Below are 228435 nucleotides of genomic sequence, written 5' to 3'. Positions count from 1 at the left end.
TGGCACTGGACCTTTCTGGCCCAGCCCGCGCCGCTGCCCGAGATGATGATCGGCGCCGATCCGGAGGCGGTGATCCGGCATTTCCTGCGGGGCTGGACGGTGGCGAAGTCGCTGGAGGTCTTTCCGCCCGCGGCGCTGGCCGGGTATCTGGCGCAGGCGCGCGACCCGGCGCGCATCCATGCGATGTGTGCCGATTACCGGGCCGGGGCGACCACGGACCGCGCGGCGGACGAGGCCGACAGGGCGGCGGGCCGCCGGATCGGGGCGCCGCTGCGGTTCCTGTGGGGGCGCCACGGATTTCCCGCGCGCACCGGCGACCCGGCGGCACTGTGGCGGGCCTGGGCGAATGATGTGACGGACAGCGCCTGCGACAGCGGGCATTTCGTGATGGAGGAGGCGCCCGAGGCGGTGATCGCGGCGTTCCTGCCGTTCTTTGGCGGCAGCGCCGGATAGCCGTGCTTGATCCGGGGTGTCCCACGATGGGACATTTTCAGATGCAAATGATTTCAGACACTTGGGGTGTCCGAATTAACCATCTGTTCACGATTGCCGGCTGACGGGACGGTCAGGCCGCCAATGCGCTGGCCGCGACAAGCCGCACCGCCGCGGGATCGAGGCCCGCGCCGTTGGTGACCACGGCCAGCGGCACCCCGTCAAGCAGAAGCGTGGCATCGGGTGATCCCGGCGCCGCCATCACCGAGATCGCCGGGTCGGGGTGCAGCGTGGCGTCATAGACGACGACAAGATCATCCTGCGCGCCATCGTAGTCGGCGATGGTCGCCATGTCGCCCCCGGCAAGCCAGTCACCCAGCACGAACATGTCGGCGCCTTCGCCGCCATGGGCATGGTCACCGCTGCCGATCATCAGGCGGTCGTCGCCATCGCCCCCGTTCAGGAAGTCGGCATCGTCGCCGGCCGACAGGCGGTCATAGCCCCAGATCGTGTCATCGCCCGCGCCGCCATCCAGCGTGTCGGCCCCGCTGCCGCCGCGCAGCAGGTCATGGCCTTCGCCCCCCGCCACCCAGTCGTCACCCGCGCCACCATCCAGCATGTCGTTGCCGCCGCCGCCCAGAAGCGTGTCGTTGCCCGCTTCGCCCAGCAGCTTGTCCGCACCCTCATGCCCCGCCAGCCTGTCGGCACCGTCGCCGCCGAAGAGGATGTCGTCGCCGTCGTCGCCTGCCGCCACGTCCTGCCCGGCGCCGCCCCGGATCAGGTCGGCCCCGTCGCCGCCATAGAGCCAGTCATCCCCGTCGTCGCCATCCAGCACGTCATCGCCCGCGCGGCCGAGCAGGTGATCGGCGCCATCGCCACCCGAGGCGCTGTCATCGCCCGCCTCGCCCGCCAGAATGTCCGGGCCCGCGGTGCCGACCAGCGCCTGCCCCGGGGCGGGCGGCACGGGATCGTCAGAGGAATCGAACCCGGTCTCGCGGGGCACGGGGGCGGGTTCGGCCTGCTGCCCGGCCTCTTGCGGCGCGGGCGCTGCCATGGCGAAGTCGAGCACGGATGTGCCCGGCGGCGCGACGGTGTCACCGGCCGCGGTATCGCCCGCCGCCAGGGCATCGCCCGCCGTGGCGTCCTTGGCCGCATCATCGCCCGTCCCGTCATCGCCGTCATCGTCGCGCGGCAGCGCCATGTCGGCCACCACCCCGGCGACGATCGCCCCCAGCAATCCCAGCAGCGCCAGCATTCCCACCCCCAACGGCACGGCCCCGCCGGCCGTTAACCATTTTTCGGTTAACCATATGACCAGCAAGGGTAATTCCGGGGCATACTGCCACAGGTCGCGACGCCGCGCCAGTGCCCTGCGGTGGCGCCTGCCGGAAAGCCCCGCGCATTCGGTTCAACCTTTCGGCGCCGGGCAGCCGGGCGGCCGCCGCCGCCCGCATTCGTGCTTTCCTTTTTCGCGCCGATCCCCTATACGCGCGCATCCGTCGGCGAACCGGCGGGGCGCGACCCCCGGCGGGTCGTGGCAAGGGCCTTGCTGGACGACATCCCGGCTTGTGCCGTCACATCAATCCAAGGAGTCATCCGATGTCGATCACGGTCGAGGAAAAGTCGCGCCTCATCAAGGAATATGCGACGAAAGAGGGCGACACCGGTTCGCCCGAGGTTCAGGTGGCCATCCTGTCGTCGCGCATCGCGACACTGACGGAACACTTCAAGGGCCACAAGAAGGACAACCATTCGCGCCGGGGCCTGCTGATGATGGTGGCGCAGCGCCGCAAGCTCCTGGACTATCTCAAGGGCAAGGACGAGGGCCGCTACCAGTCGCTGATCGGGCGCCTGGGCCTGCGCCGCTGAGATGAACGAAGGCGCGCCCCCTGCGGGCGCGCCTTCGCCTTTCCGGCCCCGGGGTTCCGGGGAACGGTCTGCGCCCGGGGCCCCGTGACGCAGGCACAGCACGACGGGGCCACGGGCATGGGGCCCGTACGCAAACGAGAAGCCGGCGGGAGGGTCCCCCGGCATGATGGGATACGAGATGTTCAATATCACCAAGAAGTCGATCGAATGGGGCAAGGAGACGCTCACGCTGGAATCGGGCCGGGTGGCCCGGCAGGCGGACGGTTCGGTCATCGCCACGCTGGGCGAAACCAGCGTCATGGCCAACGTGACCTTCGCCAAGACGGCGAAGCCGGGCCAGGATTTCTTTCCGCTGACGGTCCACTACCAGGAGCGCTATTACGCCGCGGGCAAGATCCCCGGCGGGTTCTTCAAGCGCGAGGCGCGGCCGTCCGAAAAGGAAACGCTGACGTCGCGGCTGATCGACCGGCCGATCCGCCCGCTGTTCGTCGAGGGTTTCCGCAACGAGGTGCTGGTGATCGTCACCGTGCTGTCGCACGACCTGGTGAACGAGCCCGACATCGTGGCGATGATCGCGGCCTCGGCGGCGCTGACGATCTCGGGCGTGCCCTTCATGGGCCCGATCGGCGCGGCGCGCGTGGGCTTTGCCAACGGCGAGTATGTGCTGAACCCCGACGTGGACGACATGCAGAAGCTGCGGTCGAACCCCGAGCAGCGGCTGGACCTGGTGATCGCCGGGACCAAGGACGCGGTGATGATGGTGGAATCGGAAGCCTATGAGCTGTCCGAGGCCGAGATGCTGGGCGCGGTGAAGTTCGGCCATGCCGCGATGCAGCCGGTGATCGACCTGATCATCGACTTCGCCGAGGACTGCGCCAAGGAACCCTTCGACTTCGCACCGCCGGACTATTCGGCGCTCTATGCCCGCGTCAGGGCGGCGGGCGAGGCGCAGATGCGCGCGGCCTTTGCCATCCGTGACAAGCAGGAGCGGACGAATGCGATCGACGCGGCGGCCGATGCCATCCGGGCCGCGCTGCCGGAGGAAGACCTTAAGGACGAGAACCTGGGGTCGGCCATCAAGAAGCTGGAATCCTCGATCCTGCGCGGCGACATCATCAACGGCGGCGCGCGCATCGACGGGCGCGACAACCGCACGGTGCGCCCGATTTCCTGCGAGACCAGCGTGCTGCCGCGCACCCACGGGTCGGCGCTGTTCACCCGGGGCGAGACGCAGGGCCTGGTGGTGACGACGCTCGGCACCGGCGAGGACGAGCAGATCATCGACGCGCTGCATGGCAACAGCCGGTCGAACTTCCTGCTGCACTACAACTTCCCGCCCTATTCGGTGGGCGAGGTCGGCCGCTTCGGCCCGCCCGGCCGCCGCGAGATCGGCCACGGGAAACTGGCCTGGCGCGCGCTGCAGGCGGTGCTGCCCGCCGCGACGGATTTCCCCTATACCATCCGCGTGGTGTCGGAGATCACCGAAAGCAACGGGTCGTCCTCGATGGCCTCGGTCTGCGGCGGATCGCTGTCGATGATGGATGCGGGCGTGCCGCTGAAGGCGCCGGTGGCGGGTGTCGCCATGGGGCTGATCCTGGAAGATGACGGCAAGTGGGCCGTGCTGACCGACATCCTGGGCGACGAGGATCACCTCGGCGACATGGACTTCAAGGTGGCAGGCACCGAGAACGGCATCACCAGCCTGCAGATGGACATCAAGGTCGCCGGGATCACGCCCGAGATCATGGAACAGGCCCTGGCGCAGGCCAGGGACGGCCGGATGCACATCCTGGGCGAGATGGGCAAGGCCCTGACCTCGGCCAATGCGTTCAGCCAGTACGCGCCGAAGATCGAGACGCTGACCATCCCCACCGACAAGATCCGCGAAGTGATCGGGTCGGGCGGCAAGGTGATCCGCGAGATCGTGGAGGTGTCGGGCGCCAAGGTCGACATCAACGACGACGGCGTGATCAAGATCGCCTCGAACGACCAGGCGGCCATCAAGAAGGCCTATGACATGATCTGGTCGATCGTGGCCGAGCCGGAAGAAGGACAGATCTACACCGGCCGCGTGGTCAAGCTGGTGGATTTCGGCGCCTTCGTGAACTTCTTCGGCAAGCGCGACGGTCTGGTGCATGTGTCCCAGATCGCCAACAAGCGCCTGAACCACCCGAACGAGCTGCTGAAGGAAGGCCAGGAAGTGAAGGTCAAGCTGCTGGGCTTTGACGAGCGCGGCAAGGTGCGCCTGGGCATGAAGATGGTCGACCAGGAAACCGGCGCCGAGATCACCGAGAAGAAGAAGGAAGAGGCCGAACAGGCCTGATCCTTCGACCATCACGGAACGGGCGGCCCGGCAGGATTGCCGGGCCGCTTGCGTTTCGCGCGACTGGTCCGATGCCGATCCGGCACCGCAGATCCGGCCGCAGTGCTGGCCCCGGGCACCGGCCTGCGCTATGCTGCGTCGCAGCAAGACACGGGGCCGCCATGGACATCCTCATCCTCTTTGCCGCGCTGGCGCTGCTGATCGCGGGGGCCTGGGCGGGGGCCTCGGTGCTGATCCTGGCGCCGTTGCTGGCCGTCGCGGCGGCGGCGGTGTCGGGGGCGCCCTGGCTGGCGCAATGGACGCAGGTCTTCATGCCGGCGGCGGGCGGGTTCGTGGTGTCGTTCCTGCCGCTGTTCCTGCTGGGCGCCGTGTTCGGGCGGGTGATGGAGACCTCGGGCGCGGCGGCCAGCCTGGCCCGCGCCATCGCGGGCGCGCTGGGGCATCGCCGGGCGATCCTGGCGGTGGTGCTGGCCTGCGCCGCGCTGACCTACGGCGGCGTGTCGCTGTTCGTGGTGGCCTTTGCGGCCTGGCCGCTGGCGCGGGCGCTGTTCGCCGAGACCGGCACACCCGCCCGGCTGATTCCGGCGGCCATCGCGCTGGGCGCCTTTACCTTCACCATGACCGCCCTGCCCGGCACCCCGGCCATCCAGAACGCGATTCCGATGCCGCATTTCGGGACCGACGCCTTTGCCGCCCCCGGACTCGGGCTGATCGCGGCGGCGGTGATGCTGGGCTTCGGGATGGCCTGGCTGGGGTGGCGCAGCCGACGCCTGGACGGCGACCCCGTGCTGCCGCCCGAGACGGACGGAGCGGTTGCGCCCGCCGTGCCGGTCTGGCGCGCGGCGCTGCCCATCCTGTCGGTCGCGGTTCTGACGCTGGCGGTGGGCATGATCCTGCCCCGGATCGACACCGCCTATCTGGCCGAGCCGGCCTTCGGCGTCACCAGCCTGTCGCGGGTGGCGGGCCTGTGGTCGGTGCTGGTGGCGCTGACCGGGGCGATCCTGCTGGCGCTGCTGCTGGCCCCGCCGCCGCAGCCCATGGCAAGCCTGAACCGCGGGGCCGAGGCATCGCTTCTGCCGCTGTTCAACACCGCAAGCCTGGTGGGCTTTGGCGCGGTGGCCGCGGCGCTTCCCGGCTTTGCGGCGGTGCGCGGCGCGCTGGATGCGCTGGCCGGGGGTGACGTGGTGGTGCAGGCGGCACTGGCGACCGGGGCGCTGGCCGGGATCACCGGGTCGGCCTCGGGCGGGATGTCGATCGCGCTGGATGCCATCGGCGCCGACCTGATGGAACAGGCGAGGACGCAGGGCGTTGACCCGGCGCTGCTGCACCGGGTGGTGGCGGTGGCGACCGGCGGGCTTGACACCCTGCCGCACAATGGCGCGGTGATCACGCTGCTGGGCATCTGCGGCATGACGCATGGGCGCGCCTATGGCGACATCTTCGCGGTGGCGGTGGTCGGGCCACTTCTGGCCTGCGGGGTGATCGTGATGCTGGGTGCGGTGTTCGGCGCGTTCTGATGGGCCTTGAACGTAATAGTATAACATAATAGACCTCCGCCAAACCGGAGGTTCCCATGCCCGACACCCGCCCCCATGACACCCGCCTGCCCGTCACCGTGCTGTCCGGCTTTCTCGGCGCCGGAAAGACGACGCTGCTGAACCATGTGCTGAACAACCGTGACGGCCGCCGGGTGGCGGTGATCGTGAACGACATGTCCGAGGTGAACATCGACGCCGACCTGGTGCGCGGCGGTGCCGACCTGTCGCGGACCGAGGAGAAGCTGGTCGAGATGACCAACGGCTGCATCTGCTGCACCCTGCGCGACGACCTGCTGTCCGAGGTGCGCCGCCTGGCCGACGAGGGGCGGTTCGACTACCTGCTGATCGAATCGACCGGCATCGCCGAACCGCTGCCCGTGGCCGCGACCTTCGATTTCCGCGATGCCGCGGGCGACAGCCTGTCGGACGTGGCGCGGCTGGACACGATGGTCACGGTGGTCGATGCGATCAACCTGCTGCGTGATTTCTCCAGCCACGATTTCCTGGCGGACCGGGGCGAGACGGCCGGCGCGGGTGACGAGCGTACGCTGGTCAACCTGCTGACCGAGCAGATCGAATTCGCCGACGTGGTGATCCTGAACAAGGTGCGGGATGCGGGGGCAGACCGCGCCGAGGCGGCGCGGCGCATCATCCGCGCCCTGAACCCCGATGCCCGGCTGATCGAGACCGATCATTCGCGCGTTGACCCCGACGCGATCTTCGACACCGGGCTGTTCGACTTCGACCGCGCCCATGAACACCCCTACTGGGCCAAGGAACTGTATGGCTTTGCCCATCACGTGCCCGAGACCGAGGAATACGGCATCCGGTCTTTCGTCTACCGCGCGCGCCAGCCGTTCCACCCGGCGCGCATCCACCGGGTGCTGAACGGCGACCTGCCCGGGGTGATCCGCGCCAAGGGGCATTTCTGGATCGCCAGCCGCCCGAACTGGGTGGCCGAGTTCTCGCTGGCGGGGGCGGTGTCGTCGGTGGTGCCGCTGGGCGGCTGGTGGGCATCGGTCCCGCGCGACCGCTGGCCCACGCATCCCTCGGCCCTGGCAGAGGTCGCCGCGAAATGGCAGGAACCCTGGGGCGACCGGCGGCAGGAGATCGTGTTCATCGGGTCGGGGATGGACGAGGCGGCGATCCGGCAGGCCCTGGACGCCGCGCTGATCCCGGCGCCGGACTACACGCCGGGCGCCTGGGCCGGACTGCCCGATCCGTTCCCGGCCTGGCGCCGACAGGCCGCCTGACCGGCGGCACCGATGCCCCGCAACCTGACCAGCCCGCGCGCCCGCTGGCGCAGCGCCGATCCGATGGCGGCACATGACCGGCTGCCGCCCGCCCTGCGCCGCTGGGCGGCGCAGGCCGCGCTGCCGTGGAGCGCGGCCTCGCTTCTGCGGCTGTGGCGGCGGGCGATCGCCGAGACCGGCAGCGAGGCCGAGGCGCTGCGCCGCCTGTCCCGGGCCGAGACCGCGACGCTGGCGCGAGAGGCGCCCGCCGTCTGGGGCGCGCCCTACCCTTTCGGCGCCCTGACGAACCGCAGGTAGGGCAGCCGCACGTCCAGTTCGCCGAACCGCGCCCGCGCGTCCTCGGTCGAGACCGACAGCGCCACGATCACGTCCTGCCCCGGCACCCAGTTGGCGGGCGTGGCGAAGGGCACGCCATCGGTGGCCCGCACCGCGTCGAGCGCGCGCAGCACCTCGGCAAAGTTGCGCCCGACCGACATCGGATAGGTCATGGTCAGCCGCACCCGCTTGTCCGGGCCGACGATATAGACGGTGCGCACGGTCGCGGTATGCGCGGGCGCCCGCCCCTCGGTCGGGGTGTAGTAGTCGGCCGGCAGCATGTCATAGGCCTTGGCCACCGCCAGCGAGGTGTCGTCGATGATCGGGAAATCGGCGGGCGCGCCGCCGAAGGATTCGATGTCGCGCTTCCATTTCAGGTGATCGTCCACCGAATCGACCGACACGCCGATCACCTTGGTGTTCCGCGCCGCGAATTCGGGCAGCAGCTGCGCCACCGCCCCGAACTCGGTCGTGCAGACCGGGGTGAAATCCTTCGGATGGCTGAAGATGATCGCATAGCTGTCGCCCATCCAGTCATGGAACCGGAGGGTTCCCCCGGTCGACTCGGCGGTGAAATCGGGGGCGATGTCGTTGATGCGCAGGCCCATGGCGGTTCCTTTCGGCAGGATGATCCCGTCCCCATGTATCCCCTTGGCGGGCAGGTTGCATCCCCCTGCGGCAAACCGGACCGGTGCTTGCGGCGGGCGGCGCGCGGTGCCACCCTGTCCGCAAAGACCGGAAAGGACCGACCATGATCGAGAAACGCGAATTCTACATCGGGGGCCGCTGGGTCGCCCCCGCCGCAGCCCGCGACTGCCCGGTGATCGACCCCTCCACCGAAGAGGTCTGTGCCATCATCAGCCTTGGCGACCAGCCCGACACCGATGCCGCCGTCGCCGCCGCCAGGGCCGCGCTTCCCGGCTGGTCGGCCACGCCCCCCGCCGAACGGCGGGCCGCGGCCGAGCGCATCCTGGCGCAGTACGACCGCCGCAAGCACGATCTGGCGCAGGCGATGAGCACCGAGATGGGCGCACCCATCGACATGTCGCTTGCCGATCAGGCCGAATGCCTGCCCTGGCACCTGAAGAACTTCCTGACCGCCTTCGACCACATCGAATGGGTCCGCCCGCTGGGTCCGCATGCCCCCGACAGCCGCATCGCGCTGGAACCGATCGGCGTTGTCGGCCTGATCACGCCGTGGAACTGGCCGATGAACCAGGTCACGCTCAAGGTCATCCCGGCGCTGCTGGCAGGCTGCACCTGCATCCTGAAGCCGTCGGAGGAGGCGCCGCTGTCCTCGATCGTCTTTGCCGAGATGGTGCATGACGCGGGCCTGCCGCCCGGCGTGTTCAACCTCGTGAACGGCGACGGCACCGGCGTGGGCGCGCAGCTGTCGGCCCATCCCGATGTCGAGATGATCAGCTTCACCGGGTCCACGCGGGCGGGCCGCGCGATCAGCCGCGCGGCGGCCGAGACGCTGAAGCGCGTGACGCTGGAGCTGGGCGGCAAGGGCGCCAACCTGATCTTTGCCGATGCCGACGAAAAGGCGGTGAAGCGCGGGGCCACGCATTGTTTCTACAACTCCGGCCAGTCCTGCAACGCCCCCACGCGGATGCTGGTGGAACGCCCCGCCTATGACCGCGCCGTGGAAATCGCGGCCGAGGTGGCGCGCAACATGGGCGTGGGACCCGCCTCGCAGCACGGCCGCCACATCGGCCCGGTCGTGAACAAGCGCCAGTGGGACCAGATCCAGGGCTATATCCAGAAGGGCATCGACGAGGGCGCGCGGCTGGTGGCGGGCGGCCTTGGCCTGCCCGAGGGCATGAACAAGGGTTTCTACGTCCGCCCCACGGTCTTTGCCGACGTGAAGCCCGGCATGACCATCGAGCGCGAGGAAATCTTTGGCCCCGTCCTGTCGATCATCCCCTTCGACACCGAGGAACAGGCGATCCGCATCGCCAATGACACGCCCTATGGCCTGACGAACTATGTCCAGTCGGGCGACGGTGCGCGCCGCAACCGGCTGGCCCGGGCGCTGCGGGCGGGCATGGTCGAGATGAACGGACGGCCGCGCGGCGCGGGGGCGCCCTTCGGCGGGGTCAAGGCCAGCGGCCGCGCGCGAGAGGGCGGCGTCTGGGGCATCGAGGAATTCCTCGAGGTCAAGGCGATTTCGGGCTGGGACCCGGCCGCAGAGGCCGTGGCGGCGGAATGACCCGCGCCCGGCGGCGGCGATGTTTCGGCGCCGTCGCCGGGATGTGAGCATGCGGGGGGATGCGCGGCGGCGCGGCGGGGCGTATATGCAGCCCATGGACCGTCGCACCCTGATCCTTTCGTCGCTGGCCGTCGCGCTGATCCCCCGGGGGGCCGGTGCAGCGCCGATCCCGCTGGCCGAGATATCGCGCTATCTGAACGGCCTGACGACCGCCGAGGCCGATTTCACCCAGGTGAACGAGGATGGCACGATCTCGACCGGGCGGCTGATCATCCACCGCCCGGGGCGCGTCCGCTTCGAATACGCCAAGCCCGATGCGACGCTTGTCATGGCGGGCGGCGGCACCGTCGCGATCTTCGACGCCAAGTCGAACCAGCCACCCGAGCAGTATCCGCTGCGCCGCACGCCCCTGAACCTGATCCTTGCGGCGAATGTCGATCTGGGCAGGGCCCGGATGGTGGTGGCCCATACCGAGGTGCAGGGCACCACCCGCGTCCGCGCGCAGGACCCCGAACACCCCGAATACGGCTCCATCGAGATGGTCTTTACCCCCGGGCCGGTGGCGCTGCGGCAATGGATCATCCGGTCCGACGGCGGCGAGACCACGGTGATCCTGGGCGAGATGAAGACCGGCGCGCGCTATCCCTCGACGATGTTCAACATCGGGCTGGAAATCGACGCGCGGCGCGGCTGATCACAGGCGCCCGCAGGCGGCAAGCTGGCTCTGGTACATCTCGGCCCGGGTCTGCACCCGCCCGGCCACCGCAATCAGCCAGGGCTTGGCGTTGTAGCTGCCGCGCGCATAGCCGGTGCGCCCCTCGTGATAGGCAAGGTACTGGTTGCGCGCGTCCCGCTTGGAAATGCCCAGGTTGCGTTCCGTCAGCGTCATGTACCAGCCCATGAAATCGGTCGCGTCCTCGATCCGGTCGCGCCGCGCACCGCGGCGGCCCTCGGCGTCCTGGTATTCCTCCCAGGTTCCGTCCAGCGCCTGGCTGTAGCCATAGGCCGATGACTGGCGGCCCATCGGAATGATGCCCAGCGCATATTGATGCGGCGTCCGGGCATTGCCGATGAACTTCGATTCCGCATGGATGGTGGCCATCTGCACCGGAACCGGCACGCCCCACTTGCGCTCGGCCTGCTTCATGGCGCGGAAATAGGCCGGCCGTTCGGCCACGATCGAGCAGGCGTTCTCAAGGTCGCGCGGCGCCGAATATTCGCGGCCGCCGCAGGCCGCCAACACAAGGCAAAGCGCCAGGGCGCGGAAGGGTCTGCTCATCTGCCTCAAGCCTTTGTTCTTTTGCGGGCAATGTAGCCGAAAGACGCGCGCCGGGAAATGGTGGCGCAGCCGCCTCAGATCAGAAAAGCGAGAGTAAGCGGCAGCGTTGCCACCGACAGCAGCGTCGAGACGATCACCAGCCCCGCCACCGCATCCGCATCGGCGCCGTACTTGGCGGCCAGCATGTAGGATGTCACCGCCACCGGCGTGGACACCTGCAGGATCAGCACCGCGCTGGCCACCGGGTCCAGCGCGAACAGATGCGCGGCCGCCACCGCCGCCGCGATGCACAGCACCAGGCGCAGCCCCGACAGCCAGACGGCCCGCGCCAGGCCCGCGGGCGTCAGCCGCGCCACCGCCACGCCCAGCGTGATCAGCATCAGCGGAATCGCCATCTGGCCGATCAGGTCCAGCGACCGCGTGATCCAGTCGGGCGTCTGCCAGCCCATCGCCAGGAACAGCGCCCCGGCCAGCGTCGCGCCGACCACCGGTTCCTTCAGCACCTTCAGCGGCGATCCGCCCTCGGCCACCAGCCAGACGCCGAAGGTAAAGCTCCACACCGCCATCACCGCGAAGATCGCGATGGCCAGCCCCAGCCCCGTCTCGCCAAAGGCGAACAGCGCGATGGGCAGGCCCAGGTTGCCGGTATTGCCGAAGATCAGCGGCGCAAGGAAGGTGCGCCGGTCCAGGCGCAGCACCGCCACAAGCGCCCAGAACCCCAGCGTCAGCGCGCCATAGGCCGCCACCGCGGCCGCCGCCACGCGGGTCAGCGCCGCGGGGTCGATCTCGGTCTTCATCAGCGCGGTGAAGATCAGGCAGGGCACCGCCAGCGTCATCGACAGCCGGGTGACGAATTCCATCCGATACTCGAAACCCGCCCGGACCCACAGGAATCCGGTCAGCGCAAGCAGTCCGACGGGGGCCACGATGCCCGCGACTGTCAGGATGAGGTCCACAGATTGTTTCCCCGAATCTCCGCCGATCCGGGCCATCGCCGGTGGACAGCCCAAGGCTGCGGGATTACTTCTGGGACTCGGGGGACGCAACTGATGCTGAAGACGCGCGCCAAATATCATCTCGGGCAGGTCTTGCGGCATCGCAAGCACCCGTTCCGCGGCGTGGTGTTCGATGTGGATGCCATGTTCTCGAATACCGAGGACTGGTACGAGAACATTCCGGAAGACAGCCGTCCCGCCAGGGACCAGCCGTTCTATCACCTGCTGGCCGAGAACGACCAATCCTACTACGTCGCCTATGTGTCGGAACAGAACCTGATTCCGGACGAGACCGGCGAACCGGTGGACCACCCCGACCTGCCCGACCTGTTCGGCGAATTCAGCAACGGCCGCTATCCGCTGCAGTTCCAGCTGAACTGACCGGCGCGCGGCAGCGCGTGCCCCCCACCGTCGGGATGTCGCAGGATCGCGCGACCGGCACGGGGGGAAGGCCCCCCGTGGTCAATGCCCCCGCGTTCAATACCCCAGCGCGCAGCCGTCCTTGCGCGGGTCCGACGCGCCTTCCAGATAGCCCGAGGGATGGATCAGGATCGCCTGCGCCCCGCCCAGCGGAATGTCGGGCGCGGTCACCTGATGGCCCATGGCGGCCAGTTCGGCGGCCACCCCGGGGGCATAGCCCCGTTCCACCTGCATCCCCTCGGGGCCCGCAAAGCTGCGCGGGGCGTCCAGCGCCGTCTGCGGGTCCATGCCGAAGTCGATCAGGTTCGAGGCCACGCGCGCATGGCCGCAGGGCTGATAGGCCCCGCCCATCACACCAAACGGCATCGTCACCCGGCCTTCCGACCGCAGCATCGCCGGAATGATCGTGTGCATCGGCCGCTTGCCACCGGCCAGTTCGTTGGGATGACCGGCCGCCAGCGTGAAGCCCGCCCCGCGGTTCTGGAAGTTGATGCCGAACCGGTCCGAGGCGATGCAGGCCCCGAAGGACCAGTAGACCGAATAGATCAGCGACACGGCCATGCGGTCGCGGTCGACAACGGTGATGTAGATCGTGTCGCGGTGGATCGCCTCGGTCAGCGGCGCGGGATTCGCCATGGCGCGCGCCGGATCGATCAGCGCGGCCAGCCCGGCGGCGGTCTCGGGTGACAGCATGTGCGCCAGCCGGGTGGTGTGGTCGGCATCGGCGATGAACCGGTTGCGCGCGTCATAGGCCAGTTTTGCCGCCTCGGCCTCCAGATGCGCGCGCTGCGCGCCCAGCGGGTCCAGCGCGGCAATGTCGAAATGCGACAGGATGTTCAGCATCAGGATCGCGGTGGCGCCCTGCCCGTTCGGCGGGTGTTCCAGCAGGTCGGTGCCCTTGTAGCTTCCCTCGACCGCGCCGCCCCAGGTGCAGGCGGTGGCGGCGAAATCCTCCATCGTATGGGTGCCGCCCAGCGCGCGCAGCGAGGCCACCATGTCCTCGGCCACCTCGCCCTCGTAATAGCCCGCGCGCCCCTGCCGCGCGACGCGGCGCAGCACCTCGGCCTGGCCGGGGGCGCGGAACACCTCGCCCACGCGGGGCGCGCGGCCGTCCAGCAGCAGCGTGCGCCGCGCCGCGCCCTTCAGGTCGGGCTCGGCCTCGGCCCAGTCCGACGCCACGCGGGGCGCCACGGGCACGCCTTCCTCGGCATAGCGGATCGCCGGGGCCAGCACCTGATCCAGCGGCAGCCGGCCATGGTCGGCATTCAGGCGGCAGAACGCATCCACCGCGCCCGGCACCGTCACCGCCTCGACCCCGTGAACCGGCACCGCCGTCAGGCCCCGGTCGCGCAGCGCGGCGGCCGACAGGGCCGCGGGCGCCCGGCCCGATCCGTTCAGCGCCATCACCGTCTCGGAACCCGCAGGCTTCAGCAGGACGAAACAGTCACCGCCCAGCCCGGTCATCTGCGGTTCGCAGAACCCCAGCAGCACCGCCCCGGCGATTGCCGCATCGGCGGCATTTCCGCCTGCCTTGAGGATGTCGATGGCGGCCCCGGCGGCCAGCGGATGCGACGTGGCACAGACCCCGTTCGCGGCATAGACGGCCGAGCGGCCGGGAAGCTGGAAATCGCGCATGTGGTTCCTCCCGCAGGTCGGGGGAAGCTAGGGCGCCCCGCCGGGATTGCCAAGCGCAGAACATGGGCAGCAGAACCTCGGCGCCGCGGACTGGGTGGGGGCAATGATCCGCGACGCCGAGGGAAGCCTTATGCAGCTACAGGCCAACCTTGGCGGACAGGCAAGGCGGGACCGGGGAGGAAATGCGGCGACCGAATGGCGGATCGGCCAGAACGGAAACAATGCCGCGCGATGCGCCCGCACTGTTTCCGCCTCAGTCGGCGCCCAGGCGGAACGACAGATGATTGCGGCCATCCGCCCGGCGATAGTGCAGGTCGCGCGACAGGGTCCGAATCAGATGCCAGCCGAACCCTCCCTCGGGCGGGGATTCGGCGCAGGGATCGGGCAGGATGCCGGGGGGCGGACCGCCTGACGGCATCGGCCGCCCCTGGTCGACGATCAGGCATTCCAGCCCCTGCCGCGTCGGCGCCAGCGTGATCTGGATCTCGCCGTCGCTTGCCGCATAGGCATGTTCGACGATGTTGTTCAGCGCCTCGGCCAGCACCACCTCGGCGGTGCCCCGCGCGCCGTCGGGCAGCGTGCGCAGCAGGATCGTGTCGAACAGCGACCGCAGCGCGCCCCGCACCGCCAGCGCATCGCCCGGGATCACCAGCGTCAGCGCGGGCGGCAGGTCATCCTGCATCGCGCAGCGCCCGGGGCACGGTGGCGTGGATCGCAAAGATGCTGTCCATCCGGGTCAGGCGGAACACCTTTTCCACCGTGGGCGTCAGCCCGGCAAGCTCCAGCCGCCGGGCGGGGCCAAGCAGCTTCATCACCGCGACCACCGCACCCAGGCCCGAACTGTCAAGGAACGTCACCGACGACAGGTCCAGCACCACGCGCGGCGCGGGCCCCTGCACGACCTCGCGCATGCGTTCCTTGAACTGGATGGCGCCTGCGGCGTCGATCCTGTCCCCCAGGGCGGTGACGATCAGCGTTTCGCCGGCCGTTTCGGTGGCAAGCTGCATGGCGGGCCCTTTCCTGCGGCAGTTTCGCGGTGCAGGCTAGGGCGCAACGGTTGGCATCCGGTAAACGGCAGCGGAGGGAAGCAGATGCGCGACGTGGCGATCGTGGGGGCGGCCCGGACCGCGATGGGCGGATTCCAGGGGGCCCTTGCCGAGATGGCGGCCGCCGGTCTGGGCGGCGCGGCGATCCGCGCGGCGCTGGCCGGGGCGGGCATCGCGGCCGACCGCGTGGACGAGCTGCTGATGGGCTGCGTGCTGCCCGCGGGCCAGGGCCAGGCCCCCGCCCGGCAGGCCGGGTTTGCCGCCGGCCTGCCCGACACCGTGCCCGCCACCACCGTCAACAAGATGTGCGGTTCGGGCATGAAGACCGCGATGATGGCGGCGGACGCGCTGGCGCTGGGCAGTGCGGACATCGTGGTGGCCGGCGGCATGGAAAGCATGTCGAACGCGCCCTACCTGCTGCCCGCCATGCGCGGCGGGGCGCGGCTGGGGCATGGCCAGGCGCTTGACCACATGTTCCTCGACGGGCTGGAGGATGCCTATGTCCGTGACGACCGCGGCGGCCGCCGCCTGATGGGCACCTTCGCCGAGGATTGCGCCCAGGCCTTCCAGTTCACCCGCGGCGCGCAGGACGACTATGCGCTGGCCTCACTGACCCGCGCGCGGGCGGCCCAGGCATCGGGCGCCTTCACGGCCGAGATCGTGCCGGTCACCGTGACCGGCCGCAAGGGATCGGCCACCGTGGCCGAGGACGAACAGCCCGGTCTCGCCCGCCCCGAACGCATCCCCACCCTGAAACCCGCATTCCGCGCGGGCGGCACCGTCACCGCGGCCAATTCCTCCAGCATCTCCGACGGGGCGGCGGCGCTGGTGCTGGCGGCGGGCGATGCGGCGCGGGGCCTGCCGGTCCGCGCGCTGGTCCGCGGCCATGCCAGCCACGCGCAGCAACCGGCCGATTTCCCCACCGCCCCGGTCCCCGCCGCGCGCCGGCTGCTGGCCCGCCTCGGCTGGCGGCCCGAGGATGTGGACCTGTGGGAGGTGAACGAGGCCTTCGCCGTCGTCCCCATGGCCTTCATGGCCGAGATGGGCCTGCCGCACGACCGGGTGAACGTGAACGGCGGCGCCTGCGCGCTCGGCCATCCGATCGGCGCCTCGGGCAGCCGCATCATCGTCACGCTGCTGCACGCGATGGAAACGCGCGGCGCCCGGCGCGGCATCGCCGCAATCTGCATCGGCGGCGGCGAGGGCACCGCCATCGCCATCGAAAGGGTCTGACCGATGTATCAGGTGATCGGAAACCACCGCAGCCGCACCCTGCGCGTCCTGTGGATGCTCGAGGAACTGGGCGAACCCTACGAACATGTCGATGCCATGCCGCAATCGGCGGCCGTGCGCGGGGTGAACCCCGCCGGCAAGGTGCCGGTCCTGGTGGTCAACGGCGCGCCGATCACCGATTCCACGGCGATCCTCACCTACCTGGCCGACCGGCACCAGCGCTTCACCCACGCGGCCGGCACGCTCGACCGCGCGCGCCAGGACAGCCTGACCCATTTCCTGCTGGACGAACTCGATGGCGCCCTGTGGACGGCGGCCCGCCACAGCTTCATCCTGCCCGAGGAGCTGCGCCTCCCCGCGATCAAGGACAGCCTGAAATGGGAATTCGAACGCGCGCAGAAGACGCTCGTCGCGCGCATGGGCAGCGGGCCCTTCCTGATGGGCGACCTGATGACCGTGCCCGACATCATCCTCGCGCATTGCCTGTCCTGGGCGCGGGCCGCCCGGTTCCCGGTCAGCGAGCCGCGCCTCGTCGCCTATGCCGACACGCTCCTCTCGCGTGAGGCGCTCGGCCGCGCGATGCGCATGCGCTAGCCCGCCACCCGCATCCCCCTGCGCCATCGCGCCCCCGCACGGCGGGGGCTGGCGCCGTCACCGCAAACTCGGGCATCCTTCCGCCATGACAGACCGCATCACCCCCGCCGACCGCAGCCTGCTCACCGCCCTGTTCGAGGCCGCCGTCGCCGCGGCCGAACCGGAACGGGCGCTGCGGCCGCACCTGCCGCCCAGGCCCCGGGGGCGCACCGTTGTCGTGGGCGCGGGCAAGGGCGCGGCGCAGCTGGCCGCCGCCTTCGAACGGCTGTGGGACGGCCCGCTGTCGGGCGTGGTCGTCACCCGCTATGGCTATGCCTGCCCGACGCAGGCGATCCGCGTCATGGAATCCGCCCATCCGGTGCCCGACACGGCGGGCCTCGCCGCCTCGGCCGCGCTGTTCGACGCGCTGCGCGGGCTGACGCCCGACGATCTTGTCGTGGCCCTGGTCTGCGGCGGCGGGTCGGCGCTGCTGCCCAGCCCGCCCGGCCACCTGACGCTCGAGGACGAGGCGGCGCTGAACCGCGCGCTGCTGGCCTCGGGCGCCCCGATCGGCGTGATGAACGCGATCCGCAAGCAGGTCTCGGGCATCAAGGGCGGGCGGCTGGCCGCCGCCGCCCATCCCGCCCGCGTCGTCAGCCTGGTCGTCTCCGACGTGCCGGGCGATGATCCGGCGCAGGTCGCCTCGGGGCCCACTGTCCCCGACCGCGTGACCCGGGCCGAGGCACGGGCCCATGTCGGGGCCTGGCGCATCGCCCTGCCGCCCCGCGTGGCCGACTGGCTGGCGGGCGACGAGGGCCAGGCCCCCGACCCCGCCGATCCGGTCTTTGCCGGGCATGAGGTGCGGGTCATCGCCTCGGCCCGCCTCAGCCTCGAGGCGGCGGCGGCGCGATCCGCCGCCATGGGCGTGCCCGCCGTCATCCTGTCCGACGCGATCGAGGGCGAATCACGCGACGTCGGCCGGGTCCATGCCGCCATCGCGCGCGAGGTTGCGGCCCGCGGCCGCCCCTTTTCCCGGCCGGTGACGATCCTTTCGGGGGGGGAAACCACCGTCACGCTGCGCGGCAAGGGGCGCGGCGGGCGCAACACCGAATTCCTTCTGGCGCTGGCACTGGCCGCCGAGGGCGTTCCCTTCGCCGCCCTTGCCGCCGATACCGACGGCATCGACGGGTCCGAGGACAACGCCGGCGCCTTCGCCACCGGCTCCAGCATGGCCCGGCTGCGCGGGCACGGGCACGATCCGGCCGCGCTGCTGGCCGCGAATGACGCCTTCGGCGCCTTCGCCGCACTGGACGACCTGTTCACTCCCGGCCCGACCGGCACGAATGTCAACGACTTCCGGGCGATCCTGATCCGCTAGCGACACGGCTCATCCCGTCACCCGCACCGCCTCGGGCAGGTTCAGCTCCACCTCCATGCGGCGCACCCGCGCCATGCGGCGGTCGATCTCCACATCGTCGGCGGTCACGTCCGCGCCGGTGCGCAGCCGCGAGTTCCGCGCCGACATCGCCTCGACCAGTGCCGCCGCCTCGGTGATGTAGGTCTCCAGCGGATCGGGCGCATAGCCCACATCCTCGGCCCCCGGCACCACGCCCGCCAGCCGGGCATGCATGAAGGCCCGCAGCACCCGGTTCATCTGCGTCAGATACCCCCGGCCCATCAGCCGGAAGAACCGCAGCACATCGGCATCCACCCGCAGCGTCAGCTTTTCCTTCAGCGGTTCGGGCACGCCCTGCGCCACCGCCGCCCATTCGGCCGGGACAAACGCCGATCCCTTCAGGCCATGGCGCAGCGCGCCCTCCAGATCGCGCAGCGTCTCGGCCAGATAGTGATAATGCGCGGCGGGCTTGTGCCGGGCGGGGGCGGGGCTGGGTTTCGGCATGGCAGGCTCCGGTGTTTCGCGGCGGCCAGACTGCGCGGCAGGGGGTTCACGCCGCCCTAACGTGGCGCGCGGCCTGTCGGGACGGATGCCATACGTGGAACCGACGGCTGCGGGACAGATGCGGACCCCCCGCCACACCCCGCCAGGCTTCGCCCCGCCGCACTGCGGAATCGCTGCCAAACCCCTTGTGCGCCCGCACGAAACCGCTAACTTCGACGTCCCCGGCAGCGGGGTGCAGGGGGACTGGGCATGAAGATCAGCATCGAACGCGCGACGCTCCTGAAAGCCGTCGGCCAGGCGCAATCGGTTGTCGAACGGCGCAACACGATCCCGATTCTCGCCAACGTCCTGATCGAGGCGGAAGGTGCGCAGGTGTCGCTGCGGGCCACCGATCTGGACATCGAGGTGGTCGACCGTGCCCCAGCCATGGTGGAACGCCCCGGCGCCACCACCGTATCTGCGGTGATGCTGCATGAAATCGTGCGGAAGCTGCCGGACGGATCGCTGGTCACCATGGCCACCGACCCCGCGACCCAGCGGCTGACCGTGGCGGCGGGCCGGTCCACCTTCTCGCTGGCGACGCTGCCGCGCGAGGATTTTCCGCTGATGGCCTCCTCCGAATACACCTGCAACTTCGCCGCCCCGGCACCCGTGCTGCGGCGTCTCTTCGACAAGGCGAAGTTCGCGATTTCGACCGAGGAAACAAGGTATTACCTGAACGGCGTCTACATGCACACGGCGCAGGGCGACAGCGGTCGGGTCCTGCGCTGCGTGGCGACGGACGGCCACCGCCTCGCCCGGATCGAGCATCCGCTGCCCGCCGGGGCCGAGGACATGCCGGGCGTGATCGTGCCTCGCAAGACCGTGGGCGAACTGCGCAAGCTGCTCGACGATGACGAGGCGACCATCGCGGTCTCGGTCTCGGAAACCAAGGTGCGTTTCGCCACCCCCGCCGTCACGCTGACCTCCAAGGTCATCGACGGCACGTTCCCCGACTATACCCGCGTGATTCCCATGGGAAATTCCCGCAGGCTCGAGGTTGACGCCGCCGAGTTCGCCCGCGCCGTGGACCGCGTGGCGACCGTGTCGTCGGAACGGTCGCGCGCCGTCAAGCTCAGCCTCGACGAGGATCGGCTGATCCTGTCGGTCAACGCCCCCGACACCGCCGCCGCGGAAGAGGAACTGGCCGTCGCCTATGGTGACGAGAAGCTGGAGATCGGCTTCAACGCGAAGTACCTGCTGGAAATCGCCAGCCAGGTCGATCGCGAGAATGCCGTGTTCCTGTTCAACTCTGCGGGCGATCCCACCCTGATGCGCGAAGGCAACGACACCACCGCCGTCTATGTCGTGATGCCGATGCGCGTGTGACCGCCGCCCGGGTCCAGGCCCCGGGGTCACCCGGGAACCCCGGCACGAACGAAAGCACGGTCACTTGCGCGGGCTGGTCGTAACATCCTTGAATATCTCGCATTTCCGCAGCCACCGGCGGGCTGTTCTGGTGCTTGGCGGGGGCCCTGCCGCGTTCTTCGGCGCCAATGGCGCGGGCAAGACCAACGTGCTGGAGGCCGTCTCGATGCTGTCTCCGGGCCGTGGCCTGCGACGGGCGGAGACCGCCGATCTGGCGCGGCGGCCCGAGGGCGTGGGATGGAAGGTGGCAGCCCGGCTGTCGGGCCCGGACGGCAGCCATGAGGTCGAGACATGGGCCGAACCGGGCGCCCCGCGCGAGGTGCGCATCGACGGCAAGCCCGCGACCCAGACGGCCCTGGGCCGGATGCTGCGGATCCTGTGGCTGGTGCCCGCGATGGACCGCCTCTGGCAGGAGGGGGCCGAGGGGCGCAGGCGGTTCCTGGACCGCATCGCGCTCAGCTTCGCGCCCGATCATGGCGAGGCGGTGCTGGCCTACGAGCGCGCGATGCGCGAGCGTAACCGGATGTTAAGGGATCAGGTCGAGGATAGCCGCTGGTATGCTGCGGTCGAGGCGCAGATGGTCGGCGCGGCCGGGGCGATCAGCGCGAACCGCAACCTGGCGATGGCGCGGCTTGCGACGGCCCAGGACGGGGCGGAAACCGCCTTTCCCCGCGCCGACCTTTCCCTGTCCGCCGAGGACGGGATGCCCGATGGCGCCGACCTGGCCGCCGCCCTGGCCGCCGGACGACGCCGCGACATGGCGGCCGGTCGCACGCTGACCGGACCTCATCGCATTGATATTAATGCGATTTTTTCCGAGAAAGGCATGGCGGCAGCGCTGTGTTCGACCGGCGAGCAGAAGGCCCTTCTGATCAGCCTCATCCTCGCCAACGCGCGGGCACTGGCGACCGACCCGGGCATCGCGCCGGTGCTGTTGCTGGACGAGGTTGCCGCCCATCTCGACCCCGGACGCCGCGCCGCGCTGTATGACGAAATCGTCGCGCTTGGCTGTCAGGCCTTCCTGACGGGAACCGAGGCCAGCCTGTTTGACAGTCTGGGCGCGCGCGGGCAGATGTTCGCGGTCGCCGACGACGGCGGCGAAAGCCGGATTGTGCCCGCATGACACCGCAGCGCGTTTCCCTCGTCACCCTGGGCGTCGCCGATCTGGCGCAGGCCCGTGCCTTCTATGCCCGCCTCGGCTGGCGCGAGCATCCGCACAGCCAGCCCTCGGTTGCATTCTTCCAGTTGCAGGGGGCAGTGCTGGCCCTGTTCGGGCGCGACGACCTGGCCGCCGACCAGGGGCGGGCGGACGTGCCGCTCGGTGCCGGAGCCGTGACGCTGGCGCAGAATTTCCCGACGGTGGAAGAGGTTGACCGCGCCTTTGCCCAGACCGTCGCGGCCGGGGCGACGCCGCTCAAGCGGCCGGAACGGACCGTCTGGGGCGGATACGCGGGCTATTGGGCCGATCCGGACGGCCATGTCTGGGAACTGGCGATGAACCCGTTCTGGCCGCTGTCCGAAGACGGCAGCCTGACCCTGCCGGTGGAACCATGACCATCACCCTCTCTGCCCTCGCGCTGTACTGCGGCGCCCTGCTGATCCTGTTCCTGACGCCCGGACCGGTCTGGGTGGCGCTGATCGCGCGCACCCTTTCGGGCGGGTTCGGCGCGGCCTGGCCGCTGGCCGTGGGGGTGTCGCTGGGCGACATGCTGTGGCCGCTTGTCGCGATCTTCGGCCTGTCCTGGATCGCGGGCGCCTACGGGCAGTTCATCGAGGCGATGAAATGGGTGGCGGTGGCCATCTTCCTGGTCATGGGCTGGCTTCTGATCCGCCACGCGGGGGCGCCGATCTCGACCGACAGCCGCCTGACCCGCCCGGGCGCCTGGGCGGGTTTTGCCGCCGGGATTGCGGCGATCCTGGGCAACCCCAAGGCGATCCTGTTCTACATGGGCGTGCTGCCGGGCTTCTTCGACCTGTCGCGCATCACCGCGACGGACATTGCAGTGATCGTCGCGGTGTCCACGGCGATTCCGATGGCCGGGAACCTGGTCTTTGCCGGACTGATCGACCGGGCGCGCAGCCTGGTTTCCTCGCCGGCCGCGCTGCGGCGGATGAACCTGACGGCCGGGGCGCTGCTGATCGCGGTGGCAGGGGTCATCGCCCTGTCCTGACCCCCAAATCTTGTGTCCGGGCCGTGACATTGCCAGCCCCTGCGGCTATACACCGGGGGCAACCGAAGGGGTCTTTCACGCATGGCCGAAGCCGCCCGCAAAGCCGAGGAATACGGCGCCGATTCCATCAAGGTTCTCAGGGGGTTGGATGCCGTCCGGAAACGCCCGGGCATGTATATCGGCGATACCGACGACGGGTCGGGCCTGCACCACATGGTCTACGAGGTGGTGGACAACGGCATAGACGAGGCCCTGGCCGGCCATGCGACCGAGGTGACCGTCACGATCCACGCCGATTCCAGCGTTTCGGTGCGCGACAACGGGCGCGGCATCCCGATCGACATCCATGCCGAGGAAGGCGTCAGCGCGGCCGAGGTCATCATGACCCAGCTGCACGCGGGCGGAAAATTCAACAACACCGACGACAGCGGCAACGCCTACAAGGTGTCGGGCGGCCTGCACGGGGTGGGCGTGTCGGTCGTCAATGCGCTGTCGGACTGGCTGGAGCTGACGGTCTGGCGGAACGACACGGAATACCGCGCACGGTTCGAGAACGGCGATTGCGTCGAGCATGTGCATCCCGTCGGTCCCGCGCCGGGGATGCGGGGCACGCAGGTGCGGTTCCTTGCCTCGGCCCGCACCCACCGGCCTGACGGCACGTTCTCGAACCTCGACTACCAGTTCAAGACGCTGGAGACGCGCCTGCGCGAGCTTGCCTTCCTGAACTCGGGCGTGCGCATCGTCATCGGGGACGAACGCCCGGCCGAACCGTTGCGGACCGAGCTTTTCTATGAAGGCGGCGTGCGCGAGTTCGTGAAATACCTCGACCGCTCGAAGCAACCGGTGATGGCGCAGCCGATCTGGATGACGGGCGAGAAGAACGGCATCGGCGTCGAAGTCGCCATGTGGTGGAACGACAGCTATCACGAGACGGTGCTGCCCTTCACCAACAACATCCCGCAGCGCGACGGCGGCACCCACCTTGCCGGGTTCCGGGGCGCGCTGACGCGCACGATCAACGCCTATGCGCAGTCGTCCGGGATCGCGAGGAAAGAGAAGGTCGATTTCACCGGCGATGACGCGCGCGAAGGGTTGACCTGCGTGCTGTCCGTCAAGGTGCCCGATCCGAAATTCTCCAGCCAGACCAAGGACAAGCTCGTATCCTCCGAGGTGCGTCCCGCGGTCGAGAACCTGGTGAACGAGAAGCTGGCCGAGTGGTTCGAGGAGAATCCGGCACAGGCACGGATCATCGTCGGCAAGATCATCGAGGCGGCGCTCGCGCGCGAAGCGGCGCGCAAGGCCCGCGAACTGACCCGGCGCAAGACGGCGCTCGACGTGGCCTCGCTGCCCGGCAAGCTGGCCGACTGCCAGGAGCGCGACCCCGCCAAGTCAGAGCTGTTTCTGGTCGAGGGCGACAGCGCGGGCGGCTCGGCCAAGCAGGGGCGCAGCCGGTCAAACCAGGCGGTCCTTCCGCTGCGCGGCAAGATCCTAAACGTGGAACGGGCCCGGTTCGACCGCATGCTGTCAAGCCAGGAGATCGGCACGCTGATCACCGCGCTCGGCACGGGCATCGGGCGGGACGAGTTCGATCTGGGCAAGCTGCGCTACCACAAGGTCGTCATCATGACCGACGCGGATGTGGACGGCGCGCATATCCGCACGCTCTTGCTGACCTTCTTCTTCCGCCAGATGCCGCAACTGATCGAGCACGGGCATCTCTTCATCGCGCAGCCGCCGCTCTACAAGGTGGCGCGCGGCAAGTCCGAGGTCTACCTGAAGGATCAGGCCGCGCTTGACGATTACCTGATCGAACAGGGGATCGACGGCGCCATCCTGCGGCAGGGCAACGGCGAGGAACGCGCAGGCGCCGACCTTGCGCGCGTGGTGGCCGACGCACGCAGTTTCCGCCGCGTGCTGGATGCCTTTCCCACCCACTATCCGCGCGCCATCCTCGAACAGGCCGCGCTTGCGGGCGCATTCGATGCCGGACGCGCGGACGATGACCTTCAGGCGGTGGCCGACACCGTGGCACGCCGGCTGGACATGGTCGCCGCCGAATACGAACGCGGCTGGCGCGGGCGCATCACCCAGGACCACGGCATCCGCCTGACCCGGCTTCTGCGCGGGGTCGAGGAAATCCGCACGCTCGACGGTCCCGTGCTGCGCTCGGGCGAGGCGCGGCGGCTGGCGCAGGTGGCGGCGGCCACCCGCGATGTCTATGCGACCCCCGCCCGGCTGGTGCGCAAGGATCGCGAGACCCTGGTGCATGGTCCGACCGAACTGCTGGCCGCCATTCTGGCCGAGGGGGAAAAGGGCCTGTCGCTGCAACGCTACAAGGGTCTGGGCGAGATGAACGCCGAACAGCTGTGGGAGACCACGCTGGACCCCGAGGCGCGCACCCTCTTGCAGGTGAAGGTGGACGACCTGGCCGAGGCCGACGACATCTTCACCAAGTTGATGGGCGATGTGGTGGAGCCCCGTCGCGCCTTCATCCAGGACAATGCGCTGAGCGTCGAGAATCTCGACTTCTGAAACGGTCAGAGGGCGATCACCGGCCCCCCGGCCGCCGTGGCATCGCCCGCGTCATGGGTGACCATCAGGGCGGGGATGCCCTGTTCGCGCAGGTGATCGAAGACAAAGCTGCGGATCTCGGCACGCAGGCCCGCGTCCAGCCGCGAAAAGGGTTCGTCCAGCAGCAGCGCCCGGGGTTCGGCCAGCAGGGCGCGCATCAGCGCGGCCCGGGCCCGCTGGCCACCCGACAGCGTGGCGGGATCGCGGTCGTGGAACCCTGCAAGGCCGGCGCGGCTCAGCGCCCCATCGACCGCCGCGCGCCGCGCCGCGCGACCCCGCACATGCGGGGTCAGCCCGAAGCTGAGGTTGTCGCCGACCGACAGGTGTGGAAACAGAAGCGCATCCTGGAACAGCAAACCGATGCGGCGCGCCTCGGGTGCCAGTGCGGTGACATCGCGGCCATCGACGAGCACGTGCCCCTCGGCGCGGAACCCGGGGCCGAGATGCCCGCCCACCGCGTCGAGCAGCGTCGATTTGCCGATGCCCGACGGCCCCATCAGCGTGGCGACCTGCCCCGGCGGAATGTCCAGCGTGACCGGGGGAAACAGCGGGGCCGCCGCGCCCCGGTGCCGCACCGCCACGCCGTCGAGCCGAAGGGTCATGCCACGATCCCCCCGGTCATGCCGAGGCGGTTGCGATGCAGGAGTCGCGGCACCAGCCCCGCGGTGGCAAAGGCCAGCACCGGCAACACCGCCTGAAGCGTCGCAAGGACGCCCAGCACCCGCCGGTCGGCCCCCGAAGACAGGGTGACCGCCTCGGTCGTCAGGGTGGCGATGCGCCCGCCGCCCAGGAACAGCGTGGGCAGGTAGAGCGCGACCGACACCGAGAACCCGACCGCCGCCGCGATCAGGATCGGGCGCAAGAGAAGCGGCAGCTTGATCGCGACAAGCCGACGCATCGGCCCCGCCCCGAGCGCCGCGGCACTGCGCAGATGGCCGGGATCGAGCCGCCGCCAGGGATCGGACAGCGCGATCATGACATAGGGAAACACGAACAGCACATGCCCCCAGACGACGGCCCAGAATCCCGGGCTTATGCCAAGGCGCAACAGCTCGACATTCAGTCCGAACAGGAAGGCGACCTGCGGCAGCATCAGGGGCAGGTAGATCAGCGCCTCGCCCCAGCGGGCGCGGGGATGGCCGCCGCGGTCTTCTCCCTCCAGCCAGGCGATGGCGAGGATCAGCGCGGCAATGGTGGCGGTGCCTCCGATCGCAAGGGTCTGTCCGGCCGCCGACCACCAGTCGCCCGGCGTCATCCAGAAGCGCAGCGTCCAGCCCTGCGGCAGCATGGCGGGCCAGGGCCAGCGGAACGCCAGCGACCAGACGGCCAGGACGATCAGCGCGGCCACCGACAGCGCCGCAAGCACCGCGGCCATGGCGGCGAGCAGGGCAACCATGGGTTCGCCCGTGCGGCCCCGGCCGCCACGGCGCAGCCAAAGCCTGCCGGCCGCGGCCGCCGCCTGCTCGATCCCCCACAGGATCGCGATGCCGCCTGCCACCACAGCCGCCTGCAGGATCGCCCCGGCCGAGGCGGGCAACAGCAGCGCGGCATCGGGCGCGGCGAACCAGCGGGTAACCGCCACGGCCAGCGTCGGCGGGTTCAGCGGCCCGAGGATCAGCGCGACATCCACGACGGACAGCGAGAAGGCCAGAACCACCCGCACCGGCAGCCGGAGCAGCGGCCAGAGCTGCGGCAGGATCACGCTGACCCAGACGACGCCGGGGCCATAGCCAAGCGCGCGTGCCGCGGCGATATGGGTCCGCGCGGGGATCTGCGACAGGGCGGCCAGCAGCATCAGGATCAGGAAGGGCACCTCCTTGGCCATCAGGCCAAGGATCAGCGCCACCCCTGACGGATCGTTCACGGTGGCCACGTCCGGCGGAACCGACCAGCCGAGCAGCGGCGCAAGGCCCCGTGCGATCCAGCCCGACGGCGCCAGAAGAAAGGCAAGACCGATCGCAAGCGCCGCATGGGGCACCGCAAGAAATGGCGCCAGCCATTCCGCGCGCACCCGGCGGTGCAGCACCGCGACCGCCGCCGCGGCAAGGAGCACCGACAGCGCGGTCGCCGCGAATCCGGTCACCAGCGTCAGCCGCAGCGACGAGGCGAAACCCGGCTGGGCGATCAGGGCACGCCAGGGGTCGAGGCCCGCATCAACGGCGCCGATGGCGGGCAGCACGCCAAAGGCCGCGCGCCCCGTGGTCACGAGGCCCGCAAGGATCGGCACCACCAGGCACGCACCCACGGCCAGAAGGACACCGCCGCGCAGTGCCCTTCCGCCGGTCATTTGACGTAGCGCCGCGCCCATTCTTCGGCGATGCGGGTCATCCAGCCCGGATGCGGTTCGGGCAGGGTGCGGCCCAGATCCTCCAGCCGCGGCAGGGCGGGGGCGGCGGGAAGCGCCGCAAATGCGGCCTGCGCGGTTTCCGGCAGGCGCGCCGGATCGAGCACCGAGAACGATCCCAGCACCGTGATATCCTGCTGGCGTGCCTGCGTTTCGGGATCGAGCAGGAAGTTCGCCACCACCTCGGCGCCCTCGCGATGCGCGGCGTTGAAGGGGATGGCCACAAAGCTGATGTTGCCGATGCTGCCCGCCTCGGGCACGAACACCCGCGCGCTGTCGGGCAGCAGCCCCTGCTCGATCAGCGCGGCGGGCGCGGCCGGATCGAAGGCCATGGCGATATCCACCTCGCCGTCGTTCATCAACTGGAACTGGATGCTCTCGTTCTCGGGAAAGGTCGTGCCCTGCCGCCACAGGTTCGGGCGCAGGCGGTCGTACCAGTCCCACAGGGCAGCCGTCTGCGAGGCGAAGGTGGCGTCCGTGGGGGCCGACTGCAGCGCGGCCGGATCGGGCGAAAGCTCGACCAGGGCCTGCTTCAGGAAGGTCGCCCCCATGAAGTTCGACACCGCAGGGTGCGTCATGCGGCCCGGGTTGGCCGCCGCCCAGTCGGGAAATGCGGCCAGTTGCAGCGGTGGCTCGGGCACCCGGGCGCTGTCATGCACGAAGACGAACTTCGCCAGCCGCCACGGGCTTTCAAGGCCATCGGTCGGCACGGTGAAGTCGGTGGTGGCCGCCGATCCGGCCGACAGGTCGAGATACTGCGCATTGGGCAGGTCTGCCACGAAGGGGCCATGCAGCAGCCCCGCCTGCTTCATCGTCAGGAAATTCGGGCCGTTGATCCAGATCAGGTCGACCGTGCCGCCCGATGTCCGGCCCGCCGCCTTTTCCGCGATCACGCGGTTTACCGCCTCGGCCGTGTCGGTCAGCTTCACATGCTCGACGCGGACGCCATGGCGCCGCTCGGTCTCCTGCCCGACCCAGGCGATGAAGGCATTTGTGCGCGCGTCCCCGCCCCAGGCATTCCAGTAGACGGTCTGGCCCCTTGCGGCGTCCAGCGTCGCCTGCCAGTCGGCGGCGGCGGGTGTGGCAAGGGTTGCTAGGGCAAGGGCAAGCAGGGACGCGCGCATGGAACCTCCGGGTGCGGGACAACGGTTATACGCACGGGACGGTGGATGGTTTCAAGCGGGCGCGGCGTTTCCGCCCCGATCACCGGAACATCCGCCACCCGGCATGCCACCGGGTTGCCGTGGTGATCGCGCAGAGCGCGGCAAAACCCAGGGCCAGCACCGGAAAGGCTGCCGGCCAAAGGCACATCAGCACAAAGACCCCGATCGTCTCGGTCCCTTCGGTCAGGCCGCCCAGATAGTGGATGCCCTTTCGCGGGTAGTCGCCCGCCTTGATGCCCCGGCGTTCGGCGATGACCGCGAAGGCAAGAAAGGAGGATCCCGTGCCCACGAAGGCCGCAATCAGCACGGCGGCCGGCAGCGCATTGGCGGCGGGGTCGGCCAGGGCAAAGCCGACAGGCACAAGGGCGTAGAACAGGAAGTCGAGCGAGATGTCGAGGAACGCGCCCCGGTCGGTGGGCTGCGTGGCACGGGCAAGCGCGCCGTCGACGCCGTCTCCCAGACGGTTCAGCAGGATCAGGGCGAGTGCCGCCAGATACCATCCGGCGGCAAGCGCGGGCACGGCCAGCACACCAAGGCCAAAGGCCGCCAGCGTCACCTGATCCGCCTGCACGCCCCGCGCGGCCAGGGCACGTGCCGGGCCCGCCATGAACCGGCCCAGCAACGGCTGCAGCGCGGCGTCAATCATGCCCCGCCTGCGATCTCGGACTGGTGTTCGCCCAGTTTCGGCGCGGGCCGGTCGAGCGACAGCCCCGCAGCCGAGAACGTCATCGGGCTGCGCACGCCCGGAACCCCCCCGGGTGCGATGCGCATCGCGCGGGCGATCACCTGCGGGTCTGCAAAGACCTCGGCCAGGTCGTTGATCGGGCCGGCGGGCACGCCGTTCGCCTCGCAGGCGGCCAGAAGATCGGCCTTGGTGAACTGCCGCGTCGCGCGGGTCAGCGTTTCGGTCATGGCGGCGCGGTGGGCCACGCGCTGCGCATTGGTCGCGAAATCGGGGTCGGTGCCAAGCGCGCCAAGCCCCAGCAGATCGCACAGGCGGCGCCACTGGCCATCGTTTCCGGTGGCGATGATGATCCAGCCATCGGCGCAGTCGAACACCGCATAGGGCGCAAGGTTGGGATGCGCATTGCCCATCTTGGCCGGCGCCGTGCCGGTCGCCAGATAGTTCATCGCCTGGTTGGCCATGATGCCCGTCGCCACGTCCATCAGCGCCATGTCGATGTGCTGGCCCTGCGCGGTCCTGCCGCGCTGATGCAGTGCGGCAAGAATGGCCACGGCGGAATAGACGCCGGTAAAGATATCGGTGACGGCCACGCCCACCTTCTGCGGCTGCCCGTCGACCGGGCCTGTCACGCTCATCAACCCGGCCATGCCCTGGATGATGAAGTCGTATCCCGCCCGGGCCGCATAGGGGCCGGTCTGCCCGAAACCGGTGATCGAGCAGTAGATCAGGCCGGGGTTCACCTGCCGCAGGCTTTCCCAGTCGAGCCCGAACTTCGCCAGCCCGCCGACCTTGAAGTTCTCGATCACCACATCCGCCCCGGCCACCAGGCGGCGGACGAGCGCCTGCCCCTCGGCCGTGCCGAAATCCGCGGTCACCGACCGCTTGCCGCGATTCGTGGCATGGAAGTACGCCGCCGACCGGTCACCGTCGCGTTCGATGAAGGGCGGGCCCCAGCGGCGGGTGTCGTCGCCTTCAGGGGCCTCGACCTTGATCACATCGGCGCCCAGATCCGCCAGAATCTGCCCCGCCCACGGCCCGGCCAGGATGCGGGCAAGTTCGACGACACGGAGCCCGGCCAGCGGCGCCTGTGTCATGGCTACTTGGCCAGTTCCGCGTCGATGATCGCGCGCAGCTCGCCATAGCTCATGTTCGAATGCTTCTGGCCGTTGATGATCAGCGTGGGCGTCCCCTGCACGTCATCGGCACGCGCGTTCGTCTCGAATGCCGCGACCATGGCCTGTGCCATGTTGCCGTCGTTCAGGCAGGCATCCAGCGTCGCATCGTCCATGCCGGCCTTGCGCCCGATCCGGCGCAGGTTCTGCACCACGGTGGCCGGATCGCTCGACCCGGCCCAGTCGGACTGGCCGGTGAACAGCAGGTCGGAGATGCCGAAGTACCGGTCTGCCCCGCCGCAGCGCGCCACCATCGCGGCCCACAGGCCGTAGCGGTCGAAATACACCTCGCGCAGGGTGAAATGCACCTTTCCGGTGTCGATGTAGTCACGCTTGAGCGGCGTCAGCACATTGGCGTGGAAGGTGGCGCAATGCGGGCAGGTATAGCTGGCGTATTCCACCAGCTTCACCTTGGCGTCCGGGTTGCCCATGGCCATCTCGGGCACCTCGGGCAGGTCGGCGGTCGCGGTCTGCGCCTCGGCGGCCAGACCCGGCAGCATCGTCTGGCCGGGCGTGGCGCCGCGCTGCTGGCTGGCCCAGAGACCGGCGCCCGCGACCAGGGCAAGCGCGAGGGCGGCAAGGCCGAATTTGCGCATCATGGAGTGATCCTTCTACTTTCGGGGCCGGGATAGAACGTTCCGGGCCAGTGTTTCAAGCGCCGTGCGCAAACCGTCATCGCGCACACCATCGGCCGTGGCAGCGGCGCGCGTGGCGATGGCCGGGTCGGGCGACGGCGGCACCGGGGCTTTCGGGGCCGGGGCAAAGGCTGCCTGCCCCTCGGCAAAGCCCGCGCCGGATGTCTGTGTCAGGGTGATCCGCGCCACCGCGTTGTAGCCGTAGCAGGCGTTCACGCGGTCACGGATGCGGGCCTTCTGCATCTCGACCACGGGCGCCATGGCGCCCTGCACCAGAACGGTCAGCGTCGCCCCAAGACCCTCGCGCCCATAGCCCATCCGGACGGGCCGCGTGACGGCAGACAGGTCGTCGCCCACGATCTCGGCCCAATGTGTCAGCAGACGCGTCACGGCAAAGCCACGCGCCTCGCCCGCCGTCCGAAGGCGCGTGGCGATCAGGCCGGAGGCCGGCTCGAACCCGCGCTGTCGGCGCTCGGGCGAAGGGGGTGGGGCGGGCTTGCGCGTCATCTGGTCATCCCCGGTTTCGCGCGTATCTTAACCGCAGCGGGCCGCAGGGCCAGAGGCGACCAACGACACGGGGGCACAAGAGTGCGTGACGCAGGCGATGGCCCGGGACAGGCGCTGCTGGCATGGTATGACCGGCACGCGCGCCCGATGCCCTGGCGTGTCGGGCCGGCGGACCGTCTGGCGGGGCTGCGGCCCGATCCCTATCGCGTCTGGCTGTCCGAGGTGATGCTGCAGCAGACCACGGTGGCCGCCGTGCGCGACTATTTCCGCCGCTTCACCGACCGCTGGCCGACCGTGGCCGATCTGGCGGCCGCCGAGGATGTGGCGGTCATGGCGGAATGGGCGGGGCTTGGATACTACGCCCGGGCGCGCAACCTGCTGGCATGCGCCCGGACGGTCGCGCGCGACCACGGCGGGCGCTTTCCCGATACGGTCGCGGGCCTGCGCGGCCTGCCCGGCATCGGGCCCTACACGGCCGCCGCGATTGCCGCCATCGCCTTCGACCGCCCGGCAACGGTGGTGGATGGGAATGTCGAACGGGTGATCGCCCGGCTGCATGCGGTCGAGACGCCCCTGCCCCGCGCCAAGGCGGAACTGACGCGCCTTGCCGCCGCGCTGACGCCCGCGCTGCGACCAGGCGATCATGCGCAGGCGATGATGGACATCGGCGCCACGATCTGCACGCCGCGCAGGCCTGCCTGCGCGATCTGCCCGCTTTCGACCTGGTGCGCGGCGCGCGCGGCAGGCATCGCCGCCGACCTGCCGCGCAAGACACCGAAGCCCGCGAAACCCGTCCGGCATGGCACCGTCTGGGCCGCGCGCCGGGCCGACGGGGCCTGGCTGCTGGAACGCCGGCCACCACGGGGACTGCTGGGCGGGATGCTGGGGTTTCCCGGCAGCGCCTGGGACATCCGCGACGGCGAAGGCGGCACGGCACCGGCGCAGGCCGAATGGAAGGCCGCGCCGGTCGAGGTGCGCCATACATTTACCCATTTCGACCTGTACCTGACCGTGCATGTGGCCGTGGTGCCGCCCGACGCGCAGGCGCTGCGCGGTGAATTCATGCCGCACGGGGCCTTTGGGCCGGGCGATCTGCCCACTGTCATGCGCAAGGTGTTCGACGTGGCGTCAGCGGCCATCGTGCCGCGTTGAGTGCCCGGGCGGCCTGCGGCACACTGGGCGCCAGAGGATCCGCATCATGACCACCATTCCTGCCGAAACCGTCGCCCGCCTGTCGAGCGCGCTGCCCTTCTGGCTGTCGCTTGGCACCATTCCTCTGGCCCTGATCGGTGCCGGGGTCGGGGGTTGGACGATCCTTCTGCTGCCTCTCTACACCTGGGGCCTGTTCATGGTGCTGGATGCCTTTACCGGCCTGAACGAGGACAACGCCGATCTCGCGACGCCCGAGGAGGACCTGGACTGGTACCGGATGATCACGCTGGTCTGGTTTCCGATCCAGTTCATGCTCATCTTCGGCCTGATCTGGTTCGCGACGCGCGCCGGGCACCTGGGGCTGGCCGAGAGGATCGGGCTGTTCTTCGGTGTGGGTGTGATCTCGGGCACCGTGGGGATCAACTATTCCCATGAACTGATGCACCAGAAGTCGCGCCTGGAGCGGTGGCTGGGCGATCTGCTGCTGGCGACAGTCCTGTATTCGCATTTCCGCAGCGAGCATCTGCGCGTCCACCACCTGCATGTGGGCACCCCGCGCGACCCGGTGACGGCGCGCTACAACGAAGGTTTCCACCGGTTCTTCCCCCGTGTCCTGCGGGAATGCCCGGCCTCTGCCTGGAAGGCGGAAAAGGCCATGCTGGCGCGGCGGGGGTTGCCGGTCTGGCACCGGTCGAACCCGTTCTGGCGCTATGCGGCGTTGCAGCTGGGCATGCTGTGGCTGGCAGCCTGGCTGGGCGGTTGGCAGGGCCTGGGGCTGTTCCTGTTCCAGGCGCTTGTCGCGGTGTGGCAGCTGGAACTGGTGAACTACATCGAGCACTACGGCCTGACGCGGCGCCATCTGGGCGAGGGGAAATACGAACATGTGCTGCCCCGCCATTCGTGGAACGCGTCGCATCGCGCCTCGAACTGGCTGCTGATCAACCTGCAGCGCCATTCCGACCACCACTACAAGCCCGATCGCCGCTTTCCGCTGCTGCAGACCTACGGCCCCGACGAAGCGCCGCAGTTGCCCTTCGGCTATCCGCTGATGACCATGGCGGCGATGGTGCCGCCGCTGTGGCGGCGGGTCATGAACCCCAGGGTGCGCGAATGGCGCCGTCGCTACTATCCCGACGTGACCGACTGGATGCCCTACAACAAGGGCGCGAACCCTGTGCCGAAATAGCCCGGCCGGAACCCGTTTGCCTCGCAGGCCGCCCATAGTTGGGACAACCAGCCGGCTGTGGCCGGGATACGCAACTCGGGATGCACGATATGCGGACCCATCCGCCGCGCCTCGGCCGCAAGCGCGGCGGCGTCACCCTGCGACAGGCCCTTCACATGGACCACATCCGCGATCCGGCCGCAGCCGAGCGCGGGCGCACGCTGCACGAAACCCTGATAGGGCGCGATCAGAACGGCGCCGGGGCGGGCGCCCTGAACGATCTGTTCCTCCAGCCGCAGCAGCGCATCGGCATTCGACATCGGCTGGAAGAAATAGATCACGTCATAGTCGCCGTAGCGGTCATAGGTCAGCCCGTCGGCCTGGAACGCCTGCGCGCGCGGTGACGGCATGGCGGCGAATGCCCGGGTGGCGACCTCGACATATCCGGCGTCATATTCCAGGCCATCCGCCTGCAGGAACACCTCGGCCGCCATCGCCACCTTCATGCCGCTTCCGCAGCCCACGTCGAGAAACGCGTGGGGGGGCGCGCGCTTCTGCGCGTGCAACACCCGCAGGGCCAGGTGGACGCTGGACATGAACCACGCGGCATCCAGGGCGATGTCGGGATAGCAGCCATGCGCGGCCGAGCCCGCATCCTGGGTCGCCGGGTTGATGGCGCGATGGGCCAGCGTGAAGACCTCGGACACGATCGCGGCCTGATAGCCGCGGGGGTCCAGCGGATCATGCAGCGGGACCAGCGGCCATTCGCGCCCGGCCGCGCAGTCCTCGACCGCCGAGATGACAAGGGGCCACAGGCGCATGCGGGTGCGGAACCGCTTGATCCGGGCGGCATCGGGAAAGCCCGGTTCGCGCCGTGCCGCCCTGCCCATGGCATCTCGCATCACCAGGAACAGGGCGGATGCCTCGGCATGGGCGGCGCGGAAGTCGGTCAGGAGCGAAGCCAACCGCGCCCGCTGGGCAGTCGGACGCCGGAGTTCGGCGGCAAGGCTGGTGGCAATCGCGGCGCCGCGCGTCTCGGCGGCGTCTATCGCAGCAAGCAGTCGGCCTGGACGGTGCACGATATGTCGATAAAAATGAACAGCCCCGGAAGATTAGCACGCACATGGCCGATTCACACAAGAAAATCCCCGCCATGCAATGGCGCATGGCGGGGCAGTTGCACCGCGGGCGGACCACGGCGCAGGCATCGTGCCTTGGGGTGATGCGTCAGTTCGGGCGGTTGCCCTCGGCCTCCATCTCGGCGCGAATCTGCTGACGCAGGATATCAATGGGGATCAGCTGGCCGTCGCGGCGGAAATGCCAGTAGGTCCAGCCGTTGCAGGACGGCGCCTTTTCCACATGGGCGCCGACCTGATGGATGGAACCGGTGATGTCGGACCCGGCCAGTGTGCCATCGGCACGCACCCGGGCCGTCTGGCCGCGCGGACCTTCCAGCACCTCACCGGGGCGCAGCATGCCGCGTTCGACCACCTGGCCGAAGGGCACGCGGGGTTCGGCGCGCTTCGATCCCGTCACCTCGATGCCCGAGGCATCATAGGGCCGCACGCGGGACAGCCGGTCTTCGGCAAGGCGGCGATAGCTCTCCTCGCGCTCGATGCCGATGAAGCTGCGGCCAAGCGCCTTGGCCACCGCGCCCGTGGTGCCGGTGCCGAAGAACGGGTCGAGCACCACATCGCCCGGATTGGTGGTGGACACGAGAATCCGGTGCAGCAGCGCCTCGGGCTTCTGCGTCGGATGGGCCTTGTCGCCCGCCTCGTCCTTCAGCCGCTCGTGCCCGGTACAGAGCGGGATCACCCAGTCCGACCGCATCTGCACGCCGTCATTCAGGGCCTTCACCGCCTCGTAGTTGAAGGTGTACTTCGCCCCCTCGGCCCGGCTGGCCCAGATCAGCGTCTCATGGGCATTGGTCAGCCGCTTGCCCCGGAAGTTCGGCATCGGGTTCGACTTGCGCCAGATCACGTCGTTCAGCAGCCAGAAGCCCGCGTCCTGCATCGCGGTGCCGACGCGGAAGATGTTGTGATAGCTGCCGATCACCCAGATCGCGCCGTTGGGCTTCAGCAGCCGCCGCGCCGCCGCCAGCCAGTCGCGCGTGAACCGGTCATAGGCGGCGAAGCTGGCGAACTGGTCCCAGTGGTCATCGACGGCATCGACGCGGCTGTTGTCGGGGCGGTGAAGCTCGCCCTTCAGTTGCAGGTTGTAGGGGGGATCGGCAAAGATCAGGTCGATGCTGCCCGCAGGCAGACCCTGCATCATCTCGATGCAATCGCCCGCAAGGATCCGGTTCAGCGGCAGCGCGGCTGCCTCTGTCTTGATGGTGGTCGCCATTCTCTGCCTCTGTCCCCGGGCGGTGGTCCGCCGCTTGTTGAACCAGAGGATGAGTCAAACCCGATTCGCCGTCAAATTCTTTATTGAATCAGAGGCTTATACATTTTCCTTGATACAAGGTCTTGTGCACCGGCGCGAAAGATCGCCTATGCGCGGGGGTCGGCCCAAGATTTTGAAGCGCGGCCAGATGCTCGGCGGTGGGGTATCCGGCGTTCCGATCCCAGCCGTAGCCCGGATGCTGTTGCGACAAGGCCACCATGATGCGATCACGCAACACCTTTGCCACGATCGAGGCCGCCGCGACCGACAGGCAATGCGCATCGCCCTTGACCACGGCCTGCGCCGGGCAGGGCAGACCGGCCGGAACCAGGTTTCCGTCGATGATCGCGTGATCGGCGCGGGGCAGGCCCCGAACCGCGCGGACCATCGCCAGATGGCTGGCGCGCAGGATGTTCAGATCGTCGATCTCCTCCACCGAGGCCTGGCCGGTGGATACCTCGGCCAGCGTCAGCAGCTGTTGATACAGCCGGTCGCGCGCCCCGGCGGTCAGAACCTTGGAATCGGCAAGGCCCTGCGGGATGCGCGCAGGATCGAGCCGCACCGCCGCCGCCACGACCGGCCCGGCCAGCGGGCCGCGACCGGCCTCGTCCACCCCGACGACGAAACCGGCGCCGCCGGTCATCGCGGCGGTCTCGCGGGTGAAGTCGGGGACAGGGCGGGTGGCCATGGGCCTGCCTAGCGCGGATGGCAGGACAAGGCAAAGGGGCGGGGGCTGCCCGTCCCCCCGCCCCGTCGGATGCCGGCGCCCGACAGGCGTCTAGCGATCCGAACCGTTGTGCCGGTATTCCGGGCCGCGATGCGGCGGCAGGCCGCGCCCCGGGGTTGCGGCAAAGCCTGCGCTGGTCAGGCAGGCGGCCGGATAGACGGTGACGCTGCGGCCCTGCATCCGCACCTCCTGCCGACAGCCGCGCGGCAGGGGCGCATCAAAGCCCGACCGGCGCAGGCAGGATTCGGCATAGACCGTCTGCGGGCCGCGATGCCCGGGGAAGGTGATGGCGCAGGCGGCGGGCAGCGGCCGGACGCGGGGCGGCGTCCAGCCATGGCCATGGCCATGACCGTGGCCGGGCTTGCCCCAATGGCCGCCGTGGCCCCAGCCGTTGCCGACGGGGACCGGGGCCGGTTCGGGGCGGCGATTGTCCTTGGCGGCATTGGCGATGATCGCGATCGCGGCGATGGCGGCAAGCGCCTTGGCGTAGTCGCCCGCATCGGGCGCGGCACGGGCCGGGGCGGCAGCGGCCGTCATCATGCCGAGCGCGGTGGCGGCGGCGGCCAGTGTCGCGATGAAGCGGCGGCGGGCCTTTTGAGAGGCGATACGGGGGGTTGCGACATGCATGGCGTGGTCCTTTCCCTGTGGTGGCAGGCGGTTGCCTTCGATGCCATCACGGTGCGGCCTTGCGGCGCGGCCACGCAATATCGCCCCCGTGCTATCGCCTAGCGGCCCACCCCGGGTGCCGCGATATTGAATATCGGCGTGCCCCGGCGCAGATTGGCGGCTGCCCGCTCATTCAGGAGGCGCCCCCGTGCCCATCCGTCTTTCGCCCCTTGCCGCCGCGCTTGCCATCGTGCTTGCGTCGCCCGCAGGGGCCGCCTGCTATGCCGACTACAAGGCCAAGCAGGACAACCCCCTGCGCCTGCACTATGGCGTAATCGAGGTGCCCGACAGCGCCTGTTCGCCAGGGGCCGCACAGCAGGTCGCCGCGCAACGGCTGCGGTCTGCCGGGTGGACCCTGCTGAACGTCATGTCGGTCTTCGGACCCGAGGGGTTGAACGAAAGGAAAGCCAGTGCAGGAGAGCACTTCCTCCGCTACTGACATGCTGAAGGCGGGCAACAAGGTTGTTGCCTGGGGGATTGCGGGGATCGTGGCCGTCCTGCTGGGCGCCGCGGTGCTGCTGTTCATGAACCTGCCCGATGCCAATGCGTTCAATGCCAAGGTCGAGCGCATCTTTGTCGAGAACGACGACCTGCGCGCCGGGGCCGAGATCAAGCTGCTGGAAATACTGGCGCAATCGGGCACGGCGTTTTCCGAGGTGCTGGCCAGCTATCGCATGATCATCTTCGTGTTGCTGGTGTTCTCGACGGCGCTGCTGCTGGCGGCCCTGGTGTTTCTGGTCACCATCATCGCGCTGAACCGCCGGGTGTCCGCCATCCAGCGGGCAGGGATACAGGTGGCCAGCTTCCTGATCAGCCGCGAGGCGAGGGCCGTCTACATCAACGACATGGAGTTCCAGCTGACCGAGGCGGCGCTGGAAACGCTGTCGGTTCTGGCCGAGGCGCGGCTGGACGACGATGTGATGACCGGGGCGCAGATCGAGGCGGTGATCTCGGGCCGGAACGCGGCGGATTGCGACGAGGCGGCGGGGGCGACGCGGGTCAAGCGGTTGCGGGATGCCCTGGGGAACCAGCTGGTGACGGAACTTCTGGTCAAGACGATCGCCCGGCGCGGCTATGTGCTGGCGGTGCCGAAGGAGGTGGTCAAGATGCTGTAGCGCGGCCTAACCGACTGGGATGACGGGAGTTTCCGCGTATGGCATCCGTCCCGTATCCGTCGGTTCCGCGTATGGCATCCGTCCCGACACTGTCGGGACGCTCGCGGCGTCAACCGGCAGCGGATCAGAGAAAACCGATCCAGCGTCCGGCCGTCAGCGTCGCCACCCAGAGGACCGCCGAGGCCGCCGCCGTGATTCGGACGGCAACGGCCGGTGGATGCCCGGCAAGGGCCGCGCGAAAGGCCGGGCTGCGGTGCTGGACCACCACCAGAACCACCGCCGCCGCGATCAGGACGGCCTTGAGCCGGAAGGCCGCGTTGGCCAGATAGTCGGACGGGTTGACCAGGAACAGGCAGATGCCCGTGACCACCGCCAGCCCGAGGCCCGTCCCCGCGACGCGCGACAGGAACGGCACGATCACGGGAAGCGGCACGCTGCGGAACGCCCCGATCAGCCGCAGGTCCATTGGCAGGGCCGCGCCCAGCAGCAGGGCGAGCCCCAGGATATGGGCGGCGTTCAGGAAGGGATAGATCGTGGCGATGGTCATCGGCCCTGCCCGCGAGGCGCCGTCGGGTCAACGCTGGCGGCGGCCATCGGCGAAGGTTTCGCTGTACTCGATGCCGCCCGACCGGTCATGGCGCACCCATGTGCCGTGCTTCTGCCCGTCGCGGAAGTTGCCGATCTGCCAGAGGTCGCCGTTCTCGCGGTAGAATCGCCATTCCCCCTGCATCACTCCTGCGTCCCAGCGGCCCTGTGCCTTCACGATGCCGGAACGGAAGAAATAGGTCAGCGTATCGCCCTGCTGCTGCCAGACCCGCTGGCCGTTCGCGTAGAACTCCTTGCCCTGCATGGGCGCGCCCCCGCCGGTTGATTGTCTGCCCAGCATGGCCCGAACCGCGCCGCCGCGCGAGGGGGCATGCGCCACGGGGTCAGTTCGTGGCAGGCATCCGGTTGGGATAGAAGATGTAGTCCTGCCCGCGCACGGTGATCTTGACGGCCTTCATCAGCCGCTCGTTGGCATCGCGCGACCGGTTGCCGAAGATCGTGACCGCATCGCCGGGGCTGGCCGAGCCTTCGCGGAACCCGGCACGCTCGACCCCGCGCGGGTTGGTGAAGTCGATTTCCCAGACGGTGCCATCGGCGGCGCGGACGGTAAGGCCGGGATGCGGCGGCGCCAGGGTCACGGTTTCGATCACCGCTTCCATCGTCTCGGGTTCCGCAACGGCCCAGTTCCATCCGTGATGGGCAAGCGCGGCCGACGGCAGCGCAAGGGCCAGGGCGAGTGTGGCGCGGCGGGTGAGCGAACGGGGCATCGCAAGGCTCCTGTTTCTGACGGCTGAAGGATAGCCCGCATGGCGGCCCGCGTCAGGATCGATCACCGGATCGTCATGGAGGCGGATCGCGGACCGGCGGCTGTCATGCCGACGTTACCCGCAGGGACCAGAACCCTTGCACCCGGGGGGCCGGGACCGTATATCGCCCCCTTTCCGTTCTGGCCGCTTTCGGGGGGACGCCCGTGATACAGACGCCCTTCTACCTGATCGACCGCGCGAAACTGGCGCGCAACATGGATGTCATGGACAGGCTGCGCGCGGGATCGGGTGCCAGGTGCCTGCTCGCGCTGAAGTGCTTCGCCACATGGCCGGTGTTCGACCAGATGCGCGCGCATATGGACGGCACGACCAGTTCGTCGCTGTACGAGCTGCGGCTGGGACGCGAGCGTTTCGGGGGCGAGACCCACGCCTATTCGGTGGCATGGGCCGACCACGAGATCGGCGAGGCGGTTGGCCATGCCGACAAGATCATCTTCAACTCGGTCGGCCAGCTTGACCGGTTCGACAACCAGACCGCCGGGATCGCGCGGGGCTTGCGGCTGAACCCCAGGTTCTCGACCAGCGGTTTCGACCTGGCCGATCCGGCGCGGCCGTTCAGCCGCCTGGGCGAATGGGACCTTGGCAAGCTGATGGCGCTTGGCGACCGCATCTCGGGCGTGATGATCCACTACAACTGCGAGAACGCCGATTTCGACCTGTTCGACGCACAGCTGACGCGGATCGAGACCGAGTTCGGCCGGTTCCTGGAACGTCTGTCCTGGGTCAGCCTGGGCGGCGGCATCCATTTCACCGGCGAGGGCTATCCCGTCGACCGCCTGGCCGCGCGGCTGCGGGCCTTTGCCGAGCGGTTCGGCGTGCAGGTCTATCTGGAGCCGGGCGAGGCGGCGATCACCGGGGCGGCAAGCCTGGAGGTGACGGTCCTGGACGTGATGAACAACGGCAAGGACCTGGCCGTGGTCGATTCGTCGGTCGAGGCGCATATGCTGGACCTGCTGATCTACCGGCAGAGCGCCCGGATCGAGACCGAGGGCGAACATCCCTACATGGTCTGCGGAAAATCCTGCCTTGCCGGCGACATCTTTGGCGAGTTCCGGTTTCCGGCGCCGCTGAACGTGGGCGACCGCCTGTCGATCGCGGATGCCGCGGGATACACGATGGTCAAGAAGAACTGGTTCAACGGGGTGAAGATGCCGGGCATCGTGATCCGCGAGATGGACGGTTCGATGACTGTCGCGCGTGAGTTCGGCTATGCCGATTTCGTCGGGAACCTGGGCTGAGGCCGGGCTCCCACCCTTTCCCTGACCAATGGAGGTGCGGATGAAACGCAACGTCCTGATCGTGGGCGCCGGGGGTGTGGCGCAGGTGGTGGCGCACAAGTGCGCGCAGTGGAACCATGAGCTTGGCGACCTGCACATCGCCAGCCGGACGGTCGCCAAGGCCCGGGCGATCGTGGCGTCGGTGATGGAGAAGGGTGCGATGCGCGCGCCCGGCGTGTTCGAGGCGCATGCGCTGGATGCGATGGACAGCGCGGCGGTGGCCGCCATGATCCGCCAGACCGGCGCGGGAATCGTGATCAACGTGGGCAGCGCCTTTGTGAACATGACGGTGCTGGAGGCCTGCATCGAGACCGGCGCGGCCTATATGGACACCGCGATCCACGAGGATCCGGCGAAGATCTGCGAGACGCCGCCCTGGTACGGAAACTACGAATGGCAGCGGCGCGACCGCTGTGCGGCGGCGGGGGTGACGGCGATCCTGGGGGTTGGGTTCGACCCCGGCGTGGTCAATGCCTTTGCCCGGCTGGCCGAGGACGAGCATCTGGACACGATCGAGAGCATCGACATCGTGGACATCAACGCGGGGTCGCACGGCCGGTACTTTGCCACCAACTTCGACCCCGAGATCAACTTTCGCGAGTTCACCGGCACCGTCTACAGCTGGCAGGGCGGCATGTGGCAGGAGAACCGGATGTTCGAGGTCGGCCGGGAATGGGACCTGCCGGTGGTCGGCCGCCAGAAGGCCTATCTGACGGGGCATGACGAGGTGCATTCGCTGTCGGCACGCTATCCGGGGGCCGACGTGCGGTTCTGGATGGGGTTCGGGGATCACTACATCAACGTCTTTACCGTGCTGAAGAACCTGGGCCTGCTGTCGGAGCGTCCGGTGACGACCGCCGAGGGGCAGGAGGTGATTCCGCTGAAGGTGGTCAAGGCGGTGCTGCCCGATCCGGCCAGCCTGGCGCCCGACTATACCGGCAAGACCTGCATCGGCGATCTGGTCAGGGGCACCCGCGACGGCAAGCCGGCCGAGGTGTTCATCTACAATGTCGCCGACCACCGGGAGGCCTATGAGGAGGTCGGGTCGCAGGGCATCAGCTATACCGCCGGGGTGCCGCCGGTGACGGCGGCGGTGCTGATCGCGCGGGGCGACTGGGATGTCGGGCGGATGGCGAACGTGGAGGAGCTGGACCCACGGCCGTTCCTGACCCTTCTGGGCGAGATGGGCCTGCCCACGCGCATCCGCGATGCCGCCGGGGACCGCGCGTTCGCCTGACCCGGTGCGGCGGGCGTCCCACGATGGGACGCCCGCGCGCCCGCAGCAATATCAACGGGTTGCCTTCGCGGATTAACCGATTGTTCATTTTTTGCCTGCCCGGACGCCCCGGGGCGGGCAAGGCATTTGAAATCCGCCCCCGCCTGCCCCACATTCCGCCTATCGCATGGAGGGTGACATGGCCGAACTGGAACGGGCGATCCTGGCAGGTGGCTGCTTCTGGGGGATGCAGGATCTGATCCGCAAGCTTCCCGGGGTGGCGACGACGCGCGTCGGCTATACCGGCGGGGATGTGCCGAACGCGACCTACCGCAACCACGGCACGCATGCCGAGGGGATCGAGATCGTCTTTGATCCGGCGCGCATCAGCTATCGCGAGTTGCTGGAGTTCTTTTTCCAGATCCACGATCCCAGCACGCCGAACCGGCAGGGCAACGACATCGGGCCCAGCTACCGGTCGGGGATCTACTATCTGACCGAAGACCAGCACCGCATCGCGATGGAGACCATCGCCGATGTCGATGCGTCGGGCCTTTGGCCCGGGCGGGTGGTGACCGAGGTCAAGGCCGCGGGCGATTTCTGGGAGGCGGAACCCGAGCACCAGGACTATCTGGAGCGCATTCCGCACGGCTATACCTGCCACCGCATCCGGCCGGGCTGGCGCCTGCCGAAGCGCGGCGCGGCCTGATCGCAGGCACTGCGCCGGTCCCGCAGGGCGGGGCCGGCGCAAGCGGCATCAGACCGAGCGCAGGAGAACCTTGGACGAATCGACGGCCTGCGCGGCCCGCTCGAACGCGACGCGGCGGGTGGCGGCAGAGGGCGCCGACCGCAGGAGCGTGGTGGACAGGTTGTCGAGCACCGCGGTCGCGGCGGAGGTTGCCGCAGGCAGGCGAGCGGCGGCCACCGAACGGATCGGCCGCGCGGTGGTGCGGGTTCTGCCATCAACCTCGGTCCGGCGGCGGACGGGCGATTGCGCCGGGTTGGCGTTGGCATTGGCAATCTGCGCCAGTTGCGCCGCGGCACGCTGGAGTTCGGCCCGGATCACATCGTTGTCACCGCCCGAAGGCAGCCGGTTCGCCGCAGCCTGCAGTTCGCTGCTGAGGCAGTCGATCCGCCAGTGGATCGAATAGGTGCCGCAGTGGTCGGCGGCGGCCTCGATCATGTCCGCGACATCGGAGAGGGAGGCGCCGTCGGGGTCATCGGCCGGGTTTTCCGGCGATTCCTCTTCATACTCGTACTCGGGATACTCGGGCTCGCATTCGGAGCATTCGCCCTGATCCGCCTCGACGATCACGGACATGTGGGCGGGCGCATCGCCGAAATACCCCTCGCCCGCCGCGCAGTCGGGGCCGGTGCAGGACATCTCGGGGACGGGCGGAAGGAACGGATTCGCGGAGGGAGGGGCCGCCCAGGCCATTGCGGGCAAACCCAGCAACGCGGCAGCGGAAACCAGCGACAACGGCAGGCGGCGACGGAGATTGGATGGGTTGGGCATGTGAAACGTCCTGACTTAAATGTTCAGGCCTTCAATCCGAAGGCCAACCTTATGGCCTTTTGCGTGCCGGGACCGAAGCTGCCGTCAATGGCGCCGGAATAGAACCCGGCTTGCGACAGCCGTTCCTGGAGAGCACGACGTGTGGCCACGGAAAACATGTTCGGCTTTTCCGCCAGAAGGTCAAGCACGTCCTGTGCACCTGAGCGGAGCGCGTCATAGAGATAGCCTGCGGCCTGCTGCGGGCCCTTGCCGTCGATCAGCCCGTCGTCGATCAGCGCCGCGAAGTTGAACAGCGCCTGCGGATGGCGCAGATCGGCCGCGCGGCCGAACAGGCGCAGCGCCTCCGCAGGGTCCGGCGCCAGCCCGAGGCCGCCCTGATAGGTCAGGAAACCCAGATCGTTGATGGCGTCGGGAAAATCCTGCGCGGCGGCCGCACGATAGAGTTCAAGCGCGCGGGACGGGTCGGGATCGACCCCGATGCCCTGTTCATAGAGCTTGGCAAGCTCGAACTGCGCCTCGGGACTGCCCGCCTCGGCGGCCCGGGTCAGGAGCGCGATCGCCTCGCCGGGGTCGAAGCGGTCCGCCTCGGGGTTCAGCCGCATCATCGCGAGACCGAGCATCGAGCGGGTGTCGCCCTGATCGGCCAGGGCGCGCATCTGGCTTTCCTGGTCGAGGCGAATTCCGGCCCAGGCGACGCGCAGGTCGCCCTGGGGCACATCCCCGCCGCCCGCCAGATAGAACGGCACCCCCGACAGCGACCCATAGGTATGCGGTTCCTGCTGGTTGTAGGTGGCGGCCAGCACGGCGTCGCGCACCTGCCGGAACATCAGGCTGAGTTCCAGACCGGGTTCCTTCATCCGGTCGGCCAGGGCCATGGCGAAGGGGCTGTTGCCCGCCATCCCGTCAAGCGCCACCTGTCCGTCGCGCGCGGCAAAGGCCACGAGCGTTCCGCGGTCGGGCGAGGGCGGGGCCAGCCCGCCACGCTGCGCCGCGCCATCGGCCAGCGTGAAGTCGAGCGTGTCGCCGAAGGGATTGTTGCGGCAACTGTCGAGGATGACGATCCGCATGGTGCGGGCGCGGTCGACCACCTGCAGGAATTCGGTGAGCGAGACGGACTGGCGCTGGACGTCGGGGGTGGACTGCACGTTGGCATCGACCGGGATCAGGAAATTCTCGCCCCCGACCTCGACACCGTGGCCGGCGAAGTAGACCAATGCCAGATCGGCGGTTTCCGACCGGAAGGCAAAGCTGTCCATCGCCTGCCGCAAATCCTGATAGCCCGCATCCGCGATCAGCGTGACGTCAAAGCCGATGCCGGTCAGCGTGTCGGCGATCAGCCGGGCGTCGTTCACCGTGTTGTCGAGCGGGTCGATATGTTCGTAGGCCGCCATCCCGATCACCAGAGCGACACGCTCGGTCGCCGCTGCGGGCAGCGGCAGAAGCAGGAGAAGGATGAGGATCAGACGACGCATCGGGGGCCTTTCGCGCAGGTCAGATCTTGCCCTCGGCCCGCCACCTGGTGATCATTTCGCGGCTGACCTCGAAGTGCATGCTGTCCTCGCGGCTGAAGGCGGCGCCCCAGAACCAGCCTTCGGCCTGGAAGAAATCGGCCAGGATCGTCAGGCCGAGCTGTGTCCGGCCGTCGCCCAGCGTGTCGAGCACGCCGTCGATGTTCAGATCGACGGCCAGGCCGAAGGCATGGGTCGAGACCGAGCTTTGCGATCCCCGGATGCGCCGCACGCAAAGCGCGCCGGCGGTCGAGATGCGGTTGTAGAGGTCGATGTCGGTGGCCTTGATCTTTTCGAACACGTTGGTCAGGGAATCGACCGCCGGCTGCAGCATCGACACGCGGATCGGCCCGACATCGGTGGTGACCAGCATGGCCTTCAGCTTGGGGTTCGTCATCGGCTCGCAATCGTCGGACAGCACCTCGCGCGGGGGGCCGAAGGTTTCGAGCAGGAAGGAGGGCGAGGATACCGAGATGCCTTCGTTGATGGTGCGGCGCCCTGCGAGACTGACCACCTGGGCGTAGCTGTCGAGGATCTGGTTGTCGCCCAGCCGTTCGGGGATGAAGTTCGGGTCCGAGGGGTCCGTGGCGGGGGCCGCCTCGCGCGGCATGTTCTGCAGGCGCGACAGTTCCTGTTCGACAAGACCGATGCGCTGTTGCAGCGTCTCGATCACCTGGCGCAGGTTCTCGATCTCGATCCGGGCGCCGCTGTCGACGGCAGGCGCGGTGGACCCGTCGGTGCCGGTGGTCGTGAACAGGACGTAACCCGTGACCTTCCACACGATCGGCACGAACACGAGCGCCACCGCCACGATCACGGCGGGGACGATCCAGTTCGGGGGCGGTGCGGACTTCGTCGGGTTGCGGGCCATGGCGCGACTATATCGCCGCAGAAACGCCAAGGGAACCGAAAGCATCGTGATTCTGCGGGCGGATGGGCCGGTTCACGCCAAGTTGGGCAGGCTGCCGCCCATCACAGTAGCGTCGCACTGCACGTTGGTATAGGATTTGAGCATTACGCCCAGCCGAGAGGCCCAAACCATGCTGTCCTTGCGTTTTTCCATGATCGCCCTTGCCGTCGCCGCGGGTCTTGCCGCCCCTGCGGCCGCGCAGTCCGCCGATGCCACGAATGCCACGGCCGCCGAACTGCAGGCGCTGTTCCAGCGGCAGAAGTCGCGCGGGTTGAAGCTCGCGCCCGGAACCGGCGTTTCGGCGTCGGCCGGCGTCGGCGTGACGACCGGCGTCGCCACCTCGGTGGCGGCCGTCACCGCGCCCGCGCAGGGCGGCACGGTGGTTTCCGCCGCGTCGGATGCGGAGGTGCTGGTGCCGGTGGCCTATGCCGAGCTTGACGCGGAGGACCAGGTGAACATCCGCATCGCCTTTGACTTCGACAGCGCGGTGCTGCGCGAAAGCGAGGCGACGAAGCTGAGCCAGCTTTGCCTTGCGATGAAGGCGGTCGATGTGGCCATGTTCCGCATCGTCGGCCATACCGACGCGGCAGGGACGGATACCTACAACGACAAGCTGTCGCTGCTGCGCGCCGAGGAGGTGAAGCGTCATCTGGTGTCGGATTGCGGGATCGACGGCGAGCGGCTGCAGGCCGTGGGCGTCGGCAAGCGGTATCTGTCGAATCCGGACGATCCGCGTGGCGAGGAAAACCGCCGGGTCGAGTTCCAGGCGCTGAGCTGATCCGCAGACCCAGACGCCCGGACGCCGAGAATGCAGCCATCCATCGCCGCCGACATCTTCCGCCCGGGCGACGTTCTGAACAACACCTACCGCATCGAGACGGTGCTGGGCCGTGGTGGCACGTCCGAGGTGTATCGGGCGCGGTCCGAGATTTCGGGGCGGCTGGTCGCGATCAAGGTGCTGAAGGCAGAACTGGCGAAGGACGAGGCCTATCTGCGGCTGATGACGCGGGAAGAGGCGATCCGTGACATCCGCCATTCCGCCGTGGTGCGCTATTCGGAAAACCACCGCACCCCCGAGGGTCATGTCTATCTGGTGATGGACTATGTCGAGGGGCCGACGCTGGACCGGCTGATGGCGAAGGGGCCGGTGCCCGCCGATGACCTGATGGTCATCGCGGCGCGCGTCGCCGAGGGCCTTGTGGTGGCCCATGCCGCACGGGTGGTGCACCGCGACCTGTCGCCCGACAACATCATCCTGCGGGGTGGCGACCCGGCCGAGGCGGTGATCATCGATTTCGGCATCGCCAAGGACGACACGCCGGGCGCCGAGACGATTGTCGGGAACGAGTTCGCCGGAAAATATGCCTATGCCGCGCCCGAGCAGTTGCACGGGCGGACCGACCAGCGGTCCGACATCTACGCCCTGGGCGCCACGCTGCTGGCCGCGTTCCGGGGGCGGACACCCGACCTGGGGTCGAACCCGGTCGAGATGCTGAACATCAAGACCAAGGCGCCGGACGTGACCGGGGTGCCCGAGCCGCTGCGCGGGCTGATCGCGGCGCTGACCCAGCCCGACCCGGCCGCGCGACCGCAGACCATGGCGGATGTGCTGCGCCGCATCGACCCCACCTGGCAGCCGCCGCGCAACCTGTCGGCGCACGGACCGACCACGCCGCCCGTGAAGATGGCCACTGTGGTGCCGCCTGCGGAGCCGCCGCCGCGCAAGTCGCGTGCCGGCATGGTTCTGGTGCTGCTGCTGTTGGCTGTTGCGGGGGGTGGCGGTGCGGCCTGGTGGACCGGGACGCTCGACCGGTTCATGACCCCTGCCCTGCCGGTGGCCAGCCCCTATGTGCTGACGATGGACAAGGCGGCCGACGCGCCGCTGCGGATCAGCGGCCACGCGCCGGACGAGGCCACGCAGGCCGCCCTGACCGAGCGTGCCGCGGCGACGGGCGGGACCGCGGAGGTGTCACTGGCGCAGGGCGCGATTTCCGAGGGCTGGGGCGTTGGCGTGCTGGCGATTGCGGCGGCGGTCGAACCCCTGCCCGAGTGGCAGGTCGCGGTGACGGACAACAGCGCGCGGGTATCGGGGACGGCGCTGAACCGGGCGGCGCGGGATGCCGTGATCGCCGCGCTGGCCGCCACCCCGGGGCCCATCGTGATCGAACCCGACATCGGCGTGCGGCCGACCTTTCTGACCGACGATGTGGTGGCGCCGATCGTGGCCGCGCATCAGGACTGCGGGCCGCTGGCCCATGATCCGCCACCGCCGACCGGCTGGGGCGAAGGGGCCCGGATCGTGGTGACCGGACGGATGGCGACCGAGGCCGGGCGGCTGAAGCTGTTCGACGCGCTGACGGCGGCGATCGGCGAGCGGACCGCCCTGATCGACGTGGAGATCCTGAACCCGACGCTGTGCAGCATCGAGGCGGCGCTGCCGCGCGCGCCGTCGCGCGGGTTCAAGGTGATCTTCGGCTTCGGCGACCGGCCCGACCCCAACCCCGCCGCGCGCTATTATGTGGGCGAGAATCCGGTGATCGACGTGGTGATCCCGGCCGATGTGACGGATGGCAACCTGTGGGTCGCCATCGTGGATGTGACCGGCACGGTGTTTCACCTGCTGCCAAACCTGAACCGGCCCGAGAATGACGTGGCCAGCCTGCGGAACGGGCAGGCTGGCGAGGTGACGGTGCGGGTGGCCTATTCGCTGGACGAGGCGCAGGGCACGCCGCGCATGGCCTTTCTGGTGGATGACAGCATCATGGGCAAATCCAAGATCGTGGTGCTGCACGCGCCCCGGCAGGTGTTCGAGGTGCTGCGGCCGATGTCGGAATCGGTGGCGAGCTTTGCCTCGGCGCTTGCGGCGCAGGAGGACGGGCCGGTGTCGCTGTTCTCGGTGGATTCGCGCATCCTGACGACCGAGTCGGCGCGCAGCGCCCCTGCCGCGCCCTGACGCGCGGCGCGGGGGCGTTCGGGGCCTGAGCTTTCAGGGAACGTCGACCACGATCACCGACACGTTGTCGCCACCGCCCGAAGACAGGGCGTGGTTCATCAGGCGGTCCACGACCGTCTCGATGGGCGCATTGGTCAGCATGCGTTCAAGGGTGGCGAAGCCTGCGTATTTGGTCAGGCCGTCCGAGCAGATCAGGAAGCGGTCGCCCGGCTGCACCTCGCCGCGCACCTTGTCGAGATCAAGCGCGGCGTCGACGCCGACCGCGCGGGTGATCGCGTTCGACTGCGGGTGATGTTCGGCCTCGTCCCAGGTCATCTGCCCTGCCGCCACGAACTCTCCCACGACCGAATGGTCGGTGGTCAGCATCTGGATCGTGCCGTCGCGCAGCAGGTAGGCCCGGCTGTCACCGGCCCAGAGCGTTGCGAAATGCGTGTCGGTCAGGATCAGCGCCACGACGGTCGAGCCCACGGTGCCATGGAACCGGGTGGTCGCAGCCTCGTGGATCACGGTGTTGGCACGCATGATCGCGGTGCGGAGTTCCCGCATCAGCTCGCCCGGTTCCAGATCGGTCGGGATCATGGCGACGGTCTCGGTGATCGTCTGGCTGGCGAAATCGCCCGCCTCGTGCCCGCCCATGCCATCGGCCACCACCCAGATCCGCTGATCCGGCAGGGCGAGGATGGAATCCTCGTTCACCTTGCGGACGCGGCCGACATGGGTGCGGGCGGAATACCGCAGGCCCGGGCGCATCATCGGGATGGTCATCACGCGGCCTCCTCTGGCGCCTGCCAGACCTGCGCGCCCATGTCGAACAGGCCCAGCATCTGCCCCCCGGCAGGCAACCCCTCGCAGACCATGAGCCGCGTCGCGCCATCCAGATCGGCGGACCACACCGACGGGCGGCGGAACCGCGCACCGGCCAGCTGCGCGGCAACCGCCGCGCCGGCCTGACCCGGGCTGGCGCCCTGCATCGTCAGGCCACCCGGCGCGATCGCAAGGCGAACCGGCGCACCCGGGGGATCGAGGGCGATGGCGGCCAGACGGCCCGACAGCACCTCGCGCGTCATGCCGTCCTCAAGCGCGTCGAGTGCGAGATGCTCCAGCTCCAGGAATGTCGATTGCTGGCGGAAATGTTCCAGCATGGCGGGCTGTTCGTCGGCGAGACCCGCGACCAGCGTCAGCGGGAACTGCCGCCCGACGCGGTCGACGGACATCATCATGACGCCGATCCAGCCCGAGGCCCCGGCAATGCCCGGCGCCAGGGTGAAGCGCCAGATCGGTGCCGAGAAATAGCAATCCTGCCATGCCTCGCCCAGGGTCGACCGCGCGGCGACGATGCCGTCCTGCAACCAGCGGTCCCAGGGGTCGACAAACCCCTGCGGCAGGTCCAGCCGGAAGAAATCACCCAGTGCCGGAAATTTGCCGAAGGCTCCGAAGCGCGCGGTCATCAAAAGGACTTCGGACAGGAGAATTTGTAGAGCGCGGGCAGCGCGAAGGGATTCAGCGCCGAGTCCGACTGCATGAAGAAGATCGCCACACGGCCCCCCACCTTGAAAATCAAACGCTTGCGTTCATTCACGTCGGTATTGCGGATCTCGGCGCTGTCGAGCAGGCGGAACCAGCCCCAGGGCCCGTCGCGCCGCAGCGCGTTCTCGACGCCCTGAAGCGGCGGCTCGAAGGTCAGCCGTCCATAGCCGGCGGCACCGGGCCAGACGACGCCGGTTGGCGGGGGCTGCCCGTCGCCCTGCGTCAGCTTGGCCGCGGCGCCGTCGATCTCGAGCGTCACCGAGGTTGCATTCGGATCGACCGCGGAGGGCGTGACGCTGAACCGTGCGGCGGGAACCGGACCCTGCGGGAAAAAGGCCGCACGGATGTCGGCCGCGTGCATGAATGCCTCAAGCGCTGCCGGGGCCATGCCGAGATCGGCGCCATTCACCTGCTTGAAGGTCCAGGGACGGGTCCGGGTATCGACGAACTGCGCGAGGTTCTCGTTGAAGAACGTGTCCAGCAGGCCCCCGGGCGAGAACATCCGGGTGAAATCGGCGATCCCCACCTCCGAGGCAGAGCGACGGTTGAACGGGTAGCGACCTGCGAACGACTGTTCGCAGACAGGCAGAACCTGCGCCTGCCACTTGGCATTGACCGTTGCCCGGGTGCCTTCGGCGCTGACGCCCGAGGAACCGGCCGCGATCTGCGATGTCCAGCGCTGCATCGGCCCGGGCAGCCGCTGGGTCAACTGGATCAGTTCGATCAGCGCGGAATCCTGGTTGGGTGCCACCAGGCCACCTGCGCCCGAGGTGATCGCAAGGCGCGACATCTCGCGGTACACCTCTTCCAGGATCACGCGCAGCTGGTCGAGCTGCGATGGCTGGTTGTCGGTACGCGCGACAAGGGTGTGCAGCCAGGCAAAGCGTTCCTCGACAAACACTCCCGGCGGTTTGGGCTTGGGCCCGCCCGGGTTCGCCGCCTCGAGCGCGTTGATGAACACCGCCGCCTGGGCGCTGAGCATCGAGCGCAGTTCGATGCCTGCGGCGGCCGAGATGCCCTCGCCCACGGCGGCACCGGGCACGATGTTGCGATCCTCGGTCAGGCGGGTTTCCTGCGCCACGGCCATCAGCAGGTTGACCAGCGGCGAGGTGGGACCGGACAGGACGTTGGTGACCTCGACGGCCTGGCTCATCGAGGACATCGGGATGATGTCGACGTCCGACAGGATGCCTTCGTAGCGCGCGATGAAGTCGTTGTAGTAGAGATCGAGCACATCCCGCGCGACCGCGAGGATTGCCACCTCGGACTGCACGGCGACGTTCTTTTCGCCCAGGACCCAGGCCTCGCTCTGCAACCTGCGCGACACGCCAAGGGCCTCGCCCAGGAAGACGTTGTTGAAGCCGTCGTAGGTGTAGATGCCCTCGATCCCCTCGTTCAGGGGCTTGCCCGAGGATCGCACGAACACCCGATCCACAGCCGGGCCACCGACATCGGTGATCCGCCATTTCGGCAGTTCAAGCGCCTTCGGGCTGTTGATGATGCCGTTGTAGATGCGCTGCGCCATCGGCATCTGCGACAGGATATCCTGTGCCTGTTCGACCAGCGGGCCGTTCAGCGCGATCTTCTGCATCGGCTGCGACATCAGGGCGTCCAGATGCAGGCGCAGGCTGGTCTTCAGCTCTTCCGCGCCGATCCCGGTGAACGAGGCGTTCCAGTCGTTCACAAGATACTCGCGCACGAGTTCGGCGTTCAGCGGGCCCTGCTGGCCGAGCATCAGGTAGACCTTCAGCACCTCGTACAGGAATTCCGGATTGCTCATCGAGCCCTGCATCTGGTTTTCGAGACGCAGCAGCAGGCGCGGCAGCAGATGCTGGTTCAGCGCCGCGCGATAGCTCTGGCCCGCGCTCGCGCCGATGATGCGGCCCTGATAGAGGCCGTAGCCCAGCGTGCCCGCCGGGGGCACATCGCCCGCGAGCGGGTTCGACGGAAGGCCGCGCAGGATGTTCAGGGCGGGAACGGTGGTCGCGATGTCGCTGTCGCCCACGGGGCTTGGCGGAATGACCGAGGCGGCCGTGTCGTAGGCCTTCATCCGTTCGGTGGTTTCCGCGATCAGGGCCTGGTTGCCGAGGAAGCTGCGCAGCCAGATGCCGCCCGCCGCGACCGCCGCCACCAGGGTGGCGGCAATGGCCAGCCCGCGTGCGATCTTGTAGCGGCGTTCCACCTTGTCGTCGGACGACACGAGCCCGGCCTCGCGGAAGATCACGCCCTCGAACAGGCGGGTCAGGAAATAGCTGCGGCCGGTTCCCTTGCCCGAACCGATGGCCTGCCGGCCGATGCCGAAGGTGCGCGCCATGCCCATCATCAGGCGGTCGATCGGCGTGCCTTCCTGCGTGCCGCTGGCAAAATAGACGCCGCGCAGCATGTGACGTTCGCTGAACTTGTTGTCCTGGAACACCTCGTTCAGGAAATCGCGCGCCACCTGCCGGACCGACGCGACCTGGCCCGGGAAGCCCGCGACCAGGCTGCGCCGCTGATGGTCGGTCTCGGACTGAAGACGTTCCAGGCTTTGCGCGTTCAGTTGCGTCAGGAGCAGCGAGAATTCATCGTCGAAGGCCGCGACGGGCGAGACGTTGGCCCGCGCCTTCTCGAAGGGCAGCGTGAAGCCCCAGACCTGCTCGCGCGCCTCTTTCCCCAGATTGTCGTAGAATTCGGTGAAGCCCGCGATGAGGTCGGCCTTGGTGAAGATCACATAGACCGGAAAGCGCACGCCCAGCTTCTCGCGCAGTTCGTGCAGGCGGCGGCGGATGGCGCGGGCGTGACCTGCCTGGGTGACCTCGTCCTGCATCGACAGGTCGGACAGGGAAATCGCGATGATCGCGCCGTTGATCGGCTGCCGCTTGCGGTGCTTCTTGAGCAGCGTCAGGAAGTTGAGCCAGCCCTGGTTGTCGGCCTCGGCGTCGCTTTCCTGGGTGGTGTAGCGCCCGGCGGTGTCGATCATCACGGCGTTGTCGGTGAACCACCAGTCGCAGTTGCGGGTGCCGCCGACGCCGCCGATGCTGGCCTGCCCGAATTCCTCGACCAGAGGGAACTTCAGGCCCGAGTTCACGATGGCCGTGGTCTTGCCCGCCCCCGGCGGACCGATCATCACATACCAGGGAAGCTCGTACAGGCTTTTCGAGCCCATCTTTGACTTGCGCAGCTGCGCGAGGGCCGTGCGCAGCTTCTGGCGCATTTCCTCGGCTTCCGACTGGACGCCGTCATCCTCTTCGTCGTCGGTCTCGGTCGAGGCGACGATGTCCTCGTTCATCTTGCGGTCGCGACGGCGGCGCAGGAACCAGATGAGGATGGTCAGGAAGAGGGCGAAGCCCAGCAGGCCGCCGATCCAGATGATGCGGTCCATCGGGTCGGCGAACGGGTCCCATTCCCCCAGCACGATGAACGGGCCGAACATCCAGAGGCAGACCGCAAGCGTGAGCGTGACCAGCCAGATCAGCGCATAGGTCGAGCGGAGCGCGAGATAGAGGACCTTCCGGATCATCAGCTTTCAGCCTTCAACAGGACGATCTCGATCCGCCGGTTCTCGGCACGGCCCTCGGCCGTGTCGTTGTCGGCGATGGGCTCCTTCTCGGCCCGACCCTCGGCCGACAGGCGCTTGGGATCGTCAAGATGCTTTTCCATCTGCTTCAGCACCGACTCGGCACGGGCAAGGGACAGGTGCATGTTCGACGGGAACTTCGCGGTGCGGATCGGGCTGCTGTCGGAATGGCCGACGATCAGGATGCGCCCGGGCTGATCGTTCAGCGCCTTGGCCAGCCGTTCGATCTTGGCATCATAGCCCTTGGTCAACTTGTCCGACCCGGAGCCGAACATGCCCTGCCCCTTGACGCGCACGGTCAGCGACGTGGGGTCCTGGAATACCTTGACCAGACCCTCGGTGATCTCGGGCTCAAGGAAGCCCTCGACAAGTTCGAGCTGGGTCGGGCCCTCCTGTGGCGGGGGCGGCGGAGGTGGCGGGGGCGGGGGTGCCGGGCGGTCGAGAACCGGGGGCGTGGGCCGGTCGATCTCGATCATGCGCGCAATGACCGGGTCGGCGTTGTAGGCGAGCGTATAGCTGAGCCCCCCGAACATCAGCGAGAGGATCAGGGCGGTAACCCCCACGGCCAGATAGACCGGCCGCCAGGCGGACAGCGTCCGGTGCGGCTTGTCCAGCCCCTTCCAGTGCGGCGACAGATCCTGTTCGACCGGGCCGCGCTGCGCGCGGATGATGCGTGCGAGGCCCGAACGGATGGTCAGGTGCTTGTCGACGCCGCCCTGTTCGACCCGGAGCCGCCCCTCGAAGCCGAGGGTCAGGCACATGTAGATGAATTCGAGCAGTTCGATGTTGTTGGGCGGGTCCTTTTCCAGCCGCGCCAGGACGTCATACAGCCGGTCGCCACCCACCGTTTCGCGGTGGAACGTCCCCACCATGGATTGCAGCGCCCAGTTCGACTGTTCGCCCCAGGGCGTGTTCAGCACCACGTCGTCGATCGTGGCGCAGATCGCATAGCGCGCGACCTTGACCTGCTGCGGGTCGATGCCCGCCGCAATGGCGCGGCTGTCAAAGGCGCGCACCTCTGCCACGACCTTGCCGCGCAAGGCGTCGGGGTCCATGTGCTGCGCCCGGTTGCGAATACGGCTGACAAGCGCGAACAGCATCGCCGCCGCCGCATTCAGGCGATTCATGCCGGTCATCGCCAACTGGATAGGCGCCTCTGCGGCCTTGGCGGCGGGCGCGGCGGCGGCCTGCGGGGGGGCCTGCTGCGGCACGCCATAGCCCAGGGGCTGCGCCTGCGGCTGGGCGGGCTGCGGATAGTTCGGGACGCCGGGCTGCGCCGCCGGGGCAGGGGCGCCCCTGCGTCCGCCGGGATTGGGGCGGATGACTGTCCGCTCCGAATCGTCGGGCTCGGCGAAGGGGTCGTTACCGGCCATGGTCCTCAATCCTCTTTTCGGGCTCAGCCGACGCGAATGGCCCAAAGCTCCATCGAAAGGCCGGGATAGTCACCGGAAACATGCACGGCGATACCGCCCGACGTTGTCATCTTGCGCCAATAGGGACTGTCGCGGTCAAGCTCAAAATAGACCACGCCTGCGTGATACGGGATCTGGCGGGGGGCCACGGGCAGGGGCCGCAGCGTGATCCCCGGCAGCGCCGAGTTCACCAGCGGCCGGATTTCCTCGACCGGGCCTATCTTGGCCTGCCCCGCGAAGTGCCGCCGGACATTCTCGGCCGGGATGTCCGCCTTGACCGCCAGGACGAAGCCCGCCGTCGTGATCAGCTTGCGATCCGCGATGATGCCGACGCTGACGCCATACTTGCGCGCCTCCAGCGGGATGAGGACGGCTGTCTGCTCCAGCACCGCCGACAGGTACTGCCGCAATGTGCGGACGACGGGCGCGAAGGTCACGGACAGCGAATCGTGCTGATAGGGCGGGAAGTCGGGCGGCGCCTTCTCGGTTGCCATGAACGTGGCCAGTTCCCCGGCGATCGAGACGCACAGGCCGTAGGCCTGCACCGGATGCACGTTCTCGCAACCCAGAAGGTGACGGACCATCGGCAGGTTGCGGTTGACCACCATCAGGATCAGCGCGTCCTGGATCTCGGCCACGCCCTTGGACGTGCCGCTTTCCGAAAGCCGTCCGGCCAGCGCCTTCTGCCGGTGCGACAGCAGGCCCTCCAGTTCGCGCAGGAAACCGTGCAGCGGCGGGGCGGCACGCACATCGATGCAGGTGGGCACGAACCCCTTGTCGAGGATCACCTCGCCATCGGGACGTTTCTCGATGATCCGGGCGATCGGGATCACAAGGCGGTCGGCCAGGTCGTCAACCTGGAGCGCGAACTGCAGTCGCAGCTTGCCGACACCCAGGATGACGGGCTTCCGCCCCTCGCTTGTGACGTCGGTGACCTCGACCTCGGAATGGCGGAACCGTGCCGCCGACCGTTCCATGCCCGACGGGTCGATCTCGAGCGCACCGCGGCGCCGCGCAGGCACCGACAGATAGACGATGCAGTCCTTGACCGCATCGGGCACCTCCAGGGCCGGGGGATGCTCTTCGGCCTCGGGCACGCGAAAGACCGTGCCGTCGGGGGTCAGGCCGGAGGCGCCCTTGATCGCGAACTGGCCGAATTTCAGCACTTCCTCGTTGATGTCGATCTGGCCGACACCCCAGGCATAGGGCACGATCCGGCGCGCGAGGCCCGTGACCAGAGCCTCGACATACCTGTCGGACTGCTGGAAGTGGTGGGGTTGAAGGAACAGGCCTTCCGTCCAGAGAACCTTGCTATCCCAGGACACACGTCACCTCATCGTTGCGCGCGCCGGTCGGCGCACGATCGGTGCGAACCCTAGTATCCCCTTGGCCCCGTGTCATTTCAATCTTTCAAGCTGGTCCTGATAGGCCCGCGCGAAGGCCTTGGCAAAGAACTCGTGGAAATCGTTCTCGGCCTCGTTCGAGATGGTGCCATAGAGACGCTCGAACTCCTCCCACAGGCGGGCCTTCTTGCCGCCCAGAAAGCCGCCGATGCCGCCGCCGCTGACACGCTCGCCCAGGATCGCCGGATCGAGGCGCTTGAGCACGTCCTTGATGGCGGCCTCCATGCCGGTGACCATGGCCACCTCATGCGCCTTGATGTCCTTCAGCGCCTCGCGCACCGCGGTGGGCGCGTCCATGTAGCCCTTGGCCTTGGGCCGCACGATCATCTCGACCGCATGTTCGGGAGACAGGGCAAATTTCAGCGGGTTGTTGCCACCCGCGCTGATCTGGGTGCGCTCCATGCGGAACTCGCCCTTGATCTCGGCCCGGGTCATCAGGATCTCGCGCAGCCCCTCGATCAGGATGCGCATCACCAGCCCCATGCGTGCCATGGTGGCCGCGATCTCCTGGTCGGGGATCACGAGATCCTCGGCGCCCGCCCCCTCCAGGAAGGCGCGCAAGGCATCGCCCTGCCCGCTGGCATGACCCGCAGGCCGCGCAGGCGCGGCAACGGGCGCGGCTGCGGGCGGCGGGACCGGGGCGGGGGGCGCAGGCGCCACGGAAACTGGCGGCGGCGGGGCCGCCGAGACGGCCGGAGGCGGCGGGACGGATACGGGCGGCGGCGGCACGACCGAGGTCAGCCGCCCGGGCGGCACCGGCGCGTTGAACGGCGAGGCCGCGTCGGCCGCCGCCTCGGCCGCGGTCTTTGGCCGGGGCGGACGGGGCACGACCGAGGCGGTCGGAAGCGGCGCATGGGGCGGCGGTGGGGCGACCGATGGGGTTGGCGCCAGAAGATCGTCCATGGGGTCGGGCGGCGGCGGCGCCGGGCGCGGCGCAGGCGGCGGCGGAGCAGGCGCCAGACCGAAGGGATCGTCGGGGTTTCCTTCCCCGATCCCGCCGCCGCCACCGCCACCCCGTGCCTTGGGTGTGGGCGCCAGGAAATCCTCGTCCCAATCGTCCGGAATCACGTTCGCCTTGCGGGCCGAGGTCGAGAAGCCGTCATTCAGCGAGGGCGAGTGATACCTGGCCGAGGCGCCGTCCATGTCGTCCAGCGGCTCGGGAAGGTGACCGAGGATCGGATCCTCGGCATCGCGCAGATGCGGCAGGTCGAGTTCATCGATCGGATCCTCGCGCACCACCGTCGATGGTCCGCGCGGCGGTGCGGCGCCCATGAGATCGTCCAGGAAGTCGACACGCTTCGACGAATGGTCGTCCAGCAGGTCCATGAGATCGGGCGCGGCATCGGCGCGGCCGTGCGACACCGGCCCGTCGTCAACCGGAGGCGCGAGGTGGTGCATCGGATCGGCACGGCCCGAGGTAATCGCGACCACCAGCTCGTAGCCGCCCAGGGTCAGCACGTCGCCGTCGTTCAGCGGCGTCGGAACCCTGCCCAGCGGCACCTTGCCGTAGTTCAGGAAGGTGCCGTTGGTGGAGAAGTCGATGACGACGACATTGCCGTTCTGGTCCTCGATGGCGCAATGGCTCTTCGAGATCAGCCTGTCCGGGTCTGGCAGGACGATGTCGTTTTCCTGCCCGCGACCGATCGTCAGGCTTGGACCCCGCATCACGATGGGCGACCCGTCCCCCGGGACTGCCCCCGTGGATTGGAACCGAAGTGTCACGGGCATCTAGGCATCAGCCTCCGGTATACACAGTGAACTGCATCGGCAGGATTGCTCCGCCGCCGGAGCACAGATCCATGCCGATCCGCGCTGCGGGCAGTTTCTGTATCATAACGGTCGCAGACCCCTTGGCAATCGGGTGCGGCGGAGGGGCGACCGCCGTCACGCACATGTCGGTGAGACGCGCCGCGAACAGCTTGACCACCAGCACCGGGGGCGCACAGGGCGGAATCACAGGCGTGGGGGCGCCGAGCGTCAGCGGGCAGATGTGGGTATCGGTCAGGCGTGCCTGCGGAGGTCCGGCCATGTTCTATCCTTTCGCGTCGGCCTTGGCCGCGCCCGCCGCCTCGACCCGTCCGTTGCCGCCCCGCGCGATGTCGACGCCACGGTCGATCAGCATGTCCATGAAGGCATCGGCCTTGTCGGCATGGGCACGCAGCGCGATCAGGTTCATCGCGAAAACAGCGGCGGAAACGCCGTTCGGGGGGGCCGCGTAGTTCGCCGTATCCCCGTCCACGCCCAGCGTCCCGTCGGCATAGAGCGCCGCCATCGCGCAATACACCGTGTCATCGTCCATCTCGGCATTGTGAAAGGCGTGGCTCGCCGCCGCGCGGTGTTCGGGCGTGGGCTTGAAGACCCAGCGTTCTGCTGCGGCCAGCGGCGGCGGCACCTGCTTGGCATCCGCACCGACAAGATCGCGCGCGGCGAGGCAGGCCCACCAGGTCGCCTCGCGCGGGGGCAGCGCGACCGACAGCAGGCGCAGCATGTCAAGCCGCGCCTGCATCGTCTCGAGCGCGACCAGCACGGCCGTCACCTGCGCCGAGGCCGGCACGGCAGGCTTGTGCTGCAGCTTGGTGTTTGCATTGGCCAGAAGCTTGGCCGCCGGTTCGGGCGGGATCTTCTTGAGGTTTTCGAAACGCTTGCTCATGACGGCCTCAGTTGATCATCACGAGACCGCCCTGGATGATGACCATCCCGCTGCCCTTGTGCTGCGCGATCCCCTGCGCCTCGGTGGTGATCATCGGACCCTTTATCGTGACCCCCGAAGGGTCGATCTTGATCGAGGAGCCCATGACCTTCAGTTCGATGCTGGCCGAGGATTCGATGGTTATCGGCCCCGTCACCGTCGACTTGAACGTGCCGGTGACGCTTTCCTCCGAGTTGCCACTGACCGTGGCGGAGGAATTGCCGCCTGTCGAGCCTTCGTAGTTGCCGGTCACCTTCATCGTCTTGTTGCCGCCCACCTCCTGTGTGGCGTGCTGCCCCACCTTTTCGGTGCGGTCGGTCTTGATGTCGCGCTTCTCGTTGCCCTGCTCGACGGTCAGCGTCAGGTCGCCGGTCTTGATCGTTTCGGTCCGGTTGCGGTGGATCGTCGTCGTGATGTCGCCGTCATCCTGCTTCTCCAGGCCGATGGTGATCGTCGCGTTGTTCTTGATGATCTCGAAATAATCCTTCTCGGACTGCAGGCGGACGTATTCCTCGTCCTTCTTGTCCTCGAACACGAGTTCGTTGAAACCGCCGCCGCCCTTCGAGCTGTTGGTCTTGATGCCCTGCATCGTCATGTTTGCCGGAAGCTCATAGGGCGGCATGGTATCGGCGTTGTAGAGCATGCCGGTGCAGATCGGACGATCCGGGTCGCCGTCCTCGAACTGGATCACCACTTCCTGCCCGATCCGCGGAATATGGATCATGCCCCAGTTCTTGCCCGACCACGGCGTCACCACCCGCACCCAGCAGGTCGTGTTCTCGTCATTCTTGCCTTCGCGGTCCCAGGGGAACTGCACCTTTATGCGGCCGTACTTGTCGGTGTAGATTTCCTCGCCACCCGGCCCTGTCACCTTGGCGAGGAGGATGCCGGGAATCTTGGGCCATTCGGTCTTGAACGGGGCCCTGTACGGCACGTTCTTCGGGATCGTCTGGAACGTGCAGCGATAGCTGTCCTTGTTCTTTTCGTCGAACTCGATGGTGCCGGGCAGTTCCTTGACCTGCTGCGTCTCGTCCTCCATCTGCACCTCGATCTGCAGCATGTGGACGGCGCCGGTGATCAGGTAATCCTGGTTTTCCGCGTCGCGCTTGTGCTTGTCGAGCTTGAAGGTGGCGCCGGTAGCCAGCGTCCGGACGTTTCCGATGGCGTTCCTGACCTGGAACTTCACCGCCTCGGCCTGCATCCTGATCCGCGCGTATTCATCGCCGAGCGCCGTTTCCCGGTAGTGCCCGGAATAGCCGTAAAGCTCGTAGTTCTTGTGGCTGTGGCTGCCCTTGGGCGTAGACTTGACCGTGGTCATGTCGGCCTTGGGCTTCTCGAAGTTGTAGTCGCGCAGCGTGACCTTGCCGCTGGTCACGTTCTCGGACCCGCGCCATTCGAAGATGTGGTCGGTGGTGCGGCGGTATTCCTGCTCGCGGGTGGCGAACTCGATGGTCGGGAAATCCTGCACAGGCTGGTGCGCGCCGATATCGTCGACGATCATCAGGTGATCGACGCCATTCTTGACGGTGGAGAAGAAGTAGATGCCTTCCTCCTCCATCAGACGGGAAATGAAGTCGTAGTCCGTCTCGTTGTACTGGACGGTATAGATGCGCGGCTCGAGGCTGCGGTTGACGCTGACCGTATAGTCAGAGAACCCGCGGTCGCTGAAGATCTTCTTGATGATGTCCGTGGCGCTCTGGTTCTGGAAGATGCGGCATCCTGAACTGCGGGTCAGGAACCAGATCCACGGCCGCACCTCGAGCGAGTAGAACCCGAAGCCCTCGTGCAGGCCCATGTACTGCGCCTCGATGCAGGTCCCGACGAACTCGCGCCAGGCGTCGCCCCCCTCCTCGCCCTTCTGCACCATGACCTTGATCGTGCGCCCCACAACCTGGCCAAGATCAACCTTCTGGTCAGGCGACATGAAGTCGATGGTCGTCTCGGTGACCGTGCTCAATGCCTCGACGACGCGCGCCGACTTGATGAACATCTTCTTGGGGCCCAGGGGCCCGTCCATCTTGATCTTTCGGTTTTCGAGAATGACCTGAGAAATACCACCACCACTCATCGCCCGTTCCCTCGTTTGGGCGGCCTGCGCCGCCCGGGATCAAATATCCGAGGCTTGCACCTCGATCAGAAGATTCTCGCGCCGCACCCGCTCGATGATGTCCGGATTGATCCTCCAGAGCGACGAGACAACGAATTCGGTGCCAAAGAACCGTTTCAATTCAAAAGCATCCCTGAAGTACACACAGCGGACGGGAAAAGGCGCCTCGCCCGTGCCGAACAGCAGGTCGTTCAACAACTCCACACCTTCATAAAGCCAATAATTGCCATGAACCGCAAGCAGAGTCATCGGGATGCCGTCGTCGTCGTCCTCGCCGCCGTCCCGGCCTCCCCCGCTCTCGTCATCCAGCATCACAGTCCCTCCAGAAGCGCCGCAAGATCGGCGTCGATCGCCGCCGGGTCCGCCGGTGCCGGGCTGTCACCGAACCCTGCGAGCAGCGCGTCAAGTTCATCCTCGACCGACTGCGCGGCGGCTGCGGGCGGTGCGTGCCTGGCCGACAGATCCGGCGCACGGCCGGACGGCGGCGGCGCGGGCGGCGGATTGCCGGACCAGGGTCCCGCCAGTTCCTGCCCCGCCAGTGACTGGAACGCACCCAGCCGCACCACATCGCGACCCCGCACCGACACCACCGGCATGAAGCCCCGCTGAACGATGATCTCGGCCTTTTCCGTCGTCACGTTCCGCTCGGTACAGGGCAGCGCCACCTGATCGCCGTGCTGGTCCGTGACGATGTAATAGGGCATCTGCCCGATCGACATGGTCTTGCCCAGCGTCATCTTCGGGCCGCCGTCTGTCCATGCCTTGGCAAGCAGGATGCCGACCAGCACCGCCGGATTGCACCACAGCATCCCCGACAGCCCTTCGGCCAGGGTGAACTCTTCGAACTCGAAGGCATCTATCGGGTCGCTGCGTTCGCCATAGGGTCGCCGCAGCAGGAATCTCGGCGCGGCGAGGCCGATCCAGGCTGCGCCGGCATCGCCGCGCAATGCGTCCCAGGCCCGCGCCGTCAGCGGGTGCCGGTCGCGCTTGGCGACATCCACGAATCCGGGCGCCATCGCCGCCACAAAGGGCGCCTGCACATGTGCGGCGATGCGGCCCATGCGGCCCAGCAGTTCGGCGTGCGGCGGCGTTTCCTCGAACGTGTAGAGGCCGATGACGGCGGAATATCCGATGCCGCCCTCGACGGTCAGCGGTTCGTTCAGAATCTGGAATACGCCCGACTGCGACAGATCATGCGCCGATCCGATGTCCGCAGCAAATTCCTCGGCCGAGACGTCGAAGACGAACAGTTCCAGCTTCTCGTCCGTCTCGATCTGCCGCGCCAGCAGATCGAGCGAGCGCCAGGCAGCCTCGATCGCCTGAAACTCCGGATGGTGCAGGATCAGCCGCATCGCAGATCCCATGGCATCGTCAACGCTGGCCCGGAGCGCGCGCGCCTCGGGCGTCGTGCCGGGCAGGACATAGGGGCCGACAATGCGTGCGATCAGGTCGGCGGCAGGCGAAGCGGTCGCCGCGCGCGGCGTGGTGTCGCCGATCAGCATCTGGAAATCCGACAGCCGCCTGTCGGCAGGTACCGCGGCGGCACCGGACCGCGCCCGCGTGGGGGCAGCGGGCGCGGTGAACGTTGCCCCCCATCCCTGCATCTCGGCAACCGCCTTGGCAGCCGTCGATGCGTTGGAAAGCCGCTGGCGCAGCACCTTCAGCTCGTCGAACAGCGCGACCTTCTCGGCCAGTTCGTCGGGGTGCAGATCATCCAGTTCCTTGAGGTCGACGGCAATCGCCCGCCCTTCCGGCCCGATCGGCAACATCAACCGCGTCGCGAAGCGTTCGATCACCTCCTCGATCGTATCTACGTCGAGCCGCGTCGCGCGCCGCGCCGCGAGCGTGGCACCCACCTCGATCCGCCCACCGGCCGAGCGGCCCGAGAAATCGCCGAAAACGGCCATGCGGAACACCTTGCGGTTCAGCGCCTCGGGGTTCGGGGCCGGGGCGTTGAGCGTCCCATAGGCAGACCCTGCCCCACCCAACAGCGCATCAAGATCCGACATCGGCCCCTCCCTTCGCGTCGCAACCGCTGCCGTTCCCGCTGCGAGCATCGCGTCGATCCCGGCCAGCGGATCATCTGCGGCGGCGATCACCGCGTCCAGCCCCATTGCCGCATCATCCGGCGCATCCGCCGCCAGACCGGCCATCAAGGCATCGAGATCCGAAAGCGGGTCCACCGACACCTGCCCCGCCGCGGGCGCGGGGTCCGGGCCAAGCAGCGCCTGAAGATCGGCCAGGGGGTCACCCCCTGCCCCCTCCGACAGCAACGCATCCAGCGCGGCAAGTCCGTCCGCCGCCGCAGGTTCGGAGGGTGACGGATCGGACACGGGTTCGTCGGGCACTGTCCAGGACTGAAGATCGGCAAGCGGATCGGCAGCAGCCGCCGGGGCCGGCGCCGCGGCCGCAGGTCCGGCGAGCAATGCCTCAAGATCTGCCAACGGATCTGTCACGGGGTCACTGCCCGTCAGGCCGTCGAGACGCTCGGGGTTGGAACCCGCAGATCCCGGTTGTGCCGAAGTCGCGGCGCCATCGAGCAGGAAGTCCAGGTCGTCCAGCGGATCGCGCGTTTCGGCTTCGCCCGGGGGATTCCCGCCCTGCCCATCCGGCAAACGACCGGCGTCAGGCGCGTGACCTCCGCCCAACAGCGCATCAAGATCGGACAGCGCATCCAGGCCGCCACCGGATTCAGCCGACGCCGAAGCGAGCAATCCATCCAGGTCGGCCGCATCCCGGCCGTTCGGTGCAGCACCTGGGTCAATCGCGCCGAAGTCACCGGGGGCGGCGCCGGAAAGCAGGGCATCGATATCGACCGGCGGATCCTTGTCGGTCGGCGTGGCCACCACGTCCGGTTCGATTTTCCCCTGAGACCCCGGGGCTTCGTCGCGCGTCGGAACCGCGATTGCCCCGACATCTCCCAGAATTGCGTCGAGTGCCGAAAGCGGATCGGCCTCCGTCTCGACGGGCGGTGCCTCCGGCGGGGTGGCGGCACGCAGGGCGGCGAGGGCCGTGGCGGCGGGGTCCGGCGCGGAGGGCTCGGCGGCTACCGGCGCCGCGCTGCGCAGGGCAGCGAGCGCACGGTCGGCCTCTGCCTCGGCAGGCGGGGCCTCCGCCGGGGCGGCGGCACGCAGGGCGGCGAGGGCAGCGGCGGCGGGGTCCGGCGCGGAGGGTTCGGCGGCTACCGGGGCCGCGCTGCGCAGCGCCGATAGGGCACGGTCGGCCTCCGCCTCGACGGGCGGTGCCTCCGCCGGAGCGGCAGCACGCAGGGCGGCGAGGGCAGCGGTGGCGGGGTCCGGCGTGGAGGGTTCGGCGGGCGCCGGGGCCGCGCTGCGCAGCGCCGAGAGGGCGCGGTCGGCCTCCGCCTCGACGGGCGGCGCCTCCGGCGGGGTGGCGGCACGCAGGGCGGCGAGGGCCGTGGCGGCGGGGTCCGGCGCGGAGGGATCGGCGGCTACTGGCGCCGCGCTGCGCAGGGCGGCGAGGGCGCGGTCGGCCTCTGCCTCGGCAGGCGGGGCCTCCGCCGGGGCGGCGGCACGCAGGGCGGCGAGCGCAGCGGCGGCGGGGTCCGGCGCGGAGGGTTCGGCGGCTACCGGCGCCGCGCTGCGCAGCGCCGAGAGGGCACGGTCGGCCTCTGCCTCGGCAGGCGGGGCCTCCGCCGGGGCGGCGGCACGCAGGGCGGCGAGAGCCGTGGCGGCAGGGTCCGGCGCGGAGGGCTCGGCGGGCACCGGGGCCGCGCTGCGCAGGGCGGCGAGGGCGCGGTCGGCCTCCGCCTCGACGGGCGGCGTCTCCACCGGCGCGGCGGCCCGCAGAGCGGCGAGGGCAACGGCGGCAGGGTCCGGCGCGGAGGGTTCGGCGGCTACCGGCGCCGCGCTGCGCAGCGCCGAGAGGGCATGGTCGGCCTCCGTCGCGGTGGGTGGTGCCTCCGCCGGCGCAGCGCTGCGCAGCGCCGAGAGGGCACGGTCGGCCTCCGTCGCGGCGGGTGGTGCCTCCGCTGGGGTGGCGCTGCGGAGGGCGGCGAGGGCCGTGGCGGCGGGGTCCGGCGCGGAGGGCTCGGCGGCTACCGGGGCCGCGCTGCGCAGGGCGGCGAGGGCGCGGTCGGCCTCTGCCTCGGCAGGCGGGGCCTCCGCCGGGGTGGCGGCACGCAGGGCGGCGAGGGCAGCGGCAGCGGGGTCCGGCACGGACGGCTCAGCGGGCACCGGGGCCGCGCTGCGCAGGGCGGCGAGGGCGCGGTCGGCCTCCGCCTCGGCAGGCGGGGCCTCCGCCGGAGCGGCGGCACGCAGGGCGGCGAGGGCCGTGGCGGCGGGGTCCGGCGCGGAGGAATCGGCGGGAACCGGCGCCGCAATGCGCAGCGCCATCAACGTTTGCGCCGGGGATGGCGGATCATCTGCGACTGCGCCCGATGCGATGGCGGCAAGCCGTGCCGGATCGCGCAGCAGCGCTTCGAGCAGGGCCTCGGCCCCCGACTTGCCATCCATGTAGGTCGCGAGATCCGCAAGTTGCCGCCGGGCGTCGAACAGTTGGCGCAACGGTTCGACGCGTGCGGCGATGGCGCCCGGCGTAAAGTCGTCCATGCGTTCGAAGGTCAGGTCGACGGCGATGTTGCCATCACCCGTCAGGGTGTTGGGCACCGTGAAGGCGGCGCGGGGCCGCATCGCCTTCATCCGGGCATCGAAGGTGTCGACGTCGATCTCAAGGAACGAACGGTCTGCAACCGGCGGCAGCGGTGACTCGGGCCGACCCGACAGATCGGCCATGACGCCCATGACGAAGGGCAACTGCACCTTCTTTTCCGCACCGTAAAGCTCGACGTCGTATTCGATCTGAACACGCGGCGCGCGGTTGCGGGCGATGAACTTCTGGCCTCCTCCCGTCATGTCAGGCTGCCGCCGGGATATCTTTCCCGTCCCTTGCTCTGCACGCCGGTGGTTTCACCGCCCGCCCCTTCCCGTGTCACTTCAGCTTCTGTTCGATCTTCTTGAACTTCGCCGTCAGCGACTTGGCGAGCGCGACGGCGCTTTGCGCGGTCTTCTCCAGCCCAGACAGGCGTTCAAGCTCGGAGACCGCGGTCTTTGCCGTGTCGGGATCCAGAGCGCCCTTCTTGGCGTCCTCGACCACCACCTCGAACACCTCCCCAAGCTTTTCGGCCGCATCCACGAAATCGGTGAACGTCTCTTCGTTCTTGCCCTTCAGAACCTCGACGCCGAAGTTCTTCAGTTCTGCATCCGCGTCCTTGTCGTCCTTCAGCTTCTTGCCGGTCTTCAGCAGGAAATCGATCGCCTTCTGTGCCTCCTTCCCGGTCTTGCCGAACTCATCTGCAAGCCCCTCGAGCACCTTTCCGGCCTTCTGCTGGACCTTGGGGTCGACACCATCCTTGGTCAGAGCCTTCAGCGCGTCGATGGCCTTCTTGCGCGGACCATCGAAGGCGCCCTTGAACTCGACCGAGTTCAGCTTGTCGAAGGCGGCCTTCCCGGCCTTCAGCGCCCCCGCGTTGTCGGCCTTGCCCGATTCGATGTTCTCGAGCCATTTGTCGAGCCCGCTGTCGAGGTCCTTTTCCAGATCCTTGTAGCCGTCGAGGACCGCCTTGATGCCGTCCTTCTCCTTGCCCTTCTCGGCGGTCTTCTTGGCCTCACGCACGCAGCCCGCGAAGATCTTCAGCGCCATGCGGGCGGCGAAGGCGCCCTCTTCCTGCAGCTTCTTCACCGGCCACTTCTTGTCGTCAAGCTCCGCTTCGCCCTTCCACTTGATGGTCTTGACGGCCTTGTCGATCTCCTTGATCCCGGTCGCCCAGGCCTTGTTGCCCTTGTCGGTCTCGTCGAAGGGCTCGATCTCGATCTCGAACTTGATCTTCTTCTTCGTCCCTGCGGCAGCCATGGCTGTCTCCTTTCGTCAATCGAATGAATAGGTGAATTCGCTGTCCTTCACGTCTATGGCCACGCGCGTGACCTCCCCCCCGGTCATCATGCGGCGCAGAAATTCCGCCGAGATGTCGGGCAGCATCGTATTCGTCACTATAGCGTCGATCATCCGGCCGCCGGATTCAAGTTCCTGACAGCGCGAAACGATGGTTTCGACCACGGCATCGCTGTATTCGAAGGGCACGCCATGCGCGGCCTGCACCCGCTTCTTGATGCGGTTGAGCTGGAGCTTGGTGATCTCGGCGATCATGGTGGGGCTGAGCGGGTAGTAGGGGATCGTCACCAGACGGCCCAGCAAGGCGGGCGGGAAGATCTTCAGCAGGGGTTCGCGCAGCGCCTTGGCCAGACCCTCGGGGTCGGGCATCAGATCGGGATCGGCGCACATGTCCATGATCATCTCGGTGCCCGCGTTCGTCGTCAGCAGGATCAGGCAGTTGCGGAAGTCGATCATCCGCCCCTCGCCATCCTCCATCTGGCCCTTGTCGAACACCTGGAAGAAGATCTCGTGCACGTCGGGGTGGGCCTTTTCCACCTCGTCGAGCAGCACGACCGAATAGGGCTTGCGCCGCACCGCCTCGGTCAGCACGCCGCCCTCGCCATAGCCGACATAGCCGGGGGGGGCGCCCTTCAGCGAGCTGACGGTGTGCGCCTCCTGATATTCGGACATGTTGATGGTGATGACGTTCTGCTCGCCGCCATACAGCACCTCGGCCAGGGCCAGCGCCGTCTCGGTCTTGCCGACGCCCGAAGTGCCAGCCAGCATGAACACCCCGATGGGCTTGGACGGGTTGTCGAGGCCCGCGCGACTGGTCTGGATGCGTTTGGCGATCATCTTCATCGCGTGGTCCTGGCCGATCACCCGCTTCGCCAGATGCTCGTCAAGCCGCAGGACGGTCTCGATCTCGTCCTTCAGCATCCGGCCCACGGGAATGCCGGTCCAGTCACCCACCACTGTCGCCACCGCCTGCGCGTCGACGATGGGCAGGATCAGCGGGGTTTCCCCCTGCATCGCGATCAGTTCGGCATTCTTGGCCTTGAGGTCGGCCATCAGTTGCACGCGATCCACCGGTGGCGGTGCATCCGCACCCGGCTCGACGGGTTCGGGTGCAGCCTCGACCGGCTGGCCCCCTTCGCGCAGCTTCGCCCGAATGGCGAGGATCTCCTCGACCACGGCCTTCTCGGCCTCCCATCGTTCGGTCAGGCCCGCGAGGCGTCTCTCTTCATCGGCCTTGATCGCCTTGATCGCGGCGCGGCGCTCGGCGACGTCGTAGCCGGCGGTCTCGTCCCGGTCGATGATCTCGAGTTCGGTTTCGAGCGCGCTGATCCGCTTGCGGGCATCGTCGACCTCGGGGGGAACGGCGTGCTGGCTGATCGCGACGCGGGCGCAGGCGGTATCAAGGACGCTGACCGACTTGTCCGGCAGTTGCCGCGCCGGGATGTAGCGGGCCGAGAGGTTGACGGCGGCCTCGATCCCCTCGTCGAGAACCTGCACCTTGTGGTGCTTTTCCAGCATGCTGGCGATCCCGCGCATCATCATGATGGCTTTGGTCGGGCTGGGCTCATCCACCACGACGGTCTGGAAACGCCGGGTCAGCGCCGGATCCTTCTCGATGTGCTTCTTGTATTCTGCCCATGTGGTCGCACCGATGGTGCGCAGCGTGCCGCGTGCCAGCGCGGGTTTCAGCAGGTTCGCGGCATCGCCCGTGCCCGCCGCGCCGCCAGCGCCGATCAGCGTATGTGTCTCGTCGATGAACGTGATGATCGGGGTTGTCGACGCCTGGATTTCCTCGATCACCGACTTCAGGCGGTTCTCGAACTCACCCTTCATGCTGGCGCCCGCCTGCAGAAGGCCGACATCCAGTGTCAGGATGCGGGCATCCTTGAGACTGGGCGGGACGTCGCCACGGGCGATGCGCAGGGCGAACCCCTCGACCACCGCGGTCTTGCCCACCCCGGCCTCACCCACGAGGATCGGGTTGTTCTGGCGCCGCCGCATCAGCACGTCCACCACCTGGCGGATTTCTTCGTCGCGGCCCATGATCGGGTCGATTTTGCCGTCGCGGGCCTGCTGCGTGAGGTCGGTGCAGAACTGCTGCAGCGCCTCTTCCTTGCCCATCTGGGCGGGCGCGATGGCGCCGGAGTGCTCCCCGGGCGAGACGCCGCCACCGGTGCGGCTTCCGTCCTGCGGCGCCATGGCATCCTCGGGGCTGCCTTCTACCGCCTTGGCGAAATTGTCGGCAAGGTCATCGGCCTTGATCACCCGGAACTGTTCGGTGATCCCGTAGAGGATACCCTGAAGCTCCTTGGTCTTGAGCATTCCGAGAATGATGTGCCCGGTGCGGACCTGGTTCGAGTTGTACTTGAGCGAACCATAGACCCAGGCACGCTCGACCGCGTTTTCCAGATGCGCCGAAAGATCCTGGATGGTCGAGGCGCCCCGCGGCAACCCGTCGAGTGCGCGTGTCATGTCGGCCGCCATGCGTGCCGGGTCCATCTTGTAGTGCTTGGCGATGCGATGGATGTCGCTGTCCTGCAATTGCAGGATCTGGTGTATCCAGTGGATCACCTCGACATAGGGATTTCCGCGCAACTTGCAGAACACTGCGGCGCTCTCGATCGCCTGATAGCCAAGCCGGTTCAGCTTGCCGAACAGCGCCACGCGGCTGATTTCGCTCATGTCCCCTCACCTTCCCATGTCGTGCCGCATTGCGGCCCTTGTCGTTCGTTCCTAGACCGCCTCGGTCGCCCGTCGCCGGGCCAGACTTTTCGGCACAAGATACAGATCGTCGGCGTCCGTGTCTTTCGTTCTGGTACCGATCCAGCTGGTCTGCCCGAGTGCGGTATCGCCGCCGAGTTGCGCCTGCGGTACCTGATCCTTCGCCAGAACCAGATTCACATCCCAGTCCAGCGTGTCGCCCACGTAGTTCCGCACGATGGCTTCCAGCCGGTCGAGCGAGGACGATCCCTTCGCGACGAGCCGCCTGAACTCGACCAGGCCCATGGGGCCGATCCGCAGCCGGAACTTTGCGGCGTGGCTCCAGACCCGGTTGCCGATGCTTGTGCCCTGCCCCAACCCCACGCGCGCCCCGAGTTGCCAGCGATCGTCGGGCTCCAGTTGCAGCCATTGGCCGATAAACGGCACGAGCGTGACGGGCGCGCGCACAAAGACGGACAGGATCGACACCAGGCCCTCGGCATGCCGGGGGGCAGGGGCCAGATGCCCGGCAAAGTGTCGTTTGGCCAGTTCCGGCATCGCGTCGCGGTAACGCAGCGCATGCTCGTAATGCCCGCTGAGCGCGGCCACCTTGCGTTCGAACGGATCCGCGTCGACCCCGCGGGCCCGCCGGCCGCGCAGGGCCCGGTCAAAGGAAGGCGCTGGTTGCGCCGACGCCCAGGCGCGGTACAGCAGCCCGGCCATGCGATGCGTCAGCATGTTGGCAAAGGCGATGAAGGTTGTGTCGTGGTGGTTGCGCAACCTGTCGCGGGCGTATTCCGTCAGATGCAGCGGCAGGGGGCCCATCGGCCCGAACAGGCCGAAGAACCGGTTGACCATTCGCCCCGGCTGCCCCTCGGAAGGTGGCGTGATCGACACGATGGTCGAGGGCGGAAAGGCAAGCTCTGCCTCCTGCTCGATCCGGATCGGATCCTCCGCGGGACGCTTGCTTTCGCCCAGGCGCGGCATGTCGACGAACTGAGCCTCGATGATTCGAAGCGCCAGGAACAGGTGATGCGATTGGGGGTCCGCCAGCAGACGCGTGTAATGCGTCAGATGATCCGGCCCAGTCCCCTGTCCGGTTTCCATCGCGCGATTTCCCCGCGTTGCTGCGTGTGTAGAACGGTCTCGGTAAAGCTGTTGATGGTCACGTAGCGGCGGAAGAACCGCTCCAGCACCGACCCCAGCAGATAGGCCGATGTTCCCTCGAAGAAGCTGTCATCGAAGGTCAGCCGGATCTCCAACCCGCGCACCGCCGTGGACATCAGCCCGTCGGCCATGCGACGCACGATGGGTCGGCTGTCGATGCTCACCATCCCCTCGATCTGCTTCTCGATGTCCTTCTTTCCCGTCGGGGCGTAGATGCCCACAAGCTCGCGCAGCGCCTGCACCCCGCCGCCTTGCTCGGTGTCGGCAATCGACAGGTAGTTCAGCGACAGGTGCGAGATCAGTCGCCAGGCGCTGTCACCCTGCCCGAGCGACGGGCGCGGGGCGGTGGGCGAGACGGGGGTGGCAATCTGCGTGATCGGGCCGCCGTCGGGCAGATGAAAGACATTCGCGCCCCCCGTGGGCAGGAACATCGGCAAGTCCCGGTTGGTGCAAAGGGCCTGCACCGCGATCTGGGCAAGATCTCCCGGGAACGGCGCCTGCGCCGGATCGACCAGGGTGATGTACAGTTCCGATCCGAGATAGCTCGACCGTCCCTCGCCGCGTCGGCGCTCACGGTCGGACAACTGCCGCATGCGGCGGAACTGGGTGTAGTAGGCAGCCCATGAATCCCCGGCCGCAGTGAAATCGTCGGAAGAATAGAACGGGCGGAAGTACAGGTCATCCTCGCCCTTCTCGGATATCCCCAGCACCTCCTCGATGCTGTGCACCTCATAGTCATGGGGTGCCGTGCGGTCGGGGACGACGTGGTGATCGGTGTCCTTTCGCGTAACCAGCAGGCGGTCACAGCGCTTGGGAAACAGGTTGACGGCCGGCGTCGCGAACAGGTGGAATGCCTCCGGCGTGATCGCCGCGGCGATGTCGGGATTGCCGTCGCGCAGCAGGATGTAGATGTCCACCTCGTGCCCGGCCGCACGCTTGATTGCCGGCGACAGGCCGTTGATGTCCACAAAATGGAACCGCTGCGGCATCCCGAAGTATTCCTGCAGCAGGCGATAGCCGTCGTATGACCGCTTCGGACGCGGCAGCAGCGCCTCTTCGGGGTCATAGCCGCGTGAAGTCACACCACCCTTGAGGTCCAGCACCCAGTCCGCACGCCGGTCGGTGGATCGTCCGGCAAGGCCGGTGACCTGGGTGCAGAACATCTCGTGCATCTGCCAGTGACGACCGCCGATCCCTGTGAAGAACAGCGTCAGCCGGTCCAGCGACAGCGCCGCCAGCGGCGCCTCGGCCAGACATTTCAGGCGCAGCCGGATGCCGGCACGCGCCTCGACATCCCGTCCCAGCCCCACGGCGACAAGGCCGCCGCGCCCATCTATGTACTCCGCCTCGGAGATCGTGATCGGCCAGAGCGTGACGTCGTGCGCGGTGCGGAACTGGCAGGCGGTCTGGTCATCCTCGCCCAGAACCGACCGCAGCGCCGTGCCGCGCGGCAGCGTGTAGCCGTCCTTCATCTGCGCCGAGGCGTCGGGGGTGAAGGCCGCGATCATCATCGACGGCGTCGGCGCAAGATAGTGCGGATAGACGATTTCCAGCAGATGCTGCGTGAACGACGGGTATTGCAGTTCCAGTTCAAGCTGAACGCGCGCCGACAGGAACGCCACGCCCTCCAGCAGCCGTTCGACGTAAGGGTCAATGACCTCGGTCGCGGACATGCCAAGCCGCGCGGCGATCTTGGGGTAGGCACGCGAGAACTCTCCCCCCATGTCGCGCAGGTAGGCAAGTTCATTTTCGTAGTGCCGCAGTAGCCGGGTATCCATCAGACCCCCAGCGCCGTGCGCAGGGCGGCGGTGGAGCTTGGCGTCTCGAGCGTGATTTCGCCCGTGGTCACGTCCACCTGGCTGCGCAGATAAAGTTCGCGCGGCAGCGGCCGCGCCCACATCTCTCCGGCGATGTCGAAATTGATCAGCGTCCGGTTGTTTCCCTCGGTCTCGCGGATCACGACCTTCAGCGTGCCCGAGATGATCCTGGGTTCGAACCGCTCGATCGCGCGCAGCATCGAATCCTGAATCATCCGCGTGCGCTCATAGGTGGTGAACTCGCCCGCCACCTCGCGCACGCCATAGGTCAGAACCGAATTGGCGACGTTCGGATACTCGGCAGGGTCGAACATCGAAGAATTGTCGAAGGTGTTCAGCAGCCAGGCCAGATCACGCTGGATGATCTCGCGCAGGCGCGGCAGATCGATGACCCGGCTGTCGCGGGTTTCCTGAAGGTCACCCGGGGAATTGTCCGCCAGTCGGTCCAGAAGCGACGGCTGAAGCCGTTCCTTGAGCGTGTTCTCCGACATCTCATGTCGCCCCGTCGGCCTGCTGATCGACCACCAGGTTGCGCAGGTCCATCAGTGCGGTGTCGCCGGCGTCCGTGGCAAGAAGCCGTTGGCCGATGCCCGTGAACGCGCCACCGCCTGCCTCGGCCCAGTCGGTCGCACGGGCAAGCTTGTGCGCCGCCGTGCCGCGTTCGGCAGTTCCGGCGTATCGCGTCGGCAACAGCGCCACGATGTCGCCGCCGTTCTTCAGGATGATGTTCACCGGCGTCCAGACGCAATCGCGCAGGTCGCGAGGTTCGTCAGCCGTGATCTTTGCGACAGCGTTGAACGGCATCCAGAAATAGCGGCCGTTCACGACCGCCTCCAGCACCGGGCCCAGCCGCATGTCGGCGTCTGCCACCCATTCGAACCTTTCGCCGTTCAGTGTTCCGGTCACCGCAGGCGCCGCGTCGAAGGCACGGTCACGCAATGTGGCGGCTTCATCGGCACGACCGGCCGCAAGGGCCTTCATCGCCTCGACCAGCAACGCCACCCATTCCTGCGGTTCGCCGAATACCAGCGGATCCTTCTCGCCGGCAAACACCTTCTCGCGATAGACCTCGCAGATGATCGCCTCGCGGTAGGTCTGGGCCATCGGCGTGGCCATCTGGTCAAGCTCGGCCGAAACCTTCAACTGCGTGATCGCGCGCTTCCAGTCGCCCATCACGCAGAGCAACTGAAACAGGAAGATGCGCAGCTTCGGGTCAGCCGGGCGTGAACGGACATCCGCCTGAAGTGCGGAGAGGGCGGCGTCGATGTCGCCCGACTTAAGAAACTCTTCGGCGCGCATGACTGACCGTTCCCGTTGGCAGGGGTCGCCGCGCGGGGGCGGCAGAGGACAGGGTGCGGCGCCCCGGCGGGGCGCCGCACCGTCCGGCATCAGGCCACCGACAGAGTCGCCTGGTTCTTGACGCGGCTCCAGCGGGTAACCTTGTCGTTGTTCATCTTGCCCTTGGCGGTCTGCGGCTTGTAGGTCACCTCGATCGCACCATACTGGAAGATCACGGTTTCTTCGCAGATATCGTCACCGTCCGAGCCCGACCAGCTGATGTCCTGGACCATCACCAGACGGAACTCGAACTTCATGAACACGCCACCCGAGACGGTCGTCGATTCACCCGACCGGCGAAGTTCGATGATCAGGTCGTCAAAGTGCTTGCCGGTCACGAGCGCGTGGAACAGGCCGCAGGAGGCGCTGTCGGTCTTCTTCGTGATCGTGAATTCCTTGAACGTCGCCTTGCCGGCACCGCCGCCCGAGGTGATCGACCCGATGTTGATCGTGTTCTCGGCGCCAAGTTCGAACGAGATGATCTCGAACGCACCCTTGTCCTTGTAGGTGCTGTCCTGCGTCTCGCCGGGGATGCCGCCCTTGTCCACGGGTTCCTTGCTGTGGGTGGGCGAGTAGACAAATGCGTCAAACGACATGTGCAGTCTCCTTTGCTGGTTTGACCGGGGCGCGGCCCTTCCGTTCCCCGGTGCCTGCGCCCGCTATCGGGCCTCGGCTTTCAATAGACCCCTTCCGGGGCCATTCCTTGCTGCGACCGCCGCCGGAAACCGGCTGGCGACCACGTTTTCAATCGCGCCCGAGACCCCGGGCGCCCCCGGATCACCCTTTCTCGGTGGGCAATTTCGATACGAGCCGCAGCGAGATGGACAGACCCTCAAGCTGATAGTGCGGCCGCAGGAAGAACTTCGACGTGTAGTAGCCCGGGTTCCCCTCGACCTCTTCCACCACGACCTCTGCGGCGGCGAGCGGACGGCGCGCCTTTTCCTCGTCGGGCGAGGATCCGGCGGCGAAGTCCACATACTGGTTGATCCAGGTCTGCAGCCAGGACTGCATGTGCTCGCGCGAGGCATAGGTCCCGATCTTGTCGCGCACGATGCACTTCAGGTAGTGCGCGAAGCGGCAGGTGGCGAAAAGATAGGGCAGGCGCGCAGCGAGGTTCGCGTTCGCGGTCGCATCCGGATCGGTGTATTCGGCCGGCTTGTGCAGCGACTGCGCGCCGATGAAGGCCGCGAGGTCGGTGTTCTTGCGGTGGATCAGCGGCATCATGCCGTTCTTGGCCAGTTCGGCCTCGCGGCGGTCCGAGATCGCGATTTCCGTGGGGCATTTCTGATCCACGCCGCCGTCGTCGGTGGGGAACGTGTGCGACGGAAGACCTTCGACCGCGCCGCCCGATTCCACACCCCGGATGCGCGAGCACCAGCCATACAGCTTGAAGCTGCGGTTGATGTTCACCGCCATGCCATAGGCCGCGTTCACCCAGTTGTACTTGTCGGACACCGCACCCTCGGTGTCCTCTTCGAAATCGAACTCCTCGACGGGCATCGTCTTGGCGCCATAGGGCAGACGACCCAGGAACCGGGGCATCGCAAGGCCGATGTACTTCGAGTCGTCGCTTTCCCGCAGGCTGCGCCAGGCGGCATACTCGGGCGTCTGGAAGATCTTGGTCAGGTCACGCGGGTTGGCAAGCTCGGACCAGCTGTCCATCTGGAACAGCGTCGGCTCCGCGCCAGTGATCAGCGGCGCATGGGCGGCGGCCGCGATCTTGGCCAGCTCGCCCAGCAATTCCACGTCGGGCGGCGAATGGTCGAAGTAGTAGTCGGCGATCAGCGTGCCATAGGGTTCGCCACCGAACTGGCCGAACTCCTCCTCATAGACCTTCTTGAACAGCGGCGACTGATCCCATGCCGTTCCCTTGAACTTGCGAAGCGTCTTGGACATCTCTTTCTTCGAGATGTTCAGGACGCGGATCTTCAGCATCTCGTCGGTTTCGGTGTTGTTCACCAGGTAATGCAGGCCACGCCAGGCGCTTTCCAGCTGCTGGAAATCCGGGTGGTGCATGATCAGGTTGACCTGCTCGGTCAGCTTCTTGTCGATCTCGGCGATGATCGACTCGATCGACCGCAGCGCGTCATTGGAAATCAGCGCCGTGTTTTCAAGCGCCTGCTGGGCCAGGGTCTTCACCGCCTGTTCGATGGCCGACTTCGCCTGATCCGACTTCGGCCGGAACTCCTTCTGCAGGAGCGATGCGAACTCGGACGAACCGAAGGCGGTTTCGGTTGCGGCGGCGGCGCCTTGCGTTGCGGCTTCGGCCATGAGTTACCCCTTGTCTTCTTCGGCTTTGGGCGCGGGCGCGGCGGCAAGCGCCGACAGCAGAGCCGGGTCCTGGATGATCTGGTTCAGCAGGTTCTCGGCGCCCGACTTCCCATCCATGTAGGTCATCAGGTTCGACAACTGCGTACGGGCTTCGAACAGCTTCTTCAGCGGCTCGACCTTGCGGGCGATGGCGCCCGGGCTGAAATCGTCCATGCTCTCGAAGGTGATGTCCACCATCATGTTGCCTTCGCCCGTCAGCGTGTTCGGCACGGTAAACGCGGCGCGGGGCTTCATCGACTTCATCCGGTCGTCGAAGTTGTCGACGTCGATCTCAAGGAACTTGCGGTCCGCGACACCCGGCTGCGGCACCTCGGACTTGCCCGACAAGTCCGACATGACACCCATGACGAACGGCAGCTGCACCTTCTTCTCGGCGCCATACAGCTCGACATCGTACTCGATCTGCACCCTTGGCGCCCGGTTGCGGGCGATGAATTTCTGCGAACTGCCAGCCATCATATGCTCCCTGAAACTGGATCGGGGTTCTGTTCAGACCATGCCGCCATTGCAGCCCCTCGGTCAATCGTCCTCATCTTCGTCCTTCAGCCCCGCGATCATATAGACCATGTCCTTGCCATCCGGCGCCATGTCTTTGATGATGGACACGAAATCAGTCCCGACCAGCCGCTTTGCCCGCGCAAGGATCAGCGGCACCGGGCTCGACGGCTCGGCACGCTGGTAGTAGGCGATCAGCCGGTCGATCGTATTGCGAACGTCCTGCGGCCCGTTGATCGCGCCCGGCGCCGACACGGGCCCGGGCGCGCGCCCACCGGCGGGGGCCGATGCGCCGCCACCGGCAAACCCCTCACCATCACCCGCGCCGCCATCTTCGGCTGCATCCTCGTCCGCCTGCTCTGCCTCGCCCGCAACCCCATAGGACGAGAATTTTTCCTTTATCTGCCGCAGAATGCGGATCAGCGGATCAAGCTCCGGCCCACGTCCGGGCACCTTGTCATCGAACACCGCCGAAATCGCGCGCACATCGCCAAGGGCGGAGTCAACCGCCGCCATCAATCCGGCCAGCCACTCCTCGCTGGTATCCTGGAACGCGCCGTTGATTGCCGAGGCTTCGGGCGGATTGTCCATCCCCGATGGCGGGGCCATGTCGCCCTCGGCAATCATGATGTCCCGCAACGAGAAGCGGCCGAAGGCCCGGCTTTCGGTCAGCTGCGCCTGGCGGATGGCCCGCAGCACATTGTCAGGGTCCGCAAGCGCCACGACGGCGTTCACGCGCATCGTCGGATCGTCGTCATCATCCGCATCAAGCTGCGGATGGCATGTGTCCCAATATTCATCCAGCATCCAGCGGATGAATGCGGTGCAATCGGCGAACCCCTTCAGCCCCTCGAGCGCCAGAAGGGTTGGCGCAAGGAAGATCGCAGCCCGCAGGTCATGGCTGCGGCTCAGCACCTCCTTGGCATGGGCCATGACCTCCTTGTGGTCGGGGCCTGACGCAGGCGTGATCGAGTCGCCGAACTGCTGTTCGTCGGAAGACTGCGCCGCCAGTTCCAGCGAAATGAACGCCGGATCATACTCGAGGTTCTCGCCACTCGGCTCGTCGTCGCCGTGACTGGTCCGATAGGAGGAAAAGTCCATCAAAGTCTCGCAACAATCTCAACGACATCGCAAGGAAGCACGTCGCCTTTCGGGACGTTAGCAGAACGGTCGTACCAATCCAGCCCTTTTTGTCGCGCGGGGCGGCCGTTGCGTCAAGCTTCGTGAGTGATGCTGCGCGACGAAGCTTGACCGGTGGCCCGTCTTGGCGTCATCCTGACCGCGTTGATTGAAGCATTTTCCCGATGAAGGGGGCCCGCATGGCCGAAGATGGCGAGGGTGAAGACGAAGGCGGCGAACTTGCGCTGGATCGCACAGGCCTGAAGAAGTTCGTCAAGATCGCGCGCAACAAATCCCTGACGTTTGCCTTCTGCCCGGCGTCAGGCCAGGATGAGCCGCTGTTCACGGTCCACCGCCGCAAGAAGCCCGACATACTGGGCAAGATGGCGCGAAAAGAGGCAGAGCAGACAAAGTATGCCTGCGGAACGATGACGGTGGACGGGAAGACGCTGGTCCTGACCTGTGACAGGGTGGTGCCTGGCATGGACAAGAAGCTGGCCAAGATGCTGCGCAAGATGAAGGTGCCGCTCGAGGTCAAGATCATGGCCGCCGGCAGCGGAGGCGGCGAGGCCAGCGTGGCATGACGCTGACCCGGGAGGCGGTGGATGCGGGACGGTGAACAGGACACGTCTGAGTATGTCGTCCACGGCGACGAACTGAAAAAGGTGGTCCGGCTCGGCCGGCGGCGGCCGATGCCCTTTGCCTTCTGCCCGTCGCTGGCCGATGACATCAGCCTGTTCGCGACACACCGCAAGCGCAAGCCCGAGATGATCGCCCGCGCCACCCGCCGCGACAGCGGCCAGACCAAGGTGGCCTTCGGAACCTTCGTGATCACAGGCAAGACCATGGTGCTTACCTGCACCAAGGAACTGCCGGCAATCGCCAAGAAGCTGAAGAAACACATGCGCAGCGAGCGGTTGCCACTGAACATCCGCGTGCTCGACCAGCTGGGCCGCGAGATCGAGGCCGACATCGACGACGATGATGACGGTGAGGACATCTGGGGTCCGGACGACGATGACGATGACGACGCGCCTGCTCGACGGTCGCGCAAGCCGAAGGCGCGCGCGCGCGGTGACAGGTTCGGGGCGCGGGTGGCCGTGATCCGCCCGCCGATTCTGGCCGCAGGCGGCACCCGTGGAGACCGGCTGCGCGATCTGCTGTCGGCTGCGCTTCAGGCGCATGAGGATGGCCATCGCGACAAGGCCGAGTCGCTCGTCACCCGGCTGGAGGACGAGGTGCGCGCGCTGATGAACTCGTCGGACCGCCCGCAGGTCGCGATGCCCAATCCTGCCACCGCTGCCCGCGCGCGCGTTCGGTCGGATGACGAGGACGCCGACGACGATGACGATGACGAGGAGTACGACGACGCGGAGGAGCAGGACGACGACGAGGCGATGGAGGAAGGCGCGGCCCCTGAACCCGCCGCACCCCGCCGCCCGGCGGGCAGGACGCCCCGCGAGGATCCGGCGGGCGCCTTGCGGCTTGCACGCCGGCTGTCGGCGCTCCGCCACCGCGCTGCGGCGATCGAGGGCGAACCGGCACGGCGCATCCTGGCGGCACTGACGCTCGCGGCGCGCGCCCTGCGTTCCGGCGACGTGGACAGCGCAGAAGAGGCAGCGGCACGCATCGAACCGGCCCTTGCGCGCGTCGAGGCGCAGGCCGCGTCACAGGGGGTCTCTTCGTCCTGATCCGCCTGCCGGGTTTTCCGGCGCTGCGCCCGCATGATGCCTCTGGATCAGGCAGGCCGGGCCTGAACGTCAGCCTCGGCACTGGCGAGGGCGGGCGATGTGTGCAAGCTTCTGCGCGAACCGATCCGCCGAAGGACTGACCCCGCACATGTCGATCAAGGCCGCGCTCTACCACCTGACGCATTACCGCTATGACCGGCCTGTGGTCCTGGGGCCGCAGGTCATCCGGCTGCGTCCGGCGCCGCAGGGCAAGACCCGGGTGATCAGCCACAGCCTCAAGGTTGGCCCGCAGCCGCATTTCGTGAATCACCAGCAGGACCCCTACGGAAACTGGCTGGCGCGGTTCGTGTTTCCGGAACCGGTGCGCGAACTGAAGATCGAGGTCGATCTTGTTGCCGACATGTCGGTGTACAACCCCTTCGACTTCTTCGTGGAAGATGCCGCGAAGGACTGGCCGTTCGAATACCCCGCCGATCTGGCGGACGACCTGTCGATCTATCGCAAGCCCGATGCCGCAGGCCCGATGCTGCGCGATTTCATCGCCGCGATACCCCGAGGTGAAACCGGCACGGTCGATTTCCTGGTGGGTCTGAACCGCCACATCTCGCAGTCCATCGGCTACATCATCCGTATGGAACCGGGGGTCTACACGCCCGAGGAATGCCTGGGCCATGGCAAAGGGTCGTGTCGTGATTCCTCGTGGCTGCTCGTGCAGGTGCTGCGGCACCTGGGGTTCGCGGCGCGCTTCGTGTCCGGCTATCTGATTCAGCTGAAACCAGACCTGAAGGCGCTAGACGGCCCCAGCGGGACCGAGGTCGATTTCTGCGACCTGCATGCCTGGGTCGAGGTATATCTGCCCGGCGCAGGCTGGGTGGGCATGGACCCGACCAGCGGCCTGTTGACGGGCGAGTCGCACATTCCCCTGGCCGCCACGCCGCATTACCGGAATGCGGCCCCGATCAGCGGGATGGCCAGCTTTGCCGAGGTCGATTTCGGCTTTGACATGCGGGTGACGCGGGTGGCTGAACACCCGCGCATTACCAAACCCTTCAGCGACGACGCATGGGATGCGCTCAATGCACTGGGGCACAAGGTGGATGCGGCCCTTGCGGCGGGCGACGTGCGACTGACGATGGGGGGCGAACCGACCTTTGTCTCCATCGACGATTTCGAGTCCGCCGAATGGAACACGGCCGCCGTGGGGCCGACCAAGCGTCATCTTGCCGACCGCCTGATCCGCCGCCTGCGCAACCGGTTCGCGCCGGGGGGCTTTCTGCACTACGGGCAGGGCAAGTGGTATCCGGGCGAAACCCTGCCACGCTGGACGTTCAGCCTGTACTGGCGGGCGGATGGGCAACCCGTCTGGCAGAACCCCGACCTAATCGCGCAGGAAGGAGCCGATACCGGTGCAGCCGCCCTGGACGCGCAGGAATTGCTGCGCGAGATCGCGGCCGAACTGCAGGTCGAGGAAGACTGCATCCTGCCCGCATTCGAGGACCCGGCCACATGGCTGGTGCGCGAGGCGAACCTGCCCGCAAACGTCACACCTGCGAATTCCAGGCTCAAGGACCCCGAGGAACGCCATCGCCTTGCCACCGTGTTCAACCGGGGCCTGAGCGAACCAGCGGGGTTCATCCTGCCGATCCAGTCGTGGCAGGGCCGCAGCACGGGACGCCGCTGGCGGACCGAGAAATGGCGGCTGCGGCGGGGGCACATGTTTCTTGTTCCGGGCGACAGCCCCGTGGGGTATCGCCTGCCGCTGGAAAGCCTGCCCTGGGTGCCCGCCTCCAGCTATCCCTACATCAACCCGACCGACCCGACGGTGGACCGCGCGCCCCTGCCTGCACCGCCGCCCATCGACGCGCAACGCCGCACCCAGCCGATGGCCAGTTTCGTGGCCAGTGGCGAACAGGGCGCGCAGGTGCAACAGGGCAGCCCGGTGATGGAAGTTGACGGCTACATCCGCACCGCCCTTTCGGTGGAACCGCGCGACGGGCGGCTGTGCGTGTTCATGCCCCCGGTGGTCACGCTGGAGGATTACCTTGACCTGCTTCACGCCGCCGAGGCCGCGGCCACCCGTCTCGGCCTGAAGGTGCATATCGAGGGCTACGCCCCCCCCCATGACCCGCGCCTCAGCGTGATCCGCGTGGCCCCCGACCCCGGCGTGATCGAGGTGAACATCCACCCCGCGCATACGTGGGATGACTGCGTCGCCACCACCGAGGCGATCTATGAAGAGGCGCGGTTGTGCCGGTTGGGGGCCGACAAGTTCATGATCGACGGTCGCCACACCGGCACGGGCGGGGGCAACCATGTGGTGGTGGGCGGAGCCACACCGAATGACTCACCCTTCCTGCGCCGGCCCGACCTGCTGAAATCGCTGATCCTGCACTGGAACCGCCATCCCAGCCTGTCCTACCTGTTCGCAGGCCTGTTCATCGGCCCCACGTCCCAGGCCCCGCGGATCGACGAGGCCCGGCACGACGCGCTGTATGAGGCCGAGATTGCCTTGGCCCATATCGCCCCGCCCGGGCAGGGCCAGCACCTTTTCCCATGGACTGTAGACCGCTTGCTGCGCAACATCCTGACCGATGTCACCGGCAACACCCACCGCGCCGAGATCTGCATCGACAAGCTGTATTCCCCCGACGGGCCGACAGGACGGCTTGGTCTGGTCGAGTTCCGCGGGTTCGAGATGCCGCCCAATGCGCGGATGTCGCTGGCCCAGCAACTGCTGATCCGGGCGCTCGTCGCGCGGTTCTGGGCGGCGCCGATCGACGGCCCGCTGACCCGCTGGGGCACCGCGCTGCACGACCGGTTCATGCTGCAGCACCATGTCTGGGCCGATTTCCTTGATGTCCTCACGGATCTGCGCGCCCATGGGTTCGACCTGTCGCCCGAATGGTTCCAGGCGCTGGCCGAGTTCCGCTTTCCCTTCTGCGGCGAGGTTCAGGCCGAGGGCGTGCATCTGGATCTGCGGCAGGCACTGGAACCCTGGCATGTGCTGGGCGAGACCGGGGCCATCGGCGGCACCGTGCGCTATACCGACAGTTCGACCGAACGGCTTCAGGTCAAGCTGACGGCCGCCGATACCGGCCGCTACACCGTCACCTGCAACCGCCGCACCCTGCCGCTGCGCGATGCCGGGAACGGGGTGTCTGTTGCCGCGGTGCGCTACAAGGCGTGGCAGCCGGCCAGTGCCCTGCATCCGACCATCGCCCCGCATGCACCCCTGACCTTCGACATCTACGATACCTGGTCGGGCCGCGCGATCGCGGGCTGCGTCTATCACGTCGCCCACCCCGGCGGACGGAACTACGACACCTTTCCGGTCAATGGCAACGAGGCCGAGGCGCGAAGGCTTGCGCGCTTTGCGGCCCACGGGCATTCGCCGCAGAGCTACGTCCCGCTGCGCGAATCGCCGCATCCCGAGTTTCCGATGACGCTGGACTTGCGGCGGCCGGCGGCGCTCTGGTCGTGACCGAAAGCCGCAAATCGGCAGGAACGGCGGACAGCACCGCCGCGCTGGCCCGGCTGATGGACGGCTATGCGCCCCTGCCCGGCGTCGCAGATGAGGTCTTCGCGCCGGATGGCACCCTGCGCCCAGTCTGGCAACCGTTCCTGACCGCGCTTGCCTCGCTCCCCGACGCGCAGCGAAACGCGAGTTTCGCACGCGGCACCCAGTACCTTCGCGATGCAGGCGTGTTCTTCCGGCACTATGGACCCGAAGGCTCGACCGAGCGGGAATGGCCGCTTTCGCCGGTGCCGGTCATCATCTCGGAGCGCGAATGGGCGGGAATCGAGACCGGCCTGGTGCAGCGGGCCGATCTGCTCGAATCCGTCATGGCCGATCTCTATGGCCAGGCACGGCTGGTTGCCGAAGGGCACCTGCCCGCAACCGTCGTGGCGCGCAATGGCGAATGGCTGCGTCCGATGACCGGCATCGTGCCGAAGGGCGGCCATTTTCTGCATTTCATCGCCTTCGACATCGCCCGCAACCCGGATGGAACCTGGTTCGTTCTGGGTGACCGCGTCCAGGCGCCATCGGGTGCAGGCTTCGCCCTGGAGAACCGCGTGGCAACCAGCCGCATCTTTCCCGAGGTGTTCCAGAGATCGAACGTGCACCGTCTGGCAGGGTTCTTCCGGGCCTTTCGCGATGCGCTCGAAGGGCTGCGCCGTCACGACGGCGCGCGCCCCGGAATCCTCAGCCCCGGCCCGTTGAACGACACCTATTTCGAACATGCCTACATCGCGCGCTACCTTGGATTTGCCCTGCTGGAAGGCGAGGACCTGACGGTGCAGGACGGGCAGGTCATGGTGCGCACGATCGAGGGGCCGCGCCCCGTCGACGTGCTCTGGCGCCGGATGGATGCGGGCTTTGCCGATCCGCTGGAACTTGATCCGAAATCTCGCATCGGCACGCCGGGCCTTGTCGGCGCGATCCGGCGCGGCAATCTGGCCATGGTGAACGCGCTCGGCTCTGGCCTGCTGGAAACGCGCGCCTTCCTGGCTTTCCTTCCGCGCATCGCAAGGGCCCTGCGTGGCGAACCCCTGGACATGCCGAATGTCGCGACCTGGTGGTGCGGACAGGCAGCCGAGCGGAGGCATGTGGCCACCAACATCTCGCGGATGACCATCGCCCCCGCCCTGTCCAACCGTCTGCCGTTCGAGACGGACCATCCCGCGGTGCCCGGCGATGCCGACCTGCCGCTGGCCGAATGGCTTGCGCGCGATGGCGAGGCACTGGTCGGACAGGAACGTGTTCGCCTCTCCACCACACCTGTCTGGACCGAGGATGGCCTGCGCCCGCGACCGATGAGCCTGCGCGTGTTTCTTGCCCGCATCGGCGACGGCTGGATCGTGATGAAAGGCGGCTATGCCCGGATCGGCCGAAGCGACGACGCAAGCGCGATCGCGATACAGGCTGGCGGCACGGTCGCCGACGTCTGGGTTGTCGGATCGGCCGCCGTCCCCCGGGACAGCATGGTCGGCGCACCGGGCACGCGGCCGTTCCGGGCGGCGTTGCCGGCGCGGGCGGCCGACAACCTGTACTGGCTGGGCCGGTATGTGGAGCGGGCCGAGGTGGCGACGCGCCTGACCCGCGCCTGGCACCTGCGCAGCGCCGAAAGTGGCACCGAGGGGGCTGCGGTCACGCCGCTGCTGACCGCACTGACGGAACATCTGGCATCGCAGGGTATCGAACCCGAAGCGGGATTCGCCGAGGCGGTGGCCGACCGCATCGACCACGCCCGCGCCTGCGCCGGACGTCTGCGCGATCGCTTTTCGGCCGACGGCTGGCAGGCGCTGAACGACCTGTCGGCGCTTGCCGACAGCATGCAGGGGACGGCGCGGGGTGACGACGCGGCGCGGTCGCTTTCAGTTGTGCTGCGCCGGGTCGCGGGGCTGGCCGGTCTCGTGCATGAAAACATGTATCGTTCGATGGGCTGGCGGTTCCTGACCATGGGGCGCGCCCTGGAACGCGCCGATGCCATGGCATCGGCCATGGCCCGCTTCGCCGACCCGGAAGCGCCCGAGGGCGCGCTCGACCTGCTGGTGGAACTGGGCGACAGCGTCATGACGCACCGCCGGCGCTTTCCGGTCGGGGTGGGGCGCGACACGGTGGTGGACCTTCTGGCGCTCGACGACGACAATCCCCGCTCGATCCTCTGGCAACTTGCGGAACTGCGCGATCAGATCGGACGTCTGCCCGGGCTTGGCGGCGACGGCCCCATGGAGCCGCTTCCGCGTGAAATCCTGCTGCTGCACACCGGGCTGGCGGTGCAGTCGCCCGGCGGGATCGGCACCGCAGAACTTGCAACGCTGCGCAAGGGTCTGGCCCGATTGTCCGATCTGGTCGGGCAAAGGTACTTTTCCTGATGATCTATGATCTCACGGCGCGCATCCGCTACGACTATCATCCCCCGGCGGCGGCAGGGCGGAACCTGTTGCGGCTGATGCCAGCCGACCTGCCGGGACGGCAGCGGCTGGTGGCCGGGCAGATATCGGCGCGGCCCGCCGCCGCCGAGCGCGCCGACAGGGTGGATTTCTTCGGGACCCGGGTGACCGAAATGGTCCACCGCACCCCTGCCGCTTTCACGGAATTTGTCCTGCGTGCCCGGGTCGAACGTTTCGATGATCGCGCCGGGTTGAACCTGTCACCGCCACTGCACGAACTGGCGGTCGACATCGCGGCCGACCGCAGCCTGTCGGGCGACGCACCGCACCATTTCCTTGGCCCGTCACCGCGCGTGCCGAGCAGCGAACCCATTTCCGCATTCGCCGCCGAAACCGTCAGCCCGGATGCCACGGCACGCGACGCCGTCGCGGAATTCGGTCGTGCCATACATGAGGCGATGGCCTTCGATCCGGCGGCAACGACGGTGGACACCGCTCCGGAAGAGGCCTTCGCGCAACGGCGTGGCGTCTGCCAGGATTTTGCCCATGTGATGATCGCGGGACTGCGCAGCCTGGGTGTTCCGGCCGGCTATGTCTCGGGATTCCTGCGGACCGTGCCGCCGCCAGGGCAATCCAGGCTGGAAGGTGCTGACGCCATGCATGCCTGGGTGCGCGCCTGGTGCGGCGCCGAGACAGGCTGGATCGAGTACGATCCGACAAACGCCTGCGCGGCGGGCGACGGCCATGTGATCGTCGGCTATGGACGCGACTATGACGATGTGGCCCCGGTGCACGGCGTGCTGCGGCTGTCCGGCGGCCGGACGAGCATTCAGAAGGTCGACACGCGCCCGTTGCGGGGCTGACCCGGCGCCATGCACCGGTTGCATGACCCTGCGGCAATCGCTGCACCGCAGAAACCTTGCTTTTCGGACCCTGCCCCCGTAAGCCCGGGCGCGAGGGAGGCGGGGGTGTCCCCCGCCCGGAAACGGGAAAGGACCGGCACATGACCAATGTGGTGATCGTTTCGGCGGCGCGCACCGCCGTCGGCAGCTTCAACGGGGCCTTCGCGAACACGCCCGCCCACGATCTTGGCGCGGCGGTGATCGAGGCGGTGGTGGCCCGTGCGGGCGTGGACAAGGCAGACATCGAAGAGACGATCCTCGGTCAGGTGCTGACCGCCGGGCAGGGCCAGAACCCCGCTCGCCAGGCCCACATCAAGGCGGGCCTCGCCAAGGAAGCCAGCGCGTGGTCGCTGAACCAGGTCTGCGGTTCGGGCCTGCGGGCCGTGGCACTGGGCGCACAGCATGTGCAGCTGGGCGATGCGGCGATCATTGTGGCCGGCGGCCAGGAAAGCATGAGCCTGTCGCCTCACGTCGCGCATCTGCGGGCAGGCCAGAAGATGGGCGACCTCAACTTCATCGACTCGATGATCAAGGACGGGCTCTGGGACGCCTTCAACGGCTACCACATGGGCCAGACGGCCGAGAACGTCGCGAACCAGTGGCAGATCAGCCGCGACATGCAGGACGAATTTGCGCTGGCCAGCCAGAACAAGGCCGAGGCCGCGCAGAAGGCTGGCAAGTTCAAGGACGAGATCGCGCCCTTCACCGTCAAGACCCGCAAGGGCGATGTGGTGGTGGACCAGGACGAATACATCCGCCATGGCGCCACGATCGACGCCATGACCAAGCTGCGCCCGGCGTTCGTGCGGGACGGCTCGGTGACCGCCGGCAACGCTTCGGGGCTGAATGACGGCGCCGCAGCCGTGATGCTGATGTCCGAGGCAGAGGCCGCGAAGCGGGGCCTGAAACCGCTGGTGCGCATCGCGTCTTATGCAACCGCAGGGCTTGACCCCTCGATCATGGGCGTCGGCCCGATCCATGCCAGCCGCAAGGCACTGGCCAAGGCAGGCTGGAAGGTCGGCGATCTGGACCTGGTCGAGGCCAACGAAGCCTTCGCCGCCCAGGCCTGCGCGGTCAACAAGGACATGGGCTGGGACCCCGCGATCGTGAACGTGAACGGCGGCGCCATCGCCATCGGGCATCCCATCGGCGCCTCGGGTGCGCGCATCCTGAACACGCTGATCCACGAAATGATCCGCCGCGACGCAAAGAAGGGTCTGGCGACGCTGTGCATCGGCGGCGGAATGGGCGTGGCGCTCTGCGTAGAACGCTGATCGCGATTGCGGGCGCAATGATCTTGCGCCCGCGAACCCCGATATCTAACGATATTGCCTGAACCATTCTCGTGGAGGAGAACGCATGTCCAAAGTCGCCCTGGTCACCGGGGGCTCGCGCGGTATCGGCGCGGCCATTTCCATCGCCCTCAAGAACGCCGGCTATACCGTTGCCGCGAACTATGCAGGCAACGACGCGGCGGCTGCGGCCTTCACCGCGGAGACCGGTATCAAGACCTACAAGTGGTCGGTTGCCGACTATGACGCCTGCAAGGCGGGCATCGCGCAGGTCGAGGCGGATCTGGGTCCGGTCGCGGTTCTGGTGAACAATGCAGGCATCACCCGCGACGCCATGTTCCACAAGATGACCCCGCAGATGTGGAAAGAGGTGATCGACACCAACCTGTCGGGCCTCTTCAACATGACCCATCCGCTTTGGACGGGCATGCGTGACCGCAAGTTCGGACGGGTCGTCAACATCTCGTCGATCAACGGCCAGAAGGGCCAGGCAGGCCAGGCGAACTACTCGGCGGCCAAGTCGGGCGATCTGGGCTTCACCAAGGCCCTGGCGCAGGAAGGCGCGCGGGCCGGGATCACGGTGAACGCGATCTGCCCGGGCTACATCGGCACGGAAATGGTGCGCGCCATCGACGAGAAGGTGCTGAACGAACGCATCATCCCGCAGATACCCGTGGGTCGCCTGGGTGAACCCGAGGAAATCGCGCGGATCGTGGTGTTCCTGGCATCCGATGACGCAGGGTTCATCACCGGATCGACCATCAGCGCGAACGGCGGTCAGTTCTTCGTCTGACGCGATCGGCAGCGGGGGGCACGCCCCCCGACGCATGCGAAGGCTCAGTCTCGCAGCGCCGCCAGAACCGCCGCGGCGTCGGGCGACGCCCAGTCGGCATCGCCCGTCAGTCGCGCGACCTCCTGGCCTTCGGGGTTCAGGATCAGCGTGACGGGCAGGCCCAGGATGCCCAGCTGCCGGGCAAGCGCCGATTTCGGATCGCGCAGCGCGGGCAGGTGCGTGATCGCGGTTTCGGCCCAGAACCGTTCGATTGCCGGTGGCGGGTTCCGGCCGGTGGCAACCGTGACCACCGGCTGCCCGGTGGCCGCCAGCGCGTCAAGCGACGGCATCTCGTGACGGCACGGCGCGCACCACGTCGCCCAGAAGTTCACCACCACCCATTCCCCGCGCCATTCGGCAAGACTGCGGGGTGCATCGTCCAGCATCACCAGCGTGACCTCGGGCAGGTCGCGCGGGGTCTCGTGGATCACCAGCTTGCGCATGTCGCCCGCCCGCACCGCCTCGGCCGCCGCGCGATCGGCGACCGCCGGGGTAGCCCCTGCAAGTGCGATTGTGTAGAGAGCCGCCAGAAAAACCCGCATGTAACCTCCGAAGGCCGCAGCCATGACCGACAAGACCGACGCGAATGCCATGTGGGGCGGGCGTTTCGCCGCCGGACCGGACGCGATCATGCAGGCGATCAACGCCTCGATCGGGTTCGACCGGCGGCTCGCGCCGCAGGACATCGCGGGCAGCCGTGCGCATGCGGCGATGCTGGCCGCCTGCGGCATCCTGAGCGATAGCGATGCCGAGGCCATCGGGGAAGGGCTGCTCACCGTCTTGTCAGAGATCGAGGGCGGCACGTTCCCGTTCCGTGTGGAATACGAAGACATCCACATGAATGTGGAGGCCCGGCTGAAAGAGATCATCGGCGCACCGGCCGGCCGACTGCATACGGCGCGGTCGCGCAACGACCAGGTTGCGGTCGATTTCCGTCTGTGGGTGCGTGACCAGTGCGACGCAGCGGTGTCGGGGATCGAGGCGCTGATGCGTGCCTTCCTTGCGCAGGCCGAAGCCGGGGCAGACTGGCCGATGCCGGGCTTCACCCATCTGCAGACGGCGCAGCCGGTGACCTGGGGCCATCACATGATGGCATATGTGGAAATGCTGGCGCGCGACCGGGGCCGGTTCGCCGATGCACGCACGCGGATGAACGAGTGCCCGCTGGGTGCCGCCGCGCTGGCGGGCACAGGCTTTTCCATCGACCGGGGCATGACCGCCGCCGCGCTCGGCTTCGACCGGCCGACGGCCAACAGCCTCGACTCCGTCAGCGACCGCGATTTCGCGCTGGAATTCCTGTCGGCGGCAAGCATCTGCGCCATGCACCTGTCGCGCTTTGCCGAAGAGCTGGTGATCTGGTCGTCCGCGCAGTTCCGCTTCGTTCGGCTGTCAGACCGCTGGACGACCGGAAGCAGCATCATGCCGCAGAAGAAGAACCCCGACGCGGCCGAGTTGCTGCGTGCCAAGCTCGGGCGCATCCTTGGCGCGACGGTCGCACTGTTCACGGTGATGAAGGGACTGGCCCTGACCTATTCCAAGGACATGCAGGAAGACAAGGAACAGGTGTTCGACGCGGCCGACAACCTGATGCTGGGGCTGGCTGCGATGACGGGCATGGTGGCCGACATGCAGGCGAACCGCCCGGCGCTGTCCGCCGCCGCCGGGGCCGGATTCTCGACCGCCACCGACCTTGCCGACTGGCTGGTTCGCGAACTTGGCCTTCCATTCCGCGATGCCCATCACGTGACCGGAACGCTGGTGGCCCGGGCCGAGGCAAGGGGATGCGATCTGCCCGACCTCACCCTGGCCGAGATGCAGGCGGTTCACGCCGCGATCACGGAAGATGTCTTCGGCGTGCTGGGAGTGGAAAACTCGATCCGTTCGCGCACCTCCTACGGCGGAACGGCGCCGATCCGCGTGCGCGAGCAGATCGCGCGGTGGCAGGCAGCGCTCTCGCAGGGCAAGTAGGGCCACGAACCTGAAAGCAAGACCGAGGTAAAGATGCCGAAGATTCTGATAGCTGCCCTGCTCCTGGCTGCCTGTGGCGCCGACGGCCCGCCCGTCGCGCCCGCCAAGAAAGCCGACGGTGTCACCATTTCGGGCGACGCCCGTGTGGGCGTGGTCCTGGCGGAATGACAGCGCTGCGGTGGGTCTGGCTGGGTCTGGCCATCTGGGGTGCGGTGCATCCGATGGCCTGGTTCCTGACCCACATGCGCGAGACGGGCACGGGCCTGTCCGGTCTGATCGACGCATGGTATGTCAATGCGTCAACAACCGGCCTGACCTGGGATCTGACAATTGCCGCCATCGCCCTGACCGTCTGGGCGGTGGCCGAGGCACAGGCGCGGCGTGACCGGTTGCTGCTGCTGGTCATTCCCGCAACGTTCTGCATCGGGGTCAGTTGCGGCTTGCCCCTGATGCTGTTCCTGCGCAGCCGCCCGCGTCACCCGGCCCGCTGAATCACCGGCCACACCGTCGGGGGGCATAAGCGCGCGGGCATGGATGCGCGTGTGAAATTCAGTGTATGCCTGATACGACCCGTGGCAGAACTGCACGTACAAGGGCGCCGGGCAGAACCTGCCGCAAGGCGCCATGACACAAAGGGAGGATGACCATGACGATGAAACGCAGAACGGCGCTCGGCTTCGGGCTGGCGATCGCGCTCGGCACGCTGGCGGGCATGCCCGCCGCCGCGCAGGAGGTCACGCTGAAGATGGCCTATTTCCTGCCGGCGCAGGCGCCCGTGCCGACGCGGGTGCTGAACGTCTGGGCGCAGAACGTCGAATCGCAGTCGGGCGGGCGCATCAAGATCGAGCAGTATCCCGCGATGCAGCTTGGCGGGCGTCCTGCCGACCTCATTGACCAGGTGACCGATGGTGTCGCCGACATCGTATGGACCCTGCCGGGCTATACCCCCGGCCGGTTCCCGCAGTCAGAGGTGTTTGAACTGCCCTTCCTGATGACCGATGCCGAAAGCCACGCCCGGGCGATGTGGGAACTGGGCGAAAGCCGGTTCTTCGCCGGCGAGTTCAAGGATGTGAAGGTGATCGGGCTGTTCTGCCATGGCCCCGGCCTGATCCACTCGAAAACCCCCATCGTCACCACGGCCGACCTGCGGGGCGTCAAGCTGCGGGCGCCGACCCGGGTGACGAACAAGATGGTCGAGACGCTGGGCGCGACGGCGGTCGGCATGCCCGTGCCCGCCGTGGCAGAGTCACTCTCGAAGGGGGTCATCGACGCCACCATCATACCGTGGGAAGTGACAGGCGCCGTGAAATCCTCGGAGCTGGTGAAGAACCACACCGAATTTCCGGGCGCGCCGCTTTACACCTCGGTATTCCTGATGGCGATGAACAAGGATGTGTACGACCGGCTGCCCGACGACCTGAAGGCGGTGATCGACGCGAACTCCGGCGCGGAGTTTTCGGCCTTCGCCGCCCGCGAAAGCCAGGCGGCGGACGAACCGGCCCGGGCCGCGACACTGGCGATGGGCAACAACATCATCGAACTGACGCCTGACCAGATTGCCGAGTGGAAAGCCGCAGCACAGCCGACCGTGGAAGCCTGGGTCGCCGAGATCACGGCCACCGGCGTGGACGGCGCGGCGCTGCTGGCAGAGGCGCAGGCCGCCATCGCAAGGCACGCGAAGTAGGCAAGGGGGGGCGGGCGCTCGCCCTCCGTTTCGCCATGGCGCGAATCGTCGATCTGGTCGCCCGGGGCATGGCGGGCGCGGGGGGGCTTGTCCTTGTCGCGCTCGTCCTTGTCACTTGCCTGTCGGTGCTCGGGCGCGGGCTCGCGACGCTGGCCTGGTCGGACTGGCTGGGCGCCGCCGCGCCAGGTGCCGCCTCGGCGCTCGCGTCGCTGGGCCTCGGTCCGGTGAAGGGCGATTTCGAACTGGTGGAGTCGGGCATCGCCTTTGCCATCTTCGCCTTCCTGCCGTGGTGCCAGTTGCGGTCGGGCCATGCCACGGTGGACCTGTTCACCGCTCGCCTGCCCCCGCGCGCGGGCCTGTGGCTGACCGCCTTCTGGGAAGTGGTCTTTGCCGCCGTGCTGGTGTTCATCGCCTGGCGGCTTGAGGACGGGATGCAGGGCAAGATCCGCAATGGCGAAACCACCTTCCTGCTGCAGTTCCCGGTCTGGTGGGCCTACGCGGCCAGCCTTGCCGCGGCCAGCGTTGCCGCACTCGTCGGGCTTTATGTCGCCCTGGCGCGCGTGACCACGGCTGCCAGCGGCCGGGTGATCCTGCCACAGGACGATCCGGGGGGCGGGCGTTGAGCAACTTCGAGATCGGGGTCTGGTCGTTTCCCATCCTCCTGCTGATGATATTCGCCCGCGCGCCGATCGGGCTGGCCATGCTGGTCTGCGGACTGGCCGGGATGACCATTGTCACCGGCGGCCCGAACATGATCCTCGCCAAGATGAAGTCGGACAGCTTCGCCACCTTCTCCAGCTACTCGCTGTCGATCATCCCGATGTTCCTGCTGATGGGTCAGTTCGCAACATTGGGCGGGATGAGCCAGGCCCTGTTCAGGGCTGCGGAGTCCTGGCTCGGTCATCGCAAGGGTGGCGTCGCCATGGCCGCAGTGGGGGCCTGTGCCGGATTCGGGGCGATCTGCGGGTCGTCGCTCGCTACGGCTGCGACGATGGGCCAGGTCGCCCTGCCGGAACTGCGCCGCGCGGGCTATGCCGGTGGCATCTCGACCGCCGCGCTTGCCGCGGGCGGTACGCTCGGCATCCTCATCCCGCCTTCGGTGGTGCTGGTCATCTATGCCATTCTGACGGAACAGAACATCGCGAAGCTTTTCCTTGCGGCCTTCGTGCCGGGGGTGCTTGCCGCAGTGGGCTACATGCTGGTGATCGCCCTCTACGTGCGGCTGTATCCGGGAACCGCCGGGCATCGGGACCGCGTGGCATACCCCGAGCGGTTCCGCGCGTTGCTGGCAGTCTGGCCGGTGCTGCTGGTGTTCCTGCTGGTGGTCGGCGGTATCTATGGCGGCTGGTTCACCCCGACCGAGGGCGCTTCGGTCGGTGCGCTCGGCACCGGGCTGATCGCCCTGGCGAACGGCGGGCTGACATTCCGCACCCTGATACAGTCGGTTCTGGCCACGGCACAGTCCACCGCGATGATCTTCTTCATCGTGCTGGGTGCGGCCGTCTACAACGCGTTCCTCGCGTTGACCCAGGTACCGCAGACGCTGTCGGCAACCGTTCTGGCGCAGGGTTTCAGCCCCTGGGCGGTGCTGGTGATCATCCTTGTCTTCTACCTTGTCCTGGGTTGCGTCATGGACAGCCTCTCGATGATCCTGCTGACGATTCCGGTGTTCTTCCCGGTTATCGCCGGACTTGATTTCGGGATGTCGCCCGAGGCCACAGCGATCTGGTTCGGAATCCTGGTGCTGATCGTGGTCGAGGTCGGGCTGATCACGCCGCCGGTGGGGATGAACCTGTTCGTCATCAACACGATGGATCGCCAGACCCCGCTGCCGGAAACCTGGCATGCGGTGCTGTTCTTCGTGGGCTCAGACCTGCTGCGCGTCGTGCTGCTGGTTCTCTTCCCGGGAATCGTGTTGTTCCTCCTGTAGGCGAACAACCCCGAGTTGTGCTGCATTGCAGCGTCACGCCCGACGTTTCGCGCGGCAAACCTGCCTTTTCGTGCGGCATTCCGGCAGAATACCGCCTTTCACGGCGGCAGAGTCCGCAGGAAACTTGCCCGAATCCCTGAACGGCGCTATCGCAGGGGCAGACTCAGATGCAATTGCAGCGTAATACTCGAAGGGTTCGAAGCGATCCTGTGGATCGGGCAGATGGACCAGGATTTCTTGCAGGGGCGTGATTGACACCGATGGCGGCATTCCGGGCCCTCCTGTTCTCGTTGTTCGACCGCCTCTCGCGCTCGCAGAAGCGTGTTCTGCTGCTGGCAATCGATGTGATCTGTGCGCCGCTGGCCCTGCTGCTTGCGGTGTCCGTCGTCTACAGCGCCGTTCCGACCGTGCCCTTCGTCGAACGCATGGCGCTGCAATTTGCCGTGGTGACGCTGCTTGCGACGGTCACATCGCTGGCGCTCGGCCTTCACCGGGTGCAGCTCAAGGCCTACGAATCGCGGGCGATCCTGAACACGGCCTTTGCCTCCGTCCTGCTGACCCTCGGGTTCGGGCTGTCGCTGGCCCAGTTCGGGCCTTTCTTTCCCGGGACCGGCGTGGTCCTGTTCGGGCTGATGGCCTTCCTGCTGTCGGTCACCACGCGGGTGTTGCTGCTGCACCTGCTGCAATGGGTGCTGAGGCTGGGCCAGCCGCGCAAGCGGGTGCTGATCTACGGCGCAGGCAACACCGGGGTCCAGCTTGCCGCGGCGCTTCGCGCGCATCAGAGCATCATGCCCGTGGCCTTCGTCGACGACAACGCGGCGCTGCACGGAATGTCGGTCGCCGGCCTGCGGGTTCACGGATCGGACCGGATCACGCAGATAGCCCGCCGGTTCGACGTGGATCGCGTGATTCTGGCGATGCCTTCGGTTCCGGCACCGCGGCTGGCTCAGGTCGCGCGCCGGATGGGCGAGATCGGGTTGCAGGTGATGTCGGTGCCATCCTTCGCCCAGCTGATCGGCGAGGAGGCTCTGGTCGATTCGCTGACCCCTGTCGTGCCGGGCCGGTTCCTGAACCGCCGCCAGATCGACGGCGTGCTGGCGCCCGCGGCGGGGGCCTACGCCGGGCGCGTGGTCCTGGTCAGCGGCGCGGGCGGATCGGTCGGGTCGGAACTCTGCCGACAGTTGCTGGCCCTCCGGCCAAGGCGGCTGGTGCTGTTCGATGTCAGCGAGATCGCGCTCTACAGCATCGACCGTGAGTTGCGCGAACTGAACGAGGGCCTTGATATCGAGATCGTGCCGGTCCTCGGCTCGGCAACCGATGCCCGGATGGCGCGCATGGTGATGCGCGACAACGCGGTCGAGGTGGTGGTCCACGCCGCCGCCTACAAGCATGTGCCGCTGGTCGAGGCGAACCCGATTGCCGGGCTTGCCAACAACGTGCTTGGCACCCGCACGATGGGCGATGCCGCCAACGAGGCGGGTGTCAAGCGCTTCGTTCTCGTCTCGACGGACAAGGCGGTGCGGCCGACGAACATCATGGGCGCATCGAAACGGCTGGCAGAGCTGGTGATCCAGGATCTCGCCAAACGCTCGTCCGGCTGCGTGTTCTCGATCGTGCGCTTCGGAAACGTGCTGGGCTCGTCGGGATCGGTCGTGCCCCTGTTCAAGGAACAGATCGCCCGCGGCGGTCCCGTGACGCTGACCCACGACGACGTCACACGCTACTTCATGACGATTGCCGAGGCGGTCAAGCTCATCCTGCTGGCGGGATCGTTTGCCGATCCGGCCGAGGGAAGCGGGGGCGATGTCTATGTGCTGGACATGGGCAAACCCGTCCGTATCCGCGACCTTGCCGTGCAGATGATCGAGGCTGCGGGCTGTTCGGTCCGCGACCACGCGAACCCCAACGGCGATATCGAGATCACGGTGATCGGATTGCGGCCCGGCGAGAAACTGCACGAGGAGCTGCTGATCGGCGAGGGGCTTCTGACCACGCCGCATCCCAAGATCCTCCGCGCCGAGGAACGCAGCCTGACCGAACTCAAGATGGCCGCCGCCCTGCGCGCCCTGCGGTCTGCCGTGGCGGTCGGCGACGCCGACGCTGCGCGCTCCGTGGTCAGCGACTATGTCGAGGAATACCACGGCCCCACGGTCCCGCCGCAGGTTGCCGCTTTGCCATAGTGCTGCGCGCAGGCGACGCGGGGCAAGCTTCACCATTGCCGCGCGGAAAGCGCCTGAATAAGGTCACCGGGCACGGTTCGGGGGGTTTCGATGCCGGTTCTGCAGTTCATAGGATCACATCGCGCGCGTGCCCTCGCGGCCACCGTCTCGGCGGTGGCGCTCCTGTCGCTGGCGATCCCGTCGGTGGCGCAGGACGGTGGCGATGCTCCGCGCCCGCGAACCAGCCTGAACATGTATGGTGCCACCGGCCTCATCGACATGCCGTCCGGCGAAGCGCAGCCCGATGGCGAGATTTCGATTGCGACGTCGCATTTCGGGCCGATCAGCCGCACCACCCTGTCGTTCCAGATCACGCCGCGCCTGTCGGGCAGCTTCCGCTTCCTGGGGGTGCGCGACTGGAACCGCAACTTCTGCCCGCCCGACTGCGCGGGCGAGAACCAGTTCGATACCTACTACGACCGCAGCTTCGACCTGCGCTATCAGATACTCAAGGAAGGCCGCTACGTTCCGGCCGTTACCATTGGCCTGCAGGACTTCGCGGGCACCGGCGTGCTGGCTGGCGAATACATCGTGGCAACCAAGAACATCACGCCGCGTTTCAAGGCCACCGTCGGCCTCGGATGGGGCCGGCTTGGCAGCCACGGCTCGATCGGGTCTCCCTTTGGCGTTCGCCCGCCCATCGACATCGGCTTTGGCGGCAACTTCAACACCGACACCTGGTTCCGCGGGCCGGCCGCGCCCTTCGGCGGGATCGAATGGCAGGTCGATGACCGCTGGACGCTCAAGGCCGAATACTCCAGCGACGCCTACGCGGAAGAGGCCGGCAAGCGCGGCACCTTCGAACGCAAGAGCCCGCTGAACCTGGGTGTCGAGTATCGGGCGGCGCCTGGCGCCACGATCGGCGCCTACTACATGTACGGCAGCACCGTCGGCATCGCCGCCCAGTTCGCCATCGACCCCAAGACCCGCCCCGGCGGCGGCATCACCGAGGGCGCCCCCGCATCCGTGATACCCCGCCAGAGCGCCGGGGCGCTCGGCTGGAGCACCGCCTGGGTTGCCGATCCCGCCCAGCAGACCGCGCAGGTGGAACGTCTGAAGCGGCTGCTTGCCGATGACGGCATCCAGATCGAGGGGCTGCGGTCCGATGCCGGGCGCAGCGAACTGCGCATCCGGAACACGCGCTATGACGCCGGCGCGCAGGCCGTGGGCCGCGCGGCGCGCGCGATGTCCCGCGCGCTGCCGCCTTCGATCGACGTGTTCGACATCGTGCTGGTCAGCGAAGGCATGGCCACGTCAACCGTGACCCTGCGGCGCTCGGACATCGAGGCGCTGGAATTCGCGCCCGATGGCGCCGCCGCGCTGCGCGCCCGCGCCAGGATCGACGCGGCTGGCGCCCGCCCGGCAGGCATGGTGCGCGATCCCGATCTCTACCCCGCCTTCGCCTGGTCGCTGGCGCCGTATCAGCGGTTCCGCCTGTTCGATCAGCGCGATCCGCTGAAGCTCGACGTCGGCATCCGCGGCACCGTGCGGCTGGATCTGGCGCCCGGCCTGCGGCTTGAAGGATCGGTCACGCAGAAGCTGGCAGGCAATCTGGATGAGCGCCCCCCCCTGCCCGACCGCGGCCGCCTGCAACCCGTGCGGTCGGCCGTCTACTGGTATGATGCCGAGGGCACGACGGCACTCGAGAAACTGGCCCTGCACTGGAACACGAAGCTCGGGCGCGATGTCTACGGCCGGATTTCGGTTGGCTATCTGGAACGGATGTTCGGCGGCGTCTCGGCCGAGGTTCTGTGGAAACCGGCGGGCAGTCGCTTCGCCCTTGGCGCCGAGGTGAACTATGTGGCCCAGCGGTCGCCGGACGGCGGGCTCGGGTTCAACCTGCCCGCGCGGCTTTACGAAACCGACAATGCCAACCCTGGCGGCCCGGATTCCTATCGCGTGGCGACCGGCCACGTCAGCGCCTACTATGAACTTGCGCAGGGTTTCCACGTCCAGCTTGACGTCGGTCGCTACCTGGCGGGCGACACGGGCGCCACGCTGTCAATCCAGAGGGAATTCGCGAACGGCTGGAAGGTCGGCGCATTCGCCACCAAGACCAATGTCAGCGCCGCCGATTTCGGCAGCGGTTCGTTCGACAAGGGCATCCTGATCGAGGTTCCGCTCAACTGGGTGATCGGCCAGCCGTCGCGGCAGACCTCGAAGTCCGTGCTGCGGCCGTTCGGACGTGACGGCGGTGCACGGCTCGAAGTTGACGGTCGGCTTTACGAACAGGTTCGCGGGTATCACGCGCCGGGCCTTGACCGGCAGTGGGGGAGATTCTGGAAATGATCCGCGCTTCCCTTGCCGCCGGACTGCTCGCGCTGTCGGGCCTTGTCCTCGCCGGATGCGGTTCGCAGACGCAGATATCGCCTTCGGCCCGCATCGCGCAGACCGTCGCGACCTCGGTCGCGGGCACGCGTGGCGCAGCGCCAAGGGTCGACCTTTCGCCCTCTCGCCTGACCCGCGCGCAGATCGCCTCGATCACCGTGCCCGCCGATCTGGTCACCCTCGAAAAGGCCGGTGTCTCTGCCGTGGTGGTGCGGACGGGCCTGAATGGCGGCGTGGAAACCTGGTCCTCGCCCGATGACCGGACCATTTCGGTGCGCGACGGCGTGATCGTCGCCACACGCGGGCTTGGCGCCGATCTGATGGCGGCCCGCGTTCCCGGCGTTGCCCAACTGGCGGCCGGCGGATCGTGGGAACGGCTGCACACCACCCTGAACGGTGAGGATCAGGCCGTGATCACGCGCTATTCCTGCACTGCCTCCTCGGCAGGACCGGCGCGCATCGTGGTGGTCGAACGTGCCTACGAAACCCGGCTGGTGCGCGAGTCCTGTGAAGGCGGCGGCACCCGATTCGTGAACGAGTACTGGTTGCAGGGAGGCGCAAAACTGCGCCAGTCACGCCAATGGATCGGGCATACGGTCGGATATGTGGCAATCCGGCGCCTGTCCGACTGACCTGCCCGGCCTGGCGCTCAATGCGGCTTTCCTGAACCCGGGCGCTGTGCTATCCAGCCACCAATGTTTGTTCAAGGAGGCCCGACATGACCCGCTATACCGCTCTCGCCGCCGTGCTCGCGCTTGTCGCCTCGACGACCGCTTCGGTGGCCTGCGATCCCGCGACGACCAATGACTGCGGCGTGACCGTGTCCACCCAGCAGGGTGCTGGCGAACTCAGCACCGGCGTGGTGGTCGCTGGCGGCCTTGCCGTGGCAGCCATCATCGTGCTGACTGACGAAAAGGATGCAGGCAGCCACTGATCGGCACGCCTCTGCATCATCGGGACAGGCCCGCCCCTCCGGCGGGCCTTTTCGTATTGTGCGACACGCCTTGATGGATACGGCTGCAGATGACGCGCTAGGATGAAGCAGTTTCGCGCATTCCTGTCGGCCGCCGGGCGCCTCTACGCCCAAGTCACGCGGCGCGACATCAGCCAGGTTGCCGCGGGCGTCGCGTTCTTTGCCTTTCTTTCGGTGTTTCCGGGGCTGGCCGCGATCATCGCGCTATGGGGCTTCGTATCGGACCCCGCGGTGATCCGCAGCCAGCTCGAACTCGCCCGCGATTTCCTGCCACCCGAGGCATTCACCCTGATGGAAGGCCAGATCTCGGCCCTGCTGGCGGTGAACAACCGCGACCTTGGCTGGGCAACCGCCCTGTCCACGCTGATCGCGCTGTGGTCGGCGCGGGCCGGAGTGGCGGCACTGGTGCAGGGCGTGAACGCGGTGCACGGCCTGCCGCCGCGCGGCGGGCTTTGGGACATCGCGCGCGCGCTTCTGCTGACCGTGATGCTGGTCGGGCTGGTTCTGGCCGCCATGGTCCTGGCCATCGGCACGCCGCTGGCCATCGGGTTCCTGCCGCTCGGGCCCTGGCAGGGCGGCGTGCTGGAAACCGCCAACGTGGCGCTTGGTCTGACCCTGGTGGTCGCTGCAATCGCGATGGTCTACCGGCTTGCCCCCAATCATGGCGCCGCGCCGCCGCTGTTCACCCGGGGCCTGCTCGTCGCCGTCGTCCTCTGGGCCATCGCGTCGCGCGGGCTGGTCGTCTATCTGGCCAACTTCGGCAGCTACAATCAGGTCTACGGTTCGCTGGGCGCGGTCGCGGCGCTGCTCCTGTGGGTCTATCTGTCCGCCTACGCGATCCTGCTGGGGGCAGCGATAGATGCCGCGCGTCGGTCCCCTCAGTAGTCCTTTTCCAGGAACAGGCCGACACCCGCCTCGCCATCCGATCCGATCCGGCCCTTGACCGTCAGCCCCTCGCGCAGGTCGAGGTTCAGGTTGATCCGGCTCTGCCCGCCGTGATGCACCTCGACCTCGGTATAGACGCGCTCGCTGATGTATTTCCCGGCCCGCAGGCTGGTTTCCCCGTCGGCATCGGTGGTCAGGTCCAGGTCGTCCAGGCCAAAGCCCTTGCGCAACCGTCCCACGATGCCGTCCCCGCCACGCCCGGCAAGCGTCGCCACGGCCGAGGCCAGTTGCGCCGCCTGCAAGGCCGAGATGTTCTGCAACCCGCGCCCGAACAGCAGCCGCGCCAGCACTTCCTCCTGCGGCAGTTCGGGAACCGACTCGAAGGTGATCTCCGGCGCGTCTGCCGGACCCTCGATCCGGACAAAGCTGACGATGCCTTCGCTGGAATTCGACGCCAGCACCTCGATGGTCGGAATCAGCCCGCCCTGCAGATCCAGCCGCGCCGAGGACAGCGTCAGCCGCTTGCCGAGGATGTCCAGCCTGCCGCGGATGAGGTTGAGCGCGCCCGACGGCACCACGGCCGCCGTCGTGCCCTGCACCCGCACCTCGCCGCCCAGCTCGGCATCAAGGCCCCGCCCCCTGATGAACACGCGGTTCGGGGCCGAGATCGTCAGGTCAAGCCGCAATGCACCGGACCCCGAAACACCGCCACCCCCGCCGCCGTCACCCAGGTGCCCCGCGCGCGCGCGCGTCGCGCGCACCAGAGGCGGCTCGGCCACATGCCGCAGGTCGGGTATGTCCCCGGTCCCGCCAAGCCCGGTCGACGGCACCCGCAACTCGGTTTCGCGCAGGTTGATGCGGCCCGACAGCAGGCCGCCCGCCGTCACCGGCCCCTGCAGGCTCAGCGCACCGTCCAGCGTGGTCTCGAACAGTTCGGGGTCGCGCAGCCGCAGCGATTGCAGGCCGATCGCCAGATCCGCCGGATAGGGCGCCGAAAGCCCCACGCCACCCGCAACCGTGACCCGCCCCCCGGTGGTCAGCGCCGCAGCCGCGTCCAGCCGCATCCGGCCACCCGACAGCGTGGCGGTGGCCCCCACATCGGTCAGCGCAAAAGGCAGGTCGGGGTCACTGATCCGGCCACCGGTCCAGCGGACCGGCCCCGACAGCGACGCCAGCGCCGGCGGCCCGTTCAGCCCGAGGTCGAAAGACACCGATCCCGACACCGCCCGGCTGCCCAGAAAGGCATTGGCAAGCGCCGCCTGCGCCGAACCCGCCAGCCGCAGGTCCGCACGACCCAGATCCGGCGCCATGCGGCCGCGCGCCGTCGCCGCGATCTGCCCCGGCCCCTGCGCCCGCAGGTCAAGGTCATATCCCGCCGCATCCTCGCGCACCGTGCCGGCGACGGTCAGCGGGCCGGGAAACTCGGGCAGGATCAGGCCAAGGTTCGCCAGCCGCGCCGTCAGATCGATGCGGCGGTCGGCGCCCTCGGCCAGCCCCGTGGCCTCGACCGACAGTTGCGGGTTGGTCAGCCGGGCCTCCTCGACCCGCAGGCGCCGCCCGTCGACCCGCAGCGCCAGCCGCAGCGCCGAATCGCCCCGCAGCAGGCGGTCGGCCTCGGCCTGCCCCGCCGCAAGCCCGCGCCCCGTGCCCGTCAGGTTCAGTGTTCCCGCCTCGGGCGTTCCTGCCGCCCGCAGGTCGGCGCTCAGCGCACCGGCATAGCGCGCCCCAAGCACCCGCAGATCGGCGAGCGACAGTGCGGCCGACAGGTCGGACCCCGCCGGGTCGTAGTGCCCGGTCAGCCGCAGCGCGCCCTGCGCATTCGTCAGGTTCGCCGTCTCGATTCCGATCCGGTCGCCGCGCCGGTCCAGCCGGATGTCCAGCGAGGTCTGGCCGCGCAGCAGGCCGTCGGCCTCGGCCAGCCCGGTCCGCAGGTCACGCGAGCTTCCGCGCAGGGTCAGCGCCGCATCCTCTTCCGTGCCGGTCAGTCGGGCCTCTGCGGCCAGCCCACCGCGCCAGTCGCCCCCCAGAACCCCAAGGTCGGGAAAATCGAACTGCGCGGTCAGGTCACTGCCCGCCGTCGCGATGGTGCCCGTTGCCGTCAGCCGGGCCGGGCCTGCCGTCACCGTCAGGTCGCGCAGGACCGTGCCGGCCGTATCGCGTCGCACCGAAACCTGCACGCGCGACGGGCCGCGCAGCAGGTTGTCCGCCTCGGTCTGACCGATCCGCAGGTCAGTCCCCGCCACATCGGCAACAAGGTCGAAATCGCCGCCCAGCGGGCTGCCCGCGCCATGCACCGTCAGCCGCGCGCCACCCGCCAGCGGGCGCCCCGCCAATGCCGCAAACCGCGACAGGTCGCGCGCCTGCGCCTCGGCCGCACCCTCGATGCGGAACCCGGCCGTCAGGCCGGATACCATGCCCCGCGCGGTCAGCCCGTAATCCGCCGCGCTCAGCCGCAGCTCGCCGATACGCAGCGAATCGTCGCCGCGCTGCCGCGACAGGATCGCGCGCCCTTCCACCCGGTCACCCAGCGCCTGCGCCAGCGCCGGATCGGCCGGGGCCAGACCGGCCGCCGTGAACTGCACCGTCGCGCCGAACACCGGCGGGGCGGCCTGCCCCGCGCGCCGCGCGATCCGGCCCGACGCATTCAGCGCCAGTTCCGCGATGGCCATGTCGGCGCGGTCCACCCCCTGCACGGTCGCCCGCGCCGTCCAGCCCTCGCCGCGCGCGGCGTCATAGGTCACCGAAAGGTCGGCCTGGGCCACCCGGGTCCGCTGCTCGGCCGCCAGCGGCAGAAGGACCGGCTCGCCCGAAGGCAGGCCAAGCCGCCCGGCCAGCGCGAACCGCTCCGGCAAACCGTCGGCCGCCACGACCACGCTGCCGTCCAGTGTCAGCGCCCGCGCGGCGACCGTCAGCCGCGACAGGTCCAGCCGCCCAGACGCCTCGCGCGCGCCCTCGGCCACCAGCCTGACCTCGGGGCCGAAGAATTCGGCATAGTCGGGCAGGAACAGCGGCGCCAGATCGCCCCCCAGGTCGGCCGCGAACCGGCGTTGTCCGGGAACCTCCTCGCGCAGGGTGATGCGCCCCGACAGCCGATCCTCGCCCTCGGTGGTCAGCGACACGTTCGCCCCGAACGCCGACAGCGGCCCCGCGCCCTGCACCACAAGCCGCGCGTCCGGCGTTCCCGGCAGGCCCAGCAGGGTCGCTGCGATGCCCCCGGGGCCTTCCGCCGCCTCCAGGTTGATCACCAGCGCACCCGACGCATTCGAATAGCTCGCGTCCAGGTCGACCGTGCCCTCGGGCCCCGAATCCTGCCGCAGGATGCGCAGGCGCGCGCGCCCCTCGCCCCCCGACAGGTTCATCGCGGCTTCCAGCGTCCCCTCGACCCGCTGCCCCAGCACCGCCTCGCCCAGCACGATGCGGTCGGCCGCGATCCGGCCGATATCCACCGCGACCGGCAGGTCCGGCAGGGCAAAGGGCGTGGCCTCGGGCGACGGCACGGCCGCGCCGGGCGCAGGACGCGGCGGGCGGACCAGCTCGACCTCGCGCGCCGAAAGCTCGGAGATCTGGATGTTGCCGGACAGCACGGCCAGGCGGTTCCAGTCCAGCACGATGCCCGTCAGCGACAGCCAGATGCCGTCGTCATCCGCAATGGTCAGGCGGTCGATCTGCGCGCGGCTGGACAGGGCGCCGCGGAACCCTTCCACGATCACCTGCCGCCCCGCGCCGGACAGGTTGTCCTCCAGAAAGCGGGTCAGCGTCCCCCGGTCATCCTGCGCCAGTGCCGCCAGCGGGAACACAAGACACAGGATCAGGCTCAGTATGCGCATCATCAGAATGACTGTCCGATCCCGATATAGACCTGCACGCCCTTGCCCGTGTCGCCGCTGACCGGCGCCGCGACATCCAGCCGGATCGGGCCGATCCCGGTGTCATAGCGCAGGCCGATTCCGGCCCCCGCGTGTTCGCCGCCCAGGTCGTCGAAGAAATCGAAGGCCCCCACATGCCCCCAGTCGTAGAACCCCACGATACCGATGGTGTCGGTCACCCGCACCCGGGCCTCGACCGAGGCCGCAAGGAACGCCTGTCCCCCGATCTTGAAATCGCTGCGCAGGACGCTGACGCCAAGCGACTGGTAGGGATGCCCCCGCACCGTTCCGCCGCCGCCGGAATAGAACAGGAAATCGCGCGGGGTCTGCAGCAGGCTTGGCCCCGTCACCCATCCGGCCTGCAACCGACCGGCAAGGGTCACCCGGTCATTCTCACCCAGGCTGCGATAGGCGCGCGCATCGGCCGTCACGCGCAATCCGGACCCGGCACCGTCGAACCCGCGGAACGGGCGCAGTTCGAACTTGCCGTACAGGCCCCGCCGCGCGTCCAGCGGCTTGTCGCGTCCCTCCCAGGTGCCGGTCAGCGGCAGGGACAGGTTGCGATAGCGATAGCTGCCGGTGATGTCCTCGACGTCCGCCGCGTCATAGCGGATGCCGACCGTCCAGGTCAGGCGACGCGATGCATGGTTGGTCAGCAGCAGCCCCAGGCCCGCCGTGTCCGCCCGGAAATCCTCTTCGTCCAGATGCGCCAGGTCGAAGGTCAGGCTGGCCGTGGTGTCGGCCCGGATATCGGCGGGCCGGTCCAGCGAGACCGCCAGGATATAGTCCACCCCGCTGGTCTGCGCGCCGATCTGCGCAATCTCGCCCGCAATCCGGAAACGCTCGGCCCCGCCGAACAGGTTCCGGTGGGTCCAGGATCCCGACAGCGAAACGCCGTCCAGGCTGGAAAGCTCGGCGCCCAGGCTGTAGCGGCGCGGTTTTTCCTCGACCAGCGTCAGGGTGACGGGCTGAAGGTCGGGCGCCAGGATACGCTCATCCTCGGTCAGCGCGACCGAGCGGAACACCCCCGTCCGGCGCAGCCGCTCGGCCACCCGTTCCAGCGATTCCGGACTGAATTTCTGGCCTTCGCGATACCCGGCAATCGCCATGATGCGCGACAGGCGCATCCGTTCCTGACCGGTCACGGTCAGCGGGCCGAACCGCAGGGCCGGGCCGGGGGCCAGCCGGATGTCGGCCGAAAGGCTGCGGCGGCGATGGTCGGCCACGATATCCTGCGCGGCCACCGTGGCGCGTGCATGACCCTGCGACCGCCAGCCATCCACCCCGGCCTGTGCCGCCTGCCGGATCAATCCGCTTTCGGCGGGCCGGCCCGGCGCAAATCCTTCGGGCAGGGTCGTTTCCGGCGTCAGCGGTGCCACCCGCGCCCGATCAAAGACGAACCCGGGCCCGGGGTCCACCCGCACCGACACCACCGAAATGCGCGCGGGGGCGTCGAGCGGGGCAATGTCGGCGGCCTCCCGCCCGTCGATCCGCACATTGATCACGGCAGAGTAATGCCCCCGCGCATACAGCGCACCCAGCAGGCGCCCGTATTCGGCGCGCGCGGCGGCAAAGATGTCCTGCGCGTCCGTCGTGCCGTCGGCCTGGGCCGCGTTCAGGGCCGATGCGGCCCGCAGCGCACCGGTCAGTGCCCTGTCACCACCCGCCACCTCGAAATCGACCCGGTCAAGCGCCATCGCCCAGGACGACCAGAACGTCAGGACGGCCGCCACAGCCGCCCGACGCCCCCCGATCCTGCCGCGTTCCGCCATGCGCCCGCCCGTCCCTTGTCCTGCCCGCAGACTATGGCAGCCCCCCCCGGCAGGGGCAATCCGACCACCGCCGCAACGGCCGGTGATCGGCGGAAAAGCCGTGGACAAGTTCACGTTACTGCGCCGCCACCTCGCGCGGCACCGACAGCAGCCGCTCGGTGACTTCCGACAGCGCCAGCGCCGCCGCCCCGTGCGCCCACAGAAGGTCGCCCCAGGCATGGATCTCGATGGGCGGGCGCGGACGGCCGGTGTTGATCGCAAGGTTCTCCATCTCGGCCAGCGTGTCGGCGGCGTAAAGATAGTCGAACCGCATCCGCTCGCCCGACAGGATGATCAGCGCCGGATCGAACAGGTTGACGACATTCGACAATCCGACCGCCAAGTACCGCCCCGCCCGGCGAAAGATCGACCGCGCCGCACCATTGCCCGCCTTCGCATGATCGTAGAGGCTTTCCAGCAGCACCCCGATCGGCATCTCGCGCGTCAGGTTCAGCGCCGTCGTCGCCTCGCGCGCCAGGGCATAGTCGGCCACATAGGCCTCCAGACACCCCCGCTGCCCGCACCGGCACAGCGCGCCATCCAGCTGCACCTTGGTGTGGCCCAGTTCCATGCCCAGCCCGCGCGCCCCGCGGTACAGCCGGTGGTTCACCACCAGGCCCATGCCCAGCCCGTGCTCGATCGTCACCACCGCGAAATCCGACAGCCCGCGCCCCGATCCGAACCACAGTTCCGCCAGTGCCACCAGGTTCGCATCGTTGTCGATCACCACCGGCATGCCCAGCCGCGCCTGAACCGCCGCCGCCAGCGGAACGCCCCGGTCGGTCAGCGTCGACGACCACAGCACCACACCCGCGGCGCAATCCACGAACCCCGGAACGCCGATCCCCACCGACGACAGGTCGGTCCGCGAAATCCCCGCCTTGGCGCAGACGCGCATCAGCAGCGTGTCGATCGCCTCCAGCATCTCGGACATCTGCATCGGCCCGGGGCGCCGGGGGATCACATCGTCTGCGATCAGGCGGCCCGCGAAATCCACCACCACGGCGGTATGTTCGCGGTCGCTCAGCTTCATGCCCGCAACGCGGTGCGCGCCCGCCCGCACGCCCAGCGCCTGCGCCGGACGGCCCCGGCCCTGCCCGTCCTCGCGGGGCACGGTGACCTCCTCGATCAGCCCGGCCTCGATCAGTTCGGATGTGGCGGTGGTCACCGACGCCGGGCTGACGGCCAGGTCGCGCGCCAGTTGCACCCGGGCCGCCGCGCCGGCCGCGCGCACCCTCTCGAACACCTGCTGGCGCAACGGGCGCAGCGAATCGGACAGCGGCGGAATGACTGGACCGCAGCCCAGACCTGCATCCGTCACGCGGGTCTCGGGGAACTGCGGCATGTTTTCTTTGGCCTCCGAAGTAAAAAACACCGCTTGCAGGCAGGTTCATGTCAGTTCCGGTGTTTTTTGCTGCATGGCAGCATGAGACCGGCTGCAAGTTCCACCATGCAAGTCATCCACGGTTTGTTTTTGTTTGACAACTGAATTTATTCCCGCCAACGTCTTTGCGTGCCGGTGGAAACCGGACCGGCCCCGTGACGCAGGGGGCCGCCATCAGGGAGGATACACATGCGCAAGACCATTCTGGCCGCCGTGGCGGCGGTCGTCGGCTTTTCGTCGGCGGCACTCGCCCAGGGCCTGACCGTCGGCGTGAGCTGGTCGAACTTCCAGGAAGAGCGCTGGAAGACGGACGAAGCCGCGATCAAGGCCGCTCTGGAAGCGGCAGGCAACACCTACATCTCCGCCGACGCGCAGGCCTCTGCCGCCAAGCAGCTGACCGATGTCGAGGCGCTGATCGCCCAGGGCGCGGATGCCCTGATCATCCTCGCCATGGACAAGGACGCGATCGGCCCGGCCGTCGACAAGGCCGCGGCCGAGGGCATCCCGGTCGTCGGCTATGACCGCCTGATCGAGGACAGCCGCGCCTTCTACCTGACCTTCGACAACAAGGGCGTCGGCCGGATCATCGCCGAAACCGTCATGGCCGCCGTGCCGGAAGGCAACTACGCCATCATCAAGGGCGACCCCGGCGACCCGAACGCAGGCTTCCTGCGCGAAGGCATGGAAGAGGTGATCGGCGCCTCGGTCGCCGCCGGCAAGATCAAGATCGTGGGCGAAAGCTTCACGCAGGGCTGGGCACCCGACAACGCGCAGTCGAACATGGAACAGATCCTGTCGGCCGCGAACAACGACGTGGACGCCGTGCTGGCGCAGAACGACGGCATGGCCGGCGGCGTCATCGCGGCGCTGGCCGCGCAGGGCCTGAACGTGCCGGTCGGTGGCCAGGACGGCGACCTCGCCGCGCTGAACCGTGTCGCGCGCGGCAACCAGACCGTGTCGGTGTGGAAGGACTCGCGCCAGCTGGGCAAGGCGGCTGCGGAAATCGCGGCGGCGCTGGCCGGCGGCACGGCGCTGGACGCGATCCCCGGTGCGGTGAAGTGGTCGGGCGGCGAGAAGGGCGTTGAAATGAACGCCATCTTCCTCGCCCCCACCCCGATCACCAAGGACAACCTGAACCTCGCCATCGACGCGGGCCACATCTCGAAGGCGCAGGCCTGCGAGGGTGCCATGGCGGGCGTCGCAGGCTGCTGACGGCCTGATCCCCTTCCGGCGCCGGGCCCTGGCCCGGCGCCGGTTCCGCCTGCGTTGGCAGCAAGGCTGCCCCGGTCACCCGGAACCGGCAGGGTCGGCGGCGATGCCGCGGCCCCTCTTGTCGCATCCTCCTTTCACATGGACGCGCCCATGACCCAACCCACCACCACGACCGCGGCTTCCGCACCCGACGGCGGCCCCGTCGCGCGCTTCCTGCGCTCGACCGAACTCGACACGCGCCTTCTGGGCATGGTCGGGGCCCTGCTTGCGATCTGGGTCGGCTTCCACCTGGTCGGCTATCTCAACAACGGCTTCGGCGCCTTCCTGACGCCGCGCAACCTGTGGAACCTGTCGGTGCAGACCTCCAGCATCGGCATCATGGCCTGCGGCATGGTGCTGGTGATCGTGACGCGGCACATCGACCTTTCCGTGGGCTCGATGCTCGGGTTCATCGCGATGGTCATGGGCCTTGTCCAGGTCGAGGTGCTGCCGCTCTATGTCGGGCTCGGGCATCCGTCGATCTGGGTCCTGACGGTCATCCTGGGGCTGGCGCTCGGCACCGCCATCGGTGCCTTCCATGGCGCGCTGATCGCCTACGGCCGTATCCCCGCCTTCATCGTCACCCTGGGCGGCCTGCTGATCTGGCGTGGCGCGGCGTTCCTGGTGGCGCGCGGGCGCACCATCTCGCCGGTCGATTCCACCTTCGCGCTGATGGGCGGCGGACCCTATGGCTCGGTGGGCGAAATCGGGTCGTGGATCGTCGGCCTCGTCGCCTGTGCGGGCATCGTCTGGCTGCTGGTCAACGGCCGCGCGCAGCGGCGCAAGTTCGAATTCCCGCTGCGCCCGATGTGGGCCGAATACCTGCTGGGCGTGCTGGGCTGCGGCCTCGTGCTGGGCGCGGTCCTGCTGGTGAACGCCTACCCCTGGCCGCGCGGCATCGTGAACCAGTATGTGCAGGCCAACGGCATCACCCTGGCCGAGGGGCAGACGCTGTTCATCAGCCACGGCTTCGCGATCCCGGTGCTGATGCTGATCGCGGTGGGCATCGTGATGACCTTCATCATGACCCGCACCCGCTTCGGCCGCTACGTCTTTGCCATCGGCGGCAACCCCGAGGCGGCCGAACTGGCGGGTATCAACACCCGCTGGATGACGGTGAAGATCTTTGCGCTCATGGGGTTCCTGACCGGCCTGTCGGCGGTTGTCGCCTCGGCCCGCCTGAACTCGGCCACCAACGCGCTCGGCACGCTCGACGAACTCTACGTCATCGCGGCCGCCGTCATCGGGGGCACGTCGCTGGCCGGGGGCATCGGCACGATCTATGGCGCGATCCTCGGCGCCTTCGTCATGCAGTCGCTCCAGACCGGCATGGTCCTGGTGGGCTTCGACGCGGCGCTCCAGAACATCGTCGTCGGCACGGTTCTGGTCCTCGCCGTCTACATCGACACGCTTTATCGCCGCAAAGCCAAGTAACGGGGGGCCTCGCCATGTCCAATCCGAACACCGGAACACCCCTTGTCGAATTGCGCGACATCTCGATCGCCTTCGGCGGGATCAAGGCGGTCGACCATGTGACGATCGACCTCCACCCCGGCGAGGTCGTGGGCCTCCTGGGCCACAACGGCGCCGGGAAATCGACGCTGATCAAGTGCCTGTCGGGCGCCTACCAGAAGGATGCCGGTCAGATCTTCATCAACGGGCGCGAGGTCGACATCCAGAACCCCCGCGATGCCCGGTCGCACAACATCGAGACGATCTACCAGACACTCGCGCTTGCCGACAATCTCGACGCCGCCTCGAACCTGTTCCTCGGGCGCGAGCTGGTCACGCCCCTGGGCTTTGTCGACGACGCCCGGATGGAATCGGAAACCCGCAAGATCATGGGTCGGCTCAACCCCAACTTCCGCAAGTTCAACGTGCCGGTCAGTGCCCTGTCGGGGGGGCAGCGCCAGTCGGTCGCCATCGCCCGCGCGGTCTATTTCGACGCCCGGATCCTGATCATGGACGAACCCACCGCCGCCCTCGGCCCGCAAGAGACGCAGATGGTGTCGGAACTGATCCAGGAACTGAAGAGGCAGGGCCTCGGCATCTTCCTGATCGAACACGATATCCACGCGGTGATGGAGCTTTGCGACCGCGCCGTGGTGATGAAGAACGGCCAGCGCGTTGGTACCGTCAACGTCAAGGACGTGACCGATGACGACATCCTCGGGATGATCATCCTCGGCAAGCGCCCGCCGCAGGCCTACTGAGATGTACATCGGTCTCGACCTTGGAACCTCCGGCCTCAAGGGCTGCCTGATCAATGACGACCAGGCCGTCGTCGCCGAGGCGACGGCCCCCCTTTCGCTGTCGCGTCCCCATGCCGGCTGGTCCGAACAGAACCCGGCCGACTGGATCGCCGCCGCCGAGACGGTGCTCGATGCCCTGTCGGGGCAGGGCCTGTCCCGCGTGCGCGGCATCGGCCTGTCCGGCCAGATGCACGGCGCCACCCTGCTCGATGCCTCGGACGAGGTGTTGCGCCCCTGCATCCTGTGGAACGACACCCGCGCCGCCGACGAGGCGCATGAACTCGACGGCGACCCGATGTTCCGCCGCGTCTCGGGCAACATCGTCTTTCCCGGCTTCACCGCGCCCAAGGTCCTGTGGGTCGAACGCCACGAACCGCGCCTGCGCGAAAGGCTGGCGCGGGTGCTGCTGCCCAAGGACTACCTGCGCCTCTGGCTGACCGGCGAACATGTCGCCGAGATGTCGGACGCGGCCGGAACCAGCTGGCTCGACACCGGCGCGCGCGACTGGTCCGATGACCTGCTGTCGCTGACCGGCCTCTCGCGCGATCACATGCCGCGCCTGGTCGAGGGGTCGGACGTATCCGGCACCCTGCGCCCCGCGCTCGCGGCCCGCTGGGGCCTGGCGCCGGGCGTCGTGGTTGCGGGCGGCGGCGGCGACAACGCCGCATCCGCCGTCGGCACCGGCGTGGTGCGCGCGGGCGAGGCCTTCGTCTCGCTCGGCACCTCCGGCGTGCTGTTCGCCGCGAATGACGGCTACCAGCCCGCCCCGGAAACCGCCGTCCATACCTTCTGCCATGCCTTGCCGGGCACCTGGCACCAGATGGGCGTGATCCTGGCCGCGACCGATGCGCTCAACTGGTATGCGGGGCTCGTCGGGCAGGATGCGGCGGCGCTGACCGCCGATCTCGGGCCGGTCCGTGCACCCGGGCGCACCCTGTTCCTGCCCTATCTGGGTGGCGAACGGACGCCGCTGAACGATGCCGCCGTCCGTGGCGCCTTCCTCGGCCTCGAACATGCCACCGACCGCGCGGCCGGCACCCGCGCGGTGCTGGAAGGCGTTGCCTTCGCGCTGCGCGACTGCCGCGATGCCCTGGCCGCCACCGGAACCCGGATCGACCGGCTGATCGCGGTCGGCGGCGGGTCGCGGTCCGACTACTGGCTGTCGGTCATCGCCACGGTGCTGGGCCAGCCCGTCCAGGTGCCCGCCGCGGGCGATTTCGGGGCGGCCTTCGGCGCTGCCCGCCTGGCGCTGATGGCCGCGACCGGGGCGGGCGCCCGCGTCGCCACGCCCCCGCCCATCGCCCGCACGATCGACCCCGAACCGGCCCTGACCACGGCCTTCGATACCGCCCACGCGCGCCACCGCGCCGCCCGAGACCTTATCAGGACACTGACATGACCGATTTCTTCAAGGGCATCGCGCCCATCCGCTACGAAGGCCCCGACAGCGACAACGAATTCGCCTTCCGCCACTACAACCCCGACGAACAGGTCCTGGGCAAGCGGATGGAGGATCACCTGCGCTTCGCCGTGGCCTACTGGCACAGCTTTGCCTGGCCGGGCGGCGATCCCTTCGGCGGCCAGACCCTTGATCGCCCCTGGTTCGGCGACACGATGGATCTCGCCCGGATGAAGGCCGATGTCGCCTTCGAGATGTTCGATATCCTCGGCACGCCCTTCTGGTGCTTCCACGACGCCGATGTGCGGCCCGAAGGCGCCACCTTCGCCGAAAGCCTGTCGCGGCTGGAGGCCATCGTCGATTACTTCGCGGAAAAGCAGGCCACCCACAAGGCGCGGCTGCTCTGGGGCACCGCCAACCTGTTCAGCCATCGCCGCTGGATGTCCGGCGCCGCCACCAACCCCGATCCCGAGGTCTATGCCTATGCGGCGGCCACGGTGAAATCCTGCCTTGATGCCACGCTGAAACTGGGCGGGCAGAACTATGTCCTCTGGGGCGGGCGCGAAGGCTATGAGACGCTGCTGAACACCGACCTGCGGCGCGAACGCCAGCAGGCCGGGCGATTCCTGACCCAGGTCGTCGAATATGCCGACAAGATCGGGTTCAAGGGCACCATCCTGATCGAGCCCAAGCCGCAGGAACCCTCGAAGCACCAGTATGACTACGACGTGGCGACGGTTTACGGCTTCCTCAAGGAATTCGGGCTGGAAGGCCGGGTCAAGACCAACATCGAACAGGGCCACGCCATCCTTGCCGGCCATTCCTTCGAGCACGAGATCGCGCTGGCCGCGTCGCTGGGCATCTTCGGCTCGATCGACATGAACCGGAACGACTACCAGTCGGGCTGGGATACCGACCAGTTCCCGAACAACCACGCCGAAAAGGCGCTGGCCTTCTACGAAATCCTGCGGGCTGGCGGCTACACCACCGGCGGCACCAACTTCGACGCCAAGATCCGCCGCCAGAGCCTCGACCCCGAAGACCTCATACTCGCCCATGTCGGCGGCATGGATACCTGCGCCCGCGCGCTGAAATCCGCCGCCGCGATGCTGCAGGACGGGCGGCTGGAGGCGGCCCGCGCCGAACGCTACGCGGGCTGGGACGGCGCACGGGGCAAGTCGCTTCTGGCGGGCGGCCTCGACGACGCTGCGGCAACGGTGCTGGCCGAGGGCATCAACCCCGAACCCCGCTCGGGTCGGCAGGAACGCCTCGAAAACCTCGTGAACCGCTTCGTCTAGGAACCGGGCGCCGCGGGCGGGGCTTGCCCCCGCCCGCGTGCCGATCCCCGGCCATCCCCGGCGGCGGCCGGCGCCCGGCACGGCACCGAAAGCGGCCTAAATCTTGCCAAATCCTTAACGCGCCAGATCAACCCCTTGAAATTGCTTGATCCAGAAAGCGTCCCATCGTGGGACGCCCCCGCCGCCATCGCTGTTCCAACCCGGACCGTCCCGCGCTAGACTGCCCGAAAGGGCAGAACAAGAACGGGCAGGATGATGCGGGCACCCCTGATGGCGTTCCTCATGGCGGCAACCCCGCTGGCCGCCGAGGTGCCGGTCTCGCGCGCGGCGGAGGCGGCGATGGAACAGCTGGGCGACACCGCAGGGCTGGCCCGCTGGGTGGCGGACTTCCGCCCCCGCGCCCTCGCGGCGGGGATCGCGCCGGACACCATCGACCGCGCGATGTCGGACCTTGCCTACAACCCCGACGTGATCCGCCGCGACCGTCGGCAGAACGAGTTCACCAAGACGATCTGGGACTACCTCGACACCGCCGTGTCGGAGGACCGCGTGACCCGCGGCCGCGCCGCGCTGGCCCGGCACGCCGACCTTCTGGCCCGGATCGAGGCGGAATACGGCGTCGAGAAAGAGGTGGTCGTCGCGCTCTGGGGGCTCGAGTCCGCCTACGGCGGGTTCCGGGGCGACGTGCCCACCATCGCGGCGCTCGCCACGCTGGCCTATGACGGCCGCCGCGCCGCATTCTTCGAACGCGAGCTGATCGCCGCGCTGCGCATCCTCCAGGAAGGGCACGTCACCCCGGACCGCATGACCGGAAGCTGGGCGGGCGCCATGGGTCACACCCAGTTCATGCCGACCTCCTTCCTCGCCCTGGCGGTGGATTTCACCGGCAACGGCCGGCGCGACGTCTGGGGCGACGATCCGGCCGACGCGCTTGCATCGGCCGCCGCCTACCTGCGCCACCACGGCTGGCGGCAAGGCATGCCCTGGGGTGTCGAGGTGCGGCTGCCCAAGGGGTTCGACTATGCCGGGACGGGCGAACAGGTGGTGCGGCCGGTGGCTGACTGGCAGGCGGCAGGCGTGCGGCTGTGGGGCGGGGGCGACCTGCCCGATCACGGGCCGGGTGCGGTGCTGCTGCCGGCGGGGCACCGGGGCGCGGCCTTCCTGATCTGGCCGAACTTCCAGGTGATCGAACGCTACAACCCGGCAGATGCCTATGTGATCGCCATCGGGCATCTGTCCGACCGGCTGCGCGGCGGCCCGCCGGTCGGCGCGGACTGGCCGCGCGACGACCGCGCGCTGACCCTGCCGGAACGGATCACCCTGCAGGAACGGCTGACCGCCGCCGGGTTCGATACAAAGGGCATCGACGGGCGCATCGGCCCCAACACGATCGCCGCCGTCCGGGCCTTCCAGGCGGCGCGGGGCATGGTGCCCGACGGCTATGCCAGCCCCGCCCTGCTGGCGGCGCTGCCCTGACGGCGGCTATCCCGCGATCTCGTCCATCTTCGCGGCCAGCGCGAGGTCCAGCACGGTCACCCCGCCCGCGTCATGCGTGGTCAGCGTGACGGTGACGGTGCGGTAGACGTTGGTCCACTCCGGATGGTGGTCCATCTTCTCGGCCACCAGCGCCACACGGACCATGAACCCGAAGGCGGCGTTGAAATCGGCGAAGCGATAGGTCCGGGTGATTGCATCGCGCCCCGCCACCTCGGTCCAGCCTGCGGCGAAAAGCGGGGCCAGCGCGGCGCGGTCGGCAAGCCGTTCGGGTCTGGGCATCGCTCAATCCTTCCTCGGCATCAGCGCGTCGTCGATCTCGCGCGCCCGGGTTGCGGCGGGGCGGTCCTTGATCCGGTCCCAGTAGGCGCGGAAGGCCGGGTCGCCGGGCAGCGTGCCGAACTGCACGCCCCAGCCGATCTGGCTGCCAAGATAGACGTCAAGCGCCGAGAACCGGTCTCCGGCCAGGTAGGGGCCCGCAGCGACCAGCCCGCGCAGCGCGCCCACGACATCGTCGAAGGCCCCGAACCCCACCATGCCGCGCCGTTCCGCCGGCGCCTCGAACCCGAGGGCGCGCATCGTCACCGCCTGTTCCAGCGGACCGGCGCCAAAGAACATCCAGCGCAGGAAATGCCCCCGGTCCTCTGGCAGAAGCCCGGCATCGGGGAAGGTGAAGGCAAGATAGGCGATCACCGCGCCGCATTCCGTGACGGTGGTCTCGCCATGGCGCAGCGCGGGCACCTTGCCCATCGGGTTCACCGCCAGATAGTCCGGCGCCTTCATGGTGGTGCCATAGTCCAGCACCACGGTTTCATAGGGTTGCCCGATCTCCTCGAGCATCCAGCGGGCCATCCGGCCGCGCGACATCGGGTTGGTATAGAAGGTCAGTCCGGCCATAGCGCTCTCCTTCATTCGCATTCGGCATTGGCAGGCCCCCGCCGGAAGGGACCATAGGCGGTCAGCACCTCGATCTCTTCACCGACGGCGCGACGCTCATGATCCAGATAGCGGTCAACCGCCTGCCGCAGGCCGGGGTCGGCAATCCAGTGCAGCGAGTGGCACTCGACCGGCAGATAGCCGCGCGCCAGCTTGTGTTCGCCCTGCGCCCCCGCCTCGACCCGGTCCAGACCCCGGGCGATCGCCCAGTCGATCGCCTGATGATAGCACAGTTCGAAATGCAGGAAGGGATGATCCTCGATGCAGCCCCAGTAGCGGCCGAACAGCGTGTCGCGCCCGATGAAGTTGAGCGCGCCGGCCACCGGGCGGCCGCCGCGTTCCGCCAGAACCAGCAGCGTGTCATGCCGCATCGTCGCCTGAACCAGATCGAAGAACCGCCGCGTCAGATAGGGCTGGCCCCATTTGCGGCTGCCGGTGTCCTGGTAGAAGGTCCAGAAGGCATCCCAGTGTTCCGGGCGCAGGTCGTCGCCGGTGCGCAGGCGGATCGTTCCGCCAAAGGCCTGGGCCTGGCTGCGCTCCTTGCGCAGCGCCTTGCGCTTGCGGCTGGCCAGCGTGTCAAGGAAATCGGCGTAGTCGCGGAAACCCCTGTTCTCCCAATGGAACTGCTGCGTGATCCGGTGCAGCAGGCCGTGTTCCGCCCCGGCCGTTGCCTCGGCCTCGGTGCAGAAGGTGGCGTGCAGCGATGACAGGCGGGCCCGCGACGTCACCTCGACCGCCGCCTCCAGCAAGGCGGGCACACCCTGAGCGCCCAGGTCCGGCGCCACAAGAAACCGCCGCCCGGTCGCCGGGGTGAAGGGCACGGCGATCTGAAGCTTGGGGTAATAGCGCCCGCCGGCGCGCTGCCAGGCCTGCGCCCAGGAATGGTCAAAGATGTACTCGCCCTGGCTGTGCCCCTTGGCATACATCGGCGCCACGGCCACCAGCCGCCCCCCCTGCCGCAGCGCCAGGTGCTGCGGGCTCCATCCGGTGCCCGCACCGACCGATCCCGATTTCTCAAGGGCTTGCAGGAAGCGGTGCGTGGTGAACGGATCACGGGGCGGTCCGCCGTCGGCAGTCTCGGGGCAGGCCAGGGCATCCCAATCGGCCGCCGGGATGTCGTCGATCCGTTCGTGCAGGCTCGCCGTCAGGGCGGGGGCGTCCATGGCTGGGTCCGTGGCGCGGGGCGCGCGCAGCGCGAAAGTGGCGCGCGGGCGGCGCCGGTCAAGCGGGGATCGGGGCGGGATAGCCTTCGAAGGTGATGTTCTGTGCGATCCGGCGCGCGATGCCTTCGGCTTCGGCGCCGCGGATCGTCCAGCACAGGATTGCGGCGCCCTGCGCCTTGAGCGCGGCAACCCGGGGACGGGACAGGTCGGCCCATTCGTGGCTGATGAAGCTGGCCCCCGTGGCGTCGTAGTCGGGGATCTCGCGCAGGCGGGCGCAGGTGTCGGCGGGCAGCGGCGACCAGGCATCGGGATCGAAGGCCGAGGTGGTCAGCCCCCGGGCGATGCCGGGGGCCAGATCCCGCATGCGGAGAATGCTGTGCGGATTGAAGGACATGACCGCGACCGGCCCGGAATAGTCCGCCAGCGCACGGGCGGTGGCGGCTTCAAGCCGACCATCGGTCGCGGACATTGCGCCCGACTGGTCCTTGATCTCGATCAGCAGCGGCACCCGGCCTGCCACCATGTCCAGGACCTCTGGCAGGGTCGGGATGGAATCCTGACCATCTTTCAACGGGATGGCGGCAAGCTCGGCAGCGCTGCGGGCGGCAACGGGCCCGGTCTCGGACGTCAGGCGGTCAAGATCGTCGTCATGGAACACCATCGCCTGACCGTCGGACGAAAGCTGCAGGTCGATCTCGATCGCATAGCCCGCCGCGACCGCCGCGGCGATGGCGGCGGCCGAGTTCTCGATGCGGCCGGCGGCGCGGTCGTGGAGGGCGCGGTGGGCGACGGGGAGGCGCAGGAAGGCGGGGGGGAGCGCGGGGCCGGTCATCATTCGATCTCGAAGATGCCCTCGATCTCGACGGCGACGCCGAAGGGGAGCGAGGCGGCCGAGACGGCGGACCGGGCATGCCGCCCGGCATCGCCCAGCACGGCGACCAGGAAATCCGACGCGCCGTTGATGACCTTGGGCTGGTCGGTGAAATCGGCGGTGGAGTTCACGAACCCCACCAGCTTGACCGCCCGACGCAGCCGGTTCCAATCGCCCCCGCAGGCCTTTTTCACCTGTGAAAGCAATGAGATGGCGCAGGCGCGGGCCGCTGCGGCGCCCTCGTCCACCGCAAGGTCGGCACCCAGCCTGCCCTTGATGAACCCGTCTGCATTCTGGGAAATCTGCCCCGACACATGCACCAGCCCGCCGGCGGCGATGACGAAGGGCACGTAGTTCGCGGCGGGCGCGGGGGCGTCGGGCAGGGTCACGCCGAGTTCGGCGAGGCGGGCGTCGATGGGATGCATGGGGGCCTCCGGCTGCGGATCGGGGGCAGGCTAGCGGCGGGCGGCGGGCGGCGCAAGCGGCGGCGGGGCCGTCCCGCATCCGTCGGTTTCGCGTATGGCGTGCGTATGGCATCCGTCCCGACAGGGCGCGCGCTGCGGTCAGGGTCTGTCAAGGGCATGAGCCGGGTCCGCCCCGCCCCCCTGTCCGAGCGGGGGAAACGTGGCTGCCCGGTCAGCTTTCGCGGAAGGCGCGGGTGAAGTAGTCGGTGAAGGGTTTCACCAGATAGGCCAGCGGCGTGCGCGCCTCGGTGCGGATGAACGCCTCGACCGGCATGCCGGGAATCAGTGTCAGGCCGGTCAGCTTTTCCAGTTCGCCCGGGTCGGGCAGGATCTCGGCCCGATAATAGGTCAGCCCCGTGCGTTCGTCGGTGAAGGCATCGGCCGAGACCACCACTACCTGCCCCTTGAGTTCCGGCGTCGTCCGGGTGGAGAAGGCCGAGAACACCAGCACGGCAGGCTGGCCCGGGCGCACCTGATCGATGTGGATCGGCGGGATCTGTGCGGCGATGACCAGCGGCCGATCCTGCGGGATGAGGAACATCACCGGATCGGCGGGACGCAGCACGGCGCGCGGCGTGGTGACGGCAAGGCCCAGCACCACCCCTGCCACCGGCGCCAGGATATCGAGCCGGGCGATGCGTTCGACCAGCGCGCGGCGGCGTTCGGCCAGTTCAAGCTCGCGATAGCCGATGTCGCGCAACTGCGCGTTCGCCTCTTCCCGACGGGCGGCGGCGAGGCGCAGCACCTCAAGCTCGATCTCGGTGATCCGGCCCTCGTTGCCGGCGCGGGTGGCCACCAGTTCGCCCAACTGCCCGCGCAGCCGTGCCTCTTCGCGCTGAAGGGCCAGGAGGCGGGCAGCCTGCGCCAGCCCCTTGTCGAGCAGTTCCTGCACCGAGGCGGTTTCCTGGGCGATCAGTTCCAGCTGGTCGGACAGCGCGTCGATCTGGGCGTCGATGCCGTCGATCTGGGACCGGGTCTGGTCGGCGCGTCGGGCAAGCTGTTCGGTCTGCTGGCGCATGGTGTCGAGCCGCGCCTCGAACAGGCGGCGCTGGCCTTCCAGAAGCTCGGCGGCATCGGCGCGGGTCGCGGCCATGGACACCAGTTCGGCGGGGAAGGTCAGCGTCGCGGCGTCGTCGCGTTCCGCCTCGAGCCTGCCGCGACGCGCGAGGATTTCAAGGAACTGGCTTTCGACGATGGAAAGTTCGGACCGCAGCAGCGTGCCGTCGAGCCGCATCAGCGTGTCGCCCGCCTGCACCGTCTGCCCCTCGGTCACGAGGATCGATTCGACAACGCCGCCATCGGGGTGCTGCACGACCTGCCGGTTCTGTTCGACCTCGATCTGGCCCGAGGCGACGACCGCGCCGGTCAGCGTGGTGCCGACCGACCAGACGCCGAACCCGCCCACCAACGCCAGAAGCGTGACCATGCCCAGAATGATGGGGCCGCGTGCCGAATAGTTCATGCCACACCTCCGGGGCCTGCCTGGCGCACGATTTCCGTGTGGTTCTTGACCATGTCGCGCAGCACCTGGTCACGCGGGCCGAAGGCGGCGCGCTGGCCGTCCTGCATCACCAGCAGGACGTCGCATTCCTGGATCGCGGCCGGGCGGTGCGCCATGATCAGGACCGACCCGCCCCGCGCCTTGAGCGCCCGGATCGCGATGTTCAGCGCCATCGACCCGTCGTTGTCGAGGTTGGAGTTGGGTTCGTCCAGCACCAGCAGCACCGGATCGCCGTAAAGCGCGCGGGCAAGGCCGATGCGCTGGATCTGGCCGCCGGACAACCTGCCGCCCAGGGCCGAGACGCGGGTGTCATAGCCGTCGGGCAGGCGCAGGATCATGTCATGCGCGGCGGCGGCCTGCGCCGCCGCGACCACCTGTGCGGCATCGGGTTGGGCCGCGAGGCGGGCGATGTTCTCGGCGATCGTGCCATCGAACAGCGCGACGCGCTGCGGCAGGTAGCCGATCAGCGCACCCAGGGCATCGGGGGCATACTGGTCAAGCGCGGCGCCATCCAGCCGGATCTTCCCCGAGGCGGGGCGCCAGACGCCGGTGATGGCGCGGGCCAGCGTGGACTTGCCCGACCCCGAAGGCCCGATGACACCCAGCGCCTGCCCGGGATCGACCTTGAACGAGACGCCGCGCAGCACCGCCACCTGTTCGCCCGGCGGCACCACGGACAGCGCGGTGACCTCGAGTGCGGCGCGGGGACGCGGCAGGGCGGTGCGCGGCGCCTCGGGCGGCTGGATCGACAGCAGGATGGACAGCCGGTTCCAGCCCTCCTGCGCGCGCTGCACCACGGCCCACTGTCCGACCGTCTGTTCCACCGGAGCCAGCGCCCGGCCGAGCAGGATCGAGGCCGCGATCATCGCGCCGGGGGTCAGTTCGCCCTGGAGCACGAGCCAGGCGCCGAGCCCCAGGATGGCGGATTGCAGGAACAGCCGGAAGGTGCGGCTGGTGACGGTGAAGGCGCCGCCGCGATCGGCGGCCTCGGTCGAGCGGGTCAGCGCCTCGGACCGCTGGCGGTTCCAGCGCTCGAACCCGGCGGTGCCCATGCCGAGGGCCTGCACCGTCTCGGCCTCGGCGCGCAGCAGGTCGGCGGTGCGTTCGGCCGAGGCCTGCGCGGCGTTGGTGCGGGCGAGCGGCCCGCGCGTCGCCCACTGGTTCGCCAGCGCCAGCACGATCAGGAGGGCGCCGCCGGCCAGCGACATCCAGCCCAGCCAGGGATGGAAGACGAAGATCGCGGCGACGAAGAAGGGCGTCCAGGGAATGTCGAAGAGCGCGGTCAGCACCGGCGAGGCCAGCAGCCGCTGCACGGATTCGAGGTCGCGGGTGGCCGGGGCGGCGATCTGGTCGTTCGGCAGGACCGACAGGCGGCGCACCGACGCCTCGAACACGCGGCGGTCCAGCCGGTCCTGGAAGCGGGCGGCGATGCGGGCCATGACCCGGCCGCGCACATGGTCAAGGAGACCCATGGCGAGGAACAGGAAGCCCACCAGCAGCGACAGCGCGATCAGCGTTTCCTCGCTGCGCGAGCCGAGCACGCGGTCATAGATCTGCAGCATGTAGAGCGGGCCGGTCAGCAGCAGCATGTTCACGAAGACCGAGAACAGCGCGACCGAAATCCACAGCCCGCCGCCCCGGCGCGCGCGCCGCAGTTCGTCCAGCCCCTTGCGTCGATCCAGTCCGTTCACCTGCACGCCCCTGTCCTGCACCGTCACACAACGCGCCGGTGCCACCCTTTATTCGCGACAATCCGCCGGAATCCCTTGCAGGCCCATGATCCGGAACGAGGGCCGTTGCCTCGGGACCCCCGCGCCCTTATGGGTTGCCATTCCGGCATCCGGGCTATCCTATGCCCCGATGGATGAAAACGATAGGCAGATGGACGCGGACGGCAAAGTGTTTTCAACGCGAGTTCTCGCGGTTGTGGCAATGCTGGTTGCGGGGGCCTGTGCGGCGCCGGCCCCGGTCCAGCCGCATTACGACCCCGACGAGGCGAACAACCGCCAGCGGCACGAGTTCAACCGGTCGCTGGACCGGACGCTGCTGAAACCGGCGTCGGGCGCCTATGGCGGCGTCCTGCCCCGGCCGGTGCGGCAGGGCGTTTCGAACTTTGCCTCGAACCTCGACACGCCCAAGGATGTGGTGAACAGCCTGCTGCAGGGCCGGGGCGAGGCGGCGGCCGAGAACACGCTGCGGTTCGTGCTGAACACGACGATCGGCATCGGCGGCCTGTTCGATCCGGCGCGGGCGCTGGGGGTCGAGGGGCGGCGCACCGATTTCGGCGAGACGATGCATGTCTGGGGCTTTCCCGAGGGGGCCTATCACGAACTGCCGTTCTTCGGGCCCTCGACCGACCGCGACACGGTGGGCGCCGTGGTGGACATCGTGATGAACCCGGTCCGGCTGGCGTTGCCCGGACGCGAGGGGGCGGCGGCCACGGTCGCCAGCGTCGCCTCAAGACTTGGTGATCGCTACCAGTATTCGGATACGGTCGATTCAATCCTATATGAAAGCGCCGATAGCTATGCCCAGGCGCGTCTGCTGTATCTGCAGAACCGGCGCTACGAACTGGGCCAGAGCGGCGGCGAGGACGATTTCTTCGACCCCTATGAGGAGTGACATGACCGGTTCGCCCATTTCCCCCCGCTTCCTGTCGCGCCGCATGCTGCTGACCGTGGGGGCCGCTGCGGCCGCCGTGGCGGCGCTGCCGCGCGAGGCGATGGCGCTGGACATGAATTCGGCGCGGGCGCTGATCGACAGGGCGGTTGCCGACGTCAACGCCACGATCAATTCCGGCAAGTCGGAATCGGCGATGTTCGGCGATTTCGAGCGGATCTTCTCGCGCTATGCCGATGTGCCGGTGATCGCGCGCTCGGCGCTCGGCCCGGCGGCGCGGTCGGCCTCGGCCGGTGACATGCGGGCGTTCACGGCCGCCTTCCAGGGCTATATCAGCCGGAAATACGGCCGGCGGTTCCGCGAGTTCATCGGCGGGCAGATCGAGGTGACCGGCGCGAAGCCGATCAAGACCTATTTCGAGGTGACCTCGGTCGCCAAGCTGCGCGGGCAGGCGCCGTTTGACCTGCGCTGGCATGTGACCGAGAAGGGCGGAAAGCAGTTGTTCTTCAACATCATCATCGAGGGTGTGAACATGCTGGCCGCCGAACGCACCGAGATCGGCGCGATGCTGGACCGGCGCCGGGGCAACATCGGCGCGCTGATCGAGGACATGAAGCGCGCCTGACCCCGGCCGGGGCGAGCGCCCGTCTGCCGGTTCGCCATCGCGCCCGTCAGTACTGGCCGCCGAAGATACCCAGAACCTCGCGCAGCACCTGCTCGGCCATGTCCGGCTCGCGGCGCGGCGTCACGTCGATGGGCTGCGGCGGTGTGGCCGGCGGCCAGCCCTGGCCCTGCCCCACATCCACCGGCACCGGCGCGCCGGTGGCCGTGGCCGGATCGGGCGGGCGGCGCCATTCGGGCCGTTCCATCGGCAGCGGCGTGGCGGGCAGGCCCTGATGGACCCGCAGCATCACCGCCTTCCAGATCTCGGCGGGCAGACCGCCGCCGGTGACGCCGGACAGCGGCGTGTTGTCGTCATAGCCCATCCAGACGCCCGCCACATAGTCGGCGGTGAAGCCGATGAACCAGGCGTCGCGGGCGGCCTGGGTCGTGCCGGTCTTGCCCGCAGCCTCGCGGCCGTCGAGCCGGGCGCGCGTGCCGGTGCCCGAGTTGAGGACCTCGGTCATCATCCAGGTCAGTTCGCGGGCGGCGCGTTCGCTGATGACACGGTCGCCATAGCCGCCTTCCTGCCCCAGAAGCGCGTCGGCCTCGCCCTTCAGGGTCAGCTCGATCAGGCCGTAGGGCCGCACCGCGCGCCCGCCGTTCAGGATGCCGGCATAGGCGCCGGTCATTTCCAGCAGCGTCGATTCCGACACGCCCAGCGCCAGCGCGGGGCCTGCCGCCAGATCGCTTTCAATGCCGAAGGCCGAGGCGACCGCGCGCACCTTCTCGCGGCCCACGGCCTCGGATATGCGGACGGCGGCGGTGTTCAGCGAATGCTTCAGCGCGTCGGACACCGTCACGATGCCCTTGTAGTCTTTCGTATAGTTCTGCGGCGACCAGTTGCCCGAGCCGGGCACGCGGATGGTCAGCGGCGCATCCTCGACGTAATCCGCCGCGCTGAACCCCTGGTCGAGCGCCGCGCCATAGATGAAGGGCTTGAAGCTTGAACCGGTCTGCCGCCTGGCCATCGTGGCGCGGTTGAAGGCACCGGGCAGCTGCGCCGCGCGCCCGCCGACCATGGCGCGCACCGCGCCATCGGCCGACATCACGATCACGGCCGTTTCGGCCTTGGAGCCTTCGCGCACCTTGGTTGCAAAGACCTCGGCCACCGCCTCCTCGGCGGCGCGCTGCAACCGCTGGTCCAGCGTGGTGCGGATGATCACGTCCTCGGTCGTGGTCTTGGACAGGAAGGACGGCACGGTTTCCATCAGCCAGTCGGCGAACCAGCCGCCTGTGCGCGAGTCGGCGGCGGGGGACAGGCGGGCGGGGTTGGCGCGGGCATCGGCGGCCTCGGCGGCGGTCAGATAGCCCTGCTCCTGCATCAGGCCGATCACCACCGAGGCCCGGTCTCGCGCGCGCTGCAGGTTGTTGGTGGGCGCGAAGCGCGACGGCGCCACCAGCAGACCCGCCAGCATCGCCCCCTCGGCGGGGTTCACGTCGCGCGCGGACTTGCCGAAATAGCGCTGGGCCGCCGCCTCGAACCCGCGCGCACCGGCGCCCAGATAGGCGCGGTTGAGGTAGATCGTCAGGATCTCGGCCTTTGAATACTTGGCCTCCATCGCCAGGGCGAAGGGCACCTCCTTGACCTTGCGCCAGACACCGCCACGGCGGCAGTCCTCTTCATAGGCGGCTTCCGATTTCCACTGGGACGGGTCATAGGGCACGCCCAGGCACAGAAGCTTGGCGACCTGCTGGGTGATGGTGGACCCGCCGTTGCCCTGCAGCGCGCCGCGCCCCTCGGACAGGTTGATGCGGATGGCCCCCGCGATGCCGCGCGGGCTGATGCCGAAATGGCGGTAGAACCGCTTGTCCTCGGTTGCCACGACGGCGTTGTGCAGGTGCTTCGACACGCTGCGGGCGTCGATATGCCCGAAGGTCTCGCCCCGCCAGGCAAAGACCTGCCCCTCGCGGTCCAGCATGGTGACCGATCCGCGCGCGCGCCCGTCGGTCAGCGCGGCCACATCCGGCAACTGGGCGTAGAAATACCAGGACGACAGGCCGAGGACGAGCGCGAAGGCCAGCGCCCCGCGCCAGACGATGCCGCGCACCAGACGCCAGACGAAGCCGACGATGGCCGCCAGAAACCCGAGGATGCCGCGCCTGCGGGGGCGGCGGGGGGCGGGTTTCCGGGCGGGCGGGCGGCGCGAACCGCCGCCCCCGCCACCGGCGGGTGCCCTGTAGCGGCGATCCGCCACCAGCGGCGCGCCTGTCCTGCCCGTCTTTGCCATGCCCGACGCCCGTATGTTCCGCGCTGTTCTTGGCACCAGAATACCCGCAGCCGCGCGGAAAGGGAAAGCCGCAGGATCACGATTCGGTTTACAGGTTTGCCTGTTTTTTAGGCCAACCGCCCTGAATGTGCATTTCTTGGGCATTTTTTGGCGCTGCGGCGCGGCGGAAACCCGCCCATTCCTTGAGCGCGGATGCCCCTGTCCGGCTTCATGCCCGCAGACCGCTTCGGCGGGCCGCCTGCCATACGAAAGGGGACCCACGTGAAACTCATCATTGCAGCGATCAAGCCGTTCAAGCTCGAGGAGGTGCGCGAGGCGCTTACCGCCATCGGCGTGCGCGGCATGATGGTGACCGAGATCAAGGGCTTCGGCAGCCAGTCGGGGCACACCGAAATCTATCGCGGCGCCGAATATGCCGTGAACTTCGTGCCGAAGGTGCGGCTCGAGATCGTGGTGGCCGACGGCCTGGCCGAGGCTGTGGTCGATACCATCGCGAAGACCGCCAAGACCGACAAGATCGGCGACGGCAAGATCTTCGTCCTGGACGTGAGCCATGCGGTGCGGGTGCGCACCGGCGAAATCAACGACGACGCGCTGTGATCGCGACGGGGTAAGGGGAAGCGACCGACATGCTCAACTGGAAGACACTCACCGGGCTCGCCGCGATTGCCGCGGCCATCGCCCTGCCTGCGCAGGCGCAGGAAGCCGCCGCCACCGCCGAGGCGGCAACCGAGGCGGTGGAAGCCGCTGCCGAGGCTGCACCCGTGGTGGACAATGCCTTCATCTTCAACACGCTGCTGTTCCTGATCGGCGGTTTCCTGGTGTTCTGGATGGCGGCCGGGTTCGCCATGCTGGAAGCCGGGCTGGTGCGCGGCAAGAACGTGACGATGCAGCTGACCAAGAACATCGCGCTCTTCTCGATCGCGGCGATCATGTACTGGCTGGTCGGCTACAACCTGATGTATCCGGGCGACGGCTGGACCGTCGCGGGCTACATCGGCGCCTTCGCAACGGCCGGCATCCAGGGCGATCCGGCGCTGGAGACCGGCTATGCGACCGGTTCGGATTTCTTCTTCCAGCTGATGTTCTGCGCCACCACTGCCTCGATCGTCTCGGGCACGCTGGCCGAACGCATCAAGCTTTGGCCGTTCCTGGCCTTCACGGTCGTGCTGACCGGGTTTCTGTACCCGATCGAGGCGTCCTGGCAGTGGGGCGGCGGCTGGCTGTCGGAAGCCGGGTTCTCGGACTTCGCAGGCTCGACGCTGGTCCATGCGGCAGGTGGCTTTGCGGCGCTGGCGGGCGCGCTGGTGCTGGGGCCGCGCCTGGGCAAGTACGGCAAGGACGGCAAGGTGAACCCGATGCCGGGTTCGAACCTGGCGCTGGCCACGCTCGGCACGTTCGTGCTGTGGCTGGGCTGGTTCGGCTTCAACGGCGCCTCGCAACTGGCACTGGGGACCGAGGCCGACGCGAATGCCGTGGCGATCATCTTTGCCAACACCAACATGGCGGCGGCGGCCGGTGCCATCGCGGCGCTGATCCTGACGCAGGTGGTCTATGGCAAGGTTGACCTGACCATGGTGCTGAACGGCGCGCTGGCAGGCCTGGTGTCGATCACCGCCGGTCCGCTGGACCCGTCGCTGTTCGGCGCGCTGTGGATCGGTGCGGTGGGCGGCGTGATCGTGGTCTTTGCCGTGCCCTTCCTGGACAAGATGAAGATCGACGACGTGGTGGGCGCCATCCCGGTGCACCTGATCGCCGGGTTCTGGGGAACGCTGGCGGTGCCGTTCTACACCGAGGGCACCAGCTTCGTGACCCAGATCATCGGCTTCGTGTCGATCGGCGCCTTCGTCTTTGTCGCCTCCTACATCGTCTGGACCGTGCTGAAGGCGGCCATGGGTGGCCTGCGGCCGAGCCCGGAAGACGAGATGCTGGGCCTCGACAAGGCCGAGCTGGGTCTGGAGGCATATCCCGAGTTCGCCAAGGGCTGAGGTCTCTCCCTCTCGGCCGGCATGGGCCCGGGCGGCAACGCCCGGGCCTTTTTCATGCGCCGGGGGCGCGGCCGGTCAGATGCCGCAGGCCACCACGGCACGGGCCAGCACCGGCACGGTGGCCGCGTTTAGCCCGGCGATGTTCAGGCGGCTGTCCGACACCATGTAGATGCCATGCTCGACCCGAAGCCGGTCGACCTGCGCCTCGGTCGCGCCCAGGCGGCTGAACATGCCGCGGTGGCGCGCGATGAAATCGAACCGGTCCGAGTTGGTCAGCCGCCGCAGTTCGTCGGCCAGGCCATCGCGCAGCGCCAGCATGCCCGCGCGCACCTCGTCAAGTTCGGCCTGCCATTCGGCCCGCAACGCGGGGTCGTCCAGGATCATGGTGACCAGTCGCGCCCCGTGGTCGGGCGGAAAGCTGTAGTTCTGGCGGTTCAGCCAGGCGAGGTTGCCCTGCAGGACCGCCCGCTGCCCCGGCGCCCCCAGGGCAATCAGGATGCCGGTGCGTTCGCGGTAGATGCCGAAGTTCTTGCTGCACGAGGCCGCGATCAGCACCTCGGGCAGGCGGCCGGCCAGCATGCGGGTGGGGCCTGCATCGGCGTCCAGGCCGTCGCCGAAGCCCTGATAGGCCAGATCGACCAGCGGAATCGCGCCCTTTCGGGCCAGCAGGTCGGCCACCGCCGCCCAGTCCGCATCGGAGGGGTTCGCGCCGGTCGGGTTGTGGCAGCAGCCGTGCAGCAGGACGACATCGCCGCGCGCCACGCCCTCGAGTTCGGCCAGCATGCCGCCCGCATCGACCCCGCGCGTCGCGGCGTCGAAATAGCGGTACTCGGCCATCGGAATGCCCAGATAGCGGATGATCGAGGGGTGGTTCGGCCAGGTCGGGTTCGACAGCCAGACCCGTGCCCCGGGCGAGGCCATGCGGATCAGTTCCATCGCCTGCCGCAGCGCCCCGGTGCCGCCGGGGGTCGCCACAGCCGCCAGCCGGTCCATCGGCGCCGCCGGTCCCAGGATCAGCCGCGCCATGGCGGCGTGGAAATCGGGTTCGCCCGCAAGGCCGGTGTAGGTCTTGGTGCGCTCGGTCTCCCAAAGCTGGCGCTCGGCCGACTTCACCGCCCGCATCACCGGCGTCAGCCCCGTGGCATCCTTGTAGACACCCACGCCCAGGTCGATCTTGCCGTCGCGCGGGTCGTCGCGGAACATGCTGATGAGTTGCAGGATCTTGTCCTGCGGCTGGGCGTTCAGCGCATCGAACATCGGCTACCCCTTTTCGACCATCAGGTCATCATACATGCCCCATTCGGACCACGACCCGTCGTAGAGCGCATGGTTGCGGTGGCCCAGCCGTTCCAGCGCAAGGCTCAGGATCGCCGCCGTCACCCCGGACCCGCAGGTGGTGATCGCGGGCTTCGACAGGTCGATGCCCGCGCCCTCGAAGGCGGCGCGCAGCGCCGCGCCCTGCTTCATCGTGCCATCGGGGTTCAGAACCTGACCGAACGGCAGGTTCTTGGACCCCGGAACATGGCCCGCCCGCAGACCCGGGCGGGGCTCGGGCGCCTCGCCGCGGAACCGGGCGGCGGCGCGGGCGTCGATGATCTCGGCCTGTCCCAGCTTGGCGGCCTGCGCCACCTGCGTCACATCCTTCACCAGATGGTTCTGGCGGCTGACGGTGATGTGGCGATCCCGGGGGATCGGTGCCATGTCCTCGGTCTCGCGGCCCTCGGCCTGCCATTTCGGCAGCCCGCCGTCCAGCACCGCCACGTCGGTCTTGCCCATCAGGCGGAAGGTCCACCAGACGCGGGCGGCGGAGAACAGCCCCGCGCCGTCATAGACCACCACCTGATGCCCGTCGCCCACGCCCATGGCGCGCATCCGGCTGACGAACTTCTCGGGCGGGGGCGCCATGTGCGGCAGGGCGGACCGGTGGTCGGAAATCTCGTCGATGTCGAAGAACCGGGCGCCGGGGATATGCGCGGCCTCGTATTCCGCGCGGGCGTTGCGGTTCTGGTCGGGCAGATACCAGCTTGCATCCAGGATGCGCAGGTCGGGGTCGCGCAGATGCGCGGCCAGCCAGGCGGTCGAGACAAGCGTCTTGGGATCGTCGGCGGGTGAAGGGATCACGGGCGGCACCTGCGAGGAAACGGACGGGGAAGGAGTAGTGCGCGCGGCGGGATCAGGCAAGCGCCGGGGCGCGGGCCCCGAGTCGGCGGCATCCTGCCGTTGCGGTTCCGCCCTGCCTGTTTTGGCGGCGCGTCACGGCCGCGTGATGAAAAATGATGCGCCGGGGGCGGGTCGCGGGCATCGCGACCCTGAGGATTCTTGCCGCGCTGCGGCGCCCCCGGTCTGCTGCCTGTCGGCCCTGCCGCCATTGGCACGGGCAAAGGATGTGCGGTGGCGGCCGTGCCTGAGAAACCCGCCACCACCGCACGAGGTGCAACCGAGGTTGCCGCTCGCGGTCTAATGCCCCCACAGGGGAAGGCAAGACCCGGCGGCCCCGAGAACTGGGGGAAGACATGAACGGGATCAGGGGACTTCTGGCGGGGGTGGGGCTTGCCGCTTCCTTCGCAGGGGCGGCCGTGGCGCAGGAGACGATCAAGATCGGCGTGCTGCATTCGCTGTCGGGCACGATGGCGATTTCGGAAACGACGCTGAAGGACACGATGCTGATGCTGATTGCCGAGCAGAACGCCAAGGGCGGCGTCCTGGGCAAGCAGCTTGAGGCGGTCGTGGTCGACCCCGCGTCCGACTGGCCGCTGTTCGCCGAGAAGGCCCGCGAACTGCTGACGGTGTCGGACGTCGACGTGATGTTCGGCTGCTGGACCAGCGTGAGCCGCAAGTCGGTTCTGCCGGTCATCGAGGAACTGAACGGCCTGCTGTTCTATCCGGTGCAGTACGAGGGCGAGGAATCGTCGAAGAACGTGTTCTACACCGGCGCCGCGCCGAACCAGCAGGCGATCCCGGCGACCGACTACTTCCTCGAAGAACTGGGCGTGCAGAAATTCGCGCTGCTGGGCACCGACTATGTCTATCCGCGCACCACGAACAACATCCTGGAAAGCTATCTGATCGCGAAGGGCATTCCGAAGGAAGACATCTTCGTGAACTACACGCCGTTCGGGCACAGCGACTGGTCCAAGATCGTGGCGGACGTGGTGGCGCTGGGGGCCGATGGCAAGAAGGTGGGCGTGATCTCGACCATCAACGGCGATGCCAACATCGGCTTCTACAAGGAACTGGCGGCGGCGGGCGTTTCGGCCGATGACATCCCCGTTGTGGCCTTCTCGGTTGGTGAAGAGGAACTGTCGGGTCTCGACACCTCGAACCTCGTGGGCCACCTGGCCGCCTGGAACTACTTCCAGACCGCGGAATCGGAGCTGAACACCGAGTTCATCGCCAAGTGGAAGGCCTTTGCCGGCGAAAACCGCGTGACCAACGACCCGATGGAGGCCCATGTGATCGGGTTCAACATGTGGGTTCAGGCGGTCGAGAAGGCGGGCACGACCGATGTCGATGCGGTGCGCACCGCGATGTATGGCCTCGAGGTGCCGAACCTGACCGGCGGCGTGGCCAAGATGCTGCCGAACCACCACCTGACCAAGCCCGTCCTGATCGGCGAGATCCGCGCCGACGGCCAGTTCGACATCATCAGCCAGACCGAACCCGTCCCGGGCGACGCCTGGACCGACTTCCTGCCGGAGTCGGCAGTGCTCGAGGCCGACTGGGCGACGCTGGGCTGCGGCATGTACAACACGGCGACCAGCACCTGCGTGCAGATCAAGTCGAACTACTGATACCGGCACGGGGGCCCTGCGGGGCCCCCCTCTCTCTCCAATCCCCGGAATTTTCGAAAGTCCCCGATGCGCAGGTTCCTTCTGACGCTTGCCGCCGTGATGGTCATGGCGCTGCCGGTCGGCGCGCAGACCGGGCGTGCCGATCTTGCCGGGGCGCTTGCGCAATACGGCGACCAGATCGCCAATCCGTCACGCCAGACCATCGGCCCCGCCATCGCGGCGCTGGTCGAGACCGGCGATCCCGCCGTGTCGCGGCTGCTGTCCGCCTGGGCGGACCGTGGCCTTGGTCAGCGCAAGTCCGACGGTGCCTTCTTCCTGATTTCCGAAACCGCAGGCGGCTACGCGCTGACCGACATCCTGACCGGGGCCGACGCGGGCATCGCGGCGCGCGCCGAGATCACGCAGCTGCGGCCCAACGCCGGGGTGCGGGGCCTGATCGCCGGGGCGCTGGTGCAGTTCCAGCTGACCGACCCCGATCCCGCCCAGCGCCGTGCTGCCCTGACCGCCATCGCCCGCGATGGCGACGCCACCCAGCTTGATGCGCTGCGCGCCGCGCTGGACGATGCCGATCCGGCGCTCGCCGCGCAGAAGGTGCGGCTGGAACGCCTGTTGACCATCCGTTTCGACCCCGACAGCGCCGCCCGCGTCGCCGCCATCGACAGCTTCGGCGCCGACCTCGGGCTTGACCTGCGGGGCGCGCTGAACCCGATCCTGTCAACCCGGCGCGTTGCCGCCGCCGAACCGCCCCCCGGCGCCAATGTCGCGGCCGAACTGGATGTCGGCAGCGACATCGCCGCCGCCGACGCCTTTGCGATCCTCGTCGCCGCCGGAGACGCGCCCGCGCCGCTGACCCTTGCCGAACAGCGCGAGGCGCTGGCCGCCAATATCGAGAACGGCACGGTGGGCGGCATTCCGGTGGCCGATCTCGGCACGCAGGCGGCGCGCGACCGCGCCTACACCGCGCTCGAGGTCGCCGGAAAGGTGCCCGTCGCCGCGACCTCGGACGAGGTTGCGGCCACCATCGCGGGCTACCGCTATTTCGACATCTACACCGAGCCCGACCCGGCGGTCACCGACGCCGCGCGCAGCGCGCTGGTCGCGATCAACACCAAGGTCGGGCTGATGCAGGCGGCCGACCTGGCGCTCGACGCGCTCTCGCTCGGCTCGATCTACTTCCTCGCCGCGGTGGGCCTGGCCATCACCTTCGGCGTGATGCGCGTGATCAACATGGCGCATGGCGAATTCATCATGATGGGCGCCTACACCGGATACTGCGTGCAACTGGTGATCCCCGACTACACCGTTTCCATCGTCGTGGCGCTGCCGCTGGCCTTTGCCGTGACCTTCGCCGCCGGGGTGGCGATGGAGCGGCTGGTGATCCGCCACCTTTACAGGCGCCCGCTGGAAACCCTGCTGGCCACCTTCGGCATCTCGATCGCGCTGCAGCAGATCGCCAAGAACATCTTCGGCACGCAGGCGCGGCCGCTGACCTCGCCGGGCTGGCTGGACGGGGCGCTGTCGTTCAACGACGTGGTGTCGATCAGCTACATCCGCATCGCGATCTTCGTGCTGGCGATCGTGTTCCTCTGCGTCATCCTGTTCATCATGCGCCGCACCCGGCTGGGGCTCGAGGTGCGGGCGGTGCAGCAGAACCCGTCCATGGCGGCCAGCATGGGCATCAACCCCGACCGCATCAACATGCTGACCTTCGGCCTCGGCTCGGGCATCGCGGGCCTTGCCGGCGTGGCCATCGGGCTGTTCGCCAAGGTCACGTCCGAGCTTGGCAACGACTACATCGTGCAGTCCTTCATGACCGTGGTGGTCGGCGGTGTCGGCAACATCTGGGGGACGCTGGCGGGGGCCGCACTGATCGGCGCGCTGCAGAAGGGCATCGAATGGCTGAACCCGTCGAACACGCTGGCGGCGCAGACCTACATGATCCTCTTCATCATCCTGTTCATCCAGTTCCGGCCGCGGGGCATCATTGCCCTCAAGGGCCGCGCGGCGGGGGACTGACCATGGGACGCCTGGCATTCCCCGCTCTGCCTGCGCTGTGGCTGCCGCCACCGCCCGCCCTGCCCCCCGCCGCCAGGCCCGAAGGAGCCCCCGCATGAACCGGAGCTTCGTGGCCCGCAACCCATCGGTCCTGATCTTCCTGCTGTGCCTGGCCGTGTTCACGCTGGGGGCCACCGTGCTGTCCGAAGGCTTCGGCATCGGCGTGATCTCGACCTCGTTCATCAAGACGCTGGGCAAGACGCTGTGCCTCTGCCTGGTCGCCATCGCGATGGACCTGATCTGGGGCTACGCCGGTGTGCTGTCCCTCGGCCACATGGCGTTCTTCGCCATCGGCGGCTACATGATCGGCATGTGGCTGATGTATGCCCGGACCGAGGAGATCGTGATCGCCTCGCTCGTGGGCCAGCCCCTGCCCCCCACGCCCGAGGAAATCCGCACCGGCATCGGAACGCAGATCTTCGGCGTCGTCGGCGGGTCCGAGATTCCGCCGGTCTGGATGTTCGCCCATTCGCTGACCGCGCAACTGCTGCTGGTGGTGGCGGTGCCCGGGGTGCTGGCCGGCGTGTTCGGCTGGCTCGCGTTCCGCAGCCGCGTCACCGGCGTCTACCTGTCGATCCTGACGCAGGCGATGACGCTGGCGCTCGCGCTGTGGCTGTTCCAGAACGACAGCGGGCTGCGCGGCAACAACGGGCTTTCGGGGCTCCAGAACATTCCGGGCCTGACCGACCTGTCGCAGGCCACGCTGTCGGTCTGGTTCCTCTGGGCCTCGGCCGGGATGCTGGGGCTGGCCTATTTGGCGGCGGCCTATGTGGTGTCGGGCAAGTTCGGCTCGGTCATCCGGGGCATCCGCGACGACGAGGCGCGGGTGCGGTTCCTCGGCTATTCGGTCGAGGGCTACAAGCTGTTCCTGTTCACCCTGACGGCGATCATGGCCGCCATTGCCGGTGCGCTCTACTATCCGCAGGCAGGCATCATCAACCCGGCCGAGCTTGCGCCCATCGCCAGCATCTATCTGGCGGTCTGGGTCGCCATCGGCGGGCGCGGGCGGCTTTACGGCGCGGTGATCGGCGCTGCCTTCGTATCGCTGCTGTCGTCCTGGTTCACCGGTGGCCGCGCGCCGGACATCCCGCTCGGCTTCTACACGATCAAGTGGGTGGACTGGTGGTCGGTGGCCCTGGGCCTGGCCTTCGTGGCCGTCACGCTGTTCGCCCCCAAGGGCATCGGCGGCCTGTTCGACCTCTGGCAGAAGCTGCGCACGCCCGACCGCCACGGCGCCGATCTCGGCCCCGGACCCGGTTCCCTGCGCGAGAAGGAGGCCACCGAATGACCGCCCTTCTGGAATGCTCGGGCCTGTCGGTCACCTTTGACGGCTTTCGCGCCATCAACAACCTGTCCTTCACCATCGGCCCGCAGGAACTGCGCGCGATCATCGGGCCGAACGGTGCAGGCAAGACCACCTTCATGGACATCGTCACCGGCAAGACCCGGCCGGACGAGGGCCGCGCCACCTTTGGCGAAAAGCTGCACAACCTGTTGCGGATGTCCGAGGCGCAGATCGCCCGCGCGGGCATCGGCCGCAAGTTCCAGCGCCCCACCGTGTTCGAGGACCAGTCGGTCGACGAGAACCTGATGCTGGCCCTGCGTGCCAGCCGGTCGCCCCTTGCCGTGCTGACCTGGCGCCCCGCCGCCGCCGACCATGCCCGCGTTGCCGAACTGGCCGCGCAGGTAGGCCTGGCCGACGCCCTGCCCCGGAAGGCGGGCGAACTGTCCCATGGTCAGAAGCAATGGCTGGAGATCGGCATGCTGCTGGCACAGGAACCCCGCCTTCTGCTGGTCGACGAGCCGGCAGCGGGCATGACGCTGGCCGAGCGCGAGGCGACAACCGCGCTTCTGGTCGATCTGGCGCGCACCCGGGCGGTGGTGGTGGTCGAGCATGACATGGAATTCGTGCGCCGACTGAACTGCAAGGTGACCGTGCTGCACGAGGGATCGGTGCTGGCCGAGGGGTCGCTCGATCACGTCACGAAGAACCAGCAGGTGATCGATGTCTATCTGGGACGCTAGGCCATGATCCGCACCGAGGCCCTGACGCTGCACTACGGCGGCGCGCAGATCCTGCACGGGATCGACTTCGAGGCCCGCGCGGGCGAGGTGACCTGCGTCATGGGCACCAACGGCGTCGGCAAGACCAGCCTTCTCAAGGCGCTGGCGGGCACCCATCCGCGATCCGGCGGCAGGCTGTGGATCGGCGAGGATGAGATCGGTCGCGTCGCGCCGCAGGCCATGGCCCGCAAGGGGCTGGCCGTGGTGCCGCAGGGCCGGATGATCTTTCCCCTGCTGACCGTGCGCGAGAACATGGAGACCGCCTATGCCCTGCTGCCCAAGGCCGAGCACCGCATCCCCGACGAGATCTTCGAGCTGTTCCCGATCCTGAAGGATTTCCTGCACCGTCGCGGGGGCGACCTGTCGGGCGGGCAGCAGCAGCAGCTTGCCATCGCCCGCGCGATGATCATGAAGCCCCGCGTCCTGCTTCTGGACGAGCCGACCGAGGGCATCCAGCCCAACATCATCCAGCAGATCGGCCGCGTCATCGAATACCTCAAGGGCAAGGGCACCATGGCCATCGTGCTGGTCGAACAGTATTTCGACTTTGCCTATGGGCTGGGCGACCGGTTCTACGTGCTCAAGCGGGGCGCCGTCGCGATGCAGGGCACCAAGGGGGAACTGGGCCACGACGCCCTGCGCGCCACCGTGTCGGTCTGACGGGCCGGCCACCGGCCCGCGCGGCCGGGTTGCGGCAGCCCGACCCGGGCCCTAGGCTGCCGGCATGAAACCCGCGACCATCGACGCCTACAACAGCCTTCAGGCCGCCGGTGACCGGCCGGTCTGCGATCTGCTGCGCCACCACATTGACGCGGGCCTTCCCGGCGCCGACAGCCGCATCTGGCACGCCCATCCCGTGTGGTTCCTCGCCGGCAACCCGATCGTCGGCTACAGCAGGCTGAAGGCGGGCATCCGCCTGATGTTCTGGAGCGGCGCCGATTTCGACGAGCCGCGGCTGCGCCCCGGCACCGGCAAGTTCAAGGATGCCTCGATCCTCTACACCACGGCCGACCAGGTCGATGCCGCCGACCTGGCGCGGTGGCTGGCCAAGGCGGCACGCATCCAGTGGAACTATCGCGACCTCATGCGCCGGGGCAGGCTGGAACGGATCGCCTAGGCAGGCGCGGCGCGGGGCCTCCCGCAGCGAAAGGGCCCCGCGCATCGCACGGGGCCCTTGTGTCGCAGGGTCGGGGCAGCAGGGATCAGATGGTGACCTTCTTGCCCTTCACGCCCGCCCACAGCTTCTTGTTCGTCAGGTACAGCAGCACCGACAGCACGGCCAGAAAGATCACGGCGGTGAAACCGGCCTGCTTGCGCGCCATCATCTTCGGCTCGGCGGTCCACATCAGGAAGGCCGCCACATCCTCGGCCAGGTGATGCGCCGAGGTGTCGTGCCCGTCGGCATATTCCACCAGCCCGTCATCCAGCGGCGGGCCCATCGCGATCCAGCCGCCGGGGAAGGCGGTGTTCTCGTAGTAGATCGTTCCGGCCTCTTCCTTCTCCTCGCCGGTATAGCCGGTGAGGATCGAGTAGATGTATTCCGGCCCGCCGATGCCGTTGAACAGCTGGTTGATGCCCAGGCCGTAGGGTCCGTGGAACCCGGCGCGCGACTTGGCCATCAGGCTCAGGTCCGGCGCATTCTCCAGCCCCGAGCGCGGGAAGTGGTCGGTCGGCACGCGCGGCCGGTCCTCCAGCGTCACCGGGTCGGTCACGGGCGCCAGCCCTTCGGCATAGGCGCGCACCTGGTCCTCGGGAATGCCGGGCCCCGCGGGGTCCGACAGCGTGCGCACCGGCACATACTGCAGGCCATGGCAGGCCGAGCAGATCTCGGTATAGACCTGAAGGCCGCGCTGCAGCTGCATCTGGTCATAGGTGCCAAAGGGCCCCTCGAAGCTGAAGGCCACATCCTCGATGTGCCCCTCGCCGCCGGCGGCCGCCGCCATGCCCGCCGAAAGGGCCAGCGCCGACAGCGCACCGATCATCGTCTTGCGGATCATCGTCATCGGTCCTTTCTCATTCGGCCGGCTGCGCCGAGGCGCCGCCATGCGCACCCGGCTTGCCGTAATGCGCGTTGAAGTCCTCCTCGATGGTCGCGGGCTGCACCAGCGGCTTCTCGATCACGCCCAGCAGCGGCAAGATCACCAGGAAGTAGGCGAACCAGTAGGTCGAGGCGATCAGCGAGATCCAGGTATAGATGCCCTCGGCAGGCATCGCGCCCACCCAGGTCAGCACCACGAAGTCGACGATCAGCAGCGCGAACCACCACTTGAACATCGGACGGTACTTGCCCGACCGCACCGACGAGGTGTCCAGCCAGGGCGCCAGCGCCATCACCGCGATCGCGCCGAACATCGCCAGCACGCCGAAGAACTTGGCGTCGACGATGCCGAAGGTCACGATCTGGGTCAGCTGCACGATCCAGACGTCGCCGGTAAAGGCGCGCAGGATCGCGTAGAACGGCAGGAAGTACCATTCCGGCACGATATGCGCGGGCGTCGCCAGCGGGTTGGCGGGGATGTAGTTGTCCGGGTGGCCCAGGTAGTTGGGCATGAAGCCCACGACGGCAAAGAACACCAGCAGGATCAGCGCCAGCGCGAACAGGTCCTTGATCACATAGTAGGGCCAGAACGGCACGGTATCCTTGGCCGCCTCTTCCTTCGACGTCCGCCGCACCTCGACACCCGTGGGGTTGTTGTTGCCCGTGGTGTGGAACGCCCAGATATGCACCGCGACCAGTGCCGCGATCACGAAGGGCAGCAGGTAGTGCAGGCTGAAGAACCGGTTCAGCGTGGCATTGTCCACGGCCGGGCCGCCCAGCAGCCAGGTCTGGATCGGCTCGCCGATGCCGGGGATCGCACCGAACAGGCCGGTGATCACCGTGGCACCCCAGAACGACATCTGGCCCCAGGGCAGCACATAGCCCATGAAGGCCGTCGCCATCATCGCCAGGTAGATCAGCATGCCGATGATCCACGTCACCTCGCGCGGGGCCTTGTAGGACCCGTAGTAGAGGCCGCGGAAGATGTGCAGGTAGACCGCAACGAAGAACAGCGACGCGCCGTTGGCATGGATGTAGCGCAGCATGTGCCCGCCGTTCACGTTGCGCATGATGTGTTCCACCGATGCGAAGGCGTAATCGACATGCGGCGTGTAGTGCATCACCAGCACGATGCCGGTGACGATCTGCAGCACCAGGCAGAATGTCAGCACGATGCCCCAGATCCACATCCAGTTCAGGTTCTTGGGCGTGGGGATCATCAGCGTGTCATACATCAGCCCGACAATCGGCAGCCGCTTGTGCAGCCACTTTTCACCGGCCGAGCGCGGTTCGTAGTGGTCGTGGGGAATTCCGGCCATTGCGAGGTTCCTCAGCCCAGTTTGATCGTGGTGTCGTCGATGAATTCGGCCGTCGGAACCGGCAGGTTCGTCGGCGCGGGGCCGCGGCGGATGCGGCCCGACTGGTCATAGTGCGACCCGTGGCAGGGGCAGAACCAGCCGCCGAAATCGCCCGCCCCGTTGCCCAGCGGCACGCAGCCCAGATGGGTGCAGACACCCATCATCACCAGCCATTCGCCCGCCTCGTCCATCGCCCGGTTCTGGTCGCTGGCATCGGTGCCGGGGCGGTTGGCGTTGGCCGAATCGCGGTCGGGCAGTTCGTCCAGCGCGGTGGCGCGCGCCGCCGCGATCTCGTCCTCGGTGCGGCGGCGGATGAACACGGGCTTGCCCAGCCATTTCACCGTCAGCTGCGTCCCCACCTCGACGCCCGACACGTCGACGAAGATCGACGACAGCGCGGCGACGTCGGCCGAGGGGTTCATCTGGTTCACCAGCGGCCAGACCGCCGCGCCGGTGGCGACGGCACCGGCCCCGGCGGTGGCGTAGTACAGGAAATCGCGGCGCGTGCCTGCGGGTTCTTCGGCGTGGGACACGGGTTCTCTCCAGTTCCGCGGCCGCTGCGCGCGGCCATGACATGAAGGGGCCACGGTTTCCCGCTGCCCTATCGCAGGGTTATCTAGCGGCAGCGCTCCGGCCCGTCCAGCGCACAAACCTGCCCCGACGCCGCAGTTTTCGCCCAATGGCCCGGATTCCCGCCCGATTCCGCCCCGGGGGCCGAAATGTCGCAGCCCCCGCCCCGTCGCTCAGCCCGCCAGCCCCTGCACAAGGCGCGCCGCCACCCCGAGGAAGAACAGCCCCGCCGCCCCCGAAACCGCCCACCCCATGCGCAGGTAGAACCGCGCCGCCGGCGGGGTCGAGAACGCCAGCGCATAGACCGCGTGGATGCCGAACGACAGCGCGCAGGCCCCCGCGCAAAGCAGGCCGATGTCGGCCGGCGCGGCCCGCGCCACCGGAAAGATCGCCAGGATCGCGAGCCAGGTGGTCAGCGCCTTGGGATTGGTGGCGTTCACCCCCAGCGACCGCAGGAAGGCCGCCCGAACCCCCTCCGTCCGGGGCGCCACCGGCAGGCCGCGGCGATGACCCTGCCAGCCGTCCCGGGCAACCCGCAGGTAGCGCGCGGCAAACCACAGCAGGAACGCCACCGCCGCCAGCGTCAGCGCCCGCTCTGCCCCCGGCACGACCGCGAACAGCGTCGCCATGCCCAGCGCCATGGCCAGGCACCACCCGCCGATCCCGATGCCCACTCCGGCAGCCGAGGCCAGCCCGGCACCGCGCCCGCCACCCATCGCCGTCGCGATGGTGTTCAGCACGTTGGGCCCGGGCGACAGGATGTTCACCGCCAGGAAGCTCCAGACGCCCAGAAACTCGGTCAGCGGCAGGTTCAAGCTGCGGGCACCGTCGCCTTCATGCTGTCACGCGCGGCGATGCGCATCTCCCAGGCGGCAAGGGCCGGACGGCCGGCCCGCCAGTCCCGCGCGCCATGGCGGAAATCCAGGTAGCCCAGCGCGCAGCCCACCGCGACCTGCCCCATGTCCAGCGGTCCGAACAGATGGCTCATCCAGCGTGATTCCAGCGTGTCCAGCGCGCGCGCGATCTTGCCCCACTGCCCCTCGACCCAGGGTTCGAACCGCGCCGCCTCGGGCCGCACCCGGCTTTCATAGACCATCAGCAGCGCGGCATCCAGGATGCCGTCCGCCGTCGCCTCGATCGTCAGCGTGTCCCACAGCCGCGACCCCGCCGGATAGAACCCGGAACCGAAGGTCGCATCCAGATAGCGGCAGATCACCCGGCTGTCATAGATCGCCGGTCCGTCAGCGCGTTCGAGGCAGGGAATCTTGCCCAGCGGGTTGTGCGCGACGGGCATCGTGCCCGGCTCCATCGGCGTGCCCGCCGCCGGGATCAGCGCCACCTCGCCGGTGCGCCCGGCCTCGTGCAGCAGCACCATGACCTTGCGCACATAGGGCGAGGTCGCAGAATGATATAGCTTCATGTCGCTCAGGCTTTCCCGTTGGTTCCGCTGTCCCTGCCGGGGTCGTCGCCCAGGCGGCGCAGGCGCAGGCGGCCCATCGCCGCCAGGTCGATCTCGATCCCGCCGCCCTGCCAGCGGATCACCCGGCGCAGGCGCATCGCGGCATTGCGCTGGCCGTCGCGGTCGCGCGGGGCATGGGCCGCCAGCCCGTCACCCAGATCGTCCAGCGCATCCTCGGCCCGCTGGTCGGTGCGGCCGCGATGCGCTGCACGGCGCAGCGCCCAGACCGCCGCCCCCGCCACGCCCGCGCGCAACGCCCAGACGGCCAGTGTCGGCACGGCGGCGGCAATGGGCAACGGCATGGCGGATCCTCCCTGTTGTCCTGCGATGCTAGGGCCGCCGAAGGCGCGGGTAAAGCCCGGTCATTGCCCCCGCAGCAACCGCGCGATCCCCTCGGCGCCCAGCCCCAGGGGCGCCCCCGCGATGCCCCGCGCCGCCCCGGCGCGTGCCTCCTCGGGCTTGTTCTGGTTCAGCTTCACGGTGCCGTCGACCGTCGCGACGACCAGCCGGAACGGCAGGATGCCGCGCATCATCCGCTCCATGATGCCCTCGGTCATCTTGTCGGCAACCCAGGGCCGCTTGGGCGCCAGCCGCGCCTCGAACGCGGCCGACACGCGGTCCAGATGCGGGCGCAGCGCCTCGGGCGGCAGCGGTTCCAGCACGCCCCGCAGATGCACCGCCACATAGTTCCAGGTCGGCACCTGATCGGGCAGCCCGTACCAGTCGGGCGAGACATAGGCATCCGGCCCCGACACGATCATCACGGCGGGCAGCGGCAGCGCCGCCCGTGCAATCGGGTTCGACCGCGCCAGATGCAGCGTCACGGCCCCGCCCCCGGCATCGACCTCGAACGGCACATGTGCGGCCAGCGGCCCCTCGGGTCCGTTCACCGACAGCACGCCAAAGCCGCGTTCCCGGGCGATCTCCAGCGACTGCGCGGCGGATGTCTGGCGGAACACGGGGTTCGGGTGCATGCTGGGCCTCCTGTGCGGCTGGCGCAGTCATGCACGCGGCCGCAGCCCAAGGAAAGCCCGCGATGACCCCGCCCCACGTCCCGCAGCCCACCGCGCTGAACCTGCCCCCGGCCGACCCGCCCGAGGATGACATCGCCGCCTATTTCGCCAGATGCACCGACAGGCTGGGGCTGATTCCCAACGTCCTGCTGGCCTATGCCTTCGATGCCGCCAAGCTTCGCGCCTTCATGGCGATGTACAACGACCTGATGCTGGCCCCCTCGGGCCTGACCAAGGCCGAACGGGAAATGATCGCGGTCGTGGTCTCGTCGCTCAACCGCTGCCACTATTGCCTCGCCGCGCATGGTGCGGCGCTGCGGCAACTGACCGGCGATCCCGCGCTGGCCGAAACCGTGGCGCAGAACTGGCGCGCGGCCCGGCTGGACGCAAGGCAACGCGCCATGCTGGCCTTTGCCGAGAAGATGACGACGGAAAGCCACCGCATCGAGGACCAGGACCGCGCCGCCCTGCGCGATGCGGGCTTCTCCGACCGCGACATCTGGGACATCGCGGCGGTGGCCGGCTTCTTCGCCATGTCGAACCGCATGGCCTCGGCCACCGGCATGATGCCGAACGCCGAATATCACGGGATGGCGCGATAGGTCGCCGGGCGAAGGTCAGGGCGTCAGGTCGGGCCGGTCCTTGCTGCCGGGCGGGCCCTCGGCACCCCGTGACAGGCCGAAGCAGGAGACCGAATCCTTACCGAAAGGTAAAGATGCAAGGGTCAACCCATTGCTTTCATTGGAACAAAAAAATGTCCCACGGTGGGACGCCCCGGCGCGCAGCCATCGAAAAGGCCGCCCCGGTATCCCGGTGGCGGCCTGTTCTGTCCCTCGCGGAAAGACGGCACTCAGCCCTGGCGGGCCTTGTAGCGCTTCTGCGTCTTGTTGATCACATAGACGCGGCCCTTGCGGCGCACGACCTGGCAATCGCGGTGACGCGTCTTCAGCGAGCGGAGCGAGTTGGCGACTTTCATGTCTGCCCTCCTTCTTCGCGGCGCAACCGCGCCAGATGGAAACCGATGCCCCCTTGCGGCGGCGGTGAATGGTGGGCGGTACTGGGATCGAACCAGTGGCCACTACGATGTCAACGTAGTGCTCTACCGCTGAGCTAACCGCCCACGACAACCCCGGACCCGCCCGCACCAAAGAAAACGACGCGGGCGGAACCGCGTCGACGTGTGGGCTATAAAAGGTTGCGCGGGGGCGCGCAAGAGCTTTTGGAAACCCGCGAAACACCGCTATATGGGATGAAGGACTGCGGAGCGCGCATGACGGACGAGGCCTTCACCCTTCATCTTCCCCGGCAGCGCACCTCCTGCGCGGTGTTCTCCTCGCCGCATTCCGGACGCCACTATCCGGATGATTTCCTGTCCCGCAGCCAGCTTGACCCGCTGACCCTGCGATCCTCGGAAGATGCCTTCGTGGACGAGCTTTTCGCCGACGTGCCGGCGTTCGGCGCGCCGCTCCTGGCCGCCCGCATGCCCCGGGCCTGGATCGACCTGAACCGCGCCCCCGACGAGCTTGACCCGGCGCTGATCGAGGGGGTGGGCCGCGCCGCCCACAACCCGCGCATCGCCTCGGGCCTCGGGGTGATTCCGCGCGTGGTGGCCAACGGTCGCGCGATCTATGGTGGCCGCCTGCCCCGGGCCGAGGCCGAGGCGCGCATCGCCCGCGTGTGGCACCCCTATCACGCGGCGCTGAAGGGCCTGCTGGACGGCGCGCTTGCCGGCTTCGGGCAGGCCCTGCTGGTCGACTGCCATTCCATGCCGCACGAGGCGATCGAGGCCCACGCCCGCCCCGGCCAGCCGCGCCCCGAGGTGGTTCTGGGCGACCGTTTCGGCGCCGCCGCCGGGCGGGACCAGATGGACCGGATCGAGGCGGCCTTTGCGTCGGCCGGGCTGCGGGTGGCCCGCAACGCCCCCTTTGCGGGCGCCCATATCGCCCAGGCCTACGGTCGCCCCTCGCGCGGCTGCCACGTCGTGCAGGTCGAGATCGACCGCGCGCTCTACATGGACGAGGCCCGCGTGGCAAAGCGCCCCGACTTCGACGTGTTCCGCCAGATCATCGCCGGCATCGCCGCCGACATAGCGGGCGGGGGTGCGGCCCTGTCGGCACCCCTGGCAGCCGAATAGCGGGCCCGTCAGGCCAGATGCGGCCGGAACGCCGCGATCACCTGTTCATAGACTGCGCGCTTGAAGGGCACGATCCCTGAAACCAGATCGTCGGCCCTGACCCAGGCCCAGGCCGAGAACTCCGGGTGTTCGGTCTGGATCCGGATCTGGTGATCCTCGCCCAGGAACCGGTAGCAAACCCACTTCTGTTTCTGCCCGCGATACTTGCCGCCCCAGACCTTGCCCAGCAGTTCGGGCGGCAGGTCATAGGTCAGCCAGCCCTTCATCTTGTCCAGACGCTTGACCAGACGTTTCGGGATGCCGGTTTCCTCGCCCAGTTCCCGCAGCGCGGCCGCGCCGGGCTTCTCGCCCTCGTCGATGCCCCCTTGCGGCATCTGCCAGGCGGGCAGCGGGCTGTCCAGCCGCTGCCCCGCCCAGATCAGACCGTCCTTGTTCACAAGAACCACCCCCACGCAGGGGCGGTAGGGCAGACCCGCTGCCGCATCGGCGCCGGTCATCGCGTCACTTCTGGTCGTTCTGGTTCATGACCGAGAGGCCCTTGATGATATCCACCGCATAGGCCAGCTGATAGTCCTCGTCCCGCAGCTTGGCGGTTTCCTCGGCGCGGGCGCGGTCGGCCTCAAGCAGCATCCGCTCATCCTCGGTCATCGAATCGTTCGACAGGGCGCCGCGCAGTTCGGCCTCGGTGCGGCCGCGCGGGGCCGCCGCAGCCTCGGCCTCGGCGCTGCCCGCGGGCGGGCGGGGCGGTTGCTGAACGATGATGTCGGGCGCCACGCCAAGCGCCTGGATCGACCGGCCGGAGGGCGTGTAGTAGCGCGCCGTCGTCAGCCGCATGGCACCGTCGCCGCGCAGCGGAATCACCGTCTGCACCGATCCCTTGCCAAAGCTCTTGGTCCCCACGACGATCGCGCGGCGGTGGTCCTGCAACGCCCCGGCCACGATTTCGGAGGCCGAAGCCGAACCGCCGTTGATCAGCACGACCACCGGCTTGCCGCCGGTCAGATCGCCCGGCGTCGCGTTGAACCGCTCGCCATCGCCCGCGCTGCGGCCACGGGTCGAGGTGATCTCGCCCTTGTCGAGGAAGGCGTCGGACACCTTGATGGCCTGGGTCAGTAGGCCGCCCGGGTTGTTCCGCAGGTCCAGCACGATGCCGGCCACCTTGTCGATGCCGCCCAGTGCCTCGACCTCCTTCTTCAGGCCGGACTCAAGGCCGGGGAAGGTCTGGTCGTTGAAGGTGGTCACGCGCAGGACCACCGTGTCGCCCACGCTGCGGGTGCGCACCGCCGTCAGCTTGATCGTGTCGCGGATGATCGACACGTCGAAAGGCTCGGTGATGCCCTGCCGCACGATGGTGATGATGATCTCGGACCCGACCGGGCCGCGCATCATGTCGACCGCCGAGTCGAGCGTCAGGCCCAGCACGGATTCGCCGTTCACATGGGTGATGTAGTCGCCCGGCTCGATCCCCGCCGCGGCCGCCGGGGTATCGTCCATCGGCGTCACGACCTTGACGAACCCCTCTTCCTGCGTGACCTCGATGCCAAGACCACCGAACTCGCCTCGCGTCTGCACCCGCATGTCCTGGAAATCGTCCGCCGCGAGGTAGGACGAATGCGGATCGAGCGAGGTCAGCATCCCGTTGATCGCGGCCTCGATCAGCTTTTCGGTATCGACCTCTTCGACATACTGGTTGCGGATGCGTTCAAAGATGTCGCCGAACAGGTCGAGCTGTTCATAGACCGTGCTGTTGCGCCTGGCCTCCTGCGCGACCAGCGGTCCTGCCACCTGCGTGGTCAGAACGACCCCGGCCACAGTGCCGCCAAGCGCGGCCATCACGAACTTTCTCATTGTCGGTCCTGATCTCCCCAGTCGGCGAACCATGGGGCCGGATCTTCCGGCCGGGTGCCGCGTCGCATCTCGATATAAAGCGTTTCCGTTTCTCGCGCACCAGTGCCCTCGACACCGGCGAAATCCTGCCCGGCGGCATCCGCGCCGCCCATGAGGCCCAATGCCGTGCCTTCGGCGACCACGTCGCCGGTTTCGCCGAACACCGATCCGAGCCCCGCGAGTATCAGAAGATAGCCGCCGCCCGGCTCGAGGATCATCACATTTCCGTAGTCCTTGAGCGGGCCACGATAGCGGATCGTGCCTGCGGAAGGTGCCGTGACAAGCGCCTGAACACGGGTGGCCACCGTCAGGCCGGGGCGGCGCACCCCTGCCGCATCGGCCTCGTCGGCGCGGCGCAGCAGCGTGCCGCGCACCGGCGGGGGCAGGCTGCCCCTGCGCGCCTCGAAATCCGGCAGGGGCGCCACGCCTTCGGGCAGCGGAGGCAGCCCCGAGGCGAAGGCGTCAAGCGTTTCCGCCCCTGCGATCAGGGCCGCCATTGCGGCGGCGTCCTCGGTGATGGGCGGCGGCAGGGCGGTGCGGTCACTGATCGCCTGGCTGAGCGCGATGCGCGCCTCCTGCACCGTGGCCAGACCATCGGAAAGCGTGGTGGCGGCGGCGGTCTGCAACGTGCGCAGATCCTGCAGTTCTGCCAGTTCGCTTCGCAGATCCTCGACCTCGGCCTGAAGCGCGGGCGTGACGTCGGACAGCAGCATCCCCGAGCGGACGGTGCCGAGCGGCCCGGCCGGATGCAGCAGCAGCAAGGGCCCCTGCTGCGCCTCCAGTTGCGCGAGCACCCCGAGAAGCTGGCCGACCCGGGCGGATTCCGCATCAAGGCGAAGGGTCAGTTGCGTTTCACGCAGCCGGGCCTGACGCAGCGCCTCGCGCAGGGCGGCAAGGCCACCCTCGTAGGCCCCTATGGTCCGGGTCAGCGCAGCGACACGGTCGCGGGCACCCTGGGCAGCGTCGAGGTCGCGGATCACCTCCTGGAACTCCGCCGCCGCCTGCGCCGCCTGTTCCGCCACCGTCTGCGCACCTGCCGCTTGCGGCACCAGTGTCAGGAGCAGGGTGGCAAGGGCTGCACGGATCATGAAAGGATAAGGCTCCGTCCTGTCATCTCCGGGGGTTGCGGCAGCCCCAGCAGCGCCAGCAGCGTGGGCGCCAGATCGGCCAGCCGACCCGGGCGCAGCGTGGCACCGGGCGGGCCACCCGTCAGGATCACCGGCACCGGGTTCGTGGTATGCGCGGTATGCGGTCCGCCAGAGACGGGATCGACCATCATCTCGCAATTGCCATGGTCGGCGCAGACGACCATCGCCCCCCCTGCGGCGCGAAGCGCCGCGACGGCGCGGCCAAGTCCGGCATCCACCGCCTCGCAGGCGGCAATCGCGGCAGGCAGGCTGCCGGTATGGCCCACCATGTCGGGGTTGGCGTAGTTCACGACGATCATATCGTAGCCCTGCCCAATGGCTGCGACCAGATGATCGCTGACCTCGGCCGCGTTCATCTCGGGTTGCAGGTCATAGGTCGCGACCTTGGGGCTGGGCGCCATGTGCCGTTCCTCGCCGGGGAAGGGTTCCTCGCGCCCGCCGTTCAGAAAGAACGTGACATGGGGGTACTTCTCGGTCTCGGCCAGCCGGAACTGGCGCAGGCCGTGCGCAGCCACCCATTCACCCAGCGTGTTGCGGATGTCCTGCTTGGGATAGGCGGTGGTCATGAAGCGGTTGTGCGCGGTGGAATAGTCCACCATCCCCAACATCCCGGCCCAGACCGGGCGGCGCCCGGCGTCGAAACTGTCAAACACGGGATCGCCGAGCGCCGAAAGGATCTCTCGCGCACGATCCGCGCGGAAGTTCAGGCAGAACATCCCGTCACCATCCCGCGCGCCGGCGTAGCCCGCGATGACCGTGGGCGCGATGAATTCATCCGTCTCGCCCCGGATGTGGGCCGCAGCGACGGCGTCCATCGCGCCGGATGCGGCCGCACCCTGCCCGCGCACCAAGGCGGCAAAGGCGCGCTGCACGCGGTCCCAGCGGTTGTCGCGGTCCATCGCCCAGTAGCGGCCGATCACCGTGGCGACCCGCGCCCCGACGGGCAGCGCCCGCAACAGGTCGGCCATGTAGCCCGGGGCAGAGGAGGGTGGCACATCGCGCCCGTCGGTGATGGCGTGTACCCAGACCGGCACACCCTGCGCCGTGATCGCACGGGCGGCCTCGACCAGATGGCGGATGTGGCCATGCACCCCGCCATCGGACACGACACCGACCAGATGCGCGCAGCCGCCGCTGGCGCGCAGCGCCGCGATGAAATCCTCAAGCGCACCGTTGCGCCGGAACGCACCGGTTTCGACCGCAAGGTCGATGGCGCCCAGATCCATCGCCACCACGCGCCCGGCCCCGATGTTGGTGTGGCCAACTTCGGAGTTTCCCATCTGCCCGGTCGGCAGCCCGACATCGGGACCATGCGTGATCAGCGTGGAATGCGGGCATGTCGCCATCAGCGAATCAAATGCCGGGGTGCGTGCCAACGCCGGGGCATTTGCAGTGGTGTCGGGTGAAACGCCCCAGCCGTCGAGGATGCACAGAACGACAGGGCGCGGCGCGGTCATGGCGGTCTCCTTCCGGTCGCGTCCGTTCTAGGGCCTGCCTGCGCCCCCCGCAACCGCAGGCAGGACCCCGTCATCGGTCATGCCCGATCGCTGACATTCGCGTGAGACGGCGCCGTTGTGCGACATGGTCACTTTCGCAGCCCGGGGCCAGGGCTATGGTCGAAGCAGCGGCGCCCCAATGCCGCAAAGGCGCCCCGCGCGGCGCGCAACAGCAGAGGTAGCTATGAAGATCGCCACCAAGACACTTGCCATAGCGATGGCCCTTGCCGCCACCGTTGCGATGGCCAAGGACGGCACGCAGGACCCGACCGTGAAGGCCCGGCAGGACCTGATGGGAACCATCGGGATGAATGTGAAGACGCTGGGCGACATGGCGGGCGGCAAGGCGCCCTTCGACGCCGCCGCCGCCGGTGCCGCACGCGAGGCTCTGGTGGCCGCATCGGCGGATATCGGCCCGAAGTTCGAGACTCAGGCCGATGATCCGATGTCGGAGGTGATCGTCGACAAGGTCTGGGCGAACTTCGAGGACTTCAAGGCCAGGGGCATGGCGCTCAACGCGGCGGCGACCGCGCTTGATGTCACCTCGGTCGAGACGCTGCAGGCCGGCATGGGCGCCGTCGGTGGCGCCTGCCGCGACTGCCACACCGAATACCGCGCCAAGCGCTGACGGCCTTCGGGCGCCCGTGGCCGGGCGCCCGCTTCTCAGCCGCAGAAGACGCGGGCGACCCGTTCGGTCGCATTGATCTCGATGTTGAGCCGGTCCTCCCGATAGTCCATGGTCACCGCCATACCGGGCCGCAACACGCGGGTCGGGGCAGCAAACGTCATGGCGGCAAGGGCCGAGGCGGGCTGCCCCACCAGATCCTGGAGGGCGGCTGCCCCGCAGGCGTCTGGCGCCGGGGTGGGCGGCGGTTCGACGGTGCAGGCCGCGATCAGGGGGACGGCGGTCAGAACAAGCAGGGCGCGCATGGAAACCTCCGGGTTGCTGGCGTCTCGATACTCATCGTTCATTCGACGCGAGCCGGACGCCGATCCTTGGAACCGATGTTGCGGGGTGGACACAAGCCGCGATCCGCCGCAGTTTCGGCACGAAACGACAACACGCCAGAACACAGGGAGGTTCCCCCATGCGCACCCGCGCTGCCGTTGCCATCGCCGCCGGAAAACCGCTGGAAGTCATGGATGTGAACCTCGAAGGGCCGAAGGCAGGTGAAGTTCTGGTCGAGATCAGGGCGACCGGCATCTGCCACACCGACGAGTTCACCCTTTCGGGCGCCGACCCGGAAGGCATGTTCCCCGCCATACTGGGTCATGAGGGGGCCGGGGTCGTGGTCGATGTGGGGCCGGGCGTGACCAGCCTGAAGCCGGGTGACCATGTCATCCCGCTCTACACCCCCGAATGCCGGGCGTGCCCCTCTTGCCTGTCGCAGAAGACGAACCTCTGCACGTCGATCCGGGCCACACAGGGCCAGGGCCTGATGCCCGACGGGACAAGCCGGTTCTCCATGCTCGATGGCACACCGATCCTGCACTACATGGGATGTTCGACGTTCTCGAACCACACCGTTCTGCCCGAGATCGCACTGGCCAAGGTGCGCGAGGACGCGCCCTTCGACAAGATCTGCTACATCGGCTGCGGCGTGACCACGGGCATCGGCGCCGTGATCAACACCGCGAAGGTCGAGATCGGGGCGAAGGCCGTGGTGTTCGGGCTGGGCGGAATCGGGCTGAACGTCATCCAGGGCCTGCGGCTGGCGGGTGCCGACATGATCATCGGCGTGGACATCAACAACGACAAGAAGGCGTGGGGCGAACGCTTCGGGATGACCCATTTCGTCAACCCGACCGAGGTCGAGGGCGATCTTGTGCCCTATCTCGTGAATCTCACGAAAACCCCCTTCGACCAGATCGGTGGCGCGGATTACAGCTTCGACTGCACCGGCAACGTGAAGGTGATGCGCGCCGCACTCGAATGCACCCATCGCGGCTGGGGGCAGAGCATCATCATCGGCGTGGCCCCCGCCGGCGCGGTGATCGAGACGCGGCCGTTCCAGCTCGTCACCGGTCGCATATGGAAGGGCACGGCCTTTGGCGGCGCGCGGGGGCGGACGGATGTGCCGAAGATCGTGGACTGGTACATGGACGGCAAGATCGAGATCGACCCGATGATCACCCACACCCTGACGCTGGACGAGATCAACAAGGGGTTCGACCTGATGCATGCCGGGGAAAGCATCCGGTCGGTCGTGGTCTATTGATCCAGGGCCTTGTCGGCAGAAGGCGCGCGCATGCCTCGCATCGCGCGCGCCCGCCGCAGGATCCGTGGCCCCACAGCGATTCGTGCTGATCCGCCGCCGCTTCGGCGGCCGGGCGTGTCACATCCTGGGTCCGGTCTGCCGTGCCCTGCCGGGCGTGGCCGGTATCAGGGCGCCGTTGAGCCCGATCCCGCAACGGCGGGATTCGGCATCGCCGCTGTCACTCCATGATCGCAATGCCGCAGCATGGGCTTGCCCCTGCCCGGATCGGCCGCTAGCACGAGGCCATGCCGGTTTCCTCGCTGCCCTCGATCCTGCTGGCGCTTGCCCTTGGCGCCCTTGGCGGGACGGTTTTCTGGTGGCTGACGCTGCCCCTGCCCTGGATGCTGGGCGCGCTGAGCGCCACCCTGGTCGCCGCAGTCGCGGGGGCACCCATCCGCGCACCCGAGCGGTGGCGCGATCCGGTCGTGGTGGTGATCGGCGTTCTGCTGGGGTCTGGCTTCAGCCCCGAACTGATCGGCCAGGTCGCGACCTGGGCCTGGTCGCTCGCGGCGCTGGCGCTGTATCTGGCGATCGCGGCCGCGATCGTGGTGCCGTTCTATGCCCGCGTCGGCAGGTTCGACCGGATCACCGCCTATTATGCGGGCATGCCCGGCGGCCTGGCCGAAATGATGATGCTGGGCCGCGCGGCGGGGGGTGACGACCGCAAGATCATCCTTGCCCATGCCGCCCGGATCGTCGTGACGGTCGCGGCCATCGCGTTCTGGTTCCGGGTCATCGAAGGCCAGGCCGTCGGGTCGAACCCGGGTGGGCAGCCCCTGCGCGACATGGCGTCGGCGGACATCGCGCTGCTTGTCGGCTGCGGTCTGGCGGGTGCCGCAGCGGGGCGACTGCTGCGCCTTCCGGCGCCGATGCTGGTGGGACCCATGATCCTCTCCGGGGCGGTGCATCTGGCCGGGCTGACCCACAGTGCGCCGCCCGGAGGGCTGGTGATCGCGGCCCAGGTCATGCTCGGCACCATCATGGGTTGCCGGTTCATCGGCACGCCGGCCAGAGCCGTGGCGCGGGCCCTGATGCTGTCGGCGGTGGCCACGCTGATGACCTTTGCGGTCGCCCTGGTCTTCGCCGTGGCACTGCGCGCCTGGGCCGGGCTGCCGATGGACCAGGTGGTGCTGGCCTATGCGCCCGGCGGGCTGACCGAGATGAGCCTCGTCGCGCTGGCCATCCACGCAGAGGTCGCCTTTGTGGCGCTGCACCACGTGGTGCGGATTGTCATGGTGGTGACGGCGGCCCCGCTGGTGCTGCGCTTCCTGGTGGGCAGCGCAGGGCGGTAGCCCGTGGTCAGGCCCGGCGTCGGCGGGCCTGATCCTCGGCCCAGGCCGGGCGCACGGTGGGCGCGCCGAAAAGATAGCCCTGCATCGCGCCGATCCCCTCAGCCTGAAGCCAGGCGGCGTCCTCTGGCGTCTCCACGGCCTCGGCGACCGTGACCATGTCGAAATGCCGCCCCACCGACATCAGCGCCCGCGTCAGCGCCTGGTTGTCGGCATCGCGCGCGATGCCGCTGGTGAACTGGCCGTCGATCTTCAGGATGTCGAAGAAGAAATCGCGCAGATACCGGAACGACGTGTAGCCCGACCCGAAATCGTCGAGCGCAAAGGCCACCCCGGTCGCCTGAAGGTCATCCATGAAGGCGGTCACGATTTCCGGCACCAGCATGGCCGAGCTTTCGGTGATCTCCAGGATGAGCCGCTCGGCAACCGTCGGGTCCGCCGACAGACCGCGCCGGAGCACACGCATCCAGCGGGGATAGCCGATCGACCGCGCCGACATGTTCACCGCCAGACGCAAGTGCGGATGCGCGGCCAGCGCCGCAAGACCCATGTCGAGCGCCGAGCAATCGATCTGGCGCCCGATCTCGGTCGCCTCGACCGCACCGATGAATTCCCGCGCGGGAATCACCCGGCCCGTCGGGTCAAGGACGCGGATCAGGCCCTCGTGAAACGCCACGCGATCAGGTTCCGCGCCCATCACCACGGGTTGATAGGCGAGGCACAGTCGCCCCTCATCCAGCGCATCCCGCACCATGGCGATGGTCTGCCTGTCCTGTTCGGCAATGGCGGCGGCAAGCGGGCTCGCCTCATCGCGCGTCATGTCCGCCAGTGGCCTGCGCCTGTCGCCCCGCATCGCATCCCTCCGCCGTTGTCGGGGCAGGTCCCCGCACCTCGCCAGCCTTGCCGAACGGCAGTAAACGGCTGGTAAATTTTCTCAGTTTGTTCCAGTTTTACCGAACTTGTTCCGAGGACGCGCGATGCCCGAGCCCACCCCACGCTGCCCATGGTGCGGCGAAGATCCCTTGTATGTGGCCTATCATGATACCGAATGGGGCGTGCCGCAGCGCGATCCGCGCGTCCTGTGGGAAATCCTGGTGCTCGAGGGGTTTCAGGCCGGGCTGTCCTGGATCACCATCCTGCGGAAGCGCGAGAATTTCCGCCGCGCCTTTGCGGGGTTCGTCCCACATGTGCTGGCGGATTGGGGCGAGGCAGACACGCAGCGCCTGCTGTCGGATTCCGGCATTGTGCGACATCGCGGCAAGATCGAGGGCACGTTCGCCTCGGCCCGGGCCTGGCTGCGTCTGCAGGAACGGGGCGGCTTTGCCCCCTTTGTCTGGTCCTTTGTCGATGGCCGCGCGGTTCAGGGCGACCGGGCGGCGATGAACGAGGTGCCCGCCGTCACGCCGGCCGCGCAGGCCCTTTCCAGGGCCCTGAAGGCCGAGGGGTTCGCATTCTGCGGACCGACCATCGTCTATGCCTTCATGCAGGCGGCCGGCCTGGTGAACGATCACCTTGTCACCTGCCACCGCCACGAGGTCGTGGCGAAGATGGGCTGAGGCGGGCCCTTGTGGTCCGGCGCAGGGCGGGGCAGGAACGTCGCCGAGGTGCGAATGACACATCCCGACAACCGACGCCGCGCCACGATCATCGGCTTTTCCGCCGTGCTGATGTGGTCGCTTCTGGCCCTGATGACGGTTGCGACGGCGCCGGTTCCACCGTTCCTGCTGAACGCGCTGACCTTCGCAGTCGGGGGGGCGGTCGGGCTGGTCTGGGTGGCGCTTGGGGCGGGGTTCGGCGTGCTGCGGCAGGTGCCGTGGCCGGTCTATGCGTTCGGCACGCTGGGGCTGTTCGGATACCATGCGCTGTATTTCTCGGCGCTTCGGCTGGCGCCGCCTGCCGAGGCCGGGCTCATCGCCTATCTCTGGCCGCTGCTGATCGTCCTGCTGTCCGGCCTGCTGCCTGGCGAGCGGTTGCGGCCCGCGCATCTGGCCGGCGCGCTGCTGGCTTTCGGAGGTGCCGCGCTGCTGGTGCTGCGCGGGGGCGCCGACTTCACGGCGGGCGCGGCGCCGGGGCTGGCGCTGGCATTCCTTTGCGCGCTGACATGGGCGGTCTATTCGGTGGTTTCGCGCCGGTTCGGCAGGGTGCCCACCGAAAGCGTGGCGGTGTTCTGCCTGGCGACGGCCGCGCTGTCGGCGGTGGTTCACCTGCTGGCAGAGACACCGGCATGGCCGGACGGCGGGGCCGGATGGGCGGCAGTGGTGGGTCTGGGCCTCGGGCCGGTCGGGCTTGCCTTCTTCACCTGGGACGTGGGCATGAAAAAAGGCGACATCCAGATGCTGGGTGTCGCCTCTTACGCGGCGCCGGTCCTGTCAACCCTGGCGCTCGTCGCGGCCGGGCGCGCCGATGCGACGCCAACCCTGGCTGTCGCCGCCGCGCTGATCGCGGGTGGCGCGCTTCTGGCCGCGCGCGGCGGGCGATAGCCGCCCCCCGCGACGGACGTCAAAATCGCGCAGGCGGCAGGGTTCAGTGCTGCGACAGGCGGGCGATCTCTTCCTTCAGCTTCAGCTTCTGCTTCTTCATCTCTGCGATACGCAAGGCATCCGACGCGGGTGCTTTCTGTTCCTTTTCAACCAGTTCGGAGAGAGATTCATGCTTGCGGCGCAGTTCCTGCAGGTGCGAAGCGATGGTCATGCGTGTCCTCCTCTGATGTGAAAGCCATATGACGAGTGGATCACAGAGCCCGAGTCGTGTCACGCCAAACCGGAGGTTGATCGCGTCGAATTCAACCGAACCGGCGGATCGCCGCACCATCGCGCAGAACGCCGCGCGCTTCATCGGTATAGTGTTCGCGGTCGCCCTGATGCGCCTCGCCCGCGTGCAGGATCAGGGGCGCCAGAAGGCGGAACGCGGCCCGCCCGCCCTTGCGTGCGCGCAGGATCACCCGCACCGCACCCCGCCCCTCGCGCGGGGCCAGTGGCAGCAGAACGGCCGACCCAAGGCGCCCGTCGCCTTCGATCGCCGCCAGGGCGGCAGGCGTCCGATCCGCACCGACGATCATCGTCATCCATCCGCCGGGCCGAAGTCGCCGGGCGGCCGTGGCGATCCAGACGGCAAGGGGTGTCTCCTCGCGCAGCGCCATCTCGCGGCCCAGGTCGGCCGCCGGCGAGCCCGCGCCGGGGGCATAGTACGGCGGGTTGGCGATGACATGGTCGAAATCGCGGCGCACCGCAGGTGGCAGAGCGGCGACATCTCCTGTCTCGACCTGCATCGCTATTCCGTTTCGCGCGGCATTGGCCCGCGCAAGCACCGCGTAGCCCGGCTGCACCTCGACCCCGACCAGCCGCAGGTCCGGCACCCGGATGCCCAGGCACAGTGCCGCCGCACCCGCCCCGCAGCCCAGGTCGAGAACCGCCTGGCCCGGCTCTGCGGCGCAGGCGGCCGCAAGCAGCACCGGGTCGGTCGCCGCACGGTATCCGGTCGCCGGCTGCCACAGCCGAAGCCGCCCGCAGAGAAACGCGTCATCCGTCAGAGGCCCCAGCCCGTGCCCCTGGGGTGCCGCGCCGGTCATAGGCCGGTCGGGATGCCGTTGTCGGCCATGACCGCGCGGGCGACAAAGAAATCCTCGTCCCGTACCATCAGGCGGCGCGGGAAGGCGCCGACCCCGCCCTCGAGGATGCTCATGTGGACGTCCAGCGCGAAGGTCTCTATATCCTCGCCGGACAGAAGCGCGCTGGCCCAGGCGATGACGGTCGGATCGGTAGTGCGCAGAAGCTCTTTCATACCGACGAGATAGGGGGCCGCGGCCCGGCTGTCGAGCGGTCCTTCGGGGGGAACGTCATGGGTCTCGACCAGCCTGCAAGCAAGCCACACGACCAGTTGGCGGCGCACCTGGCCGGTGACATGGACGCGGTCACGCGGCTGATCCGCGACCGCATGGCCAGCCGCCACGCCCCGCGCATTCCCGAGGTGACAGCGCATCTTGTCGAGGCGGGCGGCAAGCGGCTGCGCCCGCTGCTGACGCTGGCAGCGGCGCGGATGTGCGGCTACGACGGAGACCATCACATCCGCCTGGCCGCAACGGTGGAGTTCATTCACACCGCGACACTGCTGCATGACGACGTGGTGGACGAAAGCACGCGGCGGCGGGGGCGGCCAACGGCCAACCTGCTGTGGGACAACAAGTCGTCGGTCCTGGTGGGCGACTACCTGTTCGCACGCTCGTTCCAGCTGATGATCGAGACCGGCAGCCTGCGGGTTCTTGATATCCTGGCCAACGCCTCGGCAACCATCGCCGAGGGCGAGGTGCTTCAGCTGACGGCGGCGCAGAACCTTGCCACCACCGAGGACATCTATCTGCAGGTCGTGCGCGGCAAGACCGCCGCCCTGTTCTCGGCCGCGACCGAGGTCGGCGGCGTGATCGCCGGAGCATCCGAGCCGCAGGTTCGCGCGCTGTTCACCTATGGCGATGCCCTCGGCATCGCGTTCCAGATTGCCGACGACCTTCTTGACTACGGTGGATCGGACACCGCGATCGGCAAGAACACCGGCGATGATTTCCGCGAGCGCAAGGTCACACTGCCCGTCATCAAGGCGGTGGCCCGCGCAACCGGCGAAGACCGTGCCTTCTGGCAGCGGGTGATCGAAAAGGGCGATCAGCGCGACGGCGATCTGGAACAGGCCCGCGCGATCATGGCCCGCCACGGGGCCATGGAGGCCGCGCGGACCGATGCCCTGATGTGGTCGGATCGGGCGCGAGCGGCATTGGCCGTGCTGCCGGAACACCCGATCCGGGCAATGCTGGACGATCTGGCGGACTATGTGGTGGCCCGTCTGCGCTGAGCCCGATGACTCAGCGCGCCCGCGCCTCGATCGCCGCAAGGAACAACACGACGGCCGCCTGCGCCAGCACGAGCACCACCCCGACGACGGTAGGGGTCAGACTGCCGATTCCCAGGGCAACGGCGATGCTGGCGACCACCCAGGCGACATTGCCCAGGATGATGACCTTCGCCGGCCAGCCCGCCCCCAGCCGCCCGACGGCCGTGGCCGCCATGAAGGCCGCTACGGGAAGCAGCATCAGCCCGGCGGCCAAGAGAAGCCCCCGCGGCAGGCCAGTGATTGCGGAAAGCTGCCCGGCGGCCAGCAGCAAGAGCACCCCGCTGCCCAGGCAGGCGGCGCAGTCGATCCAGAGGATGCGGCGCAGCCTGGGCCCGGGGGCGGCAATCATGGCACTATCGGTCATCGCAGGTCTCCTTTCGATGTGATGTCATGCGGCGATCGTGCCAAGCGCCGCCGCCGCCCGTCGATGACCTGAGAGGTCATTGAACCGGCGCAGGGCCAAGGCCATGCTTCGGCCATGTCACACCCAAGGCCACCCGCCCCACCCTCGTTCGGAGACATCCTGCGCCTCTGGCGCGGGCGCCGCCGGCTAAGCCAGCTTGCGCTCGCCTGCGACGCGGGCGTCAGCCAGCGGCACCTGAGCTGTGTCGAGCAGGGCCGCGCGCGGGCAAGCCGCGACATGGCACTGCGACTGGCCGACGCGATGGACCTGCCGCTGCGCGCGCGCAACGACCTGCTGCTGGCCGCCGGCCATGCACCCGTGTTCCCTGAATTCAGCGACCAGCACAGGGCCATGGCCGAGGCGATGCGCATGGTCGACCGGATCGTGGCCATTCAGGCCCCCAATCCCGGTATCGCGGTGGACCGCCACTGGAACATCCTTGCCGCCAACGATGCGGCCCGCTGGCTGATGGGCGGTGTGGCGAACGCGCTGCTGGCCGCCCCCATCAATGCGCTTCGGCTCAGCCTGCATCCGGATGGCCTGGCGCCCCGCATTCGCAACCTGCGCGACTGGCGCGACCATGTCCTGCACCGTCTGGATCGCCAGATCGACGCCTCGGGCGATGCGGTGCTGTCGGGGCTGCGCGACGAGCTTGCGCGCTATCCGGTGCCGCCGCCTGCCCCACACGGCCGGTTGCCGCAGGCCCGTCCGGACGCGCTGTTCGTGCCGCTTGTGCTCGACAGTCAACTAGGTCCGCTGTCCTTCATCACGACAACCACCGTGTTTGGCGCACCGCTGGACGTCGGGCTGTCGGAACTGGCCATCGAAAGCTTCCTGCCCGCCGATTCAGCAACCGAGGCCGCCATGGCGCGCGTTTACAGCCAGTTGCCCATCAGCACGAACGCAGACCAGAAATAGGGATGGGCAAAGCCCTGCGGGGCCTCGGGTGCATCCAGCGCCTCGGCGGCCCGGGTCGTCCCTTCGCCCGCACCACCGCCCCGCAGCATCGCGATCTGCGCCTGCCGCAGCGCCTCGGCCTTGTCGAGCCCGCCCTCCATCAGCCCCGCATAGAAGTCACGCATCAGTGCAGGTGTCGCCGCATCCGACACCGGCCAGAGCGAGGCCATCACCGCCCCCGCCCCGTTCAACTGCGCCGTCGCCGCGAACCCGTCGATTTCCGACCCGTCGCCGCCCCGCGCCGTCTGGCAGGCGGACAGAGTCAGCAGGTCAACCCCCTGGAAGCGCAACGCACGGGTGCTGCGGATTCGCGACAGCGGCAGGTGGCTTCCGTCACCGAGCAGCAGGAAGCTGTCATCCTCCCGTCCGGGCATCAGGTTGAAATGGCTGGCGATGTGCAGGATCGCGGGCTTGCGCAGCAGGCTTCGGCGCAGTGCGCGTTCGTCAAAGCCCGCATCCAGCACGGTCTCGCCCGCAAGCACCTCACCGAAGATGGCCGCCAGTTCGGCCCGAACCCCGGGCAGCGGCGAAAACCCCGGATGCGCCGCCGTCACGCCGAAACCCGCCGTCGAATCGGGGCTGCGGGGCGCCGCCGCGAACTGTGTCGGGACCGCGGGCGTGTAGATGGCCAGCGCATGCCGTTCGATCAGATAGCCTGTCCCGTCGTGCAGGGCGGCAAAGGGCACATAGCGCAGGAAGCCGTCGAGGTTCAGCATCACCACCTCGATGCCCGCCGCCGTCAGGTCCGGGGCGACGGGGGCAAACACCACCTGATAGAGCGCCTGCAACTGCGCATCGACATCTGGCGACACGGACTCGATCGCCTGCAACGCCTCCAGCACCTGCCGCGCCAGATCGGCGCGGGCCACCGGCACCTGCCGGTGCAGGGTCAACCCTGGCAAGGTCAGGAACAGGTGGGTGGCCTCGTCCAGCGCCGCCACCTGCAGGATCGCCGTGGGGCGGTCCAGCGTTTCCAGAACGGCCTGATAGCTGCCGACCGCATCGAACTGCACCTGCATGGCGGGCCGTTCGGCGTCGGGAAGCTCGGCCAGGAACGCCTCGACATCGGCGTCGAACCGGTCCGCAGCCGCCTGCAGCGCCTCCTGCAGGACGAAGGCCTGATCCTCCTCGGCCTCGGTCGCGGTGCCAGCGTCGATCTTGGCCATGATCGCGCGCAGTTCACGCTCGGCCGCGACAGGCACCGTCGACAGCGCTTCCAGACGCGCCTCCTCGTCCAGCTCGGCGTCCGTCAGGATCGCCCGCGTCTGTGCCAGCCCGTCACCCGCGTCACGGCGCAGGAACTCGAAGACCTCCTCCTCCTTCTCCATGTTCAGGACGGCCTGCGCTTCCGAGATGCGCCCCTGTGCGATCAGAAGGTCGGCAAGTGACTGGTAGAGGCGCCGCCATTCGGCCTGGCTTGCCGCCATGTCCTGCGCGCCGGCGATGGTGTTGGTCGCGCGGATTTCCTGCTGCGCGTTGACCGCCATCTTGCCGAAGAAGATCGCGCGCTCGACCTGGCCCTTCATCGCAAAGGCGCGGCTGAGCAGTTCGAAGTTCCACCGCTGGTCCGACAGCATCTGCCGGCGGTTCGCCGCGATGAAGGGCAGCGCCTTCATCGCCCAGCCGATCGCTTCGTCCGCATTGCCCTCTTCCAGGGCGACAAGTCCGATGTTGATCCGCAGCTTGGTCGTGTTCTCGTGATAGGTGCCGTGCGCGGGTTCGATGATCGCCAGCGCGCGTTCCTGCCAGGCCCGGGCGCGCGGATAGTCCTTCATGCGGGTATAGACCCAGCCGATGTTGGTCGAAAGATAGCCCACCGACAGGCTGTCCTCGCCCTCGGTGCGGGCGTGGTACTCGATGGCATGGGCATAGGCCGACAGGGCCTCGGCAAAGGCGCCGGTGCTTTCGCGGCTCATCCCCTCGTTCCACCAGGTGCTGGCGATACCGCCTTCGTCGGGCGGGTCCATGGCGGAATAGACCTCGCGCGCGGCGGCCGCCGCTGCCAGCGCCTCGGGATAGCGCGACAGGTTCTGAAGCGCGCTCGCGCGGTCTTCCAGTGCGATGCCCGACAGACGGGCAACCCAGGCATCACGCGGCAGCTGGGCAAAGATCGCGCCTGCGGCATCCGCCTGCCGCAGCGCACCCTGATACTCGCTGAGGCCGTTCATCACCCGGCCGACCATCAACGCCGCGATCCCGGCATCGGTGCCCGGGCCGTCGCGTCGCAGAAATCCGGTCTGCGCATCCTCGAAGAACGGCAGCGCCGCGCGCAGCCGGGGTTCTTCCCATTGCGCGATCAGGGCATTGGCCAGATCCATCGCCGCCTGCGGATCGCCCGCGCGTGCCGACGCCAGCAGCGCCGCATCCATCCCGGCCAGCGGGTCGTCGGATGCCCGCAACGGCAGGGTGCCCAGCGCCGCAGCGACCACAATCGCAAGACATGTCAGCCAGATGCGCATGAACCACCTCGGACGCAGGTTAGGGGCGCCCCGCCGGTCATGGCAAGACGGGTGGCAGGCGCTGACAGCATTTGTCATGAGCCGGGTCAGACGGTGAGAGCGGTGGTCTGATGCACCGTACGCAGCGCAAAAGACGAGTTGATCTGCGCGACGCCAGGCAGTCGGGTCAGATACTGGCGGTGAATACGGGCGAAATCTTCGGTGTCCTGCGCCATGATCTTGATCAGGTAGTCGGCCGAACCCGCCATCAGGTGGCATTCCAGGATATCCGGTACGCGCGCCACGGCACGCTCGAAGGCATCCAGCACCTCGTCCGACTGGCCCTGCAGGGTGATTTCCACGAACACGGTCGTCGGCCGCCCCATCCGGCGCGCGTCCAGAAGGGCCACATACCCGGCGATATAGCCCGCCTCCTCCAGGCGCTGCACACGGCGGTGACAGGCCGATGGTGACAGGTTGACCCGTTCCGACAGATCGGCGTTGGTGATCCGCCCTTCCTTTTGCAGCACCGTCAGTATCCGGCGGTCGGTTGCGTCAAGATCATCCATGTCGGCAGAATCTTTCGTCAGATTGGCCTGTCGCGAAGTTTCTTTCGCACAGAATGGCCCCCGCGCCTGTCAGAAATCAAGATGCACGCGCGCGGCCCGCGTCATCATGGCGAAAATGCACAGGGAGTTGCCGCCATGCGTATCGGATGCCCGAAAGAGATCAAGCCACAGGAATTCCGCGTCGGCCTGACGCCGGACGCGACGCGCGACGTGATATCGGCGGGGCATGCGGTTCTCGTGGAAACGGGGGCAGGAACCGGCGCCGGCTTCAGCGATGCCGACTATCTTGCGGCAGGCGCGCGCATCGTGTCCCGGGCCGAGGATGTCTGGGCGGACGCCGACCTTGTCATCAAGGTCAAGGAACCGCAGGCCGCCGAACGCGCGATGCTGCGCAAGGGGCAGGTGCTGTTCACCTATCTGCATCTCGCACCCGATCCGGACCAGACGCGCGACCTGATCGCCAGCGGCGCGACCTGCATCGCCTATGAAACCGTGACCGACCGCACCGGCGGATTGCCCCTGCTCGCGCCGATGTCCGAGGTGGCGGGACGGCTGGCCCCGCAGGTCGGTGCCTGGGCGCTGCAAAAGGCCAACGGCGGGCGCGGCGTGCTGATGGGCGGAATTCCCGGCGTGGCGCCGGCAAGGGTCGCGGTGATCGGGGGGGGCGTCGTCGGCACCCACGCCGCGCGGGTTGCGGCGGGCATGGGGGCCGAGGTGACCGTGCTTGACCGGTCGCTGCCGCGCCTGCGCTATCTGGACGACGTGTTCGCGCGCGACTTCCGCACCGCCTATGCCAGCGCTGCCGCCACCGCGCAGGCTGTGGCCGAGGCCGATCTGGTCATCGGCGCCGTGCTGATCCCGGGCGCTGCGGCGCCGAAACTGGTGACCCGCGCCCAGCTTTCCACGATGAAACCGGGGGCAGTGGTGGTGGATGTCGCGATCGACCAGGGCGGCTGTTTCGAGACCAGCCGCGCCACGACCCACCAGGACCCGATCTATGTCGTGGACGGGATCGTCCACTATTGCGTCGCCAACATGCCGGGCGCCGTCGCCCGAACCTCGACGCTCGGCCTGGGCAACGCGACACTGCCGTTTCTGCTGGCCCTCGCAGGCAAGGGATGGCGGCAGGCCTGCGCCGACGATCCCCATCTGCGCGCCGGTCTGAACGTCCATGCGGGCCAGATCACACACCCTGCGGTCGCCACGGCGCTTGGCCTGCCGCATGTGGCGGCGGAAAGCGTGCTGTCTGGCTGAGCGCGCCGCCCTCAGCCAGGCAGCAGGTCATCAAGGACAAGCGCCATCACCCTGGCGCTGTCCATCATGTCGTCGACGCCGATCCACTCGTCCGGCTGATGCGCCATATGCAGCAGCCCCGGCCCGTAGGCGATGCAGTTCTTCAGGCGCCCGATCCGGTCGACATGCTTCTGGTCGTAGGTGCCGGGCGAGGCCACGAACTCGGGATGCCGCCCCAGCACCCGTTCGATCGCCGCGGCGGTCGACTGCACGACGGGGGCGTCACGCGGGGCCATCACCGGCGCCACCGCGAACAACTCGCGCATGTCCCAGGCAAAGCCGGGGCGACGGGCGGAGATCCCCTCCATCAGCGCGACCAGTTCGCGCTTCACCTCGTCGGCGTCTTCCTCCATCAGCCAGCGGCGGTCGATGACGATGCGGCAGCTGTCGGCCACGCAGGGCGCGGGCAGCGATGTGTCGCCGGGCGCGGGTTCGGGTGCGCCGCCGTGCACCGAATTGATGTTCAGCGTCGCCGCCCGCGCACCTTCCGGCACCACCGGCAACGCGGTGCGCCGCTCGGCAAGGCGCGGCTTCAGCCGGTGTTCGATATCGTGCAGAACCTCGGCCATCTGTGCGATGGCGCTGTCGCCCAGGAATGGCATCGACCCATGGGCGATGCGTCCCCGGGTCTCGACCTCCACCCACCAGACCCCGCGGTGGCCAAGGCAGATGCGATCCTTGTGCAGCGGCTCGGGGATGATGACGTGGTCCACACGGCCCGGCGCGAAATAGCCGCGCTCGGCCAGATAGGCGACGCCGCCGTATCCGCCGGATTCCTCATCGGCCGTCGCCGAGATCTCGACGGCGCCCGGATGGTCCGGCCGGGCCGCGCGGAACGCCTCGGCGGCAATGATGGCCGCGGCCAGCCCGCCCTTCATGTCGCAGGCCCCGCGCCCGTAGATCCGGCCATCCTCAAGCTCGCCGCCGAACGGGTCGCGGGTCCAGCCGTGGCCCACCTCGACCACGTCGTGATGTCCGTTGAAATGCACGCAGGGCCCGGGCCGCGCCCCTTCGGCGCGCGCGACAAGGTTCCAGCGGGGGTAGGCATCGCTGTCGCCGGGCGCCCCGATGGCCCGGACATAGTCGACGTCCCATCCCTGCGCGGCCAGTCGCGCGCCAAGATGCTCGCAAATCTCGCGATAGCAGGCGCCCGGCGGGTTCAGCGTGGGAAAGCGGATCAGTTCCTGCGTCAGCCGGATCAGGCTGTCGCGGCGAAGGTCGATCTGCGTCGCAATCGGTTCGGCCATGCCGCCAGTCTGCCTGCCCCACCCCCGACCCTGCAAACGAATTTCGGGTGACGCGGGGGATGCAATTTGCCATATCCTTTCCCACGTCGATTTCATCAGCAGCGCGGAGGTTTCCCCCATGGCCGATTTTGACAAGATGATCCGCGACAGCCAGGCACAGGTAACCGAGGCGCAATCGAAGATCTCCGCCGTAACCAGCCGGATCGAGACAGCGCGCGCCAAGCTGGCCGCCGGCGAGGCCGCCATCGATGTCGAGAACGCGAATCTCGATGACGTGCACAGGCACACGGACCTGATGAACGCGAACATCGCCGAGCTGATCATGGGGCTGGACGATGTGACGGCGGGCTTCTCGAAGGACTTCGACGAGATGCGCTCGAAGACCGGGATGGAAAGCTTCATCGGCATCTTCAGCCGGGGCAAGGCGGAATCGATGCGGCAGGAACGCCTGCGCACCGCCTCGATCGACGACAAGCTTCAGGACCTGATCGCCAAGTCGGATGTGATCGTCCGGCTGCTGCAGGGCCAGCTCGAGCTTCTGAACAGCCACAAGGCCACCGTCGAAGGCAACCTGACCGGCACGCTGGAAGAGCGCGAGGCGACGGTCGGCGAACTCGAGGCGCTGCGCGCGGAAATCCAGAAGATGGACCCCCGGATCATCGAACTGGAAAACCGCATCAGCGTCGAGCAGGACGCCGCCGCTCGGACCAAGCTGGAAACCGAACTGGCGGACCTCAACAAGCAGTACAACGCCATGGTCCAGGACGAACAGGTCAAGCTGGCCAAGTCGCAGACGCTGGAACGCTACATCGAGAAGGGCAAGTCCTGGGTCGACAGCCTGCAGAACCAGGCCGCCACGCAGATGGTGCTGATCAACAAGCTGCAGACCGATACGAAGCAGCGCGTGGTGCTCTATGACGCGCTGACCGCGTCGCTGAAGACCGCGCAGCAGCAGGACGTCGCCCACCGCATCAACGAGATCGGCGTGAAGACCGATCAGGAGGCGCAGGCCGCCATGGCCGCGATCGGCACCGCCACCAACGCCCGCATGGCCGAGATGATGGAGGCGCATGAGGACCACATGGTCTTTGCCCGCAAGGTGCTGGAGCAGAAGGCCAAGGCGGATGAACGCTTCGCCCGCCGCTTCGCGGCGATCGTCGAGAAACACGACAAGAACCTCTACGGCGAGCCGTGACCGCAAAGGACGCAAAGTCAGCGCTGACCGACGACCACGCGCAGCTCTATGACACGCTGGTTGCCCGGCGCTATTTCGCCAAGTTCCAGCGCATCACCTCGTACCTGCCCCGCGTGGCCGGTGAACTCGAGGCCGAGGGGCGGCTCTCCCGCCCCGAGGCGCGGGCGATCGGCGGCTATGTGCAGGCCCTGACGCGGACCTTTCATGCGCTGTCGCTGAAGTATCTGATGTCGGGCCGGATCGACGGCCCCCTGCCCGGCCGCCTGACCTTCGACCGGCATGAAAGCGGGTTCCCGGTGGCGCAGGAACTGATGGTCATGGCCAATGATGCGCTGCAGGCGGAACGCCATCTGTCCGGCATGGCGTCGGAAACCGAGATCAAGGACAGGATGATCCGCACCATCGTCGGCGACCTGATCATCCCGACGCAACTTCAGTTCGCCCTGTCGCAACGGCTCTACTACGAGGCCCTGCGCCAGGGCGGGCTGTTCTGGCCACGCAACGACCCCGAGGCGGCATGGGTTGCCGAAGGCAAGGGTCGGCGCCTCTGGCGGCTGTGCTGGGCGGTCTGGGACACGCAGATCAACCTGCCGGTGATCTATCTGATGGAGGTGCACGATTCCGGCCGGGTCGCGCTGCCCAAGGACGACCGGCGCTGGCCCGCCGTGCAGGCGCATCTCATGGCGCAGTCGCTGGGCGGCCTGAAGCTTCTGACCATCGCGCAGGGATTCGATTCGGATTTCGACAGCCTGCACCCGCACCGGCTGCGGCGCCTGCACCTGGGCCCGATGTACAGCCACGCCTTCACGCTGCAATCCGGCCCGATCTCGGACGTGCTGTCCGAGGCGCAGGCCGATCCCGGCGATGACTGGGCCCTCGTCTGGACGCTGGAGGATCTGGTCGCCGAGCGCGCCGAACAGGTCAAGACCGGCTGGTTCAGCACCGCCGAGCGGCAGATCTTCGCGCTCGACCCCTTCGCGGGGCGGGGCGCGGAAACCGGGGCCACCCGCACCGAACGGATGGTCATCCTTCCCGAACGGCCCTTCCAGGTCCTGGCCGAACGCAATCCCCCCGGCTTCCGGGATGTGAAGAAATTCGTTGTGGCCACCAACGGCCGCGTGATGGTGCAGAGGTGATCCCATGACCCCCCGCGACACGATGGAACTGCGTGAGGAAACCGTCCGGACGCATTACGACGCGGCGCTTGGCCTGCTGACCGGGTTCGACCATGCGCCACGGCTGGCCAAGGCGGTCGATGCCGCCGTGCCCGAACGCTCGCCCGGCATCCCAGGCCGGCCGCGCTTCCGCTCCACCACCCCCGGGCTTGTCACCAGATCCACGGCGCGCCCCGGCGGCGTCCGCCTTGTCGAGCGGGTCGAGGGCAGCGGCGACGGGCTGGTCTCGCCGCTCCAGGCGCAGGTCCTGCATGCGCTGCGCCGGGCCCTGGCCATCGCGCTGGCCATGGGCGAAACCTTCGCCGACGGCACCGGCCTTGTCGAACTGAAGAAGGCAAACCTCGAAACCCGCCTGCCCGACACCCGCCGCGCCGAGTTCACCGAACTTCTGGCGGCCGAGGCGCTCGTCTCGCTGCATGTGTTCGCCAACGCCACCGCCTTCCTGCTGGCGCCGCATCTGGGCGAGACCACGGTGGAAATCGGCGCGGTGGAAGAGGTGCTGACCGACAACGCCCCCCTCGCCCTGCAGGGCGCCCTGTGGGAGCTTGACCAGGACATCGCGCTGCATGCCGCCGACGAACAGCGCCTTGTCGCCACGGTCGCGGGGTTTGCCGAGGCGCTGATGGGCAAGGTGGCGGCACGCGCCGAAAGCGCCCCGCGCCTTGCCGCCTTCACCGGCGGGTCCTGGCGGGTCGAGGCCGATGCGCTGACCGTCGCGGGCTTCAAGCCCGCCCGCACCGCCAAGGGCAGCGTCCTGACCATGCAGTTCAAGAAACCGCATGAGGTGGTGGGCAACCATATCGCCAAGTATCAGAGCCTCCGGCTGGCCAAGATGCTGATGGCCTATGATTTCGAACGCCGCCTGAACCCCTTTGCCGAACTCGGCGGCTTCATCTTCACCTTCATGGGCGACGGCAAGCCCGGCACCGGCAAGACCACGCTGATCCAGATGATGGCGGGGCTCTTGAACGACTACTGCAAGGTGGCGGGCTATCCCTTCCGCTACCAGAATTTCTCGATCGACCAGATCGACAGCTATCAGGGCAAGTCGGGCCAGAACGCCAAGGCCTTCATCGACAACGTGCTCGACCCCGCCGTGATCGCCTTCGGCACCATCGACGACATCGACCAGGTGGCGGGCAAGCGCGGCGACCGGCAGTCATCGGCCGGCCAGCAGGAGGTGACGGCGGTGTTCATGCAGGCCTTCGCCGGGGCCAATACCGTGGTGCGGGGCAACTGCACCTTCGGCATGTTTAGCAACTACCCCGAGAACGTGGACGACGCGCTGCGCCAGCGGGCGGGCGCGCGGTTCCTGGTGGACGGCCCCCAGACGCGCGAGGATTACATCGACATCCTGTCGCTGCTTCTGGGCAAGAACCACAGGATCCCGCTGGGCGACCACGACCTGTTCGCCGCGCAGGAGATCAAGCGCGCCGTCGCCGCCAGTTTCGAGGGGCATTCGCGGCCGCATGAGGACGGCCTGATCCGGGTGTGGGACCGCGCCGCGGCCGAGATCGGCCCGCTGGACACGATTGCCAAGATCGGCCGCTACCTGAAGGCGATCCAGGAGGCGGACGAGCGGTTCACCGGCCGCGCGATCAAGAACATCACCGACGCGGTGAAGGTGCGGGCGATGGATTTCGAGCTGCCCGACGAATGGATGGAAAACCCCGACCTGTTCCTGTTCAAGCCCTATGACGACAAGCTGTCGATGATCCGGGGGCTTACGACGCCGATCACCGTGGAGATGGTGATCCAGGAGGTGAACCGCTACGCCGACTCTGAGTTCCGCTATGCCGACAAGTCGGACGAGGTGGCCATCGAGGGCATGGTGCGCGACTTCCGCCGGTCAGAAGAGGCGAAGCGGCGGTATCTGGAGGGGAAGGGGTGATGGCACACGAACCGGGTTGGGATGCCAAAGCGATTGCGCGGATCGCCAGAGAAAAATACGGCGGCACGCGCCAGATGTTCGAAGCCCATGGATGGCCTGAACGAGGCTCCAAGATGATGATCAGCCAACAAAAGCATGTGAAGGATCACTATGGATCAGTCGCTGCCTTCGTTCGACATCACGAAGGCGGCCCATGAAACTCCTCATCCAGCGCGGCCTCATGTTCGGGAACCTCATCGAGGTCTCCTCCCCCGCCCTCGTCGAACGCTACAACCGCGCGCTGAAGCACCTGACCGGCAAGACCACGCAACAGACCGATTTCCACATCGACATCTCCGGCTATTCCCCCGAAATCGGGGACGAACTGGGCGATGACCTCTATCTCAACCCCAACGGCTGCAACCGGCAATTCATCCTGCTGACCACCGCGCAGAAATCCGCCCCGCTTCTCAACATCAAGTTCTCCACCAGCCGCGGCATCCTGCGGCAGTTCATCGAACAGAACGAATCCCAGCTTTTCGCCCTGACCGCCCGCGACGCCGTGGCGGGGGAACTGCAGAACTCGGTCTACGAGGTCGATACCCCCGCGCGGCTGCTGGACATCCGCCAGATCACCATCGAGGCCGATACCATCGGCGGCCATGTGGCCGATGCCGCCCGGCTGGCGGCGCTGATCGACCGCTTCCGCAAGGAACCCGACGGCTGGCGCGACGACCTGCTGATCGCCGAGATGATCGGGCTGGCCAAGAAGACCGGCGATGTCACGCGGGTGCCGATCCACCTGCCGCGCATGACCTTCGAACAGCCGAATTTCTGGACCTCGCATTTCGGCGGGCTCTATGTGTTCCGCAGGGTCAAGGCGCCCGCCGTCATCACCGTCGCCCCGCGCAAGGCGCTGGGCCCGATCGGCGCCCCCACGGTCATGGACCTGTCGCAGCGGCACATGGTGGCGGACTGGCTGGTGAAGAACGGCCTTGTCGAATCGATCGTCGAGGCGAAGGGCGTCGATACCGCAGCACTCCTGCGGCAGAAGATGGATTTCCTGCTGGTCGATGCCGCCGACCACCTGAACCTCGACCTCGGCGGCGCCACCCGCGCCGACCTGCGCAAGATCGCGCACCGCCTGGGCTCGGCCCTGCCCGACGAGTTCAAGGGCCTTGCGGCGCTGCTGCGCTGGGTCGAGGGCGGCGGCGACTGGCCCGAGATCACCTCGGCGCATCCTGCCTTCTTCTACACGCTGCGCTCGCGCGCCCATGCCGACCGCGATCTGGTCAACATGCTGCTGGCCGAACTTGCGCCGCTCGACGTGCGGCAGCTCTACCTGACCCACAAGGAACTGTTCTATGCCACCTATGCCGGCTGGTCCGACCGCAAGCGGCAGTATGTGGCCGACTTCCTGGAGCGCGAGTATCTGGTGGACAAGCAGGGACAGCGGGCCGCCCTGTTCGGCCCCGAACCCGGCATGGACGAGGCCGCGCGCCCCGAACCCAAGCCCGCAGCCCCCGCGATGATCGACGTGGTCGGCCCCTGGGGCGCTGTCCGGAGGATGCGATGATCCAGTTGATCCAGTTGATGGTCTTCGGCTTCCTGGCGCTCAGCCTGGTCTATGTCGTGGTATCGATCTACTCCCGCTCGGTCCGCCGCGAACGCCTGGAAAAGCAGTGGGATGCTGCGCAGGGGCCGGGCGAGCGGCGTGCGTTCATCGAGGCCGGCATGGTCGCCTACCAGAAAAGTCTGCGGCGACGGCTCATCTGGCTCGTGTATGTGATCCCGGCGGTGGCTATATCGGTGATCGTATACCTGCTGAACTTCCACTAGGGGCAGCCGATGCGCTACGTCAAATGGACCCTGATCCTCACCATCCTGACACTGGTCCTGTCATCGCTGCACTACACCCTGCCGCAGACCGATATCGTCCGCATCGTCGCCACCGACACGCGGCGCATCGACTTTGGCGAGAACCAGTTCTTCTGGGCCACGCCCGACGTGGGCACCGGCGCCGCTTCCAACCGCGACGTCAAGTTCATCGAGGCGGTGCGCCCCAACGGCCGCGTCATCGTCTACCGCAACGAGGATACCGGCTGGGGCTGGCCACCCTACTTCAAGCTGAACAGCTTCAACCTGCAGGCCGAGGCATCGAACCTGATCTCGACCGCCGCCAGCCCGCAATGGGTGGCGGTCAAGCACTACGGCTGGCGCAACGAGTTCTTCACGATCTTCCCCAACGCCATCGCCCTGCGCGAGGTCGAGGGCCCGGATGTCACCTTTGTTCCCTGGCTGAACCTGGTGATCATCGCCACGCTGATCTTCCTGGTGTTCATGGTGTGGAAGATGCTCGCGCAGTTCCGCGAGCGGGTGATCGACCCGGCACAGGACCGCGTCGCGGCCACGCTGGACGACATCGACTCCCGCCGCCGCAGCATGCGCCAGCGGTTCTCCGACTGGCTGGCCTCCTGGCGCAGCAAGCCGCGCCGCTAGGGACCCCGGCGATGCACGGTCCTGCCCTGCGGCGCGTGCGGTTCGTGGATGGCGGCGGCCACAACGGCATCGGCGCCTTTGCCGAAGACGGACGCCCCGCGCTTTACGAACGCAAGGCACCGCTGCCCGCCACGTTCCTCTGCCGGGGCCTGACCCGGCATCGGGCCTTCGGCCGCCACATGCGGCCCGGACCCGGCAACGACCTGCGCTGCGACGACCGGATCAGCGGCACCGGCCATGCCGCAGGCCAGGGCGGCGATCTGCTGCGCCTGTCGATCCTCGGTTCCGACCACGAACATGACGAGGTCGACCTGCTGATCCGGCGGGCCGATGCCAACCGCCTGCTGCTGCACGCCCCCGAGGCCGAAACGCCCCGGGGCGTCGCGCGCGTCGAACGTTTCGGCGTCGAGGTCGACCTGTTCGGCCCGCTCTACGATGGCCTGATCGCGGCGCTTGATCGCTCCGACGGCCCCGAGGTCCTGCTGTCGCTGCGGCTGGACGGCGTGACGGGGGTGGTTGCGGAATGGGACGTGCCGCCGGACGCGCCGCGTCTGGTCAAGATCTTCGTCGGCGCCGCCGACATCCGCCGACCCTCGCACCTGCCCACGGGGATGGGGCTGTTCGACGGTGTCCTGCCGGGCGACTTCAGCATCGAGGTCCGGCAGGCCCTGTCGTCCGGCCAGACCTGACCGGCCATCACCCGCGCAGGCTGCCGCCTGTCGCCTTGACCACCTTCTCGACCACCTTCGCCCCCACGGCCTCGATCTCGGCCTCTGTCAGCGTCCGGTCGGGGGCCTGCAGGCGTACCGTCAGACCCAGCGATTTCCGCCCCGGCCCCATCTGCGCCGCCGCCTTGTCGCCCGCGAAATGGTCGAACACCCGCACGCTCTCGATCAGCGCCTTGTCCGCCCCTTGCGCCGCGTTCACGGCGGTCGATGCCTCGACCGCATCGTCGACCACAAAGGCGAAATCGCGCTCCACCGCCTGAAAATCCGACAGGCGCAGCGCGGGCCGCGTGGGGCTGCGCATCTTCGGCAGCGGCACGGCCGCCGGAACCACCGTGAAGGCGACCGCAGGCCCCTTCACGTCGAAGTCGCGCAGCGTCCGGGGATGCACCTCGCCGAACACCGCCAGCCGTACCGGCCCAAGGCCGATCACGCCCGAACGGCCGGGATGCCACCATCCGTCAACCTTGCGCGTCACCTGCATCCGCGCGGGCGCGCCCAGCGCCCCCAGCACCGCCTCGGCATCCGCCCTGGCATCGAACACATCCGCCGCGCGGCGGCTGCCATGCGGATCGCGCGGCGCCGTCATGCCCACCAGCAGGCCGGTGGCCATGATCGCCTGTTCGCCGGGCTCTCCGCCCGCGAACACCGGCCCCACCTCGAACAGCGCCAGGTCCATGAAGCCCCGCGCCTGGTTGCGCGCGGCAGCGCGCAGCAGCCCCGGCAGCAGATCGGGCCGCAGATGCGTCATCTCGGAACTGATCGGGTTGTCGACCCGCACCGCATCGGTACCGCCACCGAAATGCGATGCGGCCGCCTGGTCGATGAAGCTGTAGGTCACGCATTCGTTGTAGCCAAGCCCGGCCATCACCCGCCGCGCCGTGCGCTCGCGCCGCTGTGCCTCGGTCAGGATCGGGCGGGGCACGCCGGGGTCGGTGCGCCGCAGCGGTTTTCCCACCAGCCGCGCCAGCGACGCCACCCGCGCCACCTCTTCCACCAGATCGGCCTCGCCCTGAACGTCGGGGCGCCAGGTCGGCGGCGCCGCCATGTCACCCGACAGCGTGAAGCCAAGCGCGGTCAGCGTCGCCCGCTGGTCGGCCTCGGAAATCTCCATGCCCACAAGACGGCTGGCCCGCGCCGGATCGAACCGGTAGGCGCGCGCCGTATCGGGCACCGCGCCATCGACCGCCAGCGACGACGCCTCGCCCCCGCAGATGTCCAGGATCATCTGCGTGGCCAGGTCCAGCCCCGGCAGGGTAAAGGCCGGGTCCACGCCCCGCTCGAACCGGTAGCGCGCATCCGAGTTGATGCGCAGTGCGCGCCCCGTGGCAGCCACCGTGATCGGGTCCCAGAAGGCGCTTTCCAGAAAGACCTCGGTCGTGCCGGCGGTCACCCCCGACGCCTCTCCCCCCATGATCCCGGCCAGCGACTCCGGCCCCTGATCATCGGAAATCAGCATCTGGCCCGCGGCGATCGCATAGGTCTTGCCGTCAAGTGCCAGAAGCGTCTCGCCCCCCTCGGCCGGATGGATGCGCAGCGCGCCCTTCACCAGCGCCGCATCGAAGACATGCAGCGGCCGGTTCAGGCCGAAGGTGAAGAAGTTGGTGATGTCGACCAGCGCCGAGATCGGTCGCAGCCCGATCGCCCGCAGCCGCGCCGCCAGCCAGTCGGGCGATGGCCCGTTGCTGACCCCCCGGATCACCCGGCCCGCGAACAGCGGGCAGCCCCTGGCCTTCAGCCGCGCGTCGATCTCCACCCGGACCGGGCAGGGAAAGGCACCGTCGATCACCGGCACCGGCAAGGGCCGCAGCCGCCCCAGCCCCCGCGCCGCCAAGTCCCGCGCGATCCCCCGCACGCCCAGCGCATCGGGCCGGTTCGGCGTGACCTTGATATGGATCATCGGATCGTTCAGACCCTTCCAGTCGATGAACCGCTTGCCCAGCGGCGCATCGGCGGGCAGGTCGATGATTCCGTCATGATCCTCCGACAGCATCAGTTCGCGTTCCGAACACAGCATCCCGTTCGATTCCACGCCCCGGATCACCCCGGGCTTCAGGTCGACCCCGGTGCCGGGCACATGCGTGCCGGGCGGCGCGAACACACCCACCAGCCCGGTGCGCGCGTTCGGCGCGCCGCAGACCACCTGAACCTCCACCGGGGCCGTCCCCGGGCCGTCGGGCAGGGTTTCCACCCGGCACACGCGCAGCCGGTCGGCATTCGGATGCTGAACCGCCTCGATCACCCGCGCGATGGTAAAGGCCCCCAGCCGCGCCGCCGGATCCTCGACCCCCTCGACCTCGTGGCCCAGATCGGTCAGCGCCTCGGTGATCTCGGCCAGGGTCGCGTCGGTTTCCAGATGATCGCGCAGCCAGGACAGGGTGAATTTCATCGTGCGGGGCCTTTCGCGGGGCAATGCGGGGCGGGCATAGCGCAATCCCCGCGCGGGGAAAAGGGCGGGGCTTGCCGCCGCTGCCGCGCCCCGCCAGTCTGCATCCATGACCGACGCACCGCCCCCGCGCAAACGCATGCCGCCCGAGGTGAAGGCCGAGTATTTCGCCTATCGCGCGGCCTATGACAGCCGGCCGGTCGCCACTGGCCCGTTCGTCACCATCGGCGATGTGGTGGCGCGAATCCGCGATGCGGCCGATGCGGAACGCGGCTTTTCGCTGGTGCGCATGGGCGATGGCGACGGCTGCGCGTTGTTTCACGGAACCCCGGGGTTCGAACGGCTGGGGGATTTCATCTGGGCGGTGCAGATGTCCAACTACTTCGGGCGCCGCGACTGGACCGCCGGACAGATGCACCATCTCGCGGCCGAGGTGGCCCGGGCCGTCGAGGCCGCCGACGTGGTTACCGCCGCCCGCAGCCCCGCGCTGCACGCCCGCCTGATCGCCGCACCCGAACCGCACCGCGTGCCCGACATTCGCGGCTGGGTGGGCGCCACCTGGGTGCAGCACGCCTTCACCGCCGCCGGTCGCCATGCGCGCCAGGCCGTCTATCCCGACACATGGGTGCATGTCGCCCTGCTGCCGCATCTGGCGGGTCTGCTGGCGGGGCGCGAGATCGGCATCGTCTCGTGCCGGGGGTCCGGCTTCCACGCCCGGCTTGCCACCGCCTGCAACGCCCGCCTTGCGGCCGAGGTCCACATCCCCGGCGCGGCCGAGTCGGGCGATCTGGCAGGCGAACCGCTCTATCCCGACGCCCTGCCCCGTGTCCGGGCCCAGACCCTGGCCGCTGCGCGCCCGGGTCTTGTCATGCTGATCGCCGCCGGGTCCTGCGCCAAGCCGCTCTGCGTCGATGCCGCGGCGGCGGGCGCCGTCGCGCTCGACCTCGGCAGCACGATGGACGTGCTGGCCGGCCGCGCGGTGCGCGGGTATCAGGGGGCCGCGATGCTGGACAGGTGGCGGGTCTAGGCTGGCCTGGTCTCAGGCCGACAGCCCCGCCGCCAGATCGGGCCGGTCCAGCGCCGCAAAGCCGTAGTGGCGCAGCCAGCGCAGGTCGGCCTCGAAAAAGGCGCGCAGGTCGGGGATGCCGTATTTCAGCATCGCGATCCGGTCGATCCCCATGCCGAAGGCAAAGCCCTGATAGCGCTCGGGGTCCACCCCCGCCGCCGCCAGCACCTTGGGATGCACCATGCCCGACCCGAGGATCTCCATCCACTTGTCGCCCTCGCCGATCCGCAACTGGCCGCCCACGTTGGAATAGCGGATGTCGACCTCGGCCGAGGGTTCGGTGAAGGGGAAATGCGACGCGCGGAACCGCAGTTCCACCCGGTCCACCTCAAAGAACGCGCGGCAGAACTCCTCAAGGCACCATTTCAGGTTGGCCATGCTGATGTCGCGGTCGATGGCCAGCCCTTCGACCTGGTGGAACATCGGCGTGTGGGTCTGGTCCATGTCCATGCGATAGACGCGCCCGGGCGCGATCACCCGGATCGGCGCCCCCTGTGCCTGCATCGCCCGGATCTGCACCGGGCTGGTGTGGGTGCGCAGCACATGCGGCGGGCGGTTGTCGCCCTCGGCACGGTGCATGAAGAACGTGTCATGCTCCTGCCGGGCGGGATGCTCGGGCGGGATGTTCAGCGCATCGAAATTGAACCAGTCGCTTTCCACCTGCGGCCCCTCGGCCACGGCAAAGCCCATGTCGGCGAAGATCGCCGTCAGTTCGTCCATCACCTGGCTGACCGGATGGATCGTGCCGCGCGGCCGGGGCCGGGCGGGCAGCGTCACGTCCAGCCACTCCGACCGCAGCCGCGCATCAAGCGCCGCATCGGCCAGGCCCGCGCGCCTGGCCCGGACGGCCGCCTCGATCTCGTCCTTCAGCGCGTTGAAGGCCGCACCCGCCGCCTTGCGTTCCTCGGGCGCCATCCGGCCCAGTCCCGCCATCAGGGCCGAGATCTCGCCCTTCTTGCCCAGCGCGGCAACCCGCACCTCGTCCAGCGCGGCTTCGCCCGTGGCGGCGGCAACGGCGGCGATATACTTGTCGCGCAAGCTGTCCAGGCCCTGCATGGCACCTCTCCTGTCGGTCGACCGGGTGCTAGCGGCGCGGGGCGGCGAATGCAAGCGGGCGGGCGGGACCGGCACGGCCATTCCCGGCCGCGCGGCACCGATCCGCGCGGGCAGGGCGGAAACCCGGCGCCGCAATGCGAAAGGGCCCCGCCGGTCGGCGGGGCCCCTCGGTCAGGCAAGGCTGTGCGATCAGGCGGTCGCCAGCGCGCCGCGGGCCTTTTCGGCAATCGCGTTGAACGCCTCGGGCTCATGCACGGCGAGGTCGGCCAGAACCTTGCGGTCCACCTCGATCCCCGCCTTGTTCAGGCCGTCGATCAGCTTCGAATAGGTCATCGACAGGTCGAACAGGCGCACGGCCGCATTGATCCGCTGGATCCACAGCGCGCGGAACTGCCGCTTGCGCACCTTGCGGTCGCGCGTGGCGTACTGGTTCGCCTTGTCCACCGCCTGGGTGGCGGTGCGGAAGTTGGTGGAACGGGCGGCATAATAGCCAGCCGCCTGCTTGATCACCTTGCGGTGGCGGGCATGCGTGACGACGCCGGATTTGACGCGGGACATGTCGGGCTCTCCTTACCGGTCGTAGGGCATGTATTTCTTGACGATCTTCGTGTCCTGCGGGGACAGCAGCATGGTGCCGGTCGCCTCGCGCACGAATTTCGTCGAGCGTTTGATCATGCCGTGGCGCTTGCCCGCCACGCCGGCCTTGGCCCGGCCGCTGGCGGTGAAGCTGAACCGCTTCTTGGCCGCCGATTTGGTCTTCATCTTGGGCATTTCGATCTCCAGTCGTTACAGGCGCGACTCGGCATGCCACTCCGGCCGGCCGCGCAGGATGAAGCGGGGCGTCTACACGCCATCCGGCCCCGGCGCAAGACCCGAGGTTGCGCGGCATCGGGCCCGAAGGCCGCGCTGCGGATCACATCAGTTGATATACCGGCCGAACACCCGGAAGAACGCGTCCGGGATTTCGCCGATGGCATAGCCGCCCGGTCGCTGGCTGACCGCCACCGCGATCAGCACGCCCGAGATCAGGGCAAGGATGGCCCCGGCGCGCGGCGCACGGCCGTCCATGAACGCGGAAAACAGCGACGGAAGGGTCAGCACGCCCACCGTCACGCCGACGACCATCATCAGATCGGGGTCCACCTGCACCCTCCCGCGGGAAACGCAACGCCCCGCCGGAAAACCTGGCGGAATCGCAGGCTATTCTGGATCGGCGCGGTAAATCAATCGTTCGTCGCAGGGCGCCACACGCAGGATGTTCGTCGTGCCCTGAACGTTGAACGGAACGCCCGCGGTCAGCACGATCTGATCCTTGTCGGTGGCAAATCCATGCCTGCGCGCCGCGCGCACCGCCTCGATCACGGCACCCTTGAACCGGTCCTGCGGCTCCGCGATGGCGCAATGCGTGCCCCAGGTCAGCGCCAGCCGCCGGGCGGTGCCGATCAGCGGCGTCAGCGCCAGGATCGGCACGCGGGGCCGCTCGCGCGCCACCAGGCCGACGGTGGTGCCGGTCTGGCTGAAACAGCAGATCGCCTTGATCGGCGTCGTCTCGGCGATCTCGCGCGCGGCCGCCACGATGGCATCGGCCACCGTCTCGCGCCGGGCCTTGCGGCTGGCCTCGATCACCTCGCGATAGGTCGGATCGCTTTCGACCGACTTGGCCACATTGTCCATCGTCGTCACGGCCTCGATCGGATACTGGCCCGCCGCCGACTCCGCCGACAGCATCACGGCATCCGCGCCCTCGTAGATGGCCGTCGCCACGTCCGATACCTCGGCACGGGTCGGCACGGGGCTTTCGATCATCGATTCCAGCATCTGCGTCGCCACGATGACGGGCTTGGCCGCCGCCCGCGCCATCCGCACCAGCCGCTTCTGGATCGGCGGAACCGAATGCACCGGCAGTTCCACGCCCAGATCGCCGCGCGCCACCATGATCCCGTCGCTGACCGCAAGGATCGCCTCATAGGCCTTCACCGCCGCCGGCTTCTCGATCTTCGACAGGATCGCCGCGCGGTCGTTCGCCAGGGCCCGCGCCTCGATCACATCCTCCGGCCGCTGCACGAAGGACAGCGCCAGCCAGTCGACGCCCAGCTGGCAGGCGAACTCCAGGTCGGTGCGGTCCTTGGGCGACAGCGCCTTCAGCGGCAGCACCACGTCGGGAACGTTCACGCCCTTGCGGTTGCTGATCGCCCCGCCCACGGTCACCACGCAATCGGCAAAGTCCGCCCCGCAGGCTTCCACCCGCAGCCGGATCTTCCCGTCGTTGACAAGAAGCGTCGAACCGGTCTCCAGCGCCGCAAAGATTTCGGGATGCGGCAGGTTCACGCGGGTCGCGTCACCCGGCGTCGGGTCCAGATCCACCCGGAAGGCCGCGCCCTCGGCCAGGTCATGCGGCCCCTCGGCAAAGGTGCCGACACGCAGCTTCGGCCCCTGAAGATCGGCCAGGATCGCGATGGGCCGCCCGGTATCCGCCTCGATCTGCCGGATGATCGCGTGGCGCCGCGCGATATCGTCATGCGTGCCGTGGCTCATGTTCAGCCGGAACACATCCGCCCCGGCCTCGGACAGCGCCCGGATCATCTCGTAGGTATCCGACGCCGGGCCAAGCGTTGCCACGATCTTCACATTGCGCAGGCGTCTCATGGGCGCATTCCCCTAGGTCATGTTAGCGGTCGCAGCGACCACGGGCCTTATTGCGGAAAACTTCGGCCGGGGCAACGTCCGGGGTCGCTTCGCGGTGCAGGCTGCACAGGAATCGGGCAGATGCCGGTGTTTCATTGCCGTGTTGCCTTCGCCATTTCCTCAGCGCCCTGTCCCGGCTAAACCCGCATCGCGCATGAACACGACAGGACCATGAACGACCATCCCTTCCGCATCATCGGCGAGAATCGCGACTCCCGCTGGCTCGTCACCTGCGACCATGCCACGAACCACGTCCCGGGCTGGGTGGCGGGCGGCGACCTGGGCATCGCGCCCGAGGACATGGGGCGCCACATCGCGCTCGACGTCGGGGCCGCCGGCCTGGCGGCCGCCCTGGCCGAGCGGCTCGGCGCGCCCTGCATCCTGTCCAACTTCTCGCGCCTCGTCATCGACCCCAACCGCGGCGAGGATGATCCCACGCTGCTGATGAAGCTCTATGACGGCACGATCATTCCGGCCAACCGCCACGCCGGCCCCGCGGAACTCGAACGGCGGCTCGACCGGCTCTACCGTCCCTATCACGACGCGCTGGCGCGCCTGGCCGCGCGGCGTCCCGACACGGTGATCGTGGCGATCCATTCCTTCACCCCCTGCCTGCGCGGCCGGGCGCCGCGGCCCTGGCATGTGGGCATCCTGCATTCCCACCTCGACAGCCGCCTCAGCCTGGCCCTGCTGCGCAGCCTCGCGGCCGAGCCCGACCTCTGCATCGGCGACAACGAACCCTATTCCGGCCACCTGCCCGGCGATGCCATCGACCGCCACGCCCTCGCCCAGGGCCGCCACAACACCCTGATCGAACTGCGCAACGACCTGATCGGAACCCCCGCCGAACAGGCCGCCTGGGCCACCCGGCTGGCCCCGCACCTGCTGGCGGCGCTGCATGCCGCGGATCGTGGCGCGGCCGGAAACGAATGACGCTGCCGCACCCCGTCCGTTTCCCGCACCGCCGCAGCCCGCGCGACGCCATTGACAGAATCGCGGAAGCCCTCCGTTAACTCGGCACAGGGCCACACTGGCCCGCCCCCGCGCCGGAAAACGGCGCGTTTTCATGTCTTTGTCGAAGGGTATCGTTGATGGAACTGTTGCTGATCCTCCTGCCTCTGGCGCTTCTCGGCGCCGTTTTCTCGGGCGGGTCCGATGATGACGCGCCGGCCGAACCGCCGCCCTCCGACGACCGCGTGATCACCGGCAGCGCGGATGACGAGGATCTGGCGGGCGGGCCCGGCAATGACCTGATCTTCGCCGCCGCGGCCCCCGACATCGTCACCGGCAACGACGGCGACGACATGCTGTTCGGCGAGGGTGGCAACGACACGGTGCAGGGCGGCGCGGGCGAGGATATCCTGCTCGGCGGCAACGGCGACGACGAGATGCGCGGCGGCGCCGGGCGCGACCTGCTGATGGGCGGGGCCGGCCGCGATCTTCTGTCGGGCGATTCCGGCGACGACGTGCTGATCGGGGGCAGCGACGTCGACACGCTCCATGGCGGCGCCGGGAACGACATCCTGTCGGGGGTCGAGATCGGCCCTGCCGACCTGGACGATCCCGAACTGGCCCAGGTCGTGGCCGACCTGAACACCCTGGTCGGTCTGCGCTACGGCGCCGACACCTCCGCCCGCTTCGCCGCGCGGGTGGAACGGTCGGTCCTCTCCGCGAACGACGAGATCGCGGCCGAAGCTGGCGCACCCGCGCCCGACCTGCTCTATGGCGGCCTTGGCGCCGATACCATCTTCGGTGACCATGGCGACCTGATGGTGGGCGGCGGAACCGACACCGCCGACCTCTTCGTGGCGGTGATGCGCGCCGATGCCGAGCCCGTGACCATCGCCGATTTTGAGGCCGCCGACCGGATCGAGATCGACCCGAACGGCCTGCCGCCTGGCGACATCTCCTTCACCCTGCTGGACGAAGGCACGCTGATCCGCGTGGGCGATGCCGCCGTGGCCGTCGTGACGGGGGTCAGGGATTTCGACCTCCTGGCGCCCCGCGTCACGCTGACCGCCGCCTGACCGCCGGCCCCGGAACGGCGGGGGGGGGGTGACAATTCCTCCCCGCCGCCCCATCTTCCTGCCATGCCGACAGGAGGCCCCCATGCCCGACATCGACCCGGACACCCGCACCGCGCTTGAGGCTGCGGCCTTCCGCGCCCTGGTCCATCACCTCATGGAGAAACGCCCCGATGTGCAGAACATCGACCTGATGAACCTGGGCGGGTTCTGCCGCAACTGCCTGTCCCGCTGGTATCAGGAGGCGGCCAATGCGCGCGGGATCGAGCTGACCAAGGACGGGGCGCGCGAAATCGTCTACGGGATGCCCTACGCCGACTGGGTGGCACGGAACCAGACAGTGGCCGACGACGCGAAGAAGGCCGCCTTCGACAAGGCGTTCAGGGAAAACGTGACCGGCGGCTGACCGCAGCCTCGCCACAGAAGCAGGCCGCGCAGGCCACTGTTTCTGCTTTAGGAACAAGAACCTGCCGGAATCGCCTGCAACTTTACCGACCCCGGTGACCGCCCCATACTGGTCCCTGCGGCCCGATTCGCCGGGGCCGGGGTTGCCATGCGTCGCGGCATCGCGGCGGCAGGCGCGGGTGTCAGGGCTCTGAGATGGACCTTCTGGTTTTGCTGGCCCTGCCGCTGCTGCTGCTGGGCGGATTCGCGGTTGACGCGGCAACCAACGATGACGACACGCCCCCCGAAACACCGACCGAGGGCAACGACAGCCTGACCGGCACGGACCTTGCCGAAGCCATCGACGGGCTTGCCGGATTCGACACCATCTCCGGGCTTGGCGGCAACGACACCCTGATCGGCGGCCGGGGCAATGACAGCCTCATCGGCGGCGACGGGTTCGACGAACTGCTGGGCGAGGAAGGCAACGACACGCTTCAGGGCGGAAACGGTGCCGACATCCTGCGCGGCGATCAGGGCCGCGACCTGCTGATCGGCGGAAACGGCGACGACCGGGCCGAGGGCGGCATCGGCGGCGATTCCGTCTTTGGCAATGACGGCAATGACCTCTTGCTGGGCGAGGACGGCAACGACGACCTGAACGGAGGGGATGGCGAGGATACCCTTCTGGGCGGCACCGGCGATGACGCGCTGTCCGGCGGCTTGGGAGACGACCTGCTGAACGGCTTTGACGGGGACGACCTGATCTCTGGCGGCGACGGCAATGATCAGCTTTTCGCCGGGCGCGGGTTGTCGGCCGGTCGCGGGTTCGACACGCTGTTCGGCGGCGCAGGGGATGACACCTTGTCGGGCCATTTCGTCCTCGGCAATGAACCCACGGGCCAACCCGAAAACGACGGCGCGGCCCTTTTGCAGGGCGGCGACGGCAACGACGCCCTGTCGGGCAGCCTGAACGACACGCTGTCGGGCGGGGCGGGAACCGATACCTTCCGGCTGTTCGACTATGGCCCCGGCCTTGCGCTGATCACCGATCTTGACCCCGCGACCGAGGCGCTGGCCATCACGCCCGACCCGTCCGACACCACGCCACCCGGCGGCCATGTGCTGACCCAGCGGGCCGCCACAGACGGAATCGAGGTGCTGCTGAACGGCCGCGTGGTGGCCCAGCTGACCGGCATCGCGCCTGACGCCACGGTGGACCTGCGGCTGGTGCCGCTCTTGCCCTGACGCCTCGCGACAGCGAAGCGAGTGTTAACAAAGCGTTGACGCGCCAGGGTCAAGCATTTGATTTCATTGACAACGAAAAGCGTCCCATCGTGGGACGCCCCCCGTCACACGGCGTGGCGGCGCATCTCGTCCAGATAGATGTCGCGCAGCCGGGTGGCCACCGGCCCCGGCACCCCCGCCCCCACCGCCGCATCGTCGATGCCCACCACCGGCATCACGAAGGCCGAGGCCGAGGTAAAGAAGGCCTCGTCCGCCGCCTTCGCCTCCTCCAGCGTGAAGGGGCGTTCCTCGACCACCATCTGCGCCTCCCGCGCCAGCCGCAGCACGGCCGCGCGGGTGATCCCGTGCAGGATCTCGTGGCCAAGGTTCCGCGTCACGATCCGGTTCCCGATCACGATATAGGTGTTGTTCGAGGTTCCCTCGGTGACAAAGCCATCCTCCACCATCCAGGCGTCGTCGGCTCCCGCCTTCTTGGCCAGCATCTTGCCCATCGAGGGATACAGAAGCTGGGTCGTCTTGATGTCCCGCCGCCCCCAGCGGATGTCGGGGATCGAGATCACCTTCATCCCCTTCCGCGCCGCAGGGTTGTCGGCCAGCCCGGGCTTCGACTGGGTGAACAGCACCAGCGTCGGGGGAACCGGCTCGGACGGGTAGGCAAAATCGCGGTCGCCAGGATTGCCCCGCGTGACCTGCAGGTACACCATCCCCTCGACGATCCCGTTGCGCGCCACCAGTTCCCGGTGGATCGCCAGCAACTCCTCGTCGGAACAGGGCGACGCCATCTCCAGTTCGGCCAGGCTGCGCGCCAGCCGCGCCGCATGCCCGGCAAAGTCGATCAGCCTGCCGTCCAGCACGCTCGTCACCTCATAGACGGCATCGGCCATCAGGAACCCGCGGTCAAACACCGAAACCCGGGCCTCGGCCTCGGGCAGATAGTCCCCGTTCACATAGACGATGCGGCTCATTCCTATCCCCAGAGTTCGGCGCTTGGCGGGTGAACCCCGGCGCCGTCGTAGCGCAGGGGATGGTCGCGGTCTTCCCCCAGCAGAAGCGGCCCGTCAAGATCGACGAAGGCGGCAGACTGGGCCAGCAGGGTGGCCGGGGCCATGGCAAGCGACGATCCGACCATGCAGCCGACCATCACGCCAAACCCGGCCGACGCCGCCGCCGCCCGCTGCGCCAGCGCCTCGGTCAGACCGCCGGTCTTGTCCAGCTTGATGTTCACCACGTCGTACTTGCCGGTCAGGGCAGCCAGGCTGTCGCGGTCATGACAGGATTCGTCGGCGCAGACCGGCACCGGCCGGACCATCCCGCGCAGCGCCTCGTCATCGCCCGCAGGCAGCGGCTGTTCCACCAGGCGCACGCCCAGGCGCAGCAGGTGCGGCGCAAGCTCGGCGTAGGTCCGGGCATCCCAGCCCTCGTTCGCGTCCACGATGATCGCCGCCGCCGGCGCACCCGCACGGACCGCCTCGAGCCGGGGCATGTCGTCCGGCGTGCCCAGCTTGATCTTCAGGATCGGCCGGTGCGCATGCCGCGCCGCCGCGGCCCGCATCGCATCCGGCGTGTCGAGCGACAGCGTGTAGGCGGTGACGCGCGGCCCCGGTGCGGGCAGGCCCGCGAGGTGCCACACGCGCAGGCCCGCGGCCTTTGCCTGCCAGTCCCACAGCGCGCAGTCGACGGCGTTGCGCGCGGCACCCGGCGGCAGGGCATCTTGCAGGGCCTCGCGCCCGATGCCCGCCGGCAGCGTGGCGATCTGGGCCAGCACGCCCTCGGCCGTCTCGCCGTAGCGCGCATAGGGCACGCATTCACCCCGCCCGGCCACGCCATCCCGCAGGACCGAGACCGTGACAACCTGCGCCTGGGTCTTCGAGCCCCGCGCGATGGTGAAGGTTCCGGCAATCGGGAAACGCTCCAGGCGCGCGCTGATCATGCGGCGCTACCAGATCGGCAGGGTCGGCAGGGCATGGAGTTCCTTGAGGTATTCAAGCAGTTCCGCCATCGGGATGAACGACAGGAACACCAGCGCATCCATCAGGTTCTGGCGCAGGTGCGGAACCGAGACCGTCAGGCTGGCCGGTGAACGGAACAGCGCGACATCGGGCAGTATCATCGGCACCCGCGCGGCATAGTCATCATAGGCCGGGCCGAAGGTGCCCCGCAGGAACGACTCTTCCTTGCGGGCGGTCGCCGAAAGGATGGCGAGGACAAGAAGGCCCAGGATCGCCGTCAGCAGCAGGCTGCCCAGCATCAACCCCAGACCCACGACACCCAGCGTCGAGAACAGGTACAGCGGGTGCCGGCACACCGAATAGGGACCGTCCTGCATGACAAGATGGTTCTTGTGCCCGCCGATGTAGAGGATCGCCCAGAACCGCCCCAGAACCGCCGTGATCACAAGCGCAAGTCCCGCGACCTCCAGCAGTTCGAACACCCCTTCGTTCCAGGCCGAGCGCGTAAAGAGGATCAGCGGCAGGGAAAGCACGAAGGCCGACCGCAGGATGTTGACACGGATCGCCTGATTGACGGGGGTGGTGCGGGTCGGATGCGTCATGATCGCCTTGCTGCATGAATCCGGGCAATGGGCGCCTGCGATGGACAATGATCAATGGGCTGCGGCGTCGCAGGCGGATTCACGCCGACGGCTCCCGATGCTGCGCCTGCGAAGGCATGTTGCGCCGCAGCGCGCAATATTATACCGAAGGCGCGCGCCTAGCGGCAATTTCCTTAGCTCAAGGTCCACACGATGTCCTTTCGTCTGCAACCCCCTGCCCCTGAACGCCCGAACCGCTGTCAGCTGTTCGGTCCAGGGTCGCGGCCCGCGCTGTTCCCGAAGATGGCGCTCAGCGCGGCGGATGTGATCAACCTCGATCTCGAGGATTCGGTCGGCCCCGCCGACAAGCCCGAGGCGCGCCGGAACATCATCCGCGCGATCAACGAGGTGGACTGGGGCCGCAAGCACCTGTCGGTGCGCATCAACGGGCTGGACACGCCGTTCTGGTATCGCGACGTGGTCGAGGTGCTGGAAGAGGCGGGTGACCGGATCGACCAGATCATGATTCCCAAGGTGGGCTGCGCTGCCGATGTCTATGCGGTGGATGCGCTTGTCACGGCGATCGAGGCCGCAAGGATGCGGCAGAAACGGATCAGCCTGGAGGTGATCATCGAGACGGCGGCCGGAATCGCCCATGTCGAGGAGATCGCGGCATCGAGCCCCCGCCTTCAGGCGATGAGCCTGGGCGCCGCCGATTTCGCGGCGAGCATGGGCATGCAGACGACCGGCATCGGCGGGACGCAGGAAAACTACTACATGCACCGCGAAGGGGCGAAGTACTGGTCGGACCCCTGGCACTGGGCACAGGCGGCCATCGTGGCGGCCTGCCGCACGCATGGCGTGCTGCCGGTGGATGGCCCCTTCGGCGACTTTGGCGATGACGAGGGGTTCCGTGCGCAGGCGCGGCGGTCGGCCACCCTTGGCATGGTGGGCAAATGGGCGATCCACCCGAGGCAGGTGGCGCTTGCCAATGAGGTGTTCACACCGTCGGAGGCCACCGTGGCCGAAGCGCGCGAGATCCTTGCCGCGATGGAAGCCGCCAAGGCCGCCGGACAGGGCGCCGCAACCTACAGGGGCCGGCTGATCGACATCGCCAGCATGCGGCAGGCCGAGGTCATCGTGCGGCAGGCAGATCTGATCGGACGCGAGAGTTTCTAAATCGCCCTGACGAATATCACAACTTGATGACAAGTGCCCGCGACTCGGGCAGTATGAAAACATCCCTGCGCCGACCCCGGGAGAGGAGGCCCGTTCGGCGCAAAAGGGGAGGATGCACGCCCCGGGGGCCCGGCCCTCCGGGGCTGTGCTGTTTTCCGGATCAGGCCAGCGGCACACGAATCTCGGACAGCAGGTCGGCGGGCGCCGTGTCCGACGGACTGTTCAGATAGGCCTCCCATGGGGCCCGGTCGGCCGGCACCTCGCCGCTGTCGGGCAGCCATTGACCGTAGAGCCACGCCCATGCCGCGGGAAATCCCGTATATGGCCCGCGCAACGTCAGGATGGCGCAGCGCCCGCCCGGCAGCGTCACGTCGTCGAAGCCCTCGGGCAGTGCCTCGGCACCGCCGATGGCCACCGCCGCATGGGCGCGCAGCTCCGCCGCCGGCGTCGCGGACGGATCGTCGTAGTAGATCGCCACGCCGGGCCCGGCGATGCGGGCGACAAGGCCCGCCGCCACCATCCGGTCCCAGAGCGCGGCGAAGGTCGCCCCGATGGATGGATAGGGGCCGCGATGGGGCAGCGCGGCAAGCCGCAGGGGCGGCACGGTCTCGATGCGGACAGGATGCATGGGCAGGTCTCCTTTTCGGGTGGGGATCAGCGCCGGCGGCACAACCCCGCGCCTGCGAAGGGCGGCGGGCGTGACCCCGAAGGCCGCGCGGACGGCGCGGGCAAAACTGTGGATGTTGGGATACCCGACCTCGGCGGCGATCCGCGCCAGTGGCGCGCGGCCGCCCACCACCAGAACCGCGGCCCGGTTCAGCCGTGCGCGGCGCACGGCCTCGGCCACCGTCTCGCCGGTCATGGCCGAGAACATCCGGTGAAAGTGGAACCGCGACAGCGCCGCGACATCGGCCAGACGATCGAGCGACAGGTCGCCATCGAGGTTCAGCGCGATGTGGCGATAGACACGGTCGATGCGGATCTGGTGCGTGTTCATCGGTCCCCCGGATTGCAATCCGGCGACTACCATGGGGCCGGACGACAAATCTTGCCGAGTTGCAATCGTGTCACGCCCGCCGCATATAGCCCTGATGCGTGCGGAGGCCCTGACATGAACTACCTCGACTTCGAGAAACCGCTGGCCGAGATCGAGGGCAAGGCCGAGGAACTGCGCGCGCTGGCGCGCGGCAACAAGGACATGGATGTCACGAAGGAGGCCGAGGCGCTGGACCGCAAGGCCGAGACCGCGCTGCGCGATCTCTACAAGAACCTGACGCCCTGGCAGAAATGCCAGGTCGCGCGCCACCCCGACCGGCCGCATTGCAGGGACTACATCGAGGCGCTGTTCGCCGAATGGACGCCGCTGGCGGGCGACCGGAACTTTGCCGACGATCATGCGGTGATGGGGGGGCTTGCGCGGTTCAACGACCTGCCGGTGGTGGTGATCGGCCACGAGAAGGGCAACGACACGAAAAGCCGCATCGAGCGGAACTTCGGCATGGCGCGGCCCGAGGGCTATCGCAAGGCGATCCGCCTGATGGACATGGCGCACCGCTTCGGGCTGCCGGTGATCACGCTGGTCGATACACCCGGCGCCTATCCCGGCAAGGGTGCCGAGGAACGCGGGCAGGCCGAGGCCATTGCGCGCAGCACGCAGAAATGCCTGGAGATCGGCGTGCCGCTGATTTCGGTGGTGATCGGCGAGGGCGGGTCGGGCGGGGCCGTGGCCTTTGCCACCGCCAACCGGGTCGCGATGCTGGAGCATTCGATCTATTCGGTGATCAGCCCCGAGGGCTGCGCCTCGATCCTGTGGAAGGACGCCGAGAAGATGCGCGAGGCGGCCGAGGCGCTGCGGCTGACGGCGCAGGACCTGCAGAAGCTGGGCGTGGTGGACCGGATCGTGAAGGAGCCGCTGGGCGGGGCGCAGCGCGCGCCGCGCGAGGCGGTCGATGCGGTGGGCAAGGCGATCGAGATAATGCTGAAGGACCTGACCGGCAAGAAACCCGAAACGCTGATCCGGGACCGGCGGGCGAAGTTCGTCGAGATGGGGTCGAAGGGGCTGGCCGCTTGAACCCCTGGCTGATCGTGGTTCTGGCCGGGCTCATGGAAACGGGCTGGGCATTGGGGCTGAAGTATTCGGACGGGTTCAGCCGCCCGGTGCCGACGGTGCTGACCATCCTGGGGGCGCTGGCGTCATTCTGGCTGCTGTCGGTCGCGATGAAGTCGCTGCCGGTGGGCACGGCCTATGCGGTCTGGGTGGGAATCGGTGCGGTCGGGACGGCGGTGGCGGCGGTGTTCCTGTTCGGCGAGGCCGTGAATGCCATGCGGGTGGCGGGGATCGGATTGATCCTGGCCGGAATCCTGGCGCTGAAATTCGCCTGACCGGATCGGAGCGTCCCACGATGGGACGCTGAACGGCACAAGCGTTTTCAATGACTTATTCAGCCGCGTTCACACATCCTTTACCTTTGCGCCCGGATGTGACGGCATTCGTCATCCACCGGACGCGCGCGCCGTGGCAGGATGCGGCATCGGCGGATCGGACGGAGGGTGCGGGATGCGGACGGGCGGGATGGTTCGGCAGGCATGGACGGCAGGGGCGGCGGCGGCCTGCCTGGCACTGGCGACGGGCGGGCCCGTGGCGGCGGGCGGGACGCTGGAGGGGCGTATCGTGACGCTCTACGTGCTGACCTATGACGACCGCGAGGCGCCGATCCTGAACAGCCGGGGACGCACGGTGGTGGTGGATGACGGGATCGAGTTCGGCCTAGGCCCTGAGTTCCGGACGCCCGGCTTCGACATCGTGCCGGTAGAGGTGCAGATCGACCCGACGCGCATCCGCTTTGCCTATCCCGAGGGGGCTTCGGGCAATTTCTATGTCGCCCGGTTCAACGGCTATGTCCTGCGGTTCGAGACCGAGTGCGCGCTGTTCAACCATGTGGCCGTGGACCGTGACGCGACGACCCTGCCGATGACCGAGGCCGACATCTTCACCGAGAAGGGCGAGTTGTTCATCAATGTCGCGGGCCGGGACTATGCGCCGGGAGAGACGCTGGTGCTGGACCTCGACATCGCGGACTGCCCGCTGAGCTGACGGGCCCGCCGACATGCGGCAGGCCCCTGCGCCGCCGGGCCTGCCGTCAGGCGGCGGCGCCGGTCGCGGCGGGCCTGGCGAAGACGTCGATGGCCTGTCCGGTTTCCAGGTAGGATTTCAGGCTGGACAGCACGATGGGCCAGCCCTTTGAGATGCCGTTCAGCATGCCGCTGCCCGGGATCAGCCCGTCGTGGGTGACCGTCAGCCGGACCATTCCGTCATAGGGGACAAGATCGAAGGTCACGCGGCTGTATGCGGCCGGGTCGGCGGCTTGCGAGGCATTGGCCCAGGTGATCACCAGCCGGTGCGGCGGGGCGTGTTCGACGACCTCGCCCACCAGTTCCACGCTGCGGCCCGCATCGGCGCGGACATGCTGCCAGCGGGCGCCCGGCGTCCAGTCGGAGATGTTTTCGTGCCCCCAGTATTCCCGCGCCATCTCGGGTCGGGTGATCGCCGCGAACACCTTGTCGGGGGTGGCGCGGACATAGGTCACATACTGGAAGGTGGCGGTCTGGCCGGTCATGGTCATTCTCCTTCAAGCTCGCGTTTCAGGTCATGCAGGAGCCGCAGGCGTTCGGTCTCGAACTTGCGGACCCAGCGTTCGTAGATGTCGTGCAGCGGCACGGGGTTGATGAAGTGCAGCTTTTCCCGGCCGCGACGGACCGTGCTGATCAGGTTGGCGGCTTCGAGGATGTCGAGATGCTGCGTCGCCGACTGCCGGGTCATCGAGAGCCCGTCGCAGAGCTGCCCGAGGCTTTGGCCGTTGGCTTCGCACAGCTGGTCCAGCAGCCGCCGCCGTGTCGGATCGGCCAGCGCCTTGAAGACCTTGTCGGCATCCATTCCGGGTTCCGCCCCCACCCCGGCCGGTGTCAGTTCCAGTTGTCGATCTTGATGTCGCGCGGGCTTGGCAGGCCGGTTCCGGTTTCCACCAGTGCCTTGAGGCTCATCATGAACACGCCCCATTTGGTGCTGCAATGGTGCATGAACTCGCCGGGTTCGGCCCAGCCTTCGTGGCGGAACAGCACCACGCAATGATCGCCTTCCTGCTTGAGGTCGAAGCGGATGCGGGTGCCGATCCATTCCTCGGGGCCTGCGACCACCTCCCACAGCACCAGCGTGTCGGGGCGGTGTTCAAGCACGGCCATCTCCATCGCGCCGATCTCGATGCCGCGATCGGTGAAACGGACGCGCAGCCGGCCGCCGGCACTGTCGTCGCCGGAGGTTTCCTCGGTCCACCAGCCGGCGACGCCATCGCGCGTGGCGAGTGCGCCGAAGACGGCCGGCACCGCCGACCTGATCCCTACCCTGTGCAGAATGTCCGGCATGCCGGTCCCCTTCCCTGTCTGCGGTCGGCGCGCGCATTCGGCGCCTGCGTCCTTGGCTCCAATATGCAGTCATTTACCTGCATGTCAAGCCGCAATGTCGCGCCCGGGCCAGGTCGGTGCGGCGGGCGGCTACCAGAGGGTCCGGGCAGCGCGGGCGGGCCATGCGGCGTCATAGGCCGCACCGTCGATGCCGCCCTGCGTGATCTCGCGCAGCATGTCGCCCACGGTCGGCAGGCCCTGCGCCTGATCCCCGGACCACAGGGCAGCGCGCAGCAGCGCGCGGGCACATTGCGAATAGACCTCGGCCACGGCGATCACGATCACGCAGCGCGGCAGGTGGCCATCGCGGGCAAACCGGGCGCGCATCGTGTCGTCAACGGTGAGCCGGGCGGTGCCGTTGACCCGCATCGCGGTGTTCGACCCCGGGACCAGGAACATCAGGCTGACCCGGCCGTCGCGGACGATGTTGCGCAGGCTGTCGATGCGGTCGTTTCCCCGCCAGTCGGGCAGCGCCAGCGTCCGGTCGTCCAGCACCGCCACCACCGGGCCGTCATCGCCCCGGGGGCTGCCGTCGGTGCCCTCGGGGCCGACGGTGGACAGGACGCAGAACCGCGACCGCCCGATCCAGGCGCGGTAGGCGGGGGTCAGGCAGGAGGTCACCTTGACGGTGGACGCCTGCCCCGGGGTTCCGTAGAGCGCCTCAAGCGCCGCGATGTCGTCGATCCAGTCCGGCATTCGGCCCTCCCTGTTCAGGCCGCGCGCAGGGGCAGCCAGGACTGGATCCGGGGCAGGATTGTCAGCGTGCGGAAGCCGAAGCGCGTGACCGGCTTGACCGGCGTGCCCGGGAACTCGGCCACGACGGATTTCTGCAGCAGTTTCAGATAGGTGTCGTGGTAGGAGATCGAGCAGAGGAACAGCTTGTTCATGGTGTAGAACAGCGGCACGAAGGCGAAGTTGCGCAGCAGGTACATCTTGGCCACCGCCTCGCTGACGCCGGGCCAGCTTGGGTTGAGGTAGTCGTCGACCGAGATCAGGCCCTCGGGGGCGGTGACCTGCATGGCGAATTCGATGTCGTTCATCGTGTGGGTGACCTCGTGGCAGCCGTCCACGCTGAAGAACTTGAACTGGCCGTGCCGTGCGACCAGGGCCGCGGCGTCGGCAGCACGCAGCGCCAGGCTGTCGGCGCGGACCTTCTCGACCCGGTGGGCGCCCAGGCCATGCGCCTTGAGGTTGGTGTCAAGTACGGCGGCCTTGCCGACGCCCGCGCCATCGAGGTTGAACTGCTGCATGTCGTAGACGTCGATCGCGGCATGCGAAAACACCGCGTCGGGGTCGAAGGTCTTGACCAGGCCGATCAGGAACTTGCCCTCGAACACGCCGATCTCGGCCACCGGGCCCTGACCGATGGCGCGGGCGACGGGCCAGAGCGCCTGCCACAAATGCGGGCCGCACCAGCCGTTCACCTCTGCGATCCGGTCGCCCAGATACAGGTTCATGTCGTCGATATGGGCAGGGTCGGCGAAGGGCATGGCGCGGGCTTTCTGCTGTGGAGGTCAGCGACGGACGAAACCCGCTTCGGCCATCAGGCGGTCCGAGGCGGTTTCGATGGTGGTTTCGAGCTGGGTCATGAAGGCGGGAACCGGGCGCCCGGGCGGGATCGGGGGCAGGAACTCGACCACGGCAAGGCCGGGGCGACGCAGCAGGCTGCGGCGCGGCCAGAACACGCCGACGTTGGTCGCAACCGGGATGCAGGGCTGGCCAAGCTGTTCGTAGAGCAGGCCGGTGCCCACCTTGTAGGGCAGCGTCGCGCCGGGGGCCACACGGGTGCCCTGCGGATAGATCACCAGTTGCCCCGGAAAGGCGGTGCCTGCGGCCACGCGCGCCTTCATCGCGGTGATGGCCTGCCCGCGCTTGCCCCGGTCGACCGGCACACAGCCGATGCGCAGCGCATACCAGCCGAGGATGGGCGCCCACTTCAGCTCCTTCTTCATGATGAACTTGGGCCGCGGCAGGACCGAGACGAGGATGATGATGTCGAAGAAGCTCTGGTGTTTTGCGGCAACCAGCACCTCGCCCTCTGGCGGGGTTCCGCGCACTTCGGACCGAAGGCCGACCAGCAGGCGGGCCGAGAACCGGACCCAGCGGCAATAGGTGTGGATGGCCGAGAAGGCGGCATCGCGGCGGAAGATGGCGAAGGGTGTGAACACGATCGCCAGAACCACCATCGCCAGATACATCTGGACGATGAACACGACCGACCGCAGCCATTGCAGGACAGGGGACATCAGCGCAATTCCCGAAGCTTGTGAAAGGCGGCAAACCTGGTCGCGACAAGCGCGACAAGGCCCGCGACCGGCGGCAGCGCGGCGGGCCAGAACCAGGCGGTGCCCTGGAATCCCAGCCCGGTCAGAAAGCCCCCGGCGGCGTCGGCGGCGGGCAGGAATGCCACGGCGGCGGTGCCGATGACGGCACCAGCGGCGGCGCCCCCTAGGGCGCGCAGCGTGAAGCGGCGCACGAAGGCCCGGGCGATCCATGCGTCGCGGGCGCCGATCAGGCGCAGCACGCCGATCACCTGGGCGTTGGCGGCAAGCGCCGCCGTGGCGGCAAGCGTGATCATCGCGGCGAAGGCCGCGCCGATCAGGCCCAGCGACAGCGCCCCGAGCATCCGCAGGCGCCCGGCCGCCTGGGCGAGCGGCCTGCGCCAGCGGGTATGATCATCCAGCACGGCACCGGGCGCCTCGGCCGACAGGCGCAGGCGCAGGCCCTGTCCGTCATATCCCGGATCGCCCTCGGTCAGTTCGACGAGCCGGGGGACAGGCAGGCGGTCGATCGGCAGGTCGGGGCCGAACCAGGGTTCGAGCAGGGCGCGCGCCTCGTCCTCGGGGATGGCCCGGGCCGTGGCGACGCCGGGCGTGGTGGACAGCACGTCCAGCACGGCGGCCACCTGCTGCGCCATCTGGTCGGGCGGGGCCGCGATGCGCACCGTCGCGGTTCTGGCCAGCGCCTCGCCCCAGCGGTCGGCCAGCCGCCCGGCGGCCAGCGACAGGGCCAGCGCAAAGACCGCGAGAAAGGCCATGGCGCCGGCTGTGAAGGTGGTGATCCAGGCCGTGGCGCCGGTCGGGGGCACGACGCGATCGGCCTCGCGCAGCGCGGCGAGCATGCGGGCGAACCAGCCAGCGCGCGCGACGGGCACCGTCACAGATCGGCCCCGGCAAGCTGCACCCGGCGCTGCGCGATGCGCAGCACGCGGGCCTGCGTCTGCGCCTTTGCCTGGCGGATGAGGTTCATGTCATGGGTGGCCACCAGCACCGTCTTGCCCATGCGGTTCAGTTCCACAAGCAGCGTGAGCAGGCGCAGCGACATCTCCCAGTCGAGGTTGCCGGTGGGTTCGTCGGCCAGGATCACGTCGGGGCCCATGATCACCGCCCTTGCAAGGGCGGCCCGCTGGCGTTCCCCACCGGAGAGTTGCGGCGGCAGCGATGCCGCCACGCCCGACAGCCCCACCCAGCCCAGCAGCGACGACAGGTCGCCCGGATCGGCGTCGCGCCCCGCGACGGTCAGCGGCAGCGTGACATTGGCCGCCACCGGCAGATGGTCGAGGAACTGGCAATCCTGATGCACCACGCCGACGCGGCGGCGCAGGCGCGCGATGTCGTCACGCACAAGCCCGCGCACCTCGCGGTCGAAGATGGTGATGCGGCCCGCCGTCGGCAGAAGCTCGGCGTAGCAGAGCTTGAGCAGCGTCGTCTTGCCCGCGCCGGAAGGGCCTGTCAGGAAATGGAAAGATCCCGGTGCCAGCCGGAGGCTGACGTCGGACAGAAGCTCTCCTCCGCCGTAGCTGTAGGCGACGTTGTCGAAGGCGATCACGGGTCCTCGCAGGAACAGCGCCGGGCGCGGCATGGGGCCCGGCCGGACGGTTGCAGAATTGCCCAAGGGCGCCGCGGTTTCAATCGTCTGCTGTCCGCGAAGTTGACGAGGCCGGGCCACTAGCACTTGGATAACGCACAGGAGGCGGTTACAACATGTACAACGGGGAGTATCACGGGCGGGGACGGACCTGATGCGGCTGGTGTGCCCGAACTGCGACGCGCAGTACGAGGTGGACGATCATGCGATCCCTGACGCGGGACGCGACGTGCAATGCTCGAACTGCGGGCATGCCTGGTTCCAGTTGCCCCCCGACCTTGCGCCGGACGACGATGAGGAAAGCGAGCACGAGGCGCTGGCGGCGGTTCCCGACCCGGAGCCCGTCGGCATCGCCGCCTCGCCCGCGCATCCGGCCGAGGAACCGATGGTGACGGTGGCAGCCGCCGCCGCTCCGGCTGCCGCGCTGCCGCCGCGCCGCAGCATAGACGAGGCGCTGCTGTCCGTGCTGCGCGAGGAAGCCGAGCGCGAGGTGGCGGCGCGCAAGGCCGAGGCCGCGCGCGGTGTCGAGACGCAGCCCGACCTTGGCCTGACCGGCGCCGCCCCGACCGAGCGGCCCGCCCCGCCGACGCCAGGCACCGAGCCGTCGGAGGCAGAGGCAGACCGCCCGATCACCCAGCGGCCCGGCAACCGGCGCGACCTGCTGCCCGACATTGAAGAGATCAACTCGACATTGCGCGCCGGGAGCGAGACACGGGGCGACGAGGCGGCGGTCGCGCCGGTTGCCGAGGCGGAGGTGGCGCGCAACGGGTTCCGCAGCGGCTTTGTCGCGATGCTGGTCATCGCGGCGATTCTGCTGGCGCTGTACGTGATGGCCCCGCGCATCGCGCGGCACCTGCCGGGTGCGGCCCCGGCGATGCAAACCTATGTGGAAGGCGTGAACGGCCTGCGCATCAGGCTTGACAGCGCGATGCAGGGTGTTGCCGCGCGGCTGCGGGGGATGACCGGACAGGGGGAATGACCCCCTGCCGGCACGGCGCGCTCAGGTGCGCGGCGGCTGCACCAGCCCGCGTTCCACGGCGGGGCGGGCGAGGAAGCGGTCAAGATAGCCGGGCACGTTGTGCAGGTCGGACCAGCCGGTGATGTCGCCCGCCTTGTAGAAATCGCGCAGCGTGCGCAGCCAGGGGGCGATGGCGATGTCGGCGATGGAATAGTCGCCCGCCACCCAGTCGCGCCCCTGCAGGGCGCCGTCGAGCACCTTGAGCAGGCGCGCGGCCTCGGCCCGGTAGCGTTCCTTGGGGCGCGGATCCTCGATCTCTTTTCCGGCGAAGTGGTGGAAGAAGCCCACCTGCCCGAACATCGGCCCGATGCCCCCCATCTGGAACATCAGCCATTGCAGAACCTCGTAGCGGTTCGCCTGCGGCAGCAGCTGGCCGGATTTCTCGGCCAGATAGATCAGGATCGCGCCGGATTCGAACAGCGGCAGGGGGCGGCCGCCCGGGCCTGCCGGGTCGATGATGGCGGGAATCTTGTTGTTGGGGTTCAGTGACAGGAACTCGGGCGTCATCTGGTCGTCGGTGGCGAAGTTCACCAGATGGGCGTCATAGGGCAAGCCCACCTCTTCCAGCATGATCGAGACCTTCACGCCATTGGGCGTGGGCAGCGAATAGAGCTGGATCGCGGAGGGATCGCGCGGCGCCCAGCGGCGGGTGATCGGAAAGTCGGCAAGCGTCTGCATCTGGGTTCCCTGTCTCTGAGGTCGTCGCACCATACGCGCGTTTTCCCCGTGAAAACCACGGCCGAGGTGATAGAAATCCGCACGGCGCATGTGCGCGCCGGAACGACACCCCGGGAACGCCCGGGCAATGGAACAGGGAATCGGAATATGCTGAACGAGTTCAAGGCCTTCATCGCGCGTGGCAATGTCATGGACATGGCGGTCGGGATCATCATGGGGGCGGCCTTCACCGCCATCGTCACCTCGCTGGTGGACGATCTGGTGAACCCGCTGATCGGCCTGTTCGTGGGCGGGGTCGATTTTTCCGGCGTCAGCTTCGGCTTTGGCGACGCGCAGTTCATGATCGGCAACTTCATCAACGCGATCATCAAGTTCCTGATCATCGCCTGGGTCGTGTTCCTGCTGGTCAAGGGGCTGAACCGGATGAAGGATGCGATGCTGAAGAAGGAAGAGGTTGCGCCCGCAGCGCCCAAGGGCCCGACCGCAGAAGAGCTGCTGGCCGAGATCCGCGATACCCTGAAGGCGCGCGCCTGACCGGCCCGCCGACGCCCCGTGCGTCGGCCGCAGCATGCCCGCCCGGCGGGCCGCCCTTGACCCCGGCGGCCCGCGCCGATAGCCGCAGGTCCGGCGCGGCAAGCGCGCCGGAGCGGAGAGGCCATGGACCTGCGCGCGATCCTGATGGGCACGGCCTTCGCGCTGATGTGGTCATCCGCCTTCACCTCGGCGCGGATGATCGTGACGGACGCCCCGCCGGTGACGGCACTGGCGTTGCGGTTCCTCATCTCGGGCCTGATCGGCATCGCCTTTGCCGCGGCGATGGGCCAGTCGGCGCGGCTGACCCGGCCGCAGTGGCGTGCCACGGTGATCTTCGGCATCTGCCAGAACGCCCTCTACCTCGGGTTCTACTTTGTCGCGATGCAGCGGATTGAGGCCGGGCTGGCCTCGATCGCCGCATCCACCATGCCGCTGATCGTCGCCGTGGCAGGTTGGGCACTGCATGGCGAAAGGGTGCGGCCGCTCGGCATCGCCGGGCTTGCGGCCGGATTTGCCGGTGTCGCGCTGATCATGGGCACACGGCTGAGCGCGGGCGTGGACGTCCCAGGCCTGGTGATGTGCGGGCTGGGCGTGATGGCGCTGGCCTTTGCCACGCTGTCGGTGCGGGGCGCATCGGCGGGCGGCGGCAACGTGCTGATGGTGGTCGGCCTTCAGATGCTGGTCGGCGCGGCTGCGCTGGCGATGGCCGCCGCCGTGCTGGAATGGCCGGGCGGAATCACCGTGAACTGGACCGCGCGCATGGTCTGGGCCTTTGCCTACACGACGCTGGTGCCTGGCCTGGTGGCGACCTGGGTGTGGTTCGTGCTGGTGGGCCGCATCGGCGCCGTGCGCGCGGCGGCGTTCCATTTCCTGAACCCGTTCTTCGGCGTGCTGATCGGGGCCGCCGTTCTGGGCGAGGCGTTGAGCCTGTGGGACGGCGTGGGGGTGGCCATCGTGGCCGGCGGAATCCTGGCGGTGCAGCTGAGCCGGCAGCCCGGGTGACCGGCACGGGCACGGGCACGGGCAGCGGCACGACGATGGGCTGCAATCCCGCAAATGTGACACATGTTTCAAGCGCCGCCGCCAGGTTCGCGCGTATAAGTGGCAGGCGGCAAGGAAACCGGCCGCCGCGATACGGAGGATGCAATGACCCTGCGCGATCTGAACCTGATGACGGCCCCGGTCCGCCTGCCGATGCCCCTGCCGATCCGGCAGCCCGACGCGTCGGTGCGCGGCTAGCCGATCTGCCCCCGGGTGCCGCCGGTCTGCGCGCGGTCCAGCAGCAGGTGGTCAAGTATGACCGCCGCCATCATCGCCTCGCCCACCGGGACGGCACGGATACCGACGCAGGGGTCGTGGCGTCCCTTGGTCACGAGGTCGACCTGCTGACCGGCGCGGTCGATGCTGCGGCGGGGCGTCAGGATCGACGAGGTCGGCTTGACGGCAAAGCGGACAACCAGATCCTGACCGGTCGAGATTCCGCCCAGGATGCCGCCTGCATGGTTCGACAGGAACACGGGCCCATCCGGGCCCATGCGCATCTCGTCGGCATTCTCGGTGCCGGTCAGCGCAGCGGCGGCCATGCCTTCGCCGATCTCGACCCCCTTGACCGCGTTGATCGACATCATCGCGGCGGCCAGATCGGCATCGAGCTTGCCATAGAGCGGGGCGCCGAGGCCCGCGGGGACGCCCGAGGCGACAACCTCGATCACCGCGCCGACGGAATTGCCCGATTTCCGCAGCGCGTCCAGATCCTCGGCCCAGAGCGCGGCCGTCGCCGCATCGGGACACCAGAACGGATTGTCATCCACCGCGGCCGGATCGAAACGCGCGCGGTCGATCGCGCGCGCGCCCATCTGCACCATGTAGCCGGTGATGCGCAGGCCGGGCAGCATCCGTGCCAGAACCGCGCGCGCAACACCGCCCGCCGCCACCCGTGCCGCGGTTTCGCGGGCGCTTGAGCGCCCGCCGCCACGATGGTCGCGCACCCCGTATTTCTGGTGGTAGGTGATGTCGGCGTGGCCGGGCCGGAACTGCTGCGCGATGGCGCCATAGTCCTTTGACCGCTGGTCGGTGTTCTCGATCATCAACTGGATCGGCGTGCCGGTGGTGACGCCCTCGAACACGCCCGAGAGGATGCGCACCAGGTCGGGTTCCTGCCGCTGGGTGGTATAGCGGTTCTGGCCGGGGCGGCGCCGGTCGAGCCAGGGCTGGATGTCGCCCTCGGACAGGGGCACGCCGGGGGGGGTGCCATCGACCGTGCAGCCCAGTGCCGGCCCATGGCTTTCGCCCCAGGTGGTGACGCGGAAGACGTGGCCATAGGTATTGAACGACATGCCGCAGGCTCCGGTCAGGGGCGACAGGGGCCGGGGGCTGGTGCCGCCGCGGCCTCCGCAGGGGTTTTGGGCCAGGATGAAGGCAGGCGGGGTTTAGGGGATCGGGCGGGCGCAGGCAACCGGGATCAGCGCTCGCGCAGCGCCTCCTGCGACTTGTAGAGCGGCTTGAGCAGGTAGGTCAGCACGGTCTTGCCGCCGGTCTGCAACTCCACCTCGGCCTGCATCCCGGGGCGGATCGCCATGGCGGCGGCGCGACCCCGCGCGCTGTCGGGGTCAATGCGCAGCGTCACCTTGTAGTGCGCGGCGGCGTCGGGATCGCGGGCGCGCTCGTCGCGGAACGTGTCGGCGGACACCACGGTGACGGTGGCCTGAAGCGTGCCGTGTATCGTATAGTCATAGGCCGAGACCTTGACCGTGGCCTGCTGCCCCTCGCGCACCGAGGCGATGTTTTCCGGACGCACACGGGCTTCCAGGAACAGTTCCTCATCCAGGGGCACGATCTGCAGGATCTCTTCGCCGGGGCGGACAACACCGCCGATCGTGGTCACCGACAGCTTGTTGACGACGCCGCGCATCGGGGCGATCAGTTCGGTCCGGCCCAGCTGGTCCTCGGCCGCGGTCAGGGTCTGGCGCAGCGTGCCGATCTCCTTGAGCGTCTCGGAGTATTCGGCGGCGCGTTCCAGTTCGGTCTGGGTGACCGTGTCGGAATAGCGGTTCTCGGCGTCGCGGAAGGCGCGGCGGGCGCGGGTCACCTCGATCAGCGGCACCAGCTCGCGCTTCAGCATCGCCTCCATCAGCTCCATTTCCTTCTGCGACTGCGCCATGACCTGGCGGGCGCCGTCACGGCGCGCGATGAAGTCGGCCTGGCGGGCCGAAAGCAGCGCGGCCTCGGACCGGGCGATGTCGGGCAGGCGCGCGGCAAGTTCCGAAGGCGGATCGAATTCGTCGGCGCCGGCCATCTCGGCCTCAAGGCGGTTGCGGCGCAGTTCCAGGGCGGCGATCTGGTCGCGCAGGTCATCGACGCCCGAGCGGTACTGCGTGCCGTGCAGGCGTGCAAGGACCTGACCATGCTCGACCACGTCACCTTCGGCCACATGCAGTTCGGCAAGGATGCCGCCTTCGAGGTTCTGGATGATCTGCGGCCGCGACGAGGAAACGAACTGCCCCGGCGCACGGACGATTTCATCGACCCAGGCCAAGGCCGCCCAGAGCAGGAACACCGCGAACACCCCGGCCACGATGCGGATCGTCCAGCCCGACCGGGCCAGGCCATGTTCGAACTCGGCCGGATCGATGGTCGTCATGCGGCAGGCCCCTTGGTCAGATGGGCCAGCACGGCTTCGCGCGGGCCATCGACGGCCAGGCGCCCGTTCTGCAGGACGAGCACGCGATTCGTCAGCGTCAGGATCGGCATGCGATGCGTGGCGATCACCGCCGTCCGGCCCTGCAGCCAGAAGGACAGGCGGCTGACCAGTGTGCTTTCAAGCGTCTGGTCAAGCGCCGCCGTCGGTTCGTCGAGGATGACCACCGCAGGATTCTGCAGCCAGAGCCGCGCCCAGCCGATCGATTGCCGCTGACCCACCGACAGCCCGTCGCCACCCTCATGGATCGGCAGGTCAAGCCCGCGCGGATGCGCCCGCACGAACTGCCCGAGGCCGGCGAAGTCGAGCGCCTGAAGCATCCGGTCCTCATCACGCTCCAGCCCGTGCAGGTTGAGGTTGTCGCGCAGGGTCCCCGCGAGCAGCCGCACCTCCTGCGCCAGATACCCGAGGCCGCGGCGCAGGTCGCGCGGATGGATCTGCCCCATGTCGACGCCGTCCAGCAGCACGCGGCCCTGGCCGGGTTCGTAAAGGCCGGCCAGCAGCCGCAGCAGGCTGGACTTGCCCGAACCGTTTGCACCCAGAACGGCGACGTGCTGACCCGGCGGGATGCCAAGCGCGGGAATGTCCACCACCGGCGCGCCCTTGGGATCGTAGCGGAAGGTCAGGCCGCGCAGTTCGAATGCCCCGGTCAGCCGGTCGCGGCGCAGATAGCTGCGCGTCGGGTCCTCGATCTGGGGCGCGTTGGCGATGGCGTCGAGCGCGTCGAGCGCCGCCTTGACATTCGACCAGCGCGCCAGGGTGGAGGCAAGCTGCGACAGCGGGCCGAGGGTGCGGCCGGTCAGGATGCCGATGGCGATGATCGTGCCCACCGTGAAATCGCCCGCGAACACCAGATAGGCCCCGGCGACGACGGCAGCGACATAGGTGACCTGCTGCACCGCCTGCGCCCAGGTGGTCAGCGCCGCCGTCAGCCGGCGCTGATCGGAGGATTTGGCCGCGGTCAGCGCGGTCATTTCCGACCACAGCCGCTTGACCCGATCCTCGCCCCGCTGGGTGGCCAGCGTTTCCGCCTCGTGGATCGATTCATACAGCAGTCGGGCTGCGCGGGTCGCGGCCCCCTGCGTGGCCGCCGTCAGCGCGACCATGCGCTTCTGGAAAAGGAAGCCGGGCGCCACCATGAGAACGCCGCCGAGGATCAGGATCCAGACCACCGGACCGCCGATCGAGGCGACCAGCAGCAGGAAGATGATCAGGAACGGCAGGTCGGCGACGGTGCCGATGGTCGAGGCCGTGAAGAATTCGCGCACCGACGAGAATTCGCGCATGGCCGCGAACAGTTCGGACGGCTTGCGGTCGCCCGGGGCGGCCCGCATGCCCAGCAGCCTTGTCATCAGCGCGGTCTGCACCGACATCTCGATCCGCTTGCCCGTGGCGTCCATCAGCGACGAACGCGCGGATTTCAGCAGCCCTTCAAGACCGACGGCCAGCATGGCGCCCAGCGCCAGCACCCACAGCGTCGGTTCGGACTGGTGCGGGATGACCCGGTCGTACACCTGCAACGAGAACAGCGCGACCGCGACCGCCAGAAGGTTCGCCACCAGCGAGCCGGTCGCGACCTCGACCATCGGGCGGCGGTGGCGCAGGAACTCGCCCCAGAACCAGTGGGGCGCCGCACCGGGCAGGGCATGGCGTGCGGCCAGATCGGCAAGGGTGACCCGTGCCTTCAGTATCCGGCCCGCGAAAACGCGGGCGAACTCGGCCTGCGGCACCTCGGCCCGGGCGTCGGGGCATGTGGGGTCATAGACGGTCAGCACGGTACCCGCCTGCGACAGGACCAGCACAAGCTGACCCGATGTCATCTCGGCCAGCGCCGGCCAGAGATCGGGACGCGGCGTCCGGGCGGTGGTGACCCGGGCGGCGAGACCGGCAGAACCCAGCGCGGCGGCCAGGGATTCAAGGCCGGGGGCGGTGTCGCGCGCCGAGGCGGGAAGCTTTTCCAGGATGTCGACGGCGGGAATGGCCACACCCATCACCCCGGCATAGATCGACGCCAGATCGGCCCGCGCCTCGGCGCGATTGCGCGGCGCGGCGGGCGACGGTTCGGGTGCCGGGATCGCCTGCAGGGCAGGGCCACCGGGGCGCAGGGGCGGCGCGTCGGCCACCACGGGGCCGATGGTCAGCGCCACCGGCGCGGCCTGCTGCGCTGCGCGGCCCGCCTGCGGATCGAAGGCAACCACGCGCTGCGTCACATCCGCCCCCCATCCACCAGAACGCCCCGCATCTGCGCCTGCCGCAGGCGGAGCAGCGCCATCTCGTAGACGAGCCCGGCCTGTTCGCGTTCCAGCCGCGCCAGCGTCTCGGTCATCGTCACGAGATCCATCAGCGGACGGCGACCGACCTCGTACTGGTCGGCGTAGAGCTTCTGCGCGGCCTCGGTCTCGGACAGCACCTTCGCGGCTTCGGTCCGCCTGGCGGCAAGCTCGGAAATCTGACGGTCCAGGGCCACGATCTCGCGGTCGGCGGCCTCCTTCGCCTCGGCCAGGTTCTGCGCTGCCAGGGTCTCGGTCGCCTGAAGCGCCTCGAGGCTGGCGGGCGTTCCGCGCGAGAACAGCTTGTCCGCACCGAGATTGACGCTGCCCTTCAACCCGTCGGGGGTGATCGTGGCCCCGGCCCCGATCCCGGGCAGATGCGCGGCACGGTCGATGCGGGCCTGCGCGACAGTCCGCCGGCCCTCGCCATCGGCACGCAGCACCGTCAGCGGCACGGTTCCGGGTGGCACGCCCGCGATATCGGACAGCCCCGCCACGTCGGGCGACGCCCTGCCGGTCAGCGTGGCCAGTTCGGCACGCGCCGTCGCCTGCGCCTCACGGTCGCGGGCGGCGGTGGCGCGCATCTCGGCCAGTTTCTGCGCGACGACCCGCTGTTCGGACCTGTCGGACAGACCGCCCTCGACCCGCCCGTCGATGATGCGGGCATAGTTCGCCATGCGGGAGACGGAGCGGTCGGACACCGCGATCAGCGCGCCTGCGCGCTCGGCCTCGATGTGCCGGGCAATCCCGTCATGGACGCGGGCGTTCATGTCTGCGGCAAGCGCAACCGCCGCCACCTCGACATCCGCGGCCGCAAAGGCACGCTCCGCCTTGCGGCGACCGTTGTCGAGCAGCACCTGCTGCACCAGCAAACCGGCCGCGATCGAACCCAGCGAGGTGAGCGAGACATCGGGGCCCAGGGCGGGAAGCCAGGTCTTCGCCTTGGCCTCGGCCTTCAGCCGCGCGACGCGCAGTTCGGCGGCGGCGGCGCCCTGGCTTGCGCCCAGCACCGCCTCGGCCACCCTCGCATAGGCGCTGCCGGGCGGCAGAACCGAGCGGCGGGCGACCAGATCGTCGATCACGGCAGAACGCCCTTCGTCACGTTCGCCGCGATCGGCTGCCGCGCGCGCGACCTCGCCCTTGCCATCGGGGGCGACGGCCGGGTCCGAAGGCCGGCCGGCGAACATGCCGACGCCCGGACCGCCACCCGTCCCCATGCACCCCGACAGGATCAGGGTGACCATCAGCCATGTCGGGGTCCGCGCGCCCCCCCCTGTGCGGCTGCCGGAGCCTGCCACCGGACGCCCCGTCAGATCGTCGTCCGGATGTCGTCATCCAGCAGCAGTGTCGCGCCCGAACTGCCCAGCGTGTAGATCGTGTACCGCTGCCCGTCGATCATCTCGCTGGCACCTGTCGCGGTCGCGCCGACCATCGTGACCACGTCGTCGTTGCCACCCTTGATCACCAGCCGGTCCTCGGGACCGGTCAGATCACGAAGCTGGGTCTCGGTGATCGTCAGGCGGGCATCGGGCGCAAAGGTCAGGTCGATGGCCGAGAAGTCGAAGTTGGCCAGGCCGCCACGGCCCAGGTTGACCGTCGGCGCGTTGGTGTTGTCGACGATCAGCAGCGTGGACGACTGGTTTCCGGCCGCATCGCTCGTGTTGATCACCAGGTAGCTGCCGTCCGGCACGGTGGAAGCGAAACGGAAGTTCGTCTCGTCGAACAGCGTGTCGTCGGTGCGGGTGGCGTTGATGGTCTGCTGGTTGCCGTTCTGGTCGATGCGGGTGAAGGCATAGGTGTCGCTCGTTGCCTCGGTGCCGATGCCGCGCAGGCCATTTGCATCGCGCGAGAAGGAGAGAACGTCGGGCGAGCCCGGCGCCACGGTATCGACGGCAAAGGCCTCGGTCAGCGTGGCGGTGTTGCCTGCGCGATCCGTTGCCGTAATGGTGGCAGAGACATTCCGTTCGCCCTGCGGCAGGTCGGCCGCGCCGAACAGAACCGACCATGTGCCGCCAGCCGTCGCGACCGCTGTCTTTTCGGCGCCTGTGGACAGCCGCACCACAACCGTCGATCCCGGTTCGGCGGTGCCGCCCAGCGGCAGCCCGGCCTGCACCTCGACCGCGTTCAGCACCCCGTCGCCGCCGATCGGGCCGCCGGTGCGGGTGAAGGGCGTCACCAGCGTGTCGACCTGCACGGTTTCCGTCATCGTGGCGGTGTTGCCCACGCGGTCGGTCGCGGTGGCGGTCAGGGTCACGGCGTTTTCGCCGGCAGGGATATCGCCGGGCGGGATCGTCACGGTCCAGGTGCCATCCGCGGCGACCGAGGCCGGTCTTGACGATCCGCTGCCGAAACGCACCATGACGGTCGACCCCGGTTCGACCGTGCCCGTGACGGTCAGGCCGCTGGCGGCCTCGACGCCGTTCAGCACATCATCCGCCCCCGTGGACAGCCCGACACGGCGGAAGTTCTGCACCTCGGTATCCACGGCCAGCGCATGCGTCGCCGTTGCGGTGTTGCCCGCGGCATCGGTCGCGCTGACCGTGACGGTCGCGTTGTAGGTGCCGGTCCGCACCTCGGCCGGGCTCCAGTTCGCGGTCCAGGTGCCTGCGCCATTTGCCGTGACGGTGCGCGTCACCCCTTCGAAGGTCACGGCCACGGTCGCACCGGCCTCGGCGCGGCCGGTCAGGATCAGACCCGATGTGCGCTCGGCGCCCGACAGGATATTGTCGCCACCCGCCTGCGCCGCATCGACCGAGACCGAGGTCACGGTGTCGATGCGCACGGCGTGATTGCGCGTGGCCGTATTGCCCGCCGCGTCGGTCGCCGTGACGGACACTGTCGAGGCATACTCGCCCGAGGCAAAGCTCGATGCCGGGAGGGTCGCGGTCCACCGGCCATCGGCGCCCGCCATCGCGGGCAGGGTCGTGCCGTTCCAGGCGATGCTGAGGCTGGCACCGGGCTGCGCCGCACCGGCCAGCACCACACCGCCTGCCGCCTCGGTCGCATTCACGACATCGTCGCCTGCCACCGGCGTGTCGAGCGACACATAGGTCAGCGTGTCGACCTTGAAGGTCGCGGTCGTGGAGGAACGGTTGCCCGCGGCATCCGAGGTGGTGGCAGTGATCGTCGCGTCGTACTCACCCGGCGCGATCTGGCCCGGCCCATAGCTGATCGACCATGTGCCACCCGCGCTGACGGTGGCGGTGCGGGTTTCTCCGGCGACAGTCACGCTGATCGTTGCGCCGGGTGTCGAGGTGCCGGTGATCTGGAAGCCGGACCCGGCCTCGGCCGCGTTGACCATGTTGTCGGCGGTGACCGGATTGATGGCCAGCGGGTGCGGAACCGTGTCGATCTGGACCGCCCGCGTCGCGCTTGCGGTGTTGCCCGCCGTGTCGGTCGCGGTGACGGTCACGGTCGAGGCATATTCGCCCGCCGGAATCGACGCCGCGGGATAGGTGACCGTCCAGGCGCCCGATGCGCCGACGGTGGCGGGCAGTGTCACGCCGTTCCACGAAACGCTGACGGTTGACCCGGGCTGCGCGGTGCCGGACAGCGCGATGCCACCCGCGGCTTCGGCCGCATTCACCACGTCATCCCCGGCAACCGGCCCGCTCAGCGTGACCGAGGTCACGGTATCCACCCGCAGGGTGTGGGTGGTCGAGGACGGGTTGCCCGCGGCATCGACGGTGGTCGCCGTGATGGTCGCATCATATTCGCCGGGCGCCAGAACGCCTGCCGGATAGGATACCGCCCAGGCGCCGGACGCGCCGACGACGGTGGTCAGGGTCTGGCCCCCCAGCACGACCGTGATCGTCGCGCCTGCGGTTGACGTGCCGGTGATCTGGAACCCGGCGCTCGCCTCGGCGGCGTTCACGGTGTTGTCGGCGGTCACAGGATCGACCGCCAATGGGTGCGGAACCGTGTCGATGACGACGCGGTCGGTGATCGTGGTGGTGTTGCCCAGCGGATCGGTCGCCACGACCGTGATGCCGCTGGTGTATTCGCCGCCCGGCAGTTGCGTCGGCGTGAAGGTCACCGACCAGTTGCCATTCGTGCCGATGGTCGTGGTCTGCGTGGCACCGCCCACGGTGACAACCAGCGTGGCGCCGGGTTCGCCGGTGCCGCCCACGGTCACACCATCGGTATGGTCGACCGCGTTCTCGACATGGCCGGTGCCCTCGGTGCCGAAGCCGAAGGACACGTCGGGGGGCGTCAGGTCCAGGATGAATGTGGGGCCGTCCAGCACGATGCCGTTGCCGCCGCCCGGCGGCGTCACCGTGACCACGGCCTCATGCGTTCCGTCGTCGGGCAGACCGGTCTCGGGGAAGGTCACGCCCCAGGTTCCGCCGCCGCCGATGGTGGTGGTCTGGGTCTGGTCGCCGATCACCACGACCACGGTGTCGCCCGGCTCGCCCGTTCCGGTAACCACAAGCTGCGGGTTCGGCGTGTTCGTCGTGACGGTATGGGACGACTCCGGACCATCCACGGTCGGGGTTGCACGGCCACCACCACCGCCGCCACCGCCGCCGCCACCGACGATCAGGCCGCCGCCGATGATCGCGGCCGCCGGCAGCGCCCCGCCGCCAAGCCCGGCCAGCAGCCCGGGGATGAAGGCGGCCATGCCGGCGGGATCATCGCCGGTGCCCTGTGCCATCACCAGGGTCTCGCCCCGGTCGAACCGCAGGTCGTCAAGCGCCGAGAACTTTCCCCAGCCCTCGGAGGGGCCGTAGCTGGCATAGAGTGTCCCGCCTCCGCCGTCGGTCAGGAACACCTCGGCGATTGCGCCATCCGATGACAGGAACAACCGGTTCGCCGCATCCGGCGCCGCATCGTAGAACCCGGAAAGGACGATTTCCCTGCCGTCGATCAGGCGGACGATCAGGTTCGCGCCGTCGCGCTCGTACCCTACGACATGCGCCGGAGCCAGGTTCAGCGAGACAGACTCGCCTGACCCGACCTGAAGAAAGGAACTGCCGCCATCGCCGGCAACCGCACCACGTGCCACCGCGCCCGCTGAACTGCGGACGGCGTATTCCACCGCCTTGACCATCTTACTACTCCGCCTCGTGTGCCCGCCTGAGGGGGGCTTGCCTTTTTTCGGCCCTTGTTCGGACCTATTGCGGCCATTCTTAGCCGTTTCCGCGCGACATTTCCAGATATTTGCGAGGGCAGGCAAGAAAAACGCTGGATTCCCGGGAGTATAGCAACCGCGCCACAATCCAGAGGCGAATGGCGGGGTCCGGATGCCCGAATTCCACGCCTCCCCATGGAAAAGGTGTCAGCGCCCGCGCACCCAACCTGCGGCCGCCGGGCGCAAACGGACGGCCAGCGACACCATCGCGTAGACCGCAAATCCCACCGGGTCGGAGACGGCCAGCCGCAGCAGGCCCGAAAGCCGCAGGCGGTGCTTGCCCTCGTTGGCCAGCAGTGCGGGATGCAGCCGCGCGATCTCGGCCACACCGGCATCCTGGCGCTGCCGCACGCGGACAAGCGCAGCGAACCCCTCGATCATCGGCCATTGATAGGTCGCAGGACATTCCAGCCGCTCTGCGGGGGTGAACAGCAATCGAACATAGGTGTCGTCGGATATCAGGTCGGGAAATGCCGCCCAGCGTTCGCGCCCTGCCCCGTTCACCGCGAACAGGCCAAAGCCCGGCGCCGCGCCCGCAGCAAAGGGCAGGCGCTGCCAGAACCGGGCATAGGCCCGCGTCACCCTGCTGCGCGGGGGTGGGATGACCGGACGGCCGGTCGCATATCGCGGGGCAGGATCATGCAGCACCAGAACGATCTGTGCCATGAGCGGCGGACTGACCCGCACATCCGCATCCAGATAGGCCCGGGTTTCGCCCATCGCGACGGTATCGCCCAGGTTCAGCGCGCGCACCTTGCCACCCTGTACGATCTCTTCCACCGTCAGGCGCCAGCCTGCGGCCTCGGCCCTGGCGCCCATCGCCCGCGCGCGGTCGGCGGTATCGTCGGTGCAACCGTTCGCCACCACCACGGCCTCTGCCCCGCCCGGGATGCGGCCCGATGCAAACAGCGCGGCAAGACAGGCGCCGATGTGGTCGGCCTCGTTCGAGGCGGGGATGATCACACTCAGCACGCGGCGCAGCCCTGCGCCAGTGCGCGCCAGCGCGGGTTGTCGTCACCCAGATGGCGCAATGCGCCCCAGCTTCCCCATTTCGAGGGCGCCTCGACATCGGTGAAGGCGTTGAAGGGCGCGTCCGTCAGCGCCGCCCAGCCATCCAGCAGCCGGGTATAGAGATCGCCCATCTCGGGCGAATAGTTCAGCGCGTGGAAGAACGCCGTCAGTTCCGCATCCTCCAGCCCCTCGCCCAGTGCCACGACATGCGTGCCGCCCTCGTACATCACAAGGCGCAGCCCTGCGGCCTGCGCCGCCTGCGCATGGTGCGGCAGCACCACGGTCAGCAGGTGGACCAGCGTGTCCTCCGCCTGGCCGGTCACGAAGCCGCTTTCCAGTTCGGCGGCGGCCCGCGCGATGGCCAGGTCGTGGCGATGCGCTGCCAGCCATGCCTCGCGCGCGGCACCCGTCAGCCCCTGCGCATCGGCCTGCATCGCCGCGGCGCGCAGGCTTTCGGTCAGCCAGCCACGCACGACCGGCAGGCGTTCGGGTGTGCCCAGCGCGGCCGCAAAGTAGCCGGTGACGGCATAGGCATCAAAGGCGGTCCGGGGTGCGGGCAGCCCTTCGGCCACCACAAGGGGTGCGTTCAGGATCTGGTCCTCAAGACCAAGCCAGCCCGTCTGGCTGGAGATCACACGGACCAGCCGGTCGGGCGCGGCCGGGCCAAAGGCATCGCGCCAGATATCGGCCACCTGCATCGCGCGCAGTCCGTAATACTGCACCCAGCTTGTCGCATCGCCCCAGCGTTCGCGCCCGCGGTCATCGGCCCAGCGCGACTGGTCGAACTGCCAGTTCCACACCTCGTTGGAATACTCGACATGCGCGCGCAGCCCCGGCGCCAGCCCGTCGCGAACCACCGCCGCAATCTCGCGCACCAGCGCATCCTCGGCGGCATGGGGAATGGTGAACCAGGGATCGGCGCCCAGCTGATTGGCCAGCGCGACCATCACCTCCACCGGAACACCCGCCCGCGCCCAGGTGAAATCGGCGGGGCGCGGGCGGTCCGCCGCCTGAGCGAGCGTCGCGTTGTTCGTTGCCATCCAGTCCATGAACCGCACCAGCCTCACCCCCCGCAGGCGCGCCAGCCAGTCGGGGTTGAAGATCGCCCCCGCAGCCAGGGCCGCCGCGCGATCCTCGCGCACCAGCACGAGGTCGCGGATCGGATCGGCGGGGTCGATCGCGGTCAGCGTCAGGATGACCGCGCCCTCGCCCGGCGCATAGTCGAAGGTGATGCGCCCCGGCGCATAGGCCCGGTTCGCGGCGCGTCCCTCCAGCGTCAGGTCGCCCTTGCCCGCCCAGCTCAGCACGTAGCGGCCAGCCGCGTGGCGCGCCGTCGCGGGCAGATCGGCCAGCACCAGCGTCGACAGGCCGGTGGCCCCCACCGGCAGCGACCGGGGCCAGCCCTGCGGGCTGACATGCCCGCCCGCCACCATGTCGTCATGGTCGAACCCGCCCCACTGCCCGGGACGATGCCCGATCCAGGGACGGGCGGTCTTCACCACGTTCAGGAAGGGCTGTTGCACCGACCAGTCGTTCACACCCGAAAGCCCGAAGCCGAGGTTCGGGTTGCTGATGCCGGGCAGCGCCCCGATGTCCGGGGCGGGGGCCATTTCGGGGGCCGATGCTGGGGCCAATTCTGGGGCCGGTGCCGGGGGCACGGACACGGCCGAGGGCTCCGCGGGCGCCTGCTCGCCCGCGCCGCCACCCCCGGCCGCAGGCGGTTCGGGTGCAGCCGCGGGCAGGGGTGCGGACGGCTCCACCACAGGCTGTACCGGAACCGGTGCGGCGGCCAGCCATGCCTCTTCCTGCGCGCGCCAGTCCGCCAGCGCCGCGGCGGCTACGCGCTGCATCGCCACCGCCATGTCGTCGGGAACGACCGCGGCACGGTTCAGCCAGTGGCGCGTCAGGCGCGCCGGCAGGCCCTCGGGGCTTTGCCCGGTGATCGCGCCCACATGCACCAGGGCCACAAAGTAGAGCCCCCGGCCGTTCGGATGGATGTCGTCGTCGAACAGATCCTCGATCCGCGAGAGGCCGGGCACCGACCCGGCCTCGATCGCCGTTTTCAGACGCCCCATCGCCTGCCCTGCCGGAATCAGGCGGGCGGCGGGCGCGCCGGGCGGGCGGGCCGCGTTTGCCGCCTCGACCAGCGACCACCAGACCGGCAGATCGGCCTCCAGCCGGTCGGGCCAGGGGGTCGCGGCGCCGGGATCGCCGTCGATCACCGTTCCGGGCCCCGATCGCAGCGAATGCCATGTCTCATAGACAAAGACCCGCGCATCCGGCCGTGCCGCCCAGGCCAGGCCCGCCCAGTCGGCCACCGCCGCGCGGCTGCCCGCCCATTCGACCTGCGCGGCCAATGGCAGCGCCTCGGTCAGGATCAGGACATCGGTCGCCCCGCGCGCCAGTTCCTCCGGGCCGCTCACGCCCTCGGCCTCGGCGGCGCGGGTGCGGTTCCATGACAGCGGCGCGCCGTTGATGACCTGCCGCGACACCTCGGCAGGCAGGCCGGCGTGTTCCAGCCCGGCCTCGACCATGGCAGGCAGGTCAGGGCCGACCAGGCTGTGCCCGATCATCAGGACCTTCGCAAGGAACCCCAGAACCGACATCAATCCTGACCCGCCATTCCGGAAGGACGATAGCCAAGGACCGCGCGCCAGACCAGACGCTGCATCGCAGCGGCGGCCTCCGGTTCCGGGGCAGTGGCCGGGCTGCCATCGGCACGGGTCAGCGCATGGGGCAAGCCCTCGGGGCTGCGGCCATAGAGCACGGCGAAATGCGTCAGCGCCACGACATAGGCGCCGATATCGTTCAGGTGGATCGGGTCGAGCATGCCCTCGGGCGTGCGTGCGAAAAGGTCGTCGCGTGTCGTCAGGCCGGGAATCTCGCCCGCCTCGACGGCGCGGACGACGGCGGCCATGGCCTGCCCGGCCGGAATCACATGGATCGTGCCAACCCCGGAGCGCGCCATGGCCTGCCGCAGCAGCACCCCTTCCCACAGCCGTGGCAGGTCGGCATCCAGGCGTGACAGCCAGCCATCGGGATCATCAAGCCGGTGCCAGGTTTCATACAGATAGACGCGCGCGTCGCCCCGCCCGGCCCGCGCCAGGGCGGCCCAATCGGCCAGCGCCCTTGCGCTGTCGTGCCACCGGATCGCGTCGCGCAGTTCCACCATCTCGGTCAGGACCACCGCGTCATAGTCTCCCGATGCCAGGGCAGCGCGGGCCGGACGAAAGGCGGGCGTGCCGTTCTCCTGCTCGAAGCCCGGCACCTCGTCCCGCCAGTGCTGGTCAAGCGAGGCACCCCAGCCAAGCTGGCTGTGCCAGGCATGGCCATCAAGGCCTGCCGCCCCGGCCAGTTGCGCCACCATCGCCGGCATGTCGCGGCCGACCAGGCTGTGGCCCAGGTGATAGATTGACAGCGCTCCCTCCGGGGGTGGAAGGGCGGTCGCATAGCGGGCGGCGAAGGCGGCATCATCCAGCGCCGCCGGCAGCGCGATGGCCCGCCACAACGCGAAGGCCGCCACCCCTGCCCCGGCCGCGCCCGCCGCAAGCTTCCACCACCGTTGCATCGCCGCTCCCTTTTCCCTGCTCCTGAATGTGCTATTCCAGGCGCCGCATGCCAATCCTTCAATAGGATAGGCCAGGGGGATTGCGATGACGCATCTGTGGGTAAGGGCCGAGCAGCGCCCGAACGAAGAACGCGTCGGGCTGATGCCCGACGGCGCGGCGGCGCTGATCGCGGCAGGCATTCGGGTGACGGTCGAGCAATCGCATGTCCGTGCCGTGCCGATCGACGGCTATGTCGCCGCCGGTTGCGAGATCGCGGCCCCAAACTCGTGGCCCGACGCGCCCCGCGACGCCATCATCTTCGGCCTCAAGGAACTGCCCGAGGACGGCACGCCGCTGCCGCACCGCCACATCATGTTCGGCCATGCCTTCAAGGGCCAGCCTGCCGGGCAGGTTCTGCTGCGCCGCTTCGCAGCGGGCGGCGGCACGCTTTACGATCTGGAGTATCTCGTGGATGCCTCGGGACGGCGCGTGGCGGCCTTCGGCTACTGGGCGGGCTATGCCGGGGCAGCGGTCAGCCTGAAATGCTGGGCCGCGCAACGGAAGGGCGGGCTTTGCGGCCCGGTCGCCACCTACGCCGGGCGCGATGCGCTGCTGGCCGATCTGGCGCGGGATCTGGGCGATGCCGCGCGCCCCTCGGCCATCGTGATCGGCGCGCTCGGCCGGGTGGGCACGGGGGCATCCGACCTGTGCACCGCGCTCGGTGTCGCGGTCACACGCTGGGACATGGCGGAAACCGCCCACGGCGGACCCTTTCCGGAAGTCCTGGCGCATGACATCTTCCTGAACTGCATCCTGGCGCGTCCCGGATGCCCGGTGTTCGTGCCCGCCAGCGCCCGGACCGCGCCGCGCGCGCTGCGGGTGATCGGCGACATCGCCTGCGACCCGACGTCCGATTTCTCGCCCGTGAAGGTCTATGACCGGGTCACCGACTGGGCGGCGCCGGCCTTGCGGGTGCATGACGTGCCGCCGCTGGACGTGATGGCGATCGACAACCTGCCCTCGCTGCTGCCGGTGGAGTCGAGCGCGGACTATGCGGCGCAGTTGCTGCCCGCGCTGCGCACGCTGGGCGAGCTTGAGGGCGGTGTCTGGGGCCGGGCGCGCGACACCTTCGCGCAACACATGGCAAGGCTTGGAAAGGATGTGGCATGACGATCCATTGGTGTGGCACGGGCCTGTCATCGGTTCCCGGTCTGCGGCGGCTGATCGCGGCGGGGCATCCGGTGGCGGTGTGGAACCGGACGGTCGAGAAGGCGCGCGCCGAGGTGGGCGACCTGACCGCCGACATCCGGCCTTATTCGCTCGACGCGCTGCGCGGGGCGCTGCAGCCCGGCGACCTGGCCGTGTCGATGCTGCCGGCAGACCAGCATGTCGGCATTGCCGCCGCCTGCCTGGCGAAGGGCGCGCATTTCGTGTCGTCCAGCTATATCGCGCCCGAGATGCGGGCGCTTGACGCGGCGTTCCGCGAGGCGGGGCTGGCATCGGTGAACGAGGTGGGGCTGGACCCCGGCATCGACCACCTGATGGCGCATGACCTGGTGGCCGACTATCGCGCCAGCGCGGCCTACGACCCGGCGAACGTGCTGTCCTTCACCTCTTATTGCGGCGGCATCCCGAAGCGGCCGAACGCGTTCCGCTACAAGTTCTCGTGGTCGCCGCTGGGGGTGCTCAAGGCGCTGCGGTCGCCGTCGCGGTCGCTGCGCCATTTCAGCGAGCTTTCGGTGCGTCGGCCCTGGGACGCCATCACGCGCTATGACGCGCCGCTGCCGCAACCCGAGACCTTCGAGGTCTACCCGAACCGCGACTCGATCCCGTTCATCGCCGAGTACCGTTTCGATCCCGCCTGGAAGGTGCGCGATTTCGTGCGGGGGACGATCCGGCTGTTGGGGTGGTCGGACGCATGGGCGCCGGTCTTTGCCGAGATCGAGGGGCTGGAGGGGCCCGCGGGAGAGGCACGGCTGGCCGAGATGGCGGCAGAGTTCTGGGCCCGGAACGCCTATGAGGGCGCGGACGATCCCGACAGGGTGGTGCTGTTCGTCAGCCTGAAGGCCGAGCGGGACGGGATTCCGGTCTACCACCGGACCTGGGCGATGGATGCCTGGGGGGATGCGCGGGGCACGGCGATGGGCCGGCTGGTCTCGGGGCCGGTGTCGCTGGCGGTCGAGTCGGTCCTGGCGCGCGAGTTTCCCGCGGGCGTCCACCCTGCGCCGCACGATCCCCGGCTGGTGGGCCGCTGGCTGGGCGAGGTGCAGACGATGGCGCAGTATCTGGCGCGGGTGGACCACCTGGCCTGAGCAGGGCGTCCCACGGTGGGACGCTTTTCTGCATCAATGATTCCAATGGGTTGACCTGGCCGCGTTAATCTTCTGTTAACAACTGCGCTCCGCGGGGGCCGCGGGCGGTCAGCCGTTCCGCCCGCCCACGAGCCGATACCAGAGCCAGTCGGGCAGCATCTGACCGATGCGGAAGAACATCGAGAAGACGAAGGGGAAACTGCGCTTGAAGTGATCCGAGCACATCAGTTCGAACATTTCCTGCGCGGCGGCTTCGGGCTCCATCAGGAAGGGCATGGCGAAGTCGTTCTTCGCCGTCAGCCGGGTGCGGATGAAGCCGGGGTTGGCCACCTGCACCTGAACGCCGGTTCCGCGCAGGTCGGCATGCAGGCTTTCGGCCAGCGCCATGGTGCCCGCCTTGGACGCGGCATAGCCGATGGCGCCCGGCAGGCCGCGGAACCCCGACAGCGAGCCGGTGATCACGACATGACCGGCGTCTCGCGCCACCATCTGCGGCAGGGCCGCGCCGATCACCCGGGCGCAGCCGGTCAGGTTGATGTCGCACATCGCCTCGGCCCGGTCGGCGTCCCACTGCTGCGCGCGCATCGGCCAGTAGACCCCGGCAAGGAACACGACGCCGTCGATCTCGCCCGCTTCGGCCGCCGCGGCGCGCACCGAGGCGCTGTCGGCCACGTCGCAGGGAATGGCGCGTGCGCGGCCCGGCATCGCGGCAACGGCCTGGTCCAGACGGTCGGCGGATCGCGCGGACAGGATCACCTCGGCCCCGGCGCCGCTGATCCGGCGGGCGAGGGCAAGGCCCAGCCCCTCGGACGCGCCCACCAGCCAGTAGCGTTTTCCTGTCCAGTCCCTCATGCCGCGCGCTCCTGCCTGTCGGGGGTGGCCACGGCCGCAACGGCCGGGGCGGGGCGCATCGTGGCCACCAGTTCGGCCACCTTCACCCCGAACTTGAAGAACTGGCTGCGGTTGATGATGGTTCCGTTGTCCATCAGATACATCCAGTCCGTGACGTCCAGAACATGCCCGCCGGCATCGGCCGCCAGCCTGATGCGGTAGGTCATCACCACGCCTGCCCCCTCGGCCCGTCCGGCGCCCGTGCCGACCACATCGGGGGCGGTCGCGCGGATCGCGCCGTCGGGCGACAGGTGCAGCGTCCAGGCGCGGTGCTGCACCGCGCCGCTGTCATAGCGGAAGGTTTCGGACAGCGTCCCGGTGGCGCCGTCCCATACGCCGTTCATGTCGGCCACGAAGCGCGACGCGACACGCCCCGTCGGGCCATAGATCACACCTTCGCAGAGGATGGGGCCGGACAGGTGGCGGCGCGGATCGAAATGCGGCCCCTTGCCGGACAGGTCTGCCGGTGTCTGCGCGCGGAACCCGAAGCGCCGCGACCACAGCGCCACCAGCATCAGCGCGACGGCAAGTCCGGCAAGAAAGGCAAGGGTCGATGTCATGGTTCAGGCCTCCGGAACGGGGGTCAGGGCAAGCAGGGCAAGTGCGGCGCATTTCAGGGCGCAGGGCACGGCGGCATAGAGCAGGACAAGCGTGGTCAGGGCGGTTTCGGCGTTGTCGGGCCCGGGCTGGAAGCCCGCCGCGCCGAGCAGGGGCAGAAGCACGGCCGCCGCGATCGCCAGCGCCAGTTTCGAGGCGAAGGACCACAGGCCGAAGGCCATGGCCTGCCCGCCGGGGCGGGCCGACAGGTGGCGGGCGAAGATCGCCGGAAGCAGCACCATGTCGGCGCCCAGCGCGGCCCCCGATGCCGCGCAGATCACGGCGAAGCGCAGGGTATCGCCGGGACCGAGTGTCAGGGTGAAGGCGAAGGACAGGATGGCAAGCGTCATGCCCGCCAGCAGGATGCGGCGCGCGCCATGGCGGGCGGCAAGCCGGCTCCACCCCGGGGCCGAGACGGCGGCGGCGAGGAAGAACAGCAGAAGCAGCGGCCCCTCCATGCCCGGGGCGGCAAGGCGGCTTTCCACGAAGAACAGGAACAGGGTCGAGGTGACGGCCACCGGCGCCGCATTGACCAGCGCCAGCAGCAGCAGGCGGCGTGCCATGCCATCCGCCAGCACGTCGCGCAGGCGCGGAGTTGCCCCTGGCCGCACGCCGGTCCATTCGCCGCGCATGGCGAGCGTTGCCAGCAGGGCGAGCAACGCGAAGCCGAGGGCGAAGGCGGCGAAGGGCCGGCCGGTCGCGCCCGCCAGGGCCACCGGGGCCACGGCGGCCAGCGAGATGCCCAGAAGCGCGCCGCCCTCGCGCCAGCCCGCAAGCCGCAGATGGCCCTGCGGGCCCAGGGTGGCGGCCTTCTCGACGCCCTGCGCGTAGAAGCAGATGGTGAGGAACGAGAAGGCCGAGAACAGGCCCGTCAGCGTCAGCGCGAACCACAGGAGCGGCGCCACCGGCGGCGCCACGGCAAACAGCGCGACCATCGACAGGGCGATGACCGCCGCCGCCCCGGCGACCATGGCGCCGCGAAAGGCCCGGCCGCGTTCCGCGAGCCAGCCCAGCGCCGGGTCCTGCACCACATCCAGCAGCCGCAGGCCGAACAGCGCGGCACCGAGCGCGGCCAGGCTGACGCCATATTCGTCGACGTAGAACTTCGGCGCGTGGATGTAGATCGGCAGGCCCGCGCTGGCGATCAGCGCGGCGAAGAGCGCCCAGGGGGCAAGCCGGGCGGGGGCGGCGCGGGCGGGGGAGATCGCGGTCACCGCGTCACCTCCTCCCCCGGGGGAAGGGGCCGGTTGCGGTAGCGCGCGCCCTTGATCGCAAGGCGCAGCGCCTGCCAGTGGATCAGCGCCAGCACGCGGCGCGATCCGAAGGGGCGGCGCAGGCAGGCGCGCAGGATGGCCCCGGTGGTGAGCGGGCGGCGCGGACCGATCAGGTTGGTGTAGACCCCGCCCTCGGCGTTGTCATGGTCGATCCAGATGCCGATGCGTTCGGGCCGGATGTCGAAACGGAAGCGGTAGGTGCCCGCCCTGGGCTGGAACGGCGAGACGTGGAAGATCTTGCGCGCCTCGACCGTGTCCTCGCGCGTCAGGGCTGCCAGATCGTCGCGGTGGCAGAGATAGGAATGGCGGTCGCCGAAGGTATTGGTGACCTCGGCGATCACCACGCGCAGCGTGCCGGTGCCGTCATGGCAGAGCCAGAAGGACACCGGGTTGAACACATGCCCCAGCACCCGCGGCTGGGCCAGCAGCAGGATGCGGTCGCCGCCCGGAAGGCCATGGTCGCGCAGCACGTCGCGCACCCAGTCGGCGCCCCTGCCCTGCCCGGGCGTGCCGCCGTGGTCGGCATCATGCAGCGACAGAAGGTTCCGGGCGTTGCGCGAGAACAGGCGCGGGCGCTGCGACGCCGCCGGGTCGAGCAGCACATAGTCCACGCGGTAGCGGAAGCTGTTGGCCACCGCGCCCTTGCGTCCGTGGAAGGTTTCCCCGGCGATATGCTCGACCGCGTTCATGCGGCCATCCGGCTGCGGGCCTGCATCGCGGACACCACATCGACGGCCGAGGCAAAGCCGTCCTCATGGAACCCGTCGCGCATCCAGGCGCCGCAGAACCAGGTGGCGCGGTGTCCGTTCATCGCCCGGACGGCCGCCCGCCCCTGTTCGGCGGCCAGATCGTAGACCGGGTGGCGGAAGGTCACCGTATCGTGGACCAGCGCATCGCGGATCGTGCGGTTCGAGTTCAGCGTGACGAACAGCGGATCGTCATGGGGGATCGGCTGAAGCGAGTTCATCCAGTAGGTCAGGTCGATGCGATCGGGGCGGGGACCGGCGGGCTCGACATAGTTCCAGCTGGCCCAGGCGGCGCGACGGCGGGGCATCAGCGTGGCGTCGGCGTGCAGAACGGCCTCGTTCGGCTGGTAGCGGATGGCCGACAGCGCCGCCGTTTCCTCGGGTGCTGCGTCGGACAGCAGCCGCAGCGCATCGTCGGAATGAGTGGCGAGGATGACCTCGTCGAAGCCTTCCCATTCGGCCCCCTCGGCGCGCAGTTGCGCGCCGCCCTCGGCGCGGCGTATGCCCGCCACCGGCGCACCGAGGCGCAGGTCGACACCGTGCATCACCAGCCAGGCCTGAAGCCGCCGGACATATTCGATCGAGCCGCCCCTGACCGTCCACCACTGGTGCTGGCCGCTGGCCGACAGCAGCGCGTGGTTCTGGAAGAAACGCAGCATCGCAGCGGCGGGAAAATCGAGTATCCCCTGCGAGGGGGTCGACCAGATCGCGCCGGAAAGCGGCAGGATGTAGTGATCGCGGAACCACGCACCGGTGCCCAGCCGATCGAGCAGACCGCCGATGGTCATGCCCGGCTCGGCAAGCGAGAGCGCCCGCGCGTTGAAGCGGAAGATGTCACGCAGCATGCGCAGGAAGCGCGGGTTGGCGACATTGCGGCGCTGTGCGAACACCGCGTTCAGGTCCTTGAGCCCGTATTCCAGCCGGCCGCCGGCGATCGAGGCGCCAAAGCTCATGTCGCTTTGCACGGTGGGCACACACAGATCGTCGAACATGGCAACCAGATTGGGATAGTTGACATGGTTGAACACGATGAAGCCGGTATCGACGGGCTGGTCCCCGCGCTTGCCCGCCATGACGGTGCGGGCATGTCCGCCCAGCCGACCCTCGGCCTCGTACAGCACCACGGCGTGATCGCGGGCCAGAAGGTAGGCTGCCGCCATACCCGATATGCCGCCCCCGACAATGGCGATGCGGCGGGGGGCGGGTCCGATTCGTTCAAAGGGCATGAAGCGTGGTCCTGTGCGTTTGCGTCAGGGTTACGGCAAAAGATGCGCGTTGGATCATCTGACAGTTCAGGCTGTCATTTTTTTCTGACACCTGTGCCTTGACGGGCGATTTCGGCGGACCAGATGGAATTGCGAAACGGCAAGTGATCCGATTTCGGCCACATGCCGTAAACGTGACATGACCTTCGACGTCCGGGCGGCCGAGATATCCGATGCAGAGGTGCTGGCGCACACTTATGTTGCGGCCAGCGGTGCTTCGGCTTTGGGGCGAGAACGGCGGAACGTGACGGACGACGTGGTTGAAACGGATTGGGCGGGCCTGCTTTGCCGGGTTCGCGATCATCAGGACAAGGCGGCGTTTGCCGCCCTGTTCCGGCACTTTGCCCCGCGGGTGAAGGGCTTTCTGATGAAATCCGGGGCCAGCGCCACGCTGGCCGAGGAAGTGGCGCAGGATGTCATGGCGACGCTGTGGCAGAAGGCGCATCTGTTCGACCCCGCGCGGGCATCGGTGGCGACCTGGGTCTTCACCATCGCGCGGAACCGCCGGATCGACGCGCTGCGCAAGGCGCGACGGCCCGAACCCGAAGACCTGCCCTGGGGGCCGGAGCCTGAACCCGACCAGGCCGAGGCGTTCGAGATGCAGCAGGAAAGCAACCGGCTGGGCGAGGCACTCGCCCAGCTTCCCGAGAAGCAGCGTGCGCTGATCGAACGCGCCTATTTCGGTGACCTCTCGCACAGCGAGATCGCAGCCGAGACGGGCCTTCCCCTGGGGACGATCAAGTCACGCATCAGGCTGGCGCTCGAACGGCTGCGCCATCACATGAGTTGAAGGCAAGACGAACGCATGACCATCCGCCACCACCTGTCCGACGCGCTTCTGATGGCCTATGCCGCAGGAGAGCTGCCCGAGGCGATCAGCCTTGTTGTCGCCACCCACCTGTCGATGTGCGACGAGTGCCGGGTGCGCAACGCGGCCTTCGATGCCGTCGGTGGCGCGGTGATCGAGGAAGGCGCGGCAGCGGAGATGTCCGACGACAGCCTTGCCGCCTGCCTGGCGCGGATCGACGGCCTGCCGCGCGACACGACGCGACCGGCGCCGCGCCCCAAGGGCGACGTGCCCGCGCCCCTGTCGGAATACATCGGACCCAGCCTTGCCGCCGTGAACTGGCGGCCCATCGGGATGGGTGTGCGACAGTCCATCCTGACCACCGGGCGGGGCGCATCGGCGCGGCTGCTGTACATTCCCGCAGGACAGGCGATGCCGGACCACGGCCACCGGGGCATCGAGGTGACGCTGGTGCTGCGCGGCGCCTTCATGGACGGGGCGCAGCGATTTGGCCCGGGCGATGTCGAGATCGCCGACGAAAGCACCGACCATACGCCGGTGGCCGAGGAGTGGAGCGACTGCATCTGTCTTGCGGCGGCGGACGGACGGCTGCGGTTCCGCGGCCTTCTGCCACGGCTGGCGCAACCGTTCTTCCGCATCTGACACTATCGGACCGGGTCCAGCGCGACAGCGAGCACCGATGCCGCCGCGTGCACGGTGGCGGTGCCCGCGAGCAGCAGCGTATCGCCGGATGACGCGGCGATGGCGCCGCCGTTGACGACGACGATCCCTGCGCCGACCGCATGAATCGCCACGACCTGGCCGCTGATGCCGAACGCACCGGCCGCGTGCCTGACCTCGGCCCGCATGCGTCCGCGCGCCACCATCACGTTGAAGTCGCGGCTGGGGGCCGCCACACGCTCGGCCGCCAGCGGGATGTCGCCCGCGAAGGCGACGGGCACCAGAAGGTCGGCGCGCATGCGCAGGCCCGGCCCCGCCAGATCGAACCCCGGCCCCTCGATCACGGTCAGGTTGCGGTCGATGCCCGGGAACAGCGAAAACGCACCATCCTCGGCCACCGTGGCGACCGACAGGCGCCACAGCAGACCGACGGTATCATCGGCGCGGGCGATCTCGACCGTCTCGCCGCGCCCGTTGGCCCAGGGCTGGCGGCGATAGTCGGCCTGGGTGAGATGGCGGATCATTCTGCGGCCTCGGCTGTCGTTCCGGTGTCGAATTCCATCGCGTCGAGCCGCGCCGCCCGCTTGCCCGCGCGTTCGGCCGCCGTGCTGAGGCCGTCGAGATCGGCGCGGGCCTGGGCGAAGTGCGTCTCAAGCCGGCCGGCCCGCTCGACCACCAGATCGACGTCGCGGTGCAGTTGCCGCAACGCCACGCGGATCGCCTGGGCCTGTTCGCGCATCCGCGCATCCTTGAGCACGGCGCGCAACGTGTTGAGCGTGGCCATGCAGGTGGTGGGCGAGACCGTCCACACCTTCAGCCCGAAGCCCTCGCGCACGACATCGCCGAAATTCGCGTGAAGCTCGGCATAGACCGCCTCGGAGGGCAGGAACATCATCGCGCCGTCGGCGGTCTCGCCCTCGACGATGTAGCGTTCGGCGATCGCGCGCAGATGGGTGCGGACGGCGGCACGGAAGGCGCGCGCCGCCTCGGCAAGCTGCACCTCGCCCTTCGCGCGGCGCAGCGCCTCATAGGCTTCAAGCGGGAACTTGGCGTCGATCACGATGGGGCCGGGCGGATCGGGCAGGCGGATCAGGCAATCGGCGCGGCGTCCGTTGCCCATCGTCACCTGGAAGGAATAGGCATCGGGCGGCAGGGCGCGGGTCACGATATCGTTCAGCTGGATCTCGCCGAACGCGCCTCGGGCCTGCTTGTTCGACAGGATGTCCTGGAGCGACAGGACATTGCCCGACAGCGCCTCGATCCGCGCCTGTGCCCGGTCGATGACCTGAAGGCGTTCCTGCACCTCGCCCAGGGCGCGGGCGGTCCGCGATGCCGATCCGTGCAGGCTGTCGCCCATGCCGCGCGCGACCTCTGCGAGGCGGGTTTCCATCAGCGCCAGCATGGCCGTCTGCGCCTGTGCCTGCGCCGCCGTGGCCTGGGTCAGCCCGCCTGCCAGCCGTTCCTGGCCTTCGGACAGGCCCGCCATGCGCTGCGACAGCCAGGCCGTGTGATCTGCGGCACGGGCTGCGGCGCGGCCTGCCCGCCAGGCCGCAAGCAAGGTGAACAGCAGCAGAAGGCCGACGACCGCCGCCCCGAGAAGCAGCGGGTCGTCCGCCGCGATCTGCCATTGGCCGAACCCGATCATCGCCGTCCGAACAGCCGTTCGATATCGTGGAGCTTCAGTTCCACATAGGTGGGGCGCCCGTGGTTGCACTGGCCCGACAGGGGCGTTGCCTCCATCTCGCGCAGCAGGGCATTCATCTCGTCGGGGCGCATCGCGCGGCCCGCCCGCACCGAGCCGTGGCAGGCCATGCGCGACAGCACGGCCTCGATGCGCGCCTGCGCGGCAAGATGCTGGCCACCGTCCGCCAGTTCGTCGAGGATGTCGCGCAGCAGCGGGGCCGCAGCCACCGGACCAAGGATCGCGGGCATCGCCCGCACCGCGACGGCGCCGGGACCGAAGGGTTCGATTTCCAGCCCCAGGCGGGCCAGGTCGGCCGCGACCGACAGAAGGCGCGCGGCCTCGGCCACCGGAAGGTCGACCACTTCGGGGATCAGCAGCGTCTGCGCGGCGACCCCGGTTTCCGCCGCCTGCGCCTTGAGCCGCTCGTACACCAGGCGTTCATGGGCGGCATGCTGATCGACAATCACCACACCGTCCGCCGTCTGGGACACGATATAGGTGCCGTGCACCTGCGCCCGCGCAGCGCCCAGCGGGTGCAGTGCGGATGCAGGTTCGGCATCGGCATCGACGCGTGCGGCCGGGGCCTCGGCAAAGCCGGGGGCGGGGGCCTGCGCAGCAAAGGCCATGCCCCGGGCAAAGGCGGCGGGGCGCGACGGCAGGTCCATCTGGAAGTGGCGCGGCGCCTCGGGCCGCATGGCGGCCAGCGTTCCCGCGCCGGGCGTCGTGGCCGCGCGATGCCCCGCCCCGGTCAGCGCGGACTTCAGCCCCGACACAATCAGCCCGCGCACCGCATCAGGCTCGCGGAACCGCACCTCGGCCTTGGCGGGATGCACGTTCACATCGACCCGTTCGGGGTCGCAATCAAGGCGCAGCACGGCCGCCGGATAGCGGCCGCGCGGCAGAAGATCGAAATAGGCGGCACGCAGCGCCCCTGCCAGCAACCGGTCGGTCACCGGGCGGCCATTCACGAACAGATACTGCGCCGCGGTGGACCCCCGCGACCAGGTGGCAAGCGCGGCGTGACCGGTCAGGCGCAGGCCATCGCGCTCGATGTCCAGGACGACGGCATTCTCCACGAAATCCGCACCGACCAGACGCGCCGCGCGATCCGCCGCGGTTTCGGGGTCGGCCTGAAGGATGGTGCGCGCGTTGCCATCCCCGGCGATCTCGCGCAGGGTGAAGCCGACCGAGGGTTCGGCAAGCGACAGGCGGCGCATCACCTCGTGGATCGCCTGGGCCTCGGCCCGGTCGGTGCGCAGGAACTTCAGGCGCGCGGGCGTGGCGTGGAACAGGTCGCGCAGTTCCACCACCGTGCCGCGCGCCGCGGCCGCCGGGCGCGGGGTGTCCATGCGTCCTGCGGTGACGGTGACCTCGGCCCCTTCCTCGCCCGCCGCACGGGACCGGATGACCAGGCGCCCGACGGCCGCCAGCGACGGCAAGGCCTCGCCCCGGAACCCGAAGGACCGGATGTTCAGCAGGTCGGAGCCGTCGATCTTGGACGTGGCATGCCGCGACAGGGCCAGCGGCAGGTCCGAGGCGGCCATGCCGCAGCCGTCATCGGTGACGCGGATCAGCGTCTTGCCGCCGTCGGCGTAGTCGACCGCGATCCTGCGGGCGCCGGCGTCGAGCGCATTCTCGACCAGTTCCTTGACGGCCGATGCCGGCCGTTCCACGACCTCGCCCGCCGCGATGCGATTGACCGCAGCCTCGTCAAGCTGCCGGATGACCGGACGGGTGGCGGACATGTTGGGGCCAAGATCGTTCATGCCCCAACAACTAGCAGACCCCGGCAGATTCGGCCACAGGGTTGGGGGCCTGCGCCCCGTGCTAGTCGCCCGCCGCCATGCCCTCGGGCTGCCCCACGACCACGAAATGCAGATCGTCCGGCTTCAGCAGGCTTGCCGCCACGCGGGCGACATCTGCCGCCGTCACCGCCTCGATATACCCGTTGCGGTTCTGAACATAGTCGATGGGCAGGCCCTGCACCTGCATCCCGACAAGGATGCGGGCGATCTGTGCGTTGCCCTCGAACCGCAGGGGGTAGGACCCGGTCTGGTAGGTCTTGACGGCCGCGAGTTCCGCGTCGGACACGCCGCCTTCGGCGAGCCTGCGCCATTCGGCGCGCACCACCTCGATCGCTTCGGCCACGGTGGCGTTGTCGGTCGAGAACTGGCCCATCATCACCTCGCCCGCGTCCATCGGCGCCAGCCATGTGCCGATGCCATAGGTCAGGCCGCGCTTCTCGCGCACTTCGGTCATCAGCCGCGCGCTGAACCGCCCGCCGCCCAGAACCTCGTTCAGCAGGAAGGCGGCGAAGAAATCGGGATCGTCGCGCTTCATGCCCTGATGACCGAACAGCACGACCGATTGCGGCACGGGGAAGTCGCGCACCGTGACGCCGCCGGCCAGACCGAAGTCCGCGCGTCCGGGCAACGGGGCGCCGGCAGGGGGCAGTTCGGCCAGGAGTTCGTCGATGATGCGCCCCAGATCCTCGGCCGTGACATCGCCTGCGGCAGCCACATAGACCCTGTCGCGGGCCATCGTCGCGCGATGCGCGGCAAGCAGATCGTCGCGCGTCAGGGCCGCCACGCTGTCCGCTGTCCCCTCGCCCGAGGTGGCATAGGGATGGTCGCCCCATGCCAGGGCGTCGAAGGCGCGCGCGGCCAGTGCGGACGGATCCTTGTCGTCAGAGGCGATGTTCGACAGCACCTGGCCGCGCACCCGCTCGATCGAATCGGCATCGAAACGCGGGGCGCTGATCGCCTGGCGCAACAGGTCGAGCGCCTGTTCGCGGTTCTCGGTCAGCATCCGGGCCGAGACCGAGACGCTGTCGGTTCCGGCGTCGAACCGCATGTCGGCGGCCAGCGCGTCGCGGGCGGCGGCAAAGCCCTGCGCGTCGAGGTCGCCGGTACCTTCCTCGATCAGCGCGGTCATCAGGTTCACCGCACCCCGGCGGCCGGGATCGTCCAGGCTGGTGCCGCCACGAAACCGCAACTCGAGCGCCATGAAGGGGATCGAGTGATCCTCGACCAGCCAGGCCCTGACGCCGCCGGGCGAGGTGACCTCGCGGATCGGGATTTCGGCGCGCAGGGGCAGCGCCAGCAGGAAGAGGAACGCGGTTGCCCGCAGGATCAGGGGGATCATCCTTGCGTCTCCTCGCGCATCAGCCAGCCGGTCACGGCGCGGCGCCGGTCGAACACCTCGCGCGCGGCGGCCATCACGTCCTCGGGCGTCACCGCTTGCAGCACGTCGGGCCATGCCTGCACGTCGGCCACCGTCAGGCCGGTGGTCAGCGCCGTGCCATAGCGGCGCGCGCGCGATGCGGTATTGTCGAGCGCGTAGATCTCGGCGGCCTTCATCTGGGTCTTGACGCGGGCGAAGGCCCCGGGTTCGGGGCCTTCCTCGATGAACCGCGCGATCACGTCGTCCATCGCGGCCTCGGCCTCGGCCAGGCCGACGCCCGGCACCGGCACGACCGCCACGCCGAAGGTGCCCTGATCCAGCGACTGTCCGTCATAGAAGGCGCTCGTGTAGACGGCGACCTGCCGGTCGAACTGCAGCGCGCGCGCCATGACCGAGGTTGTGCCGCTGCCGCCCAGAAGCTCGGCCAGATAGGTCAGGGCGGCGGCCCTTTCCTGGGAATCGGCGTCGCGCTGCGGCGCGAGATAGGTGCGGATGACATAGGGTTGCGCCACGCGCGCGTCGGTCATCTTGACCCGCCGCTCGGCAATCTGCGGCGGTTCGGCGGGCCGGACGCGGGGCGGCAGGTCGGCCGATGGCGGGATCGGCCCGAAATGTTCCTCGGCCAGCGCGCGCACCTGATCGGGCGTCACGTCGCCCGCCACCACGAGCACGGCGTTGTTCGGCGCGTAGTGGCGGCGATAGAATTCCAGCGCATCGGCCCGGGTCAGCCCCTCCATCTCGTGCCGCCAGCCGATGATCGGGATGCCATAGGGATGGTTCAGGTACTGCGCGGCGCGGCGCTGTTCGGAGAACAGCGCGCCGGGATCGCTGTCGGTGCGCTGGCTGCGTTCTTCCAGGATCACCTGCCGTTCGGTGGCCACGTCGTCTTCCGACATGTTGATGTTGACCATCCGGTCCGCCTCCATCCGCAGCAGAAGCGGCAGGCGGTCGGCGGCGGCACGCTGGTGATAGGCGGTGTAGTCCCAGCTGGTGAAGGCGTTGTCATCGCCGCCCTGCGCCTCGACCGTGGCCGAGAATTCGCCGGGCGCCAGCGTGTCGGTGCCCTTGAACATCAGATGTTCGAGGAAATGGGCGATACCGGATTTGCCGGGCGGTTCGTCGGCGGCGCCGACCTTGTACCAGACCATGTTGGTCACGGCCGGGGCGCGATGATCCTCGATCACCACCACCTGCATGCCGTTGTCGAGCATGAAGTCGGTGACGCCCTGCGCCGCCAGCGGGGTTGCAAGCAGCGTGAGGGCAAGCGTCAGTCTGTGCAGCATTCTTGCAGGCTCCCTGATTGGCCCAGACCTACGCGACCGCCGGACGCGGTCAAGCCTGCCTCATGCGGATGTGACGCGGGCGGATCGGCCCGTCAGCGCGCCGTCTCGGGCGGCGCAGAGGGAGTGCGCACCCCGGCCCGGCGCCAGCGCGCCA

Annotated in this window: 212 protein-coding genes and 1 tRNA gene (2 of these 213 only partly in view); 93 read left to right on the top strand and 120 right to left on the bottom strand. The window is 68.6% G+C overall.

Annotated elements, in window-relative coordinates; all coding sequences use genetic code 11:
* Positions 1-453: the 3' portion of an alpha/beta hydrolase gene (locus tag KF887_04790; protein ID QYK42444.1), read on the top strand. It extends 450 nt beyond the left edge of the window; the window shows 453 of its 903 coding nt (coding positions 451-903); the start codon falls outside the window, past its left edge; the stop codon is at positions 451-453.
* A gap of 112 nt (positions 454-565) precedes the next feature.
* On the opposite strand, the gene KF887_04785 is transcribed toward KF887_04790, so the two are convergent.
* Positions 566-1705: a calcium-binding protein gene (locus KF887_04785; GenBank protein ID QYK42443.1), complete on the bottom strand. Its 1140-nt coding sequence runs from the start codon at positions 1703-1705 to the stop codon at positions 566-568.
* A gap of 326 nt (positions 1706-2031) precedes the next feature.
* Here KF887_04785 and rpsO point away from each other — a divergent pair, with 326 nt between their 5' ends.
* From rpsO to KF887_04760, 5 genes are all read left to right on the top strand, one after another.
* Positions 2032-2301, top strand: a complete 270-nt coding sequence (gene rpsO, locus KF887_04780; protein ID QYK42442.1) for a 30S ribosomal protein S15 — start codon at positions 2032-2034, stop codon at positions 2299-2301.
* A 178-nt stretch (positions 2302-2479) separates the two neighbouring features.
* Positions 2480-4624: a polyribonucleotide nucleotidyltransferase gene (gene pnp / locus KF887_04775; protein ID QYK43437.1), complete on the top strand. Its 2145-nt coding sequence runs from the start codon at positions 2480-2482 to the stop codon at positions 4622-4624.
* A gap of 161 nt (positions 4625-4785) precedes the next feature.
* Positions 4786-6141, top strand: coding sequence for a GntP family permease (locus tag KF887_04770; protein QYK42441.1), 1356 nt, complete (start codon positions 4786-4788; stop codon positions 6139-6141).
* Positions 6142-6197: 56 nt separating this feature from the next.
* Complete coding sequence (locus KF887_04765) at positions 6198-7415, top strand: GTP-binding protein (GenBank protein ID QYK42440.1); 1218 nt, start codon at positions 6198-6200, stop codon at positions 7413-7415.
* A gap of 12 nt (positions 7416-7427) precedes the next feature.
* Positions 7428-7712: a hypothetical protein gene (locus KF887_04760; GenBank protein QYK42439.1), complete on the top strand. Its 285-nt coding sequence runs from the start codon at positions 7428-7430 to the stop codon at positions 7710-7712.
* Here the strand turns inward: KF887_04760 and KF887_04755 are convergent.
* Positions 7679-8338 carry a peroxiredoxin gene (locus KF887_04755; protein QYK42438.1) on the bottom strand — a complete coding sequence of 220 codons (660 nt, stop codon included), beginning with the start codon at positions 8336-8338 and terminating at the stop codon, positions 7679-7681. The two genes, KF887_04760 and KF887_04755, sit on opposite strands and share 34 nt — an antisense overlap.
* A 143-nt stretch (positions 8339-8481) precedes the next feature.
* Here KF887_04755 and KF887_04750 point away from each other — a divergent pair, with 143 nt between their 5' ends.
* Positions 8482-9942, top strand: coding sequence for an aldehyde dehydrogenase family protein (locus KF887_04750; GenBank protein ID QYK42437.1), 1461 nt, complete (start codon positions 8482-8484; stop codon positions 9940-9942).
* Positions 9943-10036: 94 nt separating this feature from the next.
* Complete coding sequence (locus KF887_04745; GenBank protein QYK42436.1) at positions 10037-10636, top strand: outer membrane lipoprotein carrier protein LolA; 600 nt, start codon at positions 10037-10039, stop codon at positions 10634-10636.
* Here the strand turns inward: KF887_04745 and KF887_04740 are convergent, their stop codons facing one another.
* Entirely contained in the window at positions 10637-11221 is a 585-nt protein-coding gene (locus tag KF887_04740) for a lytic transglycosylase (GenBank protein QYK42435.1), read from the bottom strand.
* Positions 11222-11295: 74 nt separating this feature from the next.
* Positions 11296-12177: an AEC family transporter gene (locus tag KF887_04735; protein QYK42434.1), complete on the bottom strand. Its 882-nt coding sequence runs from the start codon at positions 12175-12177 to the stop codon at positions 11296-11298.
* A gap of 93 nt (positions 12178-12270) precedes the next feature.
* On the opposite strand from KF887_04735, the gene hspQ reads away from it, so the two are divergent.
* A complete protein-coding gene (hspQ, locus tag KF887_04730; protein ID QYK42433.1) occupies positions 12271-12597 on the top strand; it encodes a heat shock protein HspQ in 327 nt (108 codons plus the stop codon).
* A 96-nt stretch (positions 12598-12693) separates the two neighbouring features.
* On the opposite strand, the gene KF887_04725 is transcribed toward hspQ, so the two are convergent.
* From KF887_04725 to KF887_04715, 3 genes are all read right to left on the bottom strand, one after another.
* On the bottom strand, positions 12694-14271 hold the full coding sequence (locus KF887_04725) for a gamma-glutamyltransferase family protein (GenBank protein ID QYK42432.1): 1578 nt from the start codon (positions 14269-14271) through the stop codon (positions 12694-12696).
* 253 nt (positions 14272-14524) lie between these two features.
* Positions 14525-14953: an ATP-binding protein gene (locus KF887_04720; protein QYK42431.1), complete on the bottom strand. Its 429-nt coding sequence runs from the start codon at positions 14951-14953 to the stop codon at positions 14525-14527.
* Positions 14943-15278, bottom strand: a complete 336-nt coding sequence (locus KF887_04715) for an STAS domain-containing protein (GenBank protein ID QYK42430.1) — start codon at positions 15276-15278, stop codon at positions 14943-14945. The genes KF887_04720 and KF887_04715 overlap by 11 nt, the downstream gene beginning before the upstream one ends.
* A gap of 84 nt (positions 15279-15362) precedes the next feature.
* Here KF887_04715 and KF887_04710 point away from each other — a divergent pair, with 84 nt between their 5' ends.
* The 3 genes from KF887_04710 to KF887_04700 all read left to right on the top strand — a co-directional run bounded on the left by KF887_04710 (position 15363) and on the right by KF887_04700 (position 18501).
* Positions 15363-16550, top strand: coding sequence for an acetyl-CoA C-acyltransferase (locus KF887_04710; GenBank protein QYK42429.1), 1188 nt, complete (start codon positions 15363-15365; stop codon positions 16548-16550).
* A gap of 3 nt (positions 16551-16553) precedes the next feature.
* A complete protein-coding gene (locus KF887_04705; GenBank protein ID QYK42428.1) occupies positions 16554-17144 on the top strand; it encodes a glutathione S-transferase family protein in 591 nt (196 codons plus the stop codon).
* An 85-nt stretch (positions 17145-17229) separates the two neighbouring features.
* A complete protein-coding gene (locus KF887_04700; protein QYK42427.1) occupies positions 17230-18501 on the top strand; it encodes a glycerate kinase in 1272 nt (423 codons plus the stop codon).
* 9 nt (positions 18502-18510) lie between these two features.
* Here the strand turns inward: KF887_04700 and KF887_04695 are convergent, their stop codons facing one another.
* Positions 18511-19023, bottom strand: a complete 513-nt coding sequence (locus KF887_04695; GenBank protein QYK42426.1) for a BrnA antitoxin family protein — start codon at positions 19021-19023, stop codon at positions 18511-18513.
* A 249-nt stretch (positions 19024-19272) separates the two neighbouring features.
* On the opposite strand from KF887_04695, the gene KF887_04690 reads away from it, so the two are divergent.
* From KF887_04690 to gyrB, 5 genes are all read left to right on the top strand, one after another.
* The gene (locus KF887_04690) at positions 19273-20391 is read left to right on the top strand and encodes a DNA polymerase III subunit beta (protein QYK42425.1); all 1119 of its coding nucleotides are present in this window, start codon (positions 19273-19275) and stop codon (positions 20389-20391) included.
* A gap of 64 nt (positions 20392-20455) precedes the next feature.
* Complete coding sequence (recF, locus tag KF887_04685; protein ID QYK42424.1) at positions 20456-21553, top strand: DNA replication/repair protein RecF; 1098 nt, start codon at positions 20456-20458, stop codon at positions 21551-21553.
* Positions 21550-21984 carry a VOC family protein gene (locus KF887_04680; GenBank protein ID QYK42423.1) on the top strand — a complete coding sequence of 145 codons (435 nt, stop codon included), beginning with the start codon at positions 21550-21552 and terminating at the stop codon, positions 21982-21984. Before recF ends, KF887_04680 begins: the two co-directional genes overlap by 4 nt.
* Positions 21981-22601, top strand: a complete 621-nt coding sequence (locus KF887_04675; protein QYK42422.1) for a LysE family translocator — start codon at positions 21981-21983, stop codon at positions 22599-22601. Before KF887_04680 ends, KF887_04675 begins: the two co-directional genes overlap by 4 nt.
* Before the next feature lie 81 nt (positions 22602-22682).
* Positions 22683-25133 (top strand): DNA topoisomerase (ATP-hydrolyzing) subunit B, encoded by a 2451-nt coding sequence (gene gyrB / locus KF887_04670; protein QYK42421.1) that lies wholly within the window; start codon positions 22683-22685, stop codon positions 25131-25133.
* Between the two features lie 5 nt (positions 25134-25138).
* On the opposite strand, the gene KF887_04665 is transcribed toward gyrB, so the two are convergent.
* The 7 genes from KF887_04665 to KF887_04635 all read right to left on the bottom strand — a co-directional run bounded on the left by KF887_04665 (position 25139) and on the right by KF887_04635 (position 31678).
* On the bottom strand, positions 25139-25774 hold the full coding sequence (locus KF887_04665; protein ID QYK42420.1) for an ATP-binding cassette domain-containing protein: 636 nt from the start codon (positions 25772-25774) through the stop codon (positions 25139-25141).
* A complete protein-coding gene (locus tag KF887_04660; protein QYK42419.1) occupies positions 25771-27459 on the bottom strand; it encodes an ABC transporter permease subunit in 1689 nt (562 codons plus the stop codon). Before KF887_04660 ends, KF887_04665 begins: the two co-directional genes overlap by 4 nt.
* Complete coding sequence (locus tag KF887_04655; protein ID QYK42418.1) at positions 27456-28640, bottom strand: ABC transporter substrate-binding protein; 1185 nt, start codon at positions 28638-28640, stop codon at positions 27456-27458. Before KF887_04655 ends, KF887_04660 begins: the two co-directional genes overlap by 4 nt.
* A gap of 79 nt (positions 28641-28719) precedes the next feature.
* Positions 28720-29325 carry a CDP-alcohol phosphatidyltransferase family protein gene (locus tag KF887_04650; protein QYK42417.1) on the bottom strand — a complete coding sequence of 202 codons (606 nt, stop codon included), beginning with the start codon at positions 29323-29325 and terminating at the stop codon, positions 28720-28722.
* Positions 29322-30458: a CoA transferase gene (locus tag KF887_04645; protein QYK42416.1), complete on the bottom strand. Its 1137-nt coding sequence runs from the start codon at positions 30456-30458 to the stop codon at positions 29322-29324. The genes KF887_04650 and KF887_04645 overlap by 4 nt, the downstream gene beginning before the upstream one ends.
* A 2-nt stretch (positions 30459-30460) precedes the next feature.
* A complete protein-coding gene (locus KF887_04640) occupies positions 30461-31135 on the bottom strand; it encodes a DsbA family protein (GenBank protein ID QYK42415.1) in 675 nt (224 codons plus the stop codon).
* A gap of 12 nt (positions 31136-31147) precedes the next feature.
* Positions 31148-31678 carry a DUF721 domain-containing protein gene (locus tag KF887_04635; protein ID QYK42414.1) on the bottom strand — a complete coding sequence of 177 codons (531 nt, stop codon included), beginning with the start codon at positions 31676-31678 and terminating at the stop codon, positions 31148-31150.
* A 147-nt stretch (positions 31679-31825) separates the two neighbouring features.
* Here KF887_04635 and KF887_04630 point away from each other — a divergent pair, with 147 nt between their 5' ends.
* The gene (locus KF887_04630; protein ID QYK43436.1) at positions 31826-32830 is read left to right on the top strand and encodes an A/G-specific adenine glycosylase; all 1005 of its coding nucleotides are present in this window, start codon (positions 31826-31828) and stop codon (positions 32828-32830) included.
* Between the two features lie 46 nt (positions 32831-32876).
* The gene (locus KF887_04625) at positions 32877-34016 is read left to right on the top strand and encodes an alkane 1-monooxygenase (GenBank protein ID QYK42413.1); all 1140 of its coding nucleotides are present in this window, start codon (positions 32877-32879) and stop codon (positions 34014-34016) included.
* Here the strand turns inward: KF887_04625 and KF887_04620 are convergent.
* The 4 genes from KF887_04620 to KF887_04605 all read right to left on the bottom strand — a co-directional run bounded on the left by KF887_04620 (position 33983) and on the right by KF887_04605 (position 37734).
* Positions 33983-35074, bottom strand: coding sequence for a hypothetical protein (locus KF887_04620; GenBank protein QYK42412.1), 1092 nt, complete (start codon positions 35072-35074; stop codon positions 33983-33985). The genes KF887_04625 and KF887_04620 overlap by 34 nt on opposite strands.
* Positions 35075-35222: 148 nt before the next feature.
* Entirely contained in the window at positions 35223-36341 is a 1119-nt protein-coding gene (locus KF887_04615; GenBank protein ID QYK42411.1) for a site-specific DNA-methyltransferase, read from the bottom strand.
* A gap of 88 nt (positions 36342-36429) precedes the next feature.
* Complete coding sequence (locus tag KF887_04610; protein QYK42410.1) at positions 36430-37068, bottom strand: ribonuclease HII; 639 nt, start codon at positions 37066-37068, stop codon at positions 36430-36432.
* A gap of 90 nt (positions 37069-37158) precedes the next feature.
* A complete protein-coding gene (locus KF887_04605; protein QYK42409.1) occupies positions 37159-37734 on the bottom strand; it encodes a hypothetical protein in 576 nt (191 codons plus the stop codon).
* Positions 37735-37927: 193 nt separating this feature from the next.
* Between KF887_04605 and KF887_04600 the strand changes: the two genes are divergently transcribed.
* Both KF887_04600 and KF887_04595 read left to right on the top strand, forming a co-directional pair.
* Positions 37928-38212 carry a hypothetical protein gene (locus KF887_04600; protein QYK43435.1) on the top strand — a complete coding sequence of 95 codons (285 nt, stop codon included), beginning with the start codon at positions 37928-37930 and terminating at the stop codon, positions 38210-38212.
* A complete protein-coding gene (locus KF887_04595; protein ID QYK42408.1) occupies positions 38184-38888 on the top strand; it encodes a response regulator transcription factor in 705 nt (234 codons plus the stop codon). Before KF887_04600 ends, KF887_04595 begins: the two co-directional genes overlap by 29 nt.
* A gap of 124 nt (positions 38889-39012) precedes the next feature.
* Here the strand turns inward: KF887_04595 and KF887_04590 are convergent, their stop codons facing one another.
* The 3 genes from KF887_04590 to KF887_04580 form a co-directional block, all read right to left on the bottom strand.
* A complete protein-coding gene (locus KF887_04590) occupies positions 39013-39435 on the bottom strand; it encodes a DUF2214 domain-containing protein (protein QYK42407.1) in 423 nt (140 codons plus the stop codon).
* A gap of 27 nt (positions 39436-39462) precedes the next feature.
* A complete protein-coding gene (locus tag KF887_04585; protein ID QYK42406.1) occupies positions 39463-39738 on the bottom strand; it encodes a hypothetical protein in 276 nt (91 codons plus the stop codon).
* Between the two features lie 79 nt (positions 39739-39817).
* Positions 39818-40201, bottom strand: coding sequence for a hypothetical protein (locus KF887_04580; protein QYK42405.1), 384 nt, complete (start codon positions 40199-40201; stop codon positions 39818-39820).
* Positions 40202-40404: 203 nt separating this feature from the next.
* Between KF887_04580 and KF887_04575 the strand changes: the two genes are divergently transcribed.
* The 3 genes from KF887_04575 to msrA all read left to right on the top strand — a co-directional run bounded on the left by KF887_04575 (position 40405) and on the right by msrA (position 43463).
* Positions 40405-41499: a carboxynorspermidine decarboxylase gene (locus tag KF887_04575; protein ID QYK42404.1), complete on the top strand. Its 1095-nt coding sequence runs from the start codon at positions 40405-40407 to the stop codon at positions 41497-41499.
* Positions 41500-41539: 40 nt separating this feature from the next.
* Positions 41540-42775 (top strand): saccharopine dehydrogenase family protein, encoded by a 1236-nt coding sequence (locus KF887_04570; GenBank protein QYK42403.1) that lies wholly within the window; start codon positions 41540-41542, stop codon positions 42773-42775.
* A 178-nt stretch (positions 42776-42953) separates the two neighbouring features.
* Positions 42954-43463 (top strand): peptide-methionine (S)-S-oxide reductase MsrA, encoded by a 510-nt coding sequence (gene msrA / locus KF887_04565; protein ID QYK42402.1) that lies wholly within the window; start codon positions 42954-42956, stop codon positions 43461-43463.
* Positions 43464-43511: 48 nt separating this feature from the next.
* Here the strand turns inward: msrA and KF887_04560 are convergent, their stop codons facing one another.
* Genes KF887_04560 through KF887_04550 form a run of 3 tightly spaced genes read right to left on the bottom strand, consistent with a single transcriptional unit; the run spans position 43512 to position 46649 of the window.
* Positions 43512-44270 carry a hypothetical protein gene (locus KF887_04560; GenBank protein QYK42401.1) on the bottom strand — a complete coding sequence of 253 codons (759 nt, stop codon included), beginning with the start codon at positions 44268-44270 and terminating at the stop codon, positions 43512-43514.
* A gap of 23 nt (positions 44271-44293) precedes the next feature.
* Positions 44294-45742, bottom strand: coding sequence for a caspase family protein (locus KF887_04555; protein ID QYK42400.1), 1449 nt, complete (start codon positions 45740-45742; stop codon positions 44294-44296).
* 19 nt (positions 45743-45761) lie between these two features.
* Entirely contained in the window at positions 45762-46649 is an 888-nt protein-coding gene (locus tag KF887_04550; GenBank protein ID QYK42399.1) for a M15 family metallopeptidase, read from the bottom strand.
* A 169-nt stretch (positions 46650-46818) separates the two neighbouring features.
* Between KF887_04550 and KF887_04545 the strand changes: the two genes are divergently transcribed.
* Together KF887_04545 and KF887_04540 are read left to right on the top strand one after the other, a co-directional pair.
* Positions 46819-47466, top strand: a complete 648-nt coding sequence (locus KF887_04545; protein QYK42398.1) for an OmpA family protein — start codon at positions 46819-46821, stop codon at positions 47464-47466.
* A 30-nt stretch (positions 47467-47496) separates the two neighbouring features.
* Positions 47497-49641: a serine/threonine protein kinase gene (locus tag KF887_04540; protein ID QYK42397.1), complete on the top strand. Its 2145-nt coding sequence runs from the start codon at positions 47497-47499 to the stop codon at positions 49639-49641.
* 33 nt (positions 49642-49674) lie between these two features.
* On the opposite strand, the gene KF887_04535 is transcribed toward KF887_04540, so the two are convergent.
* From KF887_04535 to tssA, 21 genes are all read right to left on the bottom strand, one after another.
* Positions 49675-50394: a serine/threonine-protein phosphatase gene (locus KF887_04535; GenBank protein ID QYK43434.1), complete on the bottom strand. Its 720-nt coding sequence runs from the start codon at positions 50392-50394 to the stop codon at positions 49675-49677.
* A gap of 11 nt (positions 50395-50405) precedes the next feature.
* The gene (gene tagF / locus KF887_04530; GenBank protein ID QYK42396.1) at positions 50406-51089 is read right to left on the bottom strand and encodes a type VI secretion system-associated protein TagF; all 684 of its coding nucleotides are present in this window, start codon (positions 51087-51089) and stop codon (positions 50406-50408) included.
* Complete coding sequence (gene tssM, locus KF887_04525; protein QYK42395.1) at positions 51089-54667, bottom strand: type VI secretion system membrane subunit TssM; 3579 nt, start codon at positions 54665-54667, stop codon at positions 51089-51091. The genes tagF and tssM overlap by 1 nt, the downstream gene beginning before the upstream one ends.
* A complete protein-coding gene (gene tssL / locus KF887_04520) occupies positions 54667-56097 on the bottom strand; it encodes a type VI secretion system protein TssL, long form (protein ID QYK42394.1) in 1431 nt (476 codons plus the stop codon). Before tssL ends, tssM begins: the two co-directional genes overlap by 1 nt.
* 23 nt (positions 56098-56120) lie before the next feature.
* Positions 56121-57461: a type VI secretion system baseplate subunit TssK gene (tssK, locus tag KF887_04515; GenBank protein ID QYK42393.1), complete on the bottom strand. Its 1341-nt coding sequence runs from the start codon at positions 57459-57461 to the stop codon at positions 56121-56123.
* A gap of 72 nt (positions 57462-57533) precedes the next feature.
* On the bottom strand, positions 57534-59267 hold the full coding sequence (gene tagH / locus KF887_04510; protein ID QYK42392.1) for a type VI secretion system-associated FHA domain protein TagH: 1734 nt from the start codon (positions 59265-59267) through the stop codon (positions 57534-57536).
* A 7-nt stretch (positions 59268-59274) separates the two neighbouring features.
* On the bottom strand, positions 59275-59568 hold the full coding sequence (locus tag KF887_04505; protein ID QYK42391.1) for a PAAR domain-containing protein: 294 nt from the start codon (positions 59566-59568) through the stop codon (positions 59275-59277).
* A gap of 3 nt (positions 59569-59571) precedes the next feature.
* Positions 59572-60189 (bottom strand): hypothetical protein, encoded by a 618-nt coding sequence (locus KF887_04500; protein QYK42390.1) that lies wholly within the window; start codon positions 60187-60189, stop codon positions 59572-59574.
* A gap of 7 nt (positions 60190-60196) precedes the next feature.
* The gene (gene tssI / locus KF887_04495) at positions 60197-62296 is read right to left on the bottom strand and encodes a type VI secretion system tip protein VgrG (GenBank protein QYK42389.1); all 2100 of its coding nucleotides are present in this window, start codon (positions 62294-62296) and stop codon (positions 60197-60199) included.
* A 39-nt stretch (positions 62297-62335) separates the two neighbouring features.
* On the bottom strand, positions 62336-62647 hold the full coding sequence (locus KF887_04490; GenBank protein ID QYK42388.1) for a hypothetical protein: 312 nt from the start codon (positions 62645-62647) through the stop codon (positions 62336-62338).
* Positions 62647-67209 carry a type VI secretion system contractile sheath small subunit gene (tssB, locus tag KF887_04485; protein ID QYK42387.1) on the bottom strand — a complete coding sequence of 1521 codons (4563 nt, stop codon included), beginning with the start codon at positions 67207-67209 and terminating at the stop codon, positions 62647-62649. The genes KF887_04490 and tssB (KF887_04485) overlap by 1 nt, the downstream gene beginning before the upstream one ends.
* Positions 67210-67285: 76 nt before the next feature.
* Positions 67286-68206: a hypothetical protein gene (locus KF887_04480; GenBank protein ID QYK42386.1), complete on the bottom strand. Its 921-nt coding sequence runs from the start codon at positions 68204-68206 to the stop codon at positions 67286-67288.
* Positions 68207-68221: 15 nt separating this feature from the next.
* Positions 68222-70927: a type VI secretion system ATPase TssH gene (tssH, locus tag KF887_04475; GenBank protein QYK42385.1), complete on the bottom strand. Its 2706-nt coding sequence runs from the start codon at positions 70925-70927 to the stop codon at positions 68222-68224.
* A 51-nt stretch (positions 70928-70978) separates the two neighbouring features.
* Complete coding sequence (tssG, locus tag KF887_04470; protein ID QYK42384.1) at positions 70979-72052, bottom strand: type VI secretion system baseplate subunit TssG; 1074 nt, start codon at positions 72050-72052, stop codon at positions 70979-70981.
* Positions 72016-73890, bottom strand: a complete 1875-nt coding sequence (gene tssF, locus KF887_04465; GenBank protein ID QYK42383.1) for a type VI secretion system baseplate subunit TssF — start codon at positions 73888-73890, stop codon at positions 72016-72018. Before tssF ends, tssG begins: the two co-directional genes overlap by 37 nt.
* Positions 73890-74420, bottom strand: coding sequence for a type VI secretion system baseplate subunit TssE (gene tssE, locus KF887_04460; GenBank protein QYK42382.1), 531 nt, complete (start codon positions 74418-74420; stop codon positions 73890-73892). The genes tssF and tssE overlap by 1 nt, the downstream gene beginning before the upstream one ends.
* A 1-nt stretch (position 74421) precedes the next feature.
* A complete protein-coding gene (locus KF887_04455; GenBank protein ID QYK42381.1) occupies positions 74422-75228 on the bottom strand; it encodes a virulence protein SciE type in 807 nt (268 codons plus the stop codon).
* A gap of 89 nt (positions 75229-75317) precedes the next feature.
* The gene (locus KF887_04450) at positions 75318-75863 is read right to left on the bottom strand and encodes a type VI secretion system tube protein Hcp (GenBank protein QYK42380.1); all 546 of its coding nucleotides are present in this window, start codon (positions 75861-75863) and stop codon (positions 75318-75320) included.
* Between the two features lie 181 nt (positions 75864-76044).
* Positions 76045-77538 (bottom strand): type VI secretion system contractile sheath large subunit, encoded by a 1494-nt coding sequence (gene tssC, locus KF887_04445; protein QYK42379.1) that lies wholly within the window; start codon positions 77536-77538, stop codon positions 76045-76047.
* A 3-nt stretch (positions 77539-77541) separates the two neighbouring features.
* Positions 77542-78054, bottom strand: coding sequence for a type VI secretion system contractile sheath small subunit (tssB, locus tag KF887_04440; GenBank protein ID QYK42378.1), 513 nt, complete (start codon positions 78052-78054; stop codon positions 77542-77544).
* A 63-nt stretch (positions 78055-78117) separates the two neighbouring features.
* Positions 78118-79194, bottom strand: a complete 1077-nt coding sequence (gene tssA / locus KF887_04435) for a type VI secretion system protein TssA (protein QYK42377.1) — start codon at positions 79192-79194, stop codon at positions 78118-78120.
* A gap of 218 nt (positions 79195-79412) precedes the next feature.
* Between tssA and KF887_04430 the strand changes: the two genes are divergently transcribed.
* The 7 genes from KF887_04430 (at position 79413) to phbB (ending at position 89785) form a co-directional block, all read left to right on the top strand.
* Entirely contained in the window at positions 79413-79796 is a 384-nt protein-coding gene (locus tag KF887_04430) for a hypothetical protein (protein QYK42376.1), read from the top strand.
* Between the two features lie 21 nt (positions 79797-79817).
* Positions 79818-80903, top strand: coding sequence for a hypothetical protein (locus tag KF887_04425; GenBank protein ID QYK42375.1), 1086 nt, complete (start codon positions 79818-79820; stop codon positions 80901-80903).
* A 148-nt stretch (positions 80904-81051) separates the two neighbouring features.
* Complete coding sequence (locus KF887_04420; protein QYK42374.1) at positions 81052-84384, top strand: transglutaminase family protein; 3333 nt, start codon at positions 81052-81054, stop codon at positions 84382-84384.
* Positions 84385-84440: 56 nt separating this feature from the next.
* A complete protein-coding gene (locus KF887_04415) occupies positions 84441-86780 on the top strand; it encodes a circularly permuted type 2 ATP-grasp protein (GenBank protein ID QYK43433.1) in 2340 nt (779 codons plus the stop codon).
* The gene (locus KF887_04410) at positions 86780-87661 is read left to right on the top strand and encodes a transglutaminase family protein (GenBank protein QYK42373.1); all 882 of its coding nucleotides are present in this window, start codon (positions 86780-86782) and stop codon (positions 87659-87661) included. The genes KF887_04415 and KF887_04410 overlap by 1 nt, the downstream gene beginning before the upstream one ends.
* Positions 87662-87801: 140 nt before the next feature.
* Positions 87802-88974 (top strand): acetyl-CoA C-acetyltransferase, encoded by a 1173-nt coding sequence (locus KF887_04405; GenBank protein QYK42372.1) that lies wholly within the window; start codon positions 87802-87804, stop codon positions 88972-88974.
* A gap of 85 nt (positions 88975-89059) precedes the next feature.
* Positions 89060-89785, top strand: coding sequence for an acetoacetyl-CoA reductase (phbB, locus tag KF887_04400; protein QYK42371.1), 726 nt, complete (start codon positions 89060-89062; stop codon positions 89783-89785).
* A gap of 44 nt (positions 89786-89829) precedes the next feature.
* Here the strand turns inward: phbB and KF887_04395 are convergent, their stop codons facing one another.
* Positions 89830-90366, bottom strand: coding sequence for a TlpA family protein disulfide reductase (locus KF887_04395; GenBank protein ID QYK42370.1), 537 nt, complete (start codon positions 90364-90366; stop codon positions 89830-89832).
* A 22-nt stretch (positions 90367-90388) separates the two neighbouring features.
* Between KF887_04395 and argH the strand changes: the two genes are divergently transcribed.
* From argH to KF887_04345, 10 genes are all read left to right on the top strand, one after another.
* Positions 90389-91792 (top strand): argininosuccinate lyase, encoded by a 1404-nt coding sequence (argH, locus tag KF887_04390; GenBank protein QYK42369.1) that lies wholly within the window; start codon positions 90389-90391, stop codon positions 91790-91792.
* Positions 91793-91956: 164 nt separating this feature from the next.
* The gene (locus KF887_04385; GenBank protein ID QYK42368.1) at positions 91957-92283 is read left to right on the top strand and encodes a DUF2834 domain-containing protein; all 327 of its coding nucleotides are present in this window, start codon (positions 91957-91959) and stop codon (positions 92281-92283) included.
* Positions 92284-92438: 155 nt separating this feature from the next.
* Positions 92439-93476, top strand: coding sequence for a TRAP transporter substrate-binding protein (locus KF887_04380; protein ID QYK42367.1), 1038 nt, complete (start codon positions 92439-92441; stop codon positions 93474-93476).
* A 35-nt stretch (positions 93477-93511) separates the two neighbouring features.
* Complete coding sequence (locus KF887_04375) at positions 93512-94099, top strand: TRAP transporter small permease (GenBank protein ID QYK42366.1); 588 nt, start codon at positions 93512-93514, stop codon at positions 94097-94099.
* Complete coding sequence (locus KF887_04370) at positions 94096-95406, top strand: TRAP transporter large permease (GenBank protein ID QYK42365.1); 1311 nt, start codon at positions 94096-94098, stop codon at positions 95404-95406. The genes KF887_04375 and KF887_04370 overlap by 4 nt, the downstream gene beginning before the upstream one ends.
* Before the next feature lie 260 nt (positions 95407-95666).
* Entirely contained in the window at positions 95667-97586 is a 1920-nt protein-coding gene (locus KF887_04365; protein QYK42364.1) for a polysaccharide biosynthesis protein, read from the top strand.
* A 90-nt stretch (positions 97587-97676) separates the two neighbouring features.
* Positions 97677-99914 carry a YjbH domain-containing protein gene (locus tag KF887_04360; GenBank protein QYK42363.1) on the top strand — a complete coding sequence of 746 codons (2238 nt, stop codon included), beginning with the start codon at positions 97677-97679 and terminating at the stop codon, positions 99912-99914.
* Positions 99911-100585: a YjbF family lipoprotein gene (locus tag KF887_04355; GenBank protein ID QYK42362.1), complete on the top strand. Its 675-nt coding sequence runs from the start codon at positions 99911-99913 to the stop codon at positions 100583-100585. Before KF887_04360 ends, KF887_04355 begins: the two co-directional genes overlap by 4 nt.
* Positions 100586-100671: 86 nt before the next feature.
* Positions 100672-100887, top strand: a complete 216-nt coding sequence (locus KF887_04350; protein QYK42361.1) for a hypothetical protein — start codon at positions 100672-100674, stop codon at positions 100885-100887.
* Positions 100888-100989: 102 nt separating this feature from the next.
* The gene (locus tag KF887_04345; GenBank protein QYK42360.1) at positions 100990-101811 is read left to right on the top strand and encodes a YihY/virulence factor BrkB family protein; all 822 of its coding nucleotides are present in this window, start codon (positions 100990-100992) and stop codon (positions 101809-101811) included.
* Here KF887_04345 and KF887_04340 read toward each other — a convergent pair.
* From KF887_04340 to KF887_04330, 3 genes are all read right to left on the bottom strand, one after another.
* A complete protein-coding gene (locus tag KF887_04340; GenBank protein ID QYK43432.1) occupies positions 101805-105638 on the bottom strand; it encodes a translocation/assembly module TamB domain-containing protein in 3834 nt (1277 codons plus the stop codon). The two genes, KF887_04345 and KF887_04340, sit on opposite strands and share 7 nt — an antisense overlap.
* Positions 105639-105640: 2 nt before the next feature.
* Entirely contained in the window at positions 105641-107449 is a 1809-nt protein-coding gene (locus KF887_04335; protein QYK42359.1) for an outer membrane protein assembly factor, read from the bottom strand.
* Positions 107450-107564: 115 nt separating this feature from the next.
* Positions 107565-108833, bottom strand: coding sequence for an ROK family protein (locus KF887_04330; GenBank protein ID QYK42358.1), 1269 nt, complete (start codon positions 108831-108833; stop codon positions 107565-107567).
* A 228-nt stretch (positions 108834-109061) separates the two neighbouring features.
* Between KF887_04330 and KF887_04325 the strand changes: the two genes are divergently transcribed.
* The 6 genes from KF887_04325 to KF887_04300 all read left to right on the top strand — a co-directional run bounded on the left by KF887_04325 (position 109062) and on the right by KF887_04300 (position 116548).
* Positions 109062-110084, top strand: a complete 1023-nt coding sequence (locus KF887_04325) for a substrate-binding domain-containing protein (GenBank protein ID QYK42357.1) — start codon at positions 109062-109064, stop codon at positions 110082-110084.
* Positions 110085-110234: 150 nt separating this feature from the next.
* Positions 110235-111557, top strand: coding sequence for a sugar ABC transporter permease (locus tag KF887_04320; GenBank protein QYK42356.1), 1323 nt, complete (start codon positions 110235-110237; stop codon positions 111555-111557).
* Between the two features lie 14 nt (positions 111558-111571).
* Complete coding sequence (locus KF887_04315; protein ID QYK42355.1) at positions 111572-112336, top strand: sugar ABC transporter ATP-binding protein; 765 nt, start codon at positions 111572-111574, stop codon at positions 112334-112336.
* Between the two features lies 1 nt (position 112337).
* Complete coding sequence (xylB, locus tag KF887_04310) at positions 112338-113774, top strand: xylulokinase (protein QYK42354.1); 1437 nt, start codon at positions 112338-112340, stop codon at positions 113772-113774.
* Positions 113771-115072 carry a xylose isomerase gene (gene xylA, locus KF887_04305; protein ID QYK42353.1) on the top strand — a complete coding sequence of 434 codons (1302 nt, stop codon included), beginning with the start codon at positions 113771-113773 and terminating at the stop codon, positions 115070-115072. Before xylB ends, xylA begins: the two co-directional genes overlap by 4 nt.
* A 255-nt stretch (positions 115073-115327) precedes the next feature.
* Entirely contained in the window at positions 115328-116548 is a 1221-nt protein-coding gene (locus tag KF887_04300) for a lytic murein transglycosylase (protein QYK43431.1), read from the top strand.
* 6 nt (positions 116549-116554) lie between these two features.
* Here the strand turns inward: KF887_04300 and KF887_04295 are convergent, their stop codons facing one another.
* The 7 genes from KF887_04295 to KF887_04265 form a co-directional block, all read right to left on the bottom strand.
* On the bottom strand, positions 116555-116848 hold the full coding sequence (locus KF887_04295) for a 4a-hydroxytetrahydrobiopterin dehydratase (protein QYK42352.1): 294 nt from the start codon (positions 116846-116848) through the stop codon (positions 116555-116557).
* A 3-nt stretch (positions 116849-116851) separates the two neighbouring features.
* Positions 116852-117463 carry a glutathione S-transferase family protein gene (locus tag KF887_04290; protein ID QYK42351.1) on the bottom strand — a complete coding sequence of 204 codons (612 nt, stop codon included), beginning with the start codon at positions 117461-117463 and terminating at the stop codon, positions 116852-116854.
* 11 nt (positions 117464-117474) lie between these two features.
* A complete protein-coding gene (locus tag KF887_04285) occupies positions 117475-118665 on the bottom strand; it encodes an N-acetyltransferase (protein ID QYK42350.1) in 1191 nt (396 codons plus the stop codon).
* A 58-nt stretch (positions 118666-118723) separates the two neighbouring features.
* The gene (locus KF887_04280; protein QYK42349.1) at positions 118724-119497 is read right to left on the bottom strand and encodes a phosphodiesterase; all 774 of its coding nucleotides are present in this window, start codon (positions 119495-119497) and stop codon (positions 118724-118726) included.
* The gene (locus KF887_04275) at positions 119497-119961 is read right to left on the bottom strand and encodes a RidA family protein (protein QYK42348.1); all 465 of its coding nucleotides are present in this window, start codon (positions 119959-119961) and stop codon (positions 119497-119499) included. Before KF887_04275 ends, KF887_04280 begins: the two co-directional genes overlap by 1 nt.
* Before the next feature lie 211 nt (positions 119962-120172).
* Positions 120173-121462, bottom strand: a complete 1290-nt coding sequence (locus tag KF887_04270; GenBank protein QYK42347.1) for an HlyD family type I secretion periplasmic adaptor subunit — start codon at positions 121460-121462, stop codon at positions 120173-120175.
* On the bottom strand, positions 121459-123192 hold the full coding sequence (locus KF887_04265; GenBank protein ID QYK43430.1) for a type I secretion system permease/ATPase: 1734 nt from the start codon (positions 123190-123192) through the stop codon (positions 121459-121461). Before KF887_04265 ends, KF887_04270 begins: the two co-directional genes overlap by 4 nt.
* 169 nt (positions 123193-123361) lie before the next feature.
* Between KF887_04265 and KF887_04260 the strand changes: the two genes are divergently transcribed.
* On the top strand, positions 123362-124123 hold the full coding sequence (locus KF887_04260; GenBank protein ID QYK42346.1) for a VacJ family lipoprotein: 762 nt from the start codon (positions 123362-123364) through the stop codon (positions 124121-124123).
* Position 124124: 1 nt separating this feature from the next.
* On the top strand, positions 124125-124745 hold the full coding sequence (locus KF887_04255) for an ABC transporter substrate-binding protein (GenBank protein QYK42345.1): 621 nt from the start codon (positions 124125-124127) through the stop codon (positions 124743-124745).
* A 46-nt stretch (positions 124746-124791) separates the two neighbouring features.
* On the opposite strand, the gene KF887_04250 is transcribed toward KF887_04255, so the two are convergent.
* Positions 124792-127011 carry a penicillin-binding protein gene (locus tag KF887_04250; protein QYK42344.1) on the bottom strand — a complete coding sequence of 740 codons (2220 nt, stop codon included), beginning with the start codon at positions 127009-127011 and terminating at the stop codon, positions 124792-124794.
* A 261-nt stretch (positions 127012-127272) separates the two neighbouring features.
* On the opposite strand from KF887_04250, the gene KF887_04245 reads away from it, so the two are divergent.
* Together KF887_04245 and KF887_04240 are read left to right on the top strand one after the other, a co-directional pair.
* Positions 127273-127611 carry a P-II family nitrogen regulator gene (locus tag KF887_04245; protein ID QYK42343.1) on the top strand — a complete coding sequence of 113 codons (339 nt, stop codon included), beginning with the start codon at positions 127273-127275 and terminating at the stop codon, positions 127609-127611.
* A gap of 29 nt (positions 127612-127640) precedes the next feature.
* Positions 127641-128999 carry an ammonium transporter gene (locus KF887_04240; protein ID QYK42342.1) on the top strand — a complete coding sequence of 453 codons (1359 nt, stop codon included), beginning with the start codon at positions 127641-127643 and terminating at the stop codon, positions 128997-128999.
* Between the two features lie 75 nt (positions 129000-129074).
* On the opposite strand, the gene KF887_04235 is transcribed toward KF887_04240, so the two are convergent.
* Both KF887_04235 and sseA read right to left on the bottom strand, forming a co-directional pair.
* Positions 129075-130256 carry an aspartate/tyrosine/aromatic aminotransferase gene (locus tag KF887_04235; GenBank protein QYK42341.1) on the bottom strand — a complete coding sequence of 394 codons (1182 nt, stop codon included), beginning with the start codon at positions 130254-130256 and terminating at the stop codon, positions 129075-129077.
* A 3-nt stretch (positions 130257-130259) separates the two neighbouring features.
* Positions 130260-131120, bottom strand: coding sequence for a 3-mercaptopyruvate sulfurtransferase (gene sseA, locus KF887_04230; GenBank protein QYK42340.1), 861 nt, complete (start codon positions 131118-131120; stop codon positions 130260-130262).
* Positions 131121-131512: 392 nt separating this feature from the next.
* On the opposite strand from sseA, the gene urtA reads away from it, so the two are divergent.
* From urtA to KF887_04200, 6 genes are all read left to right on the top strand, one after another.
* Complete coding sequence (gene urtA, locus KF887_04225) at positions 131513-132790, top strand: urea ABC transporter substrate-binding protein (protein ID QYK42339.1); 1278 nt, start codon at positions 131513-131515, stop codon at positions 132788-132790.
* A gap of 66 nt (positions 132791-132856) precedes the next feature.
* Positions 132857-134806 (top strand): urea ABC transporter permease subunit UrtB, encoded by a 1950-nt coding sequence (urtB, locus tag KF887_04220; GenBank protein QYK42338.1) that lies wholly within the window; start codon positions 132857-132859, stop codon positions 134804-134806.
* Positions 134807-134900: 94 nt separating this feature from the next.
* Positions 134901-136133, top strand: coding sequence for an urea ABC transporter permease subunit UrtC (urtC, locus tag KF887_04215; protein ID QYK42337.1), 1233 nt, complete (start codon positions 134901-134903; stop codon positions 136131-136133).
* Positions 136130-136870, top strand: coding sequence for an urea ABC transporter ATP-binding protein UrtD (gene urtD, locus KF887_04210; GenBank protein ID QYK42336.1), 741 nt, complete (start codon positions 136130-136132; stop codon positions 136868-136870). Before urtC ends, urtD begins: the two co-directional genes overlap by 4 nt.
* 3 nt (positions 136871-136873) lie before the next feature.
* Positions 136874-137569 carry an urea ABC transporter ATP-binding subunit UrtE gene (gene urtE, locus KF887_04205; protein ID QYK42335.1) on the top strand — a complete coding sequence of 232 codons (696 nt, stop codon included), beginning with the start codon at positions 136874-136876 and terminating at the stop codon, positions 137567-137569.
* A 64-nt stretch (positions 137570-137633) separates the two neighbouring features.
* Positions 137634-138026, top strand: coding sequence for a DUF1801 domain-containing protein (locus KF887_04200; protein QYK42334.1), 393 nt, complete (start codon positions 137634-137636; stop codon positions 138024-138026).
* Positions 138027-138111: 85 nt separating this feature from the next.
* On the opposite strand, the gene KF887_04195 is transcribed toward KF887_04200, so the two are convergent.
* From KF887_04195 to KF887_04165, 7 genes are all read right to left on the bottom strand, one after another.
* Positions 138112-138906 (bottom strand): cytochrome c1, encoded by a 795-nt coding sequence (locus KF887_04195; protein ID QYK43429.1) that lies wholly within the window; start codon positions 138904-138906, stop codon positions 138112-138114.
* Between the two features lie 16 nt (positions 138907-138922).
* The gene (locus tag KF887_04190) at positions 138923-140266 is read right to left on the bottom strand and encodes a cytochrome b N-terminal domain-containing protein (GenBank protein ID QYK42333.1); all 1344 of its coding nucleotides are present in this window, start codon (positions 140264-140266) and stop codon (positions 138923-138925) included.
* Between the two features lie 11 nt (positions 140267-140277).
* Positions 140278-140838, bottom strand: a complete 561-nt coding sequence (gene petA / locus KF887_04185) for a ubiquinol-cytochrome c reductase iron-sulfur subunit (GenBank protein QYK42332.1) — start codon at positions 140836-140838, stop codon at positions 140278-140280.
* Positions 140839-141048: 210 nt separating this feature from the next.
* Positions 141049-141690: a LysE family transporter gene (locus KF887_04180; protein QYK42331.1), complete on the bottom strand. Its 642-nt coding sequence runs from the start codon at positions 141688-141690 to the stop codon at positions 141049-141051.
* On the bottom strand, positions 141687-142295 hold the full coding sequence (locus tag KF887_04175; GenBank protein ID QYK42330.1) for a glutathione S-transferase: 609 nt from the start codon (positions 142293-142295) through the stop codon (positions 141687-141689). The genes KF887_04180 and KF887_04175 overlap by 4 nt, the downstream gene beginning before the upstream one ends.
* A 5-nt stretch (positions 142296-142300) precedes the next feature.
* Positions 142301-142636, bottom strand: coding sequence for a hypothetical protein (locus tag KF887_04170; protein ID QYK42329.1), 336 nt, complete (start codon positions 142634-142636; stop codon positions 142301-142303).
* Positions 142637-142696: 60 nt separating this feature from the next.
* Complete coding sequence (locus KF887_04165; GenBank protein QYK42328.1) at positions 142697-143308, bottom strand: FMN-binding negative transcriptional regulator; 612 nt, start codon at positions 143306-143308, stop codon at positions 142697-142699.
* 62 nt (positions 143309-143370) lie between these two features.
* Between KF887_04165 and KF887_04160 the strand changes: the two genes are divergently transcribed.
* On the top strand, positions 143371-143949 hold the full coding sequence (locus KF887_04160) for a peroxidase-related enzyme (protein ID QYK42327.1): 579 nt from the start codon (positions 143371-143373) through the stop codon (positions 143947-143949).
* Between the two features lie 248 nt (positions 143950-144197).
* Here the strand turns inward: KF887_04160 and ykgO are convergent, their stop codons facing one another.
* Together ykgO and KF887_04150 are read right to left on the bottom strand one after the other, a co-directional pair.
* Positions 144198-144323 carry a type B 50S ribosomal protein L36 gene (gene ykgO, locus KF887_04155; GenBank protein QYK42326.1) on the bottom strand — a complete coding sequence of 42 codons (126 nt, stop codon included), beginning with the start codon at positions 144321-144323 and terminating at the stop codon, positions 144198-144200.
* A gap of 69 nt (positions 144324-144392) precedes the next feature.
* Positions 144393-144467, bottom strand: a tRNA-Val gene (locus KF887_04150).
* A 150-nt stretch (positions 144468-144617) separates the two neighbouring features.
* On the opposite strand from KF887_04150, the gene KF887_04145 reads away from it, so the two are divergent.
* Positions 144618-145481: an N-formylglutamate amidohydrolase gene (locus KF887_04145; protein ID QYK42325.1), complete on the top strand. Its 864-nt coding sequence runs from the start codon at positions 144618-144620 to the stop codon at positions 145479-145481.
* 8 nt (positions 145482-145489) lie between these two features.
* Here KF887_04145 and KF887_04140 read toward each other — a convergent pair whose 3' ends face one another.
* The 4 genes from KF887_04140 to gpmI are packed head-to-tail and all read right to left on the bottom strand — an operon-like array spanning position 145490 to position 149973.
* On the bottom strand, positions 145490-145978 hold the full coding sequence (locus tag KF887_04140; protein ID QYK42324.1) for an RNA pyrophosphohydrolase: 489 nt from the start codon (positions 145976-145978) through the stop codon (positions 145490-145492).
* A 4-nt stretch (positions 145979-145982) separates the two neighbouring features.
* Positions 145983-147329 (bottom strand): S41 family peptidase, encoded by a 1347-nt coding sequence (locus KF887_04135; GenBank protein ID QYK42323.1) that lies wholly within the window; start codon positions 147327-147329, stop codon positions 145983-145985.
* Entirely contained in the window at positions 147326-148456 is a 1131-nt protein-coding gene (locus tag KF887_04130) for a peptidoglycan DD-metalloendopeptidase family protein (GenBank protein QYK42322.1), read from the bottom strand. Before KF887_04130 ends, KF887_04135 begins: the two co-directional genes overlap by 4 nt.
* The gene (gene gpmI, locus KF887_04125) at positions 148453-149973 is read right to left on the bottom strand and encodes a 2,3-bisphosphoglycerate-independent phosphoglycerate mutase (protein QYK42321.1); all 1521 of its coding nucleotides are present in this window, start codon (positions 149971-149973) and stop codon (positions 148453-148455) included. The genes KF887_04130 and gpmI overlap by 4 nt, the downstream gene beginning before the upstream one ends.
* Before the next feature lie 223 nt (positions 149974-150196).
* On the opposite strand from gpmI, the gene KF887_04120 reads away from it, so the two are divergent.
* A complete protein-coding gene (locus KF887_04120) occupies positions 150197-150640 on the top strand; it encodes a cytochrome c (protein ID QYK42320.1) in 444 nt (147 codons plus the stop codon).
* 35 nt (positions 150641-150675) lie between these two features.
* On the opposite strand, the gene KF887_04115 is transcribed toward KF887_04120, so the two are convergent.
* Positions 150676-150942, bottom strand: a complete 267-nt coding sequence (locus tag KF887_04115) for a hypothetical protein (protein ID QYK42319.1) — start codon at positions 150940-150942, stop codon at positions 150676-150678.
* Between the two features lie 158 nt (positions 150943-151100).
* Here KF887_04115 and KF887_04110 point away from each other — a divergent pair, with 158 nt between their 5' ends.
* Both KF887_04110 and KF887_04105 read left to right on the top strand, forming a co-directional pair.
* Positions 151101-152231, top strand: a complete 1131-nt coding sequence (locus KF887_04110) for an S-(hydroxymethyl)glutathione dehydrogenase/class III alcohol dehydrogenase (protein QYK42318.1) — start codon at positions 151101-151103, stop codon at positions 152229-152231.
* A gap of 284 nt (positions 152232-152515) precedes the next feature.
* Positions 152516-153562: an AbrB family transcriptional regulator gene (locus KF887_04105; protein QYK42317.1), complete on the top strand. Its 1047-nt coding sequence runs from the start codon at positions 152516-152518 to the stop codon at positions 153560-153562.
* Positions 153563-153569: 7 nt separating this feature from the next.
* Here the strand turns inward: KF887_04105 and KF887_04100 are convergent, their stop codons facing one another.
* The gene (locus KF887_04100) at positions 153570-154412 is read right to left on the bottom strand and encodes an EAL domain-containing protein (GenBank protein ID QYK42316.1); all 843 of its coding nucleotides are present in this window, start codon (positions 154410-154412) and stop codon (positions 153570-153572) included.
* Between the two features lie 124 nt (positions 154413-154536).
* Here KF887_04100 and KF887_04095 point away from each other — a divergent pair, with 124 nt between their 5' ends.
* Positions 154537-155115, top strand: a complete 579-nt coding sequence (locus KF887_04095) for a DNA-3-methyladenine glycosylase I (GenBank protein QYK42315.1) — start codon at positions 154537-154539, stop codon at positions 155113-155115.
* A gap of 54 nt (positions 155116-155169) precedes the next feature.
* Positions 155170-156039, top strand: a complete 870-nt coding sequence (locus tag KF887_04090; protein QYK42314.1) for an EamA family transporter — start codon at positions 155170-155172, stop codon at positions 156037-156039.
* Positions 156040-156082: 43 nt separating this feature from the next.
* On the opposite strand, the gene KF887_04085 is transcribed toward KF887_04090, so the two are convergent.
* The 3 genes from KF887_04085 to KF887_04075 form a co-directional block, all read right to left on the bottom strand.
* Positions 156083-156250 (bottom strand): DUF465 domain-containing protein, encoded by a 168-nt coding sequence (locus tag KF887_04085; GenBank protein QYK42313.1) that lies wholly within the window; start codon positions 156248-156250, stop codon positions 156083-156085.
* A gap of 91 nt (positions 156251-156341) precedes the next feature.
* A complete protein-coding gene (locus tag KF887_04080; GenBank protein QYK42312.1) occupies positions 156342-157127 on the bottom strand; it encodes a methyltransferase in 786 nt (261 codons plus the stop codon).
* Complete coding sequence (locus tag KF887_04075; GenBank protein ID QYK42311.1) at positions 157124-157339, bottom strand: DUF2007 domain-containing protein; 216 nt, start codon at positions 157337-157339, stop codon at positions 157124-157126. The genes KF887_04080 and KF887_04075 overlap by 4 nt, the downstream gene beginning before the upstream one ends.
* 57 nt (positions 157340-157396) lie before the next feature.
* Here KF887_04075 and KF887_04070 point away from each other — a divergent pair, with 57 nt between their 5' ends.
* The gene (locus tag KF887_04070; protein QYK42310.1) at positions 157397-158398 is read left to right on the top strand and encodes a polyprenyl synthetase family protein; all 1002 of its coding nucleotides are present in this window, start codon (positions 157397-157399) and stop codon (positions 158396-158398) included.
* A gap of 10 nt (positions 158399-158408) precedes the next feature.
* Here the strand turns inward: KF887_04070 and KF887_04065 are convergent, their stop codons facing one another.
* Positions 158409-158801, bottom strand: coding sequence for a hypothetical protein (locus KF887_04065; protein QYK42309.1), 393 nt, complete (start codon positions 158799-158801; stop codon positions 158409-158411).
* 114 nt (positions 158802-158915) lie between these two features.
* On the opposite strand from KF887_04065, the gene KF887_04060 reads away from it, so the two are divergent.
* Positions 158916-159758: a helix-turn-helix transcriptional regulator gene (locus KF887_04060; GenBank protein ID QYK42308.1), complete on the top strand. Its 843-nt coding sequence runs from the start codon at positions 158916-158918 to the stop codon at positions 159756-159758.
* Here KF887_04060 and KF887_04055 read toward each other — a convergent pair.
* Both KF887_04055 and KF887_04050 read right to left on the bottom strand, forming a co-directional pair.
* A complete protein-coding gene (locus KF887_04055) occupies positions 159716-162256 on the bottom strand; it encodes a CHAT domain-containing protein (GenBank protein ID QYK42307.1) in 2541 nt (846 codons plus the stop codon). The two genes, KF887_04060 and KF887_04055, sit on opposite strands and share 43 nt — an antisense overlap.
* An 86-nt stretch (positions 162257-162342) precedes the next feature.
* Positions 162343-162804, bottom strand: coding sequence for an Lrp/AsnC family transcriptional regulator (locus KF887_04050; GenBank protein QYK42306.1), 462 nt, complete (start codon positions 162802-162804; stop codon positions 162343-162345).
* Between the two features lie 135 nt (positions 162805-162939).
* Between KF887_04050 and ald the strand changes: the two genes are divergently transcribed.
* Complete coding sequence (gene ald / locus KF887_04045; GenBank protein QYK42305.1) at positions 162940-164058, top strand: alanine dehydrogenase; 1119 nt, start codon at positions 162940-162942, stop codon at positions 164056-164058.
* 11 nt (positions 164059-164069) lie between these two features.
* Here the strand turns inward: ald and KF887_04040 are convergent, their stop codons facing one another.
* Positions 164070-165344 (bottom strand): acetylornithine deacetylase/succinyl-diaminopimelate desuccinylase family protein, encoded by a 1275-nt coding sequence (locus KF887_04040; protein ID QYK42304.1) that lies wholly within the window; start codon positions 165342-165344, stop codon positions 164070-164072.
* A 118-nt stretch (positions 165345-165462) separates the two neighbouring features.
* Between KF887_04040 and KF887_04035 the strand changes: the two genes are divergently transcribed.
* From KF887_04035 to KF887_04000, 8 genes are read left to right on the top strand one after another with little or no spacing between them, the layout of a single operon-like run.
* Positions 165463-166539, top strand: coding sequence for a hypothetical protein (locus tag KF887_04035; protein QYK42303.1), 1077 nt, complete (start codon positions 165463-165465; stop codon positions 166537-166539).
* Between the two features lie 23 nt (positions 166540-166562).
* A complete protein-coding gene (locus KF887_04030; protein ID QYK43428.1) occupies positions 166563-167675 on the top strand; it encodes a hypothetical protein in 1113 nt (370 codons plus the stop codon).
* A gap of 4 nt (positions 167676-167679) precedes the next feature.
* Positions 167680-169605 (top strand): ATP-binding protein, encoded by a 1926-nt coding sequence (locus KF887_04025; protein ID QYK42302.1) that lies wholly within the window; start codon positions 167680-167682, stop codon positions 169603-169605.
* A complete protein-coding gene (locus KF887_04020) occupies positions 169605-169802 on the top strand; it encodes a hypothetical protein (GenBank protein ID QYK42301.1) in 198 nt (65 codons plus the stop codon). The genes KF887_04025 and KF887_04020 overlap by 1 nt, the downstream gene beginning before the upstream one ends.
* Complete coding sequence (locus tag KF887_04015) at positions 169799-171160, top strand: hypothetical protein (protein ID QYK42300.1); 1362 nt, start codon at positions 169799-169801, stop codon at positions 171158-171160. Before KF887_04020 ends, KF887_04015 begins: the two co-directional genes overlap by 4 nt.
* Positions 171157-171423, top strand: coding sequence for a hypothetical protein (locus KF887_04010; GenBank protein ID QYK42299.1), 267 nt, complete (start codon positions 171157-171159; stop codon positions 171421-171423). The genes KF887_04015 and KF887_04010 overlap by 4 nt, the downstream gene beginning before the upstream one ends.
* A 9-nt stretch (positions 171424-171432) precedes the next feature.
* A complete protein-coding gene (locus tag KF887_04005) occupies positions 171433-172083 on the top strand; it encodes a DUF1523 family protein (protein ID QYK42298.1) in 651 nt (216 codons plus the stop codon).
* An 11-nt stretch (positions 172084-172094) separates the two neighbouring features.
* Positions 172095-172772: a hypothetical protein gene (locus KF887_04000; protein QYK42297.1), complete on the top strand. Its 678-nt coding sequence runs from the start codon at positions 172095-172097 to the stop codon at positions 172770-172772.
* 7 nt (positions 172773-172779) lie between these two features.
* Here KF887_04000 and pheT read toward each other — a convergent pair whose 3' ends face one another.
* Positions 172780-175197, bottom strand: a complete 2418-nt coding sequence (gene pheT, locus KF887_03995) for a phenylalanine--tRNA ligase subunit beta (protein ID QYK42296.1) — start codon at positions 175195-175197, stop codon at positions 172780-172782.
* Between the two features lie 106 nt (positions 175198-175303).
* Here pheT and KF887_03990 point away from each other — a divergent pair, with 106 nt between their 5' ends.
* The gene (locus KF887_03990; protein ID QYK42295.1) at positions 175304-176221 is read left to right on the top strand and encodes a hypothetical protein; all 918 of its coding nucleotides are present in this window, start codon (positions 175304-175306) and stop codon (positions 176219-176221) included.
* 12 nt (positions 176222-176233) lie between these two features.
* Here the strand turns inward: KF887_03990 and pheS are convergent, their stop codons facing one another.
* The 5 genes from pheS to pyk all read right to left on the bottom strand — a co-directional run bounded on the left by pheS (position 176234) and on the right by pyk (position 179962).
* Positions 176234-177307 (bottom strand): phenylalanine--tRNA ligase subunit alpha, encoded by a 1074-nt coding sequence (gene pheS, locus KF887_03985; GenBank protein QYK43427.1) that lies wholly within the window; start codon positions 177305-177307, stop codon positions 176234-176236.
* A gap of 198 nt (positions 177308-177505) precedes the next feature.
* The gene (gene rplT / locus KF887_03980) at positions 177506-177874 is read right to left on the bottom strand and encodes a 50S ribosomal protein L20 (protein ID QYK42294.1); all 369 of its coding nucleotides are present in this window, start codon (positions 177872-177874) and stop codon (positions 177506-177508) included.
* Positions 177875-177886: 12 nt separating this feature from the next.
* A complete protein-coding gene (rpmI, locus tag KF887_03975) occupies positions 177887-178087 on the bottom strand; it encodes a 50S ribosomal protein L35 (protein QYK42293.1) in 201 nt (66 codons plus the stop codon).
* Positions 178088-178234: 147 nt separating this feature from the next.
* Positions 178235-178459 (bottom strand): hypothetical protein, encoded by a 225-nt coding sequence (locus KF887_03970; protein ID QYK42292.1) that lies wholly within the window; start codon positions 178457-178459, stop codon positions 178235-178237.
* A gap of 57 nt (positions 178460-178516) precedes the next feature.
* On the bottom strand, positions 178517-179962 hold the full coding sequence (gene pyk / locus KF887_03965) for a pyruvate kinase (protein QYK42291.1): 1446 nt from the start codon (positions 179960-179962) through the stop codon (positions 178517-178519).
* Positions 179963-180172: 210 nt separating this feature from the next.
* On the opposite strand from pyk, the gene KF887_03960 reads away from it, so the two are divergent.
* From KF887_03960 to KF887_03945, 4 genes are all read left to right on the top strand, one after another.
* Entirely contained in the window at positions 180173-180934 is a 762-nt protein-coding gene (locus tag KF887_03960; protein ID QYK42290.1) for an N-formylglutamate amidohydrolase, read from the top strand.
* 158 nt (positions 180935-181092) lie between these two features.
* The gene (locus KF887_03955) at positions 181093-182028 is read left to right on the top strand and encodes a hypothetical protein (protein ID QYK42289.1); all 936 of its coding nucleotides are present in this window, start codon (positions 181093-181095) and stop codon (positions 182026-182028) included.
* 91 nt (positions 182029-182119) lie between these two features.
* Complete coding sequence (locus tag KF887_03950) at positions 182120-182431, top strand: DUF1244 domain-containing protein (protein QYK43426.1); 312 nt, start codon at positions 182120-182122, stop codon at positions 182429-182431.
* Between the two features lie 194 nt (positions 182432-182625).
* The gene (locus KF887_03945) at positions 182626-183657 is read left to right on the top strand and encodes a hypothetical protein (GenBank protein QYK42288.1); all 1032 of its coding nucleotides are present in this window, start codon (positions 182626-182628) and stop codon (positions 183655-183657) included.
* 104 nt (positions 183658-183761) lie between these two features.
* On the opposite strand, the gene KF887_03940 is transcribed toward KF887_03945, so the two are convergent.
* Genes KF887_03940 through KF887_03930 form a run of 3 tightly spaced genes read right to left on the bottom strand, consistent with a single transcriptional unit; the run spans position 183762 to position 186208 of the window.
* Complete coding sequence (locus KF887_03940) at positions 183762-184622, bottom strand: D-amino-acid transaminase (protein ID QYK42287.1); 861 nt, start codon at positions 184620-184622, stop codon at positions 183762-183764.
* Between the two features lie 2 nt (positions 184623-184624).
* Positions 184625-185587 carry a dipeptide epimerase gene (locus KF887_03935; protein ID QYK42286.1) on the bottom strand — a complete coding sequence of 321 codons (963 nt, stop codon included), beginning with the start codon at positions 185585-185587 and terminating at the stop codon, positions 184625-184627.
* Between the two features lie 6 nt (positions 185588-185593).
* Positions 185594-186208, bottom strand: a complete 615-nt coding sequence (locus tag KF887_03930) for an isoprenylcysteine carboxylmethyltransferase family protein (protein QYK42285.1) — start codon at positions 186206-186208, stop codon at positions 185594-185596.
* Positions 186209-186400: 192 nt separating this feature from the next.
* On the opposite strand from KF887_03930, the gene KF887_03925 reads away from it, so the two are divergent.
* Positions 186401-187366 (top strand): L-malyl-CoA/beta-methylmalyl-CoA lyase, encoded by a 966-nt coding sequence (locus KF887_03925; protein ID QYK42284.1) that lies wholly within the window; start codon positions 186401-186403, stop codon positions 187364-187366.
* Between the two features lie 160 nt (positions 187367-187526).
* On the opposite strand, the gene KF887_03920 is transcribed toward KF887_03925, so the two are convergent.
* On the bottom strand, positions 187527-188363 hold the full coding sequence (locus KF887_03920; GenBank protein ID QYK42283.1) for an AraC family transcriptional regulator: 837 nt from the start codon (positions 188361-188363) through the stop codon (positions 187527-187529).
* A gap of 114 nt (positions 188364-188477) precedes the next feature.
* Between KF887_03920 and KF887_03915 the strand changes: the two genes are divergently transcribed.
* From KF887_03915 to KF887_03905, 3 genes are all read left to right on the top strand, one after another.
* Positions 188478-189437 (top strand): acetyl-CoA carboxylase carboxyltransferase subunit alpha, encoded by a 960-nt coding sequence (locus KF887_03915; GenBank protein QYK42282.1) that lies wholly within the window; start codon positions 188478-188480, stop codon positions 189435-189437.
* Positions 189434-189748, top strand: a complete 315-nt coding sequence (locus tag KF887_03910) for a multidrug efflux SMR transporter (protein ID QYK42281.1) — start codon at positions 189434-189436, stop codon at positions 189746-189748. The genes KF887_03915 and KF887_03910 overlap by 4 nt, the downstream gene beginning before the upstream one ends.
* A 190-nt stretch (positions 189749-189938) precedes the next feature.
* A complete protein-coding gene (locus KF887_03905; protein QYK42280.1) occupies positions 189939-190460 on the top strand; it encodes a hypothetical protein in 522 nt (173 codons plus the stop codon).
* Positions 190461-190506: 46 nt separating this feature from the next.
* Here the strand turns inward: KF887_03905 and KF887_03900 are convergent, their stop codons facing one another.
* From KF887_03900 to KF887_03865, 8 genes are all read right to left on the bottom strand, one after another.
* Positions 190507-190983 carry an SRPBCC family protein gene (locus KF887_03900; GenBank protein ID QYK42279.1) on the bottom strand — a complete coding sequence of 159 codons (477 nt, stop codon included), beginning with the start codon at positions 190981-190983 and terminating at the stop codon, positions 190507-190509.
* A 2-nt stretch (positions 190984-190985) separates the two neighbouring features.
* Positions 190986-191300, bottom strand: a complete 315-nt coding sequence (locus KF887_03895; GenBank protein QYK42278.1) for a helix-turn-helix transcriptional regulator — start codon at positions 191298-191300, stop codon at positions 190986-190988.
* A 29-nt stretch (positions 191301-191329) separates the two neighbouring features.
* The gene (locus KF887_03890) at positions 191330-191785 is read right to left on the bottom strand and encodes an SRPBCC domain-containing protein (protein ID QYK42277.1); all 456 of its coding nucleotides are present in this window, start codon (positions 191783-191785) and stop codon (positions 191330-191332) included.
* Between the two features lie 129 nt (positions 191786-191914).
* Positions 191915-192520 (bottom strand): pyridoxamine 5'-phosphate oxidase family protein, encoded by a 606-nt coding sequence (locus KF887_03885; GenBank protein QYK42276.1) that lies wholly within the window; start codon positions 192518-192520, stop codon positions 191915-191917.
* A 14-nt stretch (positions 192521-192534) separates the two neighbouring features.
* Positions 192535-193314, bottom strand: a complete 780-nt coding sequence (locus KF887_03880) for a class I SAM-dependent methyltransferase (protein ID QYK42275.1) — start codon at positions 193312-193314, stop codon at positions 192535-192537.
* 24 nt (positions 193315-193338) lie between these two features.
* Positions 193339-194070, bottom strand: a complete 732-nt coding sequence (locus KF887_03875; protein QYK42274.1) for a 1-acyl-sn-glycerol-3-phosphate acyltransferase — start codon at positions 194068-194070, stop codon at positions 193339-193341.
* On the bottom strand, positions 194070-194945 hold the full coding sequence (locus KF887_03870) for a cell division protein FtsX (protein ID QYK43425.1): 876 nt from the start codon (positions 194943-194945) through the stop codon (positions 194070-194072). The genes KF887_03875 and KF887_03870 overlap by 1 nt, the downstream gene beginning before the upstream one ends.
* A gap of 35 nt (positions 194946-194980) precedes the next feature.
* The gene (locus tag KF887_03865; protein QYK43424.1) at positions 194981-195652 is read right to left on the bottom strand and encodes an ATP-binding cassette domain-containing protein; all 672 of its coding nucleotides are present in this window, start codon (positions 195650-195652) and stop codon (positions 194981-194983) included.
* Between the two features lie 190 nt (positions 195653-195842).
* Here KF887_03865 and KF887_03860 point away from each other — a divergent pair, with 190 nt between their 5' ends.
* A complete protein-coding gene (locus tag KF887_03860; GenBank protein QYK43423.1) occupies positions 195843-196670 on the top strand; it encodes a zinc-ribbon domain-containing protein in 828 nt (275 codons plus the stop codon).
* A gap of 21 nt (positions 196671-196691) precedes the next feature.
* Here the strand turns inward: KF887_03860 and KF887_03855 are convergent, their stop codons facing one another.
* Positions 196692-197387 carry a glutathione S-transferase N-terminal domain-containing protein gene (locus tag KF887_03855; GenBank protein ID QYK42273.1) on the bottom strand — a complete coding sequence of 232 codons (696 nt, stop codon included), beginning with the start codon at positions 197385-197387 and terminating at the stop codon, positions 196692-196694.
* Between the two features lie 147 nt (positions 197388-197534).
* Between KF887_03855 and mscL the strand changes: the two genes are divergently transcribed.
* Both mscL and KF887_03845 read left to right on the top strand, forming a co-directional pair.
* Complete coding sequence (mscL, locus tag KF887_03850) at positions 197535-197921, top strand: large conductance mechanosensitive channel protein MscL (protein QYK42272.1); 387 nt, start codon at positions 197535-197537, stop codon at positions 197919-197921.
* Positions 197922-198044: 123 nt separating this feature from the next.
* The gene (locus KF887_03845; protein QYK42271.1) at positions 198045-198923 is read left to right on the top strand and encodes a DMT family transporter; all 879 of its coding nucleotides are present in this window, start codon (positions 198045-198047) and stop codon (positions 198921-198923) included.
* A gap of 233 nt (positions 198924-199156) precedes the next feature.
* Here KF887_03845 and aroC read toward each other — a convergent pair whose 3' ends face one another.
* From aroC to KF887_03805, 8 genes are all read right to left on the bottom strand, one after another.
* A complete protein-coding gene (gene aroC / locus KF887_03840) occupies positions 199157-200257 on the bottom strand; it encodes a chorismate synthase (GenBank protein QYK42270.1) in 1101 nt (366 codons plus the stop codon).
* 125 nt (positions 200258-200382) lie between these two features.
* Entirely contained in the window at positions 200383-201561 is a 1179-nt protein-coding gene (locus KF887_03835; protein ID QYK42269.1) for an HlyD family efflux transporter periplasmic adaptor subunit, read from the bottom strand.
* The gene (locus KF887_03830; protein ID QYK43422.1) at positions 201558-203609 is read right to left on the bottom strand and encodes an ATP-binding cassette domain-containing protein; all 2052 of its coding nucleotides are present in this window, start codon (positions 203607-203609) and stop codon (positions 201558-201560) included. The genes KF887_03835 and KF887_03830 overlap by 4 nt, the downstream gene beginning before the upstream one ends.
* Before the next feature lie 215 nt (positions 203610-203824).
* A complete protein-coding gene (locus KF887_03825; GenBank protein QYK42268.1) occupies positions 203825-205132 on the bottom strand; it encodes a TolC family protein in 1308 nt (435 codons plus the stop codon).
* Between the two features lie 65 nt (positions 205133-205197).
* The gene (locus KF887_03820) at positions 205198-208938 is read right to left on the bottom strand and encodes an Ig-like domain-containing protein (GenBank protein ID QYK42267.1); all 3741 of its coding nucleotides are present in this window, start codon (positions 208936-208938) and stop codon (positions 205198-205200) included.
* Between the two features lie 228 nt (positions 208939-209166).
* A complete protein-coding gene (locus KF887_03815) occupies positions 209167-210000 on the bottom strand; it encodes a glycosyltransferase (GenBank protein ID QYK43421.1) in 834 nt (277 codons plus the stop codon).
* Positions 209985-212636 carry a hypothetical protein gene (locus tag KF887_03810; protein QYK42266.1) on the bottom strand — a complete coding sequence of 884 codons (2652 nt, stop codon included), beginning with the start codon at positions 212634-212636 and terminating at the stop codon, positions 209985-209987. Before KF887_03810 ends, KF887_03815 begins: the two co-directional genes overlap by 16 nt.
* On the bottom strand, positions 212636-213598 hold the full coding sequence (locus KF887_03805; protein QYK42265.1) for a hypothetical protein: 963 nt from the start codon (positions 213596-213598) through the stop codon (positions 212636-212638). The genes KF887_03810 and KF887_03805 overlap by 1 nt, the downstream gene beginning before the upstream one ends.
* 85 nt (positions 213599-213683) lie before the next feature.
* On the opposite strand from KF887_03805, the gene KF887_03800 reads away from it, so the two are divergent.
* Complete coding sequence (locus tag KF887_03800) at positions 213684-214748, top strand: saccharopine dehydrogenase (protein QYK42264.1); 1065 nt, start codon at positions 213684-213686, stop codon at positions 214746-214748.
* Positions 214745-215890 carry a saccharopine dehydrogenase NADP-binding domain-containing protein gene (locus KF887_03795; GenBank protein ID QYK42263.1) on the top strand — a complete coding sequence of 382 codons (1146 nt, stop codon included), beginning with the start codon at positions 214745-214747 and terminating at the stop codon, positions 215888-215890. Before KF887_03800 ends, KF887_03795 begins: the two co-directional genes overlap by 4 nt.
* Positions 215891-215998: 108 nt before the next feature.
* On the opposite strand, the gene KF887_03790 is transcribed toward KF887_03795, so the two are convergent.
* From KF887_03790 to KF887_03770, 5 genes are read right to left on the bottom strand one after another with little or no spacing between them, the layout of a single operon-like run.
* Positions 215999-216742 carry an SDR family NAD(P)-dependent oxidoreductase gene (locus KF887_03790; GenBank protein QYK42262.1) on the bottom strand — a complete coding sequence of 248 codons (744 nt, stop codon included), beginning with the start codon at positions 216740-216742 and terminating at the stop codon, positions 215999-216001.
* On the bottom strand, positions 216739-217341 hold the full coding sequence (locus KF887_03785; GenBank protein QYK42261.1) for a DUF3833 family protein: 603 nt from the start codon (positions 217339-217341) through the stop codon (positions 216739-216741). The genes KF887_03790 and KF887_03785 overlap by 4 nt, the downstream gene beginning before the upstream one ends.
* Before the next feature lie 3 nt (positions 217342-217344).
* The gene (locus tag KF887_03780; protein ID QYK42260.1) at positions 217345-218592 is read right to left on the bottom strand and encodes an MFS transporter; all 1248 of its coding nucleotides are present in this window, start codon (positions 218590-218592) and stop codon (positions 217345-217347) included.
* Positions 218589-219341 (bottom strand): DUF1365 domain-containing protein, encoded by a 753-nt coding sequence (locus KF887_03775; protein QYK42259.1) that lies wholly within the window; start codon positions 219339-219341, stop codon positions 218589-218591. The genes KF887_03780 and KF887_03775 overlap by 4 nt, the downstream gene beginning before the upstream one ends.
* A complete protein-coding gene (locus KF887_03770; protein QYK42258.1) occupies positions 219338-220624 on the bottom strand; it encodes an FAD-dependent oxidoreductase in 1287 nt (428 codons plus the stop codon). Before KF887_03770 ends, KF887_03775 begins: the two co-directional genes overlap by 4 nt.
* 178 nt (positions 220625-220802) lie before the next feature.
* Here KF887_03770 and KF887_03765 point away from each other — a divergent pair, with 178 nt between their 5' ends.
* Positions 220803-221453, top strand: a complete 651-nt coding sequence (locus KF887_03765) for a sigma-70 family RNA polymerase sigma factor (GenBank protein QYK42257.1) — start codon at positions 220803-220805, stop codon at positions 221451-221453.
* 15 nt (positions 221454-221468) lie between these two features.
* A complete protein-coding gene (locus KF887_03760; GenBank protein ID QYK42256.1) occupies positions 221469-222113 on the top strand; it encodes a ChrR family anti-sigma-E factor in 645 nt (214 codons plus the stop codon).
* Positions 222114-222115: 2 nt separating this feature from the next.
* Here KF887_03760 and KF887_03755 read toward each other — a convergent pair whose 3' ends face one another.
* The 6 genes from KF887_03755 to KF887_03730 all read right to left on the bottom strand — a co-directional run.
* Complete coding sequence (locus KF887_03755; protein ID QYK42255.1) at positions 222116-222655, bottom strand: HutD family protein; 540 nt, start codon at positions 222653-222655, stop codon at positions 222116-222118.
* A complete protein-coding gene (gene rmuC / locus KF887_03750) occupies positions 222652-223776 on the bottom strand; it encodes a DNA recombination protein RmuC (GenBank protein QYK42254.1) in 1125 nt (374 codons plus the stop codon). Before rmuC ends, KF887_03755 begins: the two co-directional genes overlap by 4 nt.
* Entirely contained in the window at positions 223773-225581 is a 1809-nt protein-coding gene (mutL, locus tag KF887_03745; protein ID QYK42253.1) for a DNA mismatch repair endonuclease MutL, read from the bottom strand. The genes rmuC and mutL overlap by 4 nt, the downstream gene beginning before the upstream one ends.
* Positions 225582-225642: 61 nt before the next feature.
* Positions 225643-226950, bottom strand: a complete 1308-nt coding sequence (locus KF887_03740; GenBank protein ID QYK43420.1) for an insulinase family protein — start codon at positions 226948-226950, stop codon at positions 225643-225645.
* A gap of 5 nt (positions 226951-226955) precedes the next feature.
* Positions 226956-228281: an insulinase family protein gene (locus tag KF887_03735; GenBank protein ID QYK42252.1), complete on the bottom strand. Its 1326-nt coding sequence runs from the start codon at positions 228279-228281 to the stop codon at positions 226956-226958.
* 92 nt (positions 228282-228373) lie between these two features.
* On the bottom strand, positions 228374-228435 hold the final stretch of the coding sequence (locus KF887_03730; protein QYK42251.1) for a DUF3035 domain-containing protein. It continues 454 nt past the right edge of the window; the window shows 62 of its 516 coding nt (coding positions 455-516); the start codon falls outside the window, past its right edge — the gene reads right to left on this strand; the stop codon is at positions 228374-228376.

Source organism: Paracoccaceae bacterium (assembly GCA_019454225.1).
GTDB lineage: Bacteria > Pseudomonadota > Alphaproteobacteria > Rhodobacterales > Rhodobacteraceae.
The sequence above is the reverse complement of the archived record's forward strand: the minus strand, read 5'-3'. Positions and strand labels throughout refer to the sequence as shown.

Coding starts and splice junctions, on each gene's coding strand:
- rpsO (QYK42442.1), top strand. CDS start 2,032: ATGTCGATCACGGTCGAGGAAAAGTCGCGCCTCATCAAGGAATATGCG.
- pnp (QYK43437.1), top strand. CDS start 2,480: ATGTTCAATATCACCAAGAAGTCGATCGAATGGGGCAAGGAGACGCTC.
- KF887_04770 (QYK42441.1), top strand. CDS start 4,786: ATGGACATCCTCATCCTCTTTGCCGCGCTGGCGCTGCTGATCGCGGGG.
- KF887_04765 (QYK42440.1), top strand. CDS start 6,198: ATGCCCGACACCCGCCCCCATGACACCCGCCTGCCCGTCACCGTGCTG.
- KF887_04760 (QYK42439.1), top strand. CDS start 7,428: ATGCCCCGCAACCTGACCAGCCCGCGCGCCCGCTGGCGCAGCGCCGAT.
- KF887_04755 (QYK42438.1), bottom strand. CDS start 8,338: ATGGGCCTGCGCATCAACGACATCGCCCCCGATTTCACCGCCGAGTCG.
- KF887_04750 (QYK42437.1), top strand. CDS start 8,482: ATGATCGAGAAACGCGAATTCTACATCGGGGGCCGCTGGGTCGCCCCC.
- KF887_04745 (QYK42436.1), top strand. CDS start 10,037: ATGGACCGTCGCACCCTGATCCTTTCGTCGCTGGCCGTCGCGCTGATC.
- KF887_04740 (QYK42435.1), bottom strand. CDS start 11,221: ATGAGCAGACCCTTCCGCGCCCTGGCGCTTTGCCTTGTGTTGGCGGCC.
- hspQ (QYK42433.1), top strand. CDS start 12,271: ATGCTGAAGACGCGCGCCAAATATCATCTCGGGCAGGTCTTGCGGCAT.
- KF887_04725 (QYK42432.1), bottom strand. CDS start 14,271: ATGCGCGATTTCCAGCTTCCCGGCCGCTCGGCCGTCTATGCCGCGAAC.
- KF887_04720 (QYK42431.1), bottom strand. CDS start 14,953: ATGCAGGATGACCTGCCGCCCGCGCTGACGCTGGTGATCCCGGGCGAT.
- KF887_04715 (QYK42430.1), bottom strand. CDS start 15,278: ATGCAGCTTGCCACCGAAACGGCCGGCGAAACGCTGATCGTCACCGCC.
- KF887_04710 (QYK42429.1), top strand. CDS start 15,363: ATGCGCGACGTGGCGATCGTGGGGGCGGCCCGGACCGCGATGGGCGGA.
- KF887_04705 (QYK42428.1), top strand. CDS start 16,554: ATGTATCAGGTGATCGGAAACCACCGCAGCCGCACCCTGCGCGTCCTG.
- KF887_04700 (QYK42427.1), top strand. CDS start 17,230: ATGACAGACCGCATCACCCCCGCCGACCGCAGCCTGCTCACCGCCCTG.
- KF887_04695 (QYK42426.1), bottom strand. CDS start 19,023: ATGCCGAAACCCAGCCCCGCCCCCGCCCGGCACAAGCCCGCCGCGCAT.
- KF887_04690 (QYK42425.1), top strand. CDS start 19,273: ATGAAGATCAGCATCGAACGCGCGACGCTCCTGAAAGCCGTCGGCCAG.
- KF887_04680 (QYK42423.1), top strand. CDS start 21,550: ATGACACCGCAGCGCGTTTCCCTCGTCACCCTGGGCGTCGCCGATCTG.
- KF887_04675 (QYK42422.1), top strand. CDS start 21,981: ATGACCATCACCCTCTCTGCCCTCGCGCTGTACTGCGGCGCCCTGCTG.
- gyrB (QYK42421.1), top strand. CDS start 22,683: ATGGCCGAAGCCGCCCGCAAAGCCGAGGAATACGGCGCCGATTCCATC.
- KF887_04665 (QYK42420.1), bottom strand. CDS start 25,774: ATGACCCTTCGGCTCGACGGCGTGGCGGTGCGGCACCGGGGCGCGGCG.
- KF887_04660 (QYK42419.1), bottom strand. CDS start 27,459: ATGACCGGCGGAAGGGCACTGCGCGGCGGTGTCCTTCTGGCCGTGGGT.
- KF887_04655 (QYK42418.1), bottom strand. CDS start 28,640: ATGCGCGCGTCCCTGCTTGCCCTTGCCCTAGCAACCCTTGCCACACCC.
- KF887_04650 (QYK42417.1), bottom strand. CDS start 29,325: ATGATTGACGCCGCGCTGCAGCCGTTGCTGGGCCGGTTCATGGCGGGC.
- KF887_04645 (QYK42416.1), bottom strand. CDS start 30,458: ATGACACAGGCGCCGCTGGCCGGGCTCCGTGTCGTCGAACTTGCCCGC.
- KF887_04640 (QYK42415.1), bottom strand. CDS start 31,135: ATGATGCGCAAATTCGGCCTTGCCGCCCTCGCGCTTGCCCTGGTCGCG.
- KF887_04635 (QYK42414.1), bottom strand. CDS start 31,678: ATGACGCGCAAGCCCGCCCCACCCCCTTCGCCCGAGCGCCGACAGCGC.
- KF887_04630 (QYK43436.1), top strand. CDS start 31,826: ATGCCCTGGCGTGTCGGGCCGGCGGACCGTCTGGCGGGGCTGCGGCCC.
- KF887_04625 (QYK42413.1), top strand. CDS start 32,877: ATGACCACCATTCCTGCCGAAACCGTCGCCCGCCTGTCGAGCGCGCTG.
- KF887_04615 (QYK42411.1), bottom strand. CDS start 36,341: ATGGCGACCACCATCAAGACAGAGGCAGCCGCGCTGCCGCTGAACCGG.
- KF887_04610 (QYK42410.1), bottom strand. CDS start 37,068: ATGGCCACCCGCCCTGTCCCCGACTTCACCCGCGAGACCGCCGCGATG.
- KF887_04605 (QYK42409.1), bottom strand. CDS start 37,734: ATGCATGTCGCAACCCCCCGTATCGCCTCTCAAAAGGCCCGCCGCCGC.
- KF887_04590 (QYK42407.1), bottom strand. CDS start 39,435: ATGACCATCGCCACGATCTATCCCTTCCTGAACGCCGCCCATATCCTG.
- KF887_04585 (QYK42406.1), bottom strand. CDS start 39,738: ATGCAGGGCAAGGAGTTCTACGCGAACGGCCAGCGGGTCTGGCAGCAG.
- KF887_04580 (QYK42405.1), bottom strand. CDS start 40,201: ATGCCCCGTTCGCTCACCCGCCGCGCCACACTCGCCCTGGCCCTTGCG.
- KF887_04570 (QYK42403.1), top strand. CDS start 41,540: ATGAAACGCAACGTCCTGATCGTGGGCGCCGGGGGTGTGGCGCAGGTG.
- msrA (QYK42402.1), top strand. CDS start 42,954: ATGGCCGAACTGGAACGGGCGATCCTGGCAGGTGGCTGCTTCTGGGGG.
- KF887_04560 (QYK42401.1), bottom strand. CDS start 44,270: ATGCCCAACCCATCCAATCTCCGTCGCCGCCTGCCGTTGTCGCTGGTT.
- KF887_04555 (QYK42400.1), bottom strand. CDS start 45,742: ATGCGTCGTCTGATCCTCATCCTTCTCCTGCTTCTGCCGCTGCCCGCA.
- KF887_04550 (QYK42399.1), bottom strand. CDS start 46,649: ATGGCCCGCAACCCGACGAAGTCCGCACCGCCCCCGAACTGGATCGTC.
- KF887_04545 (QYK42398.1), top strand. CDS start 46,819: ATGCTGTCCTTGCGTTTTTCCATGATCGCCCTTGCCGTCGCCGCGGGT.
- KF887_04540 (QYK42397.1), top strand. CDS start 47,497: ATGCAGCCATCCATCGCCGCCGACATCTTCCGCCCGGGCGACGTTCTG.
- KF887_04535 (QYK43434.1), bottom strand. CDS start 50,394: ATGATGCGCCCGGGCCTGCGGTATTCCGCCCGCACCCATGTCGGCCGC.
- tagF (QYK42396.1), bottom strand. CDS start 51,089: ATGACCGCGCGCTTCGGAGCCTTCGGCAAATTTCCGGCACTGGGTGAT.
- tssM (QYK42395.1), bottom strand. CDS start 54,667: ATGATCCGGAAGGTCCTCTATCTCGCGCTCCGCTCGACCTATGCGCTG.
- tssL (QYK42394.1), bottom strand. CDS start 56,097: ATGGCCGGTAACGACCCCTTCGCCGAGCCCGACGATTCGGAGCGGACA.
- tagH (QYK42392.1), bottom strand. CDS start 59,267: ATGCCCGTGACACTTCGGTTCCAATCCACGGGGGCAGTCCCGGGGGAC.
- KF887_04505 (QYK42391.1), bottom strand. CDS start 59,568: ATGGCCGGACCTCCGCAGGCACGCCTGACCGATACCCACATCTGCCCG.
- KF887_04500 (QYK42390.1), bottom strand. CDS start 60,189: ATGAGCAAGCGTTTCGAAAACCTCAAGAAGATCCCGCCCGAACCGGCG.
- tssI (QYK42389.1), bottom strand. CDS start 62,296: ATGAGTGGTGGTGGTATTTCTCAGGTCATTCTCGAAAACCGAAAGATC.
- KF887_04490 (QYK42388.1), bottom strand. CDS start 62,647: ATGCTGGATGACGAGAGCGGGGGAGGCCGGGACGGCGGCGAGGACGAC.
- tssB (QYK42387.1), bottom strand. CDS start 67,209: ATGACGGGAGGAGGCCAGAAGTTCATCGCCCGCAACCGCGCGCCGCGT.
- KF887_04480 (QYK42386.1), bottom strand. CDS start 68,206: ATGGCTGCCGCAGGGACGAAGAAGAAGATCAAGTTCGAGATCGAGATC.
- tssH (QYK42385.1), bottom strand. CDS start 70,927: ATGAGCGAAATCAGCCGCGTGGCGCTGTTCGGCAAGCTGAACCGGCTT.
- tssG (QYK42384.1), bottom strand. CDS start 72,052: ATGGAAACCGGACAGGGGACTGGGCCGGATCATCTGACGCATTACACG.
- tssF (QYK42383.1), bottom strand. CDS start 73,890: ATGGATACCCGGCTACTGCGGCACTACGAAAATGAACTTGCCTACCTG.
- tssE (QYK42382.1), bottom strand. CDS start 74,420: ATGTCGGAGAACACGCTCAAGGAACGGCTTCAGCCGTCGCTTCTGGAC.
- KF887_04455 (QYK42381.1), bottom strand. CDS start 75,228: ATGCGCGCCGAAGAGTTTCTTAAGTCGGGCGACATCGACGCCGCCCTC.
- KF887_04450 (QYK42380.1), bottom strand. CDS start 75,863: ATGTCGTTTGACGCATTTGTCTACTCGCCCACCCACAGCAAGGAACCC.
- tssC (QYK42379.1), bottom strand. CDS start 77,538: ATGGCCGAAGCCGCAACGCAAGGCGCCGCCGCCGCAACCGAAACCGCC.
- tssB (QYK42378.1), bottom strand. CDS start 78,054: ATGGCTGGCAGTTCGCAGAAATTCATCGCCCGCAACCGGGCGCCAAGG.
- tssA (QYK42377.1), bottom strand. CDS start 79,194: ATGGACTTTTCCTCCTATCGGACCAGTCACGGCGACGACGAGCCGAGT.
- KF887_04430 (QYK42376.1), top strand. CDS start 79,413: ATGGCCGAAGATGGCGAGGGTGAAGACGAAGGCGGCGAACTTGCGCTG.
- KF887_04425 (QYK42375.1), top strand. CDS start 79,818: ATGCGGGACGGTGAACAGGACACGTCTGAGTATGTCGTCCACGGCGAC.
- KF887_04420 (QYK42374.1), top strand. CDS start 81,052: ATGTCGATCAAGGCCGCGCTCTACCACCTGACGCATTACCGCTATGAC.
- KF887_04415 (QYK43433.1), top strand. CDS start 84,441: ATGGACGGCTATGCGCCCCTGCCCGGCGTCGCAGATGAGGTCTTCGCG.
- KF887_04410 (QYK42373.1), top strand. CDS start 86,780: ATGATCTATGATCTCACGGCGCGCATCCGCTACGACTATCATCCCCCG.
- KF887_04405 (QYK42372.1), top strand. CDS start 87,802: ATGACCAATGTGGTGATCGTTTCGGCGGCGCGCACCGCCGTCGGCAGC.
- phbB (QYK42371.1), top strand. CDS start 89,060: ATGTCCAAAGTCGCCCTGGTCACCGGGGGCTCGCGCGGTATCGGCGCG.
- KF887_04395 (QYK42370.1), bottom strand. CDS start 90,366: ATGCGGGTTTTTCTGGCGGCTCTCTACACAATCGCACTTGCAGGGGCT.
- argH (QYK42369.1), top strand. CDS start 90,389: ATGACCGACAAGACCGACGCGAATGCCATGTGGGGCGGGCGTTTCGCC.
- KF887_04385 (QYK42368.1), top strand. CDS start 91,957: ATGACAGCGCTGCGGTGGGTCTGGCTGGGTCTGGCCATCTGGGGTGCG.
- KF887_04380 (QYK42367.1), top strand. CDS start 92,439: ATGACGATGAAACGCAGAACGGCGCTCGGCTTCGGGCTGGCGATCGCG.
- KF887_04375 (QYK42366.1), top strand. CDS start 93,512: ATGGCGCGAATCGTCGATCTGGTCGCCCGGGGCATGGCGGGCGCGGGG.
- KF887_04365 (QYK42364.1), top strand. CDS start 95,667: ATGGCGGCATTCCGGGCCCTCCTGTTCTCGTTGTTCGACCGCCTCTCG.
- KF887_04360 (QYK42363.1), top strand. CDS start 97,677: ATGCCGGTTCTGCAGTTCATAGGATCACATCGCGCGCGTGCCCTCGCG.
- KF887_04355 (QYK42362.1), top strand. CDS start 99,911: ATGATCCGCGCTTCCCTTGCCGCCGGACTGCTCGCGCTGTCGGGCCTT.
- KF887_04350 (QYK42361.1), top strand. CDS start 100,672: ATGACCCGCTATACCGCTCTCGCCGCCGTGCTCGCGCTTGTCGCCTCG.
- KF887_04345 (QYK42360.1), top strand. CDS start 100,990: ATGAAGCAGTTTCGCGCATTCCTGTCGGCCGCCGGGCGCCTCTACGCC.
- KF887_04340 (QYK43432.1), bottom strand. CDS start 105,638: ATGCGCATACTGAGCCTGATCCTGTGTCTTGTGTTCCCGCTGGCGGCA.
- KF887_04335 (QYK42359.1), bottom strand. CDS start 107,449: ATGGCGGAACGCGGCAGGATCGGGGGGCGTCGGGCGGCTGTGGCGGCC.
- KF887_04330 (QYK42358.1), bottom strand. CDS start 108,833: ATGCCGCAGTTCCCCGAGACCCGCGTGACGGATGCAGGTCTGGGCTGC.
- KF887_04325 (QYK42357.1), top strand. CDS start 109,062: ATGCGCAAGACCATTCTGGCCGCCGTGGCGGCGGTCGTCGGCTTTTCG.
- KF887_04320 (QYK42356.1), top strand. CDS start 110,235: ATGACCCAACCCACCACCACGACCGCGGCTTCCGCACCCGACGGCGGC.
- KF887_04315 (QYK42355.1), top strand. CDS start 111,572: ATGTCCAATCCGAACACCGGAACACCCCTTGTCGAATTGCGCGACATC.
- xylB (QYK42354.1), top strand. CDS start 112,338: ATGTACATCGGTCTCGACCTTGGAACCTCCGGCCTCAAGGGCTGCCTG.
- xylA (QYK42353.1), top strand. CDS start 113,771: ATGACCGATTTCTTCAAGGGCATCGCGCCCATCCGCTACGAAGGCCCC.
- KF887_04300 (QYK43431.1), top strand. CDS start 115,328: ATGCGGGCACCCCTGATGGCGTTCCTCATGGCGGCAACCCCGCTGGCC.
- KF887_04295 (QYK42352.1), bottom strand. CDS start 116,848: ATGCCCAGACCCGAACGGCTTGCCGACCGCGCCGCGCTGGCCCCGCTT.
- KF887_04290 (QYK42351.1), bottom strand. CDS start 117,463: ATGGCCGGACTGACCTTCTATACCAACCCGATGTCGCGCGGCCGGATG.
- KF887_04285 (QYK42350.1), bottom strand. CDS start 118,665: ATGGACGCCCCCGCCCTGACGGCGAGCCTGCACGAACGGATCGACGAC.
- KF887_04280 (QYK42349.1), bottom strand. CDS start 119,497: ATGACCGGCCCCGCGCTCCCCCCCGCCTTCCTGCGCCTCCCCGTCGCC.
- KF887_04275 (QYK42348.1), bottom strand. CDS start 119,961: ATGCATCCCATCGACGCCCGCCTCGCCGAACTCGGCGTGACCCTGCCC.
- KF887_04270 (QYK42347.1), bottom strand. CDS start 121,462: ATGAACTATTCGGCACGCGGCCCCATCATTCTGGGCATGGTCACGCTT.
- KF887_04260 (QYK42346.1), top strand. CDS start 123,362: ATGGATGAAAACGATAGGCAGATGGACGCGGACGGCAAAGTGTTTTCA.
- KF887_04255 (QYK42345.1), top strand. CDS start 124,125: ATGACCGGTTCGCCCATTTCCCCCCGCTTCCTGTCGCGCCGCATGCTG.
- KF887_04250 (QYK42344.1), bottom strand. CDS start 127,011: ATGGCAAAGACGGGCAGGACAGGCGCGCCGCTGGTGGCGGATCGCCGC.
- KF887_04240 (QYK42342.1), top strand. CDS start 127,641: ATGCTCAACTGGAAGACACTCACCGGGCTCGCCGCGATTGCCGCGGCC.
- KF887_04235 (QYK42341.1), bottom strand. CDS start 130,256: ATGTTCGATGCGCTGAACGCCCAGCCGCAGGACAAGATCCTGCAACTC.
- urtA (QYK42339.1), top strand. CDS start 131,513: ATGAACGGGATCAGGGGACTTCTGGCGGGGGTGGGGCTTGCCGCTTCC.
- urtB (QYK42338.1), top strand. CDS start 132,857: ATGCGCAGGTTCCTTCTGACGCTTGCCGCCGTGATGGTCATGGCGCTG.
- urtC (QYK42337.1), top strand. CDS start 134,901: ATGAACCGGAGCTTCGTGGCCCGCAACCCATCGGTCCTGATCTTCCTG.
- urtD (QYK42336.1), top strand. CDS start 136,130: ATGACCGCCCTTCTGGAATGCTCGGGCCTGTCGGTCACCTTTGACGGC.
- urtE (QYK42335.1), top strand. CDS start 136,874: ATGATCCGCACCGAGGCCCTGACGCTGCACTACGGCGGCGCGCAGATC.
- KF887_04200 (QYK42334.1), top strand. CDS start 137,634: ATGAAACCCGCGACCATCGACGCCTACAACAGCCTTCAGGCCGCCGGT.
- KF887_04195 (QYK43429.1), bottom strand. CDS start 138,906: ATGATCCGCAAGACGATGATCGGTGCGCTGTCGGCGCTGGCCCTTTCG.
- KF887_04190 (QYK42333.1), bottom strand. CDS start 140,266: ATGGCCGGAATTCCCCACGACCACTACGAACCGCGCTCGGCCGGTGAA.
- KF887_04175 (QYK42330.1), bottom strand. CDS start 142,295: ATGAAGCTATATCATTCTGCGACCTCGCCCTATGTGCGCAAGGTCATG.
- KF887_04170 (QYK42329.1), bottom strand. CDS start 142,636: ATGCCGTTGCCCATTGCCGCCGCCGTGCCGACACTGGCCGTCTGGGCG.
- KF887_04165 (QYK42328.1), bottom strand. CDS start 143,308: ATGCACCCGAACCCCGTGTTCCGCCAGACATCCGCCGCGCAGTCGCTG.
- KF887_04160 (QYK42327.1), top strand. CDS start 143,371: ATGACCCCGCCCCACGTCCCGCAGCCCACCGCGCTGAACCTGCCCCCG.
- ykgO (QYK42326.1), bottom strand. CDS start 144,323: ATGAAAGTCGCCAACTCGCTCCGCTCGCTGAAGACGCGTCACCGCGAT.
- KF887_04145 (QYK42325.1), top strand. CDS start 144,618: ATGACGGACGAGGCCTTCACCCTTCATCTTCCCCGGCAGCGCACCTCC.
- KF887_04140 (QYK42324.1), bottom strand. CDS start 145,978: ATGACCGGCGCCGATGCGGCAGCGGGTCTGCCCTACCGCCCCTGCGTG.
- KF887_04135 (QYK42323.1), bottom strand. CDS start 147,329: ATGAGAAAGTTCGTGATGGCCGCGCTTGGCGGCACTGTGGCCGGGGTC.
- KF887_04130 (QYK42322.1), bottom strand. CDS start 148,456: ATGATCCGTGCAGCCCTTGCCACCCTGCTCCTGACACTGGTGCCGCAA.
- gpmI (QYK42321.1), bottom strand. CDS start 149,973: ATGACCGCGCCGCGCCCTGTCGTTCTGTGCATCCTCGACGGCTGGGGC.
- KF887_04120 (QYK42320.1), top strand. CDS start 150,197: ATGAAGATCGCCACCAAGACACTTGCCATAGCGATGGCCCTTGCCGCC.
- KF887_04115 (QYK42319.1), bottom strand. CDS start 150,942: ATGCGCGCCCTGCTTGTTCTGACCGCCGTCCCCCTGATCGCGGCCTGC.
- KF887_04110 (QYK42318.1), top strand. CDS start 151,101: ATGCGCACCCGCGCTGCCGTTGCCATCGCCGCCGGAAAACCGCTGGAA.
- KF887_04105 (QYK42317.1), top strand. CDS start 152,516: ATGCCGGTTTCCTCGCTGCCCTCGATCCTGCTGGCGCTTGCCCTTGGC.
- KF887_04100 (QYK42316.1), bottom strand. CDS start 154,412: ATGCGGGGCGACAGGCGCAGGCCACTGGCGGACATGACGCGCGATGAG.
- KF887_04095 (QYK42315.1), top strand. CDS start 154,537: ATGCCCGAGCCCACCCCACGCTGCCCATGGTGCGGCGAAGATCCCTTG.
- KF887_04090 (QYK42314.1), top strand. CDS start 155,170: ATGACACATCCCGACAACCGACGCCGCGCCACGATCATCGGCTTTTCC.
- KF887_04085 (QYK42313.1), bottom strand. CDS start 156,250: ATGACCATCGCTTCGCACCTGCAGGAACTGCGCCGCAAGCATGAATCT.
- KF887_04080 (QYK42312.1), bottom strand. CDS start 157,127: ATGACCGGCGCGGCACCCCAGGGGCACGGGCTGGGGCCTCTGACGGAT.
- KF887_04075 (QYK42311.1), bottom strand. CDS start 157,339: ATGAAAGAGCTTCTGCGCACTACCGATCCGACCGTCATCGCCTGGGCC.
- KF887_04070 (QYK42310.1), top strand. CDS start 157,397: ATGGGTCTCGACCAGCCTGCAAGCAAGCCACACGACCAGTTGGCGGCG.
- KF887_04065 (QYK42309.1), bottom strand. CDS start 158,801: ATGACCGATAGTGCCATGATTGCCGCCCCCGGGCCCAGGCTGCGCCGC.
- KF887_04060 (QYK42308.1), top strand. CDS start 158,916: ATGTCACACCCAAGGCCACCCGCCCCACCCTCGTTCGGAGACATCCTG.
- KF887_04055 (QYK42307.1), bottom strand. CDS start 162,256: ATGCGCATCTGGCTGACATGTCTTGCGATTGTGGTCGCTGCGGCGCTG.
- KF887_04050 (QYK42306.1), bottom strand. CDS start 162,804: ATGGATGATCTTGACGCAACCGACCGCCGGATACTGACGGTGCTGCAA.
- ald (QYK42305.1), top strand. CDS start 162,940: ATGCGTATCGGATGCCCGAAAGAGATCAAGCCACAGGAATTCCGCGTC.
- KF887_04040 (QYK42304.1), bottom strand. CDS start 165,344: ATGGCCGAACCGATTGCGACGCAGATCGACCTTCGCCGCGACAGCCTG.
- KF887_04035 (QYK42303.1), top strand. CDS start 165,463: ATGGCCGATTTTGACAAGATGATCCGCGACAGCCAGGCACAGGTAACC.
- KF887_04025 (QYK42302.1), top strand. CDS start 167,680: ATGACCCCCCGCGACACGATGGAACTGCGTGAGGAAACCGTCCGGACG.
- KF887_04020 (QYK42301.1), top strand. CDS start 169,605: ATGGCACACGAACCGGGTTGGGATGCCAAAGCGATTGCGCGGATCGCC.
- KF887_04015 (QYK42300.1), top strand. CDS start 169,799: ATGAAACTCCTCATCCAGCGCGGCCTCATGTTCGGGAACCTCATCGAG.
- KF887_04010 (QYK42299.1), top strand. CDS start 171,157: ATGATCCAGTTGATCCAGTTGATGGTCTTCGGCTTCCTGGCGCTCAGC.
- KF887_04005 (QYK42298.1), top strand. CDS start 171,433: ATGCGCTACGTCAAATGGACCCTGATCCTCACCATCCTGACACTGGTC.
- KF887_04000 (QYK42297.1), top strand. CDS start 172,095: ATGCACGGTCCTGCCCTGCGGCGCGTGCGGTTCGTGGATGGCGGCGGC.
- pheT (QYK42296.1), bottom strand. CDS start 175,197: ATGAAATTCACCCTGTCCTGGCTGCGCGATCATCTGGAAACCGACGCG.
- KF887_03990 (QYK42295.1), top strand. CDS start 175,304: ATGACCGACGCACCGCCCCCGCGCAAACGCATGCCGCCCGAGGTGAAG.
- rplT (QYK42294.1), bottom strand. CDS start 177,874: ATGTCCCGCGTCAAATCCGGCGTCGTCACGCATGCCCGCCACCGCAAG.
- rpmI (QYK42293.1), bottom strand. CDS start 178,087: ATGCCCAAGATGAAGACCAAATCGGCGGCCAAGAAGCGGTTCAGCTTC.
- pyk (QYK42291.1), bottom strand. CDS start 179,962: ATGAGACGCCTGCGCAATGTGAAGATCGTGGCAACGCTTGGCCCGGCG.
- KF887_03960 (QYK42290.1), top strand. CDS start 180,173: ATGAACGACCATCCCTTCCGCATCATCGGCGAGAATCGCGACTCCCGC.
- KF887_03955 (QYK42289.1), top strand. CDS start 181,093: ATGGAACTGTTGCTGATCCTCCTGCCTCTGGCGCTTCTCGGCGCCGTT.
- KF887_03945 (QYK42288.1), top strand. CDS start 182,626: ATGGACCTTCTGGTTTTGCTGGCCCTGCCGCTGCTGCTGCTGGGCGGA.
- KF887_03940 (QYK42287.1), bottom strand. CDS start 184,622: ATGAGCCGCATCGTCTATGTGAACGGGGACTATCTGCCCGAGGCCGAG.
- KF887_03935 (QYK42286.1), bottom strand. CDS start 185,587: ATGATCAGCGCGCGCCTGGAGCGTTTCCCGATTGCCGGAACCTTCACC.
- KF887_03930 (QYK42285.1), bottom strand. CDS start 186,208: ATGACGCATCCGACCCGCACCACCCCCGTCAATCAGGCGATCCGTGTC.
- KF887_03925 (QYK42284.1), top strand. CDS start 186,401: ATGTCCTTTCGTCTGCAACCCCCTGCCCCTGAACGCCCGAACCGCTGT.
- KF887_03920 (QYK42283.1), bottom strand. CDS start 188,363: ATGAACACGCACCAGATCCGCATCGACCGTGTCTATCGCCACATCGCG.
- KF887_03915 (QYK42282.1), top strand. CDS start 188,478: ATGAACTACCTCGACTTCGAGAAACCGCTGGCCGAGATCGAGGGCAAG.
- KF887_03905 (QYK42280.1), top strand. CDS start 189,939: ATGGTTCGGCAGGCATGGACGGCAGGGGCGGCGGCGGCCTGCCTGGCA.
- KF887_03900 (QYK42279.1), bottom strand. CDS start 190,983: ATGACCGGCCAGACCGCCACCTTCCAGTATGTGACCTATGTCCGCGCC.
- KF887_03895 (QYK42278.1), bottom strand. CDS start 191,300: ATGGATGCCGACAAGGTCTTCAAGGCGCTGGCCGATCCGACACGGCGG.
- KF887_03890 (QYK42277.1), bottom strand. CDS start 191,785: ATGCCGGACATTCTGCACAGGGTAGGGATCAGGTCGGCGGTGCCGGCC.
- KF887_03885 (QYK42276.1), bottom strand. CDS start 192,520: ATGCCGGACTGGATCGACGACATCGCGGCGCTTGAGGCGCTCTACGGA.
- KF887_03880 (QYK42275.1), bottom strand. CDS start 193,314: ATGCCCTTCGCCGACCCTGCCCATATCGACGACATGAACCTGTATCTG.
- KF887_03875 (QYK42274.1), bottom strand. CDS start 194,070: ATGTCCCCTGTCCTGCAATGGCTGCGGTCGGTCGTGTTCATCGTCCAG.
- KF887_03870 (QYK43425.1), bottom strand. CDS start 194,945: ATGCTCGCCGCGCTGCGCGAGGCCGATCGCGTCGTGCCCCCGACCGGC.
- KF887_03855 (QYK42273.1), bottom strand. CDS start 197,387: ATGCAGACGCTTGCCGACTTTCCGATCACCCGCCGCTGGGCGCCGCGC.
- mscL (QYK42272.1), top strand. CDS start 197,535: ATGCTGAACGAGTTCAAGGCCTTCATCGCGCGTGGCAATGTCATGGAC.
- KF887_03845 (QYK42271.1), top strand. CDS start 198,045: ATGGACCTGCGCGCGATCCTGATGGGCACGGCCTTCGCGCTGATGTGG.
- aroC (QYK42270.1), bottom strand. CDS start 200,257: ATGTCGTTCAATACCTATGGCCACGTCTTCCGCGTCACCACCTGGGGC.
- KF887_03835 (QYK42269.1), bottom strand. CDS start 201,561: ATGACGACCATCGATCCGGCCGAGTTCGAACATGGCCTGGCCCGGTCG.
- KF887_03830 (QYK43422.1), bottom strand. CDS start 203,609: ATGGGTGTGGCCATTCCCGCCGTCGACATCCTGGAAAAGCTTCCCGCC.
- KF887_03825 (QYK42268.1), bottom strand. CDS start 205,132: ATGGTCACCCTGATCCTGTCGGGGTGCATGGGGACGGGTGGCGGTCCG.
- KF887_03820 (QYK42267.1), bottom strand. CDS start 208,938: ATGGTCAAGGCGGTGGAATACGCCGTCCGCAGTTCAGCGGGCGCGGTG.
- KF887_03810 (QYK42266.1), bottom strand. CDS start 212,636: ATGTCGGTTCTGGGGTTCCTTGCGAAGGTCCTGATGATCGGGCACAGC.
- KF887_03805 (QYK42265.1), bottom strand. CDS start 213,598: ATGCAACGGTGGTGGAAGCTTGCGGCGGGCGCGGCCGGGGCAGGGGTG.
- KF887_03800 (QYK42264.1), top strand. CDS start 213,684: ATGACGCATCTGTGGGTAAGGGCCGAGCAGCGCCCGAACGAAGAACGC.
- KF887_03795 (QYK42263.1), top strand. CDS start 214,745: ATGACGATCCATTGGTGTGGCACGGGCCTGTCATCGGTTCCCGGTCTG.
- KF887_03790 (QYK42262.1), bottom strand. CDS start 216,742: ATGAGGGACTGGACAGGAAAACGCTACTGGCTGGTGGGCGCGTCCGAG.
- KF887_03785 (QYK42261.1), bottom strand. CDS start 217,341: ATGACATCGACCCTTGCCTTTCTTGCCGGACTTGCCGTCGCGCTGATG.
- KF887_03775 (QYK42259.1), bottom strand. CDS start 219,341: ATGAACGCGGTCGAGCATATCGCCGGGGAAACCTTCCACGGACGCAAG.
- KF887_03770 (QYK42258.1), bottom strand. CDS start 220,624: ATGCCCTTTGAACGAATCGGACCCGCCCCCCGCCGCATCGCCATTGTC.
- KF887_03765 (QYK42257.1), top strand. CDS start 220,803: ATGACCTTCGACGTCCGGGCGGCCGAGATATCCGATGCAGAGGTGCTG.
- KF887_03760 (QYK42256.1), top strand. CDS start 221,469: ATGACCATCCGCCACCACCTGTCCGACGCGCTTCTGATGGCCTATGCC.
- KF887_03755 (QYK42255.1), bottom strand. CDS start 222,655: ATGATCCGCCATCTCACCCAGGCCGACTATCGCCGCCAGCCCTGGGCC.
- rmuC (QYK42254.1), bottom strand. CDS start 223,776: ATGATCGGGTTCGGCCAATGGCAGATCGCGGCGGACGACCCGCTGCTT.
- mutL (QYK42253.1), bottom strand. CDS start 225,581: ATGAACGATCTTGGCCCCAACATGTCCGCCACCCGTCCGGTCATCCGG.
- KF887_03735 (QYK42252.1), bottom strand. CDS start 228,281: ATGCTGCACAGACTGACGCTTGCCCTCACGCTGCTTGCAACCCCGCTG.